This window comes from Pseudomonas sp. B21-056 (genome assembly GCF_026016325.1).
In the GTDB taxonomy this organism is placed as follows: Bacteria; Pseudomonadota; Gammaproteobacteria; order Pseudomonadales; family Pseudomonadaceae; genus Aquipseudomonas.
Genome location: NZ_CP087203.1, coordinates 1,091,649 through 1,318,284, shown reverse-complemented (window position 1 = coordinate 1,318,284; position 226,636 = coordinate 1,091,649). Strand labels below are relative to the sequence as shown.

Sequence of the window (226,636 nt, the reverse complement as noted above, 5' to 3'; positions counted from 1 at the left end):
ACTTCAGCCTTGAACGCCGCCGCCGACTGGAGTCCTTCCATGAACGGTTTGGCGATGCCACCGTCCGGGAGCAGCCCGGAAATATCCAGGCTGCCGAGGCCGGTCGCATCGAGGTTCTGCTTGAAGCCCTGGACCTTCGCCCGAAGGCCGGCGAGCTTGGGCGACAGCTCGTCGATGCCGGTCAGCAGCACCGCTTTTTTCTCTACCTTTTGTGTGTCTGCCATCACTGCACCTGCTGCATCGCATTGATCCGTTGCGCGTGCTCCAGGGATTCACGGAGCACATCCAATGGCCTGGCCATCATCTGTTCGGGGTCAACCTTCCAGAACCAGGCCAGGTCATAGGCGGCTGCGATCAGGTCGCCGATGGCTGCGACGCCGCACTCATGAAAAAACTCGCGACGGCCCAGCTCAGCGCGTTGAGGTCGGCCAGGTCCAGTTGGTTGACCGACGACGGTGGGATGCCGGCGCAGACCGCGATGTATCTGGCCGCGACGTCCATGTCCAGGCTCACCTCTTCGCTCTTGTCGATCTTGTACGGCAGCGCCTTGATCGCCCGGACTTCCTGCACTGTCGGGCGGCGCAGGGTCAGTTCGTTCAACGGCTCGCCGTGGGCCTCGATGGCCACGCGCAACGTCACGACATCCGTCATTGCCAGGTCCCCTTGATGCCTTCGAATTTCAGCTCGATGGTCGCGTCGTCGCCCTTGGACACCGGCTCTTCCACCAGGTAGGCGCCGGCCAGCACGTAGACCTTGCCGTTGTTGAATTCGCAGGTGACGGTCATGTCGGTGCCGGCCACCAGTTGCTTGAGCGGGAAGTCCGCCGTGTGCAGCGCCGTCACCTTGAAGGACGGGGCGATATCGGTTTCCTTGTAGAAACCCGGCACGACGGTTTCACGTTTGGTGAACATCAGTGGTGCTTCGCAGCCACCGTTGATGGTCAGTTGAGCGCCGTCCACTTTGACGTAGCAGGTGCCCGCAATCAGTTGACCCATGGTGTTTCTCCTTCAAATAAAAAGCCCACACGGGGTGGGCTGGCTTCATGCATTCAAATGCCACAGTCAGGCGGCAGCGTCGTACTGCAGCCGGAATTGGTTGAGCAGCGCGAACACCCGCAGGCCGTTGATGTAGTCCGGCGGGAACAGCACGTTGACCCGGCTCGGATCCTGGCTGTCGCGCTCGACGATCAGGTGTTCGGCGAACAGTTCGGCGTTTTCCACATGGCCTTCCAGCTCGAGCTTGGCGTACTGGGCAATCAGCTCGCCGCGAATGGTGCTCGGGGTCACGATCGGCTGGCCGGCGCCGAAACGGGTGCCGTCGGAGGCCAGTTTGTGGCGACCGTACTTGCTGGTGATCACGCTTTGCAGACGGCGCACGATGAATGCCGACTGGTGCATGGTTTCGCTGTCCAGGTAGGAATTGTCAGCCTGGCCGAAAGCATTTTTCTGATACGTGGTGATGGAACGCTGAATACGCACGTAGCCACCTTCGTAGTAGGCGGTCGCGATGCCGTAGTTGAGCAGCGACTGGCGCTCGGTCAGGGTGAAACGCTCGCTGGCCGGGGCCGGATCCAGGCCTGGCAGGCTGCCGCTCTGGGTCGGACGGCTGGCGTCGGCCGAGATGAACACGGCGGTGCGGGCGGCCAGTGCGGCGGCCTGGACCCACGACGGTTGCGGCACGCCCGGCTCCAGGGCCTGGAGGGTCATGTGCTGGTCATTGCGGGCTTGGCCGGCCGCCACCAGGGTGCCAATGGTGCCGCGCTTGGCACTGTAGACATGGCCGAACAACTGCTTGGCCCAGGACCAGCGACCAGTACTGTCGTCCATGACCGCTTGCCAGGTATTCAGGCTCGACAGGTCGGACCACGGCATGGCAATGAACTCGAACGGCTCGTCGCCCAGGGCCGCGACGGCGGCGGTCTGGTCCGGCACGCCAGCGCCACCGGTCATGGGAGTGATGGCCGTGGTCAGGCCCGCAGGGGTGTCTTCGCCGTTGCTCTTGCCCAGGCGATTGAACTGCAGGCTGATGTCGTTGCCGCTGTCACCAGTCCATTTGGCGCTGAGGGTCACCACACCGTCGACGGCCGCAGCGGCCACTGGCAGGTCGGCTGTCGCGTTGACTTTCAAGGCCAGCGCCGTGGCAGCCTGGGCAGCGGTGGCACCGTTGACGATGGCCGCCTGGACACGCACGCCGCCAACGTACAGGTTGAGCATGCCGCTTTCCGTAGCGGTGCCGGTGAGGGTCAGCACGCCCTTGGCGATGGCACCTTCGACGTTGTGCAGCGGCAGGCACCAGATTTCGCCGAGCGGGTCGGTCTTGCGCCAGGTTTCGTACATCGAGGCGAGCATCGAACCCTGCCCGCCGATGCTTTTAGCCAGGGCGACGCTGGAAACCAGCACCAGTTTGCCGACGTCTGCCGAGGCGATGTTGTCGTTGACCTGGCCGACGATCAACCGGCGCATGGCCGACGACGCGCTATTGGCGGCCGAGTTGTCCATCTCGGCATAGAACAGCGGCACACGAATGTCCGCGGGGATGTTGCTGAATCCGATCGCCATTATTTGGCTCCCTGTGGTTTGGCCGCTTTCGCGGCTTTGGTGGTGATATCGCCATCGGCCAGACGTCGACGCCACCAGGCGTTGTCCGGCACTTCACGGCCTTCGAGGGGCAACAGATCGCCCGCTTCCGGGTCCGGTACGACACGGCCCGGGGCCGGCAGCACGGTGATGCGTTTGCTCATGGGGTTACGTCTCCAGAGAAAGTCAGTTCCAGGCGCCCGTCGGGGCCGGGACGTTTCAGGTTGGGGTCCGCCGGGTCGATGGCATCGACCCGCACGGTGGCCCCGGTAAAGGACGACAAGCCGTCCAGTTCACGTTCGTGCCAGCTTTCGGCAGGCTGGCTCGCCAGATTGCGGCCCAGCTGGAACTCGGCGAAAAAGCGCAACCGGAATAACGCTCGGTCGCTGTTGACGGAGATCGGTTCGCTGCCGTCGTATTCGATGCCGCAGTAAGCGGCGCCGGGCTTGAACCCCACCAGCGCACGCCACAACTCGGCTCGCAGGTCGTGCAGCAGATCCAGCGCGGTGGTCGCGTCACTGGCATCGAGCACCAGCACGACGTCGAAACGGTCACGCACTGTTTGCAGGGTGACGTTCTGAGCCGTGTTCCGGCTCGCCACATCGGCAGCCGGCAGGACATAGGCACACGGGGTTTGCGGTGGGGTGCCGGCTTGCAACGAGGCGAGGTCCAGGCCTGCGGCCACCCGATTGGCAAGCGTTGGGCATTGCTCACGCAACTGTGTGAGGATCGGCGTGATCTTCATGGAGAGTGCTCCGGTGATAGGCGAGTGGCTGTCAAAAAACCTGTGGGAGCGAGCCTGCTCGCGATAGCAGTGGGTCACTCGAAACAGATGTCGAATGTGCTTCCGTCATCGCGAGCAGGCTCGCTCCCACAGGGTCTGTGGCGTTCCCGAATGTTGTGTTCGCCAGCAATCCCACAGGGGCTGCGGGGTGCCCGAATGTTGTGTTCGCCAGCGATCCCACAGGGTCTGCGATGTGCCCGAATGTTGTGGCCGCCAGCAATCCAGGGTGGGAGCGAGCCTGCTCGCGATAGCGGTGGGTCAGTCGAAACAGATGTCGAATGTGCTTCCGTCATCGCGAGCAGGCTCGCTCCCACAGGGCAGCGACGATCAGGCCTTGGCGTCCAGGCAGGTTGCGTCGATCTTGCAGCGGTAGCTTTTTTCCCGGTCACCGGTGGCGGTGACCTTGTCGATCGACCAGCGGCCACGCATGAAATCCGGCCAGGTCGGATCCAGCAGGACGATGCCTTCAGCGGACAAGCCCGGGTTGCCTGGGCATTCGATGGCGACCTTGAGGGCTTCGCGCATCAGCCTGCGCACTTCGCCTTCAGCGGCGGCGCGGGCATCGGCTGCGCTCTGGAAATGCTGTCGAAGGATCTTGAACGGCGCGATGCCGCTTTCCTCCACCTGCACCTTGCCGGCCGTCGCATCCCACCAGCGGGTCTTGCAGCCCTGGTATTTCGCCCGGGCGGTTTCATCGAGGACGGCGGAGATAAAGGCGCTATCGCCTGGACGATTGTTCGTCGTCACCGACAGCTTGATCTGCGGCAGAACCTTGCCCGACAGCGACTTCGCCTGACCGCGCCGAGCCAGCACATACAACTCGTTGATCGGTTTGGCGACGGCGTCATGCCGATGGGCCAAGCGCGTCAGGAAGCCCATGTCGGTCTCGTTGGACTGGTCGATGTGCTCGATCTTTATCAGCGACAGGTCCGGCGCCACACGCGGCGAAAACCCGTGTCTGGCGGTCAGCTCACGAAACAGCGCACCCAACGTGGTCGGGCCATGACTGACGGACCGACGCTGCTTGAAGCCGGTCTGATCCGCCGCACTGAACGGCGCCGCCATGGCCACCAACGTCAAGCGCAGGGGAAACAACGTCGGCGTGCGCCGGGTAATGACGAACTCGCCCTTGTCCACCAGCCCCGACTCCAGGTAACCCACCCGCAGGCCGATTTTTCCGCCGAGGCTGGGCAGCCCTTCAAGCCCGTCCAGACTGATGATGAGGGTCAGCTGATCAGACTCGATCCCCGCCGCGTCGACGTGCGTCCAACTGAGCAATCGCTCATTGAGCAGTGGCGCGTTCGCCCCGTAGATTTCCACTGCTGGCGTGAAACCCAGTGACATGTTGCCTCCTTAATCCCAAGCCGATACCGGTGCCGGTGCAACGGGTTTCAGATCCACTTCCGGCAAGGCAACCCACACCCCCGCCGGTAGCACCGGGCCCCATTCGGCAAGCCCGGGATTGAGCAGCCAGAGCGCTTGCTCGGTGGCATCGTCACAACACTCAAGCTCGCGGTACAGCAACAGATTCACCGAATCACCGGCGATACTTCGAACCCTACGCATTGGCGAACTCCGTCAATTCAATCACCCAGCCAACCACCATCGCGGTGCCGTCATCGATGATCTCGGTCTGGGTTTCCGAGACCTTGTTGATTTGCCACAGCCCCCAGTTGCGCCCGATGCCATCCACCAATGGCACAGGCACGCGCAAGGCCTGCAATGCACGCAGCTCATCGAGCCGATCCATGGCGGTCGCGTACATCGACTTGCCCGTGATGGTCAGCCCTTGCAGGCCTTGACCGACCTGGCTGGACTTGGGTTTGCTGGTGAGGATGTCGATGCTCTTCCAGCCACCATCCGAGGTGCGTACCAACGAGTGGTAGGCGAAGTTTCTCGACAGCCCGAAAATGAAACTGCCGAGTGCCATTTGCTGACGCATCACGTACCTCCGTCGGTCAGGGCCGCGTCACTGCGCATGGCCAGTGAGTTGGGCTGGGTTGTCAGGCCGAACTGGCCGGTAATCTGCTGCACCACCAGATTGGCCAACTGGCTGGCGCTGGCCTGGTCCTGACCGTTGATGTAGATGTTCGCGGTCATGGTGTTCTGTTGGCTGCTGGTCTGGGTATTGGTCAGGTCTTTGCTGACCTGTTCCGGGGCGTCGAGTTTGTCGGCGGGCGCGGCCAATTTTTCACCCAGCCACTCACCGCCCCAACTGCCTGCCATGCCGCCCAGCAAACCACCGATCACGCCCCCCACCGCTGTTCCCAGGATGGGCACCACGCTACCGATCGCCGCGCCAGCGGCGGCACCGGCGTAGGTACCCGCGAGCCCGCCACCGGCTGAGCCCAACGCCCCGCCGACCGCTTTGTCATCGCCCTCTCGCAAGCCTTTGGCGAGATCGTAGCCGGCACTGAGCAACATCAGCGGCGCGGCGCGCCGGGTGACCGCCGAACCCATCCTGGCGGCGCCCAACAAACGGCTCTCGCTCGTCATGGACGGTACCCGGGTGGAGGCTGACTTACCGACACTGCCTTTGGATTTCCTGCCCTTGCGACGCCGCTCCGGCGAATCAACCGGTAGATCTTCCACCTCGGGAATCTGGCGAGCACCGGCCAGCGCCAGGAGTTTCGTCGCGGCAGCCGTAATGGCTGAAACCATCGCGACCTTGATCTCGGCGCCACGTGCCAATGCCAAGGCCCCTGCGAGTACCAGCAATCCCGCAGTCGCTTTCGGTTGGACCTGGGCCACTTCGCTCAGGCCATCGGCCAGGGCGCCAAGCGACACCATGACGCCATCGGTCAACGGCGCCAGGGCATTGCCGCCCTCAGCGAGCATTCGGTTCTTGCTGGCATCCAGCGCATTGAAGCGTCCTTGGGACGTGTTCCCCAACGCCTCGGCGGTGGCCGCCAGCGAGCCGTTGAACTTCGGCAGCGCTCCATCAGAGGTGCGTTCGGACACCAAGGTAAACGCTTTCTGAACGCCTTCCGGCTTCTTCAGCAGTTCCAGAATCGCTGCGTTGTCACCAAACAGTGTCTTGGTCAGCGCTTGTTGTTCTTGCGCAGGTTTCTGCTTGAGGGCTTCCAGCACCTGGCTGATCGTGCCGGCTGCGTCGTTGCGCAAGCCGTTGGCGATCACGGCAGGATCAAACTTGGGGTTCAGCTCCGCCCAAGCCTTGCGTTGCTCCGGTGACGCCGCGTTGCCCTGGGCCAATGCCGTGGTGAAACCTTTTGCCGCTTCACCGGCATCCGCCTTGCTCACGCCACTGTTCAGGAACGCCGCCGCGAGGGCGGCCACCTGTTCCGGGGTCATCCCCGCGGTGAGGCCCGCCTCGCCACTGCGTTGCAGCACGGCGCCGATATCGGCCGCCTTGACATTCAAGCCGCTGTTGCCGAGGTGATTGGTCGCGTCCGCCAGCGTCTGGCGCTGCCCCCGATCCAGGTTCATCGAGTTGCGCCAACCCAGCAGCATCTCGCTGGCGGCCTTGACGTCGAGATTGAAGGCCGACGCCGCCACTGCGCTGTCGCGAGTGAAGTTCAGCAGTTCTTCCTGCCGCTTGACCGGGTCGGCACCCTCGCCAATGCCCGCCTTCGCCGCCGCCAGTTCGACCTGGACCAGTTGCACCGCGGTTGCCCCGCTTGGTGCAACCTGTTTGTCGGCGGCCATTTTCAAGTTGGCTTGCGACAGCTTCTGCAACTCGGCCGTACCCAGCTTCAGCACCTGGTTAAGCTCAACCATCGCCAACTCGGTGGCCATCGCAGACTTGAGCAGATCCGGCGGCGCCTGCTGGTCAACTTCGGCCTTGAGCTTCGACTTCGGCTCACTGCTGGCCGCCGGCACCGAGGCGCCGGCCTTGAGCAGCGATTGCTGCGTCGACAGGGCGACATTCAACGCGGTCAGCACTTCGCGCAACTTGACCTGCTCCGACACCAGCAGGCGGATGTCGAGACTGGCCGTGCTCAGGGCCAGGTTCAGCCCCGATGTTTCAGACACGCTACCCAGTGACGGCAACTCGATGCTGGCCGCACCCGACAGCGAATACTTACTCTCTGCCATCCCGCTCTACTCCTGTTTCACGCCAAGGCGATTGATCGCAATGTCGTAACGGCGCAATGCCTTGCCGGCGTCCCATTCCAGAATCTCCGCCTCACTTACCGGGTAAATGAGCGGCACCACATCGAGGATCACTTCGATGTCGCGCTCCGAAAGAAGTCCGCCGGTTTGTTTAAAAAATCGTCGATGCGCACCTGCAGTTGCGTCCAGTCGGGCACGGTCAGCCGGTCCAGATCGGGCAGCATCAGGCCGGTGCAGTGAGCGGTGATGAACTCGGCCCGCTCCTTGGCCGTCTTCAGTTTTTTCATCGCCTTGGTGGCCCGCAGCACCGGCATTTCCAGGGTCAGCGAGGTCAGGCTGCGACCGGCCACGTCGATCGGTTGCAGCAGTTGCACTTGATCGGGATCCTCCACCGCGCCGTCCGTGTGCCCCAGGAAGTGGGAGGCCGGGCGTGTGGACATCTCATGCACGTACTGGGCGATGCTCACGTAGTCCGGGCGCTTGAGCTGATCCAGCTCCTTGACCGAAAGGCCGGTGGCCAGTTTGGCCAGCTCGAAGAACTGGTCGTCCTCATCGTCGCCGGCACGGGCCAGGGCGTCTTTTTGCGCGGCGTAGAACAGGGGGTTGAGTTGCAGCTGATCGATCTGCGATCCGTCGTCACCGGTGATAGGTGACAGCAGAATGTGTTGGGGAGGCGTCCAGGACATGAATCAATTCCTTGGGTGAATGTGGGCCCCTTGTGGGAGCGAGCCTGCTCGCGAATGCGCCAGTACTTTCAGCATCAAGGTGTCTGGCACACCGCTATCGCGAGCAGGCTCGCTCCCACAGGGACTGTGCTCATCTGAGGCTTAAGGCAACAACACCGCACGGCGCGCATCGCCGAGAATGTCGACGCCGTTGAGCACGAACTTCTGGGTGCGCACGTCGATGTCGATCACCGGAACGCCGTTCTCCAGGCGGTTGTAGGTGCGGCACGACAGCTCAAGGTTGGTCTTGGGTTTCTCCCCCATCTTCAGCGCGGTCTCTTCCAGGGATTTCAGCTTGCCGCCGACGGTGTGGTAGGTGAACCAGGTATTGCCATCCTGATCCTGGCCGGCTTCCCGCACGTTTAGCAGGATGTCGTCACCGACACTGACGCCCAGCGCCAGCATGATTTCCGGGTCGACACCTTGCAGGCTGAGCTTGGCGTTGAGGGCCTTGCCGCCCTTGGCCATTTCCTCGGTGATGAAGCGCCCGCCGCGCATTTCTTCCATGTCGAATTCGATCTTCGGCGGGGTGAATTCTTCCACGGTCGCCGACAACGGCAGGCCTTGCAGGGTGGCCGCGATGGCCTGTCTTACGCGGTTGGTAAACATTAGAGAACGTCCTCCAGGAACTGCTCGATGATTTCATCGCGGGCGTTGAGTTGATAAATCATGTGTTCGTTCGGCGCGTAGCGGCCGTAGTCGATCACCACGTACCAGGTGCCGTTCTTGTACTTCTCGACACTGTTCAATTCCGGATGCAGGTACACGCTGCCGCCCGGGATGGTTTCGTCGGCCACCAGGGTTTGCAGCCAGTCGTTGATGCGCTTGACCTCCTGGTCCATGAACGATTTGGTGAGGTTCTTCGCCATGGCTTTCTGGCCGGCCTTGACCAGCTTGCGGCTGATCGCATCTTCGAGGCCGACGTAGCTGATGAACTTGCCGGTGATGGAGCGGTTGCCCAGCAGCGAGAAGCCGCCGAGGATGGTCCGGGCGTAGTAGCTGATGCCGTAGCGGTTGAGCAGGTCGCCCTCGGTGGAGGTGTCGAGGATGTTGTATTCCACGGTGCGCGAGACGTCCTCGGCATAGGTCACCTGGTTACCCGGGCTTTCCCATTGCTTGACCTTGGCGAGCGCGGCGATGGCCAGGCTCGACGGCGCCAGGAAGACATTCTTCTTCGCAGCCTTGGAGTACACCGCCGGCATGTTGTGCACCACCAGGCAACGGTCGAAACCGAGATCGGCGCCGCCCAGCTCCTGGCTGTAGGTCACTTGATCGGCAACCGCGGCATCCTTGCCGTCGAGCACCACACGGGCCTTGATGCGCTTGCCGAACGAGGCGAACTCGCTCGCCACCGCCTTGACGCCGGTGAAGCCCGGCGCACCGATGATGGTCAGGTCTTCAGCCACGCCACTCAAGGCCGCCAGGCCCAGCTTGCGGCCGGTCTGCGCTTCGATGCCGCCGATGACGTTGTTCTGCGTGTCGGCCGGGGTCGCGCCCTCTTCGACGATGACCACGTAGACCGGCACCTTGACCACTTTGAGAATCTGGAACACCGCGTGGTACAGCGTACCGGCCTCAGTGCCGGTCGGATCGAGCAACGCCTGGGTGGTGAAGCTGTTGATGCGGAACGGGGCATTGCGCGGAATCAGCGGATCCGCCTTCGGCGCGGTGCCGACCAGCCCGATGACATTGTCCCCCAGGCCACCCATGGCCTCGGGAGATTCGGTGGCATTGACGGTAATGCCGTTGTGCTCGAAGTTCAAAACCTCAGCCATGGTTATTCAGCCTTCTTGGCAGCGGCCTTTTTGGCCGGTTGGGATGTAGAGGCCGCATCGGCAGCCTCGGTGTTTTTCAGCGCCAGGCGACCGGCGCTGCGTAGGGCGCTGGCCTCGACGTCGAGCAGGTCGAGTTCCTGGCCGATGGTCGACCAGTGGCCGCCACCGGTGGGGAATGGGACGAGTACGGTGTAGGTTTGGCGTAGTGCCATTGGGTTTCTCCAGATACGAAAAAGCCCCTTCGGGAAGGGGCTTTCAGGGTTTGACGGGAAAGAAAACGCCCCGGCGGTGCGGGGCGTTTATTGGGGTTGCTCGGCGATCCAGTCGGGTTGTACCGGACGGAACTGCTCGGCGGGAAACGCCTGCTGTTCCGGCCAATCGCGCAGCGTCTGCATATAATCCAGCAACCCCGAAAATTGTTCCGACGTGATCGAGGGCGGCCGACTCAGTTCCCGCTCGTCTCGGTGCCGGTCACGAATCCATTGCACCCGCAGAATTTCAAAGTTGCGCCAAGCTCTCTCCCTCGCGGCCAGATCTTCGGGGGGCGGATCGATCAGGATCGGCAACCCGTCAGCATCATGGCCGCGAACCTTACCTGGCGCCGGATCTGCCAATACAGCCTGATAATGCTCCTCGGTAATGGGTTTAGCGTCCTCGGGTATTTGCGTATGAAAGCCGTGGAGATAAGTGCAACCGGTAGATTGGCTGTAGAAACGCTTCATGCTCACACTCCAAATGCCCATGCTCGGGAAGGCGCGGTAATTGCCCCCCAGTTGTACAAGTTGACACCCGTGGTTGAAACGGCACCGGGCACGATATTTCCCGCCGAAGTGTTAGAGGAGAACCCAACAGGACAAGCCCCCCCAAAGAGACACGCGGCTCGGAAAGCAATAGGCCAGGCAACAGACCCTGATGCACCCGCTGGAATATTACCGACAGCAGTCCACTGGATAATGAAGCTGAACATCCACGTCGGGAAAATGATGTAGCCGTTCGCGTTAAGGCTGGCGGTTATTCCCCAACGCATTTTTTTTGGCGTGATGAAGGTAGCGTCATCGATCCCGGCATCCGCCTGATTCTGCGTAGCGACCTTGGATGTGCCCTGACTGGTTTCAGTAGCGGGAGCAGCCAACGCAGCAAGCGCGGCGATATCAATGTTTCCCTGATTGATTGGCGCGTTCCAGGCCTTGATGCACCACATAACCGACAAGTTGCGCGGCCGGGTGACACCAGTGCTTCCTGACACCGGCAGCACCGCCGTTGCTGCGTTGTATACGACATCGGCACCGGGATAATCAGCAGCACCAAGACCGTCAAGGCCAAGGTCCGACCGAAGAGTCGTATCTGAACCTGTTGAATGAAGCCCGACTACCGCTGATGATGTGCTTGTAGGGTCGAATGGAACAAGCGACCCTTTTTGAAAACTCCCCAGCACACGCCCGACATCAACACCACGCCCATGATCCCAACCACGTAAAAACTCGCCACGTGACTCAGGCAAGCGAAAATTACCGGCACCTTCGTCCCCCTTGTTGAAAGCTGGGCCGAGGAATGACGCTAAATCAGGGTAAGTGGCGATGCTCTTTACGCTTCCATCCAGTTCCAAAAAACCAGGCGCAAGTTTGTTGACTGGAAATGCCACTACTGTTCCGACCGGCAGCGCCGAAGCCTGGGCAATCATCGACTCGATTTCTGGTTTCGTGTAGGTGTCCTTGATACCGAAACCTGCCAACGTTTCAGGGTTCGATCCGCCAGTTGCACGACCATATTTATCGACTGTCAGACTTCTATAAGTGCCTGCCAAAATACCTGTTCGACCGGCGAGCATTTCAAAACCCAACGCAGTCGTGCCCAGCGTAATCGGACCGTTAGTAACCAGATGCCAAAGCGAATCGCCGTTCGCGATGCCCTCCTCGACCATCACCATCAGACCTGGCGTCACCTTCGCGCTGGTGTTGAAATCAACCGTGCGGGTCCACGCCCCAATGGCCGCAACATAAATGCCGTTATCCTTAGCGGTCGTTTGGGCCGTCACTAGCACCCTCTGACCCGCTACCACAGCAACACCGTCGATTTGCTGCGCACCACTCAAAACGATATTCCCGGTGGTAGCAGCACGAACAGATTGCTTACCGTCCAGCTTGGCCAACTCGTCAGCGAGATAGCTCATCACCCAGGCACGCGTCGCCTTAACCACCGTATCGTCAATCAGCAGTGTCACCAACGCCGCATTACTGGTCTCGAAAATCGACCGGATATAAAACTCTTTCCCCGAACCAGACGTCGCCAACACCGGTTTGAATGACTCCGGATACTTCACAATCGCATACAGAACCCCGGTGTCAGTCCAGATCCCGGCCTCTCGCACGTACCAGCCGCCAACCTCTGGCGGGATGGTCACTTCTGCCAGCAACCAACTCGGGTTGTTCTCATCCTGGAACAGCGCATTGAGTGGCCCACGCCAGACTTCGCGTTTGAGCGCCGTCGCGGTTGCGGCCGGGTTGTAGACCGCCCCGCCGCCGTCACCGACGGAAATCTGCGAAAGCTTGATGGGTGTGCCCGCCGCCTTGCAGGCGGTTTCGTAGGCGATGCCTGCATCGGTGAGCAGGGTGTAATAGTCAGCCATTCAGGCCCCCTGTGGATAAATGGTGGATGTTTCGACGGCGTAGAGCCCGGCAGCCATAAAGGCCTGGCCCGAGGCTTCCAGTCCTTCGATGACAATCGGGTAAACCGTGGTCAGCTCGCCACACAATGTGGCGGCGCCGATGACGTGCTTGCCGAATGCGCTCAAGCCGACCGACACCGTCAAGGTGTCGCGCTCGCTCTTGGCGTCGGCCAGACGGCGGTCGAGACGGGCGTCGATTTCTTCGCTGTAAGGCTGTTCGGTAAAAGCCCTGACGGAAAAGCTGTAAGGCGGACCAACGGGTGTTTGCTCATGCCAGGCGCGAACTTCGGGCATCAGTTGCAGCCCCTTGGCCGCGTTTTCCAGTGCCTTGCGCGTCCCGGCTTGCCGCGCAGTCGGCCAGGCCAGTTCAACGGTCAGACGCTTTTCAGCCTCTGGGGCCGTGGTACTCCACTCGTTGACCCCGCGATCCGCCGCGAGATACGGCAGGAATGCCGGGGGCGTGGCAGCCGGGTTCATCAGCTCGGGAAACGGCGGATCGATCCGTTCGAGCAGCCGGGCAAAACCGATATCCAGTGCCCTTTCCAGCGCAGAGCTGTTCACCGGCAGTAGGGTCGGGGTCGGGGTGTCGTCATTCATAACGTGTCCACCTCAACCTCGACACCCGTGCAATACGGGGCTTGGAAAGCCGTCGTCACAATCGGCGTCAGCGGTTCGAGAATCTGCAGTTGAACCGCACCGGCGCTGTGCAACGTGTAGTCGATCCAACTCGGATCAACCCGGCCTTCCAGGCGATGACACGCCTCGGCGTATTCCTGCAGTTGCCGTTGCGCAGCCGCCCGGGTCAAACCCGAGTCAGGACCTGGATTGATCTTCGCCACGACGCGGATCCTGTAGTTCTTGATCTGCGCGGCTTGGACGATGACGAGGTCCGTTTCCGGCCGCACATCGGGCCGGGCGAAATGCTGGCGAACGCCATCGAGCAGCGACTCGGACGGTGTACCGTCGCCCTCCCGGGAAAGCACCGTCACGGTGACTTCCCCCGGTGCCGTCCGACGTCCGTTGCCATCCTTGACCTGCGCGGCGTGACCGTCCGGGTCGAAGGTGTAGGTGACCGTCACCACGCCCGCCGCAGCGTTTTCCACTTTCACCGCAGGCCGTTCGCCGAGGGTGAAAACCTCGCGGCGATATTGCATGCGGGAGCCGGCCGCCGGGGCATGGGGCGCCAGGTAGTAACGCAGCCGGGCGTCATCATCGCTCTCGTAGACCGGGGCGATAGGTGGGAAAGCCGCCGGGTCACCCGGATCGAGCAGTTGGCGCTCAAGCCCCATGTCCGCAAGACGGGCGTCGAGGTTACTGCCCGTGGCCCACCATGCCAGCATCTGCTTGATACGGGCGTTGTATTTACGCTCGTGGGTTTGCAGCCGCACGCAGAAGGCCTCGAGGGCCAGGGTCAGCAACTCGCTTTCGTTTTCCAGGCTGACCGCAAGCCTGGCCGCGCTGTCGGGCGAGCGGGCACCGACGTACTCGACCACGAAGGTCTTGAACTCGGCGAGCAGATCCTCGAATGCGTCGACGGTGACGATGGCCGGTTCGGCCAATTGGTTCTGGCCGGGTATCAACATGCTCATGTCACCACCTCGAAAGTCTGTTTGCGGTTTTTCCAGATGCCGGCGAAGCGCAGCAGCAATCCAGCGCCTTGGCGGCTGGCGACGATGACTTGCGGCTCGAAGTCGCCGATGCCGTTGTGGGGGTTGTAGAAGGCTTGGGCTGCATGGCTCTGGGCAAGAATCAGCAGGTCATCGCCGAGGTTCTGCCCCAGCAACTGGGTGAGTGCGCAGCCATATAACGGGCGTTTCTGGCGGGTGCCCAAGGGTGTGGTGAGCGCCCGGGTGGCGCGCTGGACGAACTGTGGCCAGTCATCCACCGTGGCGCCGGTGTTTCTATCGATTCCAATCATGGGGAAGCTCTTTATGCAGTGCTTTACGCAGTGCTGATGACACGCCCCTGGTGATCCACCAACGGGCCGCTCAGGTGCACACCGGAAGCGTCGAGCCGGATGCCGACGGCACCCAGTTGCAGGTCGATGGCCTCAGGTGTCATCGCCAGCCGCGACGGGCCGATGGTCAATTCGAGGGATTCACGGGAACCGGTGAATGTCGCCGGACCGTTTTTCCAGTGCAGGACATGACTGGCGTGGTCGTAGCCGCTTTCCGAACCGTCCGGGTAAAGGCGACGGGTCAGCGTTGCCTGTGTCGAGACGGGAGGAAACTGACCACCGTTGAGGCCGAACAAGGCCACCGACTGCCCGCTGCCATCACCGCCGCCATGGTTCAGCAGCAGGCATTGCTCGCCCACGGAGGGAATCCGCGACTCGCTCTGGGCGCCGGCACTCGGGTTGAAAAAGCGGATCGCCGGGGTCAGCAGCTCTCCATGGGCAACCTTGCAGGTGTTGCTGGCCGCATCGACTTCCTGGCAGACGCCGATGCGACAGACACCGTCTGCGCGTCGGTGCAAGTCTTCGAACTCGGTTTCCATCCCGGCCAGGCGCTCGATGATCGGCCCCAGATGCAAGCGTAGAAGCGCATCGAACATGGTTCAGCCCTCGAGTGCGGTGTATTGGTCCGGGTCGTCGATGTTCGACACTTCCCAGGTCCGGGCGAATTTCGGGATGCCCAGCGGGTCCTCCAGCAGCGTCGGACCGAGGTACAGGGTCTGGGTGAATGAAACGGTCCAGGCGCTGTACGGCCGTGTCCCGCCGCTGAACACGGACGCAGTGCCCTCGATATCCGTGGGCCGGCTGCATTGCTCAGCCGACAGATCCCAGCGGTTGTCGACGATCAGGCGTTTCAACTCACAGGCCAGATCGCAGGCCGTCAACCCCATGCCGGGCGAAACGACTAGCATGGAAAACGTCAGGACATGAGCGATACGCCCATCGTTGGCACGGTTCCCTGACGTATCACGTTCGATAGAGATCAATGCCCAAGGCTGATCGCCGGTGTCGTCAAATTCCTGGAGACTCCCGACCTTCAAGCCGGGAAAGGTGGTACGCAGCGTCTCGGCAATGGCGGTAAACAGCTGCGAGGGTTTTTCGATGAGAGTGGGCATTGGATGGCCTCTTTCCTGTGGAACGGCGGCACCGGCTCACTGCTGGTCGGGACGGGAGTCCGCCGGTGGCACTTCACAAACGCCAATCCGCTTGGCGACCCAGCGTTCGTAGAGACCGATGGCCACATCGGCACCGGCCATGGCGGTCAGGCAACCCAGGGCGCAAGCACTCCAGATCGACATGCCGAGGGCATACAGCAGCATGATTGCCGAGACACCGCAGATCACGCAGGCGCCGGAGCGCAAGGCCAGGCGCCGCAACAGCGACCAGCCTCGGGCGCCTTCCTTGTCGGCACGCCACATCTCGCCGGACACCCCGCCCACCAGGGCGAGCAGGATGACCAGCCAGATCGGCATGTCCAGCAACGCTTGTTGCTCGTTTGTCATTCACGCCTCCTGGGTGATTGATGATGGGGGGACGGGATTCAAGACCTCACGTCCGGCAGAGAGGATTTGCTTTGAAGCCTGGCGACGTTTACAGACGCTCAACAATGACGTTGTCGATAAAGGCAAAGTTGACATAGGGGTTCTGCTCGTTCGAGAACGCCAGGGTCGTCAGGGCCGTAGTCGCCGTGAACTCGTAAGTGAAAGTGCCCCATGTAAATGCCTGGGAGTGAGCGGCCGGCGTGTTGAAAGTGGCGGTCTGCCCGGCAACTTTCACCTGGACGACTCCTTCTCCGGAACGATTGGCATACGCCGAGTTACCGGCACTGAAGGTCAATCGATATTTAGCGCCGACATCCGTCGCAAAGTTCTGCTGAATCCCGCCGCCGTTGCCATAGATGGAGTTCGCCAGATCGACAATGACATTGCCGTCAGCTGCCGCAGCCCCTCGGATCGAAGCGGCCGGGTTGAAGTACTCCGCGCCTGACAGAAAAGTCGTCCAACCGGTGATGAAGTTGGTCTTCTGCGGTGTATCCAATACACAACTGTCAGCGCAACCTGGCTGTTCGAAGCTGCCGTTGATCAGTAAGTTCGCCGCGGTGGCGTTGCTTGCGGCGCTGAAAAGAGCGAACGCCAGAAGGGAGGAGGACAGGGTTCTTTTGATGAGATTCATAATAGGTACCTTAAGATTTAATGTTCTGGTTGAGCGGCGGGGACTTCACTCTTAACGAGTGATGAGCATGTCGATACTGGTCGCATCACAGGAGTTATTCGCTTTGCGATCAATGACCAGATAGAGCGATGACGTCGACGTGACTGCGACACTGTTCAACATGAACGTGGTGCTGCCGCCGTTTGCCAAACTGCCGGACTGGAGCACGGTGTCACCCAGGTTGAGCGACCAGCCAATACCATCGCCGCATGCGTTATGCAGGTCGTTGACCCGTCCCAATACGTTGATGTTGCCGGTAACGGGACTGGCCCAACGGAAGATGCTCTGGCTGTTGGTGCCGGGATGCGTCGCCACGTCGCCCTTTTTGAATACGAAACTGGTGCCCGAGCCGGTGAAGGTGAAGCTTTCGTTCGGAATGGAGATCCAGGCACCAGTGGCATCGTCCCGCCAGCAAGTGGTTGGCTTACCGTTGCAAACGCCTGCTTGGAACGCCGGAAAAAGCGTGTAGTTGGCCGAAGCGTTTACCGCCGTCTTGTTCTGCATGAAAGACCACGCAGAACCGGCCGGAGCCTGTTCCGTCATCAAGTACATGTCCCTGGCCAAGTTCCAGGACATGGCTGTATCAGCGCGGCTGTTCAGCGAGACGAAGGACGACAGAAACGCAATCGCCAGTAGAAGCTGTTTGGATAGTTTCATTTGTTGTTACCTCGACGGATGTCATTGAGTACTGGTTGTGCGGTCTACTGCGCACGTTGTTCGCTCAACGGCGATCACTCGAGGCTCAACGGCCTTCACATGATTCAACGTCCCGCATCGGGAACACTTGATCTGGAGTTCGGCGTTCTCGCCCACGCGGGCCAGAAGTCGTTTACAGCTACCGCATCTGAAATCCTTCAGCATTGAAAGCCCTCCATTGGCGGCGGTATGTTTTGAAGCGCCTCACGGCGCAGGCATTCCAAAAAGCCCGGTCGCCCAGGCTTTTCAGTAATGCGCTTGATCTTTCGGCGCGACTGGCGCGGTACGGATCCATTCAAATTGTTCCTCCGGCCGCGGCCCCTGCCCGCCGGATAACTGCTTCTGGTGCTTTACGCTGCACACCCGGGTCAGTTGCCAACCCTCTGAACCGTTGAGGCCGGTTCATCGCTGCCTGTTGATGGAACTAAAGAGCGGTGTTGCCAGCCGGCTTTGTCGAGCGGCTTGGACACAGAATATGCATGTATGCATATACAGTCAATGCGCAAATGCATTTATTTATGCACGGCAAATGCATCAGCGCATTAGCACCCAGCAGGGACAGGGGTTACAGCCCTTTTCAGGGGCGAAAAAAAACCCGCACGACGGCGGGTTTTATCTGACAACGGAGGGGTTAGCGGGCGTACATGCCCCACCAGAAGACATGACCGAGGATGACGATCTGTTCTTCCTGCATGTCCTGGAAGCTGTAGTCTTCGTCCGGATGTTCATCGCGGTTGAAGCTGCGCAGGCGGATCCCGGTAGGCAGGCGATAGAGCTGCTTCACCCGCAGTTGCCCGTTGTGATTGATGGCGTAGAGGTCGCCATCGACAATGTCGCCAATGCCACATTTACCCGCATTCACCCCAACCGTCGCGCCGTCGCGCAGCACCGGCAACATGCTGTTGCCGCGTACCGTCACGCATTTGGCCTGGTCGAACTGCACGCCGTTATGACGCAGGCTGCGCTTGCCAAAGCGCAGGCTGGAGCGCTCGCTTTCCTCGATGACGAATCTTCCTGATCCAGCAGCCAATTCAACCTCACGCAGAAAAGGGACCGACACCTCGTCTTCTTCGACAGGTGTATCGTCGTCCCACAGGCTTATGTCCTTGAGTTCGGAATGCGGCTCGTCGCGGCGGCTGTTGCCGGCAAGCGCGACATCGGCGCGCCCGCGCAACTGGTCGGTGCTCACGGCAAAGTATTCGGCGATCTTCGAGATGTGTTTATCCGAAGGATCGACGATCTTGCCGCTGAGGATCCGCGAGAGGGTGGATTGAGGCACGCCGGTACGCCGGTGAAGCTCCGTGGGGGAGATCCCGTGCTGATCGAGCAATGCTCTTAATACGGTAGAAACGTTGCGTTTTTGCATAACACGCATGATGCTTGTTCTTTTTGCAGAAGACAAATGCTGATTTGCATAAATCGTGCATATGGAGGATGAAACGACTCTTTTTGTACCCGTGGCGAGGGAGCTTGCTCCCGCTGGGCTCTGTAGAAGCTGATGAAGGCTCGGGCCTTTGATCTTTCACTTGGGATTCAAGTGTCTGGGAAAAGATCGCAGCCTCGCTTCGCTCGGCAGTTCCTACAGGGAGCACATCAGCGGGAGCAAGCTCCCTCGCCACAGGGTCCGGTGCGCCCGTTGTGTTGGAAATTTCCCCTACAGCCTCTTGGGAAACTGCCCGATTCCGGTCCTTCAAATATGCGCCACCAGGCTACGTCGCCTTGCGCCTCTGCCTACAACTACGCCAGAATCCGCCGGCTTGTGCACCTTGGATCCAATCGGTAGTTTTGTTCTCGTCACTGCCCATCAGTGATCGGGTTTAGTAGCTCGGTATCCAAGATGTACATCGCTCCATTAAGTCAGGACTCCTATCCTGCATTCAATGGCAGCTGTGCGCAGGGCGCCTTCGGGTGCGCCGGTTTCTTGGATCCCCGGTCTACTAACCTGCGTACAGTTGCCACTCTCTTCGTTTAGTAGCGACTCGGTGGTAGCTCCCACTTCGAGGATCCAAGAAGCATGATTAAGCACACTCCGAATCCCCCATCTACAGACGATCATATCTCCCGCTCCCAGTCAGCCAAGGCGCTCGACGAAGCGGCCACCCGGGCCTTGGACTACTACCTCAAGCCACAAACCGACAAAGAAACATCCGACACACTCGACACCCTTTTCATCATCGCCCCTAACATCGATGCCGAATGCCTGCTCGCCAACCTCAGTGAAACCCTCGCCTCGGCCAATGCCATGGTCAGTGACCTGGCGTTCGATCTGGAAGGCTCGCGGCGGCATATCGCGCTAGGGGTCCAACAAATGATCGAACTGGGCCAACTGCTGGCGAACCGGGCGTTGGATGTGGTTGAGCCGAGGTAAGCATCCATGATGCACACCGAGGTGAAACAGGCTTGATTTGAACAGAAACAAAAAACGCCACTTATATGTCGCCATACTGCTCACTTGAGCAAAACGATGAACCTGTGGCGAGGGAGCTCGCTCCCGCTGGGCTGCAAAGCAGCCCTTTTCTGTGGCTTCGCACCCACACGGGAGCAATCGCCCTCGCTACCACTTTGTCGACTTCCTCAAATGGACAGTATTAGGCATAAAGTAGTCTGGCTTAGCTCGGTTCAGACAGCAGGAATCATCAGAAGGAGTTGGTTGATGACGGAGGACGCCGACGCAGGCAGCCAAATAATGGCACCAGCAGACCACGCCATTAGCGAAGACGCATTGCGCTTCGCTCGGTCCAATAAAAAAGCAATCGCAAAGCGACTCACGGATAAGGTGCTTTATCCACCGGAAGAAGCGCCAGTATCAGTTTTCATGGCAGGTTCCCCAGGAGCAGGTAAAACCGAGGCCTCGATAGCTCTGGTGAATCTATTTGCAGATGCAGCCATCCTGCGCATAGACGCTGATGAGTTACGAAGCGAATTTCCCGCCTACACCGGCGCAAATTCCTGGCTTTTTCAAGGCGCTGTATCGATTTTGGTCGATAAAATTTTGGATCTTGCGTTGGATCAAAGGCAGTCCTTCATCCTTGATGGAACGTTTTCCAACATAGACGTAGCAAGAAGGAACGTAGATCGCTCCTTGAAAAAAGGACGATTCGTACAGATTTTGTATGTATATCAATCGCCGGTGCTCGCTTGGGGATTCGTTAACGCTCGCGAGGCAGCCGAGGGTAGGAGGATCCGTAAAGAACATTTCATCAGGCAATACTTCGCCGCGCGTGACGTAGTGAACGCGCTTAAGCTAGAGTACCAAGGTGACGTTCATGTGGATCTACTGCTCAAACATATCGACAATTCGGGACGACTTTACAAAGCTGGTGTCGATAAAATTGACTACCATATCCCTGAGCAACATACGCGGGCCGATCTAGAGGCCATGCTCGAACCACCATCAGGAGGGCACCTATGATTTCGATCAAGCTAGGCTTGTCCAAAGGAACCAAAAGTACCTTTGCCGATTTTATTCGTAATGCAAAATCGGACCAAAAAAAGCGTATTTATAGCGAGGTTTTGACGGAAGCTACCAAGCAGCAAAACCTGGTGATGATGCAGGCCGAGGCGAAACGAGCCTGATATCAGATTCAAGAGCAGCCCGACCAAGTGTCGGGCTTTTTGTTGCCTGATTTATGCCCAGTCAAAGATTTCCATGCCATAGGATTGAAAAGAAAATGCCTGAGATCAGAAATCCAGTGTGATCAAAAAAATGAAAGACACTCATCCTTGGGTCGCACCAGATCACCCATGTTAACCTTGCGCCCATCGCGGAAAAGCCGGGCCCCTGCCCTTCCTTTTGCCCTACACCTTTCAACGAGCTTGCCTGACACCGATGAATACAGCCGTGAACGACCTGTCCTCCCATACGCCCATGATGCAGCAGTACTGGCGCCTGAAGAATCAGCACCCCGATCAGCTGATGTTCTATCGCATGGGCGACTTCTACGAGATCTTCTATGAGGATGCGAAGAAGGCCGCCAAGCTGTTGGACATCACCCTGACGGCGCGTGGGCAATCGGCGGGCATGGCGATTCCGATGTGTGGGATTCCTTACCACGCAGCGGAAGGTTACCTGGCGAAACTGGTCAAGCTCGGTGAGTCGGTGGTGATTTGCGAACAGGTCGGTGACCCGGCCACCAGCAAGGGGCCAGTGGAAAGGCAAGTGGTGCGCATCATCACGCCGGGCACTGTCAGCGATGAGGCATTGCTGGATGAGCGTCGGGACAACCTGATCGCCGCAGTGCTGGGGGACGAGCGCCTGTTCGGCCTGGCAGTGCTGGACATCACCAGTGGCAATTTTTCGGTGTTGGAAATCAAGAGTTGGGAAAACCTGCTGGCGGAGCTGGAGCGGGTCAACCCCGTGGAGCTGTTGATTCCCGATGACTGGCCCAAGGACCTGCCGGCAGAAAAACGCCGTGGGGTTCGGCGTCGGGCACCGTGGGATTTCGAGCGCGACTCGGCGCTGAAAAGTCTCTGCCAGCAGTTTTCCACCCAGGATCTCAAGGGCTTCGGCTGCGAAAACCTGACCCTGGCCATCGGCGCGGCCGGCTGTCTGCTGGCCTACGCCAAGGAAACCCAGCGCACCGCCCTGCCCCATTTGCGCAGCCTGCGCCACGAGCGCCTGGATGACACGGTGGTACTGGACGGTGCGAGCCGGCGCAACCTGGAGCTGGACACCAACCTGGCCGGCGGACGCGACAACACCCTGCAATCGGTGGTTGATCGGTGCCAGACCGCCATGGGCAGCCGGTTGCTGACGCGCTGGCTGAACCGTCCCCTGCGGGACCTGACGGTGTTGCTGGCGCGGCAGAGCTCCATTACCTGCCTGCTGGATCGTTATCGCTTCGAGCAGCTGCAACCGCAACTCAAGGAAATCGGCGACATCGAGCGGATCCTGGCGCGGATCGGCCTGCGCAACGCCCGTCCGCGGGATCTGGCGCGCCTGCGCGATGCCCTCGGTGCCCTGCCGGAACTCCAGGTGGCGATGACCGACCTCGAAGCCCCGCACCTGCAACAACTGGCTCGGATCACCAGCACCTACCCGGACCTGGCCGCGTTGCTGGAAAAAGCCATCATCGATAACCCGCCCGCCGTGATCCGTGACGGTGGTGTGCTGAAAACCGGTTATGACGCCGAGCTCGACGAGCTGCAGGCGCTGAGCGAGAACGCCGGTCAGTTCCTGATCGACCTCGAAGCCCGGGAAAAAGCCCGTACCGGCCTGAGTAACCTCAAGGTCGGCTACAACCGCATCCACGGCTACTTCATCGAATTGCCGAGCAAGCAGGCCGAACAGGCGCCGGCCGACTACATCCGCCGCCAGACCCTCAAGGGTGCCGAGCGCTTCATCACTCCGGAACTCAAGGCGTTCGAGGACAAGGCGCTGTCGGCCAAGAGCCGCGCCCTGGCCCGGGAGAAGATGCTCTACGAAGCGCTGCTCGAAGACCTGATCAGCCAACTGCCGCCCTTGCAAGACACCGCTGCCGCCCTGGCGGAACTGGACGTACTGAGCAACCTGGCCGAGCGTGCGCTGACCCTGGACCTCAACTGCCCGCGCTTCGTCAGTGAGCCGTGCATGCGCATCAGCCAGGGTCGCCACCCAGTGGTCGAGCAGGTACTGACCACCCCGTTCGTGGCCAACGACCTGAGCCTGGACGACAACACCCGCATGCTGGTGATCACCGGCCCGAACATGGGCGGTAAATCCACCTACATGCGTCAGACCGCGCTGATTGTGCTGCTGGCCCACATTGGCAGCTTCGTACCGGCGGCGAGTTGCGAACTGTCCTTGGTCGACCGCATATTCACCCGGATCGGCTCCAGCGATGACCTGGCCGGTGGGCGTTCCACATTCATGGTGGAAATGAGCGAAACCGCGAACATCCTGCACAACGCCACCGAACGCAGCCTGGTGCTGATGGACGAAGTCGGACGCGGCACCAGCACCTTCGACGGCCTGTCCCTGGCCTGGGCAGCGGCCGAACGCCTGGCGCACCTGCGGGCCTACACGCTGTTCGCCACCCATTATTTCGAACTGACGGTGTTGCCGGAAAGCCAGCCGCTGGTGGCCAACGTTCACCTCAATGCTACCGAGCACAACGAGCGCATCGTGTTCCTGCACCATGTGCTGCCCGGCCCGGCCAGCCAGAGCTACGGCCTGGCAGTGGCACAGCTGGCGGGGGTGCCGGGCGAGGTGATCAGCCGCGCCCGCGAGCACTTGAGCCGCCTGGAAACCTCCAGTCTGCCCCACGAGACACCACGCCCGAGCAAAGGCAAACCGGCCGTACCGCAGCAAAGCGACCTGTTCGCCAGCCTGCCCCATCCGGTGCTCGATGAACTGGCCAAACTCGACCTGGACGACCTGACACCACGCCGGGCGCTGGATTTACTCTATGCATTGAAGACACGGATCTAACGCACAGGCGTTCAAGCTGTTAGAATCGCGCGCGGTTTGGGATGCTGCGGACTATTAGCCTGGTCCGCTCCCAAGCCTGGCGACCCCACCGTGAAGAGGGATCCGCTGCCGCCGCCTGAGGAGAGAATTAGAAATGACCTTCGTCGTCACCGACAACTGCATCAAGTGCAAGTACACCGACTGCGTAGAAGTCTGTCCGGTGGACTGCTTCTACGAAGGGCCGAATTTCCTGGTCATTCACCCGGACGAGTGCATCGACTGCGCCCTGTGTGAACCGGAATGCCCGGCAAACGCCATTTTCTCGGAAGACGAAGTGCCGTCCGGCATGGAGAACTTCATCGAGCTGAACGCCGAGCTGGCGGACATCTGGCCGAACATCACCGAGAAGAAAGATGCGCTGCCGGACGCCGAAGAGTGGGATGGCAAGCCAGGCAAGATCGCAGACCTCGAACGCTGATTATCTCCGCGCTCTTCAAAAAGGCCCTTTGCGGGCCTTTTTGCTTTTCTCCAGGCAAAAAAAAAGGGGCGGTTTGACCCGCCCACATTTTTTCCCTAATCCCTTTGATCCTTTTCATCGTCCTGATGAATCGCGTCCTGCGATGTCCTTCCCCATCGTCCGTGACGGGTGTGTCTGTCCGTCGACACAGGACTGATATTAGTGTTTTCCCCAGCGAGTGCAATTGGCCAAAAGCCCTCGGCGCGCCTTGTCATACGTTGTTCATCAAACAAAATAACCAACAAAATCATATGATTACGAAAATATAACGGCCTTTATGGTCAACTGTCCCGGCAATGACAGACCGAACGCTTACGCAACACTAGGCAAAAGCTTACAAGCCGAACCTAAAAATAGAGTAGGACCGGAAAAACGGTCCCCCAGAAACGGAGAAGCCCCGAACCAGTCGGGGCTTTTCCTGTCGCACTTGCGCGGGTATTACTGGAACAGCGACTCGCTCGACAGGCCATTCTTCTCCAGGATCTCGCGCAGACGCTTGAGGCCCTCGACCTGAATCTGCCTCACCCGCTCGCGGGTCAAACCGATTTCCAGGCCTACGTCCTCCAGGGTGCTGCTTTCATGGCCACGCAGGCCAAAGCGGCGGATCACCACTTCCCGCTGCTTGTCCGTCAACTCCGAAAGCCATTGGTCGATGCTCTGGGACAAGTCGTCATCCTGAAGCAGTTCGCAAGGGTCCGTAGGTCGCTCGTCAGTGAGAGTGTCCAGCAGGGTCTTGTCCGAGTCCGGCCCCAGGGAGACGTCCACCGAGGAAACCCGCTCATTGAGCCCAAGCATGCGCTTGACCTCGCCTACCGGTTTTTCCAGCAGGTTGGCGATCTCTTCGGGGGAAGGCTCATGGTCGAGCTTCTGGGTCAGCTCGCGGGCGGCCCGCAGGTAGACGTTAAGCTCCTTGACCACATGAATCGGCAACCGGATGGTGCGGGTCTGATTCATGATCGCCCGTTCGATGGTCTGGCGGATCCACCACGTGGCGTAGGTCGAGAAGCGGAAACCTCGCTCGGGGTCGAATTTCTCGACGGCGCGAATCAGCCCCAGGTTGCCCTCTTCGATCAGGTCCAGCAGCGAAAGCCCACGATTGACGTAGCGTCGGGCGATTTTCACCACCAGGCGCAGGTTGCTTTCAATCATGCGTTTTCGACCGGCCGGGTCGCCGCTTTGCGACAGACGCGCAAAATGGACTTCTTCCTCGGGGGAGAGCAGTGGCGAGAAACCGATTTCGTTGAGGTACAGCTGAGTGGCGTCCAGCGCCCGGGTGTAATCGATGTACTTATGTTGTTTAAGTGAAGCGGAGTGTCTGGATTTGGCACGAACGGAAGGAGGAGACGCTCCCTCATCATTCGACATCGAATCCATAGCGATGCCGGTCTCCATCAGGAGAACCTCATCGTCGATGTCAAACTCCGGCACTTCTTTACTGAGAGCCATTGTTATAGTCCTTTGGTGAGTTCGACCTCAAGCTCGAGCGACGCCTTTATCCTTGGCAACGCTGGAGCCTGTTCCCTCTACGTGACGGAACAGGCTGACAACCAAATCAACGACGTGGCAGGAATTGCAGTGGATCTACCGGTTTACCTTGTCGGCGAATCTCAAAGTGCAGTTTCACCCGGTCTGTACCCGTTGACCCCATTTCGGCAATTGTCTGTCCGACCTTGACCTGCTGCCCCTCCCGAACCAACAGCCTGCGGTTGTGACCGTAGGCACTGACGTAGGTATCGCTGTGTTTGATGATCACGAGTTCGCCGTAGCCCCTCAAACCACTCCCGGCGTACACAACCGTGCCATCAGACGCGGCTAAAACAGGCTGTCCCAAATCCCCGGCGATATCAATTCCTTTATTCAAACTACCGTTTGAAGAGAATTTTCCAATGAGAACGCCATTAGAAGGCCATCCCCAGCCAGTCGGGGCGGGGCCTGCCGCAGGCATGGGAGCAGGGGCCGGTTTGTTCGCGACGGACGGTACTGTCGCCGTCGCAACCCCGCTGGGCCGGCGAATGACCGTGGTTTTACTCGACGATGAAGGCGTCGAATCCGACTGCGTGACGACCGCGGTAGGCGTTGAACCGCTGCGCCCGTCGAAGCGAATCGTCTGACCTGGATGAATCGTATAAGGCGCAGGAATGTTGTTCCGTGCTGCGAGGGACTTGTAGTCCCAACCATAGCGAAAAGCGATGGAAAATAGCGTATCGCCGCGACGGACTACATACTGGCCGGTCGTTACTGTAGGACGTTGCGGTGCAGCATTGTTGCGATCGACAACCCGGACATTACCCGACGGTGTACTGGAACAACCGACCAGCAAGGTGCTCAAGACAAGGCCAGTCACCAGGCGCTGAAAGCTCGTGATACCCATACGCTGCGCAATGACTGTGAGACTCACCCGCCGCTCCCTTTGTGGTGGCTGAAAAATTGGAACCTGCCTGCCCAGGCAGACACGATGCACATATAACGGGGCGCGACCGCGCCTCTATTAATGAAGCGCCAAGCACTGTCGCACACGTTTGCTCGACGCCATTGAGTCCTGTTCGGCACCTGGGTGCCGGTGTAAGACACAACCCACGCCTCGGAATTCAGCGTCTGTTTATAAATGCTCAGGCCAATGGCCCGTTGAGCAGCGGCACGAACCGCACTGCCCCCAGGACGTGCCGTGAGAAGCCGTGTTCTTCGCGCACGATCAACATCAGCTGCTGGACCTCACCGGAACCCACCGGAATGACCAGCCGCCCACCGGGGGCGAGTTGATCCAGCAGGGCCTGGGGCACATCGGTAGCCACCGCCGTGACGATGATGCCGTTATACGGTGCCAGCGCCGGCCAGCCTTCCCAGCCATCGCCCCAGCGAAACACCACGTTACGCAGGTTCAGTTCAACCAGACGCTCCTTGGCGCGGTCCTGCAACACCTTGATCCGCTCTACGGAAAACACCCGCTCCACCAGTTGCGACAACACGGCCGTCTGGTAGCCCGAACCGGTGCCGATTTCCAGCACCTTGTCCAACGGCCCCGCCTCCAGCAGCAACTCGCTCATGCGGGCCACCATGTAAGGCTGGGAAATGGTCTGGTTGTGGCCGATCGGCAATGCCGTGTCTTCGTAGGCGCGATGGGCCAGGGCTTCATCGACGAACAAATGCCGAGGCGTGCGGCGAATCACTTCCAGCACCTGGGCGTTGGACAGGCCTTCTTCGTAGAGCCGCTGGATCAGTCGTTCGCGGGTGCGCTGGGAGGTCATGCCGATTCCGCGGCGCAGCATATCGTCTTGCTCACGCATCAACGCAGCCCCTCCAGCCAGCCATCGAGGCTTCGAAAGGCATCGTTGAAGGTGCGGTCGAGCTGCAACGGGGTGATCGAGACATAACCCTGCATCACCGCATGGAAATCGGTGCCCGGCCCGCCATCCTCGGCATCACCGGCGGCGGCGATCCAGTAACCGGCCTTGCCTCGCGGATCGACCACGTGCATCGGCTTTGCGGCGCGGGCACGGTGGCCCAGGCGCGTGAGCTGGATGCCACGGATGTGATCGAGGGGCAGGTTCGGAATATTCACGTTCAGTACCGTGCGCGGCGGCAGGTCCAGCTCGCCATGGGCCTCTACCAGCTTGCGGGCGAAGTAGGCAGCGGTGGGCAGGTTATCGACCTGCCGGGACACAAACGAAAAGGCAAACGACGGTTGCTCCAGGAAGCGACCTTCCAGGGCGGCGGCGACCGTTCCGGAATAAAGCACGTCATCCCCCAGGTTCGCGCCCAGGTTGATGCCCGAGACCACCATGTCCGGCTCACGCTCCAGCAACCCGTGGATGCCCAGGTGCACGCAATCGGTCGGGGTGCCGTTGAGGCTGATGAAACCGTTATCCAGATAGCAGGGGTGCAACGGACGGTCGAGCGTCAGCGAGCTGCTGGCGCCGCTTTTGTCCTGGTCCGGGGCGATCACCACGCACTCGGCAAAATCCGCCAGCGCAGCATAAAGCGCGGCAAGACCGGGTGCTGTCACCCCGTCGTCGTTAGAAATCAGAATACGCATGGGCTGTCCGTCTGCCCCACCGGCACCAGATCGACGAGTTCGCGCACCAAGACAGTGGCGAAACATCCGGCCGGCAGGACGAATTCCAGTTGCAGAATGTCAGGCGAGGGATAATGCCACGACAGCCCGCCAATGGGCAGTCGCAGGATGCGACGTTCGTGATTCATCCCCGCGTTTATCAACCAGTCCCGCAGGTCGGCTTCGCCTTCGGCGACGGCCTGCTCAAGGTCATGGGTCGCACCGGCGGCAGGCGAAGGCCCCGCCCCCCACTGCGGCCCGGTCGGATGCAGATCGAGAATCGCCAGGCGCGGATCGCTGCATTCAGCTTCGCCGGCTGGGAAAAAGCTGCGGCTGTCGGTGAAGGCCAGCAAGTCACCCACCTGCGCCTGCTGCCAGGTCCCGTCGGCGACCCGTGCCGCCAATACCTGGTTGAACAGAAAACTACGGGCCGCCGACAACAGCCGCGAGCGCACATTGCGCTGCTCCGGCAAGGCCTTGCGTGCAGCCCACCCACGAGCATCAACGACATTGCCGCCGTCATGACCAAAGCGCTGGGCGCCGAAATAGTTGGGAATGCCCTGCTGGATGATCTGTTGCAGGCGCGCGTCGATAGCCGCCGGATCACCCTTGAATTGGGTCAGGCGCAAGGTGAAGCCATTGGCCGAGTGCGCGCCACGTTGCAGCTTGCGCTTGTGCCGACCGGTCTTGAGGATCTTCAGCGTGTCGTTCTCTGCCGCCGACAAGTCCGGATCGGCCTTGCCCGGCAATTGGACGCTGAACCATTGCCGGGTCAGGGCCTGACGATCCTTGAGCCCGGCGTAGCTGACGGTGCGCAACGGCACGCCGGCGGCCTTGGCAATTCGCCGGGCCGCCTCCTCGGTGTTCAAGCCGCGCTTTTCGACCCAGATCCATAGATGCTCGCCATCGCCGGTCAACGGGATGTCGAGCACTTCATCGACCTGGAAATCTTCAGCGGTGGCCTTGAGCACCGCACTGCCCAGCGACTCGCCATAGGCACGCGGCCCCAACAATTCCAGTTCGGTCATGGGCGCAGCAACAAGGCAACGGAATGGACGGCAATGCCTTCTTCGCGGCCGACAAAACCCAGCTTTTCGGTGGTGGTGGCTTTCACGTTCACCTGGTCCAGCTCAACTTGAAGATCCTCGGCAATCAATTGACGCATGGCCTCGATGTGCGGCGCCATTTTCGGCGCCTGGGCGACAATGGTGTTATCGACATTGCCGACTTTCCAGCCCTTGGCGTGGATCAGCGAAACCACATGGCGTAACAGCACACGGCTGTCGACGCCCTTGAACTGCGGATCGGTGTCGGGGAAGTGCTTGCCGATATCGCCCAGGGCCGCCGCACCGAGCAATGCATCGCTCAGGGCGTGCAGCAGGACATCACCGTCAGAATGCGCGAGCAAGCCGAAGCCGTGTGCGATACGCACGCCGCCCAGCGTAATGAAATCGCCTTCAGTGAAACGGTGAACATCGTAGCCGTGGCCAATACGCATAAAAAAACGCCCTGATTGCTGTCAGGGCGTGATTCTACCTGCATTACACGTTTAGAGCGCGTGCATGATGTTGCAGATGGTCACCAATGAAACTGGCGATGAAGTAGTAGCTGTGGTCGTAGCCCGGTTGCAGGCGCAACTCCAGCGGATGACCGGCGGCCTTCGCCGCCTGCTGCAAGGCTTCGGGCTTGAGCTGGTTGGCCAGGAAATCATCGCGATCGCCCTGGTCCACCAGCAACGGCAGCTTCTCGTCAGCCTCGGCAATCAGCGCACAGGCATCCCATTCACGCCATTTCGAGCGGTCTTCGCCCAGGTAGCGGGAGAAGGCTTTCTGACCCCATGGGCAATCCATCGGATTGTTGATCGGCGAAAAGGCCGACACCGAACGGTAACGTCCCGGGTTGCGCAAAGCGCAGACCAGCGCGCCATGGCCGCCCATGGAATGACCACTGATGCTGCGTTTGTCCGACGCCGGGAAATGCGCTTCAACCAATGAAGGCAATTCCTGCACCACGTAGTCATACATCCGATAGTGCCGCGCCCAGGGTTCCTGCGTCGCGTTCAGATAAAACCCCGCGCCCAGGCCGAAGTCCCAGGCGTTGTCCGGATCACCCGGCACGTCGGCGCCCCGCGGGCTGGTGTCCGGCGCAACGATGATCAGCCCCAACTCGGCGGCCATGCGCTGGGCACCGGCCTTCTGCATGAAGTTCTCGTCGGTGCAGGTCAGCCCGGACAACCAGTACAGCACGGGCAACTTGCCGCCCTGCTCGGCTTGCGGCGGCAGGTACACGGCAAACACCATGTCGCAACCCAGCACTTCGGAGCGGTGCCGGTAACGCTTGTGCCAGCCGCCGAAGCTTTTCTGGCAGGAAATATTTTCAAGACTCATCGCATTTCAGCCCCAAGCCTCAAGCTGCAAGTGAAGCGTCGTGCCCACTTGCGGCCTGCCGCTTGCCGCTGCTCCTTAGAAATGAATGACGGTGCGGATGCTCTTGCCTTCATGCATCAGGTCGAACGCCTTGTTGATATCTTCCAGGCCCATGGTGTGGGTGATGAAAGTATCCAGCGGGATCTCGCCCTTCTCGGCCATTTCCACATAGCTGGGCAACTCGCTGCGACCGCGCACACCACCAAAGGCCGAACCGCGCCAGACGCGTCCTGTCACCAGTTGGAACGGACGGGTGGCGATTTCCTGGCCAGCACCGGCCACGCCGATGATTACCGACTCGCCCCAGCCCTTGTGGCAGCATTCCAGCGCGGCACGCATCAGTTGCACATTGCCGATGCACTCGAAGGAAAAGTCCACGCCGCCGTCGGTCATGTCGACAATGACTTCCTGGATCGGACGGTCGAAGTCTTTCGGGTTGACGCAATCGGTGGCGCCCAACTGCTTGGCGATCTCGAATTTGGCCGGGTTGATGTCGATGGCGATGATGCGCGCCGCCTTGGCCTTCACGGCACCGATCACCGCCGACAGGCCGATACCGCCCAGGCCGAAGATGGCCACGGTGTCACCCGGCTTGACCTTGGCGGTATTGATCACCGCACCAATACCGGTGGTGACGCCGCAACCCAGCAGGCAGACCTTTTCCAGGGGCGCTTCCTTGGGGATTTTGGCGACGGAGATTTCCGGCAACACGGTGTACTCAGAGAACGTCGAGGTGCCCATATAGTGGAAAATGGTTTCGCCCTTGTAGGAAAAACGCGAAGTACCGTCCGGCATCAGGCCCTTGCCTTGGGTGGCGCGGATGGCCTGGCAGAGGTTGGTCTTGCCCGACTTGCAGAATTTGCACTGGCCGCATTCCGGCGTGTACAGCGGGATCACGTGGTCACCCACCGCGACCGAGGTCACGCCCTCGCCGATGGCTTCGACGATTGCACCGCCTTCATGGCCCAGGATCGACGGGAAGATGCCTTCCGGGTCGGCGCCCGATAAGGTGTAGGCGTCGGTATGGCAGACACCGGAAGCCACCACGCGCAACAGCACTTCACCCGCCTTGGGCATGGCGACGTCGACTTCAACGATTTCCAGGGGTTTCTTGGCCTCGAAGGCAACGGCCGCGCGCGACTTGATCATCCGGTCTCTCCATCAAATAAAAACAAGACCGGGAGTGTAATCCGCCTCAGGACGATGAATAATCAAGCCAAAAGCAAAACATTATTGCTGTATAGGGATAATCCTTCATGTCCGATAACCGCTGGGAAGGAATCGACGAGTTCGTCGCCGTGGCCGAGTGCAGCCAATTCACCGCCGCGGCTGAACGACTTGGGGTTTCGTCCTCTCACATCAGTCGACAAATCGTACGGCTCGAAGAGCGCCTACAGACACGATTGCTGTATCGCAGCACCCGTCGGGTGACCCTGACCGAGGCCGGGCAGACCTTTTTGCAGCATTGCCAGCGGTTGCAGGATGGCCGTGAGGAAGCGTTGCGGGCGGTGGGCGATCTTACCAGCGAACCCAAGGGCATGTTGCGAATGACCTGTGCGGTGGCCTATGGCGAGCGGTTTATCGTGCCGCTGGTGACACGGTTCATGGGGCTTTATCCACAGTTGCGGGTGGACATCGAACTGAGCAACCGGCCCCTCGACCTGGTCCACGAAGGGCTCGATCTGGCGATTCGCCTGGGCCGCCTGCAGGACTCACGCTTGATTGCCACGCGCCTCGCACCGCGTCGCATGTACCTGTGCGCCTCACCGTCCTACCTGGAGCGGTATGGCCGGCCCCATAGCTTGTCTGAACTGAGCCGCCATAACTGCCTGATTGGCAGCTCCGACCTCTGGCAACTGGAACAGAACGGGCGGGAATTTTCCCAACGCGTGCAGGGAAACTGGCGCTGCAACAGCGGCCAAGCGGTGCTGGAAGCAACCCTGCAAGGTGTCGGATTGTGTCAGTTGCCGGATTATTACGTGCTGGAGCATTTGCACAGCGGCGCGTTGATCTCGCTGCTGGAGGCGCATCAGCCACCGAATACGGCGGTGTGGGCGCTGTATCCGCAGCAACGGCATCTGTCACCGAAAGTGCGCAAGCTGGTGGACTACTTGAAGGGAGGGTTGGCTGAGCGGCCGGAGTATCGGGGATGAAGCCAGTGTTTCAGGGCCTGGACAATAGCTATCGCGAGCAGGCTCGCTCCCACAGTGGATCTTAGGTGGACACATATTCTGTGTACGACAGAAACCCTTGTGGGGGCGAGCCTGCTCGCGATGGCGATTTCACTCAGTGACGATGAACCCAACGCTGGCGCAACCACTCCAAATCTTCGGGCCGGGTGACCTTGATGTTGTCCGAGCGCCCTTCGATCAAGCGAGGCGCCTGGCCCGCCCACTCCATGGCAGAGGCTTCATCGGTAATCACCGCATCCGCCACCAGGCTGTCGGCCAGCGCCCGATGCAAGGCACCGAGGCGAAACATCTGCGGTGTATAGGCTTGCCAGATCACGCTGCGATCAACGGTTTCCAGCACACGGCCGTGCTTGTCGACGCGTTTGAGGGTATCGCGCGCCGGGACGGCCAGCAGGCCACCGACCGGGTCGTTCGCCAGCTCACCGAGCAAGGTGTCCAGATCGTCCCGGGACAGGTTGGGCCGGGCGGCATCATGCACCAGAACCCAATCGTGAACGTCGGCGCCCTGGGCATGCAGATGCAGCAAGGCATTGAGCACCGAATCCGAACGCTGCGCGCCACCGTCCACCCGTTGGATGCGGGTGTCGCCGGCACAGGCCAGGGTCGGCCAGTAAGGATCATCGTGTGCAACGCAGACCACCACGCCCTTGACGGTCGGATGATCGAGGAAACAGCCGAGGCTGTGTTCGAGAATTGTGCGCCCGCCCAGTTGCAGGTATTGCTTGGGACGGTCCGCGGCCATACGGGCTCCGACACCCGCGGCAGGAATCACGGCCCAGAAGGCCGGCAATCGGATACTCATTGGGCCAACTGGTAGAGGGTCTCGCCCTCCTTGACCATGCCCAATTCATGACGAGCCCGCTCTTCAACGGTCTCCATGCCTTTTTTCAATTCCATCACTTCGGCGTCCATTACCCGATTGCGCTCCAACAAGGCCTCGTTCTCGGCGTGCTGGTCGGCAATCTGCTGAGTCAGGTCGGCCACTTGCGCCAGGCTGCCATTACCCACCCACAGGCGGTACTGCAGGCCGGCCAGCAACAGGAGCAAGACAAGAAACAACCAATTGGGACTGCGCATCGAATATCAGGTATCCAGTGAAAAAAGACCGCCATGCCAAACTTTGCAGCATCTGATAGCACGAAGCCTGGAAAACCCAGGCTTGTGCTTGATAAGGCATCAGATTAGAGGGAAAACCGCCACCCAGGCGACTTTTGCGCCCTAACCCGCTGTCTTTTTACCATTTACCGCTTAACCGCGAAACTCGGCGCGACCGTTGTACTTGGCCTTGCCGTTCAACTGCTCTTCGATACGCAGCAGTTGGTTGTACTTGGAAACGCGGTCGGAACGGCACAGCGAACCGGTCTTGATCTGGCCTGCCGCGGTGCCCACGGCCAGGTCGGCGATGGTCGAATCCTCGGTTTCGCCGGAGCGGTGGGAGATCACGGCGGTGTAGCCGGCAGCCTTGGCCATCTGGATGGCTTCCAGGGTTTCGGTCAGGGTGCCGATCTGGTTGAACTTGATCAGGATCGAGTTGGCGATCTTCTTGTCGATGCCTTCTTTCAGGATCTTGGTGTTGGTCACGAACAGGTCGTCGCCCACCAGTTGGGTTTTCTCGCCGATCTTGTCGGTGAGGATTTTCCAACCGGCCCAGTCGGACTCGTCCAGGCCGTCTTCGATGGAGATGATCGGATAGCGCTCGGTCAGGCCCTTGAGGTAGTCGGCGAAACCTTCGGCGGTGAACACCTGGCCTTCGCCGGACAGGTTGTACTTGCCATCTTCGAAGAACTCACTGGCGGCGCAGTCCAGGGCCAGGGTCACGTCGGTGCCCAGCTTGTAGCCGGCGTTGGCGACGGCTTCGGAGATCACTTTCAGTGCGTCTTCGTTGGAAGCCAGGTTCGGGGCGAAACCGCCTTCGTCGCCGACTGCGGTGCTCAGGCCACGGGCCTTCAGCACAGCCTTGAGGTGATGGAAAATCTCGGTGCCCATGCGCAGGCCTTCGGAGAAGGACTTGGCGCCAACCGGCTGGACCATGAATTCCTGGATGTCGACGTTGTTGTCGGCATGCTCGCCACCGTTGATGATGTTCATCATCGGCACCGGCATCGAGTAGACGCCCGGAGTACCGTTGAGGTTGGCGATGTGGGCGTACAGCGGCAGGTCCTGGTCCTGGGCGGCAGCCTTGGCGGCGGCCAGGGACACGGCGAGGATCGCGTTGGCGCCCAGGGTGGCTTTGTTCTCGGTACCGTCGAGCTTGATCATGGCCAGGTCGAGGGCCTTCTGGTCGGCAGGGTCCTTGCCCAGCAACAGGTCACGGATCGGACCGTTGATGTTGGCGACGGCCTTCAGCACGCCCTTGCCCAGGTAACGGCTCTTGTCGCCATCACGCAGCTCCAGCGCTTCGCGCGAGCCAGTGGAAGCACCGGACGGCGCACAGGCGCTGCCGATGATGCCGTTGTCGAGAAGCACGTCCGCTTCAACAGTGGGGTTGCCACGGGAGTCGAGAACTTCACGACCTTTGATGTCGACGATTTTTGCCATTGTTGTAAACACTCCAAAGTTGACTAGAACGTTGCAGGAAGCTTGCTCATGACTGGATGGGGGCGCTTCGCGCCCCAGCGGGAGCAAGCTCCCTCGCCACAGGAGCAAGGCTTGACGATGATGGACGCCATCGCGGGCAAGCCATGCTCCCACAAGGAACGGTGCTTTTAATCGAGCGGTACTTTACCGGAGAAAACCGCGTTACGCGGTTTCTACCGTCGGAAAACTCTTGACCAGCTCGTCCAACGCCTTGAGCTGAGACAGGAAAGGTTCCAGCTTGTTCAGGCGCAAGGCGCAAGGGCCGTCGCACTTGGCGTTGTCCGGGTCCGGGTGGGCCTCGAGGAACAGGCCCGCCAGGGACTGGCTCATGCCGGCCTTGGCCAGGTCGGTCACCTGGGCGCGACGGCCACCGGCGGAGTCGGAACGGCCGCCTGGCATCTGCAGCGCGTGGGTCACGTCGAAGAACACCGGGTACTCGAACTGCTTCATGATGCCGAAGCCGAGCATGTCCACTACCAGGTTGTTGTAGCCGAAGCTCGAACCGCGCTCGCAGAGGATCAACTGATCGTTCCCGGCTTCTTCGCATTTGCTCAGGATGTGTTTCATTTCCTGAGGCGCGAGGAACTGGGCTTTCTTGATATTGATCACCGCGCCGGTCTTGGCCATCGCGACCACCAGGTCGGTCTGGCGCGACAGGAAGGCCGGCAACTGGATGATGTCGCAGACTTCGGCGACGGCCGCAGCCTGGTCAGGCTCGTGGACGTCGGTGATGATCGGCACGCCAAAGGCTTGCTTGATGTCCTGGAAGATCCGCATGCCCTCTTCCAGGCCCGGGCCACGGTAAGAGGTCACGGACGACCGGTTGGCCTTGTCGAAGCTGGCCTTGAACACGTAAGGGATACCCAGTTTCTGGGTAACCTTGACGTACTCCTCGCAGACCTGCATCGCCATGTCGCGGCTTTCCAGCACGTTCATGCCGCCGAACAGCACCATGGGCTTGTCGTTGGCAATCTCGATGTCGCCGACGCGGATGATCTTCTGGGCCATCGTCTTATGCCTTTTTCTGGTGTTGAGCCAAAGCGGCCTTCACGAAACCGCTGAACAGCGGATGACCGTCCCGTGGCGTCGAAGTGAACTCGGGGTGGAACTGGCAGGCGACGAACCATGGATGATCCGACGACTCGACCACTTCCACCAGCGCGCCATCACCGGAGCGACCGGAGATTTTCAGGCCGGCTTCGATCAGTTGCGGCAGCAGCTTGTTGTTCACTTCATAGCGATGACGGTGACGCTCGACGATCACATCCTTGGCGTAGCAATCGTGCACCAGGGAGCCGGCTTCGAGCAGGCATTCCTGGGCGCCGAGGCGCATGGTGCCGCCCAGGTCGGAGGTTTCGGTACGCACTTCCACGGCACCGGTGGCGTCTTCCCACTCGGTGATCAGGCCCACGACCGGGTGACCGCTGGCGCGATCGAACTCGGTGGAGTTGGCGTCCTTCCAGCCCATCACATTACGGGCGAACTCGATGACCGCCACTTGCATGCCCAGGCAGATACCCAGGTACGGCACCTTGTTTTCACGAGCGTACTGGACAGCGGTGATCTTGCCTTCCACGCCACGCAGGCCGAAGCCGCCCGGGACGAGGATCGCATCGGCGCCTTCGAGCAGGCCGGTGCCCTGGTTCTCGATGTCTTCGGAATCGATGTAGCGCAGGTTGACCTTGGTGCGGTTGCTGATGCCGGCGTGACTCATCGCTTCGATCAGCGACTTGTAGGCGTCCAGCAATTCCATGTACTTGCCGACCATGGCGATGGTGACTTCGTGCTCCGGGTTGAGCTTGGCATCGACCACGGCGTCCCACTCGGACAGGTCGGCGCCGGCACATTGCAGGCCGAAACGCTCGACGACGAAATCGTCCAGGCCCTGGGAGTGCAGAATGCCCGGGATTTTGTAGATGGTGTCGGCGTCTTCGAGGCCGATGACCGCGCGCTCTTCCACGTTGGTGAACTGGGCGATCTTGCGGCGCGAGGAAATATCGATCGGGTGATCGGAGCGGCAGATCAGCACGTCCGGCTGCAGGCCGATGGAACGCAGTTCCTTGACCGAATGCTGGGTTGGCTTGGTCTTGGTTTCGCCGGCGGTGGCGATGTACGGCACCAGTGTCAGGTGCATCAGCATCGCGCGCTTGGCGCCGATCTCGAAACGCAACTGGCGGATGGCTTCGAGGAACGGCTGGGACTCGATATCGCCCACGGTACCGCCGATCTCGACCATCGCCACGTCGGCGTCGCCGGCACCCTTGATGATGCGGCGCTTGATCTCGTCGGTGATGTGCGGGATGACCTGGATGGTCGCGCCCAGGTAATCACCACGGCGCTCCTTGCGCAGCACGTGCTCGTAGACGCGGCCGGTGGTGAAGTTGTTGTTCTGGGTCATGGTCGTGCGGATGAACCGCTCGTAGTGGCCCAGGTCCAGGTCGGTCTCGGCGCCGTCGTGGGTGACGAACACTTCGCCGTGCTGGAACGGGCTCATGGTGCCCGGGTCGACGTTGATGTACGGGTCCAGCTTGAGCATGGTGACCTTAAGTCCCCGCGCCTCCAGGATGGCCGCCAATGAAGCCGAGGCAATGCCTTTCCCCAATGAAGAAACAACACCGCCCGTGACGAATATGTAGCGCGTCATGAAAAACCCTAGAAGTCTGCGTTAAAGCGGTCCGAGCCGCCGGGGAAAGCGAAGGAAGGCCGAAGCCCCCGATCACCTGCATTAATCACAGTGCACCTTTCAAAAAAACCGCCGCGTTGGGACAGACCGGAAGAAAAATCACCGGTACGTTGCTCGCTACACATTTTTTGGAATCGCCCAGCAAAGACTGCTTGGTAATCGGCAACTCCTGCAATTCAGGCGAATCCACAGAAGTTGTATCAAGAAGGGAGCGTAGTCTACCGGAAAGCCCCTTTCAGCTCAAACCCCGATCTTGCCCGGATGGCTGCCAACGCAATTGCCAGGAGCCACCAGCGTCCCCGTCGAGCCCCGGCAGGTTGGCCACCGCCAACAATTGCCCGTCCCGATACAACAGCGGCAATCGGCCGCGAACGAACACCGGCAGTCCGCTTTCGTTGAGCAAGCGCTTGAGATCCCGATGGCCACGGCCCGGTAGGTCCAGCACTTCGCCGCCCTGACGATAGCGGACGCAGAGCGGTCCCGCTGGCAACTTGCCGCTAAGCGTGACCTGCCCATTACCCGGCAAGCATAACGATACGGCAGGATCTGCCCACTCGACGGGGCCTGCGACCGAACGCAGCCAGTGGTCGGATAACCACCAGGCCCGCCCGCCGGCCCGGTGCAGCTCACCGCCGGCCAGACGCCAGATCGGCCGGGCATCGTCCGCCGCATCTCGCAACGAGTCCCAGCCGGCCCAGTGATCGCTGTCGGGCAGCATCGTCATCGCCGTCAACCAATGACTCAGCGCATTGCGCTGGCGGGACGGCGACAACGCCTGCAAAGGTGCCAGCGTCAGGGATGGCAGCCCAAGCCAGTCGAACGCGCCCGGGGACGTTGCGGCGGCCAGATCGATCCGCGCCAGCTCATCCAGCAAACCCTGGGCTTCGGCCATGTGCGCAGCGCCACGGGCCAGGGTCAACGCAGCCTGGGGCCACTGTTCGGTCAGCAGCGGGAAAACCCGCTGGCGCAGGTAATTGCGCGAATACCGATGATCGTCGTTGGACGGGTCTTCGACCCAACTCAAACCCTCCTGCGCCGCATAAGCCTCCAGCTCAGCGCGGGATACATCCAGCAGCGGCCGCAGCAAGTATCCCTGACCCAAAGGACGCTGCCTCGGCATCGCCGACAGGCCCCGCACGCCCGCCCCACGCAGCAAGCGAAACAGCAAGGTTTCGGCCTGATCGTCGCGGTGTTGGGCGGTGAGCAGCACCTCATCACGTTGGAGCGTCGCCACAAAGGCACCATAACGCGCCTCCCGGGCGGCACGCTCGATGCTGGCACCGGGGCCGACCTGGACGCCGACCACCTGAAGCGGAACGCCAAGGCCCTCACACACTCGACGACAATGCTCCGGCCAGGCATCGGCCGCAGCCTGGAGACCATGGTGAACGTGGATTGCACTGAGCGGTGGCAGTGTGTGTGCGTTTGCGAGCGATGCGAGCAGGTGCAGCAGGACGGTGGAATCCAGGCCGCCGGAGAAGGCGATGCGCCAGGCGGCAGCGTTGCGCCAGGGGGCAAGGTTCAGCAGAAGCCGGGCTGCAAGATCAATCGTTGGCTGGCTCATATCGATAACCTTGCACAAAAACAAAGTGGGAGCGAGCCTGCTCGCGATGGCTGCTTAACATTCAACATATCTGTTGGCTGTTATACCGCAATCGCGAGCAGGCTCGCTCCCACATGGGGTGAGGCAGGGTCAGGTCAGAGACCGTAGCTCATCAACCGCTCGTAGCGACGGGCCAGCAGCGCGTCGTTGTCGAACTTCTTCAGCATCGACAGCTGCGAACTCAGCTCGGCACGAATCAGCGCGGCAGCCGCGGCCGGGTCACGGTGAGCGCCGCCCACGGGCTCGTTGATCACTTTGTCCACAATACCCAGGCCCTTGAGGCGCTCGGCGGTGATGCCCATGGCTTCAGCGGCGTCCGGGGCCTTCTCGGCGGTTTTCCACAGGATCGAGGCGCAGCCTTCCGGCGAGATTACCGCGTAAGTGGAATACTGCAGCATGTTCAACTGGTCGCAGACACCGATGGCCAACGCACCGCCGGAACCGCCTTCACCAATTACGGTGGCGATGATCGGGGTTTTCAGGCGTGCCATGACGCGCAGGTTCCAGGCAATCGCTTCGCTCTGGTTGCGCTCTTCGGCGTCGATGCCCGGGTAGGCGCCCGGCGTGTCGATGAAGGTCAGGATCGGCATCTTGAAACGCTCGGCCATTTCCATCAGGCGGCACGCCTTGCGGTAGCCTTCCGGACGCGGCATGCCGAAGTTGCGACGGACCTTCTCGCGCACTTCACGGCCTTTCTGATGGCCGATAACCATCACCGGCTGATCATCCAGACGGGCGACACCGCCGACGATCGCGGCATCGTCGGAGAAGTGACGGTCGCCGTGCAGCTCATCGAACTCGGTGAAGATGTGATCGATGTAGTCCAGGGTGTATGGACGACGCGGATGACGCGCCAGGCGCGCGATCTGCCAGCTGGTCAGCTTGCCGAAGATGTCTTCGGTCAGCGTGCGGCTCTTGTCCTGCAGACGAGAGATCTCATCGCCGATATTCAGCGAATTGTCATTACCGACCAAGCGCAACTCTTCGATCTTGGCTTGCAGGTCGGCGATCGGCTGTTCGAAATCTAGAAAATTCGGGTTCATAGGCGTCCGTCTTGGGTCGACGTCCAAGAGAGCTTGGGCCGGCCGGTTGTCTATTCGCGCCCTACCTTAAGGGAGAGGCGCGTTCAGGTCGAGATTAAAAATTCGGGTCGCGGTCAGGGACACTCCAAGTCCGGGAGTGGCCCCTGGCCGTCAACGGTATTGGAGGAAGACGTTGTCTTTGCCGAACTGGTCACGCAAGGCTTGAATCAACGCATCCGCCGGGTCAATTCGCCAACCCTCGCCAAACTGCAGCACGGCCTTGGCGTCGGGGCGCACGTACTCCATGGTGATCGGGCAGGCACCGCGATGGCGCTTGAACAACTCGCCCAACCAGCGTAGCTGGTCGCCCTTGAGGTCCTGGGTCTGCAACTTCAGGCGCAGGCTCTCGGCCAGGTTGGTCCGGGCATCCTCCATGCTCATCACCCGCTTGACCCGCAGCCGCAGGCCACCAGAGAAGTCATCGTTGCTGACCTCGCCCTCCACCACCACCATCGCGTCGGTCTGCAACAACGATTGTGCCGAGTGGAACGCATCGGCGAACAACGAGGCCTCGATACGCCCGGAGCGGTCGTCGAGGGTGATAAAGCCCATCTTGTCGCCCTTTTTGTTCTTCATCACCCGCAGGGCGATGATCATCCCGGCGACGGTCTGCGTATCGCGAGCCGGCTTCAGGTCGATGATGCGCTGACGGGCGAAGCGGCGGATCTCGCCTTCGTATTCATCGATAGGGTGGCCGGTGAGGTACAGGCCCAAGGTGTCCTTCTCCCCCTTGAGGCGTTCCTTGAGGGTCAGCTCCTTGGCCTTGCGATGGTTACCGTACACATCGGCATCTTCCTCGACGAACAGCCCGCCAAACAGGTCGGCGTGGCCGCTATCGTGGGTGCGAGCGGTCTGTTCGGCAGCCTTGATCGCTTCTTCCATGGCCGCCAGCAACACCGCGCGATTGCGGTCGATGTTGGCCTGGTAGGCCTTGGGCTCGTCATGGAAGTACGGGCCCAATCGGTCCAGCGCCCCACTGCGGATCAAACCGTCGAGGGTCCGCTTGTTGATGCGCTTGAGGTCGACCCGGGCGCAGAAATCGAACAGGTCCTTGAATGGCCCGTCCTGGCGCGCCTCGGTGATGGCTTCCACCGGGCCCTCGCCCACGCCCTTGATCGCGCCGAGGCCATAAATGATGCGACCCTCATCGTTCACCGTGAACTTGAACTCCGAAGCGTTCACGTCCGGCGCATCGAGGCGCAGCTTCATGGTCCGCACTTCTTCGATCAGGGTCACGACCTTGTCGGTGTTGTGCATATCCGCCGACAGTACGGCAGCCATGAACGGCGCCGGGTAGTGGGCCTTCAGCCATGCGGTCTGGTACGACACCAGGCCGTAGGCGGCGGAGTGGGACTTGTTGAAGCCGTAGCCGGCGAATTTTTCTACCAGGTCGAAGATGTTGCCGGCCAGGTCCGCATCGATGCCGTTGTTGGCACAGCCCTCGATGAAACCGCCGCGCTGCTTGGCCATCTCCTCGGGCTTTTTCTTACCCATCGCCCGACGCAGCATGTCCGCGCCGCCGAGGGTGTAGCCGGCCATGACCTGGGCAATCTGCATCACCTGTTCCTGATACAGGATGATGCCGTAGGTCGGCGCCAATACCGGCTGGAGGCCGTCGTACTGATAATCCGGGTGCGGGTAGGCCAGCTCGGCTCGGCCGTGCTTCCGGTTGATGAAGTCGTCCACCATGCCCGATTGCAGCGGGCCCGGACGAAACAGGGCCACCAGTGCGATCAGGTCTTCCAGGCAGTCGGGCTTGAGCTTCTTGATCAGCTCCTTCATGCCCCGGGATTCAAGCTGGAACACCGCCGTGGTTTCGGCTTTCTGCAACAGGCTGTAGGTCGGCTTGTCGTCCAGTGGGATGAAGGCAATGTCCAGCGGCTCTTCGCCGACCTTGGCCCGGTCGCGGTTGATGGTCTTCAGCGCCCAGTCGATGATGGTCAGGGTCCGCAGCCCCAGGAAGTCGAACTTCACCAGGCCCGCTGCCTCGACATCATCCTTGTCGAACTGGGTCACCAGGCCGTCGCCCTCTTCGTCGCAATAGATCGGCGAGAAGTCGGTCAGTTTGGTCGGCGCGATCACCACGCCACCGGCGTGCTTGCCGACGTTACGCACCACGCCTTCGAGCTTGCGGGCCATTTCCCAGATTTCCGCGGCCTCTTCATCGACCTTGATGAAGTCCCGCAGGATCTCTTCCTGCTCAAAGGCCTTTTCCAGGGTCATGCCGACTTCGAACGGAATCATCTTCGACAGACGATCCGCCAGGCCATAGGACTTGCCCTGCACCCGCGCCACGTCACGGACCACCGCCTTGGCGGCCATGGAACCGAAGGTGATGATCTGGCTCACCGCGTTGCGACCGTATTTCTCGGCCACGTAATCGATCACCCGGTCGCGACCGTCCATGCAGAAGTCGACGTCGAAGTCGGGCATGGAGACCCGTTCCGGGTTGAGGAAACGTTCGAACAGCAGGTCATATTCCAGCGGGTCGAGGTCGGTGATCTTCTGCACGTAGGCCACCAGCGACCCGGCACCCGACCCACGCCCCGGCCCTACCGGCACGCCGTTGCTCTTGGCCCACTGGATAAAGTCCATCACGATCAGGAAGTAACCGGGGAAGCCCATCTGGATGATGATATCCAGCTCGAAATTCAACCGGTCGACATAGACCTGGCGCTTGGCTTCGTAATCTTCGGTAGTGTCCTTGGGCAGCAGGACGCTCAGGCGCTCGTCGAGGCCGTCGAACGACACCTTGCGGAAATACTCGTCGATGGTCATGCCATCGGGGATCGGGAAGTTGGGCAGGAAGTGCTTGCCCAGCTTCACTTCGATATTGCACCGTTTGGCGATCTCAACGGTGTTTTCCAGCGCCTCGGGCAGGTCGCTGAACAGCTCGGCCATTTCCTCGGCGCTTTTGAGGTATTGCTGGTCGCTGTAGTTCTTTGGCCGGCGCGGATCGTCGAGGGCCCGACCCTCACCGATGCAGACGCGGGTTTCGTGGGCTTCGAAATCTTCCTGCTTGATGAAGCGCACGTCGTTGGTCGCCACCAGCGGCGCGCCGATCCGGTCGGCCAGCGCCACCGCCGCGTGCAGGTGCTCTTCGTCGTTGGCGCGGTTGGTGCGTTGCACCTCGATGTAGAAGCGATCCGGGAACACCGCCATCCAGTCCCGGGCCAGCGTCTCGGCTTCCTCGGTGTTGCCGCTGAGCAGGGCCAGGCCGATCTCGCCTTCCTTGGCCGCCGACAGCATGATCAAGCCTTCGCTGGCCTCGGCCACCCACTCGCGCTCGATGATGATCGAACCGTTGCGCTGGCCGTCAATGAAGCCCCGGGAGATCAGCTCGGTGAGGTTGCGGTAACCCATGGCGTTCATGACCAACAGGCTGATACGGGTCAACGGGGCGTCCGGGTCCTTGCTCGACAACCACAGGTCGGCACCACAGATCGGCTTGATCCCGCCGCCCATGGCGGTCTTGTAGAACTTGACCAGCGAACACATGTTGTTCTGGTCGGTGACCGCCACGGCGGGCATGTTCATGCCCACCAGGGTCTTGACAAGTGGCTTGATCCGCACCAGACCGTCGACCAGGGAGTATTCAGTGTGCAGGCGTAGATGAACGAATGAAGCCGGCATAGTGATCCTGCGTTAAGTCATGAAAACAACAAGGCCCGGATTGTACCGGGCCTTGGGTAAAACATCAGCCATGAGTGTTCTGCCTGGCAAATGATGCCTTTGTGGCGAGGGGATTTATCCCCGCTGGCGCTATATCTGTAGGAGCCTGCGATCTTTTGATCTTTCGCTTGGGGGTCAAGTGTCTGGGGAAAGATCGCAGCCTCGCTTCGCTCGACAGCTCCTACAGAGCCGGAAGCTTACTTATGGTTTCGACCAGGCCTTCACGCGCTTCATACGCCAGCCGCACCGGGGCGAACGAGCGCCGGTGGATCGGCGTCGGCCCCAGTCGCGCCAGGGCTTCCAGATGAACGGGGGTCGGATAGCCCTTGTGGCCGCCGATGCCGTAGCCCGGATAGATCAATTCGAAAGCCGTCATTTCCCGGTCACGACTGACCTTGGCCAGAATCGACGCCGCCGCGATGGCCGGCACCTTCGCGTCGCCCTGAATCACCGCCTCGGCGCGCATCGACAGTTTCGGACAACGATTGCCATCGATCATCGCCAGCTTCGGCGTAATGTGCAGCCCCTGCACCGCCCGCTGCATGGCGAGCATGGTAGCGTGCAGGATGTTCAGCTCATCGATCTCTTCGACCTCGGCCCGGGCAATGCACCAGCTCAGGGCTTTCTCGCAGATTTCGTCGTAGAGCTTCTCGCGACGGGCTTCGGTGAGTTTCTTGGAATCGTTGAGGCCCAGGATCGGCCGGTTCGGGTCGAGAATCACTGCCGCCGTTACCACCGCGCCGCACAAGGGGCCGCGCCCCACTTCATCGACACCCGCGACCAGCTCTTCGACTTCGGCGACCAGGTTGAAATCCAGGCCCATCTGCAGCTTCGACTGGCTCATGGCTTGGCACCGATCAAGGTCAGCACTGCTTCTGCCGCCTGGTTGGAGGCATCGCGACGCAAAGTGCGGTGGATTTCGTCAAAGCCCCGGGTCTGCTCCTGGCCGCCGTCGATCAACGGTGCCAGCGTGTTGGCCAAGGCGTCGGCCGTGGCATCGTCCTGCAGCAATTCGGGCACCAGCAAACGCTGGGCCAGCAGGTTCGGCAGGGAAACGTAAGGGCTCTTGACCATGCGCTTGAGGATCCAGAACGTCAGCGGCGCCAGGCGATAGGCAACCACCATCGGGCGCTTGTACAACAATGCCTCAAGGGTAGCAGTGCCGGACGCAATCAATACGGCATCGCAGGCGGCCAGCGCGTCATGGGAACGACCGTCGAGCAGCGTAACCGGCAAATCGCGGCCGGCCAGCAGCGCTTCAAGCTGCTCACGACGTTGCGCACTGGCGCACGGCAGGACGAAACGTACGTCGGGACGCATCGCCCGAAGGCGTTCGGCGGCGTCGAAAAACAAGCCACCCAGGCGACTCACTTCGCCCCCCCGGCTGCCGGGCATCAAGGCCACCAGCGGCCCGTCGGGCAAACCCAACGCCTGGCGGGCGCCTTCGCGGTCGGCCTCCAGGGGGATGGTATCGGCCAGGGTATGCCCGACAAACCGCACCGGTACGCCCTTCTCTTCGTAGAACCTGGCTTCGAACGGCAGCAGCGTCAGCATCAGGTCACAACCTTCGCGAATCTTCAGCACGCGCTTCTGCCGCCAGGCCCAGACCGAAGGGCTGACGTAATGCACGGTCTTGATCCCGGCCTGGCGCAACTTGAGTTCGATATTGAGGGTGAAATCCGGCGCATCGATGCCGATGAACACATCGGGTTTTTCATCGATCAGGGTCGCAATCAGCTTCTTGCGCCGGGCCAGCAACTCTCGCAGCCGACCGAGCACTTCCACCAGCCCCATCACCGACAGGCGTTCCATCGGGAAATAGGAGGTCAAGCCCTCGGCCTGCATCAGCGGCCCGCCAACACCGAGGAACTCCACCGCCGGATGTTGCGCCTTGAGCGCGCGCATCAGGCCGGCGCCCAGAATGTCGCCGGAAGCTTCGCCCGCCACCAGCGCAACACGCAAGTTGGCCATGGTCAGCGAGTGATGCCGCGGGTCGAAGACTGGATGGAATCGCGGAACACCGCGACTTCCGGGAACTGGGTCGATGCTTCAGCCAACTCGACAAGCGCCTGCTCGACGGTCAACCCCTGGCGATACACGACCTTATAGGCCCGACGCAACGCAGAAATCGCATCTTCGCTGAAACCGCGACGGCGCATGCCTTCGAAATTCATGCTGCGGGCTTCAGCCGGGTTGCCGAACACCGTGACATAAGCCGGGACGTCCTTGCCGATGGCGGTGCCCATGCCGGAAAAGCTGTGGGCGCCGATATGGCAGTACTGGTGGACCAGGGTGAAACCGGACAGGATCGCCCAGTCGTCCACATGGACATGGCCGGCCAAAGCGGTGTTGTTAACCAGGATGCAATGGTTACCGATGACGCTGTCATGGCCGATATGGGCATAGGCCATGATCAGGTTGTGGTCGCCCAGGGTCGTTTCGGAACGATCCTGAACGGTGCCACGGTGAATCGTCACGCCTTCGCGGATCACATTGTGATCGCCGATGACCAGGCGGGTTTCTTCACCTTTGTATTTGAGATCGGGGGTGTCCTCGCCTACCGTGGAAAACTGGTAGATACGATTGTGCCGGCCAATCCGGGTCGGCCCCTTGAGAATCACGTGCGGGCCGATCACCGTACCCTCGCCGATTTCCACACCTGCGCCGACAATCGACCAAGGGCCGACCTCGACATCGGCGGCCAGTACGGCCGTGGGATCGATGATTGCGCGAGGGTCAATCAAACTCATAGCTTGCGTTCCGCGCAGATGATTTCAGCGGAGCAGACAGGCTTGCCGTCGACCGAAGCCTGGCATTCGAACTTCCAGATCTGGCGCTTGCAACTGATGAACGTGGCTTCGAGGACCAACTGATCGCCCGGGGTCACCGGCTGACGGAAACGCAACTTGTCGGACCCGACGAAGTAGTAGAGCGTACCGTCGGCGGGTTTCACATCCATTATCTTGAAACCAAGGATCCCGGCAGCCTGGGCCATCGCCTCGATGATCAACACGCCCGGCATGATGGGATGCGCAGGGAAGTGACCATTGAAGAACGGCTCGTTGATGCTGACATTCTTGTAGGCGCGAATGCGCTTGCCTTCAACATCCAGCTCCACTACCCGGTCCACCAGCAGGAACGGGTAACGGTGAGGCAGGTATTCGCGAATCTCGTTGATGTCCATCATTTCGGGGGGAAGCCTATGTAAAGATTGGGAGGTGCGCGATAGACGCGCGCTCCGCTAGCAAATCAAGGAAGCCTGGCGGCCGTGCACACTTGATATGGAAATGGTATCAGCCATCTGATGAAGCATTACCGTCAGGGGTCACGTCCCCCACACGCTTTTCCAGCTGTCGCAGGCGTCGCGCGATGTCATCGAGCTGACGAATACGGGCCGCGCTCTTGCGCCATTCGGCCGCCGGCTGCATCGCCGTACCGGAAGAATAGGCACCCGGCTCGGTGATCGAGTGGGTCACCATGGTCATCCCGGTCAGGAAAACGTTGTCACAGATATCGATGTGCCCCACCAACCCCACGCCACCGGCGAGCATGCAGTGCTTGCCGATCCTGGTGCTGCCGGAGATACCCACGCAGGCCGCCATGGCGGTGTGGTCACCGACCTGGACGTTGTGGGCGATCTGGATCTGGTTATCCAGCTTGACACCATTGCCGATGACCGTATCGGCCAGCGCGCCGCGGTCGATGGCGGTGTTGACGCCGATCTCCACGTCATCGCCGACCGTGACCCCACCGATCTGGGCGATCTTCTGCCAGATGCCTTTTTCGTTGGCAAAACCGAACCCTTCACCGCCCAGCACCGCGCCGGACTGGATCACCACCCGCTTGCCGATGCGTACATCGTGATACAGGGTGACCCGGGGAGCCAGCCAGCCGCCCTCGCCGATCTCGCTGCGGGCACCGACGAAACAATGGGCACCCAGCGTGACACCGGCGCCGATCCGCGCCGCGCCCTCGATGACCACGAAAGGACCGATGCTGGCCGTCGGATCGACCACCGCGTCCACCGCGATCACCGCACTTGGGTGGATGCCGGCAGCCGCTTTCGGCTTGGGGTCGAACAAATGGGAGATCCGCGCATACGCCAGGTACGGATCGGGCACGATCAGCGCATCACCGGCATAGCCTTCGGCATCGGCAGCCTTGAGCAACAGCGCGGCAGCCCGGCTATCGGCCAGGTATTTGCGGTACTGAGGATTTGCCAGGAAGCTCAACTGAGCTGGGCCAGCCTCTTGCAAAGTGGCTAGCCCAGTAATTGCCTTCTCCGGGTCGCCACGCAGGGTGGCTCCGAGGAACTCGGCCAACTGGCCGAGTTTGATAGTCGCTGTCATGGATTACTTCAGCTGGTTCATGCGCTCGATAACCTGGCGCGTGATGTCGTACTGAGGTTTGACATCGATCACTGCACCACGCTCGAACACCAGGTCAAAACCACCTTTCTTGATGACTTCTTCCACGGCGCTGTCGAGCTTCGGCTTGAGCTGCTTGAGCATTTCACGGTCGGCAACGGCTTTAGCTTCGTTCAGTTCCTTGGACTGGAACTGGAAGTCACGGGCCTTTTGCTTGAATTCAAGCTCCAGACGCTCGCGCTCGCCCTGGGCCATCTTGTCGCCACCGGCGACCAGGCGATCCTGGATCCCCTTGGCACTGCTTTCCAGGCTCTTGAGCTTGGTCAGCTGTGGGCCGAACTTTTTCTCCGCATCCACGGCGTATTTCTTCGCCGCGTCGGATTCCAGCAAGGCCATCTGATAGTTCAGTACGGCGATCTTCATGTCGGCAAAAGCCGGACCTGCGACCAGTACGGTCGCCAGGAGAACCAATTGAGTCAACTTACGCACGATGTACTCCTACAAAATCCATTGTCGTTATCTTGGGTCAGACGCTTAGAACGTCTGGCCGAGGGAGAATTGGAACACTTGGGTTTCAGCGTCATCCGGCTTCTTGATCGGCATCGCCAGAGCGAAGCTCAACGGACCGAGCGCGGTCACCCAGGTCACACCTACACCAACGGAGCTGGCCATGTTGCTGAGGCTGATGTCGTTGCACTGGGTGTTGGACTTGCTGCCATTAGTGTTGGTAGTGTTGCTGCACTTGGAGTCGAATACGTTACCCACGTCCCAGAATACCGAGGTCCGCAGGGAGCGCTGATCCTTGATGAACGGCATCGGGAACAAGACCTCAAGACCACCCTGGATGAGTACGTTGCCACCGAACGGCAGTGGATCCTGATCCGGGTCGAGGCTGGTACCCGGGTTGGTGCCCTTGCTCGGAGTACTGCGCGGTCCCAGGGTATTGTCCTTGAAGCCACGTACCGAGTTGAAACCACCCGCGTAATAGTTCTCGTAGAACGGCAACCCATCGGTCGACCCGTAGCCGTCACCATAGCCCAGTTCGGTATGCAGGCGCATGGTGTAGGTGTCGGTCAACGGCTGGAATAGTTGGCCGCGATAGTCGAGTTTGAAGAACGACAGGTCACTGCCCGGTGTTGTCGTTTCCAGAACCAGGCTCTGGGAATGACCACGGGTTGCCAGCACGCCCTTGTTCAGGGTCGACTCGGACCAGCCGGCGGACGCCTTGAAGTTCAGGTAGCTGTCGCCTTCCTTGTTAACGAAGTCAAAGATCTCGTCGACGGTGTACCTGCCGGTGTTGATCTTGTCCTGCTGGGCAGTCAGACCGAACGTCAGGCGCGAAGTCTCGCTGATCGGGTAGCCGATGTTGGCACCGACACCGTAGCTGTCCACCGCATAGCTGGAGATATCGGAGTCGAGTTCGTCATAGTCGGTGGTGCGATAGAACGCGTTGTAGCCCAGGCTTACGCCGTCAGCCGTCCAGTAGGGGTCCACGAAACCGAAGTTGTAGCGGGTCTGGTATTGGCTGCGGGTCAGGCCGACGCTGACCTTGTTACCGGTACCCAGGAAGTTGTTCTGGGTGATCGAGCCACCAAGGATCAGGCCGGCGCTCTGGGCAAAACCGACACTGGCGGTGATCGAGCCGGAAGCCTGTTCTTCGACGCTGTAGTTCACATCGACCTGGTCATCGACGCCCGGTACCGCCGGGGTCTCGACGTTGACTTCCTTGAAGAAGCCCAGGCGGTCCAGACGGGTCTTGGACTGGTCGATCAGGTAGGTCGAAGCCCAGCCACCTTCCATCTGACGCATTTCACGACGCAGCACCTGATCCTCGGACTTGGTGTTGCCACGGAAGTTGATGCGGTTGACATAGGCACGCTTGCCCGGGTCGACGGCGAAGGTGATGTCGACGGTGTGGTCTTCATCGTGTGGTTGCGGCACGCCGTTGACGTTGGCGAAGGTATAGCCTTCGTTACCCAGGCGACGGGTGATCAGCTCGGACGTGGTGGTCATCAGCTTGCGCGAGAACACCTGGCCCTTCTGCACCAGCAGCAGCGACTTGACCTGGTCTTCAGGCACCTTCAGGTCACCGCTGAGCTTGACGTCGCGAACCGTGTACTTCTCGCCTTCGTTGACGTTGACGGTGATGTAGACGTGCTTCTTGTCCGGGGTAATGGACACCTGGGTCGAAGCGATGTCCATGTTGATGTAGCCACGGTCCAGGTAGTAGGAACGCAGGCGCTCCAGGTCACCGGAGAGTTTTTCACGGGCGTACTTGTCATCGTTCTTGAAGAACGACAGCCAGTTGGTGGTCTTGAGTTCGAACAGGTCGATCAGGTCTTCGTCGGGGAAAACCGTGTTGCCCACCACGTTGATGTGCTGGATGGCCGCCACGGTGCCTTCGTTGATGTTGACCTTCAGGCCGACGCGGTTACGCGGCTGCGGCACCACTTCGGTGTCGACGGTGGCCGAGTAGCGACCCTGGGCGACGTACTGGCGCTGCAGCTCGTTACGCACGCCTTCGAGGGTCGCGCGCTGGAAGATCTCGCCTTCGGCCAGGCCGGACTGCTTGAGGCCTTTCATCAGGTCTTCGGTGGAGATCGCCTTGTTGCCTTCGATCTCGATGCTGGCAACCGACGGCCGCTCGACGACCGTGATGACCAGGACGTTGCCGTCACGGCCCAGCTGGATATCCTGAAAGAAACCGGTCTTGAACAACGCACGAGTGGACTCCACCAGGCGCCGATCATCCGCCTGCTCGCCGACGTTCAACGGCAAGGCACCAAAGACGCTACCCGCGGAAACCCGCTGGAGGCCGTTGATACGAATATCAGAGATAGTGAAGGACTCGGCGTGAACTTCGGCGATCATCAACACGGTAAAAACCGCGGTTAGCAGCAGACGTTTCATGAAGTCCTTTCTTATTCCAACTGGCAATAAACAAACTGCCGCAAAATGCGGCAGATTCGCAATTCAGCGAAGCGTTACAGACGACCCAGATCGTTGACCAAGGCAAGCAACATCACCCCGACCACCAAGCTGATACCGATCTGTATCCCCCAACCTTGAACCCGATCCGACAAGGGACGACCACGCGCCCACTCGATCAGATAAAACAGCAGATGCCCCCCATCCAGTACCGGGATGGGCAGCAAATTCAGAACCCCCAGGCTAATGCTCAGATAAGCAAGGAAATTCAGGAAATCAGCAACGCCCGACTGGGCAGAAGCGCCCGCCACTTTAGCAATGGTTATCGGTCCACTCAAGTTTTTTACCGAGAGCTCGCCGAACAACATTTTCTTCAGTGAGTCGAGGGTCAGGACACTCATGGTCCAGGTCCGACGCGCACCCTCGCCAATCGCCGCCACCGGGCCGAAACTGACCTCACGGATCATCTCCGGCGGCCAGTCGACCGCCTTGACGCCCGCCCCCAGGTAACCCGCCGGCGTCTTGCTCTCGCCACGGGCGGCCAGGGTCACCGGGACGTCGATTGGAGCACCGTCGCGCTCGACGCGCAGCACAATTTTGGTATCAGGACGTACACGAACCGCGTCGACCACCTGTTGCCAGTCACTGACCGATTGACCATCGAGGGCCAACAGGCGATCACCGGTCTTCAACCCGGCAGCCTGGGCCGGCCCCTTCGGATCAAGTTCGGCCAGCACCGGCGGCAGCGCCGGGCGCCAGGGGCGGATGCCCAGGGAACGGATCGGATCCGGCTCATCGGCGCCCTTGAGCCAGTTATCCAGCGCCAGCTCCCGGGGAGAATCCGTCGTCGAGCCCTGCTCGCGCACCATCAACTGCAGCGAACCGCTTTCACCCAGGCGACGCACAAGCTGCAGGTTGACGGCAGCCCAACCCGAAGTCGGCTCGCCGTCGATGGCAACGATTTCCTCACCCGCACTCAGTCCGGCCCGGGCCGCGACGCTGCCGGCCTCGACTGCACCGATGACGGGACGCACCTGCTCGCTGCCCAACATGGCCAGCGCCCAGAAGAACACCATGGCCAGCAGGAAGTTGGCGATCGGCCCCGCCGCCACGATGGCGATACGCTGCCGGACGGTCTTGCGATTGAAGGATTGATCAAGCTGATCGGCGGGCACTTCGCCTTCACGCTCGTCGAGCATTTTCACGTAGCCGCCCAGGGGGATGGCCGCCACGACGAATTCGGTGCCCTTCTTGTCATGCCAGCGCAGCAAGGGCATGCCGAAGCCGACGGAAAAACGCAGGACCTTCACGCCACAGCGACGGGCGACCCAGAAATGACCGAATTCGTGAAAAGTGACCAGCACACCCAACGCAACCAGGGTGCCGACAATCATATAGAGCGCGCTCATCTGTTTTCTCCGCAATCCTGTCCAGGGCAACCCCGGCTAACGTACCGCAGCCTCAACGTCCGTGGCGCTTCAACCACTGACCCGCCAGCTCACGGGCCCGGGCATCCACGGTGAACACCGCGTCGAGGTCATCGAGGGAAACCACGGCCTCGAGATTCAAGACTTCCTCGATGATACTCGCGATCTCGAGGTAACGGACACGTCCATCAAGAAACGCTGCCACCGCCACCTCGTTGGCGGCGTTCAGCATGGCCGGGGCGCTGTTGCCCGCCTCGGCCGCTTGCCGCGCCAGGCGCAGGCAAGGAAAGCGTTGTTCATCGGGCGCCTGGAAATCCAGGCGGGCGACGGCAAACAGGTCCAGGGGCGCGACACCCGAGTCGATTCGATCCGGCCAGGCCAGCGCATTGGCGATGGGCGTGCGCATGTCCGGGTTGCCCAACTGGGCCAGTACCGAACCGTCTACATAGTCCACCAGGGAGTGGATCACGCTCTGTGGATGAATCACCACCTCGACCTGGGACGGCCTGGCATCGAACAGCCAGCAGGCCTCGATCAGCTCAAGGCCCTTGTTCATCATGCTGGCCGAATCCACGGAAATCTTGCGCCCCATGGACCAGTTCGGGTGAGCACAGGCCTGCTCGGGCGAAACATGCTCCAATTCTGTCAGGGGCGTCTGCCGGAACGGACCGCCGGAAGCGGTCAGCAGGATCCGCCGGACACCCACCGCACCCAGCCCACGGGAAAAATCCCGCGGCATGCACTGAAAAATCGCATTGTGTTCGCTGTCGATCGGCAGCAGTACCGAACCACTTTTTCCCACAGCCTGCATGAACAACGCGCCGGACATGACCAGCGCTTCCTTGTTCGCCAGCAGGATCTTCTTGCCGGCTTCCACCGCAGCCAGCGTCGGGCGCAGGCCCGCAGCACCGACAATCGCCGCCATCACCGCATCGACTTCAGGATCGGAGGCCACTTCGCACAAGCCTTCCTCCCCTACCAGCACCCGGGTCTGCAGGCCGGCTGCACGCAGGTCATCCTGCAGCGCCCGCGCCGCGCCAGCCTCGGGCACCACGGCAAAGCGTGGCGCGTGACGAATGCACAACGCCAGCAGCTCGCTCAGGCGCGTGAAGCCACTGAGGGCGAACACCCGGTAGCGCTCCGGATGTCGGGCGATGACGTCCAGCGTACTCAGGCCGATCGAACCGGTAGCACCAAGGACGGTGATCTGCTGAGGACGACTCACGATGCCGCCATCCACAGCAGCACAGCGAAGATCGGGACCGCGGCGGTAAGGCTGTCGATACGATCCAGTACGCCGCCATGGCCAGGCAGGAGGTTACTGCTGTCCTTGATCCCGGACTGGCGCTTGAACATGCTTTCGGTCAGGTCCCCGACCACCGAGACGAAGACAATCAGCGCGGCGCCAAACAGGCCGATCAGCAACTGACCAGCCGTCCATTCCCGCATGACACCGACTACCGCCGTAATCACCAGGCTCAGGACCAGGCCACCGTAGACCCCTTCCCAGCTCTTGCCAGGACTGACTTTAGGCGCGAGCTTGCGCTTGCCGAACGCCTTGCCGGAGAAGTAGGCCCCGACGTCGGCGCCCCAGACCAGCACCATCACGGCCATGATCTGCCAGTTGCCCAGCGGGCCTTGCTTGATCCAGATAAGCCCTTGCCAGGCCGGCAGCAGAATCAACAGGCCGATCATCAACTTGGTCGCCGCATTGGCCCAGTGATGGGTCGTGCGGGGGTAGGTCAACACCAGGAACGTTGCAGTTGCCCACCACAGCACCGAAGCGCCCAGCACCCAGGGCGCAATGCCAGGGACCACATACATGACGAACAGCATGGCCGCCACGACGGCGGCGTAGATCACACGGGCCGATTGCTCGGCAAAACCGGCCAGCCGTGCCCACTCCCATGCCCCCAGCGTCACGACCAGCCCGATGAACAGCGCAAAGCCGGCACCGTCCAGCAGGAAGAACCCACACAGGGCGATGGGCAACAGGATCAGAGCGGTGATGATTCGTTGTTTGAGCATTAAACCCGGGCTCCAGCTTCGATCTGCTCGCTTGTTTTACCGAAGCGACGCTGACGGGAAGCGAAATCGGCCAGCGCAACGCGCATGGCTTCGTGTTTGAAGTCCGGCCAGAACAGGTCGGAGAAGTACAGCTCGGCGTAAGCCAGCTGCCAAAGGAGAAAATTGCTGATGCGATGTTCGCCACCGGTGCGGATACACAGGTCCGGCAGCGGCAGGTCACCCGTCGCCAGACAGGTCTGCAGCAGTTCGGGCGTGATGTCCTCCGGCCGCAAGTGCCCGGCCTGGACTTCCCGCGCCAGCCGCTGGGCTGCCTGGGCAATGTCCCACTGACCGCCATAGTTGGCGGCGATCTGCAGGACAAACCGGTCGGCGCCGGCCGTCGCGGCCTCGGCCTCGCGCATCGCGGCCTGCAACTCCGGATGAAAGCGCGAGCGATCACCAATAATGCGCAGGCTGATGCTGTTCTCGTTGAGGCGCTTGGCCTCACGACGCAAGGCCTTGAGGAACAACTCCATCAAGGCGCTGACCTCGTCGGCCGGACGCTGCCAGTTTTCGCTGGAGAACGCGAACAGGGTCAGCACCTCGACGCCAGCCTCGGCGCACACCTCGATGACCGCGCGAACCGCATCGACCCCCGCCTTATGCCCGGCGACACCGGGCATGAAGCGCTTCTTGGCCCAGCGGTTGTTGCCGTCCATGATGATCGCTACGTGGCGCGGCACCGCGAACGACACGGCCTGCTTGGTCTTATCCATGAAAACGAGACCCTTATACGGCCATCAGGTCCGCTTCTTTTTGCTTGGTCGCCGCATCGATGTCAGCCTCTGCCCTGTCGGTCAGTTTCTGGATATCGGCCGCTGCGCGCCGCTCTTCGTCTTCGCTGATTTCCTTGTCCTTGGCCAGTTTCTTCAACTCGCCCAGGGCGTCGCGCCGAATGTTGCGCACGGCGACCCGAGCGTCCTCGGCCGCGCTGCGCGCCTGCTTGGTGAAGCCCTTGCGGGTTTCTTCGGTCAGGGCAGGCATGGAGATCAGCAGCAGCTCACCCAGGTTGGTCGGGTTGAGGTTCAGGCCGGCGCTCTGGATAGCCTTGTCAACCGCCGCGAGCATGTTGCGCTCGAAAGCGACGACTTGCAGGGTCCGCGAATCCTTCACGGTAACGTTGGCAACGCTACTGATCGGAGTATCGGCGCCGTAGTAAGGGACCATCACGCTACCCAGGATGCTCGGGTGTGCTTTGCCGGTACGAATCTGGCCAAACGCGTGATTCAGCGACTCCAGGGACTTCTGCATGCGCTGTTCAGCGTCTTTCTTGATTTCGTTGATCATTGTTGAACTTCCTCGATCAGGGTTCCTTCGGCGCCACCATGCACGATATTCAGCAGGGCGCCGGGTTTGTTCATGTTGAAGACACGCAACGGCATCTTGTGGTCACGGCACAGACAGATAGCCGTCAGATCCATCACACCCAGCTTGCGATCCAGCACTTCATCGTAGGTCAGATGATCGAACTTCTCGGCATGGGGGTCCTTGAACGGGTCGGCGGTGTAGACACCATCGACCTTGGTCGCCTTGAGCACGACATCGGCATCGATCTCGATCGCTCGCAGGCAAGCCGCCGAATCCGTGGTAAAGAACGGATTACCGGTACCAGCGGCAAAAATAACCACTTCCTTGGCATTGAGGTGGCGCATGGCTTTACGGCGATCGTAGTGATCGGTCACGCCGACCATGGAAATGGCCGACATCACGATGGCCGAGATATTGGCACGCTCCAGCGCGTCGCGCATAGCCAGGGCGTTCATCACAGTGGCCAGCATGCCCATGTGGTCGCCTGTGACCCGATCCATGCCGGCCGCGCTCAGCGCTGCACCACGGAACAGGTTGCCGCCGCCGATGACCAGGCCGACCTGAACGCCGATCCCGACCAATTGACCCACTTCGAGGGCCATGCGATCCAGCACTTTCGGATCGATCCCGAACTCTTCGGAGCCCATCAGGGCCTCGCCGCTAAGCTTGAGTAGAATGCGTTTATAGCGAGCCTGATAACCACTGCCCTGCTGAGCCATTGCGAATCTCTCCTGCGGCGTATTTACGAAAATTCCTGGCAGACTGTTTGCAGCCTGCACTCACTCTAGCGTGACGCTGACACAGCGCCATCGGAACACGGCTTTGTAAGCCAGTTCCGACAGGAAACCAATAAAAATCGGCATCCTCATCCAAAAAGAGGCTGCGCGCGTGAGCGGGCAGCCTCTTCTGGGCGACAGTTGTAAAACCTGTCTTATTGCTTGCTGGCAGCAGCTACCTGGGCGGCAACTTCTTCAGCGAAGTTGTCGACCGGCTTCTCGATGCCATCGCCTACTTTGAAGTAGGTGAAGGAAACGATTTCAGCACCGGCTTTCTTCGCCAGGTCACCGACCTTGACTTCAGGGTTCTTGACGAACGCCTGCTCAACCAGGCTGGCTTCGGCCAGGAACTTGGAGATACGACCAGCCACCATCTTCTCGGCGATGTCGGCTGGCTTGCCCTTGAGCTTCTCTTCGTTCAGTTGCAGGAAAACGCCTTTTTCGCGCTCGATCGCTTCGGCCGAAACGTCCGAAGGCAGCAGGAATTCAGGGTTGGTCGCTGCCACGTGCATGGCGATGTCTTTCGCCAGCTCGGTGTCGCCGCCCTTGAGGACAACAGCCACGCCGATCTTGTTGCCGTGCAGGTAAGTACCGACGACGTCACCTTCAACGCGAACCAGACGACGGATGTTGACGTTCTCACCGGTCTTGCCAACCAGAACCAGGCGCGCTTGTTCCTGAGCTTCGATCAGCGGAGCTGCGTCGGTCAGTTTGTCAGCGAAGGCTTTTTCGACGCTGGCAGCGACGAATGCCTTGAAGTCGTCCTGCAGAGCCAGGAAGTCGGTCTGGGAGTTCACTTCCAGCAGAACAGCGGCTTTACCGTTGTCCTTGACGGCGATGGCGCCTTCAGCGGCAACGTTGCCAGCCTTCTTGGCAGCCTTGATGGCGCCCGAAGCACGCATGTCATCAATGGCTTTCTCGATGTCGCCGCCAGCCTTGGTCAAGGCTTTCTTGCAGTCCATCATGCCTTCGCCAGTACGCTCGCGCAGTTCTTTGACCAACGCTGCAGTAATCTCTGCCATTTCAAAATCCTCTTGGATAGGTTTTCAACCATTCCACCCGATCGAACGGGCGATCAATTCTTCCTGAAAACCACTGTTTATAGACCGCGGCAGATGACAAACAGGTAGCTGCGCAGGCGACAGATGGTTTTCGAGGTGGCAAAAAGGGGGCCAAGCCCCCTTTTTGCTTACTGAGTCAACGCCAGGGCGTCAATTACTCAGCGGCTGCTGCCGGAGCTTCTTCAGCGAAGACTTCGGTGCCGCCTTGAACGTTGTTGCGACCACGGATAACAGCGTCAGCCATCGAACCCATGTACAGCTGGATGGCGCGGATGGCGTCATCGTTGCCTGGGATGATGTAGTCAACGCCTTCCGGGCTGCTGTTGGTATCGACAACGCCGATGACCGGGATACCCAGCTTGTTGGCTTCGGTGATCGCGATGCGCTCGTGGTCAACGTCGATCACGAACAGCGCGTCAGGCAGACCGCCCATGTCCTTGATACCACCCAGGGAGCGGTCCAGCTTCTCAAGATCGCGAGAACGCATCAGCGCTTCTTTCTTGGTCAGCTTGGCGAAAGTACCGTCTTCGGACTGGACTTCAAGATCACGCAGACGCTTGATGGAAGCGCGGATGGTCTTGAAGTTGGTCAGCATGCCGCCCAACCAGCGGTGATCGACGTACGGCGAACCGCAACGTGCTGCTTCTTCAGCAACGATCTTGCCGGCGGAACGCTTGGTGCCAACGAACAGAATCTTGTTTTTGCCCTGGGCCAGGCGCTCTACGAAGGTCAGTGCTTCGTTGAACATCGGCAGGGTTTTTTCAAGGTTGATGATGTGGATCTTGTTACGCGCGCCGAAAATGTACTTACCCATTTTCGGGTTCCAGTAACGGGTCTGGTGACCGAAGTGCACACCGGCCTTCAGCATATCGCGCATGTTGACTTGGGACATGATAGTTCCTTGATAAGTCGGGTTTGGCCTCCACGTATCCCAATGACCAACCAGCGGCTATATAAAGCCAAAGGCACCCAGGTCATCGTGTCGACACGTGTGTGGATTTAAGCTCACGGGGTCATCCCCGGAAAGCGGCGCATTTTATACCACAGCAAGGGCGAAAACGGAACCCGGATTCTGAAAACCTGTATGCCAAGGGATTTATCCCGCCGGACTGCCGTAGGAGCTGTCGAGCGAAGCGAGGCTGCGATCTTTCCACCGACCCTTGAGCCTCAAGTGAAAAATCAAAAAATCGCAGACTTCGCCAGCCCTTACAACAGCCCCGGCAGATAAGCCCCCTGATCACAGAGTTCCAGGCTGGAGGGTTCTTTGCCCCGATCGTCTGTTAGAATCGCCTCTTTCAGGGCCGCCCGGATCCTCTTCCGCCGCCCATTTTGTTTCGAACAGCGCCGCCGGGCGCAAAGAGAGCCTGTATGACCGTCACCCTCAAGACACCCGAGGACATCGCAAAAATGCGTGTCGCCGGCAAACTTGCCGCCGAAGTGCTGGAAATGATCGCCGATTACGTCAAGCCGGGCGTGACCACCGAAGAGCTGGACCGCATCTGCCATGACTACATCGTCAACGAGCAGAAAGCCATTCCCGCCCCGCTCAACTACAAAGGCTTCCCGAAGTCGATCTGCACCTCGATCAACCATGTGGTCTGCCACGGCATTCCCAACGAGAAACCGTTGAAGGATGGCGACACGCTGAACATCGACGTCACCGTGATCAAGGATGGCTATCACGGCGACACCAGCCGCATGTTCCATGTCGGCAACGTGCCGGAGTGGGCCCAGCGCCTGTCGAAAGTCACCCAGGAATGCATGTACATGGCCATCGAGCTGGTGAAGCCGGGCTGCCGCCTGGGGGATATCGGCGAAGTGATCCAGAAACACGCACAGAAGAATGGTTTTTCGGTGGTGCGTGAATTCTGCGGCCACGGCATTGGCAAGGTCTTCCACGAAGAACCGCAGATCCTGCACTACGGCCGTGCCGGCACCGGCATGGAGCTCCAGGCGGGCATGACCTTCACCATCGAACCGATGATCAACCAGGGGCGCGCCGACACCAAGGTGTTGGGCGACGGCTGGACCGCCATCACCAAGGACCGCAAGCTGTCGGCCCAGTGGGAGCACACCCTGCTGGTGACCGAGACCGGGTACGAGATCTTCACCCTGCGCAGCGATGACACCATTGCTCGCGTTTCCGCCTGAGCGAAACCAGCGTACAGCTATAGATAGAAAGGAAAGCCATTCGATGCCGCAGGTGGATCCCGAACTCTTCGACCGCGGCCAGTTCCAGGCTGAACTGGCCCTGAAGGCAAGCCCCATCTCGGCCTTCAAGAAGGCGATCCGCCAGGCCCACGAAGTACTCGACCAGCGCTTTCGCGATGGCCGGGACATCCGTCGGCTGATCGAGGACCGCGCCTGGTTCGTCGACAACATCCTGCACAAGGCCTGGGAGCAGTTCGACTGGAGCCTGGACGCCGACATCGCCCTGGTGGCGGTGGGCGGCTACGGGCGTGGCGAGCTGCACCCCTACTCCGACATCGACCTGCTGATCCTGCTGGACAATGCCGATCACGAGATCTTCCGCGACTCCATCGAGCGTTTCCTGACGCTGCTGTGGGACATTGGCCTGGAAGTCGGCCAGAGCGTGCGCTCGGTGCAGGAATGCGCCGATGAAGCCCGCGCTGACCTGACGGTGGTGACCAACCTGATGGAGAGTCGCACCATTGCCGGCCCCGAACGGCTGCGCCAGCGCATGCTCGACGTGACCAGCACGGCGCACATGTGGCCGAGCAAGGACTTCTTCCTGGCCAAGCGCGCCGAGCAGAAGGCCCGTCACCACAAGTACAACGACACCGAATACAACCTGGAACCCAACGTCAAGGGCTCACCCGGCGGGTTGCGGGACATCCAGACGATCCTGTGGGTTGCCCGCCGCCAGTACGGCACGCTGAACCTGCGCAACCTCGCCGGCGAGGGGTTCCTGGTGGAAAGCGAAAATGCCTTGCTGGCGTCTTCCCAGGAGTTCTTGTGGAAGGTCCGCTATGCCTTGCACATGCTCGCCGGGCGTTCCGAAGACCGCTTGCTGTTCGATCACCAGCGCTCCATCGCGGGCCTGCTGGGTTTCGAAGGCCAGGATGCCAAGCAGGCCATCGAAAACTTCATGCAGCAGTACTACCGGGTGGTGATGAGCATCGCCCAGCTCAGCGAACTGATCATCCAGCACTTCGAGGAAGTCATTCTCGCGCCGGAAGACACGGCGCCGCCGCAGCCGATCAACGCCCGGTTCCAGTTGCACGACGGGTACATCGAAGCACGCAATGCCAACGTGTTCCGCCGTACCCCCTTCGCCATGCTCGAGATCTTCGTGCTCATGGCCCAGCAGCCGGAAATCAAGGGTGTACGCGCCGATACCATCCGCCTGCTGCGGGAAAACCGTCACCTGATCGATGACGATTTCCGCAATGACATCCGCAACACCAGCCTGTTCATCGAGCTGTTCAAGTGCAAGATCGGCGTACACCGCAACCTGCGACGGATGAACCGCTACGGCATTCTCGGGCGCTACCTGCCGGAGTTCGGCTTTATCGTCGGGCAGATGCAGCACGACCTGTTCCACATCTATACCGTCGATGCCCACACCCTGAACCTGATCAAGCACCTGCGTAAGTTGCAATACACCCAGGTCTCGGAAAAATTCCCGTTGGCCAGCAAGCTCATGGGCAAGCTGCCCAAGCCTGAGCTGATCTACATGGCCGGGCTGTACCACGACATCGGCAAGGGTCGCCAGGGCGATCACTCGGAAGTCGGCGCAGTGGATGCCGAGGCGTTCTGCCAGCGGCACCAATTGCCGGTGTGGGACAGCCGGCTGATCGTCTGGCTGGTGCAGAACCACCTGGTCATGTCGACTACCGCCCAGCGCAAGGACTTGTCCGACCCGCAAGTGATCCATGACTTTGCCCAGATCGTCGGCGATGAAATCCGCCTGGATTATCTCTACGTGCTGACGGTGGCCGACATCAACGCCACCAACCCGAGCCTGTGGAACTCCTGGCGGGCCAGCCTGTTGCGCCAGCTTTACACCGAGACCAAGCGGGCTTTGCGTCGCGGCCTGGAAAATCCGGTGGACCGCGAGGAGCAGATCCGTCGTACCCAAAGCGCCGCCCTGGACATCCTGGTGCGCGGTGGCACCGACCCGGACGACGTCGAGCAGCTCTGGTCGCAATTGGGCGATGATTATTTCCTGCGCCACACTGCCGGCGACGTGGCCTGGCACAGCGACGCGATCCTGCAGCAACCGGCCGATGGCGGGCCGTTGGTGTTGATCAAGGAAACCACCCAGCGCGAGTTCGAGGGCGGCACGCAGATCTTCATCTACGCCCCGGACCAGCACGACTTCTTCGCCGTGACCGTGGCCGCGATGGACCAGCTCAACCTCAACATCCACGATGCTCGGATTATCACCTCCAGCAGCCAGTTCACCCTCGACACCTACATCGTGCTCGACACCGACGGCGATTCGATTGGCGACAACCCGATGCGGGTCAAGCAGATTCGCGACGGCCTCACCGAAGCCCTGCGCAACCCGGCGGATTACCCGACCATCATCCAGCGGCGGGTGCCACGCCAGCTCAAGCACTTCGCGTTCGCCCCGCAGGTGACGATCCACAACGATGCCCAGCGCCAGATCACCGTGCTGGAGCTCAGCGCCCCGGACCGTCCCGGGCTACTGGCGCGGGTCGGTCATATTTTCCTGGAGTTCGACCTGTCGTTGCAGAACGCCAAGATCGCCACCCTCGGCGAGCGGGTAGAAGACGTCTTCTTCATCACCGACGCCCATAACCAGCCGCTGTCCGACCCGCTGTTGTGCAGTCGCCTGCAGGACGCGATCGTCCAGCATTTGAGCGTCAACCAGGAACCCGATGCTCACCTGACACGCATCAACATCTGACCCTATGAATTCCCTGTGGGAGCGAGCCTGCTCGCGATGGCGGCGCGACATTCAGCATTGATATCGCCTGCCCCAACGCTATCGCGAGCAGGCTCGCTCCCACAGTCCGACATTGAACGAGGCCCCCAATGAACAACGCCCTGAACCAGTTGCAGCCCTACCCGTTCGAGAAGCTCCGCGCCCTGCTGGGCAGCGTCACGCCTAACCCGGACAAGCGGCCGATTGCCCTGTCCATCGGCGAACCCAAGCACCGCTCCCCCAGCTTCGTCGCCGAGGCCCTGGCCGCCAATCTGGATCAGATGGCTGTTTATCCAACCACACTGGGCATCCCGGCCTTGCGTGAAGCCATCACCGGCTGGTGCGAGCGACGCTTCAGCGTGCCGAACGGTTGGCTCGACCCGGCGCGCCATGTGCTGCCGGTCAATGGCACCCGGGAAGCGCTGTTCGCCTTCACCCAGACCGTGGTCAACCGTGGCGACGACGCGCTGGTGGTCAGCCCGAACCCTTTCTATCAAATCTATGAAGGCGCGGCGTTCCTGGCCGGGGCCAAGCCGCACTACCTGCCGTGCCTGGACGAGAACGGCTTCAACCCGGACTTCGACGCCGTCTCGGCGGACATCTGGAAACGCTGCCAGATCCTGTTCCTGTGCTCCCCTGGCAACCCGACCGGCGCCCTGATTCCGGTGGACGTGCTGAAGAAACTCATCGCCCTGGCCGACGAGCACGACTTCGTGATCGCCGCGGACGAGTGCTACAGCGAACTGTACTTCGACGAACAGACCCCGCCACCGGGCCTGCTCAGCGCTTGCGTCGAACTCGGCCGCCAGGACTTCAAGCGCTGCGTGGTGTTCCACAGCCTGTCCAAACGCTCCAACCTGCCAGGCCTGCGCTCCGGTTTCGTGGCCGGCGACGCGGACATCCTCAAGGGTTTCCTGCTATATCGCACCTATCACGGCTGCGCGATGCCGGTGCAGACCCAACTGGCGAGCATCGCCGCGTGGAACGACGAAGAACACGTACGGGCCAACCGGACGCTGTACCGGGAGAAGTTCGACGCCGTGCTGGAGATCCTCAGTCCGGTGCTGGACGTGCAACGCCCTGACGGCAGCTTCTATCTGTGGCCAAACGTGGCGGGCGATGATGCAGCGTTCTGCCGGGACCTGTTCGAACAGGAGCATGTGACCGTGGTGCCGGGTTCCTACCTGTCCCGTGACGTGGATGGGGTAAACCCAGGCGCCGGGCGCGTGCGCATGGCCTTGGTCGCACCACTGGCTGAGTGCGTGGAAGCGGCCGAGCGGATTCGGGCATTCATCCAGCGTCGCGGGTGATGTTGTGGCGAGGGGATTTATCCCCACTGGGCTGCGAAGCGGCCCCAAAGCAGTCAACTCAATTTGCCTGACACACCAGTTTAAGGGCTGCTTCGCAGCCCAGCGGGGATAAATCCCCTCGCCACAATTTTGTTTTCACAGACATTTATGCGTTGCCCGGTCGATTACCGCGAGCAAGCTCGCACACACTGGATAGCGAGCGGCCACAGCATTCGGGAACTCACCGAACAAAATTTCCGCAACGCGCCGGTTGCGCAACGCACCTATTTCGGTACATTTCACTGATGACTGAGGTACCGCAAATGAACAAGCATATTGGATCTGATTTTGATGACTTCCTCGCCGAGCAAGGCATTGCTGAAGAGGTTTCCGCTGCTGCGCTCAAGCGTGTTATCTCCTGGCAGCTTGCCGAAGTAATGAAGCTCCAGAAAGTCACCAAAAAAGCCTTGGCAGAGCGGATGCACACCAGTCGCACCGCGGTTGATCGTGCGCTCGACCAGAACGATGCGGGAATGACACTGGCAACGCTTGCCAGCGCAGCGCGTGCGCTGGGCCAGCGAGTGGAAGTGAAATTGGTGCCGGTGCGGGAAGAAGCACACGCATAACGCCCAGATGCTGGATCAGTGGCGCTCACAACCTCCGGTAGCGACACTAAAACTTCGTGGGGGCTTGCTCGCGAAGGCGTCAGTGCAGTTGCCTATGCAACAACTGACATACCGCAATCGCGAGCAGGCTCGCTCCCACAGGGTCCGGTGTCGATCACAAGTCTTGTGAATACATCTATCCACTGTGGGAGCGAGCCTGCTCGCGATGAGGCCGGCACTTATTGCATCAGGCCCGAACCTCTACCCGGTCCAAAGCCTTGTCCGCCAACAGTGCCCCCAACTCAATCATCTGTACCACCCCCAACGCCACATGCCGCCGCGAGCCGGCCAGCTCGAAAGCCAGGTCACTCAGCATGGCATTGGCCGAGGCCAGGGTTTCGCTGAGGTTGGCTAGCAGAACTTCAGTGTCGACACTGTCCGCCACAATGAACAACTGCGTAGAGGATTCAGGGTCTGACTCGTTGTCGTCAGGCTTGAGGTAATGATCCAGCGCACGATCAGCAGCTTCTTGCAGCTTTTCGGGGGCGTAATCGCCGTAGGGGAAAGTGGGTGCTGGTTTTGGAGGATTTGGAGTTTCTTTGATCATGTGATGCTCCTTGGGTTTTGGAGCTGCCACAAAGTCTTCTCACGGACTGGAGAGTGGCAGCCGTACGCGGGGTGAGAATCCGAGTCAAACCCACAAAACCCGGCCATGTCGAAACATGCCCGCGCACAGCCGCCATAACACGAAGCATGGACGAAACGCGCCTGCACTTTATATGGCGGGCGCTTATGCGCATAGTGGGTGTTCGGATTCTCACGTCCGGTCGCTGAATTGGCAGCGACACCCAGAGGCTAGAGCCCTCGCTTCCGACGGACAACCTTAAAAACTTGTCGGAAACTTCGGTGCGTCTGACAGACGACTATCTGTCTGCTCAGACAAGAAAAGACATAAAACGTACCGCGAACGCCAAGCCCTTGATTTTGCTTACTTTGTATACCTACAGATCTCATTCACCCTGGGACGAGAGTTCAAGCTGGTTTGAATACGCTATCGCCGCTAGCCATAATCGACCCCGTCACCAGCGAGAGCTGGCAGGAGTCTGGGTCCCATCGAGGTTGACCCAGCGGCGCAGAAAGGGCGAAGCAAGCTCATCTGCATATCGATTGGAAGCCGCCTCCGGGCGGCTTTGCTTTTTAGGAGAATCGAGGATTGCCTCCCAAGCAAGGCGATGTTTCTCTGTGCGACCTCACACAAGCATAAAGGCCTACCTCTACCCTGAAAGCCCGCAAATCAACCTGAGCCGCCGCGAAACCATCCGGTCATGGCATAATCCGTCACCTTTAATTCCCAGCACCTGCAAAGGGGGCAGTTCCTTGACCGATTCAAGCAAAACGTTGCACCTTTTCGGCATCAAAGCCTGCGACACCATGAAAAAGGCGCGCACCTGGCTCGATGACCACGCTGTGCGCTACGACTTTCACGACTACAAGACCGCCGGTATCGACCGTGAGCACCTGACCCAATGGTGCGACGAGCATGGCTGGCAAGTGGTGTTGAACCGTGCCGGTACGACCTTTCGCAAGCTCGACGACGAACGCAAAGCCGATCTCGACCAGTCGAAAGCCATCGAACTGATGCTCGCCCAACCCTCGATGATCAAGCGCCCGGTGCTGGATCTCGGTGACCGAACCCTGATTGGCTTCAAGCCAGATATCTATGCGGCAGAAATCAAGTAAACCTGCCCAGTCCATTTTGTTGAGGTAATGTTCATGTCCACTACCCTGTTCAGCCTGGCCTTCGGCGTCGGCACTCAAAACCGTCAAGGCGCCTGGCTGGAAGTGTTCTACGCGCAGCCACTGCTCAACCCTTCGGCTGACATCGTCGCAGCTATAGCGCCGATCCTGGGCTACAGCGAAGGCAACCAGGCCATCACCTTCACCACCACCCAGGCCTCGCAACTGGCTGAAGCCCTCAAGGGCGTCGATGCCGCGCAAGCCGCGCTGCTGACCCGTCTGGCCGAAAGCCATAAACCGCTGGTCGCCACCCTGCTGGCTGAAGATGCGCAACTGAGCTCCACCCCCGAGGCCTACCTCAAGCTGCACCTGTTGTCCCATCGCCTGGTCAAGCCCCATGGCCTGAACCTGGCCGGCATTTTCCCGCTGCTGCCGAACGTGGCCTGGACCAGCCAGGGCGCGATCGACCTGGGCGAACTGGCCGAGCACCAGCTCGAAGCCCGTCTGCGTGGCGAGCTGCTGGAAGTGTTCTCGGTGGATAAGTTCCCGAAAATGACTGACTACGTGGTTCCGGCCGGCGTGCGTATCGCCGATGCCGCACGGATCCGCCTGGGCGCCTACGTGGGCGAAGGCACCACCGTGATGCACGAAGGTTTCGTCAACTTCAACGCCGGCACCGAAGGCCCGGGCATGATCGAAGGCCGTGTGTCGGCTGGCGTGTTCGTCGGCAAGGGCTCGGACCTGGGCGGCGGTTGCTCCACCATGGGCACCCTGTCGGGTGGCGGCAACATCGTGATCAAGGTCGGCGAAGGCTGCCTGATCGGCGCCAATGCCGGTATCGGTATTCCATTGGGCGACCGCAACACCGTGGAGTCGGGCCTGTACGTGACCGCCGGTACCAAAGTCGCACTGCTGGACGAGAACAACCAACTGGTCAAAGTGGTCAAGGCCCGTGACCTGGCCGGCCAGCCGGACCTGCTGTTCCGTCGCAACTCGGAGACCGGTGCGGTGGAATGCAAGACCCACAAGTCGGCCATCGAGCTGAACGAAGCACTGCACGCGCATAACTAAGCCGCTTCACCGTCACCTGTGGGGGCAAGTCCGCTCCCCACAGGGGATCGCGTAACCCGGCAGGGCCCGAAAGCATGTTGATTCCTTCTCCCTGGCGCGCCGACTTCCCGGCCATCGCCGCCCTGCAACGGCAAGGCCAGACCTACCTGGACAACGCCGCCACCACGCAAAAACCCCAAGCCCTGCTGGATGCCCTGGCGCATTACTACGCCAACGGCGCGGCCAATGTGCACCGTGCGCAGCATCTGCCCGGCGCCCATGCCACCCAGGCGTTCGAAGACAGTCGCCTCAAGGTGTCGCAATGGCTCAATGCCGGGGAATGCGGGCAGATCGTGTTTACCCACGGTGCCACTTCGGCGCTGAACCTCCTGGCCTATGGGCTGGAACATCTGTTCAATCCAGGCGATGAAATCGTCATCAGCGCCCTGGAGCACCACGCCAACCTGCTGCCCTGGCAGCAACTGGCCGAACGCCGTTCGGTGACGCTGGTGGTGCTGCCGCTCGACGCCGACGGGGTGATCGACCTCGACGCTGCCGCTGGGCTCATTGGCCCGCGTACCCGCCTGCTGGCGGTGAGCCAACTGTCCAATGTGCTTGGCACCTGGCAACCCTTGCCGGCGCTATTGGCAATGGCCAAGGCCCAAGGCGCCTTGACCGTCATCGACGGCGCCCAGGGTGTGGTCCACGGCCGTCACGATGTGCAGGCCCTGGGTTGCGATTTCTATGTATTTTCCAGCCACAAGCTCTACGGCCCCGAAGGGCTGGGTGTGCTGTTCGGCCGTAACGAAGCGCTGCGCGAACTGCGCCATTGGCAATTCGGTGGCGAAATGGTGCAGCAGGCCGATTACCACAGCGCTACGTTCCGCCCGGCGCCCTTGGGTTTCGAAGCCGGCACCCCGCCCATCGCCAGCGTAATCGGCCTGGGGGCAACCCTGGATTACCTGTCCGCCCTCGACGCACAAGATGTCATTGACCATGAGGCGGCGCTGCACAATTACCTGCTCCACGGCCTGCTGGCGCGCAATGGTGTACGCCTGGTGGGCAATCCACGGCTGGCGCTGGTCAGTTTCGTGGTGGACGGCGTGCACAACGCCGACCTCGCCCACCTGCTGACCGAACAGGGCATCGCCGTGCGTGCCGGGCATCACTGTGCCATGCCGCTGTTCAAGCATTTGCATCTGTCGGGGGCGATCCGGGTGTCGCTGGCGTTGTACAACGACTCCGCCGATATCGAACGCTTCTTCGAAGCCCTGGATGCGGCCCTGGAGATGCTGCGATGAACCTGCCGGCCGATGCCGCCGCGGCACTGCAGATTTTCCAGGACGCCTCGGGCTGGGAGCAACGCGCCCGGCTGCTGATGCAATGGGGCGAACGCCTGCCGCCCTTGAGCGAGGCGGATAGGTGCGACGCCAACCTGGTGAGTGGCTGTGAAAGCCAGGTGTGGTTGGTGGGGCGGTTACAGGATGGGCAATGGCAGTTTGCTGCTGGCAGCGATGCGCGGTTGATTCGCGGGTTGGTGGCGCTGTTGCTGGCGCGGGTCAACGGTTTGTCGGCCGAAGCGTTGCAGCAGGTGGATTTGCCGGACTGGTTCAATCAGTTGGGACTCTCGCGGCAACTGTCGCCGTCGCGCAGTAATGGTTTGAATGCAGTGTTGCAGCGGATGCGCCAACTGACTTAGCAGTGCAGCCGAACGCGGAGCGTCCGTAGAGGCGTTCCCACGCGGAAGCGTCACTAGTGTCCGGTAAAAACTGAAGGGGGAGCTTGCTCCCCCTTGCTGTACCTGCCTTTGAGCGATACTCGGCTTTTTCAGACTCGATTCCGGCTATGTTCAGCAGCACTCGCTTTTCACAAATGCTCCAAGCACTCCCTCATCAGTTGTTCAAAAATGCAGTCAAACGCTGTGGCGCTGATCGTTATGCCAAGCAATTCAGCTCTTGGGATCTGCTCGTCACGCTGATCTTTGGTCAGATAACACAAGCCAGCAGCCTGCGCGCCTTGGCGACAGCATCGCAATCGCTGGAACCTCACCATTATCATCTCAACGCTCGCAGCATGGTTCGCTCAACGCTTTGTGATGCCTTGAGCAAACGCAGTTCAGAGCCTTTTCGGCTGGCCTGCGAGCACTTGCTGCAGGGCGTTGGCCGCAAGCAGCGCAAGTCCCTGGAAGCGATGGTCACGCTGATCGACTCGACCTCAATCACCTTGCGCGGTCCCGGCTTCGACGACTGGACCGCTGCGACGAAAACCCGCATAACACAAGGCCTGAAGGTGCATGTGGCAATTGATCCACGACAAACAGCACCCACTTACGTGAACATCACTGCCGCCAACGTCAATGACCTGAGTGACGCCCTGACCATGCCGCTTGAAGCAGGCATCACGTACGTTTTCGACAAGGGATACTGCGATTACAACTGGTGGCACCAGATTGATCAGGTGGGGGCGTTCTTCGTCACACGACTCAAAAAAAATGCCAATGTGAATCACGTAGAGGATCTGAACAGAGGGGAAAATGCCGACTTCATAGAGTCGGACGAAGCCGTGCGATTTGGCAAAAAACACCTGAATACACGACGGTTAAATCACTATCACGACCAAACCGTACGTCGGGTCCAGGTTCGTCGAGATGATCACGAAACGCCGCTGATCCTGGTGACTAATGATTTTTCACGCTCAGCTGAAGAAATTGCCGACCTGTACAAGCAGCGCTGGCAGATCGAGTTGTTCTTCAAGTGGATCAAGCAAAAACTCAAGCTCAAACGGTACTTCGGATTCTCTGAAAACGCGGTGCGTCTACAAATCTACAGCGCGCTGATCACATACCTTTTGCTGCTCCTGTATCAACAACGCTCGGCCTGCTCAGACTCACTTTCAAACTTCACTATCCGGCTGGCTCATAGCTTGTTTGAGCGCCCGCTCAGCGACACACACCGCGGATATCGAAGGCAAGAACGAACAGAGCTGAAGGCTGCCCAGGGTAGCCTTCAGCTATGAAAAGGTTTTACCGGACACTAGTGACGCGGAGCGTGGGAACGATCTCACGTCCTATCAGCCGGCCGTCGCACACCCGCAACGATCTTATCCACAGCCTTGGTCGCCGCGACCATGCCGAACGTCGCCGTCACCATCATCACCGCGCCAAACCCGCCGGCGCAGTCGAGCTTCACGCCGTCGCCGACAAAGCTCTTCTGCAAGCAGATGCTGCCGTCAGGTTTGGGGTAGCGCAGCTGTTCGGTGGAAAACACGCAGGGCACGCTGTAGTGACGGGTCACGGTGCGGGAAAAACCGTAGTCACGGCGCAAGGTCGAGCGCACTTTCGAGGCCAGCGGATCGTTGAAGGTCCGGTTCAGGTCGCAGACCTGGATCAACGTCGGGTCTATCTGCCCGCCCGCGCCGCCGGTGGTGATGATCTGGATCTTGCGGCGCTTGCACCAGGCGATCAGCGCGGCCTTGGCGTTGACACTGTCGATGCAGTCGATCACGCAATCGATGTTCGGCGTGATGTATTCGGCCATGGTGTCGCGGGTGACGAAATCCGCCACGGCATGCACCGTGCAATCGGGGTTGATTCCGCGCAGGCGCTCGGCCATGACCTCGACCTTGGGTTTGCCGACGGTGCTGTCCAGGGCGTGCAACTGACGGTTGGCGTTGCTGACGCAGACGTCGTCCAGGTCGAACAGCGAAATCTCGCCCACGCCGCACCGGGCCATGGCTTCCGCCGCCCAGGAACCGACCCCGCCCACCCCGACAATCGCCACATGGGCCGCCCGCAGGCGCTCCAGGCCTTCGAGGCCATACAAACGGGCGATGCCGGCAAACCGTGGATCTTCTGTACTCATGACCATTTACCCCAAAAACCGGCGCGCATTATAGGGCAGCCAAAAACCATTGTGGGAGCGAGCTTGCTCGCGATGGCGGTGGGTCAGTCAATATTAGTGCTGCTGATCCGACGCCATCGCGAGCAAGCTCGCTCCCACAGGGTTTAGTGTTTTGCTATAAGATAACCGCCATTTTGCGGGAGCCTGCCCGCCTCAGCACTCGCCTTGCGTTCACACTATATTCCCGGAGCTTCCATGACGGCCCACGCCGACCTCTCGCCGACCCTGCAACTCGCCTGCGACCTGATCCGCCGTCCGTCCGTGACGCCGGTGGATGCCGATTGCCAGAAACTGATGATGCAGCGCCTGGGCGATGCGGGCTTCAAGCTCGAGCCGATGCGCATCGAGGATGTGGATAACTTCTGGGCCAGCCATGGCAAGCACGACGGCCCGGTGCTGTGCTTCGCCGGGCACACCGACGTGGTGCCGACCGGTCCGGTACAGGCCTGGCAGCTCGACCCGTTCGATGCAGTCATCGACGACCAGGGCATGCTCTGTGGCCGTGGCGCGGCGGACATGAAAGGCAGCCTCGCGGCGATGGTGGTGGCGGCCGAGCGGTTCGTCACCGATTACCCGGACCACAAGGGCTCGATCACCTTCCTGATCACCAGCGACGAAGAAGGCCCGGCTCACCACGGCACCAAGGCCGTGGTCGAGCGCCTCAAGGCACGTCAGGAGCGCTTGGACTGGTGCATCGTCGGCGAGCCGTCGAGCACCAGCTTGGTGGGCGACGTGGTCAAGAACGGTCGTCGCGGCTCCCTCGGTGCGAAGCTGACCGTGCGCGGCAAGCAAGGCCACGTGGCCTACCCGCACCTGGCGAAGAACCCGATCCACCTGGCGGCTCCGGCGTTGGCGGAACTGGCCGCCGAGCATTGGGACCATGGCAACGATTTCTTCCCGCCCACCAGTTTCCAGATCTCCAACCTCAACGCCGGCACCGGCGCGACCAACGTGATCCCGGGTGACCTGGTGGCGGTGTTCAATTTCCGCTTCTCCACCGAGTCCACCGTCGAAGGCCTGCAACAGCGCGTCGCCGACATTCTCGACAAACATCAACTGGACTGGCACATCGACTGGGCCCTGTCCGGCCTGCCGTTCCTCACCGAGCCGGGCGCGCTGCTGGATGCCGTGTCGTCGAGTATCAAGGACGTGACCGGTCGCGAAACCCAGGCCTCCACCAGCGGCGGCACGTCCGACGGTCGTTTCATTGCCACCATGGGCACCCAAGTGGTGGAACTGGGGCCGGTCAACGCGACCATCCACCAGGTCAACGAACGCGTGCTGGCGGCCGATCTCGATGTGCTGACCGAGATCTACTACAAGACGCTGATCAAGTTGCTCGCCTGATGCTCGCGTGTCCAATCTGCAGTGAACCGCTGAACGCGGTGGATAACGGCGTGGCCTGCCCGGCCGGGCATCGGTTCGACCGCGCCCGCCAGGGCTACCTGAACCTGTTGCCGGTACAGCACAAGAACAGCCGCGACCCCGGCGACAACCAGGCCATGGTCGAAGCCCGCCGCGACTTCCTCAACGCCGGACACTACGCCCCCGTCGCCCGCCGCCTGGCCGAACTGGCGGCTGAGCGTAACCCCGGCCGCTGGCTGGACATCGGTTGTGGCGAGGGCTATTACACCGCGCAGATCGCCGACGCGCTGCCCGCTGCCGATGGTTATGCCCTGGATATTTCCCGCGAGGCGGTCAAGCGCGCCTGCAAACGCAATCCACAGCTGACCTGGTTGATCGCCAGCATGGCGCGAGTGCCGCTGGCGAACGGCTGCTGCCAATTCCTCGCGAGCGTGTTCAGCCCACTGGACTGGCAGGAAGCCAAGCGCCTGCTCAGCCCCGGCGGCGGCCTGATGAAAGTAGGCCCCACCCGCGGCCACCTGATGGAATTGCGCGAACGCCTGTACGACGAAGTGCGCGAATACACCGATGACAAGCACCTGGCGCTAGTACCTTCAGGCATGGCGCTGGAGCACAGCGAAACCCTCGAGTTCAAGCTGATCCTCGAGAGCGGCCAGGACCGCGCCAACCTGCTGGCGATGACGCCTCACGGCTGGCGCGCCAGTGCCGAACGCCGCGCCAGCGTGATCGAGCAGGCCGAGCCGTTCGAAGTCACTGTGTCGATGCGCTACGATTATTTCGTTCTTCAATAACCTATCAAATCCGCGAATGGATTTTTCAAGACCGCAGTGAGGATATCCATGCGCCAACCCGATATCGAGATTTACCTCAAAGACGCCGACGTCGACCACAAGGCCGTCGCCGCCTGGCTGACCCAGGCGCTGGGCCCGTGCAGCGAATGGACGCAGAAAGGCCAGACCTACAAGTGCAAGGCCGGCGACATCCCTGTGACCTGGCTGCCCAAGGCCGTGGGCAAATGGAACAGCCTGTACCTGGAAAGCGACCGGACCCCGTGGGATGACGACATCGCCTGCGCCCGCGCCGCGTTCGCCGCACTGAATGTCGAAGTGCGCTGCGCGCCCGGCTCATGGGTGGAAGAGGAAGGTGAGGAATCGGCCGATCGCTGGATTCGCATCAGTGCCGATGGGGAAGAAGAGATTACCTGGAAGACGGCCTGACGCAGTTGCAGGTCGTTCACAAGTTCAAATGTGGGAGCGAGCCTGCTCGCGATAGCGGTGTGTCAGTTGATGATGTATTGACTGATACACCGCTATCGCGAGCAGGCTCGCTCCCACAGGGGGGATTTGCGTTGGTTGGAAGAGTGGCCTACAACCCCACCACATCCTCAGCCTGCAAGCCCTTCTGCCCTTCCACCACCGCGTATTCGACCTGTTGGCCTTCGGTCAACGAACGGTGGCCGTCGCCGCGGATCGCACGGTAGTGCACGAACACATCCGGCCCGCCTTCGCGCTGGATAAAACCGTATCCCTTGGCGTCGTTGAACCACTTCACATTGCCGGTCTCGCGTGCAGCCATGATGCTCACTCCCATTTCTTATTTTTAAGAACTTTCACTGCCGTCCAACCGTCCATGAGGAAGTCAGAAGCAATCAGCCGACCGAGTATATGACAGTCGGAAAAACTCTCAACTGACTTTACTTCGGTGCTTTTTTGCCGATTTTCGACGAATCCGGCACACTACCTGCCGCTTGATCCCATCCACTCATGCAGAAGCCGTATGACCCGCTCCCCGTTCCGCCGTCTTGTGTTTGGCACCCTGCGTCGACTGCTGTACCTCTGGGTTCGCTCCGAGACGATCAACCAGTCGTCCTTCACCCTCAACCTCGACCGCAGCCGTCCGGTGTTCTACGTCCTGCAAGACCCTTCGCTGACCGACCTGGCAGTGCTCGACACAGAGTGCACCAAGGCCGGCCTGCCTCGCCCGGTATTGCCGGTATCGGTGGGCAACCTGCTGGAGCCGGCGGCATTCTTCTACCTGACGCCGGCGCCGGACTGGCTCGGACGCCAGGACAAGCGCGGCGCGCCCCCCACACTGACGCGACTGGTCAACGTACTGACTCACGACGCCGCCGAAGACGCGCAGATCATTCCAGTCAGCGTGTTCTGGGGCCAGTCGCCCGACAGCGAATCCAGTCCGTGGAAGCTGTTGTTTGCCGACAGTTGGGCCGTCACCGGACGCCTGCGCCGCCTGCTGAGCATCATGATCCTGGGTCGCAAGACCCGCGTGCAGTTCTCCGCGCCGATTCATCTGCGCGAACTGATCGAGCACGACAAAGGCCACGCACGCACCGTGCGCATGGCCCAGCGGATCCTGCGGGTGCATTTCCGCAACCTGAAGGCAGCGGTCATCGGCCCCGACATTTCCCACCGACGCAACCTGGTCAAGGGCCTGGTAAACCAGCCATTGGTCAAACAGGCGATTGCCGACGAGGCCGAGCGGGAAAAAATCCCGGCGGAAAAAGCCAAGGCCCAGGCCCTGCGCTACGGCAACGAAATCGCCTCGGACTACACCTACACCGCCATCCGTTTCCTGGAAGTGGTACTGAGCTGGTTCTGGAACAAGATCTACGACGGTATCAAGGTCAACAACATCGAAGGCGTGCAGGACATCGCCCCAGGCCACGAAGTCATTTATGTGCCGTGCCACCGCAGCCACATCGACTACCTGCTGCTGTCGTACCTGCTGTTCCGCAACGGCCTGACCCCACCGCACATCGCCGCCGGCATCAACCTCAACATGCCGGTGATCGGCGGCCTGCTGCGCCGTGGCGGGGCGTTCTTCATGCGCCGTACCTTCAAGGGCAACCCGCTCTACACCGCCGTGTTCAATGAATACCTGCACACGTTGTTCACCAAGGGCTTTCCGGTGGAATACTTCGTCGAAGGGGGACGTTCGCGCACCGGGCGCATGCTGCAACCCAAGACCGGCATGCTCGCCATCACCCTGCGCAGCTTCCTGCGGTCATCGCGCACGCCCATCGTGTTCGTGCCGGTCTATATCGGCTACGAGCGGGTGCTGGAGGGCCGTACCTACCTGGGCGAGTTGCGCGGGGCCAGCAAGAAGAAAGAATCGATCTTCGACATCTTCAAGGTCGTCGGTGCCCTCAAGCAACGCTTCGGCCAGGTGGCGGTGAACTTCGGCGAGCCGATCAAACTGGCAGAGTTCCTCGACGGTGAACAGCCGGACTGGCGCCAGCAGGAACTGGGCCCGCAGTTCAAACCGGCCTGGCTCAACGCGACCACCCATCGCCTGGGTGAGCGCGTGGCCCGCCACCTGAACGAAGCCGCCGCCATCAACCCGGTCAACCTGGTGGCCCTGGCGCTGCTGTCCACCAGCCGCCTGGCCCTGGATGATCAGGCCATGGCCCGGGTGCTGGACCTGTACCTGGCGTTGCTGCGCAAAGTACCGTATTCGCCTCACACCACCCTGCCCACGGGGGATGGCCGGGCGCTGATCGAACATGTGAAAGGCATGGACCTGCTGTCGGAACAGAACGATGCCCTGGGCAAGATCCTGTACCTGGATGAGCAGAATGCGGTGCTGATGACCTACTACCGCAACAACGTGCTGCACATCTTCGCCCTGCCGGCATTGCTGGCGAGCTTTTTCCAAAGTTCTTCGCGCATGAGCCGCGAGCAGATCCTGCGCTACACCCGCGCCTTGTACCCGTACCTGCAATCGGAACTGTTCATTCGCTGGTCATTGGAGCAACTGGACGAGGTGATCGATCAATGGCTCGAAGCGTTCGTCGAACAGGGCCTGCTGCGTTTCGAAAATGACCTGTACCTGCGTCCGGTGCCGAGTTCGCGGCATTTCGTGCTGCTGACTCTGCTGTCCAAAAGCATCGCCCAGGCCCTGCAACGCTTCTACATGACCGTCTCGCTGCTGCTCAACAGTGGTCAGAACAGCATCAGCGCCGAAGAGCTGGAGGACCTCTGCACCGTCATGGCCCAGCGTCTGTCGATCCTGCATGGCCTCAACGCGCCGGAATTCTTCGACAAGACCCTGTTCCGCCATTTCATCCAGACGATGCTGGACCTTGATGTTCTGCGCCGGGACGAAGCCGGCAAGCTAAGCTATCACGAGCTGCTGGGCGAACTGGCCGAAGGCGCCGCCAAACGGGTGCTGCCGGCGGAGATTCGTTTGTCGATCCGCCAGGTGGCGTTGCATCGCAGTGAAGATGCGGCGGATCAGGTTGCTCCGGTGACCCAGGATTGATTCCCCCCGGCGCCAGGCCGTTGCCTGGCGCCCTCGATCAAGGAACTGCGCCATGAAAAAAATGACCCTGCTGGCCGTTGCCACGCTGCTCGGCGCCTGCTCCAGCGCACCGCTGGCGAGCAAGAACCACCTCGACGGTGAAGTGTTCTACCTGCAACGCATCGCCCTGCCGCCCACCGCAACCCTAAGCGTGAGTTTGCAGGATGTGTCCCTGGCCGATGCCCCGGCGGTGGTGCTCGATCAACAGAGTGGCCCGGTCAAAGGCCAGGTCCCGCTGCCATTCCACCTCAGCTATGATCCGTCCCAGGTCAAACCCGGCCATCGCTATGCCGTGAGTGCCCGCATCGAAGTGGACGGCCAGCTGATGTTCATCAGCACCGAACAACACACCGTGCAACTCGATGGCAAAGATCCGCAGCCGTTGAAGATCCGCGTCAACCCTGCACGTTGATTCCTTTCCATTCATCTCAAGGACGCTGTCATGCTCCGCTCTACTCTACTCTTCACCGGCCTGTTGGTCTGCGCCAACGCCATGGCCCTGTCCCTGGGTGACCTGTCGCAAAAAGATGCCACGGGTGGCCTCAAGGACGCCTTGACCCAGGGCGCCCAGGTGGCGGTCAAGCAACTGGGCACGCCTGGGGGTTTCAGCAACAACCCGGAAGTGAAGATCGAACTGCCGGGCAAACTCGGCAAAGTCGCCAGCAAGATGAAAGCCTTTGGCATGGGTGACCAGGTCGATCAACTGGAGGCCAGCATGAACCAGGCAGCCGAGACTGCCGTGGTCCAGGCGCAGCCGATTCTGGTCAATGCCGTGAAGAATATGAGCGTGGACGATGCCAAGGGCATTTTGAGCGGTGGCAACGACTCGGCGACGCAGTACCTGAACAAGAGCAGCCGCGAGCAGATCCGCGCCAAGTTCCTGCCCATCGTCAAACAAGCCACCGACAAGGTCGGCCTGGCCCAGAAATACAATGCCTTTGCCGGCCAGGCCGCGACGTTCGGCGTATTGGATGCCAAAAGCGCCAACGTCGAAAACTACGTGACCGAGCAGGCACTGGACGGCTTGTTCGAAATGATCGGCAAGCAGGAAGCCGCGATTCGCAAGAACCCGGCGGCCGCGGCCACCAGCCTGGCGAAGAAGGTCTTCGGCAGCCTCTGAATGCGGTAAACAACGGTGGGAGCGAGCCTGCTCGCGATAGCGGCTTCAGCCATGACATCTTCATTGGCTGTTATACCGCTATCGCGAGCAGGCTCGCTCCCACATTTGCCTCTCAGTCAGGTTTTCTTGACCCTGAACCAGGCCGCATACAGCGCCGGCAGGAACAGCAGCGTCAACGCTGTCGCCACGATCAGCCCGCCCATGATCGCCACTGCCATCGGGCCGAAGAACAGGCTGCGCGACAATGGAATCATCGCCAACACCGCCGCCAGGGCGGTGAGCACGATCGGCCGGAAGCGTCGTACCGTGGCTTCGATGATTGCCTGCCACGGTGTCAGCCCGGCCTCGATGTCCTGTTCGATCTGGTCCACCAGGATCACCGAGTTGCGCATGATCATCCCCGACAGGGCGATGGTGCCCAGCATGGCGACGAAACCGAACGGCTGGCGGAATACCAGCAGGAACAGCGTGACGCCGATCAGCCCCAAAGGCGCCGTCAGAAATACCATGGCCGTGCGTGAGAAACTGCGCAGTTGCACCATCAGCAGGGTCAGCACTACCACGATGAACAACGGTACCCCGGCATTCACCGACTTCTGCCCTCGGGTCGAATCCTCGACCGTGCCACCGACCTCCAGCAGATAACCGTCCGGCAATTCTGCGCGAATCGGGTCCAGGGTCGGGAAGATCTGCTGCACCAGGGACGCCGGTTGCTCCTTGCCATAGATATCGGCCCGCACCGTCACGCTCGGCAGGCGATTGCGATGCCAGATCACACCCTCTTCAAAGCCGTATTCCAGCGTCGCGATCTGCGACAGCGCAACACTTTGGCCGTTCTCGGTGGGCACCGCCAGGCTCGGCAGCAACGTCAGCTCGGTGCGCTCGTGGACCGTGCCACGCAGCAGAATCTCGATCAGTTCGTTGTCCTCGCGGTACTGGCTGACACTGGAGCCGATCAGGGAGCTTTGCAGGAACTTCGACAGGTCAGCCGTGCTTACGCCCAAGGCCCGGGCGCGCTCCTGGTCGACATTCAGGTACACGACTTTGCTCGGTTCCTCCCAATCCAGGTGCACGTTCGTTACGTAGGGATTTTCGCGAACCTTCGTCGCGACTTTCCGCGCCAGGGCTCGAACTTCTTCAATGTGTTCGCCGGTCACCCGGAACTGCACCGGGTAACCCACGGGTGGACCGTTTTCCAGGCGCGTGACCCGGGAGCGCATAGTCGGAAACTGTTCGTTCAGGGTACTGATCAGCCAGCTGCGCAGAGGCTCGCGGTCTTCGATGGTCTTGGCCAGCACCACGAACTGGGCGAAGCTCGGTGCCGGCAGTTGTTGATCCAGCGGCAGGTAGAAACGCGGTGAGCCGGTGCCGACATAGGCCACGTAGTTGTCGATGCCCGGGTGATCCTTGAGCATCGCCTCGAGGCGCTTGACCTGTTCGGCGGTGTTACTCAGGGAGGCGCCCTCCTCCAGTTTCAGGTCGACCATCAACTCCAGCCGACCCGACGCCGGGAAGAACTGCTGCGGGACAAAACGGAACAGCATCACCGAGCCGATGAACAACAGCACGGTCAAGGCGATAACGGTTTTGCGCCGCCGCACGCACCACTCCACCAATCGCCGGACCCGCTGGTAGAACGGCGTGCCGTAAGGGTCGGGTTGACCGTCACCGGTGCCGTGCTTGGCCGCATGAATTTTCGCCAGGTCCGGCAGGAGTTTTTCCCCCAGATAAGGCACGAACACCACCGCAGCCACCCAGGACGCCAGCAACGCGAGGGTCACCACCTGGAAAATCGAGCGGGTATATTCGCCGGTGCCCGATTGCGCCGTGGCGATCGGCAGGAACCCCGCCGCCGTGATCAGCGTACCGGTGAGCATCGGGAACGCCGTGCTGGTCCAGGCATAGCTGGCGGCCTTGATCCGGTCGAAGCCCTGCTCCATCTTGATCGCCATCATCTCCACCGCAATGATCGCGTCATCCACCAGCAACCCGAGCGCCAGCACCAGCGCACCGAGGGAAATCTTGTGCAGGCCGATCCCCAGGTAATACATCGCCGCGAAAGTCATCGCCAGCACCAGCGGAATCGCCAGGGCGACCACCATCCCGGTGCGCAGCCCCAGGGAAAAGAAGCTCACCAGCAAGACGATCGTCAGCGCTTCCACCAGCACCTGAACGAACTCACCGACGCCGGTCTTCACCGCAGCAGGCTGGTCCGACACCTTGCGCAACTGCATGCCGGCCGGCAGGTTGTTCTGGATCCGGGCAAACTCGGTTTCCAGCGCCTTGCCCAGGATCAGGATGTCACCGCCCTCCTTCATCGCCACGGCCAGGCCGATGGCATCCTCGCCCATGAAGCGCATGCGTGGCGCGGGTGGGTCGTTGAACCCACGACGCACGTCTGCCACATCGTCGATACGGAAGGTGCGATCGGCGACCCGGATCGGGAAATTACGGATCTCTTCTACCGTCTGAAAATTCCCCGATACCCGTAGCTGCAAACGCTCGCTGCCGGTCTCGAAGAAGCCTGCGGTCGAGACTGCGTTCTGCTTTTCCAGGGCCTGCTGGACCGCCGACAAGGGCAGGCCAAGGGTCGCCAGCTTGACGTTCGACAGCTCAATCCAGATTTTCTCGTCCTGCAGACCGAGCAAATCAACCTTGCCCACATCCTTGACCCGTTGCAGCTGGATCTGGACACGGTCGGCGTAATCCTTGAGCACGCCGTAGTCGAAGCCGTCGCCGGTCAGGGCATAGATGTTGCCGAAGGTGGTCCCGAACTCATCGTTGAAGAACGGCCCCTGGACACCCTGGGGCAAGGTATGGCGGATGTCGTTGATCTTCTTGCGGATCTGGTACCACAGCTCGGGGATCTGCGCCGAATGCATGGAGTCCCGGGCCGCGAAGGTCACCTGGGACTCGCCCGGACGGGAAAACGAGACGATTTTCTCGTAGTCGCCGGTTTCCATCAGCTTCTTTTCGATGCGTTCGGTGACCTGGCGCGACACTTCCTCGGCCGTGGCCCCCGGCCAGTTGGTGCTGATGATCATGGCCTTGAAGGTGAACGGCGGGTCTTCACTCTGACCCAGCTTGGTGTAGGAAAGCGCGCCGACAATAGCCAGCAACAGCATCAGGAACAGTACGATCTGGCGGTTACGCAACGCCCATTCGGAAAGATTGAAACCCATCGGGGATTACTCCTTGGCCGCCAGGTTGACCACGCGGTTGGAGCGATCCACCGGCCGTACCTGCTGGCCGTCGAGGAGCACATGCACGCCGGCCGCCACCACCCAGTCATTGGCACTGAGGCCCTCAAGCACCGGAACGGTCTTTTCACCGAAGGCGCCGACCCGCACCGGGACTTTCTTCAAGGTGTTGTTAGCGTTGACCACCCAGACATACGTCGCGCCGTTTTCAGCGGTCAGGGCCGATAGCGGCACCGACAAAGGCACCTTGTCGACAGTCTGGATAAACACCCGGGCGCTCTGGCCCAGCTCGGCCGGGACGCTGCCCGCGGCAAATGCAACACGGGCAGCGAAGGTACGGGACTTGGGGTCGGCAGCCGGCGAGAGTTCGCGAATATGCCCGCTGAAACGCTGACCAGGCTGGCTCCACAGTTCCACCGAGACCGGCTGGCCGATCTTGAACCGACCAAAACTCTGTTCCGGCAGACTGATCAGCACCTCACGCTCGCCGTCGGTGGCGAGGGTGAAGACCGTCTGCCCGGCCTGCACCACCTGCCCGACTTCCACCGAACGCCGGGCGACCACGCCATCCTGGGGCGCCCGCAGTACCGAATAGCTGGCCTGATTGCTGGAGACGTCGAATTCGGCCTGGATCTGCTTGAGCCGCGCGGCGCCGGAGCGGTAGAGGTTCTCGGCATTGTCGTACTGGGAGCGGCTGACCATCTGCCGGTCCAGCAAGGTCTTGTAGCGATCACGTTCGGCACGCACCAGGTTCAGGTTGGCCTCGGCGGCGGCCACCTGGGCCCGGGTCGCTTCCAGTTGCAAGCGCACGTCCTGGGGATCGAGTTCGGCCAGGGGCTGGTTGGCCTTGACCCGTTGCCCCTCTTCGACCAGTCGTCGGCTCACTTTGCCGCCAATGCGAAAAGCCAGGTCCGGCTCGAAACGGGCCCGCACTTCGCCGGGATAACTGTCCGTCGCCTGGGCCGAAGGCTCTGGCTTCACGACCATGGCCGGGCGCACAGCGACCGGCACCGGTTCGTCATGACCACACGCAGACAATAAAAAAGCCAGACTGACGGGCACGGCGAGGGGCAATGCATAGCGGAACATGGCGGCAGACCTTTCGCTAATAGCGCTTGGAATAATTATACTGGCGGGTATGTTATTAATAGCAAACTCACCAGTCCAGTATTAAAGCGAAGAATGTCGAACAATCTTTTACCCCCCAGCGGACCTGGCCGTCCGAAGGATCTGGTCAAACGCCAGGCCATTCTCGACGCCGCCAAACGGCTGTTCATGGACTTGGGTTATGCCAATACCAGCATGGATAACGTCGCCACCGAAGCGGGCGTGTCGAAGCTGACGGTCTACAGCCATTTCAACGACAAGGAAACGCTGTTTTCCGCCGCGGTGATCGCCAAATGCGAAGAGCAGGTACCGCCGTTGTTCTTCGAGTGGCCTGAGGGCGTGTCGATTGAACATGTGCTGTTGAACATTGCCCGGGGCTTTCAGCAATTGGTCAGCAGCGAAGAGTCGGTGAACCTGCATCGGGTGATCATGGCCCTGGGCAGCCAGGACCCTATGCTTTCGACGATTTTCTACCAGGCCGGCCCCGAGCGGATGCTCTCAGGCATGGAGCGGTTGTTGGCCAAGGTCAACCAGAACGGCGCCCTGTGCATCGACAAACCCCGCCATGCGGCGGAGCACTTCTTCTGCCTGATCAAGGGCGCGGCGAATTTCCGCTTGCTGTATGGCTGCGGCGCGCCGTTGGAGGCTGAGGCGGCCGAGGAACATGTGCAGGAGGTGGTGGGGTTGTTCATGCGGGCCTACAGGCCTTAGATTTTCGGTGCCCGGGCCGGCCCCATCGCGAGCAGGCTCGCTCCCACAAGGGATTTGTGTCGTTCACAAGCCCCTGTGGGAGCGAGCCTGCTCGCGATGAAAGCCACTCGGTCTCAAGCCTTGAGCGCTTTCTTCGGATAGATATCGTAGCGACTGGACTTGCCATCGAGCCCATGGCTCGGCTTCGGCCCCTCGATGCATGGCGCCTTGCGCGGGCGCTTGACCACCACCCGGTGCGTCGCCAGGGCCAGGGCTGCGGCCAGCAGCGCCGGGGCGTCGGGGTCGTCGCCGACCAAGGGCCGGAACAGGCGCATCTCCTTCTTCACCAGGGCGGTTTTCTCACGGTGTGGGAACATCGGGTCCAGGTAGATCACCTGGGGCGGCTCGCCTTCCCAGTTCTGCATCACCTCGATGGAGTTGCCCTTGAGCAAGCGCATGCGGGCCACGATGGGCGCCACGTCGAAATCCTCCGCGCCACGGGTCAGACCATCCTCCAGTAATGCGCCGATCAGCGGCTGGCGCTCGATCAGGCTCATCTCACAGCCCAGGCTGGCCAGCACGAAGGCATCCTTGCCCAACCCGGCCGTGGCATCCAGCACACGGGGACGCACGCCCTGGGCGATACCGACCGCCTTGGCGATCATCTGGCCGCTGCCGCCACCGTACAACCGGCGATGGGCCGCGCCACCCTCGACAAAATCCACCCGCACCGGCCCCGGCGCGTCCGGCCCCAGTTGTTGCAGTTGCAACCCGTGTTCGCCGACCTGCAAGGCAAACTCGCCCTCGTCCACCTGCAAGGGCAGGCCAAGGCGCTGGGCCCAGTGCTCGGCCTGAGGCTGGAAGGCCGGGGCCAGGGCCTCGACGTGGATGCGGCAGGCCGCGGGTTGCTCACTCATGGAAGTTGTTCATTCATGGAAACATGCTCAAAAAATTAAGGATCGGCAAAAACGGCCGATAACAACGGTGAACGGCATTTTGCCAGAGCTGAGCGTCGACCGAGAAAAATGTCAGACATTCATTCCACATCGATAGGCGTTATCTCCCGTTACGGTGATTACAGCCTGCGCAACACCCAGGCCCTGAGCGGCGTCAGTCACCTGTGGCAAGATTTTTTTGCCCGGGCCCTGGCCGATCAACTGGGTGAAAACGCACCAGCGCCTGGCAGTTACCAGCCCGTCGCCCTCGATGAGGCCGTTGAACCGACCCTCGGCGCCGAACTGCTGGACCACATCGTCAGCCAGCGCACCTGCGACGTGACGCAAACCCAGGTCAAACCGCCTGAGCCGCTGTTCCTGCCCATCGCCGAATTCGAACTGGACCTGCTGGACAAGCCGTTCCCACCCTTCCCGCCGGAAGAAATCAGCGCCCAGCAAAAACAACAGAACTTCGAGAGCAACTGGGTTCGCCCCATTGTCCTCGCCGCCGGCCAAGCGCTGCCGGAGCCCGGCCCGGCGCCGCAACCGCGCCCGTTGCACCTGCCGATTGCCGAGCTCGAACTCGATCTGCTGGACAAGCCTTTCCCGCCGTTCCCGGAAGAAGAGATCGTTGCCCAGCAGAAAGCCCTGGACTTCGACACCCGCTGGGCACGCCCGATCGTACTGCAGAACCTGCGCATCGCCGCCTGATTCTCACCGGCAGACCCACCATGGCCCCACATCCAGATGGAAATGGTTGCGGTGTGCCGCGTTGTAGTCCGGGCTCAAGACCACACTGAACATGTCACAGGCACCGTCGCGTACCTGCCGCAGGAAACCCGCATCGGCGTTGTCCTTCGGCCAGTCCCGGAGGACGCTGATCGTGCGGCCATCGGCCAGGCGAAACCCGGCGATGTCCAGGGCATTGGCCGTGGCGTGCTGGCTGCGCGCACCGTTTTCACGACCGTACATGTTGCGACAGGCGAAACTGCCGAGGTGATCGACCCGCGCCACTTTCTGCCCGTAGGCCGCTTGTGCCGCTGGTTGCAGCGCATGACGCTCGAACAGGGCGAACGCCACCGCCAGGGAGCAACTGGCAAGGAAGCTGCTGCTCAGCGCCACTTCGCCGCTCTGCACCCGCAGCACATTGGTCAGCGGGCAACTGGCAGCAGGGTTGCTGTCGGCCTGGTGGGCAACCCGCAGCCCCGAGGTGGCAAGGGCCTGCTCACACAGTTGCGGGTCATTGCGCAGGGCCATGAGCTTGTAGCGGGTCAGCAGGTTCGGCGGCGCATTGACGTCCAGGGGCGCCCAGGGATTCCATGCGGGCGGCACCGGCAACCAGCCCCGCCACACCCCCAGAACCAAGGCGCCAACGATCAGCACCACCAGCAACGTCAGTTTTTTCGCAATCCTCACGGCGACGCCTCGAGCCTCAACCCTTGAACAACTGGTTGACCTGCTTGAACGTCATCGAGCGACGGGTAAAGGTGAACGTGCCCTGCTCGCGAATTTCCCCGGCGGCGCGCATGAACTCGCCATATGCGGCCAAGGCCAGCGCCGAGCCGACGCTGATGCGCCTGGCGCCCAACTCGCTCAACTGCGCGAGTGTCAGGTCCAGCGCCCCGGACATCAGCACGTTCACCGGTTTCGGCGCCACGGCCTGCACCACCGCGAGCACTTGCTCGGCGGTACTCAACCCTGGGGCATAGAGCACGTCGGCACCGGCGTCGGCGAACGCTTTCAGGCGACGGATCGTGTCATCGAGATCGGGATTGCCGTGCAGGAAGTTTTCCGCCCGGGCGGTCAGCAGGAAGGGGTAAGGCAGACTGCGCACAGCTTCGGCCGCCGCCTTGACCCGTGCCACGGCGTGCTCGAAGCAATAGATCGGGCTGTCTTCGCGTCCCGTGGCATCTTCGATGGACCCGCCGACCGCGCCGGCTTCTGCCGCGCGCAGCAGGTTGCGGGCGCACTCTTCGGGTGCGTCGGCGAAACCGTTTTCGAAGTCGACCGCTACCGGCAGGTCAGTGGCGGCCACGATCGCCCGGACATTGGCCAGGGTGTCTTCCAGCCCCAGCGCGCCGTCCGGGCGCCCCAGGGAAAACGCGTGACCGGCGCTGGTGGTGGCCAAGGCCTCGAACCCCAGGCTGGCCAACATCTTCGCGGAACCGGCGTCCCACGGGTTGGGAATGACAAAAGCCTCTTCGCGTTCGTGCAAGGCTTTGAACACCTGGGCCCGACGGTTTTGCGCATCCATGTAAGTCGCTCCTGAGCAGGGAAGGATCCGGCCTCAGAGCAAACCCAGTTGCTCGGCGGCGGGCTCTCTGTATAACTCAGGCAGGGCCGGCAAGCCAGGCAATCGCTGCATCAAGCGATGATGAAAACGCAGCGCCAGCTTCGCCGCCAGCAGGTTGTCGGCGGTGTGCAGGAAGATGTAGGGCGTGCGCCCTTCCTCGATCCAGGTGGCGATTTTCTCCACCCAGGGCGTCAGGAACGGCTCGTTGGCCTCCAGCACCGGATGACCGATGAAGCGCACCTGCGGGCATTGGGTAAAAGCCGCCGGCCGGGGTGGTACTCGCGGCTTTTTCGATTGTGCATGGAGCACGGCAGGATCGGTGGAGGTGCAACTGAACAGCGCCCGGGGATCAAGGCAGATACGCTCGACACCGCGATCGAGCAACAAGCGATTGAGCCGCCGCTCGGCATCGCCCTTGGCAAAGAACTCATCGTGACGGACCTCCACCGCCAACGGGCGCTGCAAGGCATCGATGAACCCCGCCAATTCCGGCAATCGATTCGGTGTGAACGCTTTGGACAGCTGCAGCCAGAACGGCGAAACCCGCTCACCCAAAGGGCTGAGCAGTTGCAGGAAGGTGTCGACGGCCGTCTGGTGCTCGCGCAGATCGCCGTTGTGGCTGATCTCGCCGGGGAACTTGGCGGTGAAGCGAAAGTGCGTGGGCATGGTGTCGGCCCAGCGCTGCACGATGGCCGCAGGAGGGCTCGCGTAGAAGGTCGTGTTGCCTTCCACGGCGTTGAATACCTGGGAATAGAGACTCAGGAAATCGGCGCTTCTGGCGTCCTGGGGATAGAGATAATCACGCCAGGCGTTTTCGCTCCAGGAGGGGCAGCCGAGGTAGTAAGGCAACGCCATCAGATGTAGAGGTCGAGCCCCAGCACTTCCATATCCCAATCGACGAAACCGGCGGTGCTCAGGTAGCTGGCCAGGGCCGTGGCGACACTGCGGCTCATGGAACGGTGATAAAGCATGTCTTGCTGGCGGGCGGGAAGATTGCTCAGGCGCTGTGCGGAGGCTTTGGCGGCGCGGGCGGCCAGTTGCTCTTCAGACGGAAACTCCAGCTCGCCATCGACGTCGTCGAAGGACTCCTGATCAGCGACCTTGCCCGTCCTGGGCCGGCGCTTGATGGGATAGGACTGGGATGAATAACCGTCTATACGCATAACAGAATGCTCAGTATCAATGATGGCAATTTAGCGGCACTTTCCCAGCCGCGCAAATGCGCAAGTGATAACTAGAACACATAAAGCCGAAAAGGTTTAAAAACAGGTCGGAAAAGTGACGACTGGTAATATCGGGTGTGACTTTGGGGCTATGGAATGACTTGTGCCAAGGGATTGCAAGCCACCGAGGGCTTTGTGGCAGGGTGACTTTGTGGCGAGGGGATTTATCCCCGCTGGGCGCGTAGCTCCCCCGACATTAGTGTGCCGGTCAATCACCTAGCGAGCGCTGCGCACTCGAGCGGGGATAAATCCCCTCGCCACAACGCTGCCCGCTTGAGAGTGGGATTATCGCTCCGACTTCGGCGTGGCGACCTTATCGCGCAGGTACACCGGCTGGGCATCGTCGGCCGGGATGGCTTCGCCGCGTTCCCAGGCGAAACGGGCCAGGGCCAGCAGGTCTTCGGCGTGGGGCAGCAGGCTGGCGTCCTGGCCGCTGAGGTTGACGGCAATGCGCTCGCCGTAGCCCCAACCAGTACCGGCGCCGAACCACTCACCCTCTGCACCTGCCGGCAGTGCCGCTACCTCGGGCGGCAGCACCGCTTCGGCACCCACCAGGCGCATCTCGCCAGCGGTTTCGCGGTAGCAGCCCCAGTACACCTCGTCCATGCGCGCATCGATGGCCGCGGCCACCTGCTGGGTGCCGTGCTCACGCAGGGCACGCTGGGCCAGCACGGCCAGGTTCGACACCGGCAACACCGGGCGCTCCAGCGCGAATGCCAACCCTTGCACCACGCCGATGGCAATGCGCACACCGGTGAAGGCCCCCGGGCCACGGCCAAAGGCAATCGCATCCACGGCCTGCAAGGTGGTGCCGGCATCGCTGAGCAATTGCTGGATCATCGGCAACAGTTTCTGGGCGTGCAGGCGTGGAATCACCTCGTAATGGCTCGTGACCTTGCCGTCGTGCAGCAGGGCAACGGAGCAAGCTTCAGTCGCGGTGTCCAGGGCCAGCAAGGTGCTCATCGATGTGTCCGTAAATCAGGTGGAAAAAAGGGGCGCCAGTATAAACAACTACGGCCCGCAAGCGGGCCGTAGTTGATGCAACCGATCAGACTTTTCAGCGCAGCGCTTCAAGCACCTTGCCGGTGATCGCATCGACCGAGCCGACGCCCGGGATGTGGCTGTACTTGGGCTTGCCGCCGGTCTTGGCGGACAGCTTCTGGTAGAAGTCCACCAGCGGCTTGGTCTGGGAATGGTAGACCGACAGGCGATGACGCACGGTTTCTTCGGTGTCGTCCTTGCGCTGCACCAGCTCTTCACCGGTGAGGTCGTCCTTGCCGGCGAGTTTCGGCGGGTTATAGACGGTGTGGTAGACGCGACCCGACGGCTCGTGGACACGACGCCCGGCGATGCGCTGGACGATCTCTTCGTCGTCGACGGCGATTTCAACGACGTGATCCAGCTCCACGCCGGCTTCCACCAGGGCTTCGGCCTGTGGAATGGTGCGCGGGAAACCGTCGAAGAGGAAACCCTTGGCGCAGTCGGATTGAGCGATGCGATCCTTGACCAGGGCAATGATCAGGTCATCCGACACCAGGCCGCCGGCATCCATGATGCTCTTGGCCTTGATGCCCAGCTCGGTGCCGGCCTTGACCGCTGCACGCAGCATGTCGCCGGTGGAGATTTGCGGGATACCGAATTTTTCGGTGATGAACTTTGCCTGAGTACCTTTACCGGCCCCGGGAGCTCCCAGCAGAATGACGCGCATCGATGTGCTCCTCAATTTTTTTATGTAAAACGCTCGGATTCGCCTCGTGGGGCCAATCTCGGAAAACTGGAATCGTGACCGCCCAAACGGCCAAAGGCTGATCAAGATACACAGCAGGCCCGACCCACACAAGCCGCCGAAAGTCGGAGGAACCGACGTCCGACGCGACCTTTGGAGGGGGTGGCGAGCGTCGCAACCGAGCAACAAACTGTCGCCTGGCCGACCTGCTCCCAATCCTGCAAGGCAACGCCCGGCGACACCGGGCGAGCCGTTTCGAGGCGCCGCTTGAGCTTAGCCGGTGTTGCGCAATCCGGCGGCGATACCCGCCACAGACACCAGCAATGCCTGCTCCACGGGGCTGCCTTGGGCAACATCCTGTTGCCGCGAGCGGGCCAGCAGTTCGGCCTGCAACAGGTGCAAGGGGTCGAGGTAAGTGTTGCGCAGGCGAATGAATTCGAGCGTCTCTGGGCTATGTGCCAGTAGTTGCGACTGGCCGGTCAACCCCAGCACCACAGAGCAGGCCTGCGACAATAGGTCGCGTAAATGCACACCCAAAGGTCGCAGTGCCGGCTCCACCAGACGCTCGTCGTAGGACCGTGCAATATCGGCATCAGCCTTAGCCAACACCATTTCCAGCATGTCGATGCGGGTACGGAAGAACGGCCATTGCTCGCGCATCTGCCCCAGCAACTCGCCCTCGCCCCGCTCCAGGGCCTTGCCCAGGGCGGTTTCCCAGCCGAGCCAGGCCGGGAGCATCAGGCGGGTCTGGGTCCAGCCGAAAATCCACGGAATCGCCCGCAGGCTTTCGATACCCCCGGCCCGGCGCTTGGCCGGCCGGCTGCCCAGGGGCAGGCGCCCCAGTTCCTGCTCCGGGGTGGATTGGCGGAAGTACTCGACGAACTGCGGGTTTTCCCGCACCACGGCGCGGTAGGCATTGACGCCGTCGGCCGCCAGCTCATCCATCAGGTGGCGCCATTCGGGCGTCGGTGGCGGCGGAGGCAGCAGGGTCGCTTCCAGCACGGCCGCGAGGTACAGGTTGAGGTTCTGTTCGGCGATGTCTGGCAGGCCGAATTTGAAACGAATCATTTCGCCCTGCTCGGTGGTACGGAAACGTCCCGCCACCGATCCCGGTGGCTGGGACAGAATTGCCGCGTGGGCCGGACCGCCGCCACGGCCGACGGTGCCACCACGACCGTGGAACAGCAGCAGTTCGACCTGCTGCTCGCGGCAGATCTCCACCAGCCGTTCCTGGGCCCGATACTGTGCCCAGGCCGCCGCCGTGGTGCCGGCGTCCTTGGCCGAATCGGAATAGCCGATCATCACTTCCTGGGGCCCCTGCAGGCGTGCGCGATAACCCGGCAGCAGCAACAGCCGCTCGATCACCGGCCCGGCGTTGTCCAGGTCGGCCAGGGTTTCGAACAGCGGCACCACCCGCATCGGCCGCAGCACACCGGCCTCTTTCAGTAGCAGTTGTACCGCCAGCACATCGGAAGCCGCGCCGGCCATGGAAATCACATAGGAGCCGAGGGACGCCGCCGGCGCCGCCGCGACCTCCCGACAGGTGGCCAGGACTTCCGCCGTATCGGCCGATGGCGTGAAATTCGCCGGCAGCAACGGCCGGCGATTATTCAGCTCATCCAGCAAGAAGCCGATGCGCTGTTCCTCGTTCCACTCCTCGTAACGGCCCAGCCCCAGGTAATCGGTGATTTCAGTCATGGCCGCCGTGTGCCGGGTGGAATCCTGGCGCACGTCGAGCCGCACCAGGAACAAGCCGAAGGTCACCGCCCGGCGCAGGCAATCGAGCAGCGGCCCATCGGCGATCACGCCCATGCCGCAGTCGTGCAGCGACTGGTAGCACAACTCCAGGGGATCGAGCAGTTCGCGGTTGTTCTGCAATACGTCGGCGCTGGCCGGCGTGGTGGCTTTCAACGACGCCTGAGCCCAGTTGCGCGTGGCGCGCAGGCGTTCGCGCAGTTGCTTGAGCACCGCACGGTAGGGTTCGGCGCTGTCACCGGCCTGGGCCCGTAAGGCCTCGCTGGCCTTCTGCATGGACAGGTCGGCGGCCAGTTGATCGACGTCGCGCAAATACAGGTCCGCCGCCATCCAGCGCGCCAGCAACAGCACTTCACGGGTCACCGCGGCGGTGACATTCGGGTTGCCGTCGCGGTCACCGCCCATCCACGAAGCAAAGCGAATCGGCGCCGCTTCCAGTGGCAGGCGCAGCCCGGTGGCGGCGTGCAGGGCCTGGTCGGCCTTGCGCAGGTAATTGGGAATGGCCTGCCACAGCGAATGCTCGATCACCGCGAAGCCCCACTTGGCCTCGTCCACCGGGGTCGGCCGGGTGCGACGGATTTCCTCGGTGTGCCAGGCTTCGGCGATCAACCGTTGCAGGCGCTCATGGATCTGCGCTCGTTCGGCACTGGTCAGGTCGCGGTGATCCTGGGCCGCCAGTTGCGCGGCGATGGCGTCGTATTTCTGGATGAGGGTGCGGCGGGCCACTTCGGTGGGGTGAGCGGTGAGCACCAGCTCGATCTCCAGGCGCCCCAGTTGCCGCGCCAGGGACTCGGCGGCATGGCCTTCGGCGCGCAACCGGGCGAGCAACTCCGGCAACACCCGCGCCTCGAATGGCGCCGGCTGCGATTCTTCGCGGCGGTGGATGAGCTGATACTGCTCGGCAATGTTCGCCAGGTTGAGAAACTGGTTGAACGCCCGCGCCACCGGCAGCAGTTCGTCTTCGCTCAACTGGTTGAGACTGGCACTGAGTTCGGCAGCCACGGAGCCGCGTCGATCGGCCTTGGCGCCCTTGCGGATCTGCTCGATCTTGTCGAGAAACCTGTCCCCGTACTGTTCGCGGATGGTGTTGCCCAGCAGCTCGCCGAGCAGGTGGACATCCTCGCGCAAGCGGGCATCGATATCGGTCATCAGCAGTTCTCCAGCAAAAAGGTCCGGACAGCTCTTGGGTGAGACGTTCAGGAGAGAGTGCCGATGCCCGTCGTTTATGACAAGCGACGAAGGGTCTTTAAACCTTATCGGACAAAGCTAGTCTCAACAGTAAGCCACACGACGGCTTGTCACTCACCGTGCCTGCCACGAGCAGGTTTAATGAGGCCATCATGAAAATCCGTGAGCTTGCCCAGCATTGGGAAGAGAACGCCAAGGGTCACCTGACCCAGACCGGCTACACCATCCACCTGGACATGGAAGCCGCCGCACGCCTTGCCGCGATCTGCGACATGTACCCCAAGCGCCAGCCCGAGGAACTGCTCGGCGAACTGATCGGCGCGGCCCTGGAGGAACTGGAAGCGAGCTTCCCGTACATCAAGGGCTCCCAAGTGGTCGCCACCGATGAAGAAGGCGATCCGCTGTACGAAGACGTCGGCCCGACGCCACGTTTTCTCGCCCTGTCCCGTCGTCACTTGCATGAACTCTGTTCACAGAACGACAAGTCGAAACACTGATACCACCTCCATTTCTTTCCCTGTTCCAGCGCCTTGAACGGCGCTGGAATACCGTTGCGCGCCTGGAAAGTTCAGCTTTTTCGAGCTTGACCGATCAGTCAGCAAAGCTTTTTGGCGATAGGCCATCTTTGCTGAACTTTTAAAAAACGCCTCGGGTCACACCGAATAACCATGCTGGAACGGTTGTTTAAATAAACGCGCCTGGCGCCAGCATCAAAACGGACCTCAAGGCCTCGGTTCCGGCATGGATTTGTAGTTTTCCCAGGAGTTTTTCCAATGGAGTTGAAGCCTATGAATACCTGCACTGCCAAACCCTCATTCAACGGCCTGCGCGGTCTGAAGTTGGCTGCCCTGGCCATCGGTAGCAGCTTCATCCTCGCCGGTTGCGCCGGCAATCCACCCTCGGAGCAGTACGCGGTGACGCAATCGGCCGTCAACAGCGCGGTCAGCGCCGGCGGTACCGAATACGCCGCGGTGGAAATGAAGTCGGCTCAGGACAAGCTCAAGCAAGCCGAGCTGGCCATGCATGACAAGAAATACGACGAAGCCAAGCGTCTGGCCGAACAGGCCGAGTGGGACGCCCGCGTCGCCGAGCGCAAGGCCCAGGCCGCCAAAGCCGAACAGGCACTCAAGGACTCCCAGAAAGGGGTTCAGGAATTGCGTCAGGAAGGCATGAACAAGGTGGTTCAGTAAGCCGTTCACGCCGCGACAATGCTCATTGATAAAAGGACGACAGACTATGATGCACAAACATTTGATGATGCCCGCCCTGCTCGCTGCCTGCGTGACCCTGGCCGCTTGCTCCCACGACCCGAACGCGAACCTGGAACAGGCCCGCACCAACTACAACGGCCTGCAGGCTGACCCGGCGGCGACCAAGGTGGCCGCGCTGGAAACCAAGGACGCCGCCGATTTCCTGGCCAAGGCCGACAAGGCCTATCTGGACAGGGAAGACGAAGCCAAAGTCGACCAGTTGGCCTACCTGACCAACCAGCGTGTCGAAGTGGCCAAGCAGACCATTGCCCTGCGCACCGCCGAGATGGAACTGAAAAACGCCGGCGACGAACGCGCCCGTGCCTTGCTCGACGCCCGCAACGCGCAGATCAAGCAATTGCAGGACAGCCTCAACGCCAAGCAGACTGAACGCGGCACCCTGGTGACCTTCGGCGACGTGCTGTTTGCCACCAACCAGTCCGAGCTGCGCTCCAGCGGCCTGGTCAACGTGAATAAACTGGCCCAGTTCCTCCAGGAAAACCCCGACCGCAAGGTGATCATCGAGGGCTACACCGACAGCACCGGTTCGGATTCCTATAACCAGTCGCTGTCCGACCGCCGCGCCAGCTCCGTGCGCACCGCCCTGGTGAAAATGGGCGTCGACCCGGCCCGCATCGTGACCCAGGGTTACGGCAAGGAGTTTCCCGTTGCCGACAACACCTCCGTCTCGGGCCGTGCCATGAACCGTCGGGTGGAAGTCACCATTTCCAACGACAACCAACCGGTTGCGCCGCGTGGAACCATGAGCGCCAACTGATCGATCGAGTGCAATGAAAAAGCCCCGCCTGATTTGCTCAGGCGGGGCTTTCTATCGGCAGTTCCATTTTCCCTTGTGGGAGCGAGCCTGCTCGCGATGGCGTCCGTTCAGCCAGTCATGCATCGACTGACACGCCGCTATCGCGAGCAGGCTCGCTCCCACAGGGGGATTACTGACATCCGCCGGATTACGGCTGAAGCTTCTGCGGCGTCTCCTGACCCATGCACCGCACCGCGCGTTTCTTTTCGTTGACCAGCACCCCCGTCAGGCCTTTCTGTTCGGTGTCGAACAGCACCAGCACGCCATCAATGCACTGGGCCACCTGGGGCGCCGGTTCCAGGGAGACCTTGTAGTCTTCGCCCGGCAGGGTCTTGAGCATGGTGAATTCGTTGAGCAGCAGCGCATCCTCGGGCTTGGCGAAGTGCAGGTAGCCGTAGTACCACAGCACCGCGACGGTGCCGAGGATGCTGCAGATACCGGTGATGATCAGGGGGATGGCGTTGCGTTCTTCGCTCATTGCGGGCTCTCTGGAGATTCAACAGGTGATTTCGGGTAGTTCGGGACCTCGCCCAGGCGGCGCAGCCCGTCGAAGTGTTGCGGGTCGTCGAGGTAGCGCAGCATCACGGTTCGCCAGACCGGGTCGGCGAACGTCTGCACGTGCCCGCCGCGGGTCAGTTGCAGGACCCGGGGCGGTGGCGCAGCTTGATACAGACGGATGCCGTTGGAAAGCGGCACGATAGGATCGTCCAGGCTGTGGTAGATCAATTTCGGCACGCCACTCAACTGCGCGATGGAGCCGATGGCGCTGTCGCCGTCGGGCACCAGCCAGGACAACGGCACCTGGAAGGCCCAGGTCAGCCACGATGTGCTCAAGGCAAAACGGCCGACGTCGCGATAACTGGCGGGCACGCCGTCGAGCACCAGGGCCTTGAGTTGCCGCTGGCGCTGCGGATGATCGACCAGGTAATGCACCGCCAGCGCGCCGCCCAGGCTCTGGCCGAGCAACACCAGCGGTTTGCCCTGGACCTGCGGCGCCTGGTCAAGCCATTTGAAGGCCGCGTCGATGTCCTGGTAGATCGCCGGCAGGCTCGCCTCGCCTTCGGACAAGCCGTAACCGCGATAGTCGACCATCAGCACCTGATAGCCCTGCTCCGGCAACCACCAACTGCCGCCCAGGTGCCAGGCGAGGTTGCCGCCGTTACCGTGCAGATGCAGCACCGTGCCCTTGACCTCGACACCTTGCTTGACCGGTAGCCACCAGCCATGGAGCTTCAGGCCATCGGCGGTCAGCAGGGTGACGTCACGGTATTCGAGCCGCGCCCGCTCCGGGGTGAAGGGCTGGCCGCGTTCGGGGTAGAACAACAGCGAACTGCAACCGCTCAGGGCCAGCAGCAGGCAAAAGATGCCGAGGGTTCGCATCCGGTGAATCCTCGTTTGAATTTGAAGTTGAAACACAGTCCCTGTGGGAGCGAGCCTGCTCGCGATAGCGGTGTGTCAGTTAATGCACAGGTTCCTGACACACCGCTATCGCGAGCAGGCTCGCTCCCACAATTGGACAGTGAGATGTTTACAGGATATTGGAATAATCCGCTTCGATCCGGTCCAGGCTCAGGTGGTTCAGGAAGTTGGAGAAACACATCCAGGCCGACAGCGCGTTCATGTCGCGGAACTGGTCGGGCAGGTACTTGGGCGGCACCACCAGGCCTTCGTCCACCAGTTGCCGCAGGGTGCGCATGTCCTCAAGGGTGGTCTTGCCGCAGAACAGCAGCGGCACCTGCTCCAGCTTGCCTTTGCGCACGGCCAGCTGAATGTAGTTGTAAACCATGATGAAGCCCTTGAGGTAGGACAAGTCTTTGGTGAATGGCAGGCCGGTCGGCACCGAGCCACGGAAAACCCGGCTGGCGTTGCCGTAGCTTTCGGCCATTTCAAAGCCCTGCTCGCGGAAGAACTCGAAGACCTGCAAGAAGTCGGCGCCCTCCTCGACCATATGGATGGCCCGGGTGCGGTTGGTCAGTTTGCGCAGGCGGCTCGGGTACGAGGCGAAGGTGATGATTTCCATCAGGATCGCCAGGCCTTCCTGGGTCACGGTGGACGAGGGCGGGCCCTTGGACAGGAACGTGCAGATCGGCTGGTTCAAGCCGTTGAGGGTCGTGCCAACGTGCACCAGGCCTTCATGGACCTCCAGGGCTCGCACGTCCCGTTCGTTGAACATCGCGTCGGCGCGGATCTTGATGTAGTCGGCACCCGCCGCCGCGTCCGCGACGATCCCGTCGGACTCGAACACCCGGATGGTTTCCTCGGCTTCGCCGAAAACCCGGTTGAGGCGGTGCTGCAACAGGCCGACGGCTTCCTTGGCACTGAGGACCTTGGGTTCGTCCTTCAAATCGCCACGACCGTCGATGTTATTCAAGTAATCGGACAGCATCAGGCCCAGGTCGGACAAGGTCGGGTCGCCGGCATGGAAGGCGTCGGAGGCGGCGCCGTAGAGTTCCTGGGAAATCAGCCCGAAGTCCTCGGTGCCGCGCGCTTCGAGCATGCGCACCACCATGCGGTATTCCTTGCACATGCGGCGCATGATCTGGCCAACCGGGTTGAACTGCCCGAGCTGACGGGTGATGTCACGCTCGATGTTCTGGAACTCCAGCTTCACTTTGCTGGAATCGAAGGACAGCGGCCGGTTGAGGTAATAGTCACGGTCCACGGCAGGCAGTTCCTTGCCCTTGGCCTTGAGAAACCCCTTGCGGATGTTCTCGTCCCATTTCACCGCGTCGAGAATGCGAATCGGCGTCTGCGCCAGCACTATGCGATCGGACAAGGTGCGTATCGTCTGCTGGTAATCGTCCACCCGGAACTCCTGTGAAAAACGTCCGCTTGCTGCTGTTATTGATGGTTGAGTCTATTGGGATTTGAGCCGTTGGTAACGCACGGCTTCCGAAAACACATCGGAATTGGCCGGGTCGTCGAGGTAACTGAAGACCTTGCTCATGTCGCTGTCCACCAGCACCCCATCGCCCTCCTCGCTCTGGTTCGGCTGGCCGCTGAGGACTTTCTGGCCGATGGCCTGGTTGATCTGTTCCATGTCCAGGTTGTAGACAACCAGTTCCTGCTTGTCGGTCAGCTCGAAACCGGCGATCACGAAATGCCCGCCATAGCGGGCCGGCACTTTGGCCGACAGGTACCAGCGACTGCCGTGACGGGAAACGGTCAGGGGGATGGCCTCCCGCTCCTGGGGCCTGGCCCGGAAATAGCTGATGGCCTGGTAGCGGTGCTTGCCGACCTTCGTCAGTTCCAGGTTCAGCGGCTCGCCCCAGGCATTGGTGCTGGTCCAGTGACCAAGCAGGCCCTTGGGCGCGGCCTCACTGTCGGACAACGGCGCCTTGAACGACACCAGGCAGCCGCTGAGCAGCAGCAACGACACGGCCATTACCACGGCACGCCAGGCTTTCATTGGAACTCCCTATGGCTGGCGACTGGACCTTTGTGGCGAGGGGATTTATCCCCGCTGGGGCGCGTAGGAGCTGTCGAGCGAAGCGAGGCTGCGATCTTTTGATCTTTCTCCCGCGACTCAATTGTCTGGGACAAGATCGCAGCCTCGCTTCGCTCGACAGCTCCTACAGGGCCCAACGGGGATAAATCTCCTCGCCACAGGGGCTGTGTGTTCAGACAGACGCCAATACCAGGTGCATGTAGCGGGTCAAAATGCCAAGCATGTCCTCGTCAGCGACAGGCTCGGTACCATTGAGCAAGCCCTGATATTCCATCCGACCGATAATCGCCGTCAACACTTTGGCATCCTGTTGCGGTTCACGGGAGCCCAACACCTGGAAAAACTGACAGGTGCCGTGCAGCAGGATCTGCTGGTGCGAACGCACCAGTTCCGCCAGGCGCGGGTTGAGCAGTGCTTCCTGGCGGAAGGCCTGCTCGGCCATCAGATAGTCGCGACGGCTGTCCAGTTGATGCTGCACATAGTCGGCGGTCATCCGGGCAATGTCGTCCGCCAGTTGCGAGCGGGATCCGGGGCTGCCATCCCCGTAGGCGACCATTTCCCGCAGCAAACCTTCGTTGTTGGCCCACAGTTTGGCCATGAACGCCGCGCTGCGCTCGACGTACTGGGCGAAGGTATCGGTGAGCAGGTCATCGATGTCCTTGAAGTAATAGGTGGTGGCCGACAACGGCACGCCCGCTTCGGCGGCCACTGCCCGGTGTCGCACGGCCCGCACGCCATCGCGCACCACAATGCGCATGGCCGCATCGAGAATCTCCTGGCGACGCTGCTCACTGCCCTGTCGGCTCGCCTTGCGGCCCTGGTACTGAACACTTTCAGCGACTGCAGTGGCGACGCCCGCTGCACCTTCTGGAGACATTGCACGATTCACGACGGGTCTTTCCTCGCTATTTCAAAAGTAACCAATTGATACGTTTGTACCAGACAGGCAATAAAAAACCGCCCTTCCAGGCGGTTTTTTAATTGAAACACTTACGCTTGAGGCCGCATGTGCGGGAAGAGGATCACATCCCGGATCGACGGTGAGTTGGTCAGCAACATCACCAGGCGATCGATGCCGATGCCTTCGCCGGCCGTAGGCGGCATGCCGTACTCGAGGGCGCGGACGAAATCGGCATCGTAGTGCATGGCTTCGTCGTCACCGGCGTCCTTGTCGGCCACCTGGGCCATGAAGCGCTCGGCCTGGTCCTCGGCGTCATTGAGCTCGGAGTAGGCGTTGGCGATTTCGCGGCCGCCGATGAACAACTCGAAGCGGTCGGTCACGTTCGGGTTTTCATCGTTGCGGCGCGCCAGCGGCGACACTTCGAACGGGTACTGGGTAATGAAGTGCGGCTGCTCCAGCTTGTGCTCCACCAGCTCTTCGAAAATCATCACCTGCAACTTGCCCAGGCCTTCGAAGCCGAGCACCTTGGCACCGGCCTTCTTGGCGATGGCACGGGCCTTGTCGATGTCGTTGAGGTCGTCGGCGGTCAGTTCAGGGTTGTACTTGAGGATCGAGTCGAACACCGACAGGCGCACGAAAGGCTCGCCGAAGTGGAACACCTTGTCGCCGTATGGCACGTCGGTGGTGCCGAGAACCAGCTGCGCCAGCTCGCGGAACAGTTCCTCGGTCAGGTCCATGTTGTCTTCGTAGTCGGCGTAGGCCTGGTAGAACTCGAGCATGGTGAACTCGGGGTTGTGCCGGGTCGAAACGCCTTCGTTACGGAAGTTGCGGTTGATCTCGAAGACCTTTTCAAACCCACCGACCACCAGGCGCTTGAGGTACAGCTCCGGCGCGATACGCAGGAACATTTCCATGTCCAGGGCATTGTGGTGGGTTTCGAACGGCTTGGCCGCCGCGCCGCCGGGGATGGTCTGCAGCATCGGCGTCTCGACTTCCAGGAAGTCGCGCTTCATCAGGAAGCTGCGGATGTGGGCGATCACCTGGGAGCGCACGCGGAAGGTCTGGCGCACGTCTTCGTTGACGATCAGGTCGACGTAGCGCTGGCGGTAGCGCTGCTCGGTGTCGGTCAGGCCGTGGTGCTTGTCCGGCAGCGGGCGCAGGGACTTGGTCAGCAGGCGCACGCTGGTCATTTCGACGTACAGGTCACCCTTGCCGGAACGGGCCAGGGTGCCTTCAGCGGCGATGATGTCGCCCAGGTCCCAGCTCTTGACGGCGGCCAGGGTTTCTTCCGGCAGGGTCTTGCGGTTGACGTAGACCTGGATGCGACCGGTCATGTCCTGGATCACCAGGAACGAACCACGATCGAGCATGATACGACCGGCCACCTTGACTGGAATCGCCGCCTCGGCCAGCTCTTCCTTGGTCTTGTCCGCGTACTTCTTCTGCAGGGCGTCACAGTACGCGTCGCGGCGGAAGTCGTTGGGGAAGGCCTGGCCCTTGTTGCGCTCGGCGGCAAGCTTTTCCTTGCGCAGGGCGATCAGGGAGTTTTCTTCCTGTTGCAGGGCTTGCGGGTCGAGTTCTAGGTCGCTCATGTCTTTAAGGATTCCATCACAGGTTCGTTGCCCCCGGCCCCGGGGCCGGAGTTTGCCGGCGAGCCGCGCTTTCGCAAAAGCGTGCCCGCCCGCCGCATGGTTATCGCGTTACAGCCCTTGCTTGAGGCTCGCTTCCAGGTATTCGTCGATGTCGCCGTCCAGCACCTTGTCGCAGTCGCTGCGTTCGATATTGGTACGCAGGTCCTTGATGCGAGAAGCGTCGAGCACGTACGAGCGGATTTGGTGACCCCAACCGATGTCCGACTTGGTGTCTTCCAGCGCCTGGGACGCCGCGTTGCGCTTCTGCACTTCCTGCTCGTACAGGCGCGCGCGGAGCATCTTCATCGCGGTGTCTTTGTTGGCGTGCTGGGAACGCTCGTTCTGGCAACTGACCACGGTGTTGGTCGGTACGTGGGTGATCCGTACGGCCGAGTCGGTGGTGTTGACGTGCTGGCCACCGGCACCCGAAGAACGGTAGGTGTCGATGCGCAGGTCCGCCGGGTTGATCTCGATTTCGATGTTGTCATCGATTTCCGGCGATACGAACACCGCCGAGAACGAGGTGTGCCGACGGTTGCCGGAGTCGAACGGGCTCTTGCGCACCAGGCGGTGCACGCCGATTTCGGTACGCAGCCAGCCAAAGGCGTATTCGCCCTTGATGTGCACGGTGGCGCCCTTGATCCCGGCGACTTCACCGGCCGACAGTTCCATGATGGTCGCGTCGAAACCGCGTTTGTCGGCCCAGCGCAGGTACATGCGCAGCAGGATGTTGGCCCAGTCCTGGGCTTCGGTGCCGCCGGAACCGGCCTGGATGTCCAGGTAGGCGTTGTTCATGTCCATCTCGCCGCTGAACATGCGACGGAATTCCAGCTTGGCCAGGGCCTCGTCGAGGCGCGTCAGCTCGGCAACGACATCGCCGACCGCGCCTTCATCGTTTTCTTCGACAGCCATGTCCAGCAGGTCGCGGCAATCGGCCAGGCCGCTGGACAATTCATCCAGGGTCTCGACGATCTGCGCCAGCGCAGAGCGCTCGCGGCCCAGCTCCTGGGCGTACGAAGGGTTGTTCCAGACACTCGGATCTTCAAGCTCGCGGTTGACCTCGGTCAGACGCTCATGCTTTTGATCGTAGTCAAAGATACCCCCGAATAGTTTCGGAGCGCTCGGACAGGTCCTTGATGGTGTTAAGGATCGGGTTGATTTCCATGGCGGGCAGCACTCGTTGGCGAACTTTTGAAAGCCGGCGAGTATAACGTAATCAAGCGCCAGCGGCAGCCCGCCTGGCGGCTTGGAGGGCAATGAGATTCAACGCTGCCCCACGACCAGGTTCGCCACACTACCCTGTGGCGAGGGGATTTATCCCCTCGCCACAAAAAACCTTCCTGCCTTGGGATTTACTCAACCCCAACCCGGTTACGCCCATTGTGCTTGGCCATGTACAACCCCTTGTCCGCCGCTGAAATCAACTGTCGGCTATCGCTCCCCTGCTGCGGAGTGATGGTCGAGACGCCGACGCTGACGGTCAGGCTCGCCCCCTCCTCGGGCACGGTGTGGGGGATTTTCAGGGCGACCACGCTCTGGCGCAGTTTCTCGGCCATCAACCGGGCACCGCCAGGCGAGGTGCCGGGCAACACCAGGGCGAACTCCTCGCCGCCGTAGCGGGCCGGCAGGTCGGACGGACGGCTGCAGGCCTCGCGGATCGCGGTGGCGACCTTGCGCAGGGCTTCGTCCCCCTCCAGGTGGCCGAAGTTGTCGTTGTAGGACTTGAAGTAGTCCACGTCGATCATCAACAGCGACAGCTGGGACTGGTCCCGCATCGCCCTGCGCCACTCCAGCTCCAGGTACTCATCGAAGTGCCGGCGATTGGACAACCCAGTCAGACCATCGGAGTTCATCAATCGTTGCAGCACCAGGTTGGTGTCGAGCAATTGCTGCTGGCTGACCCGCAGGGCACGGTAAGCCGCGTCGCGTTGCAACAGCATCGTGTAGGAACGCGAGTGATAACGGATGCGCGCCACCAGCTCGATGTTGTCCGGCAACTTGACCAGATAGTCGTTGGCCCCGGCGGCAAACGCCGCGCTCTTGACCAACGGGTCTTCCTTGGTGGACAGGACGATGATCGGAATATCACGGGTGGCCGGATGGTTACGGTATTCGCGCACCAGGCTCAGGCCGTCGAGGCCGGGCATCACCAGGTCCTGGAGAATCACCGTCGGCTTGATGCGAATCGCATGGGCGATGGCCTGGTGAGGGTCGGAGCAGAAGTGGAAATCGATGTTCTCTTCATTCGACAACCCGCGCCGAACCGCCTCGCCGATCATCGCCTGATCGTCGACGAGCAAGACCATGGCGGCATTTTCATCGCTCTTGAAATCGTCGAGCTGTAATTCATTCATGGAGGCTCACCTGAGTTCGGCATTGGCCAGGACTGCTGAGGGTTGTCATCTTGAAAAAATCTCTATCAACCGTGGTGCCATGTTGTCCAGCGCAAGAATCTGCGCAGCCGCATCGATGGCCGCCGCCGCTTTGGGCATGCCATACACCGCACTGCTCTGCTGGTCCTGGGCAATCGTCACACAGCCCTGCTGGCGCATCAGTTTAAGCCCCTGCGCACCGTCGCGGCCCATGCCGGTGAGCAAAACGCCCACCGCGTCGCCATGCCAGAAATTGGCGACGCTTTCGAAAAACACATCGATGGAGGGCCGATAGATCTCGTTGACCGGTTCGGCCGTGTAGGCCAGGGTGCCGTCCTTCAACAGACGCAGATGATGGTTGGTACCGGCCAACAACACCGTGCCGTTTTGTGGCGGTTCGCCGTGTCGCGCCAGGCGAACCTTGTGGCCCGACGCACTGCTCAGCCACTCGGCCATGCCGGCGGCAAACACCTCGTCCACATGCTGGACCAGCACGATGGCCGGCTCGAAGTGCAGCGGCAGGCCCTTGAGCAAAACCTCCAGCGCAGCCGGTCCGCCCGCCGACGAGCCGATGGCCACCAGGCTTCTGCGGGACGCGGCCGGACGCGGCGCAGCCGGCGCGGCACGTTCACGGTGACCACGTTCGCCGATCAACCAGCCGATGTTGGTGATCTTGCGCAGCAACGGCGCCGCCGCGTCTTCGGGATTGCCCACGCCCAGGGCCGGTGTATCGACCACGTCCAGCGCGCCATGGCCCATGGCCTCGAACACCCGGTGGACGTTCTGCTGGCTGTCACCGGTGACGATCACGATGGCGCACGGGGTTTCGGCCATGATCCGCCGGGTGGCCTCCACGCCATCCATGATCGGCATGAACAGGTCCATGAGGATCAGGTCCGGGGTGTATTCGGCGCAGCGCTGCACAGCCTCCGCACCGTTGGCGGCGACCCAGACCAGTTGATGCGCTGGCTCGAACGCCAGGGCACGACGCAGGGCCTCGACCGCCAGGGGCATGTCATTGACGATGGCGATTTTCAAGCACGAGCTCCTCCGATGAGTTCGACCACGGCATCGAGCAAGGCGTCGTCATGGAAACTCGCCTTTGCCAGATAATAGTCGGCTCCGGCATCCAGGCCACGACGGCGATCTTCTTCGCGGTCCTTGTAGGACACCACCATCACCGGCAGCGATTGCAAACGGTTGTCGCGGCGCAACAGCGACACCAGTTCGATACCGTCCATGCGCGGCATGTCGATGTCGGTGATCAGCAGGTCGAAATCCTCCGAGCGCAACGCGTTCCAGCCGTCCATGCCGTCCACCGCTACGGCTACGTCGTAGCCGCGATTAAGCAGCAGTTTACGTTGCAGCTCGCGCACGGTCAGGGAGTCATCCACCACCAGGATCCGCTTGCGCGCAGCCTGGGCCTGGCTGTGGCGGGCGATGCGTTCCAGGCGCCCGGTATCGAGCAGCTTGTCCACCGAGCGCAGCAGGTCTTCGACGTCGACGATCAACACCACCGAACCATCGTCCAGCAAGGCCCCGGCGGAAATGTCCTGGACCTTGCCCAGGCGTTCGTCCAGCGGCAGGACCACCAGGGTCCGCTCGCCGATGAAGCGCTCCACCGCCACGCCGTAGATCGCCTCGCGCTCGCGGATGACCACCACCTTGAGGTGCTCGCCACTGTTCTGCGTAGCCGGGCGATTGAGCAACTGGCTGGCCGCGACCAGCCCGACATGCCGGCCTTCGTGCCAGAAATGCTGGCGCCCCTCGACCTGTACGATGTCTTCCGGGGCCAGGTCGCACATGCGCTCGATATGGGCCAGGGGAAAGGCATAGGCCTCATCGCCGACTGCCACCACCAGACTGCGCACCACCGAAAGCGTCAGCGGTACCTCAAGGTGGAAACGGCTGCCTTCGCCCGCCGTCTGCTCCAATGTCACCGCGCCGCGCAATTGCCGGACCAGGTGCTGGACCGCGTCCAGGCCGACACCGCGCCCGGACACTTCGGTGACCGTGTCCCGCAGGCTGAAGCCGGGCAGGAACAGGAACGTCAGCAGTTCCTCTTCACTCAGGCTGGCGGCGGTCTGTTCGGGAGAAAGGCCGCGCTCGACGACACTGCGCCGCACCCGCTCGAGGTCCACACCCGCGCCGTCGTCCGCCAGTTCCAGCACCAGCAGGCCGGCCTGATGGGAAGCGCGCAGGCGGATCAGGCCTTCGGCGGGCTTGCCGGCCAGCAACCGTTGCTCCGGGGTTTCGATGCCATGGTCCACGGCGTTGCGCAGCAGATGGGTCAGCGGCGCTTCGAGTTTCTCCAGGACGTCTCGGTCGACCTGGGTTTTCTCGCCCTCGATCTCCAGGCGCACCTGCTTGCCCAGGCTGCGGCCCAAATCACGGACCATCCGCGCCTGGCCCGACAGCACATCGGCGAAGGGCCGCATGCGACAGGCCAGCGCCGTGTCGTACAGCACTTGCGCCCGTTGGCTGGCCTGCCAGGCGAACTCGTCCAGCTCGGCGGTCTTCTGCGCCAGCAACTGCTGGGTTTCGGCCAGCAGGCGACGGGCATCGCCGAGGGCTTCCTGGGCCTGTAGGCTCAGGGCGTGGTCCTTGAGGTGCACGTTCAATTCTTCCAGGGCGCGCAAGCCGTTGCTCTGCTGGCGCTTGAGCCGCTGCATCGTCGCCAGCCAGGGCTTGAGGCGCTGGGTTTCCACCAGGGATTTGCTCGACAGATCCAACAGGCTGTTGAGCCGTTCGGCGGTGACCCGCAGCACCCGCTCGCCACCTTCGGTGACCCGCTTGCCCTTGGCGGGCTCTGACGCTGGCGCGACCGGCTCCGGCGGCTCGACGGTGGCCGGCTCGGCGGGCATCTCGATCTTCGGCGGTGTCACGACCGGCGCCTGTGGCGCGGCGGGATCAAGCAAGCGGCCCATCAGCGCCACGTAACCATCGACGTCCGCCGCGCCGACGCTGTTGCCCGGCGTGGCGATACGCGTCAACAGGTCGGTCCCTTGCAGCAAGGCGTCGATGTGTTCGGCGCCCAGGACCAGGCGACGCTCCTGGGCACCGACCAGGCAATCCTCCATGACGTGAGCCACGCTGACCCCGGCGTCCACGCCGACGATCCGCGCCGCGCCCTTGAGGGAGTGCGCCGCGCGCATGCACGACTCAAGGTAATCGGCCTGGGTCGGATCGCGCTCCAGGGCCAGCAGGCCGGCGCTCAGCACCTGGGTCTGGGCTTCGGCTTCCAGGCTGAACAGCTCCAGCAGCGAGGCGTCGCGCATCTGATCGGGGGTCATGACAGGCTCCGGGTCACGGCGGACAGTAGCTGTTCCTCATCCAGCCAGCGCAGGCTGCGACCCTTGTAATGCAATACGCCACGGGTGTACTTGCCGCCGGATTGCGAAGCGGCCGCCAGGATGCGCTCGTCAATGGCATGAATGCCGTCCACCTCGTCCACCGGCACCACCACCGGCCCGCCCTGGGCCGCGACGATCAACATACGCGGCATGATCCGCCCGCCGGCCGCCGCTGCCGAGCCGGGTTCCAGCCCCAGCAGCTCGACCAGCGACAGGCAGGCCACCAGCGCCCCGCGCACATTCGCCACACCCAACAACGCACGCGAACGCTGGTGCGGCAACGAATGGATCGGCTGCAACGGCGCCACTTCCACCAGGCTGCGGGTGGTCAGGGCCAGCCACTCTTCGCCCAGGCGGAACATCAGCAGCGAACGCGTCACCACATCGACGTCCACCGGGGCATGGGGCAGGTCCCGGTCGTCCTGCTGCAAGGCATAGCGGTCCAGCAAGCGGGTGGCCGCGGCCGAATACACCGAGCAGTTGCGGCAGTGGATATGATCGGCCAGCAACGGGCAGGATTTGTCGCCGTGCACGCCGATGCGGTTCCAGCAGTCGTCGATTGCCTGGGCATCGTCATGGGTAACGTTATAAGAAGCCGAACCGCTCATCATGTACGCTCACTGTCAGCCGCGCGCCCGCTGCGGGCGGCGCGTTCCTGCAATCGACGGGCTCCGGCCGCGTCTCCCTGGGAAGCCAGCAATGCCGCCAGATGCACCAGGGCCTCGGCGTGTTGCGGCTCAAGATAAAGCGCCTTGCGATAAAAACCCTGGGCTTCGAGCGCACTGCCAGCCATGTCGCTGAGCAGGCCCAGCCAATAAAACACCTGGGCGTTGGGCGTGTGGCTACGCAGGTATTGCTCGCAGGCCGCACGGGCCTCGGCGCTTTTACCGCCGTTGGCCAGGGCGGCGATGCTGGCCAGCAAGGTGGCGGCGTCACTGCTTTGTGGTTCGACAATCGGCGTCACGCTCGCCATGAACGGACGGGGCCGCACCACGGGAGGAACGACACGGGGCGGTGCCTGGCGAATCGGCAACGGCGTCGGCAACAACGCCGGCAACGGCTGCGGATCAGGAACGCCCTGACGGCTGAAGGCGAACGACTGGGCGGCCCCGATCGAGCGCATGCCCAGCCGCCCGAGCAAACTGCCCTCGGCGGGGCCAATGAACAGCACACCGTCCTGATGGGTCAGGCGCTTGAGCACTTCGAACACCAGACGTTGAGTGGGTTGGTCGAAATAGATCAGCAAATTGCGACAGAACACAAAGTCGTAAGGCGCTTCGCTCGCCAGCAGTGCCGGATCCAGCAAGTTACCCACCTGCAGGCGCACCTGTTCGCGCACCCGTTCGCTGAGGCGATAGCCCTCCCCGTCGAGGGTGAAATGTCGCTCACGAAAACCGAGGTCTGCGCCACGGAACGAATTCCTGCCATAACGGGCGTCCCTGGCCCGTTCTATCGACAGGGGGCTGACGTCCAGCCCGTCGACCTTGAACTGATGAGGCTCCAGGCCCGCATCGAGCAAGGCCATGGCGATGGAGTAAGGTTCTTCGCCGGTGGAGCACGGTAAACTGAGGATACGCAGGGCGCGCAAATGCCTGATTTCGGCCAGGCGCTTGACGGCCAGTCGGGCGAGGGTCGCGAAGGAGTCCGGATAGCGGAAGAACCAGGTCTCCGGGACAATCACCGCTTCGATCAGCGCTTGCTGCTCCTGGGTCGAGGCTTGCAGGCTTTGCCAATACTCATCGGCGGTTCGTCCGGGTACGGCGATAATGCGCTGGCGCACGGCCCGCTCGATGATGGCGGTGCCGATGGAGGTGACATCCAGACCGATGCGCTCCTTGAGGAAATCGAAAAAACGCTGGTCGCTGTTCATGGCTGCGCCTCGACGCCATCGAGGCTCAACGGCGGCGTGGGGAACAGCACGGCACGGACCGATTCATCGAGCAGGTCGTTGACCCGTACCCATTGCAGCAACCCCTGGGCGTCTTCGCGCACCGGGCCCAGGTACGGCGCCTGTCGGTTATCCAGGCCATAAGGCTGGAACTCCAGCGGATCGCAGCGCAAGGTGTCGGTGGCCTGTTCCAGGATCAACCCCAGTACCTGCCCGGGCAATTGCTCGTCGGGCCGGTAATGCACCAGCACCAGCCGCGTACTGGTACGGGCCTCGGCGCGTTGGCCGAAGGCCAGGCTGCACAGGTCGATCACCGGCACCACGGTCCCGCGCCAGGCGAACACCCCCGCCACCCAGGCCGGTGCCCGGGCGATCGGTTTGAGAAGCAGGCGCGGCAGCACTTCCACCACATCGATGGCCTGCAGCGCATAGCGCTCGTTGCCGATGCAAAACATCAGGAACAGGGTTTGACGGGCCGCCGGCGCGGCGCCACGCCTGGCCTCGAATTCGCTCATCAGACTTTGAAACGCGAAACGCCGCCACGCAGCCCGACGGCCACCTGGCTCAACTCGTCGATGGCGGAACTGGCCTGACGCAAGGACTCCACGGTCTGGCTGCTGGCATCGCCCAGTTGTACCAGGGCATGGTTGATCTGCTCGGCACCGGTGGCCTGGGCCTGCATGCCCTCGTTGACCATCAGCACCCGCGGCGCCAACGCCTGGACCTGATGGATGATCTGTGACAACTGCTCACCGACCTGCTGCACCTCGGCCATGCCACGGCGTACCTCTTCGGAGAACTTGTCCATGCCCATCACGCCGGCCGACACGGCGGACTGGATTTCACGCACCATCTGCTCGATGTCATAGGTGGCGACCGCCGTCTGGTCGGCCAGGCGTCGTACCTCGGTGGCGACCACGGCGAAGCCGCGACCGTACTCGCCGGCCTTTTCGGCTTCGATGGCGGCGTTGAGGGACAGCAGGTTGGTCTGGTCGGCCACCTTGACGATGGTGACCACCACCTGGTTGATGTTGCCGGCCTTCTCGTTGAGGATCGCCAGTTTGGCATTCACCAGGTCGGCGGCGCCCATCACCGAGTGCATGGTTTCTTCCATCCGCGCCAGGCCCTGCTGGCCGGAACCGGCAGCCACCGAGGCCTGGTCGGCGGCGGTGGAGACTTCGGTCATGGTGCGCACCAGATCGCGGGAGGTCGCCGCAATCTCGCGAGAGGTGGCGCCGATCTCCGTGGTGGTGGCGGCGGTTTCCGTGGCCGTGGCCTGTTGCTGGCGGGAGGTGGCGGCGATCTCGGTCACCGAGGTGGTGACTTGCACCGACGAGCGCTGGGCCTGGGACACCAGGGAGGTCAGTTCGGCCATCATGTCGTTGAAGCCGGTTTCCACTGCGCCGAACTCATCTTTGCGCGCCAGGTTCAGGCGTCCGCTCAAGTCGCCGCTGCGCATGATCTCGAGAATTTCCACGATGCGGTTCATCGGCGCCATGATTGCGCGCATCAGCAACAGCCCGCAGAGCAGCGCGATGATCAGCGCGACGAGAAACGACAGGCCCATGGCGACCTTGGCCGCCGTCACCGCCTCGCCGATGGTCTCGGTGGCTTGTTCCGCCAGCTCACGATTGCGCTCGATGATGTGATTCAGATGCCCGCGCCCGCCGATCCAGGCAGGCGTCAGCTCCTTCTCCAGCGCCAGCCGCGCGCCTTCATATTCCTTGCGCTGATACAGGTCCAGGACCTTCGCCATGGCCTGGTTGTATGCCTGGTGATTGGTCTCGAACTCGTCGAAAGAGGCTTGATCGGCTGGGTTCTGGATCAGCTTTTGATAGTTCTGTATTTCTTCGCGCAGATGCTGCTCGAAGCCCTGGTAGCGGGCCTTGTCCTCGGCGGTGATCTCCCGGTTGCCCGAGAGGCCGACGATCTGCTGGGTCAGGACGTAGCTGTCGACCCAGCCCCCGCGGATCATGGAACTGAAATACACGCCAGGCACTGCATCGGAACGTACCCGCTCTTCACTGTCCTGGATCTTCAACAACCGCGAATACGAGACAACCACCATCAGCAACATGATGGCGATGATCACTGCAAAACTCGCCAGGATGCGTTGGCGCAACGTCCAGTTCTTCACAGTAAAACCTCGGAGGGACTTCGAAATGCTGGGGAGTATAGCCGAGGGTCGTGGTGTGCTGAGTGTGTCGGAAACGACTCCAGCAATCGACACCAAACCTAATGTGGGAGCGAGCCTGCTCGCGATAGCGGTGAATCAGTCACATTCATGTCGACTGGCTGTCCGCTATCGCGAGCAGGCTCGCTCCCACAAGGGGGATGGTGATTTACAAGGCAGCCTGTCGCACCTGATTCTCCAGCTCCACCTTCAACCCCGGCTCCAGCTTGAGCTGCCGTGCCAGTTCATCGAGGTAGGACTTTTCCATGAAATTTTCCTCGTCTACCAGCATCACGCTGGCGATGTACATTTCCGCGGCCATTTCCGGGGTGCCGGCGGCGCGGGCAACGTCGGTGGGGTCCAGGGGCTTGTTGAGTTCGGCGTGCAGCCAGTGGCGCAACTCCTGGTCACTGTCGAGCCTGGTGAATTCGCCCTCGATCAACTGCCGCTCGCGCTCATCCACATGACCATCGGCCTTGGCCGCCGCAACCAAAGCCTTGAGGATGGCCTGGCTGTGCTGCTCGACCTGTGCCGGGGGAATGCGGTCCAGGGTCTGGGGCTCGGTTTGCGGCGCATGGCCCTGCTGGGCCTGCCAGTTGCCATAGGCCTTGTAGGCGATCATGCCCAGCGCGGCGAGACCGCCGTAGAGCGCCACCTTGCCGCCCGTCTTGCGGACTCTCTTGTTACCCAGCAGCAACCCCATGGCGCCCGCTGCCAATGCACCACCGCCAGCACCGGAAAGCAGGCTGCCAAGCCCGCCAGCCCCAGCCTTGCCGCCCAACAGGTCGCCGAGCCCGCCGGCTGGTTTGTTCTGCGCGCCGCCCGCCTTGTTCTGCAACAGATCCTGGCCGGACTTGAGTAACTGATCGAGCAATCCACGGGTGTTCATTTCGCTGCCTCCATGTGTTCGGGTAACCGGATTAGCAAGGCCACCAGCCTAAATCGAAAGTGCGCGAAGTCGTCGGCGAGATTGCTTCGAGATGTTGCTCACATCATCTCACCGCCTCCACTGCCCATCAGGAAAAACGATATACACTGCAAAACATCGATAAAAACAGCCCACCGGGTATTCAACCCATGATGACCCTGCGTCAGATTCGCCATTTTATCGCCGTGGCCGAGACCGGCTCGATTTCCGCCGCTGCGCAAGCCGTGTTCATTTCCCAATCCACCCTGACCCTGGCCATCCAGCAACTGGAACAAGAGATCGGCGTCAGCCTGTTCAACCGCCATGCCAAGGGCATGACCCTGACCCATCAGGGTCACCAGTTCCTGCGTCAAGCCCACCTGATTCTTGCCACCGTCGACAACGCCAAGCGCAGCCTGCAACAAAGCACCGATCAGGTGGCCGGCCATCTGACCGTCGGGGTCACCAGCCTGGTGGCTGGTTACTATCTGGCGGACCTGCTGACCCGTTTCCAGCGCGCCTACCCGAATGTGGTGATCCGTGTCATGGAAGACGAACGACCCTATATCGAGCACTTGCTGGTCAGCGGTGAAATCGATGTCGGCGTGCTCATCCTGTCCAACCTCGAAGATCGCCACGCCTTGCAGACCGAAGTGCTGACCCATTCTCCCCATCGTTTGTGGCTGCCGGCCCAGCATCCGCTGCTGGAGCACGACAGCATCAACCTGGCGGACGTCGCCTACGAGCCGCTGATCCAGTTGAACGTCGATGAGATGGAGCGCAACGCCCAGCGCCTGTGGCGCGGTGCCGGCCTGCAACCGACGATCACGCTGCGCACCGCCTCGACCGAAGCGGTACGCAGCCTGGTGGCGGCGGGACTGGGCGTGTCGATCCAACCGGACATGACCTACCGCCCCTGGTCCCTGGAAGGCGACATCATCGAAGCGCGCCCGATCGCCGACCTCAACCAGACCCTCGATGTCGGACTGGCCTGGCGTCGCGGCACGTCGCGACCGGCACTGGTCGATCCATTCCTGACCGTCGCCCGGGAACAACCCCATGGCGGACGCAAGCCATCTATTTAATCGAATGCAGGCTTGAGTATTTAGAATTTGTCGGCCCGAAGGCCGCGCACTAGTCTTGCTGCATCCCCCGGCCCATCCAAAAGAGAAAATCAAACATGGCTGGCACGCAAACTCCACTGTGCACCGCGTTGCTGATCGATGGGGAGCTCGTCGCTGGCGAGGGATTTGTCGAGCCGATCCTCAACCCGGCCACCGGCGAGGTACTGGCCCACATCGCCGAGGCCAGCATCGAGCAGGTCGAGACTGCAATCCTCGCCGCTCACCGCGCCTTCGATGGATGGTCGCGCACCACCGCGCAACAGCGCTCGAACCTGCTATTGGAAATCGCCAGCACCATTGAAAAGAATGCCGATCACCTGGCCCGTCTCGAGTCGCTGAACTGCGGCAAGCCACTGCACCTGGCGCGACAGGATGACCTCAGCGCCACGGTGGATGTGTTCCGTTTCTTCGCCGGCGCCGTGCGCTGCCAGACCGGCCAGCTCAGCGGCGAGTACCTGCCCGGCTACACCAGCATGGTGCGCCGCGACCCGATCGGCGTGGTGGCGTCCATCGCGCCGTGGAATTACCCGATCATGATGGCCGCGTGGAAAATCGCCCCGGCCCTGGCCGCCGGCAACACCCTGGTGTTCAAACCGTCGGAACACACGCCGCTGTCAATTCTCGCCCTGGCGCCAATACTGGCCGAGATCCTGCCCCGAGGTGTCATCAACGTCATCTGCGGCGGCGGCGAAGGGGTCGGCAGCCATCTGGTCAGCCATCCCAAGGTGCGCATGGTCTCGCTGACCGGCGATATCGTCACCGGCCAGAAGATCCTCCAGGCCGCGGCGAAAACCCTCAAGCGCACGCACCTGGAGCTGGGCGGCAAGGCACCGGTGATCGTCTGCGACGATGCCGACATCCAGGCCGTGGTCGAAGGCGTGCGCACCTATGGGTACTACAACGCCGGCCAGGACTGCACCGCCGCCTGCCGGATCTACGCCCAGGGCGCCATTCACGACCGGCTGGTGGCCGAACTCGGCACGGCGGTCAGCAGCCTGCGCTTTGCCGGCAAACGCGACGCCGACAACGAAATCGGCCCGCTGATCAGCACCCGCCAGCGCGACCGTGTCGCCAGTTTCGTCGAACGCGCCCTCGGCCAGCCGCACATCGAGCGCATCACCGGCGCGGCGGTGCATTCCGGTGCCGGCTTCTATTACCAGCCGACCCTGCTGGCCGGCTGCAAGCAAAGCGATGAAATCGTCCAGCGCGAGGTGTTCGGCCCGGTGGTCACCGTGACCCGCTTCGACGAACTCAGCCAGGCAGTGGACTGGGCCAACGACTCCGAATACGGCCTGGCGTCCTCGGTCTGGACCCAGAACCTGGACAAGGCGATGCAGGTGGCGGCGCGGTTGCAATACGGCTGCACCTGGATCAACAGCCACTTCATGCTGGTCAGCGAAATGCCCCACGGCGGCCTGAAGCGTTCGGGCTATGGGAAAGACCTGTCCAGCGACTCGCTCCAGGACTACAGCGTGGTGCGCCACATCATGGCCCGCCACGGCCAGCATTTATAAACAGCACTACGCTGATAACAGGCCATCCATGGCGCTTCACCCGTTGAAAACACTGCCCCGACCACAATTAAAGCAAGAGGGATTCCCATGTACGCGCACAAGACCGTATTACTCAGCGCAATCACCACGGCACTGTTGACCAGCATCAGCGTCCAGGCCGCCGAACCGCTCAAGGCTGTCGGCGCCGGTGAAGGCCAACTGGATATCGTCGCCTGGCCGGGTTACATCGAACGGGGCGAAAGCGACAAGGCCTACGATTGGGTAACCGGGTTCGAGAAGGAAACCGGCTGCAAGGTCAACGTGAAAACCGCCGCAACCTCCGACGAAATGGTCAGCCTGATGAGCAAGGGTGGCTACGACCTGGTCACCGCCTCGGGCGACGCATCGTTGCGACTGATCGTCGGCAAGCGGGTGCAACCGATCAACACCGCACTGATCCCCAACTGGAAGAACCTCGATCCGCGCCTCAAGGACGCGCCGTGGTACGTGGTCAACCAGCAGACCTATGGCACGCCGTATCAATGGGGGCCAAACGTGCTGATGTACAACACCAACGTGTTCAAGCAGGCACCCACCAGTTGGAGCGTACTGTTCAGCGCCCAGGCCCTGCCCGATGGCAAGCCGAACAAGGGGCGCGTGCAGGCCTACGACGGGCCGATCTACATCGCCGATGCAGCGTTGTACCTCAAGACCGCCAAGCCCGAGCTGGGCATCAAGGATCCCTACCAACTCGACGAAGCCCAGTACAAGGCCGTGCTGGAGCTGCTGCGGGCCCAGCAACCGCTGATCCACCGCTACTGGCATGACACCACCGTGCAGATGAGTGACTTCAAGAACGAAGGCGTGGTGGCGTCCGGCGCCTGGCCGTATCAGGTCAACGGCCTGGTCAACGAGAAACAACCGATCGCCTCGACCATTCCGAAGGAAGGCGCCACCGGTTGGGCCGACACCACCATGCTCCACACCGAGGCCAAGCACCCCAATTGCGCCTACAAGTGGATGGACTGGTCGCTGCAACCGAAGGTCCAGGGTGATGTGGCCGCGTGGTTCGGCTCCTTGCCGGCGGTGCCTGCGGCGTGCCAGGGCAGCGAGCTGTTGGGGGCTGAAGGTTGCAAGACCAACGGTTTCGACCAGTTCGACAAGATCGCCTTCTGGAAAACCCCACAGGCCGAGGGCGGCAAGTTCGTGCCGTACAGCCGCTGGACCCAGGATTACATCGCGATCATGGGCGGGCGGTAGGGCTGATCGGTCGGTGTAAAAACCACAGATGAACACTGCCTTTGTGGCGAGGGGATTTATCCCCGCTGGGCTGCGAAGCAGCCCCCAAAGTGACGCCTCTGAGTATCAGACAGCTTTGGGTCGTCTGCTTTGGGGCTGCTTCGCAGCCCAGCGGGGATGAATCCCCTCGCCACAGGATAGGTGCCCGCCACCACTATTGATTCCACAGCAGTCGCGCTTTATGGAGCACCGCACCATGACTCTCGCAGTCCAGTTCACTCACGTCTCCCGTCAGTTCGGCGAGGTGAAAGCCGTTGACCGGGTTTCCATCGATATCCAGGACGGCGAATTCTTTTCCATGCTGGGCCCCTCCGGGTCGGGCAAAACCACCTGCCTGCGGCTGATTGCCGGTTTCGAACAACCGAGCGCCGGCTCGATCCGCATCCATGGCGAGGAGGCCGCCGGGCTACCGCCCTATCAACGGGACGTCAACACGGTGTTCCAGGATTACGCCCTCTTCCCCCACATGAACGTGCGCGACAACGTGGCCTACGGCCTGAAAGTCAAAGGCGTCGCCAAGGCCGAGCGCGTCAAGCGCGCCGACGAAGCGCTGGAGATGGTGGCCCTGGGCGGCTATGGCGAGCGCAAACCGGTGCAGCTCTCCGGCGGCCAACGCCAGCGCGTCGCCCTGGCCCGTGCGCTGGTCAATCGTCCGCGGGTGTTGCTGCTGGACGAACCCCTGGGCGCCCTCGACCTGAAGCTGCGCGAACAGATGCAAGGCGAATTGAAGAAACTGCAGCGCCAGTTGGGTATCACCTTCATTTTCGTCACCCATGACCAGACCGAGGCATTGTCGATGTCCGACCGGGTGGCGGTGTTCAACAAGGGTCGTATCGAACAGGTCGATACGCCGCGCAACCTGTACATGAAACCGGCGACCACCTTTGTCGCGGAATTTGTCGGCACCTCCAACGTGATTCGCGGCGAACTGGCAACACAACTGAGCGGTTATCCACAACCGTTTTCGATCCGCCCGGAACACGTGCGTTTCGCCGAGGGTCCGTTGAGCGGCCATGAGATCGAAGTCCAGGGGCTGCTTCACGACATTCAATACCAGGGCAGCGCCACCCGCTACGAGTTGAAACTTGCAAATGGCCAGACCCTGAACCTGAGCCAGGCCAACACTCAGTGGACCGACAACAGTACCTTGCACCAGACCGGCCAGCAGTTCACGGTCCGCTGGGCCCGCGAGGCGATGATCGCCCTGCACGACACCATCGGCGGCGAGGCCTGAGATGAATACACTGGCCCTCCCCCAGACACCCGCGCCGGGTTCGCTGCGACGGTTTTCCAACCTGCTGTACCGGCGGCCCAACCTGTACCTGTCGATGCTGCTGGTACCGCCGCTGATCTGGTTCGGCGCGATCTACCTGGGCTCGCTGCTGACCTTGTTGTGGCAAGGTTTCTACACCTTCGACGACTTCACCATGGCGGTCACGCCGGACCTGACCCTGGCGAATTTCGCCGCGCTGTTCCAGCCCTCGAACTTCGACATCATCCTGCGCACCGTAAGCATGGCCATCGCGGTGTCCATCGCCAGCGCCGTCGTCGCGTTTCCCATCGCCTATTACATGGCGCGCTACACCAGCGGCAAGACCAAGGCGTTTTTCTACATCGCGGTGATGTTGCCGATGTGGGCCAGCTACATCGTCAAGGCCTACGCCTGGACATTGTTGCTGGCCAAGGGCGGCGTGGCACAGTGGTTCATCCAGCACCTGGGCCTGGAGCCGGTGTTGCAGTTCGTACTGGGCATCCCCGGCGTCGGCGGCAGCACACTGTCCACTTCGCACCTGGGGCGCTTCCTGGTGTTTGTCTATATCTGGCTGCCGTTCATGATCCTGCCGATCCAGGCCTCCCTGGAGCGCCTGCCGCCGTCGTTGCTGCAAGCCTCGGCGGACCTGGGGGCCAGGCCACGCCAGACGTTCATGCAGGTGATCCTGCCACTGTCGATCCCGGGCATCGCCGCCGGCTCGATCTTCACCTTCTCGCTGACCCTGGGGGATTTCATCGTGCCCCAACTGGTGGGCCCGCCGGGCTACTTCGTCGGCAGCATGGTCTACGCCCAACAAGGCGCCATCGGCAACATGCCCATGGCCGCAGCCTTCACCCTGGTGCCCATCGTGCTGATTGCCATCTACCTGTCTATCGTCAAGCGCCTGGGGGCTTTCGATGCACTCTGACTCTTCAACCCGGGCCTCCTGGGGCTTGCGCATCGCGGCTTGGGGCGGGCTGGTGTTCCTGCACTTCCCGATCCTGATCATCTTCCTCTATGCCTTCAACACCGAGGACGCCGCCTTCAGCTTCCCGCCCAAGGGCCTGACCCTGAAATGGTTCAGCGTGGCCTTTGCCCGTCCGGATGTGCTGGAGGCGATCAAGTTGTCGTTGCAGATCGCGACCATCGCCACCCTGATCGCCATGGTGCTCGGCACGCTGGCATCGGCGGCGCTGTACCGTCGCGACTTCTTCGGCAAGCAGGGGATTTCGCTGATGCTGATCCTGCCCATCGCCCTGCCGGGGATCATCACCGGCATTGCGTTGCTGGCCACGTTCAAGACCCTGGGAATCGAACCAGGCATGTTCACCATCGTCGTCGGCCACGCGACCTTCTGCGTGGTGATCGTCTACAACAACGTCATCGCCCGACTGCGCCGCACCTCCCACAGCCTGATCGAGGCCTCGATGGACCTGGGGGCCGATGGCTGGCAGACCTTCCGCTACATCATCCTGCCCAACCTGGGCTCGGCGCTGTTGGCCGGCGGCATGCTGGCGTTTGCACTGTCGTTCGACGAAATCATTGTCACCACCTTCACCGCCGGCCACGAACGCACGCTGCCGCTCTGGCTGCTCAACCAGCTCAGCCGCCCCCGCGACGTTCCGGTGACCAATGTCGTCGCCATGCTGGTGATGATGGTGACCATGCTGCCGATACTGGGCGCCTATTACCTGACCCGTGGGGGTGAAAGCGTGGCGGGTAGCGGGGGGAAATGAATCAGGCGCAAACCGCGATGAACCCATGTGGGAGCGAGCCTGCTCGCGAATGCGGTCCATCAGGCACCGTGCACTGACTGAACCACCGCTTTCGCGAGCAGGCTCGCTCCCACAAAAACAACACCTCGAGAGGACATGGACATGCAAACCAAACTGCTGATCAACGGTCGCCTGGTGAACGGCGAAGGTCCCGGCCAGGCCGTGTTCAACCCGGCGCTGGGCCGGGTGCTGGTGGAAATCAACGAAGCCAGCGAAGCCCAGGTCGACGCCGCCGTGCGCGCCGCCGATGACGCCTTCGATAGCTGGTCGCAGGTCGCGCCCAAGGACCGCTCCCTGCTGCTGCTCAAACTGGCCGACGCCATTGAAGCCCACGGCGAAGAACTGGCGAAACTGGAGTCAGACAACTGCGGCAAACCCCTGGGCGCTGCCCTGAATGACGAGATCCCGGCCATTGCCGACGTGTTCCGCTTCTTTGCCGGCGCCAGTCGCTGCATGAACGGCTCGGCGGGGGGCGAATACCTGCCGGGGCATACGTCGATGATCCGCCGCGACCCGGTGGGTGTCATTGCCTCCATCGCGCCCTGGAACTACCCGCTGATGATGGTTGCCTGGAAAATCGCCCCGGCCCTGGCCGCCGGTAATACCGTGGTGCTCAAGCCGTCGGAACAGACGCCCTTGACGGCGTTGCGCCTGGCGGAACTGGCAGCGGAAATTTTCCCGGCCGGTGTACTCAACGTGGTCTTCGGTCGTGGGCAAACCGTCGGCCAGCCGCTGGTCACTCACCCGAAAGTGCGCATGGTGTCGCTGACCGGCTCCATCGCCACCGGCTCGCACATCATTTCCAGCACCGCCGACAGCGTCAAGCGCACCCACATGGAACTGGGCGGCAAGGCCCCGGTGATCATCTTCGACGACGCCGACATCGACGCCGCCGTGGAAGGTATCCGCACCTTCGGTTTCTACAATGCCGGCCAGGACTGCACGGCGGCCTGTCGCATCTATGCCCAACAAGGCATCTACGACCAGTTCGTCGAAAAACTCGGTGCCGCGGTGGGCAGCATCAAGTACGGCCTGCAAACCGCGCCGGACACCGAGATGGGCCCGCTGATCACCGCCCAGCATCGCGACCGCGTGGCCGGGCTCGTCGAGCGGGCCATCGCCCAGCCGCATATCCGCCTGATCACCGGGGGCAAGGCCGTGGACGGCAACGGGTTCTTCTTCGAACCGACGGTGCTGGCCGATGCCCAGCAGGACGACGAAATCGTGCGCCGGGAGGTCTTCGGCCCGGTGGTGTCCGTCACCCCGTTTCTCGACGAAGCGCAGGTGCTGGCCTGGGCCAATGACTCGGACTACGGCCTGGCCTCATCGGTATGGACCCGCGACGTCGGCCGGGCCCATCGCTTGTCGGCGCGCCTGCAATACGGCTGCACCTGGGTGAACACCCACTTCATGCTCGTCAGCGAAATGCCCCATGGCGGTCAGAAACATTCCGGTTATGGCAAGGACATGTCCATGTATGGGCTGGAGGACTACACGGTGGTGCGGCATGTGATGTTCAAGCATTGAATGCAACAAGCATCTGGAAACACATGCGGACTACCGCCCCGCCTTCGTCTTGCTAAGGTTTTCGTCAATCGGTGCACGCTCGCCGGTTGACGGAAATCCTGGCAGGCCCTAGGGTTGTCTACAACGTATACACCCAAGGGTATCTCTCCATGGCCTCGCCTGTTTTGTCATTTCGTGTGGAAGAAGGTCTGGCCCAGCAGCTGGACTTGTTGGCCGCCGCTACCGAGCGCGACCGTCAGTACCACCTCAAGCGTGCACTGGTTCGTTATGTGGAAGCCGAGTCCTGGCATCTGCAAGCCATCAGCGAAGGCATGGCAGATGCCGACGCTGGAAACCTGACCGATCTGGATGCCGTGAAGGCTAAGTGGGCAAAGCGTGCCGCGCACCGTACTGACTGATAAAGCACAAAGTGACCTCGACTCGATTCATGAACATTACCAAGGTGCCATCGGCACCCAAGACGCCACCGCTGTCATCAGCTCCATTCTGGAGGCGCTGCAACAGCTGGAGCGTTTCCCGGGCTGCGGCCGTCCTTCGGTCGTTCCGGACGTTCGGGAGCTGGTGCTGACACGCTACCCGTTCGTTGCGCCTTATCGGGTCGTGCAAGGTCAATTGCAGATCCTGCGGATATTGCACCAGCGCACCGAACGTCCCCAGGACTGGTCGATGGAATAAGCAGCGACCCTGCCCCGGCCGATCCAGTACGACAACTTGCTCAGAACCGCGAAACACTCCTCATCGCATCCACCAGGTAACGCATGGCGATCCGGTCGTTTTCCGACAGCTCGCGGTAGCGCTCCACCAGTCGCAATTCCTCCAGGCTGAGGCGCCGCGTCCGGCGCGCGTTGTGCAGGCATGGGAAGAGCCCCAGCATTTCGGTAATGCCCTGTAGTTTCGTCATGAACAATGTCCTTGTGTACGTCGAATGGATTCCCCGGAACCTGACGGAGCCTGCCGAGGCCTCGGACTGAGCCCCTTCGCCAAGCTAAAGAATAGGGGTGATTCACACAGCGAAGAGACAGTTTTAGAGTAATTAGTCAAAAAAATGCAGGGATCACCAAGAAAAAAGAAATATCTGTAAGAAAATTTAACCAAGCCACGCTTTCCTTTTCTCAGTCGTCGACGTATCCCCTATGATTTTGCGCCTCGGTGAACCGATCCGGTTCTCAGGCATCTCTTCTAAGTCTCGTTTGGCCAAAGGCATGTCCGAACTCCTTTATCAGTTGTAGCAATCCCTGTTGCCAGGAACGGCTGGGGCTTGTTTCGAGAAAGGTTGTATTTATGCATCGCAGGAATCTGCTCAAGGCCTCCATGGCTTTCGCCGCCTATACCGGGCTTTCGGCTTCGGGACTCATGGCAGCACGGGCCTGGGCCGCCGATCAGACGGCCGACGGCGAAGCCCGTCCCTTCGATTTCAAGAGCCTGAAAGATCAGGCCAAGCGGCTGGCCGGACAACGTTACGTCGACACCAAGCAAGTCTTGCCAGAAACGTTGGCGATGATGTCGCCATTGCAGTTCAACGCTATCCGGTATGACGCCAACCATTCGTTGTGGAACGAGCTGGACGGTCAACTGGACGTACAGTTTTTCCACGTCGGCATGGGCTTCAAGCAGCCGGTGCGCATGCACAGCGTCGATCCGAAGACCCGTCAGGCCCGTGAAGTGCACTTCCGCCCGGAGCTGTTCAACTACGAGAAAACCACGGTCAACACCGCGCAACTGAAGGGTGACCTTGGCTTCTCCGGGTTCCGGGCCTTCAAGGCGCCGGAGCTGGACCGGCACGACATCGTTTCGTTTCTGGGCGCCAGCTATTTCCGCGCCGTGGACGCTACCGGCCAGTACGGGCTCTCGGCCCGTGGGCTGGCGATCGATACGTATGCCAAGCACCGTGAGGAATTTCCGGACTTCACTCAGTTCTGGTTCGAAACCCCGGACAAGAACAGCACCCGCTTCGTGGTCTATGCCCTGCTCGATTCCCCCAGCGCTACTGGGGCTTATCGTTTTGACATCGATTGCCAACCCACCCGGGTCGTGATGGAAGTCGACGCCCACATCAACGCCCGGACCGCCATCGAACAACTGGGCATTGCGCCAATGACCAGCATGTTCAGTTGCGGCACCGTCGAGCGACGCATGTGCGACACCATTCACCCGCAGATTCACGACTCTGACCGACTGGCCATGTGGCGCGGCAACGGCGAGTGGGTCTGCCGCCCGCTGAACAACCCCGCCACCTTGCAATTCAACGCCTTTGCCGACAACAACCCGAAAGGCTTCGGCCTGGTGCAGACCGACCACAGCTTCGAGAGTTACCAGGACACCGTGGACTGGTACAGCAAACGTCCGAGCCTGTGGGTCGAGCCGACGACGGCCTGGGGCGAAGGCTCTGTGGATCTGTTGGAAATTCCCACGACCGGCGAAACCCTGGATAACATCGTCGCGTTCTGGTCACCGAAAAAGCCGGTCAAGGCCGGTGACTCGCTGAACTATGGCTACAAACTCTACTGGAGCGCCTTGCCGCCGGTGAGTACGGAGCTGGCCCAGGTTCACGCGAGCCGTTCGGGCATGGGTGGGTTCATCGAAGGTTGGGCACCAGGCGAGCATTACCCGACCGTCTGGGCACGACGCTTTGCCGTGGACTTCAGTGGCGGTGGTCTCGATCAGCTACCCCCTGGGACCGGCATCGAACCGGTGGTGACCTGTTCCCATGGCGAGGTGAAGGACTTCAACGTGCTGGTGGTGGATGCGATCAAGGGCTATCGCATCACCTTCGACTGGTACCCGACCGACGACCGTGTGGACCCGGTGGAAATGCGCCTGTTCATTCGCAGCAAAGACCGGACCCTGAGCGAGACCTGGCTGTACCAGTACTTCCCGCCGGCGCCGGATAAGCGCAAGTATCCCTGACAGTTGTTCATCGTCCGGGCTGGCCCCATCGCGAGCAGGCTCGCTCCCACAGGGTAGGGTGTCGAACACACATTCTGTGAACAACACCAATCCCTTGTGGGAGCGAGCCTGCTCGCGATGAGGCCAGCCCCGGCCTGAATGCCGGGGCTTTGTTTTCACAAAGGACAGTCAGTCCCGCAGATCCGACTCATGAATCGGCTGGTCCCGATGGGTCGCCCGCTGATACTGCGCCGGCCATACCGCCTTGCGCCCACCCAGGTCATCATCGGCATGCAGTGCCCAGTACGGATCGCGCAACAACTCGCGGGCCAGGAAAATGATGTCGGCCTGACAGGTCCGCAGGATGTGCTCGGCCTGGGCCGGTTCGGTGATCATGCCGACGGTGCCAGTGGCGATTTCCGACTCCTTGCGCACCCGCTCGGCGAAACGCGTCTGGTAACCCGGACCGGTGGGGATTTCCGCATTCGCCGCGGTGCCGCCCGATGACACATCGATCAAATCCACCCCCAACGCCCTGAATCGCCGCGCCAGCTCGACGGTTTCATCGGGGTTCCAGCCGTCCTCGACCCAATCGGTGGCCGACACGCGCACGAAGACCGGCAACTCCTGCGGCCATACGGCCCTGACCGCTTCGGTGACCTGCAGCACCAGCCGGATACGGTTTTCGAACGAACCGCCATATTGATCGCGCCGCTGATTACTCAACGGCGACAGGAACTGATGCAGCAGGTAACCGTGGGCCGCGTGAACCTCGACCACCTTGAACCCGGCCGTCAGGGCACGCCGGGCCGCTTCAACGAAGGCCTGGATGACGGCATTGATCTGCCCTTCGTCCAGTTGAGTCGGCTGAGTGTGCTGCGGATCGAAGGCAATCGGTGAAGGGCCGACCGGCACCCAGCCGCCATCCGCAGGTTTCACGCTGCCATGCTTGCCCAGCCAGGGCCGCCAGGTGCTGGCCTTGCGCCCGGCGTGGGCCAGTTGAATGCCCGGCACGGCCCCCTGGGCGGTGATGAAACGGGTGATGCGTTGCAGGGGTTCGATCTGTTCATCGTTCCACAGGCCCAGGTCCTGGGCGGTGATGCGGCCGTCAGCGGTGACGGCGGTGGCTTCGGTGAACACCAGGCCGGCGCCCCCCACGGCGCGGCTGCCGAGGTGCACCAAGTGCCAGTCATTGGCCAGGCCATCGACGCTCGAATACTGGCACATCGGCGACACCGCGATGCGATTGGGCAGGGTCAATTGGCGTACGGTATAGGGTTCAAGCAGCAGACTCATGGGGCACCTCTTCGAATCAGTGGGCAGGCTCCAGGTTCTGTTTGAAAAGTCGACGAGTGACAAAAGGTGCAGCACCCGCCCCCGCGGGCAAAGAAAATGGACAAGACGTCACAAGGGCTATCAACCAGTGTTTAGAGCCTAGTCGACAACCGGGGATAAGGCAGGGTTCCGCGTTTAAAACAAGCTCCTGTGGCGAGGGGATTCAGCGAAACGTCGCACCGCCCCGCTGGGCTGCAAAGCATCCCCAAGCAGCAGACTCAATTCTGCCGGAAACATCGAGTCGTCTGGCTTTAGGGCCGCTGCGCGCCCCAGCGGGGATGAATCCCCTCGCCACAGGGAGATCATCGCCTTGGGGAATCTGTGGCCTACCGCGGCTCGATATGCGCAATCATCAGTTGCACCGTTTCCTGCCCGCGAAACTCATTGAGGTCGAGCTTATAGGCCAGTTCGACCCAGCGCACGGTCGGATTCGGCCAGACGTCGCGGTCGATGCCGAAGGCGATACCATCAAGCTTCACCGAACCGCACTCGCTCTTGAGCACCACCTTCAGGTGCCGTTCGCCCACCACCCGCTGTTCCACCAGCTGGAACACGCCGTGGAACATCGGCTCTGGAAAATGCTGGCCCCAGGGACCGGCATGGCGCAGGGCCCGGGCCAGTTCCAGGTGGAATTCTTCCACCGCCAAGGTGCCATCCGACAACAGCCGTCCGGTCAGGTCTTCTTCACGCAACTGCCTGCGCACTTCCGCGTCGAAAGCCTCGGCGAACAACGGGAAGTTCGCCTCCGGCAACGACAGCCCCGCCGCCATGGCATGGCCGCCGTACTTGCTGATCAGGGTCGGATGCTGCGCCGCCACGACGCTCAGGGCGTCGCGAATATGAAACCCCTGCACCGAACGGCCAGAGCCCTTGAGCATGCCGTCCCCAGCATCGGCAAACGCAATGGTCGGACGGAAGTAACGATCTTTCATGCGCGAGGCGAGGATGCCGATGACGCCCTGGTGCCACTGTGGATCGAACAGGCACAGACCGAACGGCATCGACTCCACCGGCAGCTCCTTGAGCTGGGCCAGCGCCTCACGCTGCATGCCCTGCTCGATGGATTTGCGGTCCTGGTTCATGCCATCCAACTGCGCGGCCATCTCCCGGGCCAGCGCCTCGTCGCCGGTGAGCAGGCATTCGATGCCCAGGCTCATGTCGTCCAGACGCCCCGCCGCATTCAGGCGCGGGCCGAGGATGAATCCGAGATCGGTCGAGGTAATGCGCGAGTGATCACGCTTGGCCACTTCCAGAATGGCTTTGATACCCGGGCGGGCGCGTCCGGCGCGAATGCGTTCCAGGCCCTGGTGCACGAGGATCCGGTTGTTGGCGTCCAGGGGCACCACGTCGGCCACACTGCCCAGGGCCACCAGGTCCAGCAGTTCGCCGATGTTCGGCTGCGGTTTACTGACGTACCAGCCCAGGCTGCGCAACCGTGCGCGCAGGGCCATCAGCACGTAGAAAATCACCCCGACTCCGGCCAGCGCCTTGCTCGGGAACTCACAGCCCGGCTGGTTCGGATTGACGATGGCATCGGCCGCCGGCAACTCGGAGCCCGGCAAGTGGTGGTCGGTCACCAGCACCTTGAGCCCTGCCGCTTTCGCCGCCGCCACGCCTTCCACGCTGGAAATGCCGTTGTCCACGGTGATCAGCAGTTGCGGCTCGCGGGTCAGGGCGACTTCGACGATTTCCGGGGTCAGCCCGTAACCGTATTCGAAGCGATTGGGCACCAGATAATCGACATGGGCCGCCCCCAGCAAGCGCAACCCCAACAGGCCCACGGTACTGGCCGTCGCACCGTCGGCATCGAAGTCACCGACGATCAGGATTCGTTGGCGTTGCTCCAGGGCCACCACCAGCAGGTCCACCGCCGCATCGATGCCCTTGAGCTGCTGATAAGGAATAAGACGCGCCAGGCTCTTGTCCAGCTCAGCCTCGGACTGCACGCCACGCGCCGCGTACAGGCGGGTCAGCAGGGGCGGCAGGTCACCGAGAAACGGCAGGGTGGCGGGGAGCTGGCGGGGTTCTATGCGCATGGGGTGACAGACATTTCTCTATAAATTATGGGAGTTCTGGCGAAGAAGCTTCTGTGGGATCAACCACGCTCGCCCAGCAACCACTGCAACTGGACTTCATGCTGCCCACGGTCGTCAGTCACGAACATCGTCCCCTCACTGATCATCACATCCCACTTGATCACGCGAGGCATGTCCTGGGCCAGGGTTTCCAGCACGTCCTGGGGCACAGCAGCGATGTTGACGTTCTTCAGGTTTTTCACCGCCGGAATCACCTTGCCCTCCCAGACCCGCAGGCTGCCATAGGCCAGCAGGCTGGTGCGTTCGGTACGACGCGAGCACCAGGTCAGGCGATCGACGTCGGGTTGGCCGACTTCGATCCAGTGCAATACGCGGTCATCCAGGCTCTTTTCCCACAGCGCAGGTTCATCGACATCTGACAGACCGCGACCAAACGACAGCAACTCGTTGTACCAGAGCGCGTAGGCCAGCAGCCGCACGGTCATGCGTTCCTCGGTTTCCGAAGGATGGCGGGCGATGGTCTGCTTCACATTCTCATAGACATTACGGTCGAGGTCGGTGAGGTTCAGTTCAAACTTATAGGTCGTGGACGGCTGGGCCATGAACGGGCTTCTTGATACGTGGAAAGGCGGCAAGTCTAACCGATGACACGGCAAATCCACGAATTGCCGACCATCAACCTGCGGCGACTGACGCTGGCCTATGATAAAACGCTCTATTCGTTTCGTTTTGTCCTACAGGATCTTTCATGTCGCTCACAGCCAAACCCCTTGCTGGCGTCAAAGTCATCGAACTCGGCACCCTGATCGCCGGGCCTTTTGCCTCGCGGATCTGTGCCGAATTCGGTGCCGAAGTGGTCAAGGTCGAATCGCCCGATGGCGGTGATCCGCTGCGCAAGTGGCGCAAGCTGTATGAAGGCACCTCCCTGTGGTGGTTCGTCCAGGCGCGCAACAAGAAATCCCTGACCCTGAACCTGAAACACCCCGACGGTCTGGCGATCCTGAAACAGCTGATCGGTGAGGCCGACATCCTGATCGAGAACTTTCGTCCCGGCGTGCTGGAAAAACTCGGCCTGGGCTGGGATGTGCTGCATGCGCTGAACCCGAAACTGGTGATGGTGCGTCTCTCCGGTTTCGGCCAGACCGGACCGATGAAAGACCAGCCCGGGTTTGGCGCGGTGGGCGAATCCATGGGTGGCTTGCGCTACATCACCGGGTTCGAAGACCGGCCGCCGGTGCGCACCGGGATTTCCATCGGTGACTCCATCGCCGCCCTCTGGGGCGTGATCGGTGCGCTGATGGCCTTGCGTCACCGGGAAGTCAACGGCGGCACCGGCCAAGTGGTGGACGTGGCGTTGTACGAGGCGATTTTCGCCATGATGGAAAGCATGGTGCCGGAGTTCGACGTGTTCGGTTTCATCCGCGAGCGCACCGGCAATATCATGCCCGGCATCACCCCATCGTCCATCCACACCAGCGCCGACGGCAAGCATGTGCAGATTGGTGCCAACGGCGATGCGATCTTCAAGCGTTTCATGCAGATCATCGGCCGTGACGACCTGGCCAATGAACCGCAACTGGCCAGCAACGACGGGCGTGACGGCCGCCGCGACGAGTTGTACGGCGTTATCGATCGCTGGGTCAATTCACTGCCGCTCGATACCGTTATCGAACAGTTGAACCGGGCCGAAGTGCCGGCCAGCCGGATCTTCAGCGCCGAAGACATGTTCAGCGACCCGCAATTCCTCGCCCGTGAAATGTTCCTGCAAGCCAAGCTGCCGGACGGCAAGGCGTTCAAGATGCCGGGCATCGTACCGAAACTTTCCGACACACCGGGCAGCGCCGAATGGGTCGGGCCAACGCTCGGGGAACACAATGCCCAGGTGCTCGGCGAGCTTGGCTACGATGCGCAGCAGATCGCTCGCCTGCGCATGGAGGGGGCAATTTAAGGTGCCCACGCCGTTTTCCGCCAGGCAAAAAGAAACCCCGAGAAGTGGGGAGACGACTCGGGGTTAAACGTGACCATTCGAGGTCCGTGCAACAAGCGACAAGCACCGGAGCACAATGCTTGATCTTGTTGGTAAAAGGTCTGACTCACCAGGGGGTAGGAAGGTTCCCACAACCTGCCATTCAATTCGCTGCGGTCATGACCTTGTCGCGAGCCAGATTGCGCAGTGCCGCGATCACACAGGGCTCCAGGCGCCCCTCGACGATCAGTACATCACGATGCAGACCATCGACCACATCCGTCAGTTGACGCTTGTCGGTCAACTGCGCCTGATTGAACACCCGCTCAACCATGATGGCTCCAGAAGCATTCTTCAGCGTCACCAGGCATTCGCCACCGGCGCCGGAGGGAGTCAGCGTGACCTGATACGGGCTCAAAGCCTCACCCAGCAATAGGCTGATACTTTCCATTCGATCACCCTTCAATAGTCCGAAAACAACTGCATGTGCACAGTAAGTGACCGTGGGCCGCAGCAGAAAGTTCGTCAGCGTACCGAACCGGCCAGTTCAACCGAGCATGCGCGTTCAATATGACAGGGAAACAACAGCCTTCGCAGACAACCATTTTCGTTGCGTGCCTGTATCAGGCCCGGAGCCTATCCGAACGTCGCCATCGCCGCCCGGCATCGCTCCAGCCCCCCAGGAGACCACGCAACTGTCCATCGGCACCGTAGAACGGCACCGACCAATGGTAGATATCCCGTAATCCGCTGTTGAACATCACCCGGCGGTCACTGAACCGGGACTGTCCCGTGCGCAGTTGCTCCATCATTTCCCCATGCAGCAACTCGGCCGTGGCCGCCGGAAACGCCGCGGAATCGGTCAGGCGGGTACCGCGCAGTTTCTCGAAGCGGGTCGCGAACTGTTCTTCGTAGCTTTTGTTGCACATGAGCAGCCGCCCTTCCAGATCACGGATGAAAATCGGATCGGGAATGGCGTCCATCAAGGCGCTCTGGAGCATCAACTGATCGTTAAGGACCGCCTCGGCCCTGAGGCGCTGATCAATCTGTATTTGCAGGCGCCGATTCCATAGCAGCGACAGCAGGCCGAACACCCCGAAGACGACGACGCACCAGTAGCCCCACTGGGACACCCGCCGCCAGAGCGATGGCGCCTTGCCGGGGACGACACCCGCCATCCACTTGGAACGCAGGGCACGCATTTCCTCGGCCGGGAACGCTTCCAGTGCCTTGTTCAGAATACTCAGCAGCGGCAGCAGATCCTGACGTACAGCCAGATAGTCCGGTTCCCACTTGCCATCAAGGTTTCTTCCTACTTTCAACTGCCCGGCCGGATAGAGATGCACCCCGGTTTCGTTTTCGATGGTGGCATGGGCTTCCCCACTTTCCACCAGCGCCCGCGCCTCTGCATAGGTCTTGACCGTGCGTAGCTGGACGGTGGGGTAATCGCGGCGGATTTCCGCTTCCAATGCATGCCGGGCCGGCAGCGCCAGGACCTTGCCCTTGAGCTGCTCCAGCGAATGGAGCGCCGGCTCCCCGTCACGGCCGACGAATACCCAGCCGGAACCACCGAATGCGTGACTGAAATTGAGGAAGTCCCGGCGTTCGTCGTTCATCGCCATGGTGGTCGTCATATCGGCCTCGCCCCGCTCCAGCATCGCCAGCAACTGGTCGGGGGAGAACGACTCCCGGTGCACGAACTCCAGGCCCGTCATGCGTGCAATGCGCAGGAGGATGTCGTTGTTCAGCCCGTTCCACTGCCCACGTTCATTCTTGAACAGGTACAACGGAAACTGCATCGAGGCCACGATGACCCTGGGGTGCTCCTCGATCCACTGCAATTCCTGCGCGTCCAGCACCAGTTGCTCGCCGGACTGAAACGGCGGCGCTTCAAAGGCTGCCAATTGTGCCGCCCCGCCCCATTGCATCCAGCACATCAGGGCCAACCCTGTCATCCAGCTCAACGCTGGTTTGCATTTGATAAAAAACAACATCTGCATTTCCTTCGAGATGACTCGCCCGTCCCTCCAAGGGGCGAAAACCCGATCAGTTTGGCATGCAGAAACAAGAAAGCCCGTCAGGAGACGGGCTTCAAAATGTGACAGGTTTCAGCGATCAGAGAGGCTTGCCGCGGTTGCCATGCTGACTGACAAAGGCCTGTACGGCTTTCAGGTCATTCGGCAGCACGGTGCAGCGCTCTTCTCGCTCAAACAAATCCGAAAGATGTGCAGGTAGTTCAAGCGCTTTTCCTACACCAGCTTTCTCCACCGCTTCCGGAAACTTGACCGGGTGAGCGGTGCCCAGAATCACCATGGGGATGTCCAGGCTGCGGCGGCACTCACGGGCGGCCCTTACACCGATGGCCGTGTGCGGATCGAGCAATTCGCCGCTCTGTTCGAACACCTCGGCAATGGTCTCGCAGGTTTGCGCGTCGTCCACCGCCAGGGAATCGAACAGCTTGCGAGCTTCGGTCCAGCGCTCGGCCTCGACGCTGAAACCGCCACCCTGACGGAAACTGTCCATCAGGCCGGCAATCGCCGCGCCGTTGCGACCATGCAGGTCGAACAGCAAGCGTTCGAAGTTCGACGACACCATGATGTCCATCGACGGCGACAGCGTGGCGTGCAGGGTTTCCTTGACGTACTGGTTGCCGCTCATGAAGCGGTGCAGGATGTCGTTGCGGTTGGTGGCGACGATCAGTTGATTGATCGGCAGGCCCATGTTGCGCGCCAGGTAGCCGGCGAAGATGTCGCCGAAGTTGCCGGTAGGCACAGAGAACGACACCGAACGGGCCGGACCGCCCAGCTGCAGGGCCGCGTGGAAGTAATAAACGATCTGGGCCATGATCCGCGCCCAGTTGATCGAGTTCACTGCCACCAGCCGCGTGCCCTTGAGGAAACCCTGGTCGGCGAAACTCGCCTTGACCATTTCCTGGCAGTCATCGAAGTTGCCTTCGATGGCGATGTTGTGGATGTTTTCACCGAAGATCGTCGTCATCTGCCGGCGTTGCACTTCCGAGACACGGTTGTGCGGGTGCAGGATGAAGATGTCGACGTTCTCGCAGTGCTTGCAGCCTTCGATGGCGGCCGAACCGGTGTCGCCGGAGGTAGCCCCGACGATGACCACACGCTCGCCACGCTTTTGCAGCACGTAGTCCAGCAGACGACCGAGCAGTTGCAGGGCGAAGTCCTTGAATGCCAGGGTCGGGCCGTGGAACAGTTCCATCACCCATTCGTTACCGTTGAGCTGACGCAGCGGCGCGATGGCGTTGTGGGAAAAGACACCATAGGTCTCCTCCAGGATCTTCTTGAAGTCGGCGTCCGGGATGCTGCCGGTGACGAACGGGCGCATGACCCGGAAGGCCAGCTCGTGATACGGCAGGCCGGCCCAGGAGGCGATTTCTTCCTGGGTGAAACGCGGCAGGTTTTCCGGCACATAGAGGCCGCCGTCCGTGGCCAGGCCGGCCAGCAGGACATCTTCGAAATTCAGGGCCGGTGCCTGGCCGCGGGTGCTGATATAGCGCATAAGGGCAAACCTTTGGTTTGAGCTTCGAGCTTCAAGCTACGAGCTACAAGTAGAAGCCGATCCGCTTTCAACTCGTAGCTTGTGGCTTGCCGCCTGCAGCTGAATTAATTCAGATGTTCGACGCGGATACGGACCACCGGACCCACGACGTCCTGCAGCGCCTCCAGCGCAGCGATGGCGTCGTTGATACGCTGCTCGACCACACGGTGGGTCAGCAGGATCATCGGCACCAGGCCGTCGTGCTCCTCGACTTCCTTCTGCATGATCGACTCGATGTTGATGCCGCGCTCCGACAGGATACTCGCCACCTGGGCCAGTACACCCGGATGGTCTTTGGCCTGGATGCGCAAGTAGTAGGCACTTTCGCACGCTTCGATCGGAAGAATCGGATGAGCCGACAGCGAGTCCGGCTGGAAGGCCAGGTGCGGCACACGGTTTTCCGGGTCGGAGGTCATGGCACGCACCACGTCCACCAGGTCGGCCACGACCGACGAGGCGGTCGGCTCCATGCCGGCGCCGGCGCCGTAGAACAGCGTCGAGCCGGAGGCGTCGCCGTTGACCATCACGGCGTTCATCACACCGTTGACGTTGGCGATCAGGCGGTCGGCCGGGATCAGGGTCGGATGCACACGCAGCTCGATGCCGCTGGCGGTGCTACGGGCCACACCCAGGTGCTTGATGCGGTAGCCCAGGGCTTCGGCGTAGTTCACGTCAGCAGTGGTCAGCTGGGTGATGCCTTCGGTGTAGGCCTTGTCGAACTGCAACGGGATACCAAAGGCAATGGACGCCAGGATCGTCAGCTTGTGCGCCGCGTCGATGCCTTCCACGTCGAACGTCGGGTCGGCCTCGGCGTAACCCAGGGCCTGGGCTTCGGTAAGCACGTCCTCGAAGGTCCGGCCTTTCTCGCGCATTTCGGTAAGGATGAAGTTACCGGTGCCGTTGATGATGCCGGCGACCCAATTGATGCGGTTGGCCGACAGGCCTTCGCGGATGGCCTTGATCACCGGGATACCACCGGCCACGGCGGCTTCGAACGCCACGATCACGCCTTTTTCACGGGCCTTGGCGAAAATTTCGTTACCGTGCACGGCGATCAGGGCCTTGTTGGCGGTGACCACGTGCTTGCCGTTCTCGATGGCCTTGAGCACCAACTCACGGGCCACGGTGTAGCCACCCATCAACTCGATGACGATATCGACTTCAGGGTTGGCCGCCACGGCGAATACATCGTTGGTAATCGAAATACCGGTCGTCTGGAACTGAGGCTTTGGCGTACGCATGGCAATTTGTGCCACTTCGATTCCACGCCCGGCACGGCGGGCAATCTCCTCGGCGTTACGCTGAAGTACGTTGAAGGTGCCGCCACCGACGGTACCTAACCCACAGATGCCTACTTTGACCGGATTCACTCTTGACTCCCCATGAAACGGCCGACGCAAGGTCGGCCGTGAAATACAGCCGCGCAGCAACGCGGCTCTGCGTTTAACGGCCCGACGAAGATTTTCGCCGAGCCATGCTCTTCATCAGCACATTGCCCATGATTATTTCGCGCCGAGGGCCAGTTTGGCGACTTGCGGCGCCGGCTGGTAGCCCGGAATTACCTGACCATCCGCCAAAACAATTGCCGGCGTACCGTTCACGCCTATTGACTGGCCCAGGGCAAACTGCTTGGAAACCGGGTTCTCGCACTTGGCGGCCTTGATTTCCTTGCCATCGACCATCTTGTCCATGGCCGCTTTCTTGTCTTTGGAGCACCACACGGCCTGCAACTGCTCGTCGCCCGGCGAGCCCAGGCCCTGGCGCGGGAACGCGACGTAGCGCACTTCAATGCCGCGCTTGTTCAGCTCCGGCACTTCGGCATGCAGTTTGTGGCAGTACGGGCACGTGGTGTCGGTGAACACCGTGATATGGGACTTGGTTTCGCCCACCGCCGGGTAGACCACGGTTTCGGCAACCGGAATGCCGTTGATCAGCTTGGAAACGCCCTGGCGCTCGGTCAGCTCGGTGAGGTTGACCGGCTTGCCATCCTTGAGCTCGAACAGGTTGCCCTGGACGATGTATTGACCGTCGGCGCTGGCGTAGAGCACGCGGCTGCCCTTGAGCTTGACTTCATACAGGCCGGACATCGGGCTGGCGGAAATGGCTTCGATCGGTACTTCGAGCTGAAGGTTTTCCAGGCTCTTGCGAATAGCCTTGTCCGCCGCATCATCGGCGATGGCAAAGGTGCTGGCCAACGCGATGGCAGCGGCGGTGAACATCTGGATCAAACGCATGGGAACTCCTGAGGCGAACAAATGGGACGGAGAACGCCAACCCGCAGATCTGGTTCCGGCCGCCCACTGTGCAAACCGGCCAAGCCTACCACATAAGGCCCGCGTGGCCGAATGCCGTTGATGCAAGGCATTGGCTTGTGCATATCCAACCCTGTGGGAGCGAGCCTGCTCGCGATAGCGGCAGCACATCAACATGGATGCAAGCTGACCCACCGCTTTCGCGAGCAGGCTCGCTCCCACAGAGGAATTTCGGGGGCCAACAAAATCGGAGCCCCACAGTCGGGCGGTGCATCTCCCTCAACCGCGCGGATGATGCCTGGCATGCAGTTCCTGCAACCGCGCCCGGGCGACGTGGGTGTAGATCTGGGTGGTGGACAGGTCGCTGTGGCCCAGCAGCATCTGCACCACCCGCAGGTCGGCGCCGTGGTTGAGCAGGTGCGTGGCAAAGGCATGGCGCAAGGTGTGGGGCGAAAGGGATTTGCTGATCCCGGCGACCTTGGCCTGGTGCTTGATGCGGTGCCAGAAGGTCTGGCGGGTCATCTGGTCGCCGTTACGGCTCGGAAACAATACGTCGCTGGGGCGCCCACCCAGCAGTTCATGGCGACCGTCCCGCAGATAGCGCTCGACCCAGATGATCGCCTCCTCGCCCATCGGCACCAGGCGCTCCTTGCTGCCCTTGCCCATCACCCGCAGCACACCCTGGCGCAGGTTGACCTGCTCCAGCGTCAGGCTGATCAACTCGGTGACACGCAGGCCGCAGGCATACAGAACCTCCAGCATGGCCCGGTCGCGCTGGCCGATGGCTTCGCTGAGGTCCGGCGCCGCCAACAGCGCCTCCACATCGGCTTCCGACAGGGACTTGGGCAGCGGACGCCCCAGCTGTGGCATCTCCACGCGTAAGGTCGGATCCACCGCGATCAGTTTTTCCCGCAGCAAATAACGATAAAACCCACGCAGGCCGGAGAGAAACCGTGCAGTTGAGCGCGGCTTGTAGTTCTGCTCCAGGCGCCATGCCAGGTGATCGAGGATCAGTTCCCGTCCGGCATTGGCCAGTTCCAGGTTTTTCTCCTGCAACCAGCCATTGAACAGCGCCAGGTCGCTGCGGTAAGCGTCACGGGTATTGTCAGACAGGCCTTTCTCCAGCCACAGGGCGTCGAGAAACTGGTCTATCAGTGGATGATCGATGGCTGGCATAAAGACTCTTGGCAGATGCGCATGCACGCCGCATCAGTACGAAAAAGAAAGTACGCAGGGTGCTCAAAGAGCAAATCGCAGGCAACAAAAAAGCAGCCCTCAGGCTGCTTTTTTTGCATCGGAAGCTGGACTCAGGCCAGTTTTTCCTTGATGCGAGCTGCTTTACCGGACAGGTCGCGCAGGTAGTACAGCTTGGCTTTACGCACGTCACCGCGACGCTTCACAGCCATGCTGTCGATTTGCGGGCTGTAGGTCTGGAAAGTACGCTCTACGCCAACACCGTTGGAGATTTTACGAACGGTGAAAGCACTGTTCACGCCACGGTTACGCTTGGCGATAACGACGCCTTCGAACGCTTGCAGACGGGAACGGTCACCTTCCTTCACTTTCACCTGAACGACAATGGTGTCGCCCGGGGCAAAGGTAGGGATTTCTTTGGTCATCTGCTCTGCTTCGAGTGCAAGGATGATTTTGTTAGTCATGCTGTGCTCCTAAGGCAAGTCTCGGACTTACCATCGATACGTTGTTAACTATCGTCCCGCTCGCGGATGTATTCCTCGAGCAGCTTCTTCTCTTCTCCAGAAAGCGAGCGGCTTTCCAGAAGATCGGCGCGTCGTTCCCAGGTCCGACCAAGGGACTGCTGTAAACGCCAACGCCGGATGTGCGCGTGGTTGCCACTTAGCAACACGTCGGGAACACGCTGATCCGCATACACCTCCGGTCGGGTGTAGTGCGGGCAATCCAGCAGACCATCCGTAAAGGAATCTTCCTCAGCGGAATCTGCATGCCCTAAAGCTCCAGGCAGCAGTCGTGTAACCGCATCGATCAGGACCATCGCCGGCAGCTCGCCGCCAGACAGTACATAGTCGCCAACCGACCACTCTTCATCGACATGAGCTTCAATGAAACGCTCGTCAATGCCTTCGTAACGACCGGCAATCAGGATCAATGCATCCGAACTCGCCAGTTCGCGTACCGCCGACTGAGTCAGCTGGCGGCCTTGGGGCGACAGGTAGATCACCTTCGCACCCTCCCCGGCTGCCGCCCTGGCCTGAACCAGTGCATCTTCCAGGGGCTTGATCTTCATCACCATGCCCGGACCACCGCCAAACGGGCGATCGTCCACAGTGTGATGCCGATCCGTGGTGTAGTCCCGCGGATTCCAACAGGTCAGCTGCAACAGCTCCTGTTTCACCGCGCGGCTGGTTATGCCGTACTCGCTGATGGCGGAAAACATCTCGGGAAACAATGTGATGACTTCAACGCGCAAATTGGCCACGTTCAGAAATCCGCATCCCATTCCACCTTCATCTCGCCTGCTTCCAGGTCAACGGCCAACACGCACTGCCCGGTATAGGGCAACAGGCGTTCGCGATCATCCAGGCTGCCGACGCAAGGCTTGACCACCATGACATCGTTCGAACCGGTCTCGAGCAGGTGATCGATTTTCCCGAGCAATTGCCCGAGGTGGTCGATGACCTTCAGACCCACCAGCTGGTACCAGTAGTACTCGCCGTCGGTCAGTTCAGGGAACAGGTTGCGCGGCACACAGATCTCATAACCGGCCAGAAGGCGTGCTTCTTCACGATCATCGAGATCCTTGAGCTTTGCGACCAGGAACTTGTCGTTCCCGCGTCCGCTGACCAGCTCAACCTGTTTCACACTGCCTTCGCGCTTGAGCGTCCAGGCCTTGTAGTCCAACAGGTTCTTGATCGGATCAGTAAAGGAATAAACCTTCACTTCGCCGCGAACGCCATGTACAGAATAGATTTTGCCGACAACGATCAGATCATCAGCATCTTTTGGCGTCGCGTTCATATTGCTCAGGCCGCAGCCTTAGCCGATTCCTTCAACAACTGAGCAACGCGCTCAGAAGGTTGTGCACCAACGCTCAGCCAGTAGGCAACGCGCTCTTGGTTCACGGACAGACGAACTTCCTGACCACGGGCGATAGGGTTGAAGAAACCAACCTGCTCTTTGTGGGAACCGTCACGCGGGTTGCGGCTGTCGGTTACGGTCAGGTGGTAAAACGGGCGCTTTTTGGAGCCGCCAAGGGCAAGACGGATTGTTAGCATGTGAACATCGTTCCTGTAGTCGGTGCTGCAAATCTAAATGCACAGCGGGCATGGGTGCCCGAAAGGCCGCATATTCTAAGGAATATCCAGACTTTTGCAAATGACTTTTTCCGGCGACTGCCGGCCTGCCATTCAGATCTGCCACGGTCAGCGCCCGCCGATGACGGGTTGGCTGGAGATCCCACGTCGCCGTGGGCTGCACCGGCATGACTGCCGGTGCCTGGATTCTTACATCTTGGGCATGCCGCCGCCGGGCAGCATGCCGCCCATGCCGCGCATCATCTTGGCCATCCCGCCCTTGGCGGAGAACTTCTTCATCATCTTCTGCATCTGCTTGTGCTGCTTGATCAAGCGACCGATGTCCTGCACCTGGGTGCCGGAACCCATGGCGATACGGCGTTTGCGCGAACCGCTGATCAGCTCAGGGTCGCGGCGCTCGGCCGGGGTCATGGAGTTGATGATGGCTTCCATCTGCTTGAACTGCTTTTCAGCCGCGCCCTGGGCGTTGCCCATCTGCGCCAGGTTCACGCCGCCGATGTTCGGCAGCTTGTCCATGAGCCCGCCGAGGCCGCCCATGTTCTTCATTTGTTGCAGCTGGTCGCGGAAGTCTTCGAGGTCGAAGCCCTTGCCCTTCTTCAGTTTCTTCGCAAGCTTGTCGGCTTTTTCCTTGTCGAGGGTCTGCTCGGCCTGCTCGATCAGGCTGAGCACGTCGCCCATGCCCAGGATGCGCGAAGCGATACGCTCGGGGTGGAACGGTTCGAGCGCTTCGCTCTTCTCGCCCATACCGATGAACTTGATCGGCTTGCCGGTGATGGCCCGTACCGACAGCGCGGCACCGCCACGGGCGTCGCCGTCGACCTTGGTCAGGATCACGCCGGTCAGCGGCAGCGCATCGCCAAATGCCTTGGCGGTGTTGGCCGCGTCCTGGCCGGTCATGGCGTCGACCACGAACAGGGTTTCCACCGGCTTGACCGCGGCATGCAGCGCCTTGATCTCGCCCATCATCTCTTCATCGATGTGCAGGCGACCGGCGGTGTCGACGATGACCACGTCGATGAACTTGAGCTTCGCTTCCTTGATAGCGGCCTGGGCGATGTCTACCGGCTTCTGGCTCAGGTCGGACGGGAAGAACGTCACGCCGATGTCGTTGGCCAGGGTTTCCAGCTGCTTGATCGCCGCCGGACGGTAGACGTCCGCGGACACCACCATCACCGACTTCTTCTTGCGCTCCTTGAGCAGGCGCGCCAGCTTGCCGGCGGTGGTGGTCTTGCCCGCGCCCTGCAGGCCGGCCATCAGCACCACGGCCGGCGGCACTGCGCTCAGGTTCAGGTCTTCGTTGGCGGCGCCCATCAGGCTTTCGAGTTCGGCCTGGACGACCTTCACGAACGCCTGGCCCGGCGTCAGGCTGCGCGACACCTCGGTGCCAACGGCGCGTTCCTTGACCGAATTGACGAAGTCCTTGACCACCGGCAGGGCGACGTCGGCTTCGAGCAACGCCATGCGCACTTCGCGCAGGGTGTCTTTGATGTTGTCCTCGGTCAGCTTCGCCTTGCCGGTGACATGGCGCAGCGTCTGCGAGAGACGGTCTGTCAGGTTTTCAAACATGCGCGATCCTTTCAGGCCCGGGTAAGGCCGGGATAATGGCGGCCCAGACCGTGAAAAATATGCTCGGCGAGCCTGCGGCGTGGGCAGGTCGCGGATTATAGCGAAGAAGCGTGCCGCGTACACCTCGCGGCGGTCTTTCGTGCAGGATGGGTTCTATGCCAAACTCAGCGCCTTTCGGGCTTGCCTAACAGGATTTATGCTCCCCTTGTCACCCAGCTTGCTTGCCTCCCTCGCCGCCGCTTGCCTTTATGCCGCTGCGACCCTCTATCAAGGCACTCGCCTGGCCTCCGGCGCCAAGGCGAACAAACGCCTGCTGGTCACGCTCGGCGTGCTGGCGGTGCTTGGCCACGCGGCCAGCCTTTTTACCCACCTGATGACGCCGATCGGCCTGGGCCTGGACTTTTTCAACGCCGCCAGCCTGATCGCCGTCGCCGTGATCGCGCTGACGCTGCTGGCCTGCTCGCGCATCCCGGTGGAAAACCTGCTGGTGCTGCTCTTCCCGCTGGGGCTGGCGACGGTGCTGCTGGCGCAGTTCGCGCCGTCGGGCACGGTGCAGGTCATCGACGAAGAGCCGGGCATCCTCGCCCATATCCTGCTGTCGATCCTCGCCTATGGCCTGTTCACCATCGCGGTGTTCCAGGCCTTGCTGCTGCTGGTGCAGGACCATCAGCTCAAGAACAAGCACCCGTCCGGGCTGATCCGCAACTTCCCGCCGCTGCAGACCATGGAGAGCCTGCTGTTCGGTTTCCTCTGGGCCGGCTGGACCCTGCTGTCGATGTCGCTGATTTCCGGCTGGCTGTTCGTCGAGAACCTGTTCGCCCAGCACCTGGTGCACAAGACCCTGCTTGCCTGCCTGGCATGGGTGGTGTTCAGCGTGCTGCTGTGGGGCCGCAACCGTCTCGGCTGGCGCGGTCATAAAGCCATTCGCTGGACCCTGGCCGGTTTCTGCCTGCTCATGCTGGCGTACTTCGGCAGCAAACTGGTCCGTGAATACATCCTGCATATCTGACGGACGGCACTGATGGATAGGTTGCCCGCGGGGCCGCTGTTCGCTGTACTGGTCGTGCTGATCCTCTGGGCGGCCCTGTTTACTGCCGTCGAAGCCGCCCGGCACCACTTGCTGGCCCAGCGCAAGGCGTCGCGGGCCGGCGACAAGCCGCTGGCGAGGCTGGACTTCCCCCTGACCAGCCTGATTCTGTGCAACACCCTGTGCCGCGCCCTGGCGCTGGTGATCGGCACCTTGCTGGCGATCTTCACCTGGCTGGAAAACGGCCCCTGGATTGCCTGGCTCGCCATCAGCGCGGTGCTGCTGGTTTTCGCCGACTACCTGCCACGCACCCTGGCCACCCGTCATCCCGACGCGGTACTGACACTGGGCAACGCCTTGCTTGGCGTGCCATTGAAGCTGATCTACCCCCTGGCCTGGCTGTTGAACGGCCTCAGTGAGTTGCTGTTGCGACCTTTCGCTCGCAAGGCCAGTGCAGTCCAGCAAAGCGACGACGAAATGCCCGCTCCGGCGCGCGTCGAGCATGAACATGAGCAGAACACCGGGCGTGCGCATGCGGTTTCCGGCATCCATGCCCTGGACAACATCACCGTCAACGACATCCTGGTACCACGCAGCGAAGTCGATGGCATCAACCTCGACGACCCTATCGGGGAAATCATCGAGCAGTTGCTCCTGAATCGCCGGACCCGGCTGCCGGTGTTCCACAGCGATATCAACCAAGTCGAAGCGGTACTTAATACCCGCCAGATCCGCCACCTGCTGGCGGACGCGAGCCTGACCCAGGAGGCGCTGCTGGCCGCTTGTCACGAGCCTTACTTCGTACCCGAGAGCACACCGCTGCAACTGCAATTGCTGAACTTCCACAAGCAGCAGCGGCGCCTGGGCATGGTGGTGGACGAATACGGCGAAGTGCTGGGCATCGTCACCCTGGAAGACATCCTCGAAGAAATCGTCGGCGAGTTCGAAAGCGAGCACAGCCTCGACAACCCTCACGTCCATCCGCAGCCGGACGGTCGCTTGATGATTGATGGCGCGGCATCGATTCGCGAACTGAACAAGAGCCTGGGCTGGCACTTGCCCTGCGACGGCCCCAAGACCCTCAACGGGCTGGTGACCGAGGCGCTGGAAAGCATTCCCGAAAGCCCGGTGTGCCTGAAAATCGGCCGCTATCGCCTGGAAATCATCGAAACCGTGGACAACCGCGTCAGCCAGGTACTGGTGTGGCATAACAGTTCGGTGCCGGTGATCGTCTGAGCTTCCCCTGTGGCGAGGGGATTTATCCCCGTTGGGTCGCGCAGCGGCCCTGAAACCAGGCTACTCGGTGCATCAGGCAGATTGAGTCGACTGTTCTGGGGCTGCTACGCAGCCCAGCGGGGATAAATCCCCTCGCCACAAAGTTCACCACAAGCGCCACCCCTAGCCGCTCAACCATAATAATTCGCTCCAACGGAGCACATGACTGTCAGGGATAACTGCATGACTACCACCACCTGCAACGACGCCGTGCCTGCCCAGCCGACGAACTCCGCCACCCGCGTGGCGACCGCGAGCTTCATCGGCACCGCCATCGAGTTCTACGACTTCTACGTCTATGCCACGGCTGCGGCCCTGGTGATCGGGCCGGTGTTCTTCCCACAGACCTCAGGCACGGCACAGATGCTGTCCTCCTTCCTGACCTTCGGCATCGCCTTCCTCGCCCGTCCGCTGGGTTCGGCGCTGTTCGGTCACTTTGGCGACCGGATCGGGCGCAAGTCCACGCTGGTGGCCTCGCTGCTGCTGATGGGCGTGTGCACCACGCTCATCGGCGTGCTGCCCGGGTACGCCAGCATCGGCGCCTGGGCACCGTTCCTGTTGTGCCTGCTGCGTTTCGGCCAGGGGCTGGGGCTGGGCGGTGAATGGGGTGGCGCGGCGTTGCTTGCCACCGAGAACGCCCCCAAGGGCAAGCGCGCCTGGTTCGGCATGTTTCCCCAGCTGGGCCCTTCCATTGGCTTCCTGGCGGCCAACGGGCTGTTCCTGACCCTGGCGATGAACCTCGACGACGAGCAGTTCCGCTCGTGGGGCTGGCGGATTCCGTTCCTGCTCAGTGCCGTGCTGGTGATTGTCGGCCTCTATGTGCGCCTCAAGCTCCATGAAACCCCGGTCTTCGCCAACGCCGTGGCCCGCCAGGAGCGGGTGAAAGTGCCGCTGGTCGAGCTGTTCAGCCAGTACTGGGCGCCGACATTGCTGGGCGCGGCGGCGATGGTGGTGTGTTATGCACTGTTCTATATCTCCACGGTGTTTTCCTTGAGCTACGGCGTCGCCACCCTCGGCTACAGCCGCGAGACCTTCCTTGCCCTGCTGTGTTTTGCCGTGTTGTTCATGGCCGCCGCCACGCCGTTGTCGGCCTGGGCCAGCGACCGCTTCGGGCGCAAGCCGGTGTTGGTCACCGGTGGCGTGCTGGCGATTGCCTCGGGCTTCCTCATGGAACCATTGCTGACCCAGGGTTCGACCGGCAGCGTGGCGCTGTTCCTGTGCATCGAGCTGTTCCTGATGGGCGTGACCTTCGCCCCCATGGGCGCCTTGCTGCCGGAGCTGTTTCCGACCCACGTGCGCTACACCGGCGCGTCGGCCGCCTACAACCTGGGCGGCATCGTCGGTGCCTCGGCCGCTCCGTTCTTTGCCCAGAAGCTGGTAGCGATGGGCGGTTTGAGCTATGTCGGTGGCTATGTATCTGCGGCCGCAGTGCTCAGCGTGATTGCGGTGCTGTGCCTGAAAGAGACCCGGTATAACGACCTGAACCGGGTCGCGTGAACCTGTAGGGGCTGGCGAGCCTGCGATCTTTTGATCTTGGTCTTTCGCTCTTGACTCAAGCGGCAGTGGAAAGATCGCAGCCTCGCTTCGCTCGACAGCTCCTACACAGCTCCTACACAGCATTACGAGCTGGTGGTGAAATAGCCGCTAACAATCGCCCACCATTGAAACCACCCCCCACCTGCCCCATCTAAGCTCCATACTCCATTGCGCAGGTGCCCCATGAGCGACCAGCACTCTACCGAAGCCACGAACGAATACGCTGACCCAGAACATATCGAACACACCGCCTCCGGCACCGGCCTGGCCCTGCCCGGCCAGAACCTGCCGGACAAGGTCTACATCATTCCCATCCACAATCGCCCGTTCTTCCCGGCCCAGGTACTGCCGGTCATCGTCAATGAAGAACCCTGGGCCGAAACCCTGGAGCTGGTGGCCAAGTCCGAACATCATTCCCTGGCGCTGTTCTTCATGGACACGCCCCAGGAAGACCCGCGCCATTTCGACACTTCGGCCCTGCCGCTGTACGGCACGCTGGTCAAGGTGCACCACGCCAGTCGCGAAGCGGGCAAATTGCAGTTCGTCGCCCAGGGCCTGACCCGCGTGCGCATCCGCACCTGGCTCAAGCACCATCGCCCACCGTACCTGGTGGAAGTCGAATACCCGCACCAGCCGAGCGAGCCGACCGACGAGGTCAAGGCCTATGGCATGGCGCTGATCAACGCGATCAAGGAACTGCTGCCGCTCAACCCGCTGTACAGCGAAGAGCTGAAGAACTACCTCAACCGCTTCAGCCCCAACGACCCGTCGCCGCTGACGGACTTCGCCGCCGCACTCACCTCCGCCACCGGCAATGAACTGCAGGAAGTGCTCGATTGCGTGCCGATGCTCAAGCGCATGGAAAAAGTCCTGCCGATGCTGCGCAAGGAAGTCGAAGTCGCACGGCTGCAAAAGGAGATCTCGGCAGAGGTCAACAGCAAGATCGGCGAACATCAGCGCCAGTTCTTCCTCAAGGAACAGCTCAAGGTCATCCAGCAGGAGCTGGGATTGACCAAGGACGATCGCAGCGCCGACCTCGAACAGTTCGAGCAGCGACTGCAGGGCAAGGTGCTGCCGGCCCAGGCCCAGAAACGCATCGAAGAGGAAATGAACAAGCTCTCCATCCTGGAAACCGGTTCACCGGAGTACGCCGTCACCCGCAATTACCTTGATTGGGCGACCTCGGTGCCGTGGGGCGTGTACGGCCAGGACAAGCTCGACCTCAAGCACGCGCGAAAGGTGCTTGACCAGCACCACGCCGGCCTGGGTGACATCAAGGATCGCATCCTGGAATTTCTCGCCGTCGGGGCCTACAAGGGCGAGATCAGCGGCTCTATCGTACTGCTGGTGGGGCCGCCGGGCGTGGGCAAGACCAGCGTGGGCAAATCCATTGCCGAGTCCCTTGGGCGACCGTTCTACCGCTTCAGCGTCGGCGGCATGCGCGACGAAGCCGAGATCAAGGGCCATCGGCGCACCTACATCGGCGCCCAGCCGGGCAAGTTGGTGCAGGCCCTTAAAGATGTCGAAGTGATGAACCCGGTGATCATGCTCGACGAGATCGACAAGATGGGCCAGAGCTACCAGGGCGACCCGGCCTCGGCACTGCTGGAAACCCTCGACCCGGAACAGAACGTCGAATTCCTCGATCACTACCTGGACATGCGCCTGGACCTGTCGAAAGTGCTCTTCGTCTGCACCGCCAATACCCTGGACTCGATCCCCGGCCCGCTGCTGGACCGGATGGAAGTGATTCGCCTGTCGGGCTACATCACCGAAGAAAAAGTCGCCATCGCCAGGCGCCACCTGTGGCCCAAGCAGTTGGCCAAGGCCGGCGTGTCCAAGGGCAGCCTGAGCATCAGCGACGGTGCCCTGAAAGCACTGATCGACGGCTACGCCCGCGAAGCCGGGGTGCGGCAGCTGGAGAAGCAACTGGGCAAACTGGTGCGCAAGGCGGTGATGAAGCTGCTCGACGAGCCGAAGGCGGTGATCAAGCTCGGGCCGAAAGACCTCGAGGCGTCCCTGGGCAAACCAGTGTTCCGCAACGAACAGGTGTTGTCCGGCGTCGGCGTGATCACCGGCCTGGCCTGGACCAGCATGGGCGGCGCGACCCTGCCGATCGAAGCCACGCGCATCCACACCCTCAATCGCGGCTTCAAGCTCACCGGGCAACTGGGGGAGGTGATGAAGGAGTCCGCGGAAATCGCCCACAGCTATGTCAGTTCGCACTTGAAGCAATTCGGTGGCGATCCGAAGTTCTTCGACGAAGCCTTCGTCCACCTGCACGTGCCCGAAGGCGCCACGCCCAAGGACGGCCCGAGCGCCGGGGTGACGATGGCCAGTGCCTTGCTGTCCCTGGCCCGCAACCAGCCACCGAAAAAAGGCGTCGCCATGACCGGCGAACTGACCCTCACCGGGCATGTGCTGCCGATTGGCGGGGTGCGCGAAAAGGTCATCGCGGCGCGCCGGCAGAAAATCCTCGAACTGATCCTGCCAGAAGCCAACCGGGGCAACTTCGAAGAACTGCCGGATTATCTGAAGGAAGGCGTCACGGTGCACTTCGCCAGGCGGTTTGCGGATGTGGCGAAGGTGTTGTTCTGAGGTTGATGTAGCGGCCGCACCGACCTCATCGCGAGCAGGCTCGCTCCCACAGTGGTTTTATGTTGGTCACCGAATTTGTGTTCAACAAATAACCCTGTGGGAGCGAGCCTGCTCGCGATGAGGCATCAGCAGCAGCACATCCTCAGCTGACACACCCCGTAGCATCTTCGGTTATGCTCCCCCATTCGTCGTGAATGCCGGAGCCCCCATGTCCCTCACCCGCCTGCTCATCCCCGTCAGCCTTGCCCTGTTGAGCGCTTGCGCCACGCAACCGAAAAACAACGTGACCGTGGAAAAACTCAGCGAATGCCCGGTGCGGCTCAACAACGGGCAGAACATGATCCTGAGCTTGCCCAGCAACCCGACCACCGGATACCGCTGGGCGATCCAGGACTCAGCGGGCGGCGTATTGAAGGCGCTGGGCCCCGAGGTCTACCGCAATCCGGAAGACGCCGGCATTGTCGGCGCCGCCGGCGTGTCGACCTGGCGCTTCCAGGCATTCGCCGCCGGTACCGGTCGGCTGCGCCTGACTTATCAACAGCCCTGGGCCCCTGAAGTGCCACCCGTGGAAACCTTCGACTGCGCCATTGCAGTGAATTGACAGTGGGGCGGCTGGCTGTAGGATGCAGTGCCGCCTTCTTGTTCAAAAAACGTGTTTCAGCCCGATGGTCGTCATGACGCTGGAGCTTTCAATGCCCGCGGAGTCGTCGTAGCTTTCGCGGTAGTTATCGGAACGACTCTTGAGGGTGAGATTGCCCTTTTTGTTCCGGGTGCGACTCCAAGTACTCTCCACGAAAACATTCGTGTTAGCGCTCATGAAATAGCCCAGGTTTGCTCCCAACGAATAATATTGTTGGTGCTTTGTTTTGCCGACAAACGTCTTATCGGCCAGGTAGTGCTCATCAACGTCAGTGGCAGAAGCCCAGCGGCTGTATTTGAATGCGCCTGCCATATCGAAACGTTTGTATCGGTAACCACCGGCCAACCCCACATAGGGGGTTTTGAAGTGCTGTTTGTAGCCAATGATCGTTACGTCCGCTGGAAACTCACCCGTGTATGCGCCGTTGTTGTAGCTAAAGGATCCCCCCTTGGAGGTGAAGCTGAAGCGGCGCTCCTGATACCCAGCCATCAGGCCCAGACGATAAGCCGGTTCATTCAATAACCAACCCTTGAAATTGAGATCGAATTCGTTGGCATACCGGAGGGTCGTGTCGGGGTGGACACTGCGGTCTGTCCACTGGCTTTGAGAGGCATCGACCCAGTCATCGTCATTCATGTAACCGTCCGTGCTGGTGATCGTCGTCCAGCCCGACGCCCCCAGTGACATCCAAGGCAGCACGTTCCAATCGAGAGAGCCTTTGATGACCGCTGCATTGCTGTACTTCCAGTCGAGCTGGCTGACCTTTCTCCCACCTTCCTCGGGTTCGTAGACTCGCTCGTGGGTCTGACCACTCAGAACCCCTGCATTGATACCAAGCGTAACTTTTTCATCTGTGTATAAGTGCCCCGTGCTATCAGCAGCGACTGGAAACGCAACCGTCGCGATTGTTGCAACTATAAAAAAGCGTATTCGCCCAGCCACTGTCATCCCTTGTGCAAACATTTGGAATCATCCCTGATGGATTGGTTTAAATTCAATCGCCGCATGGGTTATATCCGCACCGGCAGGTGTTTTTTAAGTTGGGCTTTTTATATCAACGCGTCTTTACTCAGCAAGAAACGAATCGAAAACGCGACTAAACAAAATGTGCCTGGAAGTTGCGTTGCTATTCACCTCGATCGGACTTCCGCTGTCACCCCGTAAGCCGATGAGCATGAGGGTGGGGTCCGGGCATCGATCAAAGATCACGCTTTGGCGCAGTAATTGGCTAAAATGCCCGCCTTTTCACCCTGCCGCTGGAACCGCCGTGAGCAAAGAGCCCGATCGCTTATTCGCCCAACCCCTGGCCCAAGTGCCTGACTTCGCCTTCAACGAGGACGTGGTGCGGGTGTTCCCGGACATGATCAAGCGCTCGGTGCCGGGTTATCCGACCATTGTCGAAAACCTCGGCGTGCTCGCCGCGCAGTTCGCCCAGCCAAACAGCGTGCTCTATGACCTGGGCTCTTCCCTGGGCGCGGTGACCCAGGCATTGCGCCGCCACGTGCGCACCGACGGTTGCCGGGTGATTGCTGTGGATAACTCCGCGGCCATGGTCGAGCGCTGCCGCGAATACCTCAACGGCCAGGACTCGATGTTCCAGGAGCTGCTACCGGTGGAGGTGATCGAGGGCGACATCCTGGCCCTGGAATTCCAGCCGGCCTCGGTGGTGGCGCTGAACTTCACCCTGCAATTCATCGCACCGGACCAGCGCACGGCGTTATTGAGCCGCATTCGCCAGGCCTTGCTGCCCGGTGGCGCCCTGATCCTGTCGGAAAAACTGCGCTTCAACGATGCACAGGAGCACGCGTTGCTCACCGACCTGCACGTGGCCTTCAAGCGCGCCAACGGCTACAGCGAGTTGGAAATCGCCCAGAAACGCAGCGCCATCGAAAACGTCATGAAGCCCGACAGCCTCGAAGAACACCGCGAACGCCTGCTGGCGGCCGGGTTCTCGAAAGTCGTGCCGTGGTTCCAGTGTCTTAACTTCGCCTCGTTGATTGCCTTGCCATGATTGATCTGTCCCCCCTCGCCCGCCGCCTGGCCGGCACGCCCCTGGCCGACTGGGCCGCTACGCTGCAGACGCAACTCGATACCAAAATGGAAAAGGGCCATGGCGACCTGGAGCGTTGGCAGAGTGCCCTCGACGCCTTGCCGATGCTGCAACCGAGCGAAATCGACCTGTTGAACGGCCTGACCCTCGACACCGATTGCAGCGACGAAACCCGTGCGCAGATGCGCACCGCGCTGATGGGCCTGTCGCCGTGGCGCAAGGGTCCGTTCGACCTGTTTGGCGTGCACGTGGACACCGAATGGCGCTCGGACTGGAAATGGTCGCGGGTGGCGCCGCACCTGGACCTGAAGGGCAAGCGCATCCTCGATGTCGGCTGTGGCAACGGTTACTACATGTGGCGGATGCTCGGCGCCGGGGCCGACACGGTGATCGGCGTCGACCCCAACTGGCTGTTCTTCTGCCAGTTCCAGGCGGTGCAGCGCTATCTGTCGCAGCCCAATGCCTGGCACTTGCCGTTCCCCTTCGAAGACCTGCCGCCGGATCTGGAAGGCTTCGACACGGTGTTTTCCATGGGGGTGTTCTACCATCGCCGCTCGCCTATCGAGCACTTGCTGGCCCTCAAGGACTGCCTGATCAAGGGCGGTGAGCTGGTGCTGGAAACCCTGGTGATCGAGGGCGACGAACATCAGGTGCTGGTGCCCGAGGACCGCTACGCGCAGATGCGCAACGTGTGGTTCCTGCCTTCGGTGCCGGCCCTGGAGCGCTGGCTGCGCCGCGCCGGTTTCAGCGATGTGCGCTGCGTCGACGTCAGCCTGACCACTGTTGAAGAACAGCGCGGCACCGAGTGGATGAAGTATCAGTCGCTGAGTGACTTTCTCGATCCCGATGACCACAGCAAGACCATCGAAGGCTTGCCGGCGCCGATGCGGGCGGTGATTGTGGCGCGTAAATAAATAGATCAAACAACCCCAAAACCCTGTGGGAGCGAGCCTGCTCGCGATAGCGGTGAATCAGTCAAAGGTGTGTTAACTGACACTCCGCTATCGCGAGCAGGCTCGCTCCCACAAGGGTTCAGCGTTTAGTCTGACGGTTTGGCCCTGCGCGCCTTGAAGAACTCGCTCAGCACCGTGCTGCATTCCTCCGCCAACACCCCCCCCTCGAACATCACCCGATGGTTCAGAAATGCCTGGCTGAAAAACTGCCCCTGGCTCTGCACGATGCCGGCCTTGGGCTCCAGGGCGCCGTAGACGACCCGGGCGATGCGGGAGTGGACGATCAGGCCGGCGCACATGCTGCACGGTTCGAGCGTCACATAGAGGGTGCTGCCGGGCAGGCGATAGTTGCTCACGGCCTGGGCGGCGGCGCGGATGGCGACCATTTCCGCATGGGCGCTGGGGTCGTGGCCGCTGATCGGGCAGTTGAAGCCGCGCCCGATGATCTCGCCGTCCTGCACCAGCACCGCGCCCACCGGCACCTCGCCCAGGGCCGCCCCTTGCGCGGCCAGCGCCAGGGCTTCGCGCATGAAGTCCTGGTCGCGGCTGCGGTCGATGATCCGGGCGGGGCGAATCTGGCGCATCACGCCACCTCGATGGCGGCCATCAGGCCGGTTTCCATGTGGTCGATCACATGGCAGTGGAACATCCACACACCCGGGTTATCCGCCACCAATGCCACCTGCGCCCGCTCGTTCTTGCCCAGCAGGTAGGTGTCGGTGAAATACGGAATGACCTTGTGGCGGTTGGACGCGATCACCTTGAAGCTCATCCCGTGCAAATGGACCGGATGCTGGTACTGGGTCATGTTCTTCAATTCGAAAATATAGCTCTGGCCCTTTTTCAGCGTGGCAATCGGCCGGTCGGCGCAGGTCTTGTCAGTAATGTCCCAGGCCTTGCCGTTGATCTGCCACAGGCTCGGTGGCTTGCCGTTGTCCGTGTCAACCGACACCGAACCGACCCACTCGAAATTGAAGTTGAGTTTCTCGGCATTGGCCAGGTCCGGCTCCGACACCGGGTTGGCCGGCAACGCGGGCGGCCATTGGGGCGGCGCATCATTGTTGGGCACTGAACGCAGGGTGCCCAGGCGCACCGGGCCGTTGCGCAACGACAGCTCTTCCCCGGCCGCCGGCGCCTTGATCGCCAGGCAGATGCGCATGCCCGGGCCGAGCCAGTATTCCTTGCCCAGCGGGCGCGGTTCGATGGGATTGCCGTCCAGGGCATAGATCTGCGCTTCGACCCCGGGAATGTTGATCCGGTAGGTCAGGGTATTGTCGAGGTTGAGCAGGCGCACCCGGGTGATCTGCCCGGCCGGCAGGTCGATCACCGCCTCCGGCACACCGTTGATGGTCGACAACCGCCCGGCCGTCCCGCCACGGGCCGCCTCGCGAGGGATGCTGAACTCTACAAACTCGCCCTGCTCATCCACATGCCAGCTCTTAAGGCTCAGGGTCTTTTCGTATTTGAAGCCGGTGGGCTCGCGCTCTTCAATGATCAGCGGCCCCACCAGCCCACGTCCCAGCTCTTCGCTGCTGTTGACGTGGGGGTGGTACCAATAGCTGCCGGCGTCCGGCACGCGGAATTTATAATCGAAGTATTCACCCGGCAGCACCGGCAGTTGCGAGACATACGGCACTCCGTCCATCTCCAGCGGCAGGCGGATGCCGTGCCAGTGGATGGTGGTGGCGACCGGCAGGTGATTGATGAAGCGTACCCGCAACCACTCGCCCTGACGCACCCGCAACTCAGTGCCCGGCGCCGATGGCCCAAAGGCCCAAGCCTGGGTCTTGTGCCCGGCCACCAGCTCGACGTCCAAAGGCGCCGCAATCAACTCATAGTCGTGCCCAGCCTCGGCATCCGCCCGCTTGCCCAACCAATACCGCGATGCGCCTCCCGCGCCAACGCCCACGACAACAAGACCGGCCAGGCCACCGAGTATTTGGCGACGGGTAAACGACATGAGTGCAACCACCTATTGAATCCGCGGCGAACCGGTGGGCCCGCAAAAGGCAAATACGATACACCTGCAATTGAGAAAGATTAAGTGAAGGATTGTTGCGTCACCCGCCATTGCTGCGGCCGGATTACCCCACAGAGTCCGTTGAGGCACTGGTTGCCCACTGCATCACAAATGCCGCGACCCGTTGTTCAATGCGGCTTTCAACGGTACGCAAACGCAGTAAAGGGATACCGCACTTGTCCAGGATGCTGTCTTTCAAGGCGTCGAGTCTCGCCTGCTCCGGCGTGTCATGGCTGGCCCCATCAACTTCCAGTACGCCCAGCGGTGTTTTCCCAACCTTGAAATAGAGCACGAAATCACAACTGGAGCCGTTGCCCATGAACTCCAGCTCCCGCGGGGTCAGGCTCGCGTTGGTGGTTGAGGCCACTTGCTTCAACGGAACCTGTGAGTGGAACATGAGCCCCCGGCAGACCTCCCGTTCCAGCGTCTCACGCAGGATCTGCGCAATGATCCGCTCTGACTTGAAATCGGAATCTTCCCGCCGCAATCGCTGATTGAGGCGTTCGAGCGATTGATCGTACTCCGCGTAAAGCAGATCGAAGGCCGAGATCACGGGCGCACGATGCACCTGTCTTTCCTCTGCGTAATATTCGATGTAGCGCACCAGCGCTGCGATATGCCCGTTGTTCGCCGTGAAGACATCATCTCCCGTGACCAAGGTAAATCGATTTTTAGCTCGAGACACAGCTACATTGACCATACGAGGATCATCCACGAACGTCAGGAACTTCGGAGTAGTACTCTTTTTGTCCAAGACGGTGGAAAAAACGATCTCATCGCATTCGCGCCCCTGGAACTTGTGCACGGTGTCATTGACGAAGTCAGCCGGCAAAAGCGTGCTCGAAAGAGCGGCCTGAGCCCTGAATGGTGCAATGAAGCCTCTGCCATCCTCCCCCTCCCATGCGCTTTCGCCCCCACCTTCCAGCGTCGCCAACAGCGAATCCAGTTCCCGAAGGTTAGTGGTCTTTCGCGTGTGGTTACCCTTGGCGGTGACCAGCAGCGACAGAGGGTTTTCCCCGTTGTCCCTCGTCATCGGGACCAATTGGTCGTCGTAAAACTGCTGATTGCAAAACTGAATGATCCGCGGGTGACAGCGATAGTGCTCCTTGAGCAGCGTCGTCGGAATGGAACCGTTGAACACACGGACGCACGAATCAAGCAGGCTGTATGTCTCGCAATCGTAGTGCTCCTTATCCTGGGGCGCTGCCAGGCCCAGCTTTGCAGGGATATGCGCCAGTTGTTTCCTGTCGCCAACAATGATCAGTTGCTTCGCGCAACCCAACGCCAATACTCCCGGGACAATGTCCTGCTGCGAGGCCTCGTCGATAATCACGTAGTCGAGCATCGCCCCGGCTGGAAGCGAGTTGATGATCGAATGCGTACTACTGGAAATAATCGGATAGCGTTTCACGAACTCATCAAATTTGCGCTTGTAGGTCTTGGCCTCAAAGGGTTCGGGGGTCGACACCTGTCGATGCAGGTGCTGCTTGAGGTATTTCATCGAAATGCTGGTCAGTTCATCCAGCAGCGCCTGGTAATTGCCGAGTCGCAAAGACTGCTGATGGGTTTTCAACAGCACATTTTTTTCCTGTAGCGCCTTGTCGTAATAATGGAGCTGCAGGCCATAGAACATTGACTGACGCTTTTCCCAGTTGTCGAACGGCCGGGTGCGTAGAATCCTGAAATTGAACAGCAGTTCGATTCTGTCCTTGATCCTGACGCGACGACCTCCCAGGTGGGCCAGATAGGCCATCATGTCTGCGGACTTTTGCGGGGTCAGCTTGAATTTATCCAGGGGCGGTATCTGTACGCCGTTATCCTGCTGCCACTGCTGCAGGTAGCGACGCTCCACCTCCAGCTCATTGATTTCTATCTGCAACTGCGCCACAGCATTGCGGGTACTCAGATACCCCTTGAGCTGTTGCAGGACAACCTGGATCCGCTCCATCGAAGGCGTGGCTTCGGGAAGCGCTGAGGGGCGAGGACGCGGATTGGCGAAAAATGCCTCGCGATTCTCAGTGCTACCCAACTCGGCGACCAGATAATCGAGCCCAGACTTACCCAGCTTTTCGCAGACATTCGCCACGGCCGAATTGTTATTGGACACCACCGCCACCGTTTTCCCACGCAACAGGATATTAGCGATGATGTTCAGAATGGTCTGGGTCTTGCCAGTGCCGGGAGGGCCTTCGATCAAACTGATCTGCGACGTGAAGGCCCGCTCAACGGCTTGCAGCTGGCTTTCATTGATGCCAAAAGGAAAAATGAAATCTCCCGCTTGTGCCTGCTGCCCGTTCTGTCTGGAACAGTAGGCGTGCAAGGCCGTATCTGAGCATGAAGGTATTGCGTTCAGTTGGCGCAGCACATTTTCGGCGATCACCTTGTCCGCTGGCTTCGCGGCCTGATCAACCCGGCCATGGGCAACAGAAAGGAAATAGTGGAAGAGCGGTTCGTCCTTGATCCTCGTCGGCGCGACAAACTCGATAGCGCTCAGCTTGAACACGTAATTTTTCGTACTTCCGGAATACTGGACAACCGCGTACTTCTCACCGTAGATCGCAGCTTTCTCGATGGGGTGAAGCACCGCACTGCCCTTCGTGCGCAGAAGTTTGTTACTCAGCACTCGGGTAGGGGCGACCTCACATTCTTCAAGCGGACTGGAGAAACGTTTGCCGGAAGGAAAATGACAGACGAGCAAGAGTGCGTCGCTCCTATCACCCTTGATTGACCAGTCGCTGATCTGCCGAGTCTTATCCTCACCGCGCACCCTGATAGAAACCATATATCCCTTGCTCAGGCTTGTGCAAAGCCTGGATACGTCCGTGTTATCAAAATTAATTACGATGGCCAACAAAGAGATTGCTCAGCAATCTTCAACGACTGCGCTCAGCCAAAACAGCAATCACCCAAGCTGTTACTCGGCCAAAGCTCCCAACTCTTTAGAGTCCAAGCCTGGTAAACGCCGGCCTTCTTTCGCAACGTTGATCTGCCAAGCTGCCTGAGCCACATCCAACACGTTCCTGGTAAGCGAATAACTGCCCTTGCTCTGCAGCCAGATCAGAACATCCGCCAAGTGCCAGATGGACGCACTGCCCTCGTGTACGGGCGTCGGAAAGCTGCTCGGGTGGGCCAACATCAACTTGCGCATGTTCTGCCGGGACACGCCGACGATCTCGGCTACATCGGTTAACCCGACCAGATCAGGAGCGACCTCAATCAGTCTGGCCGAGGGCACCGCGCGACGGACATCGCCCAGAGCGCTAAGCACGGCCTTAATCGCATCAGGAGCATCACGCGTGAACTCCAGAGCCAGCCTTCCCGGCTGCCCTATGCCTACCAGGGCATCGTCGCAGCCTGCTGCACCCAGCCGCTCCACCAGTTCATCCGAGGTACGGTCATCGTCAGCAAGCTGATATTTCAGGGTAAAGATATATTCCATTGTCTTACTCCTCAGCATCGTCATCAGCCTCGCAACAATTGCAATGGGTAGTGCAATTGTCCACGACGCGTCGTAATGCTCGCGCATGATTGCCAGGGTTCCTCGGCGTGCTCCATATCGATGTGATACAGAACTCACCGCAACGACACTCCTCGTCGTTGTAGGGACAATAAGCCCGCCCCCAGGCGTGACTGCCGCCGACCGCTACGCGCCACCCCAACGCTTCGGCATGCCTCAGCGCTTCTTCCACTTCTTTTTTCGGATGCGAGGGACGAATCATCAGTGGTCTCCAGTATTCGCATGACTTTCCTGGTTGTCAAATGACAACCTGATCCTTCCTCTGGATGATAGGCATTCTCGGCGCACCGATGAGGGCCGAATCGTAGCGAAAGGTGACGGTACCGGGACGCTTTTGCCGTCAGAGACCAGGACACGCAGGGCGCCAAAATGAAAAAGCCCTGGAGAGGTTATCCACAGGGCTTTTCAGGTACACCGCACGCAAGGATCAACCCGCCAGCAAACGCGCTTTCTCGCCACGGGGTGTGAAGAACGCCAGCGCCGCCGCGACAACGAACAACGCGGGCACATCGCCAAGCAAGTGGCCGTAATGGTTCATTCCGTCCATCCCGACACCAAAGGACTGCACGGCCATGATCGCGCCATGCACGACGCTCGACCACACCGTGAACCAGATCAGGCTCAGGTGCTTCAGCGGATCACGCGAAGCCCTCAACAGGAACACGCCAAGAGTCGCGTAGAGGCCGACGATCATCAGTGGGTAGTCGGAATGACCGCTGTGCCATGTCCAGCCGGACGGCCACAGGATCATCAGTGGCCAGATCGCGAACACGGAGATCAGGCCGACAACAATCAAGACGATGCGCAAAGCCATGAGTCGTCGAGTATCGCTCATCATGTCCTCCTCAATGCGGTGGTCAACCGTCGTAGCGGGATGTCGGTGAGTATAGAACGCTCTTGCACTGAGGGATTTACCTCAAGACTCAGGGCCGAATCGGAATCCAGCTATCGAGAAACCGTTCACTGCACTCCCAAAGCTTACGTGCAATATTGCCGTCGTCCTTGAATGCGACCGTCATGGGTTGGTCCTTGTTATAGACCTCCCCTTGCCGCCAGTCCTCACCCGGCTTGCCCTGGACGAGCTTCACGAGTCTGTGGGCAGACTTCTCCGGGCTTATCGTGATCAGGTACTTCAGCGGAGTGTGATACACGAATTTCATGAAATGGGTGGTGTCGCTGGCAAAGTTCGAGCGCACGACGCCTGGATGAAACGCCACCGCCGAGATCCCTGCGGAACGGTAGCGGCGGTCGAGTTCTCGTGTGAACAGAATATTGGCGAGCTTGCCGTGACCGTAAGCAGTGTCGGGCTTGTAGTTCCGCTCGTTGTTCAGATCGTCTATGTCGAAATTCTGCCCAAATGCGTTCGCCGCTTCACTCGCGGTCTGTATGACCTTCGCTTGGCTCGCAATGAGTTTATCCATCAACAGATGGGTGAGCATGAAAGGCGCAAGGTGGTTCACCTGGAAGGTTTTCTCAAACCCGTCGACAGTCACCTCTCGCCCTCCCATGACCCCGCCTGCATTGTTTGCAAGGACATCGATCCGCTCATACTGTCTCAGTTCGGACGCAAGCCGTGCTACGTCTGCCAGGCTCGTATAGTCTGCAATGTGAAACGGGACATCGAGTTCGCGTGCGAGCGCTTGCGTCTTGGTGCGAGAACGGCCAACCAGCACCATGTTGTAACCCGCGGCTTTCAATTGGCGTGCACTGGCCGCCCCGATGCCATCGCTGGCGCCGGTTATAACGATTGTTTCCATGACTGATCTCGCTGATGTCGTGCTCACTGAGCACAGAAAAACCGCTTTGACAGCCGCAGGCTATCCACCTGCAACGTATTCCAACCTCATGAACGCAGCCTTCGGCAAACGAGTTGAACTGCGACTTGCATCCGTTCTCGATATTCGCCTGGGCTCTTCGCCTTATGTTTGATACCGACCGATGAAGCAGACAAATGCTCGGCCAGACTTTGCACTGAAATACCTTCAGACGCCCAGCCTTGGCCTACATCTGCGTCTTCCATTGCCTGCATGACATCGGCAACGAACGAATCTTCAAGCTCCGTCATCATTGGCCCAACCATCGCAGCCGTTGTGGCGATAAGTTCGTCGAGGGCATCCGAGCCCACCGCACCGCCATGCATCGCTTGGAATGCGTTGAGCAGGCGGTCCGCAATTCCAACATCCGCTTGTGCCAGCGCCTCCTGGGCATTTCTCTTGAGTTCACCCATTGAGCGAACCACCATCGCCTCGAACAGCGCTTCCTTGTTCGGAAAATGCAGATACAGCCCTTGTCGCGAAAGACCGGCCGCACGAGCAAGATCATCCATCGACGTCTTTTTGAACCCGTAGCGCAGGAAGACCATGCCGGCGGCGTCGAGGATGTCGGCCCTTCGCGTTGTCGAATTTGACTCTGTCATGCCAGTACCTTTGAAAGCCCAGCCTTTGGAATACCTGATGCCGGAGGGCATGAAACCGGATTGACTGGAATATTATGGTGACCAAAGTAGACACATGTACGAATAATGTCAAGTACGTAAATCTACCACGCTAACTCGGAAAAAGCGCAGCGAGCCGTCTAACGGCAGCCTCGGAAACTATTGGATCGGGGGTGGTATCAGGGTTGCCAAAATCACCCTTGGCATGGGCCTGTACCAAAATGCCGTCCCCGCGCGGCGCAACGAACAGATTTTCGCCACGATATGAAATGCCATAGGTGACCTCAGGCTGGGGAATCAGCCGCGCGGTCTGTCCGCGCACCGCAATAATGGACTCATCGCCTAACAGGGCTCGCGCGCCATAACCTGTGGCATTGACGATGATGTCCTCGGGCAGCCCGGAAAACTCCCCCGGATCGTAGAACTGGCGGAGCTCCATTTTGCCGCCGCCACGTAAGTAGTCGTCCAGCAGGAGCCGCGAATAGGCATTGATATTGAGGCCCATCTGCCGGTAAAAACGAGCCTCCTGTGCAAATGGGTGCTCTTGGGGTCGTAACGCAACAGGCACGGGCAACAAGTCGCGGATCAGGGGTCTCAGGTCGGCATACTCCGGCTCGCTATCCTTGTGCTCATCCGCCGGGGCTGGAATCTGCGTATTCGCCAGCGAATAGCCGTCATGCCACTTGATCGGATCGCCCGGCAAACCCACCAGTGTCTGGAAATGACTGAACGATGTACGCGCCATCATCTCCCAGCTCCGTTTGAATTGCGGTGTTGCCTGCTCGATGGCGCATATCCGCGAATCCGGCGTCCACACGCCGCTGGCCTGGAAGGAATGCGTCTGTGGCATGAGGTCCTTGGTATAGATGCGAACGCTGAAGCCGGAGCGCAGTGCAAGCACCGCGGTGGTCAGCCCGATTGCACCACACCCGATGACGGCCAATGTGCGCCGACCGGTCATCTTCGCCTGCGCCACCGCCAACGCCGCGGCGCCCCACGAAAGCGACCAACCACTACCCCCGTGCCCGTAGTTGTGAATGAGGGTCTTGCTGCCCAAACGCTCCGACTCGATGCGCGGCCCCTGGGCACGAAATGGCCGTATGCCAACACCGACGGCAATGATGCGATCCGGGCTGGCCCGGATAGGCGCGATCGGCGCGGGGAGAGAGAAATGATTGGAGCCGTAACGAGCCTGAGTGCGTTCGGTTGCGATAAACCGCCCGCCCCCACACGCTGAAAGAACATTGGCGACCAGGATCAAGCCGCCGGCCTGCAGAAACTTTCGCCGCTCCATAGCTGCTTCCGTCCAGGTTGAAATTCACGTCACCCACGTAGATGCCGTCCCGCAGCGAGCAAATTCGTGCGCGCTATTTCTTTCAACGTAGCAAGGGATCGCCGCGTGTAACAACGCAGCAAACGTATCGGCATGCTTCTTGGAGCGATTTTTCGGACACTTGCTCGTCCGCCAGCTTACCGAGCAGACGTAGGACGTCCAGGTCGGCCGCCCCTCCTGATCTTGTCAGCTAATGGTTAAGGTCGGATAAAAACGATTAGAAAACAAAAGAAGTGCATAAAAACGATTATTTACCAACGAACTCGAGTTCGTCAGTGCTCGGAAAGCGAAGGGCCTGGACAAGCTCCCTTCCTTCCCCGACTACTGAATCGACGTTGCGTGGATTCCAGGACAGTAGGAGATGGTATCCCCTAGGGACAGAGAGACGGGCATCTTTCCTGGGGCCCACCGAGCGGGGGGCGTCTCCCCTGTTAATCTCTGTCAGTTTGCCGGATTGCGTGCCATGACAATCCACGCCGCGCCGTCGATCATCACCGACCGCTCGCCGGGGAGGCCCGCGAAGGCGGCACGAACCGCGGCCCAGGCGCGGGTGCGGATGTCGTCGGGCTGATCAGCGAGCACAAGCGACAGCGGGCCGCCCTCGAACGCCATTTTCACCGCATCGTCGATCGCCGCGTCCCGCATCTCGCCCTTGCCGAACGTGATGGAGGCATCGAAGGGCGCGATAGCGATATCGGTGAAGCCGGCCGCTGTCAGGATACGTGTCACGCGCCCCCGGTCGCCGAACGAGAATGGGCCGGGCGCTTCGGGACCGGGCGGCGCGGGCAGCGGGACGATGTCCTTGATCGCGACCATCGGCAGGCGTACCCAATCGTTCTCGGCCACGCCGCGCCAGCAGACGAAAGCGACCCGCCCGCCCGGCCGGAGCGCGCGTCGCATATGAGCAAACGCGCCTGTCGGATCGTCGAAGAACATCACCCCGAAACGCGAGAACAGGATGTCGAACGCGCCCTCGGGCAACTCGGCGCAGCTGGCGTCGGCCACCTGGAACAGGGCCGGCGTATGCTGCGGCGCTAGCGTGCGCGCTCGGCCGATCAGCGGTTCGGATATGTCCACGCCCAGCACTTGGCCGCCCGCGCCGACGCGGGCGGCCAGAGCCAGACTCGACGCGCCCGCGCCGCAGCCGACGTCCAGCACGCGTTCGCCCGTGGCGGGCGCGGCGGCTTCGATCGCGGCCTGGCCGAACACCGCCATCATGGCGTCGAGCCGAGCCTGGTTGGCGACCCAGTACTCCCCGCTTTGGCCATTCCAGTCGGCGACCTGATAGGCATTTTGCTCTTTCATGGTATCTCCTCGTTCTGTTTCGTAGTCAGCAGAAGGGAATCTGCGCTCAAACCAGCATCGATTGCTGGGCGAAGATACCCGCCGTCGCGCCGTGCGATGTTGCCAGGGTGACCGAAGCCATGAGGGGGTTCGCGAGGTCGCCCGCGGCGTAGATGCCGGGTATGCTGGTTTCGCGGCGCTCGTCGACCTTGAGGGCGATACCGAGGGGCGTATTGACCGTGGCGAGGCCCAGTGATTCATGCAGGCTTGTGGACGGTTTGTTGCGCGGATGCGCGAACACGATGTCGACCGCAATATTGGGGCCAGTATCGAGCTTGACGGTGGAGCTACGGTCCTCGTGTTGCGCGATTTCGGTGACCCGGCCATCGACGACAGGTATATGGCGGCGCGTCAGATCGGCCCGGATATCGGGTGGAATCTCGTGACCATCGGCGAAGACTGTCAACGTGTCGGTCCAATCGTGGTACAGCCTGACATAATTGTGCGATTGCGGGCCGGACCAGACGAGGCCCCAATGCCGACCGGCGACTTCAAAGCCGTCGCAATAGGGACAGGGCACAATGGACGTGCCCCAGCTTTCGGCAAAACCCGGAACGTCAGGCATCTGGTCGACGACGCCATAGCTCAGGATCAGGCGACGTGCCCTTAGGCATTCGTTATCGTCAGTGACGACGCAGAAATCGTCGATTGCGCCAGACACGCTCTCGGCCCTGGCGTTGACCAGCCTGATCGTTGGATAGCGCGCCAGCTGCTGCCGCGCCTCGACGAGGATGTCCAGCGGCGGCTTGTGATCGTGGCCGAGCAGACCATGGGAGTGGCCGGCAAAGCGGTTGCGGGGCCGGCCGGTATCGAGAACGGTGACGTTGCGGCGGGCACGACCGAGCTGCAGGGCGGCGGCGAGACCGGCAAAGCTGCCGCCGATGATGATGACGTCATTCATGGTGATGGGCTCCGTGCTATGGGTGAAGGGAAGCTCGTCCTGCGATTGGCTTGCACGTTTAAGATACTTTGGAGTACCCTAATTCAAGATTTAGAATACTGTCAAGTACTGGAATTTTTATGACCGAAAACAGCCAGGCCCGACGCGGCCGGCCCGCCAATGAGGCGCTTGGCCAAACGATCGTCGACGCTGCGGGCGAACTTTTTGCGGAATTGGGTTTTCAAGCGACGACAATGGACAAGGTCGCCCAGCGGGCGAAGATATCCAAGCTAAGCATCTATAAGCACTTCGAGAACAAGGAGGCGCTGTTCAGCGCGGCCATCGCGGCCGGCTGCCATCAGTTGTTTGCACCACAACCCCTTCTTGAAGGCGTCGACGGTTCGGTCGAAGATCGGCTGATGGCAGTAGGAACATTACTGCTTCGCACGCTATTGAGATCAGACGTCCGCGGTGTCGAAGCCATGGTCATGGCCGACAGGACGAATCAAAAGTCGTTAAGCAAGCTCCATTACGAAGCCGGCCCCGCCCATGTCATCGCCCAAATCGAGGCCCTGCTGCGTCAGTTGCACGCGAAGGCGCTTCTGAACGTGCCCGACCCTCTCCGGTCCGCCCGCTTGTTTGCCGCGCTTTTCAAAGGATCCGACCTCCTGATCATCGCGCGCTTCGATGAGGCGAGAGCAGAGGACGACAACGAAATCGAATCCTATTGCCGGTCGGCCGTCACCATGTTCGTCGCCGCGCATGGGTTGAAGGTTCTGGCTTCGTAGCACTGAGCCATTGGAGCAAGTTACACAAGTCGCACAAAGCTGCCGGAATTCGCCAGCCCCAAAAAGCCAAAAGCCCGCAATTACGCGGGCTTCAGGGCATTTTTTGCTAGATCGTGCCGGGCAGTGCCGGACGCAGGATCACTCCCACTCAATCGTCGCCGGCGGCTTGCTCGACACGTCATAAGTAACGCGGGAGATACCGTCGATCTCATTGATGATCCGTCCGGATACGGTTTCCAGCAGCTCATACGGCAGGTGCGCCCAGCGAGCGGTCATGAAGTCGATGGTTTCCACCGCACGCAGGGCCACGACCCAGGCGTAGCGACGACCATCACCGACCACGCCGACGGACTTCACCGGCTGGAACACGACGAATGCCTGGCTGACCTTGTGGTACCAGTCGGCCTTGCGCAGTTCTTCGATGAAGATGTGGTCGGCGCGACGCAGCAGGTCGGCGTATTCCTTCTTCACTTCACCGAGGATCCGCACGCCCAGCCCCGGGCCCGGGAATGGGTGGCGGTAGACCATGTCGTACGGCAGGCCCAGTTCCAGGCCGAGGCGACGGACCTCGTCCTTGAACAGCTCGCGCAGTGGCTCGACCAGCTTGAGGTTCATTTCTTCCGGCAGGCCACCGACGTTGTGGTGGGACTTGATCACGTGGGCCTTGCCGCTCTTGGCGCCGGCCGACTCGATCACGTCGGGGTAAATGGTGCCCTGGGCCAGGTACTTGATGTTGTCGAGTTTGCAGGATTCGGCATCGAACACGTCGATGAAGGTACGGCCGATGATCTTGCGCTTCTTCTCCGGGTCGGACTCGCCGGCCAGGTTGGTCAGGAACTGCTCTTCGGCGTTGGCGCGGATCACCTTGACGCCCATGTTCTCGGCGAACATGGCCATCACTTGCTCGCCTTCGTGCAGGCGCAGCAGGCCGTTGTCGACGAAGACGCAGGTCAGTTGATCACCGATGGCCTTGTGCAGCAGCGCGGCGACCACCGAGGAGTCCACGCCGCCGGACAGGCCCAGCAGCACGTTGTCGGTGCCGACCTGGGCGCGCACCTGGGCGATGGCGTCTTCAGCGATTTTCGACGGAGTCCAGAGGGCTTCGCACTCGCAGATGTCGAGGATGAAACGCGACAGGATGCGGCCGCCCTGCTTGGTATGGGTCACTTCCGGGTGGAATTGCACGCCGTAGTAGCGACGCTCGTCGCTGAACATGCCGGCAATCGGACAGCTCGGGGTGCTGGCGAGGATGTGGAAGTCTTCCGGCATCTTGGTGACCTTGTCACCGTGGCTCATCCACACGTCCAGGCCGAACAGGCCGTCGGCGTCGACATGGTCTTCGATACCGTCCAGCAGGCGGCTCTTGCCGACCACATCAACGCGGGCATAACCGAACTCACGCAGGTCAGAGCCTTCCACCTTGCCGCCGAGTTGCTCGGCCATGGTCTGCATGCCGTAGCAGATGCCGAAGACCGGTACGCCCAGGTCGAACACGGCTTGCGGGCAGCGCGGGCTGTTGGCTTCGTGCACGGACTCGGGGCCGCCGGCGAGGATGACGCCTTTGGGAGCGAACTCGCGAATCGCTTCGTCATCCATGTCGAACGGGTGCAATTCGCAGTACACGCCGATTTCACGCACGCGGCGGGCGATCAGTTGGGTGTATTGGGAACCGAAGTCGAGGATCAGGATGCGGTGAGCGTGAATGTCGAGGGCCATGACTCATTCTCATGTAGTGAATCAGAAACAACTCGGGGCTGAATGAACAGCCCCGGTGATTAACATTTTGCTGGAAGCCTTACCCTACTCGGTAGTTCGGCGCTTCCTTGGTGATCTGTACATCGTGGACATGGGACTCGGCCATGCCGGCGCCAGTGATGCGCACGAACTCCGGTTTGGTGCGCATCTCTTCGATGTTGGCACTGCCGGTGTAGCCCATCGAGGAACGCAGGCCACCCATCAGTTGATGGATGATCGCGGTCAGGGTGCCTTTGTACGGCACACGACCTTCGATGCCTTCCGGTACCAGCTTCTCGGCACCCGCGGAGGAGTCCTGGAAGTAGCGGTCGGAAGAGCCCTGGGCCTGGGACATGGCGCCCAGCGAACCCATGCCGCGGTAAGCCTTGTAGCTACGGCCCTGGAACAGCTCGATCTCGCCCGGCGCCTCTTCGGTACCGGCGAACATCGAGCCCATCATCACGGCGGAGGCACCGGCGACGATGGCCTTGGACAAGTCACCGGAGAAACGGATGCCGCCGTCGGCGATCAACGGTACGCCTGTGCCTTCAAGGGCGGCGGCGACGTTGGCGATGGCGCTGATCTGCGGCACGCCGACACCGGCGACGATCCGGGTGGTGCAGATCGAGCCAGGACCGATACCGACCTTGACCGCGTCGGCGCCGGCTTCGGCCAGGGCCTTGGCGGCAGCGCCGGTGGCGATGTTACCGCCGATCACCTGCACGTCAGGGAAGTTCTGCTTGACCCAGCGAACGCGGTCGATCACACCTTTGGAATGGCCGTGGGCGGTGTCGACCACCACCACGTCGACGCCGGCATTGACCAAGGCGGCGACGCGGTCACCGGTGTCCTTGCCGGTGCCGACCGCAGCGCCAACACGCAGACGACCCTGGTCGTCCTTGCTGGCCAGCGGGTAAGCCTTGGCTTTTTCGATGTCGTTGACGGTCATCATGCCCTTGAGGGCGAATTTGTCGTCGACGATCAGCACGCGCTCGATGCGGTGCTTGTGCAGCAATTCGCGGACTTCATCCTTGCTGGTGCCTTCCTTGACCGTGACCAGACGCTCTTTGGGCGTCATCACTTGGCGGACGGAGGCATCCAGGCGGTTCTCGAAACGCACGTCGCGGGAGGTGACGATGCCGACCAGATCGCCATCGTGCAGCACCGGAACGCCGGAGATGTTGTGCATGCGGGTCAGTTCGAACAGATCGCGCACCGTGGCGTCAGCCTCGATGGTGATCGGGTCCTTGACCACGCCAGCCTCGAACCGCTTGACCTTGCGCACTTCGGCGGCCTGCTGTTCGATGGTCATGTTCTTGTGGATGATGCCGATACCGCCTTCCTGGGCCATGGCAATGGCCAGACGGGCTTCGGTCACGGTGTCCATGGCGGCGGAAACCAGCGGAATATTCAGCTCGATGCCACGGGTAAGACGGGTTTTGAGACTGACTTCGTTAGGCAGCACCTCGGAATAACCAGGCACTAGGAGAATGTCGTCGAAGGTCAGAGCTTCTTGGCTGATACGCAGCATCGCGGGGGCTCCCGAGCGGGAAAATGGAAGCGCGCCATTATACTCATGCACACCGTCTGGCTCAATGTAAAACTCTGTCTATTATTGGCGGGGTGATTGATGGGCGAAAACACACTAGTCCCGACTGAGCACCGAACCTTGTGGCGAGGGGATTTATCCCCGCTGGACTGCGCAGCAGTCCCAAAGCAGTCAGCTCAATCTGCCTGATGGACCGCAGGGGGCCGCTTCGCGTCCCAGCGGGGCGGTGCGACGTTTCGCTAAATCCCCTCGCCACAAAAGCACTCTCCGGTGAGCCTATCTACAGCTCCACCCGCACCCAACTCACCGGCTGGTCCAGCCAATCGGCAAACTCGTCGAGAAACTCCTGCCTGAACCCCGCCTCCAGCCAGTTGTTGAAGATGAACCCCAGGTTGGAGAAGCCGCAGGGCTGCAGGAACAGAAAGCCGTTGATGTCATCTTCATGCCCGCACTCGGGACAGGTGAAGTTGTCGGTGCGGTCGGGCATCCAGTCTTCCAGGCTTTCGAACAGCGCCTCGCCGATTTCCTTGCCGCACTCGGCACAGCCTGCTTCCTCGAGAAAGCCCTTGGCCGGGGTATAGATGCAACGCTTGGTGATGATTTCCAGGCCGTTGACCGGTTCGTCGAACGGCAAAGCGTCGGGGTGCAGGACCACGGCACGGGCACCGGGGGCGATGGCGTGGGCCATGCGATTGCCGGTGCGCCCGCAGGTGGTCAGTTGTTCTTCGACGATGTTCTTGCGCACCAGCCAGCGCACAATCGCCCGGGCCCGAGGCTCATGGACCGGCAAGGTGGAAATTTTCGGAACGATGATGCTTTGGGAATTCATGGCGAGGCCTGGGGGTTCTGCTGGAGCAATTGGAGGCCGGCAGCTTAATCCCTGGCCAAACCAGGTCAAGCACTCAGGTAGCGCCCGATCAACGCAAGGCCGCTGGCGAGCACCAGCCAGGTCACCAGGCGCACGAAAGCCTCGCGCGACATCCTCATCGTCAGGCGACGACCTATCCACAACCCCAGCGCCATGGCCGGCAATAAACACAGCGCCAGTACCAACAAGGGTAGTTCGGCATACACGCCCGCGACAGCGAACAGGCTCAAACGCACCACGGTGCTGCAACTGATCAGCGCGCTTTGGGTGGCCCTGGCCGGCTCCTTGGGCAAGCGGCTGTTCAGATAGATCGCATATAAAAAGCCGCCACTGCCGAACAGGGCCCCGAACATCCCGCCCACCGTGCCCATCGGGATCGCCCACAGCGCCGACAACTGCGCCGGTCGGGTCTTTATCCACAGGCTGTAGATCGCGTAGGCGCTGATGAACAGGCCCATCAACAGCAACAGCAGGTCGGACTTGAGATTGAGCAGGAAAATCACCCCCAGGGTGCAACCTACCGCCATGCACGGCAACAACCGCAGCAGCTCCGGCCGGGCAACATCTCTACGCGACGGCAGCAGGTTGCCGAACGCCGCGACAAAATCCAGCAGCACCAGCAACGGCACGATTTTCGACAGGGGCATGAACAGCAGCAGGACCGGCGCCGCCACCAGCGCCGTGCCGAACCCGGCAATGCCGAACACGATATAGGCCAGGGCGATGGCCAGGCCGATCACCAGCCAATCCGTGGGCGCGAATGCCCATTGGCCCAACCACGAAAAAAGGTTCATCCGGTACTTCCTTGCTGACGAAGCGGCGACTTTAGCCAGAGGTCGTAGGCTTATCCAGCACTGCTATCGCGCGCGGGCTCGCTCCCACATTGGATTCATATGTTGTGTACGACGCAGAACCTTTGTGGGAGCGAGCCTGCTCGCGATGAAGGCAACCCGGTCTAATTGTTTCCACACATGGAGATTAAGCGGCAAATGCCCTTATCATGCCGCCCATGATTAAAGATCCCTTTGCCCGTCTGGGCCTGGACCGCGAAGTCCTGACTGTCAGCCAGCTCAATGGCCGCGCGCGGGTGTTGCTCGAAGACGTGTTCAGCAACATCTGGGTCGAGGGCGAAATCTCCAACCTCGCCCGCCCCGCCTCCGGCCATGTCTACTTCACCCTCAAGGACAGCGGCGCCCAGGTGCGTTGCGCGCTGTTCCGGCAGAATGCCGCGCGGGTGCGCCAGGCCTTGAAGGACGGGTTGGCGGTGAAGGTGCGCGGCAAGGTCTCGCTGTTCGAGGGCCGTGGCGACTATCAACTGATCCTCGACACCGTGGAACCGGCCGGTGATGGCGCCCTGCGCCTGGCCTTCGATGCCCTGAAGGAAAAGCTCAGCGCCGAAGGCCTGTTCAGCGCCGAGCGCAAGGTGCCACTACCGGCCCATCCGCAACGCATCGGCATCATCAGTTCACCCACCGGCGCGGTGATCCGCGACATCATCAGCGTGTTCCGCCGCCGAGCCCCGCAGATTGCCCTGACCTTGATCCCCACCGCCGTCCAGGGCCGCGAAGCCACCGCGCAGATCGTCCGTGCCCTGAAACTGGCGGACGCCCGGGGGTTCGATGCGCTGATCCTGGCCCGGGGCGGCGGTTCCCTGGAAGACTTGTGGTGCTTCAACGAAGAAGCCGTGGCCCGCGCCGTGAACGCCTGCGTGACACCGATCGTCAGCGCCGTCGGCCATGAAACCGACGTGTCCATCAGCGATTTCGTTGCTGACGTGCGCGCCCCGACTCCCTCCGCCGCGGCCGAGCTGCTGGCGCCGGACGCGGGCGACCTGGTGCGCCGGGTCGAAAGCCTGCATCGGCGGCTGGTGATGCGCATGCGTGATCGCCTGATGCGCGATCAACTGCGCCTCGAAGGCCTGACCCGACGCCTGCGCCATCCCGGTGAACGTCTGCGCCAGCAAGCCCAGCGCCTGGACGACCTGGACATGCGCCTGCGCCGGGCCTTCGAACGCAGCCTCAATACCCGCCGCGAACGCCTGATCCGCCTGGAAACCCGCCTCGCCGGCCAGCATCCGGGTCGTCACCTGGCACTGCTGCGCCAACGCCTGGACAGCCTGGCCGAACGCCTGCCCCGGGCCATGCGCGAAGGTTTGAAAACGCGCCGGGTGCATTTGCACAACCAGATGCAAACGCTGCACATCGTCAGCCCTCTGGCGACCCTCGGCCGGGGCTACAGCATTTTGCTGGACGAACGCGGCCATGCGATCCGCAGCGCTGGACAGACCCAGACCGGCCAGCGCCTGACCGCCCGGCTCGGCGAAGGCGAACTGCTGGTGCGAGTCGAAGACAATCACCTGACGCCGGTCACCCTTTCTCTACTGGATTGATCCATGCCGCGATTCCTAGCAACCCTGCTTTTGCTGTGCCTGACCTTCAACGCCCACGCCGACAGTTACATCACCCGCCTGCTGAACAAACCCGTGCCGGGTGGCGTGGCCGTGGTCGACCTGGGCAGCGCGGCCCAGGCGCCGAAAGCCAGTTATCAAGGCAAACCCGTGCTGGTGGTCAAGGAACAGAACAACTGGCTGGCAATTGTCGGCATCCCGCTGACCGTCCAGCCGGGCACCCAGCAGATCAGCAGCGGCGGCAGTACCCAACCGTTCGTGGTCGGCTATAAAAAGTACCCCGAGCAGCACATCACCCTGAAGAACAAGCGCCAGGTCAATCCGAACCCGGCGGACCTCAAGCGCATCGACGCCGAGCTGGCCGTGCAGTTGAAGGCCTACCGCAGCTTCAGCCCGAACATCCCCAGCAACCTGCTGCTGGACAAACCCGTCAACGGCCCACTGTCGAGCCGGTTCGGCGTGCGTCGCTTCTTCAACGGCGAAGAGCGCAACCCCCACGCCGGCCTGGACTTCGCCGTGCCCGCCGGCACGCCGATCAAGACGCCGGCGGCCGGCAAGGTGATCCTCACCGGCAACTACTTCTTCAATGGCAACACCGTGTTCGTCGACCATGGCCAGGGCTTTATCAGTATGTTCTGCCACATGTCGAAGATCGATGTGACGGTCGGCCAGCAACTGGCCCGGGGTGCGGTGGTAGGCAAGGTCGGCGCCACAGGCCGGGCGACCGGGCCGCACATGCACTGGAACATCAGCCTGAATGATGCGCGGGTGGATCCGGCGATCTTTATCGGGGCGTTCGAGCCCTGAGTTTTGAGTGAGGCGACTGGCCCCATCGCGAGCAGGCTCGCTCCCACAGGGTTCTACGCAGTCCATGTGGGAGCGAGCCTGCCCGCGATGGCGGCAGCCGCATCTCCCGCCCATCATGAATTGCCAAGCTCTAAACATCGACGCAATAAAAATACAAACCATCTGGTAAAGCGCGATTAAATCTCGCAAACCAACCAAAAAACAGAACTTCTCTCAATTTTTCCCGACTGCTTGCGATCCTCCCCCCACCCGGTTAGGGTTGAGGGCATGAAAACCTCTCACACCCTCATCCAGCTTCGCCAGCACCGCAGCCTGTGCCTCGTCAGCGCACGACTGCCGGGCTGAATCGCGGCACCTCGTCCAGGCTGAAAAGCCATCCCGTTCGAACCACCGGCAGGCCGCCTTTTTCCGGCCACGACAATAAGGATTCCACCCATGAGCATGCTCAAAGACCCGTCTTCCAAATACCGCGCCTTCCCGACCATCAACCTGCCGGATCGCACCTGGCCGTCGAAGACCATCACCGCCGCGCCGATCTGGTGCAGTTCCGACCTGCGCGACGGCAACCAGTCGCTGATCGAGCCGATGGACGCGGTCAAGAAGCTGCGCTTCTGGAAAACCCTGGTCGCTGTGGGTGTGAAGGAAATCGAAGCGTCGTTCCCGGCCGCCTCGCAAACTGACTTCGACTTCGTGCGCACCCTCATCGAAGAAGGCCACATCCCGGACGACACCACCATCCAGGTGCTGACCCAGGCCCGCGAAGACCTGATCGCCCGCACCTTCGAATCCCTGCGCGGCGCGAAGAAAGCCATCGTCCACCTGTACAACGCCACCTGCCCGTCGTTCCGCCGCATCGTGTTCAACCAGGACAAGGAAGGCGTGAAGGAAATCGCGGTGAACGCGGCCAAGCTGTTCGTCAAATACGCGGCCCAGCAGCCGGAAACCCAATGGCAGTTCGAATACTCGCCAGAGACGTTCAGCGCCACTGAGCTGGAGTTCGCCAAGGAAGTCTGCGACGCGGTGATCGAAGTCTGGAACCCGACGCCCGAGCGCAAAGTGATCCTCAACCTGCCCGCCACCGTCGAAGTCGCCACCCCGAACATCTACGCCGACCAGATCGAGTGGTTCCACCGCAACATCAGCCGTCGTGACAGCGTGCTCATCAGCCTGCACACCCACAACGACCGTGGCACCGGCGTGGCCGCCACCGAGCTGGGCCTGATGGCCGGCGCCGACCGTGTCGAAGGCTGCCTGTTCGGCAACGGCGAGCGCACCGGCAACGTCGACCTGGTGACAGTGGCGCTGAACCTCTACACCCAGGGCATCGACCCTGAACTGGACTTCTCCGACATCGACGGCGTGCGCAAAGTGGTCGAAGAGTGCAACCAGATTCCGGTGCACCCACGTCACCCTTACGTCGGCGACCTGGTTCACACCGCGTTCTCCGGTTCGCACCAGGACGCCATCCGTAAAGGCTTCGCCCAGCAGAAACCAGACACGCTGTGGGAAGTGCCGTACCTGCCAATCGACCCGGCCGATATCGGTCGCAGCTACGAGGCGGTGATTCGCGTCAACAGCCAGTCGGGCAAGGGTGGCATCGCCTACCTGCTGGAGCAGGAATACGGCATCAGCCTGCCGCGCCGCATGCAGATCGAGTTCAGCCAGGTGGTTCAGCGCGAGACCGACCGCCTCGGCCTCGAAATGACCGCCCAGCAGATTCACGGCCTGCTGCAACGCGAATACCTGCAAGCCAACACCCCGTACGCGCTGGTCAGCCATCGCCTGCAGGAAGAAAACGGCAACAGCGCCGTGGAAGTGGAAGTCGCCAGCAAGGGCCAGGGCGAAACCAACCTGCACTGGCGTGGCAAGGGCAACGGCGCGCTGGAGGCACTGGTGGCCGGCCTGCCAATCCCCGTGGAGATCATGGATTACAACGAACACGCCATCGGTGCCGGCACCAACGCCAAGGCGGCGGCATACATCGAACTGCGGGTCAACGGTGAACGTGCGGTGCACGGCGTGGGCATCGATGAAAACATCACCACCGCCAGCTTCAAGGCCCTGTTCAGCGCCCTGAACCGCTCGCTGAGCCAGCCTGAGGCCAAGGCGGCCTGATCCACGGCTGAAATACAAAAGGCCCCGGGGTGTGAACCTTGGGGCCTCGTTCCCACGCTCCGCGTGGGCACGCATCAACGGACGCTCTGCGTTCGGCTCCTGGGACGCGGAGCGTCCCCGGCTGCATTCCCACGCGGAGCGTGGGAACGATCAAGAGCCTGCTCGCGATGGGGCCGGTCAGGCAACGAAGATGTCAGGCGTGGGTATCAACCCCAACCGTCATGGCCTGGAGCAACGCCCCCCGCAGGGTTTGCAAAGCGGCCTGGGTGCCCATGATTTGCGTCTGGATAGCCATTGCCTGCTGAGCCTTCTGTTCCTCGCTGGCCTGGCTCTTCTGCACTCGGGCCAGCTGCGCTTGCTGTTGAGCCAACAGCTTTTCGGTCTGCTCGATCTGCTTCTTGATCTGCTCGATGACATCCACACCCTTGCTGGCGGGTGCACCGGCGACGTTGGCGCCGCTGGTATCAACTTTCAGTGACTTTTCCTTTTCGCCGCTGGCGTCTGTCGACGCCGTCGTATCGTCAGTCCCCCTGATCGAGACTTTAGGGGTCGAAATCGAGTATGGGCTGGCAATCGTTGCGCTGATAGTGGTCATAGGTATTCTCCTTGGCTGCCCGTATATCGGCCTACCCTGACACTTCTTGAGGGCTGAATCGTTTCAATCAGATGAATTCGAACTGATCGGCATCGAGGTTCGCCGGAAACCGCGTGCGATACGCCGCCAGGTCCGCCGCATTCAAACTCACCATGAATACACCGTCGGCCTCTCCCGCGCTGAGCAAGGTTTCGCCCTGGAAATCCAGCACCTGGCTGTCGCCGGTATAGGCAAAGCCCTTGCCGTCGGTGCCGATGCGGTTCACCGCCGCCACGTAGCACAGGTTCTCGATGGCGCGGGCCGGCAGCAGGCGGTTCCAGTGCTGGCGCCGGGCGCCCGGCCAGTTGGCGGTGTACAGCAACAGGTCGGTGTCCTCGGCGTCACGGCTCCAGGCCGGGAAACGCAGGTCGTAGCAAATCAGCGGACGGACCCGCCAGCCCTTGAGCTCGAACAGCACCTGGCGCTCGCCCGGCGTGTAGTGGTCGTGCTCGCCGGCCATGCGGAACAGATGTCGCTTGTCGTAATGCAGCACCTCGCCGTCCGGTCGGACCCAGAGCAGGCGATTGCGATGGCTGCCGTCAGCGGCCTGGACAATCAGGCTGCCGGTGATCACCGCATCCAGCCTTGCTGCCTGGGTCCGCATCCATACACTGGTGGGGCCATGTTCGGGCTCCGCCAGGGTTTGCGATTCCATGGAGAACCCGGTGGTGAACATTTCCGGCAGGATGATCAGGTCTGCCCCGCGCGCCTGCTCCAGCAGGCTTTCGAAATGTTCCAGGTTGGCCTGGCGGTCGTGCCACGCCAGGGTCGTCTGGACCAGGGCGATATTGAGGTTCGGCAACGCGCTCAGATCACGCATAGTTTTTCCGCCGCTTCGCGCAACGTCTCCTCACGTTTGGCAAAGCACAGGCGCACCAGGCGCTGGCCTTCGGGTGGGTTCTGGTAGAACACCGACACCGGAATCGTCGCCACGCCATGCTCACGGGTCATCCAGACCGCCATGTCGACGTCGTTCAGGTCCGGACGGATCTGCGAATAGTCCACCAACTGGAAATAGGTGCCGGTCACGCGCTTGAAGCTGAACCGCGACGGGGCCAGCAGATCGCAGAACAGGTCGCGCTTGGCCTGGTAGAAATCCGGCAGTTCTTCCACATGCTCCGGATGCTCGGCCATGTAGTCGGCCAGGGCGTATTGCAGCGGTGTCACGCCACAGAAGCTGACGTACTGATGCACCTTGCGCAACTCTGCCGTCAGGGCCGGTGGCGCCACGACGTAGCCGGTTTTCCAGCCGGTGACGTGGTAGGTCTTGCCGAACGAACTGACCACAAAGGCGCGGCGGTACAGTTCCTCGTGGGCGAGGACGCTGGCATGGGGCACGCCGTCGAACACCAGGTGTTCATAGACTTCGTCGCTGATCAGGTAGATGTCGCGATCACGAATCAACGCTGCCAGTTGATCCAGCTCCGCACGACTGATCAGCGCGCCGCTCGGGTTGTGCGGCGTGTTGAGGATGATCATGCGCGTACGCGGGCTCAGAGCTTCGCCGAGTTTCTGAAAATCGATGGCAAAGTCATCCAGGCCCAGCTGGACGTGGACGCAACGCCCTCCCGCCAGTTGGACGGCGGGTTCGTAACTGTCATAGCAAGGATCGAACACGATCACTTCGTCGCCGCTCTGAACCACCGCTGCGATGGCGCAAAAAATCGCCTGGGTCGCGCCGGGGGTCACGGTGACTTCCTGGTCGGCATCGACGCTGGCGCCGTAACTGCGAGCGATCTTCGCCGCGATCTGCTGACGCAGCGCCGGCAGCCCGGTCATGGGCGAATACTGGTTATGGCCTTGGGCAATATGCCGGCCGACCGCATCGCGCAGGGCCTGCGGGCCATCGAAATCGGGAAACCCCTGGGACAGGTTGAGCGCACCGGTCTGCGCGGCGAGCTGGGACATCTGGGTGAAAATGGTGATGCCGACATTCGGCAACTTGCTGGTGATCATCGGGTGTTCTCTGCGTCGGCACCCGGCTCTGGCACGGCGCGGGAGAGGTCGAGGATAGCCCAATCGCCGGGCATGAAAAAGGGTGCCGATTGGCACCCTATTTCAACGCAAACCCTGTGGCGAGGGGATTTATCCCCGCTGGGGCGCGAAGCGGCCCCAAAAAGGCCAACTCAATCTGCCTGAAACACCGAGGTGACAGGATTCAGGGCCGCTTCGCGCCCCAGCGGGGCGGTGCGACGTTTCGCTAAATCCCCTCGCCACAAAAAGCCCATGCAGCTGATCAGCGCTTGTCGCGACGCTTCTTGTCGGCCTTCTTGTGGTGCGACATCAAGCGGCGTTTCTTGTTGACCTGGCGGTCGGTGAGCGTGTTCTTGTTGCCTTCGTACGGGTTCTCGCCGCCCTTGAACTCGATGCGGATCGGCGTGCCGACCAGCTTCAGGACACGGCGATAGGTGTTTTCCAGGTAACGGACGTACGACTTGGGCACCTTCTCGATCTGGTTGCCGTGGATCACGATGATCGGCGGGTTGGCGCCGCCCAGGTGAGCGTAACGCAGCTTGATCCGACGGTTGTTGACCATCGGTGGCGCGTGTTCGCCAACAGCGTCTTCCAGGATCTGGGTCAGGCGGTTGGTCGGCCAGCGGGTCACGGCCGACTTGAAGGAGTTCTGCACCGACGCGTAGAGGTTACCCACGCCCGTACCGTGCAACGCCGAGATGAAGTGGATGTCGGCAAAGTCGACGAAGAACAGCCGACGCTGCAACTCGACCTTCACGAAATCACGCTCGCTCGGCGTCATGCCGTCCCACTTGTTGATCGCGATGACCAGCGCGCGACCGGCTTCCAGGGCAAAGCCCAACAGGTTCAGGTCGTGATCGACCACGCCTTCGCGGGCATCCATCACGAAGATCACCACGTTGGCGTCCTTGATCGCCTGCAGGGTCTTGACCACGGAGAACTTCTCGACTTCTTCGTGGATCTTGCCGCGCTTGCGCACACCGGCGGTGTCGATCAGCGTGTACTTCTCTTCGTTGCGCTCGAACGGGATGTAGATACTGTCGCGGGTGGTGCCGGGCTGGTCGTACACAATGACCCGGTCTTCGCCGAGCATGCGGTTGACCAGCGTCGACTTGCCCACGTTCGGGCGGCCGATGATCGCGATCTTGATCCCGTCCTTTTCGCTCGGGCCCGGAATGCGCTTGGCTTCCTCGCCTTCGGCAACGATCTCTTCTTCGCCCTCTTCCGGCTCATCGTCGTCTTTCGGGAAGTCAGCCAGGGCGACTTCCAGCAACTGGCTGATGCCGCGACCGTGGGCACCGGCAATCGGGATCGCCTGGCCCATACCCAACGGCGCGAACTCGGCGCGGGCCATGTCCGGGTCGATGTTGTCGACCTTGTTGGCGACCACGTGGGAGCGCTTGTTACGTTTGCGCAAATGCTCGGCGATCATCTGGTCGGCGGCGGTAAAACCGGCCTTGGCGTCTACCAGGAACAGCACCACATCCGCTTCTTCAATGGCGAGCAGCGACTGCTCGGCCATCTTTTCGTCCATGCCGTGTTCGTCGCCGGAGATGCCGCCGGTGTCGATCAGAATGTAGGTACGCCCTTGCCACTTGGCCTCACCGTATTGGCGATCACGGGTCAGACCGGACAAGTCGCCGACAATGGCGTCGCGAGTCCTGGTCAGGCGGTTGAACAAGGTGGACTTGCCGACGTTCGGTCGGCCCACCAGGGCGATTACGGGAACCATGCGGCTCTCCACTTCGTTATTTCAGAAAATACAAAAGCCGCTGCTAGGCAGCGGCTGGTGCTCAGGTGAAGCCGCTTGGGGATTGAACCCCAAGCATAGTCTTACTTGATGGTCAGGGCTTCCAGTTTGCCGCTGTTGCCATACACATAGATCATGTTGCCTGCCACCAGCGGACGGGCACGCAGGCCGTCGCTGTCGATGCGCTCGCGGCCGACGAAACGACCGTCCACCTGGCTCAGCAGGTGCAGGTAACCTTCCAGGTCGCCTACTGCAACGTAGCTGGAGAACACTTCCGGAGCCGACAGTTGACGACGGGCCAGGGAATCGTTGCTCCACAGTGCGGTGGTGGAACGCTCGTCGACGCCTTCAACCGTGCCCGAGGACAGGCTGACGTAGACGCTGCCGAAGCCCTGGGCGACACCGGCGTAGCTGGACGCATCGCGCTGCCACAACGGACGACCGCTTTCCAGGTCCAGCGCCGCGACACGACCCTGGTAGCTGGCGACGTAGATCGTGCCACCGGACAGCAGCAGGCCGCCGTCGATGTCGACCACGCGCTCCAGTTCCGAACGACCTTGTGGAACGGCAACACGTTGTTCCCACACCGGCACACCGTTGGAGATGTCCAGGGCAACCACTTTACCGCTCGACAACCCGGCCACCGCAAGGCGGTTGGTGACGATCGGCGCACTGGTACCACGCAGGGTCAGGACCGCCGGGGTGCTGTCGTACAACCAGCGCTGGTTGCCGGTGGCGGCATCCAGACCGATCAGACGGTCATCCTGGGTCTGGACCACGACCACGTCACCATTGCTGGCAGGCGGTGCGAGTACTTCGCTGGTCACGCGGGCGCGCCATTTCTCTTCACCGTTGCTGGCGTCCAGGGCGACGATCTCACCCTTGAGCGTGCCGATCATGACCAGCCCGTAACCCACGCCAACGGCGCCGGAAACCGGCAGTTCGAGATCTTTCTTCCATTTGACGTCGCCGTTCAGGCGATCCATCGCCATTACCACGCCGGTGACGTCACCGGCATAGATGGTGTCGCCGTCGATGGCCGGCACCAGCATGTTGTAGGTTTCGCCCTGGCCGTCGCCGATGGAGCGGCTCCATTGCTTCTGCAGCACGACTTCTTCTTTGAAGTCGGTCAGTTCGGCCGGCGGCAGTTCTTTCTTGCTGTTGCTGCTGCAACCCGCGGCCAGAATGGCCAGAGCCAGCAATGCTGCATGTTTCCAACGGATCACGTCACGCATCCCCTTTGGCCAGGTCGTCCAGCTTGATTTGCAGGCCACCGACTGCGGCTTCGTCCGACAGCGCAGCCTTGGCTTTTTGGTAGGCCGCATGGGCCTCATCAGCACGACCCAGTTGTACCAGCAGGTCGCCCTTGAGTTCTTCGCGGGTCGCCAGGAACGCCTTGTCGGCATCGCCGTCGAGCAGCTTCAACGCGTCTTCGGTCTTGTTCTGTGCCGCCAACACCTGCGCCAGACGCTGACGCGCCACTTCACCCAGGGTCGGGTTGGCCGGCTTGTCGACGATACCTTTCAGTTCGATGGCCGCATCGTCCAGCTTGCCGCTGTCCACGGCAACCTTGGCCACGAACAGGCGACCGTACTGCGCGTAGGCGGTGCCGCCGTATTCGCTGTTGAGCTTGCCGGCCAGGTCCGCCACGCGGCCAGCGTCAGGCTTGCCGTCCGGGGTCAGGGTGGTTTCCAGCAATTGCTGATAGAGCATCGAGGCGCCTTGCGACTGGTTGCTCTGGTATTTCTGGAACGCCTGCCAGCCGAATACGATGACCAGCGCCAACAGGCCGCCAGTGACCAGCGGCTTGCCGTTGCGACTCCACCAGTCCTTCAAATCCGCCAGCTGTTCATCTTCGGTACTCGACACCCCAATACTCCTTAATCGCTAAATCGGCTGTTTGACAGCTTCAACCCTGCACGACGCAGGTGGCCAGGTGTGCAGCAAGCGCATCCCAGGCAATGCTTTGTTGTTCGCCCTGGCCACGCAGGGGTTTGAAACCTACCACTTGTTGGGCCAGTTCGTCGTCACCCAGGATCAGTGCATACAGCGCACCGCTCTTGTCGGCCTTCTTGAACTGGCTCTTGAAGCTGCCGGCGCCGGCGTTGATCTGCAGGCGCAGATTGGGCAATCGATCTCTGAGCGCTTCGCTCAGAACGATGGCCGCCAGTTCGGCCGCTTCACCGAAAGCGCACAGGTAGACGTCGACCTGACGGGAAAGCTCTTGCGGCACCTTGTCCAGGGCCTCAAGCATCAGCACCAGACGCTCGATGCCCATGGCAAAGCCCACGCCCGGGGTCGGCTTGCCGCCCATCTGCTCCACCAGCCCGTCGTAGCGGCCGCCGGCACACACGGTGCCCTGGGCGCCGAGCTTGTCGGTAACCCATTCGAAAACGGTCTTGCTGTAGTAATCCAGGCCACGGACCAACTTGGGGTTGATCACGTAAGGAATGCCCACGGCGTCCAGGCGCGCCTTCAACCCTTCGAAGTGCGCACGGGATTCGTCGTCGAGGTAGTCGGCCATTTTCGGCGCGTCAGCCAGGATCGCCTGGGTCTCGGCATTCTTGGTGTCGAGCACGCGCAGCGGATTGGTCTTGAGACGGCGCTGGCTGTCTTCGTCGAGCTTGTCCAGGTGCGCGGAAAGAAACTCCACCAACGCTTCACGGTAGCGGCCACGGGACTCGCTGGTGCCCAGGCTGTTGAGTTCAAGCTTGACCGCGTCACGAAGGCCCAGCTCGCCCCACAGGCGCCAGGTCATGACGATCAGCTCGGCGTCGATGTCCGGGCCGTCGAGGTTGAACACTTCCAGACCGATCTGGTGGAACTGGCGATAGCGACCTTTCTGCGGGCGCTCGTGACGGAACATCGGGCCGATGTACCAGAGTTTCTGCACCTGGCCACCGCCGGTGATGCCGTGCTCAAGCACCGCTCGCACACAGGCCGCCGTGCCTTCGGGGCGCAGGGTCAGGGAATCGCCGTTGCGGTCCTCGAAGGTGTACATCTCTTTTTCGACGATGTCGGTCACTTCACCGATGGAGCGCTTGAACAGCTCGGTGAACTCGACAATCGGCATGCGGATCTGCCGGTAACCGTAGTTATCCAGCAAACGTGCGACAGTGCCCTCGAAATAGCGCCACAGGGGCGTCTGTTCGGGCAGGATGTCGTTCATGCCACGGATGGCTTGCAGAGACTTGCTCACAATAAATCCTTAAAAATTCGTTTGCTCAGCCGCGTGCGATGACCGCTGCGTCGGCTTCGACCTTTTCGGCCGCCTTCTCGCGGATCAGCCGTTCCAGCTCATCCACGAGATTGTCATTCGTCAACTTCTGCGACGGCTTGCCGTCGATGTAAATCAGGTTCGGCGTACCGCCCGTGAGGCCGATATGGGCCTCCTTGGCTTCGCCCGGCCCGTTGACCACACAGCCGATCACCGCGACATCCAGCGGCACCAGCAGGTCTTCGAGACGCCCTTCCAGCTCGTTCATGGTCTTGACCACATCGAAGTTCTGCCGCGAGCAGCTCGGGCAGGCGATGAAGTTGATGCCACGGGAACGCAGGTGCAGGGATTTGAGAATGTCGTAGCCGACTTTCACTTCCTCGACCGGATCAGCCGCCAACGAGATGCGGATGGTATCGCCAATCCCTTCGGCGAGCAGCATACCGAGGCCGACGGCGGATTTCACCGTGCCCGAACGCAACCCACCGGCTTCAGTGATGCCCAGGTGCAGCGGCTGGACGATTTCCTTGGCCAGCAGGCGGTAGGCTTCGACGGCCATGAACACGTCGGAGGCCTTCACGCTGACCTTGAAGTCCTGGAAATTCAGGCGCTCCAGGTGCTCGACATGGCGCAACGCCGACTCCACCAGGGCCGCCGGCGTGGGTTCGCCGTACTTCTTCTGCAGGTCTTTTTCCAGGGAACCGGCGTTCACCCCGATACGGATCGGAATACCCCGGTCGCGGGCGGCATCCACCACGGCGCGCACACGGTCTTCGCGACCGATGTTGCCCGGGTTGATGCGCAGGCAGTCGACACCCAGCTCGGCCACGCGCAGGGCAATGCGGTAGTCGAAGTGAATGTCGGCCACCAGCGGCACCTTGACCAACTGCTTGATCTTGCCGAACGCCTCGGCGGCGTCCATGTCCGGCACGGACACCCGCACGATGTCGACACCGGCGGCTTCCAGGCGATTGATCTGCGCAACGGTGGCGGCCACGTCGTTGGTGTCGCTGTTGGTCATGCTCTGTACAGCGATAGGCGCATCGCCGCCCACGGGCACGTTGCCGACCCAGATCTTGCGGGATTCGCGACGTTTGATTGGAGATTCGCCGTGCATGACTTATTGACCCAACTTCAGGCGAGCAGTCTCGCCACTGGTGAACGGAGCCACATCGACCGGCTGGCCGTTGTAGCTGACCTGCGCGCCACGGGCATAGCCCAGGCGTACGGCAAACGGTGGCTTGCCGTTGATGGAGGTGCTGTCGCCCTTGCGCTTGAGGCCGCTGAACAACACCTTGCCGTTGCCGTCGGTAACTTGCGTCCAGCAGTCGGCGATGAATTGAATCTGCACCTGGCCTTCACCCGCGGCCGGCGCCACAGGGGCAACCGGTGCGGCTGCCGGAGCAGCAGGCACTGGAGCTGGAGCTGGAGCTGCAACGGTCGGCGCCGGTACGCTCGGGGCAACCGGTGCGCTGGTGGTTGGCGCAGGCGTGCCTGGCACGACAGGGGCAACGGCAGGGGCAGCAGGGGAGCCCGGCTCGGCACCGGCTTCGGCGTCAGCACCATCCTGGCCTTGCGGCAATGCCAGGTTGGTTTCGCCTTCAGCCTGGCCTTCGAGCACAGCCTGGTCTTCCGGCTCGTCCAGCGGATGGATCCGGGTGGTGCCGTCGGCACCTTCCACTTCTACATGCTCCGGGGCCATCGCAACCGATTCCTTGGCGCGCTGGGAGGTTTGATCCTGCCACCAGACGAAACCGCCCCCAATCACCGCGATCAGCAACAACAGGCTGACGATTCGCAAAATGGTGTGGGAAACACGTACCGGCTCCTCGATGCGACCCAGGCTGTGCACGTTACTGCCCTGGGCATCGGAACCGGTGTACTGATCGAATTGCTGGACCAGCACGGTCTGGTCCATGTCGAGTAATTTGGCGTAGGCGCGGATGTAGCCCCGGGCAAAGGTATGCCCCGGCAATTTGTCGAACGCGCCCGCTTCCAGGTTGCTCAGCGAAGCCACGGTGAGATTGAGCTTGAGGGCCACTTGGGCCAGCGACCAACCGTTGCTTTCGCGGGCTTGACGCAGGGTCTCACCGGGGTTCACGCGAGTCGCTGCTACCACTTCAGGATGCGCCGCTTTCATCATTGCTCCGACAGGTATTGCTGATATTCCGGCGTACCGGGATAGAGTCTTTTTAGTTGCAGGCCATAACTGGCGGCCTTGTCACGGTCTTCGAATACATGCGCCAGCCGAACGCCGAGCAATAGACTACGTGCATTTTGCTCGCTCAGCAGACTAAAACGTTCGTAATAGTCCCGCGCGGGCACATATTGCCTGTCTTCGTAAGACAACTCAGCCATTTCCAGCAGTGCTCGCGGTTGCTGGCGGTTGAGTCGCAGCGCCTTTTCCAACTGCTGGCGAGCCAGGTCGCGCTGGCCAAGCTGCGCGGCGGTCATACCGAGGTTTTCAAACACCCGCGAACGCTCGGGATAAAGGGTGTCGGCGGCAGCCTGCTCGAAGCGCTCGTAGGCGTCCTTGTAGCGTTTCTGTTCGAAAAGAAAGCTGCCGTAGTTGTTCAGGATCCGCGCGTCCTGCGGCCGGCTGGACAGTGCCTTGCGAAAATGCTCGTCGGCCAGCTCCGGCTCCAGCTCGGCCTGGAATACCAGGGCCAGGGCCGCGTTGGCATCAGCGTCGGAGCTGTCCAGCTCCAGGGCTTTCTTGAGCGGCACCTTGGCCCGCTCGGTCATGCCCTGCTGCAGGTAGCCGATGCCCAGTTGCACATAGGCCACACGCGCTTCGTCACGCCCCTTGCTGGTTTTCATCGGGTTGTAGTCGCCCGACAGAACACAACCGGCGCACAGACCGGTGAACAGCAACAGCAGCGCGAAGCGCAGGGACATAGAGTTCCTCTCTTAGTGACCGTTCGCAGCGTTCTGCACATCGTCGGTGGCGTTCAACTCGCGCACGGCAATGTAGCGTTCGCTGCGACGGGTGCGATCCAGCACCTGCCCGACCAATTGACCACACGCGGCATCGATGTCTTCGCCACGGGTGGTGCGCACGGTGACGTTGAAGCCCGCGTGATGAAGCTGATCCTGGAAGCGACGGATCGCGTTATTGCTCGGACGCTCGTAACCGGAGTGCGGGAACGGGTTGAACGGGATCAGGTTGATCTTGCACGGGATGTTCTTGAGCAGCTCGATCATCTCGACCGCGTGTTCGACCTTGTCGTTCACATCCTTGAGCAGGGTGTACTCGATGGTCAGCACGCGCTTTTCGCCCAGGGCCGACATGTAGCGCTGGCAAGAGTCCAGCAGCATCTTAAGCGGATACTTCTTGTTGATCGGCACCAATTGGTTACGCAATGCGTCATTGGGTGCGTGCAGCGACAACGCCAGGGAGACGTCGATGTGCTTGGCCAGCTCATCGATCATCGGCACCACGCCGGAAGTGGACAGGGTCACCCGGCGCTTGGAAATGCCGTAGCCCAGGTCATCCATCATCAGGTGCATGGCGGAGACGACGTTGTCGAAGTTCAGCAGCGGCTCACCCATGCCCATCATCACCACGTTGGTGATGGCACGGTCGACGGTCGCCGGGACGCTGCCAAAGGATTTGTTGGCAATCCACACCTGGCCGATCACTTCGGCGGCGGTGAGGTTGCTGTTGAAGCCTTGCTTGCCGGTGGAGCAGAAACTGCAATCCAGGGCACAGCCTGCCTGGGACGAAACGCACAAGGTGCCGCGCTTGCCCTGGGGAATGTAGACGGTCTCGACGCAGCTGCCGGACGCCACGCGCACCACCCACTTGCGGGTGCCGTCGCTGGAAATGTCCTGGCTGACCACTTCGGGGCCGCGAATCTCGGCAACGGCCTTGAGCTTTTCACGCAAGGCCTTGCCGACATTCGTCATCGCGTCGAAATCGTCGACGCCAAAGTGGTGAATCCATTTCATTACCTGACCGGCACGGAAACGCTTCTCCCCGATTGAGTCGAAGAATTTCTCCATTTCCGGCTGGGTCAAGCCCAACAGGTTAATCTTGCCGATCGATGCAGTCATGGTCTCACCCTCACTCACAAGCTTTACTTAGCGAGCGGTTACTTCAGTAGCGGCGAAAAAGTAAGCGATTTCGCGAGCAGCAGCGGCTTCGGAGTCCGAACCGTGAACGGCGTTGGCATCGATGGACTCGGCGAAGTCAGCGCGGATGGTGCCGGCAGCAGCTTCTTTAGGGTTGGTAGCGCCCATCAGCTCACGGTTGCGAGCGATGGCGTTTTCGCCTTCCAGAACCTGAACGACAACCGGACCGGAAGTCATGAACGCAACCAGCTCACCGAAGAAACCGCGCTCGCTGTGCTCAGCGTAGAAGCCTTCGGCTTCAGCCTTGGACAGTTGCTTCATTTTCGAAGCAACAACGCGCAGGCCGGCGTCTTCGAAGCGGGTGACGATCTTGCCGATCACGTTTTTAGCAACGGCGTCAGGCTTGATGATGGAGAAAGTACGTTGAACAGCCATGGGTGTAACTCCAGAAACGGTAATGTGCGAAAAATTAAACCCGCGAATTATACGCGGGTTCATGGGTATTGCCTAACCTGCCAGGCCGATCAGTCGATTTCTTCGATCCAGAGCGCCTGGACCGCTTCCAGCACCTTCTCGCCACAGCGGCCAGAGGTACTGTCGAAGCCGTCAAGCTCCATGATCCAATGCTGCAGATCGACGAAGTTGACCGTCATCGGGTCTACATCCGGCCTGGCTTCGGCCAACTCTTCAGCGATGCGTTGTACATCATTCCAACCATAGCTCATGACAGTCTCACCATCAGTGCGGCGCTTCAGCCGCATGGTTAAGCGAATATTTCGGGATTTCGACGGTCAGGTCTTCCGTACCGACGATGGCCTGGCAACCCAGGCGCGATTGCGCTTCCAGGCCCCAGGCCCGGTCGAGGAAATCTTCTTCCAGCTCGTCCGCCTCTTCCAGCGAATCGAAACCTTCACGAATGATGCAATGGCAGGTGGTGCAGGCGCAGACGCCGCCACAGGCGCTTTCCATCTCGATATGGTGCTCATGGGCCAGCTCAAGGATAGACGTCCCAGGCGCAGCCTCCACCACCATGCCCTCGGGGCAGAATTTCTCGTGGGGTAAAAAAATCACCTGCGGCATCTATTACTCCTCGATTTCATTCAGGTTACGCCCCGCCAGGGCGGCTTTGACCGTCGAATCCAGGCGGCGGGCGGCAAAGGCATCGGTGACTTGCGACAGACGCTTGGTCTGCTGCTCGATGGCATAGCCATCCGTGCCTTTGATCAATTCGGACAATTCCTGCATCTGCAATTCGATGACCATGCGCTCTTCGGCGTCCAGCAGACGCTCGCCGTCAGCCTCAAGGGCGCCTTGCACGGCTTCGATCAGGCGCTGGGCGTCGACCTGCTGCTCGCGCAGCACGCGGGCCACCTTGTCGTCACCGGCGTACTGGAAGGAATCCTTGAGCATCCGGGCGATTTCGCCGTCGGTCAGGCCGTAGGACGGCTTGACCTGGATGCTGGCCTCGACGCCCGAAGCCAGTTCGCGGGCAGAGACATTGAGCAGGCCATCGGCGTCGACCTGGAAGGTCACGCGGATCTTCGCCGCACCGGCGACCATGGCCGGGATGCCGCGCAATTCGAAGCGCGCCAGGGAACGGCAGTCGCTGATGAGTTCCCGTTCGCCTTGCAGCACGTGGATCATCATGGCCGACTGGCCGTCTTTATAGGTGGTGAAATCCTGAGCGCGGGCGACAGGGATGGTGGTATTGCGCGGAATCACCTTCTCCATCAGGCCGCCCATGGTCTCCAGCCCCAGGGACAGCGGAATCACGTCGAGCAACAGCAGTTCGCCGCCGTCGCGCTTGTTGCCGGCCAGGGTATCGGCCTGGATCGCGGCGCCGATGGCAACCACCTGATCGGGGTCGATTTCGGTCAGGGGCTGACGACCAAAGGCCTCGGCAACGGCTTCACGCACCCGAGGCACACGGGTCGAACCACCGACCATGACCACGGCCTTGACGTCCTCAAGCTCGATGCCGGAATCACGCACGGCGCGGCGGCAGGCCTTGAGGCTGCGGGCGACCATGGGCTCGATCAGCGCATCGAAGGCTTCGCGACTCAGAGAGGCTTTCCAGTCGCCGTAGACAACCTCGACACTCGCGGCGTCGGTCAGGGCTTCCTTGGCGGCGCAGGCGGTTTGCAGCAGGTGACGTTGCGCACCCGGATCAAGGTCGGCGGACAAGCCCGCCTGCTCGATGATCCAGCCGGCAATGGCATGGTCGAAGTCATCGCCGCCCAGGGCGCTGTCGCCGCCGGTGGCCAGGACTTCAAAGACGCCGCCAGTCAGGCGCAGGATGGAGATATCAAAGGTACCGCCGCCCAGGTCGTAGATGGCAACCAGCCCTTCGGCGTGCTGGTCCAGACCGTAGGCCACCGCCGCGGCAGTCGGCTCGTTGAGCAGGCGCAGCACGTTCAGGCCGGCCAACCTGGCCGCGTCCTTGGTGGCTTGGCGCTGGGCGTCATCGAAATAGGCCGGGACGGTGATGACCGCACCCACCAGTTCACCACCCAACGCCGCTTCGGCGCGCTGACGCAGGACCTTGAGGATGTCGGCCGACACTTCCACCGGGCTTTTCGGGCCCTGCACGGTGTCGATGAACGGCATGTGGGACTCGCCGCCGACGAAGCGGTACGGCAGTTGATCGCCCAATTGCTTGACGTCGGACAGGCCGCGCCCCATCAGGCGCTTGACCGAGACGATGGTGTTCAGCGGATCGGTCGCGGCGGCCAGCCTGGCTGACTCGCCCACTTCGACGCGATCGGCGTGGTAGCGCACGGCGGACGGCAGGATCACCCGCCCCTGCTCGTCGGCCAGCGGCTCGGAAAGACCGCTGCGCAACGCAGCGACCAGGGAATTGGTGGTACCCAAGTCGATCCCCACAGCCAGGCGACGCTGGTGCGGTTGTGGACTTTGGCCGGGTTCGGCGATCTGCAGTAGGGCCATCGTAATCAGGACTTATCTGTAATCAGGCGTGCGACCGGAGCGGCACTGGGTTAATCGTCGAGGCGCTCTTCGAGCTGGCGCACTTCGTAGGTGAGCTTGTCGAGGAACTGCATGCGCCGCATCAGGCGTTCGGCCTGTTCGCGTTGCGCGGCATCGTTCCAACAGGCTGCGAAGCTTTCGTTCAGGGTTTGCTGGGCGCCCTTCAAGCGGCGCTTGAACGCGGCGACACCAGCCAGGTCGGCACTGTCCTGCAGGTCTTCGAGCTCTTCGCGCCACTGCATCTGCTGCAGAAGAAACTCGGGATCGTGCACCGTGACTTCCAGGGGCAATTCATGACCGCTGATGGCAAGCAGGTAGCGCGCGCGCTTGGCCGGGCTCTTGAGCGTCTGGTAGGCCTCGTTGAGGTTCGCGGACTGCTCGAGCGCCCGCCGCTGCTCGGCCTCGGAGGCGTCCGCGAAGCGGTCCGGATGGACGCCACGGGCCAGCTCGAGATAGCGCGCCGACAGCTCATCGAGATCCAGGCTGAAACCCGGCTGCATCTGAAACAAAGCAAAATGACAAGGAGTACCCACAAGCCGCCTCAGATGTTGAAGCTTTCGCCGCAGCCACATTCACCGCGCACGTTGGGGTTGTTGAACTTGAAGCCTTCGTTCAACCCTTCCTTGACGAAATCCAGCTCAGTGCCGTCCAGGTACGTCAGGCTCTTCGGGTCGATGATCACTTTCTGACCATGACTCTCGAACACCTGATCGTCTTCGCCGACTTCATCGACGAATTCCAGTACATAGGCAAGGCCGGAACAACCCGTGGTGCGAACACCCAGGCGGATGCCCTCGCCCTTGCCGCGCCCCGCGAGGGAGCGCTCTATGTGCCTGGCGGCTGCTTCTGTCATCTGGATAGCCATGGAAACTCCTTACCTGCGCGGTTCAGATCAAGCCTTTCTTCTGCTTGTAGTCGCGAACAGCGGCCTTGATGGCGTCTTCAGCGAGTACCGAGCAGTGGATTTTCACTGGCGGCAGGGCCAGTTCTTCGGCCAGCTGGGTGTTCTTGATGGTTTCGGCTTCATCAAGGGTCTTGCCCTTCATCCACTCGGTGGCCAGGGAGCTGGACGCAATCGCCGAGCCGCAGCCGTAGGTCTTGAACTTGGCGTCTTCGATGATGCCTTGCTCGTTGACCTTGATCTGCAGGCGCATCACGTCGCCGCATGCCGGGGCGCCGACCATGCCGGTGCCGACATCAGGATCCTGCGCGTCCATCTTGCCGACGTTGCGCGGGTTCTCGTAGTGGTCGATGACCTTTTCGCTATATGCCATTTGCTTCAATCCTCATCAGTGGAGCCGCTCTGGTGGCGACTTCTCAGTGCGCCGCCCATTCGATTTTCGAAATGTCGACGCCGTCTTTGTACATGTCCCACAGCGGCGACAGTGCGCGCAGCTTGGTGACGGCCTCGCAGACCTTCTGCGCGGCGTAATCGATTTCTTCTTCGGTGGTGAAGCGGCCGAAGGTAAAGCGGATCGAGCTGTGGGCCAGTTCGTCGTTGCGGCCCAGGGCACGCAGTACATACGAAGGCTCGAGGGACGCCGAGGTGCACGCCGAACCGGACGACACGGCCAGGTCCTTGAGCGCCATGATCAGCGACTCGCCTTCAACGTAGTTGAAGCTCAGGTTCAGGTTGTGCGGTACGCGGGCGGTCATGCTGCCGTTGACGTAGAGCTCTTCCAGGTGCTCGACCTGCTTGAAGAAGCGGTCGCTCAGGGCTTTGATGCGCACGTTCTCGGCAGCCATGTCTTCCTTGGCTACGCGGAAGGCTTCGCCCATGCCGACGATCTGGTGGGTCGCCAGGGTGCCGGAACGCATGCCACGCTCGTGACCGCCGCCGTGCATGGTCGCTTCGAGGCGAACACGCGGCTTGCGGCTCACGTACAGCGCGCCGATACCTTTAGGACCGTAGGTCTTGTGGGCGGAGAACGACATCAGGTCGACTTTGAGCTTCGACAGGTCGATGTCGACCTTGCCGGTGGACTGGGCCGCGTCGACGTGGAACAGGATGCCCCGGGAACGGGTCAGTTCGCCGATGGCTTCGATGTCGTTGACGGTGCCGATTTCGTTGTTCACGTGCATGATCGAAACCAGGATGGTGTCGTCGCGCAGTGCGGACTCAACCATGGCCGGGGTGATCAGGCCGTCTTCGCCAGGCTCGATGTAGGTGACTTCGAAACCTTCACGCTCCAGTTGGCGCATGGTGTCCAGGACAGCCTTGTGCTCGATCTTGGAGGTGATCAGGTGCTTGCCCTTGGTGTGATAGAAGTGCGCGACACCCTTGATTGCCAGGTTGTCGGACTCGGTGGCACCGGAGGTCCAGACGATTTCACGCGGGTCGGCGTTGACCAGGTCGGCGACCTGGCGACGGGCGTTCTCGACCGACTCCTCGGCCTTCCAGCCGAACACGTGGGAGCGGGAGGCCGGGTTACCGAAGTTTCCGTCGACCAGCAGGCATTCACTCATTTTCTGCGCGACACGCGGATCAACCGGGGTGGTCGCAGAGTAATCAAGGTAAATCGGCAATTTCATGGACTCTCTCCTAAATCAGGCTGGCTGGCGTTCCGCTTGCTCTGCGGCAGTCATTCGACGGCGGACGCTTCAATCTTGTCCAGGTGCGGCGCCCTGCCATTGCAACGGCGCTGGTCCTGACGCTGGGCTACTTCTTGCACCTCACGGCGGGTGACAAGGTCAGCCAAGCTGATACCGCTCAGAAATTCGTGGATCTGCAGGCTCAAATCGCACCACAGATGATGGGTCAGGCAAGTATCGCCGCCATGGCAGTCGCCCAACCCCTGACATTTGGTCGCATCGACCGATTCGTTCACCGCATCGATCACCTGGGCGACCTGGATGCCTTGCATGTCCCGCGACAGCTGATAGCCGCCACCGGGACCACGCACGCTGGACACCAGGTTGCTGCGACGCAGCTTGGCGAACAGCTGTTCAAGGTAAGACAGGGAAATGCCCTGGCGCTCGGAGATATCGGCCAGGGACACCGGCCCGTGCTGCGCATGCAATGCCAGATCCAGCATTGCGGTCACGGCGTATCGGCCTTTTGTAGTCAGTCGCATGGACAATTACCACGGAGTTCGGAATGGGGGCGAGTATGCAATTCCCGAGTAATTAAGTCAACTATAAGACCTAGTGGAGCACTCGGGTTTACCCGCGAAAGAGCGCGCGCATGATAGCAAAGGGTGGTTGCCGGCGACCAGCTATACCGCGTTATCGTTCATCGCGAGCAGGCTCGCTCCCACAGAGGATCGTCGTTGACTACATGACTCGTGTTCGACGCAGATTCAATGTGGGAGCGAGCCTGCTCGCGATAAGCCCCGCAGGGCTTCAGCCGACCTGACTCTGATCCTTATCCTTCACACACGCGAAATCCTCTTCGCGCAGTTCAGGCAGTTCCTTGGCACAGTAATTACTGCCCAGGTCCTTCAGGGCCCCGCACATCCCCTCCAGGCGCCCATCGACGGCCTGCAGGTGATCGAGCAACTGGTTGATGGCGCGGGCGACCGGGTCGGGCATGTCTTCGCCGACACCGTAGGCGTCGAAGCCGATCTTCTCGGCCATGGCCTTGCGCCGGGCATCCTGCTCGTCATCGGACTTGACGATGATCCGCCCCGGAATGCCCACCACGGTCGCGCCCGGTGGCACGGCCTTGGTGACCACGGCATTGGAACCGACTTTCGCCCCGGCCCCGACGGTGAACGGGCCGAGCACCTTGGCGCCTGCGCCCACCACCACGCCGTCGCCCAGGGTCGGGTGGCGCTTGCCCTTGTTCCAGCTGGTGCCGCCCAGGGTCACGCCCTGGTACAGGGTCACGTCATCGCCGATCTCTGCGGTTTCGCCAATGACGATGCCCATGCCGTGGTCGATGAAGAACCGACGACCGACCTTGGCCCCCGGATGGATCTCGATCCCGGTCAGCCAGCGGCCGAAGTTCGAGACCAGCCGCGCCAGCCACTTCCAGCCCATGCCCCACAACGCACCGGACAACCGATGGATCCAGATGGCATGCATGCCCGGATAGCAGGTCAGCACTTCAAAGGCGTTGCGCGCCGCCGGGTCACGATGGAAAACGCTTTGGATATCTTCACGCAAACGATCGAACATTTTAATCCTTCCGCTTAATCAGCTCGCCACGGGCCGCTTTCTGGGTTTCCGTGAGGATGCCGCGCAATATATTCATCTCCGCCCGGCTGACCGAGCTTCGTCCGTACAACCGACGCAGGCGCGCCATCAAGTGCCGAGGCTTGTCCGGGTCGAGAAATTCGATGTCCACCAGGGCCTGTTCCAGGTGTTCATAGAATCGCTCCAGTTCATCCATGGTCGCCAGTGTCTCACTGCGCGGCGACGTCACCTCGTATTTTTCCACCTTGCTCGGCTTGCCTTCGGCCGCCAGCCAGGCCATGCGCACTTCATAACTCAACACCTGCACCGCCGCCCCAAGGTTCAGCGAACTGAATCCGGGGTCGGAAGGGATATGCACGTGAAAGTGACATCGATGCAGCTCGTCGTTGGTCAGGCCGGAGTCTTCACGACCGAACACCAAAGCGATTTCGATGCCCTGCGCGGCTTCCTCGACCACTTTCGTCCCGCATTCGCGGGGGTCGAGCATGGGCCAGGGGATGCGGCGGTCGCGGGCACTGGTGCCGAGCACCAGGTTGCAGCCCACCAGGGCGTCTTCCAGGCTGGCAACGACCTGCGCACCGGCCAGGATGTCACCAGCGCCGGAAGCCCGGGCATCGGCTTCGTGATGGGGAAACAAGCGAGGCTCGACCAGCACCAGCCGCGACAGGCCCATGTTCTTCATGGCCCGCGCAGCTCCGCCGATATTGCCCGGATGACTGGTATTGACCAGGACGACACGAATGTTCTGCAACAAGGGAGGCGCTCTCGAACACGACAAAGGGAGCAAATCTTACCTAAGCACCTACCGTTAAGCTATGAAAGCGAACGCCAACCTTCTCCTCGGAAAACTTTCTGATAGAATGCCCGGCTTTCTTTAACAACCTTAGGTGACACATCCATGCAGCCCATGCTGAATATCGCGCTGCGCGCCGCCCGCAGCGCCAGTGAACTGATCTTCCGCTCCATCGAGCGCCTGGATACCATCAAGGTCGATGAAAAAGATGCCAAGGACTACGTGTCCGAGGTTGATCGTGCCGCCGAACAGAAAATCGTCGATGCCCTGCGCAAGGCTTACCCGAACCACTCGATCATGGGTGAAGAGACCGGTATGCACGCCGGCACCGGCATCGAAGGTGAAGAATACCTGTGGATCATCGATCCGCTGGACGGCACCACCAACTTCCTGCGCGGCATTCCTCATTTCGCCGTCAGCATCGCCTGCAAATACCGTGGCCGCCTGGAACATGCCGTTGTGCTGGATCCGGTTCGCCAGGAAGAATTCACCGCCAGCCGTGGCCGTGGCGCCCAACTGAATGGTCGTCGCCTGCGCGTCAGCGGCCGCACCAGCCTGGACGGCGCCCTGCTGGGTACCGGCTTCCCGTTCCGCGATGACCAGATGGACAACCTGGACAACTACCTGGGCATGTTCCGCGCCCTGGTCGGCCAGACCGCCGGCATCCGCCGCGCCGGCGCGGCGAGCCTGGACCTGGCTTACGTGGCCGCTGGCCGTTTCGATGCATTCTGGGAGTCGGGCCTGTCCGAGTGGGACATGGCAGCGGGCGCCCTGTTGATCCAGGAAGCGGGTGGTCTGGTCAGCGACTTCACCGGCGGCCACGACTTCCTTGAAAAAGGCCACATCGTTGCCGGCAACACCAAATGCTTCAAGGCTGTGTTGACCGCCATCCAGCCACATCTGCCGGCTTCGCTGAAACGCTAAGCACCCCGGCTAATGAGAAAAGCACCTTTAGAGGTGCTTTTTTTATGCCCGGATTCTGCCCCCCCCTGAAAGCAACAAACTGTGGGAGCGAGCCTGCTCGCGATGAGGTCGGCACATCCAATATCTCTGCAAGCCGAACCGGCGCCATCGCGAGCAAGCTCGCTCCCACAGGGGTGGTGGTGAGCATCAAAAGCCGGGCATAAAAAAGCACCCGAAGGGTGCTTTTTTAGATCATTCAGATCACTGCGCCGGCTGGTTCTGGCCCAGGATCAGTTGGCCTTCCTTGCTCACCGGGATCTGGTTACCCGGGTCGCGATCCATGCGGACCTTGCCTTCCTTGCCGTCGAGCATGTAGCGCACGTCGTAGCCGACCACTTTGTCGCTGATGTCATTGACGGTGTTGCAGCGAGTTTGCGTGGTGGTGTAAGTGTCGCGTTCCTGCATGCCTTCCTGGATCTTGTTACCGGCGTAACCACCACCAGCCGCACCCGCCACGGTGGCGATTTTCTTGCCGGTGCCGCCGCCGATCTGGTTACCCAACAGGCCACCGGCCACGGCGCCCAGCACGGTACCGGCGATCTGATGTTGATCCTGGACCGGCTTCTGCCGGGTCACGGTGACGTCCTTGCAGACTTCACGCGGGGTCTTGATCTGGGTCTTGACCGGTTCCACGGCCAATACCTGCGCATACTCAGGACCACTTTTCACCAAGCTGTAGGTGGCGACCGCACCACCGGCAGTGACACCGACAGCACCCAATACCGCACCAACCAGCATCGATTTGTTCACTTGAACCTCCTGGCCATCACCTGCGGAATAATCCGCGCTTCTCCCAGCCTTGGAGCATAAAAAAAGGCGCGAGTTCAACTCGCGCCTTTTCAGCGGTGACGGACGGAGTGACAAGCCTTACGGGCGGTCGTCCACTTCCGTTTCGGTGGCCGCCGGAGGAATCAGGTCCTCGGTGTTCAGGTTCAGCCAGATCAGCACCACGTTGGCGATGTAGATCGACGAGTAGGTACCCGCCAATACACCGACAAACAGCGCAATGGAGAAACCGAACAGGTTGTCGCCACCAAAGAACAGCAGCGCGGCAATCGCCAGCAAGGTGGAGATCGACGTCGCCATGGTCCGCAGCAGGGTCTGGGTGGTCGAGATGTTGATGTTCTCGATCAACGATGCCTTGCGCAGCACACGGAAGTTCTCACGCACCCGGTCGAACACCACGATGGTGTCGTTGAGCGAGTAGCCGATGATCGCCAGCACCGCCGCCAGCACCGTCAGGTCGAAGGTGATCTGGAAGAACGACAGGATGCCCATGGTCACGACCACGTCGTGGATCAGCGAGACAATCGCGCCCACCGCGAACTTCCACTGAAAGCGGAAGGCCAGGTAGATCAGGATGCCGCCCAGCGCCATCAGCATGCCGAGGCCGCCCTGGTCGCGCAGCTCTTCACCCACTTGCGGCCCCACGAACTCGACACGCTTGACCTGCGCCGGGTTGTCGCCGCCGGCCTTCTGCAGAGCTTCGGCGACCTGGTGACCCAACTGTGGATCTTCACCCGGCATGCGCACCAGCAAATCGGTGGTTGCACCGAAGCTCTGCACCACGGCTTCGTGGTAGCCGGACGTTGTCAGTTGCTCACGCACCTTGGTCACGTCGGCCGGACGCTCGTAGGTCAGCTCGATGAGCGTACCGCCCGTGAAGTCCAGGCCGTAGTTCAGCCCCTTGTGGAACCAGCTGAACAACGCCAGCGCAGTGAGGAACAATGTGACGCCGAACGCGAAGTTGCGAACGCCCATGAAGTTGATTGTACGTAACATGGCAGCCCCTTAAATCCACAACTTCTTGAAGTCACGACCGCCAAAGATCAGGTTGACCATTGCGCGGGTCACCATGATGGCTGTGAACATCGAGGTAAAGATCCCGAGGGACATGGTCACTGCAAAGCCCTTGACCGGGCCGGTGCCCATGGCGAAGAGGATCCCGCCCACCAGCAACGTGGTCAGGTTGGCATCGAGGATCGCGGTGAATGCCCGGCCGAAGCCTTCGTTGATTGCCCGCTGGATCGACATGCCCGCGGCGATCTCTTCACGTATCCGCGAGAAGATCAGCACGTTGGCGTCCACCGCCATACCCATGGTCAACACGATACCGGCGATACCCGGCAGGGTCAGCGTAGCGCCCAGCAGCGACATCAGGGCCAGCAGCATCACCATGTTCACCGCCAGCGCGACGGTGGCGATGATGCCGAAGAAGCGGTAGATGGCGATGATGAACAGCGACACGAACAGCATGCCCCACAGCGACGCGTCGATACCCTTGGTGATGTTGTCCGCCCCCAGGCTCGGGCCGATGGTGCGTTCTTCAGCGAAGTACATCGGTGCGGCCAGGCCACCGGCACGCAGCAACAGCGCCAGCTCGGAGGATTCACCCTGGCCGTTCAGGCCGGTGATGCGGAACTGGCTACCCAGGGGCGACTGGATGGTCGCCAGACTGATGATCTTCTTCTCTTCCTTGAACGCCTGCACCGCGACGTCTTTCTCGACGCCGTTGACCACCTGCTTGGTGTAAGTGGTGATCGGCTTCTGCTCGATGAAGATCACCGCCATGCTGCGACCGACGTTGCTGCGCGTGGCGCGGCTCATCAGTTCGCCGCCGTGGCCGTCGAGGTGGATGTTCACCTGTGGACGACCGTGCTCGTCGAAGCTCGCCTTGGCGTCGGTGACCTGGTCACCAGTGATGATCAGGCCGCGCTCGATCTGCGCCGCCGGGCGGTTGCCCTCACGGAACTCGAAGCTCTCGGAAGTGGCCTTGGACGCACCCGGCTCAGCCGCGAGGCGGAACTCCAGGTTGGCGGTCTTGCCGAGGATACGCTTGGCTTCGGCGGTGTCCTGCACACCCGGCAGCTCGACCACGATGCGGTTGGCGCCCTGGCGCTGCACGATCGGCTCGGCCACGCCCAGCTCGTTGACCCGGTTACGCACGGTGGTCAAGTTCTGCTTGATGGAGTATTCGCGGATTTCCGCCAGCTTGGCCGGGGTCATCGCCAGACGCAGCACCGCCTGACCATTGAGGTCGGCCGGCACAATGTCGAAATCGTTGAAGGTCTTGCGGATCAGTGCACGGGCCTGCTCGCGGGTATCTTCATCGCTGAAGCCCAGCTGGATAGCACCGTTGAAGGCCGGCAGGCTGCGATAGCGCACGCGCTCTTTACGCAACAGGCTCTTGACGTCGCCTTCGTAGACTTTCATCCGCGCGTCGAGGGCTTTTTCCATGTCCACTTCCAGCAGGAAGTGCACACCGCCGGACAAGTCCAGACCCAGCTTCATCGGATGCGCGCCGAATTTGCGCAGCCATTGTGGCGTGGTCTGGGCCAGGTTCAGGGCCACAACATATTCGTCGCCCAACGCCTTGCGCACCACGTCCTTGGCCGGCAGCTGGTCTTCAGCCTTGACCAGGCGCAACAGGCCGCCCTTGCCGTTTTCGGCAACAGACGCAGCCTTGACTTCGATACCGGAGGTCTTGAGGGCCGCGCTCGCACGGTCCAGATCCGCCTGGGTGACCTGCAAGGCAGTGCTTGCGCCACTGACCTGAATGGCCGGGTCATCCGGGTAGAGGTTGGGAGCGGAATAAATCAGACCGACCGCCAGCACCGCCAGGATCAGTACATATTTCCACAGAGGGTATTTGTTCAGCATCACGCCGCCCGCTTATGACGCGGGGCGCCTTGCGCGCCCCGTCGATTGAAGAGATGTTTGAAACCTTAGATCGCTTTCAGCGTGCCTTTTGGCAACGTGGCCGCGATAGCGCCCTTCTGGAACTTCATTTCAACAGTGTCGGACACTTCCAGGACCACGAAGTCATCGGCCACTTTGGTGATCTTGCCGGCGATACCGCCAGTGGTCACCACTTCGTCGCCCTTCTGCAGGCTGCCGAGCAGGTTCTTCTGCTCTTTGGCGCGCTTGGCCTGTGGACGCCAGATCATCAGGTAGAAGATGACCAGGAAGCCGACCAGGAAAATCCACTCGAAACCGCCACCCATAGGCGCGGCTGCGGGAGCAGCGGCATCAGCCATGGCGTTAGAGATAAAAAAGCTCATTTAGCACTCCAGTTGCAAGTATTGAATCTTAGGATCGGAAAACTCAGTCCAAGGGCGGAACAGGCAACCCGCGCTTGGCATAGAAGGCCTCGACGAAGGCGGCCAATGTACCCTGTTGAATAGCCTCGCGCAAACCAGCCATAAGTACCTGGTAATGGCGCAAATTGTGGATCGTATTCAACATGCTACCGAGCATTTCGCCGCACTTGTCCAAATGATGCAGATAAGCGCGAGAGAAGTTCTTGCACGTGTAGCAGTCGCAGGTCGGATCCAGCGGCGAATCATCATGGCGATGGAACGCGTTACGGATCTTCAGCACGCCCGTGTCGATGAACAGATGCCCATTGCGGGCATTACGGGTTGGCATCACGCAATCGAACATGTCCACCCCGCGGCGCACACCCTCAACCAGATCCTCCGGTTTGCCAACGCCCATAAGGTAACGAGGTTTGTCAGCGGGCATCTGGCCCGGCAGATAATCCAGCACCTTGATCATCTCGTGCTTGGGCTCGCCCACCGACAGGCCGCCAATCGCCAGGCCGTCGAAGCCGATCTTGTCCAGGCCTTCGAGGGAGCGCATGCGCAGGTCCTGGTGCATGCCGCCCTGGACGATGCCGAACAGCGCCGCGGTGTTGTCGCCATGGGCGTTCTTGGAGCGCTGGGCCCAGCGCAACGACAGCTCCATGGACACCCGGGCGACGTCTTCATCGGCCGGGTACGGGGTGCATTCGTCAAAAATCATCACGATGTCCGAGCCCAGGTCGCGCTGGACCTGCATCGACTCTTCCGGTCCCATGAACACCTTGGAACCGTCCACCGGCGAGGCGAAGGTCACGCCCTCCTCCTTGATTTTGCGCATCGCGCCCAGGCTGAACACCTGGAAACCGCCGGAGTCGGTCAGGATCGGGCCTTTCCACTGCATGAAATCGTGCAGGTCGCCGTGGGCCTTGATCACTTCCATGCCCGGGCGCAGCCACAGGTGGAAGGTGTTGCCCAGGATGATCTCCGCGCCGATGGCCTCGATGTCCCGTGGCAGCATGCCCTTGACCGTGCCATAGGTGCCCACCGGCATGAACGCCGGGGTTTCCACCGTACCGCGTGGAAAGGTCAGGCGACCGCGACGCGCCTTGCCATCGGTGGCGAGCAACTCGAAGGACATGCGACAGGTGCGACTCATACTGTTTCCTCGGGCCCGCGTGGCGCGGGGTTACGGGTGATGAACATCGCATCACCGTAGCTGAAAAAGCGGTAACCATGCTCGACGGCGGCCTTGTAGGCGGCCATGGCTTCGGGATAACCGGCGAATGCCGAAACCAGCATCAACAGCGTGGACTCGGGCAAATGGAAATTGGTAACCAGGGCATCGACCACATGGAACGGCCGGCCCGGGTAGATAAAGATATCGGTGTCACCACTGAACGGCTTTAGCACGCCATCGCGGGCGGCGCTTTCCAAGGACCGCACACTGGTGGTCCCCACCGCCACCACCCGACCGCCGCGGGCGCGACAAGCCGCCACGGCGTCGACCACTGCCTGGCTCACTTCCAGCCATTCGCTGTGCATGTGGTGATCTTCGATGCGCTCCACCCGCACCGGCTGGAACGTACCGGCGCCGACGTGCAGCGTCACGAACGTGGTCTCGACGCCCTTGGCGGCAATCGCCTCCAGCAACGATTCATCGAAATGCAGCCCCGCCGTCGGCGCCGCCACCGCCCCCAGGCGCTCGGCGTACACGGTCTGGTAGCGCTCGCGGTCCGAACCTTCGTCCGGGCGATCTATATAAGGAGGCAACGGCATGTGCCCGACACGGTCGAGCAGCGGCAACACCTCTTCGGCAAACTCCAGCTCGAACAACGCCTCATGCCGCGCCACCATCCGCGCCTCGCCCCCGCCGTCGATCAAGATCGACGACCCCGGCTTGGGCGACTTGCTGGAGCGCACATGGGCCAGCACACGGTGACTGTCCAGCACCCGCTCCACCAGAATCTCCAGCTTGCCGCCGGAGGCCTTCTGGCCAAACAACCGTGCCGGAATCACCCGGGTATTGTTGAACACCATCAAATCGCCCGGGCGCAAATGCTCAAGCAAATCAGTGAATTGACGGTGAGCCATGACACCGCTGACCCCATCCAGGGTCAACAGTCGGCTGGCGCGACGCTCGGCCAGAGGGTGGCGAGCAATCAGCGAATCCGGGAGTTCAAAAGTAAAGTCAGCAACACGCATGATGGGGTTCGTCTAGCAGGGCCGGAAAGTCTAGCGGAAATATCAAAAATTGACCATGAAACGTGATTGACCAACGGTAGGCACCTCTCTATACTTCGCCGCCATTGAGCCCTGATGGCGGAATTGGTAGACGCGGCGGATTCAAAATCCGTTTTCGAAAGGAGTGGGAGTTCGAGTCTCCCTCGGGGCACCATCTTAAAGAAAGACCTTGAAATTCAAGGTCTTTTTTTTCGTCTGCAGGAAAGTCACCCGATCCATTTGTGGCGAGGGGATTTATCCCCGCCGGGTCGCGAAGCGGCCCCAAATACCAAACCTGTGGCAAGGAAGAACCTGTGGCGAGGGAGCTTGCTCCCGCTTGAGCGCGAAGCGCTCACAAAAATGTCACTGCCCCCACCGATGCTCTGCCTTGCAACGCCCTGTTGACTCATCCTCACCCGCTTACAAAGGACTTCACCCCATGGAATTGCTGCTGGAAACGGTCGCTCTTTACTCGCTGAAGCTGGCTTATGAGACGGAGGGCCACAGCCCGATTCTGCGGGATGACCACCTGATGGCGGACTATGAGCGGGAGGTCTTTGGGTTATTGGTCCGGCGTGGGGATGTGGTTGGGATTAAGGGAAAGATCCAGCGATGCCTGGGGTTGGCGCTGGAGGCGGTTGGAGGTGTCGATACGGTGCTAGGCAACGAGCTGCAGCGGCTGACCGCAGAACTTCACACCGCGCAAACGACGGAACAGTTCAGAGCACCGCTCAGCGCGCTAAAGGACTATCTGAAAGATATTCAATGAAGGAGTGATCCGCCGCGACAACGATCGTTCCCACGCTCCGCGTCGCCTGCTGATCACCCTGGCAGCGACGCGATCGCATCGGCATTCAGCTTTCCATCGCAGTAGCCAGGAGTGCGCGCGCCTCCTGCAAGTGCTTGCGGAACCGGATGGCATAGTCCTGTGCAACTGCCGCCTGAACGCTGGAGCGGTCGGCCAGCGCACGACGCCAATCAGCCACTCGATGCAATCCATCGAACAACCGATGATCAGGCTCGAAACCCAGTATGTCGAAGTAGCGAAAAACTGGAGCCACGGCAATATCGACCATGCTGAGCCTCTCGCCGGCGAAGTAAGGGCCATCCAATATTTCACCGTCGAATCGTTCCAGCTTTGCTCTCAACGCGGCAGATTTGCCAAGGGCTGCCTGCTGGTCGGTGGCGTTCAAAAATCCCCATGCATCCGCCAACATGGCAGAGGCGAATTCGATCCATGCACGGTGTCGTGCTCGGATCAACGCATTCATTGGATGCAGCGCAGGGTCCGGGTAGACCTCCTCCAGGTATTCGCAAATGGCGACACTCTCGAATAGAACGGACTCGCCTTCATTGCCGTCTGGAACCTTGAGCAGCGGAACCTTACCAGCTGGCGACATCACCAGAAACCAGTCCGGCCTGTCGCGAAGATCGACATCGATACGCTCAAAGGCAATACCTTTTTCGAGCAACACGATGGCCACTCGCTGAACGAATGGGCACAACGGATGGCTGACGAGTGTGAACTGTGACATAGGAATAAACCCACTGAAAAATCAAAGCCCGCCGCCACGAAAAGAGACGGGCCGTATGGAAGCGATGTCCGTGACGTCAAGAAAGCCTGAGTTGCAACCAGCTCTCCATAAAAGGGCAGGAGACGTTTCTTCGCGTGTTGTCGCCAGCTAGAGCGAACGGCCACCGTCGACGATGAGTTCCGAGCCCACCGTCCATCGCGACTCGTCTGATGCCAGGTACAGCACGGCCTTGGCCACTTCCTCGGGCGTACCGAACCGGCCGAATGGAATGGTCGCAGCGATATCCTGGTTGACCTGTTCGCGATAGGCATCGGGAATACCGAGCTTGTCGTAAAGCGGCGTATCGATCGGGCCAGGACTGACCGCATTGACGCGAATACCACGGGGGAGCAGTTCGCTCGAAAGCGTCTTCGACATGTTCAGGAACGCGGCCTTGGTCGCGCCATAAACCGATGAGCGCGCGTCGCCGAGGTGTGCACTAACCGAAGTATTGAGTACCACCGAGGCGGGGTTCGCGAAGACCGGTAGCAATGCCTGGATCAGGAAGTACGGCCCCTTGACGTTAATGTCGAAGGAGCGATCGAACATTTCTTCCGTCCACTCTTCGATCGGCAGCCAGACGGATACGCCTGCATTGAGGAAGACTGCATCGAGTTGGCCATAGTGAGCCTGAACGGCCTGCGCCAGCTCCTTCTGCGCAGCGATGCTGGCCGAGTCGGCACGCAATACCAATACTTCGCTTCCCAGCTCCACCTGAGCCTTTGCGATGGAGTCCGGGTTGACGCCGGTAACGATCACGCGGGCGCCTTCGGCGAGGAACTGCTTAGCCGTTTCCAGGCCAATACCACTGGTGCCGCCGGTGATGAGGGTGCGTTTGCCTTGCAATCGGGACATGTAAATCTCCTTTTCGGTTTTCACGGTCAGTCGATAGACTGACCTGCCTGAGGAAACTATGTATCCATACCCGTGCATTGATAAGATGGCCTATTCGAATACATTTCATGCCGATACAGCATGAATTAGAGGGCCCGATGGATCGACTACTGCTGATGACCTGTTTTGCTCGCACCGTCGAGACAGGAAGCTTCTCGGCTGCGGGGCGTGACCTGGGGCTGGGGCAGCCCAACGTCAGCCGCTATGTGGCGACGCTGGAAGATCATTTGCAAACCCGGTTGCTGCACCGAACCACACGAAAGCTTGCCCTCACCCCCGAAGGAGAACGTTACTACGCAGATGCCCGGCGCATTCTCGACGCCGTGGAGGAATCAGAATCGTCCTTCAGGGAGAGCGTCGCCCCGTCCGGATTGCTGCGAGTCGCCTGCCCCACCGCGCTGGCCCACGCATTCGTGGTGCCGCATGTCTCCACCTTCCTGGAGCGCTACCCAGAGTTGACGCTCGACCTGCAGATCAATGATCGCTACGTGAATCTGGTCGACGAAGGGGCTGAACTGGCGATCCGCATCGGGCACCTGGAAGACAGCACAATGCGCGCCCGGCCTCTGGGCTGGTTCGAACGTGTATGCGTCGCCAGCAACGGATACCTGGCCAAACACGGAATCCCCACGACACCCAATGACCTGAGAACGCACGACTGCCTGATCTATACCCTGCTGTCGACAGGCACCACATGGCGCTTCCGGGATATCGATGTTCCCGTTTCCGGCAGGCTTCGGGTCAGCTCACCTGAAGCCATACGCGAGTGTGTAAACGCGGGACTGGGGATCGCGCACGGGCCTGAATGGCTTTACGAGGAAGGGTTGAAAAATGGCAATCTGCGGGTGTTGCTGAGGGAGTACGCAGCGCCGGCTGTCCCCGTTCAAGTCATCTACGTTGCTGACCGGCTTCTTCCTAAGAGGGCGATTGTATTTATGGATTTTATTGCCGAGGTGTTTGCGAAGAGTTCTGCGTTTAGGGATCGGCCTGGGGGAGCGTAGTTATGCTCCGGCGTGGTAATGCATCCTGCGACGCTTTGCATTGCAGCCTCTAAAGGCGTACACAGACCAACCCCTTTTTGCAGGTAACTCATGGACGACATCATCGCAGCGATAGGCAGTTGGCTGACCGAAACTCATGAGGCGAGACGACGGATGGTGAGCAACCTGGAAATGCTCTTCTGGATTGCCACCGCAATTGTCGGAGCGCTCGCCGCGAAGGAATACGCTGCGAAACGTAAGGCGATGTAGTCGATCCAATATCTAAGACGCCGTAAACTCCCGTCGCACCACCCAAAACATGGAAACTGTTAAGGCGCTGCCAAGGACACACACGTGAATCTACAAATCGAGATCGAGCGAATCTTTGGCCGCAACACCTTCGCCAGACCACTGTTCTATTCCTACCCTGGCGGGTTGCGTTTCGAACTCTCCGAGCCCGGCGGAGTAATCGATCAGTTTCTAAGCGCGCTCCGCAAAGCGACGAGAATATGTAACGACATCTTCCACGGCGAAGATGAACTCGTCGTCTGTCTACGCGCCTACTCCGACGGAAGCCATTACATCCACAGGCCAGAGCTTCGCGCATTGCGGTCCGCCGGAATATCCATTCCTTCTACGCGTTCAATCTGGCGTGAAGATATAGCTGTTGACGATTGGTATAGCGAAGATCAGCCCGAGTATTGGATTAATGTTGCTTTCAAACTCCCCTGCTCCCGTCTTGAGACACTACTTTGGGGAGCGCTGGCCAAAGACTTAGCTCCGATCCAACCGCAATTTCACTGCATTTTGTATCTTTTCAACTTGCCGCAGGGCGTTATGGCCCTCCCCTATGACGACAGAGGCATGGATGTCGTTGGACCTAACGAAACGCTACTCAGGCAGCTGTACTGTCAGCATCAAGAATATTTACTGGATTACGACCGCGCAGAAATGGATAGCACGTTTGCGACCTGCCAACGCTGAGGTAACCACGCAAAGGCACGGACACTGCTCGACGGAGCCTAGGCAGCAAGGTACGTCATCACCGCTCGCTCAAGCATATCCACCAGCTCAGGATCCATGTAGCGATAGTCATCGGGAATATCCAGAACATGCAGCCGCTTGTGCTCAAGCAGCCGAGCGTACTCTGCCCGTAGACGATGCTCGTGCTTGCGCTCCATCACAAAAATGACATCGGCCCAACGGATGTCCGCCGGGCCGATAGGTTTGCGTGCGTTCGAGCTGGTGCCAGCCGAACTAGCGCTGAAGCCAGGACGTCGACGCCAGCTCGCCTCCCCGGTAGGGCTGCGCCATTGATTGCGACTGCAAACGAACAGCAGATTAATCACTCTTGATCCAACAGTTGGCGGGTGGTTCGAATGGGATAGCTCATACCGAGCTGACGCGCCCGGTGCAGCTTGTCGGCGCGGGTGTAGATCAGCTTCCAATTCTTTTCTGGCTTGGAGTTCTGCGGGTTAATCGCTTCGCGCCCATTGTGCTTGCGGGACTGTGCACGTCTCCAGCTACGGGTTCTTTCCATGATTGTTTCCTCGTGAATACCGGGTTCAGCAGCCGCGGTAATACGAGGTGGCGGGATGGTAAGCGTGAGTTGGGGTTGTGGCTAGTGTGGGTGGGGTCCGTAATGACTATGCCGACCCTGCGCCCCCCCCAGCAGGCAAATCGTGGCCTTTACAATCAACACGACCATGGGGGAGTGGCTCAAAGCCATCGCCAACTCAGTGAGTTTCTGGTATCTATTTGGATCCAATCAGGAGGCCTTGCATGGATACCGCTTTTTGCACCTTAAACAGAACTGAATACACTGGCCCCCAATTTGCTGCGCTTCCCGATGCGCAACGAGCCCAGTACCGTCGTTATCTCGTTTGTGTCAAATGTGAAACCACTGCCTATTTCCGTAAGGAAGCCAAGAGTGGTCAAGGTCCGTGTTTTGGGGCAAGGCCGCACGCTAATTGCCCACTGGCAACACCGGAGTCTGTCCGGGGCGTTGGTGGTGGTGGCGAACAGGATATTTTGCACAACCCTGGCACTCGGATCGTCATCGACGAGGCTCAGGGGGGCGGACCGGTTGTTAATGGCGAGCCTGGCGGCAGGGGGGGAGCAGGAAGCAGCGGTGGACGGTTCACTGGGACAGGCTCTCGTCAGAACGCCGTTTCGCATCGTAGACTTCGTCCTTTGCTCAAAAATCTGATTTACTCCGTCGCCTTCCGCACCTCAGATATTTATGTAGAGTTGCCAGGACGAGGTGCCTGGCCAGCGCGTGATTTGTTCGTTAATTTTTCCGACGTCAGCAAATGCCGATCACAGACGCTCTATGGTTTTTGGGGAGTGATATATGATACCGGAACTGGCTATGACGACTCCTTATGGATAAATACTGGCGATCGTGAAGTTGTCAGCATTGTGATTGATCCAGACTCCGTTCAACCTTTCTTGACCCGCCACAAAATTGCGGTCGGCCAGTTGGATGGCTCGCATATATTAGTGTTTGGCACCATCTCAAAGTCTGGTAATGGCAAGCAATACATCAAACCTGCAAGCATAGAGCTGACAGCATTGAACGATGACTGACTTGGAACTATGCCTCGCCTAGATGCGAGGCAATAGCCGAGCTAGGATTAAATCTTAAATCACCCTGAAATATACCGCGCGCACGGTTCGCGGCACCGTGCGCCTCCATAGACGCAGACCTTATGAAAAGGGGACATATGAAGAGGTATGGAAAAGGGACGAATTAATTTTCAGCCACAAAGAAGTAGATGCGTTCCTTTTATCCTTAGGTTGGATACTCCGGCATGTACAAAATCCATCCGTCGCTGAAAAGACTATCGACTTCAAAGGCAGACGACAAGCCGCTTGGGGTCGATAGCACCCTACAGTCCTAACACCAAGTTTAAGCACTCATAACTGAGCATAGGTGGTGTAAAAATCATCGAGTGCTTGGCTTACTTTGTATTGAAGCATCAACGATGCAGATAACTTCACCATCACTTCGAATAGAACGTGCCCTGATTGGATTTCACATTGCCCAACACAACGCCCGGCATATTCGCCAGGCTCGTATGCGTAGATAGTGTAGAAAACCCTGCCAGACTCTCGATTCAGCCCTGCCGTGATACGATTTACAAGGTTCTCCGGAGCAGCGGGGTCTGGAAGTGAAAACTCCAAAACGTCATCGAACGGAATGAACATAGCCGAGGCGGACATCACAAAAAGACTTGCGATGTCCAACGCCTCCTCAACCTCTTTAAGGTCAGGCGTTGCGTACTCGTGTTCAAGAATATTCCGCATATCGACGACTTTGCGCAGCAGTCTCGGTGCCAATAGCCCAAGCGCCCTGAGTCGCTCGATCTTCTTCGGCACGTTCCATCTAAGTGAGGGATAACCAAACGAGATCAGCAACTGATCAAGCTGACCGACGATGGCACGTTTTACATTAGTCGTTGCATTGACAAGAGCCGCTAAACCGCCCCGGTCAAAATCATCCTCTGCTAAGGTCAAAAACTCGATTGGTGAGGTCTTGAGCTCCATCATTCCAAAATCACCACCTCCCGATGCTACCGCACATTTGCTCATATCAAATCCATGAGCGAGGCAAAACTCTTTGATGTCCATCTCACACCTCTTCGAGTTGGCGGCTAGTACAGCAGAAAATAGCGTACCAGCGACGCAGAAAAAGGGGGGCGGCCAAAGAAATAATTCCGTTCCCTTTTCCCTTTCCCAGTCCCCTCTTCCACTTCTTTTCCACTTACTTATCAGTTCGAAAAGCTCATCTCAGTTAAGCGGCTTTAATTCTTCGCTTTAGCTCCGGAATCAAATCGGTTTCTCCAGGTCTCATTGTTTGGGCAAAGTCCAGTGCATTAAGTGATTGGGTCCGAGTAGAGTCGCACAAAGCAATTGTATCAAGTCGGTACTTAATTCCAGACTTATTAGAAGCCAAATGCTCCGCTCCTCTCTGGAAAAACTCGGTCAATCTGAAAAGAGTAGCGCGCCTTACGTCCTTCCTCTGTGTCATACGTATAACATTTTGCGCCATATCAAAATAATTCACTGCGGACTCATCAAGCTTTTTACCCTGACGTGCAATTAAATCATGAATCTCAAACAACAAATCCTTAACTTCTACATGTTCAGTTTGCGGCAATAATGGAAGCGCACTATAGGCCGAGTCCGCCGACTGATTTAAACACTTAAGAGACATATCAATTATCCCAGAGCCTTCGTAATCTTTGGCGACACCAATTAAAGCAACAGATCTCTTCATCATCCAATAACCGGACCGTACCGAGTTCCCTTCAATAGCCAAATTAGCTACCGCAAGAGCCCCAACCCAGTGTTTTAATACAATTTCCGTTTCATACCACAAATCAAATAAAAGAGGTTTTCTAACGTTTCCCTCATAAGCTTTCTGCAGCACCCGACGCGCATCATGGTATCGTGGTTTTTCTTCCGACAAGAAGCATCGCCCCTGCATCAAATAAAGATCAGGATGATACTTACTACGTCGTTGCGCAGACATAACTGTTGTTAGAGCACTCTCGACATTATTTGCACGTAAAAAAGCCGTCGCCTCATTTATAGCGTTTCCAACTAGGTTATTTTTCGTTGGGACGCCCTTCAAATCCGGGGCTTTCCGGAGTTTTGTGACTGCCCCCTGAAATGCGGCGTGATCTGGTACTAACACCTCTTTATTCTGAACAACCAAACTCGCAACGGTATCAAGTACCTCATAACGGGGCTCGCCACCAATCCGCGGCGCAGAAACCAGAAATAACGAGGACAGCTCATCTAAACACTCACTTAACGTTTCATCTGTATAATGAGTCGCTTGACGAAGTTCCGTGAGCGAACAACTGTGTAAAATCGAAACAGCCAAAAGCACCCTTTTACTTTCAGATGTCAACGAGGAAATTTCGCGCTTTAGCGCAGCCGATCTAGCCTCAACACCCTTTTTATCACGCCATTCTGTTGTAGCAGACTTAGTTGATTGCCCCCTTCTAATAAGGCGGTAAAGAGACTCAGTAAAGAGCGGGGAGCCATGCGTAGTATCGTACAACAACTCCATCTCTTTCAAACTTAACTCTGGCCCTTTAAAGCGCTCCGATAGCAATCTCACATAGTCAGAGTAGTCATCCCCCTTTAGCCCCTCAATTTCTAGCGCTAAGTCAGGAGAATAAATTGGATTCATACGAGTTGTAAGTAAAAAGCGAGATTCGGTACTACTAAATTGCATTGCCAGCTCAAGAACCCGACGCTGATCATCTTTCGAAAGAGAATCAACATCATCAACTACCACTAGAGTGGGAAATACCGTTAAGGCATTTTTCAAGAAACGACGCAGTAACATTTCGTCTGCACCATCTATTTCATCCTCAGAAATAGCGGACTCTAGACAAAGCCGTTCAACAAGTGTGCGATAACACGCATAATGCGTCTCAGGCACTGCTAAGTACTTATCCGCATCAGCAACAAATTGTTCCTTTTTTGCTGTAAGCCAAAGAACTCGCTGTATACCGACTGGGGCGGTAATGCAAACCTGTTGTGAAAACTCATAAGCAATGGACGTTTTCCCCAAGCCGCCTTCACCTGCAAGGACTCTTACACAAGAAAACTCATCCGCAAACCACTGCCACAACAATTCAATTACTGCTTTCTGACCAATAAACCTCGGACATATAAAGTTTCTATCCGGAAGATTGTGTTCCAGATATTTTGCCTTCCTCTTAAGGTGATCTTGAACCGTTGTCAAATAACGACACGCTCTTTCACCAAATAGAAATGCTAAATCAGAACCTTCAGCAGGAACAGAATTATCTCCTAATCTTAAATAGGTTGCTCCTTTGTTGAAAGCTGGGCTACCTTTTTCGGAGGGGCCATTTTTACCAAAATAAGCTGGGGCTTGCTCAAGTCTTTTAGGAATATAGATGATCAGAACTGATTTCTGGTCTTCAAACGTATCTCCCCACGCCGCAATAGAGATATGGCTACCAACATATGAATAGATCTTATCTTTTAGTTGCTTTAAATCTAAAATATCGATATCACACCCTACCAGCTGAAACTCTTGCTCCGGAACGGTTTCCTTGACCCCAAATATCAAATACCCACCAAATGTATTATAAAAGGCCACAACATGCCGAATCAGTTTGGCCAGTGCAAAAGAGTCTGAAGGAAAAGACTCCTTGTAATCGATTATTTCGCACTCGATCGGAGCAAAATAGTTGCCAATTCGAATTGAATCAACAACAGACCTATTACAAGCACCGAGCTCAATATGTTTGGCAACTGCCACTTTGCAACTACCAATATTAAAATCCTCTTCCATGAAACTAATCCCCATCTGATTCATGTTCAGTCATAACGGACGCGATACTAAAATTAAAACTCGGCCCGGAAACCTGACAATATCGAAATGATATCACCCTGTCCAGACCCCAAATCAACAAAGGGGACAAATTTATTTAAAGAGAGGAAATCCCCGCATTCACGCCAGATCGCTATTAACTGCTACATATTGATCAACCAAACCAACACTCTTTCATCTCTTAAGATTTTGGTGGCGGCTGAATGTAGATCACTTGTTTATCCCGGCCGACCATCAAACCGATGATGAGACAGATCACACCCAGGAAAAAACCAACGAATCCTAAAAAGCCACTTACCAAAGTTCCGCCAATCGCGGCTCCTGCGGTTTCCGCCCCTGAATGAGCGCCACTAATATTGGTGGCTATATGGCTACCGGTAAAAACAATACCAGCCAAGGGGAGCATGAATGCAGCGATGCCCGAGGTGACCAAAAGTCGACGCCATGCCTTGCCAGCAGTGGGAGCGGAGACAGCTATTGCGAGTGCAAAAATCCATGTTATGAAGAAAACAATCGCGCCAGCCCCTCCACCAGCTCTCGGTGATGCCGCCCCGGCAATGGCGACAACTGTCGAAACAAGAATGGCTAATATCAACCCCAAGACCAACCCTGCAAGAATCTTCATCCTGAACTCCTGTTTGCACCACGCCGAATTTGTTCGTGAGGTATAGCAGCAAAACGCCACTGCTGCTCTGCGAAAATTTGTCACGCTTCCACTTGCAGGAGAAAAGCTCGCATGCATGGAGAATTCAGACCTCTTGGGGCCTCGGGTTTGCTGGGACGTTAAGCCTCTCGGGCACAAAAAAAGGCCTTGCTGGGCAAGACCTTTTTTCCAATCAAGGCAGCACGTAATACTGCTGCGTTACCTCACCTCAACAATATCCAAAGCCCGATTCGCCAACAGCTCACTCACCTCAATCACCTGCAAAATCCCCAACACAACCCGCCGCCTTGACCCATCCAGATCAAACGCCAAATCACTGATCATCGCATTCGCCGAAGCCAAATTCTCACTGAGATTCGCAAGCAAACACTCAGAATCAACCCCCGGATCAATCCGAAAAATAGAGTCGGTCTTGTCAGACGTTTCACCCTTAGGCTTGGGTTTCAGGTAGTAATCCAACGCTCGTGTGGCAGCGTCGTCGATTTTCTTGTTGCGGGCAGATTGGGCGCGGGACGTAGGTTCGTCTGCCGCAGGAGGATTCGGAGTAACTTTTACCATCGTCTTGCTTCCTGTAGTAGGAGCCATCACCCACTCGCTGCTAAACGATGGGAGGCAGCTGTACGCAGGTTAGCAGACCGGGGAAACAAGAAACCGGCGCGTCCGGGGACGCCCTGCGCACAGCCACCATCAAGTGCAGGATGGGGAATCCTGACTGGATGACGCCTTGCACAACCTGTTTCACCACGAGCTGCTAAACCCGATCACTGACCATCAGTGACAGGTCCAAAACTACCGACGCAACCCCAGGCGCACAAGCCGGCGGATTCTGGCGTAGTTGTAGGCAAAGGCGCAAGGCGCTGTGGCTTGGCGAACCTTCGTCGCTGGTGTCTGTCGGTCTTTACTGACAGACGTCACTCGACTGGTCCGGGCAGGTGTTCGATGCCGTTCAGTTGAGGTTGTCGGAAGATCGGTAGCGAGGGTTCATAGGAGGGGGCTGCTGCGCAGCCCAGCGGGAGCAAGCTCCCTCGCCACGTTGGTTACCTGCGATTGGAGCCGCTAGGCGCCCTCGCCCTTCTCCCCCGCCTCATCGCTATGCACCACCACCAACAACTGCGCCTGAACATCCCCCACCGAACGCAGCCGATGGGGCTTCTGCGCATTGAAATGCAAGGCATCACCGCGATTCAGCAGCACGCGCTCGTTCATGAAATCCACTTCCACCTGCCCCTCATGCACGAACAGGAACTCCTCCCCCGTGTGTTCCTTGAACGCGTGGTGCGCGGTGAATTCGGTCGCGGGATAGAGGATGAAGGGCAACAGACTGCGCTCGGAGACCTGATGGGCCAGCACCGCGTATTCGGAACTGCCGCTGCTCGACGCCAGCGAGCGCCGGTCTTCACTGCGCACCAGGCTGTAGCTGTCGAGGGAGACGTTTTCCTCAGAGAACAATTCCTCGACGTTCACATTCAGCGCCTTGGCGAGCTTGAGCGCGGTGGCGATGGAGGGCGTGCTCAGCCCGCGCTCCACCTTGGACAGGTAGCTCTTGGTCATCGCGGTTTTTTCAGCCAGGACGTCCAGTGTCATCCCGAGTTTTTTCCTGAGCAATTTCAAGCGAATAGACATAGGTAACCAACATTTCCTGGGAAACGGACAATCAAAGGTTGCAAATGACACTTTGTGTCATATAGTATTTTTTGTGTCATTAGCACCTTCCTTTCACAGCTTCCATGACGCGGATCAAGAACGGTCAAAGAACGAATCAGGAGAACGGATATGAGCAAGACACTGGCGACGCCCAAGGACCAGTTGGTCCAGCACGCTGTTAACCAGATGCAAAAATCACTGCCGGATAATACGTGGACTGTACGACAAAAGCTGGCCCTGACCTGCCGCATCCTGTTCGAAAACGGTCATGACTCGGGCCTGGCCGGGCAGATCACTGCGCGCGGGCCGCAACCGGGCACCTACTACACCCAGCAATTGGGCCTGGGCTTCGACGAAATTACCGCCGGCAACCTGCTGCTGATCAATGAAGACCTGGAGGTGCTGGAGGGCCACGGTATTCCCAACCCGGCCAACCGCTTTCACACCTGGGTCTACCGCGCCCGGCCGGATGTGAATTGCATCATCCACACCCACCCGACCCACATCGCCGCGCTGTCGATGCTGGAGGTGCCCTTGCAGATTTCCCACATGGACCTCTGCCCGCTCTACGAAGACTGCGCGTTCCTGGAGGGCTGGCCGGGTGTGCCGGTGGGCAATGAGGAAGGCGAATTGATCGCCGGCGCCTTAGGCGACAAGCGCGCCATCCTGCTTTCCCACCACGGCCAGTTGTCCACCGGTGCCACCGTGGAGGAAGCCTGCAACATCGCCCAACTGATCGAACGCGCCGCGAAGCTGCAACTGCTGGCCATGGCCGCCGGCGAGGTGAAACCGATCCTGCCGCACCTGGGTCGCGAAGCCCACGACTGGATCGCCCGCCCCAAGCGTCATGCGGCCGCCTTCAACTACTACGCCCGGCAGAACCTGCGCCAACACGCCGATTGCCTGAACTGAACCCATTAGGAGCCACGCCATGTCTACCAATATCCACGGCATCATCGGTTACACCATCACGCCCTTCTCCGCCGACGGCCAAGGCTTGGACCTGGACGCACTGGGCCAGTCCATCGACCGCCTGATCGACAGCGGCGTCCACGCCATCGCGCCTTTGGGCAGCACCGGCGAGGGCGCTTACCTGAGCGATGCGGAGTGGGATCAGGTCAGCGAGTTCAGCATTGCCCGCGTCGCCGGCCGGGTGCCGACGGTGGTCAGCGTGTCGGACCTGACCACCGCCAAGGCGGTACGCCGCGCACGCTTTGCCCAAGCGAAGGGCGCCGATGCGGTGATGGTATTGCCTGCCTCTTACTGGAAACTGAGCGAGGCGGAAATCCTCGCGCACTACCAGGCCATCGGCGCCAGCATCGACCTGCCCATCATGCTCTACAACAACCCGGCCACCAGCGGCATCGACATGTCCGTGGAGCTGATCCTGAGGATTTTCAACGCGGTGGCGAACGTCACCATGGTCAAGGAGAGCACCGGCGACATCCAGCGCATGCACAAGCTGCAGCTGTTGGGCGAGGGCCAGGTGCCGTTCTACAACGGTTGCAACCCACTGGCTCTGGAAGCCTTCGCGGCCGGCGCCAAAGGCTGGTGCACCGCAGCACCGAACCTGATCCCGCAGCTCAACCTCGACCTGTATGACGCCGTACTGGCCAACGACCTGGACCGGGCCCGGGCGCTGTTCTATCGTCAATTGCCGCTGCTGGATTTCATCCTCAAGGGCGGCTTGCCGGCTACCATCAAGGCGGGTCTATGCAGCCTGGGCCTGGAAGTGGGCGATCCTCGCTTGCCGGTGTTCCCACTCGACGAGGCGCGCATTAACCAGCTGCAGACGATGTTGAATCAACTGCGCTGAATCGCGCTGGGCCCTTGCGACCAACAGGTGGCTCATCCTGTTCGGTCGCTGTCGTCCTAATGGGAGAGCGCCGCCATGGCCACCGAGGTCATGAGATGAAGACCTATCAACCCTTGAACTGCGACTTGCATGACTACCTGGAGATCGCCTGCCTCTACGGCTACACGCTGGACATCGAACTGACTGACGGCCAACACCTGACAGCCCGTGCGATCACCACGCGTACAGCTCGCACGCGGGAGGAGTTTCTTGAGGTTGAAACCGCGGAGGGTCGCCGGGAGATACGTTTGGATCACTTGTTGGCGATTACGCCGCGGGATGAGCACGCCAGGTTTGGACGGGTTGTGCTGGCACTAGGTGACCAGCCTTTGGACGCTTAGCTAGGCATCACCTCACCGGCCTGTTCCAACGCCAACCGGTGCAAGGTAACAGCGGCGAGTTCAAGCTCATCACCCCAGCTCACATCGAAACCCCATTCGCCCAATTGGGCGGTGGCGAACAGCGACAGGTCTTCCAAGGGGTTGAGCGCCGGAAATTGGCGAACGTGTTCGCGCAGGTCCACGTCGTAGCGCTTACCGTTGACGAACTCCACCTGCAAGGCATGTTTGCCAGGGGCAGGTTTCACGCTTTTTATTTTCGCTTTGCTGATCATCAGTCAGCTCCTCCGGAAGATGTTGCTGCGGGTTCGTCCTGAAGTGCGTACCGCCGCTACTATTGCAACCCAAGCCTTCGGCCAATGGGTCACGACCGCTCACTGATGAGCCGCGACAGGACTCAAACTACCGGCGAGGTCCAAGGCGCACAAGCCGGCGGATTCTGGCGTAGTTGTAGGCAAAGGCGAAGGCGATGTCGGCTGTCAGCTTTGGAGATAGGATCTGATCGCCCCGCTGGGGTCGGCCTATGCTGCCGTCCCCGAACCTGGGCATAGCCCCTCATCAGGCTTCAATGGCGCTGGACTGGCTGGATAGTGCTATCTTCTTTTGATAGCATGCCCAACATGAAGAACAGACACCGAAAGACCCTTGACGCGATCTACCGAACGCCAACCAGCGCGGCGATAGTGTTTGCTGACATCGAGGCATTGGTCATTCATCTGGGCGGCCAAGTGTTGGAACGCGAAGGCTCGCGGGTCAAGCTCGTGTTACGAGAGGCCCAGTGGCGCTGCCATCGGCCGCACCCTGGAAAAGAAGCCAAGAAATATCAGGTAGAAGAAGCTCGCGAATTTCTCCAGCGAGCAGGAGTTGAGCTATGAATAGCATGACCTATAAGGGCTATACCGCCCGAGTTGAGTTTGACGAGCGTGACGACATCTTCGTCGGTCGAGTTCTGGGCGTGCGTGACATCATCAGCTTTCACGCCGACTCGGTGACGCAGTTGCGTGCCGAGTTTGCCAGTGCTGTTGAGGATTATCTGTCGGACTGTGCCGAGCAAGGCGTCAGCCCTGAGAAGCCTGCTTCAGGGAAGGTGATGCTGCGCATTCGTCCTGAAGTTCATGCCGCCGCTACCATTGCCGCTCAAACCGCTGGAAAAAGCTTGAACCAATGGGCTGATGAGGTATTTGAGCGCGCAGCGCACGTCTGACGGCCGGTGTCGGTGATACAGGGTTTGGTGTAATTTTGACCATAGCCTTAGCTCTCTTTTGGGTGAGACTGCGACCCGCTCGCGACTAAACGATTGGGAGGCAGCTGTACGCAGGTTAGTCGACCGACGAGCTAAGAAATCGGCGCGCCCGAGGGCGCCCTGCGCACAGCCACCATCGAGCGCAGGAATTGGAGTACCTGACTGATGGACGCATAAGCGACTTAGCAACGACGGGCGACTAAACCCGATCACTGATGAGCAGTGACGGGACCCAAACTACCGACGCAACCCAAGGCGCACAAGCCGGCGGATTCTGGCGCAGTTGTAGGCAATGGCGCAAGGCGACGTGGGCTGGCGAGCCTCCGTTGCCAGCGTCTGTCGGTCTTTACCGACACGTCTCCACTTTGGCTGGCATACGTAAGTCGCATTGGGAGCAGACGGAGGGAAGTGCGTCGATTTTCGTGGTGGATGGTTTTCGGGAGCTGCTGCGCAATACCATGGGAACTTGTACCCCCGCCAGGGCTAGACTCCTGGATCAATGTCTAGCCGTCCCTTAACCAAACGTCAGGCCACACAACAGGAGACAAAATTGTTCGGACTATTCAAGAAGAAGGAACCACCCAAGGCGCCCTCAAAGCGGTTTCCTCCCGTGCCAGACTGGCAGCCGTCTATTGCACAGCCACTCGATCTGATCATCGATCGGATTCGGCACTACACAGATGGCGAACGTGACTTTGCAGTATTCAACAACGGCACCGCAGTGATCCTCCCAAACGGCCTTTCCGATGAGCAAGCAGTGAGTCATGCCACCGAGTCGCTGCACAAGGTATTTCATGCGCACCCCGACATGCACCCCTTGGCCATGAAAGACGGAAACATCTTGGTGCGCTATAACCACGACGTACTAAACGTCGTCCTGAGCGAAGTCACTACCGCAAACTGGCAAGAAATTGAGCAGCAGCACCAACGCGCAATTGCCACGGATGAAGTTCTCATTACACCACTTGGGCACAACAGGTTCGATGAGTTTGGAATGAAAGCACTCTTTGGTAGGTGCTTCATGTTCATGGATGCCCAGGCACCCAAGGTGGTCCGAATTGCGCGCAGTGCGGCCTGACACCATCGAGAGGACCTGCCCAGCGATTGCTCAAGGATAGTTACCCGCAGTGGGAGCGACGGAACAGTCGAGCGTCTGTCTATCGTGTCACTGAAGCCGTCTGACACAATTGCAAGTCGCGGCGTGCTGATGGTGTGATGCATAACTGCCACCCTATAATCCGCAGCCGCAACCCTTCAGGAATCTCATCACTATGGAAGCGAATATGCCGCAGCCTTGGTACAACACACGTCCAGCCCCAGTCTTCATGACTGTCTTTTACTGTTTCATCGTCCTGATCCAGGCTGGCGTTTGGGTGGTAGAAGCAGGCTTCGAGCAGGTCCGCTTTGGTGAAATTTCTATCCTGGTGTTTCTCAATATCTGCGCGGTAGCGCTGCTGATGTTCGTCGGAGGCTTGCTGCTGTTATCCAGGAAAAAGAGTAGCTCGTTGTGCTTCATTCTTGCCTTGGGATTAGGTGTGGTGTTTTCCCTCACCCGGATGCACAGCAACTCTATCGTCCACCTGCTCACGCTCCCGATGTTCAAAGAATATGCCGTGGTTTTCGGCATATGGGTGTACAGCTTGCAACTGCGCACAGCCGGTTACTTTTCCGAGCAACCTGTCAGCTAGCCGTCTCGCCCCACGTCGAACCCCAGATTGCTGATTTGGCTTTCGACATGGTTTGCCGTGGCTTTCTGGCGAACGATCACGAGGCGACGTCCCCTCAACTCTCTTTCCCAAACAAGCGGTCGGCAATCTGCCGACCTCGCTCCAGCCCTTCTGTCGTCAACCAGACCGATTTGTTCTTGTTTACCGGATCGCTGATAAAGCCCTGTTCATGCAATCGGTTCATGACTTCGAAATCGAAACCTTTCCAGGCGTTGCCCTTGTCGAAGCTGAAGGTTGCCAACAGGGCAAGCACAGCTTCTTCAATCAGAGTGTCGTCGTAGTCCATGGTCGCTGCTCCGCTTGTGTTTGATTGGTAGCGCCGGTTTTATGCGTGGCGCTTCTTGAAGCCTATCTGCTCAGAGAGAAGCTGAAGTTTAGCTATTCGGCGCGGCTTTGCGGCGTACTACGTTTGGATGGTTTGGGGCTACTACGCAGCCCAGCAGGGCGGTGTGACGTTTAGCTAAATCCCCTCGCCACAGGTTGGTGGCTTCCCGCCTTTACCAGCATTTAGGAAAACGGAACAATCATTCCAAGAAACCTCCTACAACTCCCCCCTCAGCTCCTGCGTTAGCGTCCGTCCTGCCTTTATTGACGAGACTCACTACGTCGTGACACGCAAACAAGACATACCCCAGCTCCGAAACCCACCCGGCGGTGACGGGCATTACGTCACTTATCGGGACATGAGCGCCAGCGAACTGGCCGAGCGCGAAAGCCGCCAGCGGGCTTATGAAGCCATGCTTGCCCGGCAAGCAGTCTATAAGTGAGAGCGAGGGACCACGGTGGACAATTCTTCACATGACGAATTGGAAACCTATCGCTCAAGTGATGGAAGCCATCTGGGGGCATTCGATCATATTACTGGCGAACAGACAGAAGCCCCCCCAAAAACCGTAATATAAAAAATTTGTGAGTATCACATGGGACTCAAACTAAGACTTGAATGGTTTAGCAAACAGACCGAATCCTACGAAGGAGAAGAGTATTCAAAAGACTTGGGCGAGGACGGCACTGTCATGGAAGCCCTAGGAATTCCATTCGAAAACAACATAAATAACGGAGGCTTTAATGTTCCCCAAGAATGGGTAAAGATTCTCCAATCTTATTTTCAGCATCCCATTGATTGCTCCAGCTATATCTATCAAGCCTCCTTCGATTATCGAGACAGTTGGTAGCTACAGGAAGAGCAGCCAGTAAAAAATCAACCTGCCTTTTGCCCTTGGGACACAAAGCGAAATGACATGCCTTACTTTTCTATGACAGGCTTTCACCCAGACGACAAAAAAGATGACTCAATACAATTCGAAACACACATAAAAAATCCCGAGCAAAATGAAGCGCTAGCTCAGCTGACTGAAGCGAAACCATTCAATGAAATTGAACCTGGAGAGCTGGAGATAACAGAAGAACAGCTCAGAGAAATTGAAAAAATCCTGGATATAAAATTTCCTGTTGGACTGGAATATTACATCGGAACCAGCGCTGACTAAGCTTCAACGGAAACCCGTCTATCCAGTGCATCAAAACCTGCCGGGTGTTATCTCCAAGCGAATTGCTTGGATGGCTCGGGGCTGCTGCGCAGCCCTGCGGGGATAAATCCCCTCGCCACAGGTTGGGGGGCTTCCTGGGTGACGGGTTGTAGCTCAGCGGTAGCCGCTTCCTCAACCTGCACAGCAAAAATCTTCGTTCCATCCCTTCCCGCAAAGCTCCCATCCGCTCCAGCAAAGTCCCCGGCAAATGCGTCCCCCGATAATGCCCACTTCGCGTGCACTCCCCTTACCCGCCAGCACCGTGCCCCCCATGAACCTACGCACCTTCATCCGTAGCCACTGCCTCAATTCCAGGCTCGCCACGAATGCGCTGATCCGCCTGCATCGGGCACTGTCCTTGCTGGCCGGTTTTTTGTCGCAACGGGGTTTTGATTCCGCGCGGTGGCCGGCTGCCCGTGACGAGGGCGCTCCGGATAGAGGGGGCAATTTCATTTGCCCGGAGTTGGCCGCTACCGTGTTCAGCCATGCACGGGAGGGGGTCATGATTGTTGACCCGTATGGTCGAATCATCGGCGTGAACGAGGCGTTTACGCGGCTCACCGGCTACGGGCAAGACGAAGTGCAGGGCCGGGAGTTGAATTCCCATCGCATGGTGCGGCGGCTCGCGGCGTTTTATGCGCCGATGAAAAACGCGCTGGATTTCCACGGGCATTGGTCCGGGGAAGTCCAAAGCAGCCATAAGGATGGCCGGGAGATGACGTCGCGCATCAGCATCAGTGCGGTGCATGACCGTCACGGCAATGTTCAGCATTACGTGGCGCTGTTCAGCGACATGACGCAGATAAGGCAGCGTCTGCAGTTGCTGGAGCGTGACGCTCGTTTTGACGCGCTCACGCAATTGCCCAATCGGCTGCTGTTGGCCGAGCGGATGCGCCAGGCATTGGGCAAGGCGCGTATCCAGCAACATAAAGTCGCCATCGCGTTTATTGACCTGGATGGGTTCAAGGCGCTTAACGACAGTTACGGGCATGATTGGGGTGATCGGGTGTTGCAGATTGTCGCGGCGCGGATCAACGCGACGCTGCGTGAGTGCGACACCCTGGCGCGGCTGGGTGGCGATGAGTTTGTCGCCGGGTTGATAGACCTACAAAGCGAGGAAGACAGCGAGCCGTTGCTCAGGCGCATGCTGCACGCGGCCAGCGCGCCCATCCTGATCGGTGCGCAAACGGTGGAGATGGCCGCCAGTATCGGTGTGGCGTTTTTCCCCGAACATGGGCAGGAGGTGGATACGCTGATCAGCAAAGCGGACCAGGCGATGTACTTGTCGAAAAAGGCCGGCGGCAACCGACTGGCGTTTTGTCCGACTCGCTTTATTTCGCTCAATAACGAAACCTGAGGGTGGTGCCGAGGGTTCTTTCGCTGCCGAGCTGCACGCCGTAGTCACCGGCGCCCAGCAGTGAATAAACGGCGGTGATGTAGTGACGGTCGAAGACGTTGCGCACCCAACCCTCCACTTCCCACCCACGGTTCCGGCTGCGCAACCCCAGGCGCAGGTTGGTGAGGCCGTAGCTGGGCTGATAGCTGCCTTCGCCGCCTTCGAGGGTGCCGTAGTAGCCGGTCCGGAAGCTGTAGTCGACGCCACTATAGACTTCCAGCCCGTATGGCAGCGGATGGGAAAGGTCCAGGCCGCTGCTGAGGTTCCATTCCGGCGCGTTGTAGAGGCGGTCGCCGCTGAGGTCGCAGCTCCATTGGCCCGAGGCCGGCGGGCACGGTGCGTTGGGGAAACTGCGATAGCGCGCATCGCTCCAGGCCAGGCCCAGGCGCCCGGTGAGTCGAGGAGCCAATTGCCAGGCTGAATCCATTTCGACACCGCGCAGGCGGACTTTGCCGACGTTAATCAGGTTATCGCGTAGCGGTGGCGCGAACACTGACGTCGCAGGGCTATAGGTGAGCGCCTGGTAGTTGTCGACATCGGTCTGGTAGAGGGCGAGGTCGAGCAGCGCACGCTCATCCCAGAAGCGTGTCTTCATGCCCAGTTCCAGCGACGTGGCGCGCTCCGGCTCGAAGGTGGGCTCGGCGAACGGGCCAACCACGTCGAAGTTGATGCCGCCAGCCTTGTAGCCACGGGACCAGCTGACGTAGCCCATCACGGCATCGCTGAAGCGGTAGCTGGCGCTGAGCAGGCCGGAAATGTTGTCTTCTTCGATCGAGTCCTCGCGGTCATAGTCGCGCCCAAGGGCGATGTCGCGCAGCAACTGACCACCGGCCTGGAAGGTCGGTGGCAGACCATTCAGCGAGGCCAGGTTGCTGACGTCGCGGGAGACCCAGCCGTCCTTGCGCTCCTGGCTATAGCGCAGGCCGCCAGTGAGTTCGAGGGGGTCAACGGGGCGCCAGGAAACCTGACCGAAGATGGCCCGGCTGTCGCCCTTCTGCTGGCCGCCATAATGTTGCCGGGCGTCCTCCAGGAGCCTGGCCGGCACCTGCCTTGGATCGGTAAAGGTGATGCCATAGAGTTTCTGCAGTTGCGCCAATTGGTCGCCGACGAACCAGGGCGCTGCGTCCTTGCCGAACTGGACGTCGATGTCACGATCAAGCCGCTGATGCAGGTAGTAGAACCCGGCGACATAATCGATGGACTCGCCGGCCGTGCCGGACAAGCGCCATTCCTGGCTGAACTGCCGGTGCCCCAGTTCCGTCTCGGACTGCGCCACCGACAACGCGGTGCTGTCGCCATCGCGCGTGGCGCGGTAGTCCCAGTCACGGTAGGCCGTGATGCTGGTCAAGCGCATCGCATCGTCCAGATCCCAGTTCAGTTCCAGGGAGACACCGTCCTGCAGGGTTTGCGGGTGCCCTGGTGCGTTGAGGCGCACTTCGCGTTGGTCAGGGTCGGGCTCCGCCAGCGGATAGCCAAGGAACTGCGCCCGCTTGCGCGTCTGCTGGCCGTAGTGATTGACCAGCAGCACGTTGCCGGCCTCGTTTTGCCGGGCATGGTCCGCGATCAGGCGTGCGCTGAAGTCTGTATTCGGCGTCCACAACAATTGCCCGCGCAGGCCTTGGCTGTCGGCGTCACCGAGACGGGCGCCGTCTTCCAGGTTTTTCACTTGCCCGTCTACCGAACGCTCGAAAACATTCAGCCGCCCGGCCAATACGTCGTCGCGTAGCGCACCGGAAACGGTGCCGCGGTATTCGCGTAAACCGTGCTCCCCGTAGCTGGCCTCAAGGTTGGCCTCGGGTATGAACGTCGGTTGACGGGTGATGATGTTCAGTGCGCCTGCGGTGGTGTTCTTGCCGAACAGGGTGCCCTGGGGCCCGCGCAGCACTTCGATGCGCTCGATGTCCATCAACTCCGCGAAGGCCATACCCTGGCGCGCCTGGTATACGCCATCGACGTAGGTGCCGACACTGCCCTCCAGGCCATCGTTGTAGGTAGTCGCACCGAACCCGCGCAGGCCGAAGCCGGCATAGCGGGCGTCATGCCCGGACACCACCAGCCCGGGCACACGCTGCTGGATGTCTTGCAGCGTGTGCAGGCTGGCCTTGTCCAGTTGCTCGCCGTAGAGGACGTTGATCGGGATCGGCACGCGCTGCGGATCCTCTTCACGGCGTCGAGCGGTCACCGTGGTTGCGTCGAGGACGAGAGGGCTGGGCGATACGCCGGACGTGCCCGGCGGTTGCGTTTGCTCGGCATTGACCGAAGCCCAAGGCAATGCCGATAGGCTGCCGAGCAACAGCAGTCGGTAACGCGGACCAAGCATGCTACTGCTCCCGAGCCATCGGGCGACCCACCGTGTCCGAGCCAACCAGTGCCTTGATCCATGCCAACAATTCGCGGCTGTCGGCGGGCTTGAGCAGTACGGCATCGAATGCCAGGTCCTGCGGATAGCCCTTCGGCCGGCGTGCCGGAATCGCCGAATAAAGCATCACCGGAAGATCGCACCAGCCATCGCGCACCTGCCGCAGCAGTTCCCAGCCGTCCATGCCGGGCATCATCTGGTCGCTGATCAACAGGTCGACCGGCTGTTGCGCCAGGCAGGCCAAGGCGTCTTCGCCGTTCGCTGCGGTGCTCACGTCAAACCCATAGCCGGCCAGCAGGTCGTACAGCCACTCGCTGTTCTGCTCGACATCATCCACCAGCAACACATGCTTGCCTTGGCCATCCAGGGGCTCGGCGTGGTTATCGACGATGCCGTTTTCAAGGTCATGTTCCTGGGCGCGCTTCAATTGCAGACGAAAACTGAAGCGGCTGCCGCCCTGCACGGTGGCCTGGGGTTCCAGTCGGCTGCCCATGCGCTCCAGCAGTTGAGTGACGATGGACAGGCCCAACCCGCTGCCTTCGTAGCGTTGCGCATTGCGGCCACGACGAAACGGTAGCAACAGTTGTTCGAGCTCTTGTGGATCAATGCCGATGCCGGTATCGATCACGCTGAAATTCAGCTCGACGCTGGCAGCGGTGGCTCCCGGGCACGCGCTCACTTCAAAGCGGACATGGCCGTGACGGGTGAATTTCGCTGCGTTCGCCATAAGGTTCATGAGGATCTGCCGAAGGCGTTTGAAGTCGGCCTCTACGAGCACCGGCAGGTCATGCGCGAGAACGGACTCAAAGGTATTGCCCTGCCGTGCAGCGAGAAACCCCGCCTCCTCTTCGATCTCCTTCAGGAATCCGTACAGATAGCCTGGCGCGAGGGTCAGTTGCATCTGCTCCAGCTCCCCACGAGAGAACTCGAGCATCTCGTCGATCAGCTCCAGTTGCTGGCGGGCATTGCGCTCGATCGTGGCCTGGTAGTCCCGGTTTGGCCCGGCGTGCAGCAGGCGCGCATAGTCGATGATGCGCACCAGCGGCGAGCGCAGGTCATGGCTGATACGAGCCATCAAGGCACTGCGTGCCGCCAGCAATTCGCGCAACTGCGCCGTGCGCAGCGCCACGCTGTTTTCCAGGCGCTCATGCTCGGCCTGGCGCTGTTGTTCGAGGCTGGACAGGGCGTGGTTTTCCCGGCGTCGGCTGCGGTTGACTTCGATAATCAGGGTACACACCAGCAAGGCCACACCCGGCAGGGTCGACGATAGGCTGTGTTTGCTTTGCGGCGACTGCCAGGGCAACTGTTCCTGGGGAAAAAAGTAGCGCATCAGCAATTGCCCAAGCAGCAGCCCCGGCACCAGCCACGCCATCCAGTGGTAGGTGAGCCTCTTGCGCCAGGCCATGAATAACGTGGCAAACAGCACACCATAGAAACTCAGGAGAGACAGCTGGATAAACTGCGCGCCCTGGACCGGATCGACCTGCAACCACCAGAGTCGGCCGAGGGCACACCCCAGCAGCGGCAGCCCATAGCTCCAGCCTACGACCCTGGGCAGCCGGGAAACCTGCAACAACACGCGCATGTAGGCAAGGAACAACGCGAATGCAATCACGCTGGCGAAGGACAGCAGCTCGCGCGTCCAGCCGAGCGCCGTGGGCCAGTAGATCAGGTAGCCGTTCACGATGCAGGTCAGCAGGATATAGCTCAATACCGCGCCCGCATTCACGGTCAACAAGCGGGACCGCAGGATCCAGCCGACGATCAGCCCGAACGGGACGACCAGCAGGACAATGCCCAGGGTGAGTCCATCGCTCAGGTAAGTCTGCTGCTGGGTCCGCAGCAAGGCCGGTTCGGACCACAGCTGCGGTTCCAGCAACATCTGGAAGCGGCTCGTCACCCGGACGAACAACGTGGTGCTCTGCCCTGCCGCCAGCGAGACCAGGAACGCAGGCTGACGTGCTGCCGGCTGAGGCCATTCGGCCAAGGGGTGGGCGGCTCCGGCATGGGCTCCACGCCAGTGTCCGTCTGCAGATTGATAGACGCGGATGTCTTCCAGGCGCGGCGCGCCGATCACCAGCAAGCGCGAACAGGTCACAGGGCTTGAATTGGTGAGTGGCAGTTTCAACCAGAATGCCGAGCGGCTATACGCTTGTGCCGGCCAACGCGGGGTGGCGGCGCTGAATCGCGCTTCGGGCAGTTGAGCAACGTCTTCCAGGCTCAACCTTGCCTGGGTGTCCTCGAAAACCTGCATCGCCGGCATCACGTCCAACGGATCGGCCTGGCAGATGTCCACGGGCGCCGCCCGCAACAGGCCGGCGGACAGCAACGTCAGCGCCAGCACCAGAATCCGTAGAAGGCGCATCAGGCCGACTCTGCATCAGTGATGCCCAGGGTTTGCTGGCGAAACTGACTGGGCGTCATGCCTATTCGCTGTCGGAAGGCCGTGGTGAAGTTGCAGGCATTGCGAAAGCCGATCAATTCGGCGACGTCTTGCACGCTCATGGCGCTTTCGGACAACAGCGCCTGGCCGCGACGCAGCCGCGCATCCCGAATGTAAGCGAACACGGTCAAGCCCAGATGCTCGCGAAATATCCGGGAAAGGCGTTTCTCATGGGTGCCGACCTTGTGCGCCAGTTGCACCAGGGAGGGCATGTCGTCGAGGTGCTGTTCGATCAGGCGCATCGCGGCGCGCAGCACGATTTCATCGCCTTCCGGCGCCGGCTCCGCCAGGCTGTCCAGGCCGGCCGGCGGCGCGCGCCAGGTCAATTGCAGGTGGATCTTGATACGCGCCAGCACTTCCTCGGGCGCGCAGGATTTGGGGATGTAATCGACCCCGCCAACGGTCAGCCCTTCCAGACGTTCCAAGGTGCTGTTGGCCGACGACAAAAACAGAATGGGGGTCTGTCGGGTCGACGGAGCCTCGCGCAGCAGCCGGCACAGGCTGAAACCGTCCATCTGCGGCATGTGCACATCCAGGACGATCAAGTCCGGACGCAATGCCAGTGCGCGCTGGTAGCCCTGGTGGGCATCGCTGGCCAGGGAAATGCGCCAGGGTTGCGCCTTCAGCAGGATGAGCGTGGCACGGAGATCCTCCGGGACATCGTCGATCAGCAGAATATGCGGCTGCGGGTCGGACGCCGCCGTCGCGCCTCCAGCCACAGTCGCCCTCCTTTCGTCTCGTCCGTCGTCCATTCGCTGCGTTCTCTTGTCGTGCTTTTGCCAACCCCACTGCGAAAGGCAAAGGTATCGCAAAGACAATCGAGGAGTCGGTAAAAATCGTTATACCGATAGCGGCAGGTGCGGCGAAGACTTGAAGAGCGCGGATCGTTCGGGATCGTCTCCCCGACTGCCAAGCGCCGATTCCCCATTTGCGTATCTAGCCAGATCAATAGCGCGTCGCGAATGAGATGCTACAAACTACCTGTGCAGGAATAACACCTGTTCCAACGACCTGACGTGGAGAATAGAAACCGTGGAAAAATGGGTGATCTACGCCTGCATCTCGATGTTTTTTGCCGGTTTCACTTCGGTGATCGCCAAGATGGGGCTCAGCGGCATCTCCGCCGAACTGGGGCTGACCGTCCGTACATTATTCGTGTGCCTGTTCGTACTGGCATTCGCCGCATGGGCGGTGCCGGTTCAACAGATTGCCCAGGTCAGCCAACAGAACCTGCTGTGGCTTGGGGTCTCCGGCATTACCACGGCGCTGTCGTGGATCTTCTACTACAAGGCATTGAAGCTGGGTGATGTAGCGACCGTCGCCTTGATCGACAAGGGCAGCGTCATCGTCGCCATGCTGTTGGCGTGGCTCGTCCTGCGGGAAGTCATCACCCTGCGCATACTGATAGGCGCGGCGCTGATTGTGGGCGGATTGGTCGTCATCGCCAAAAAGCCGTGACGGTGGCCGATTCTGCACCTGCTTATCGCCAAACGTTACGAAGGGCTGTTAGACAAGCGAAGCGGCACGTCTATATTCACAGGGCCATCGCTCCCACTGGAGCCGAAATCCCGCGTGGTGGGTCCTGCCGAAAGGTAAAGACCTGCATAACCGGTTCATCTCATGCCCGACGGAAATGAGCTCGGGCAAAGGACTTCCCATGGCCCTGGTCGATCCCAGAAATAACGAATACGACGTTTGCAAACTCCAGAGCGCGAGCATCATTGGCCACGTAACGTCCGATACTGCGCGAATCTGGATTCGTGCATATCGACCGGGGACATGGAGCCTGGTCTGGTCGACCAAACCCATTGAAGGGGATCTGGTCAAGCTGGACGGAAAACCCTTGGCGGTTTTTTTAAAATCATTCGACTGTGCGTATGAATCGTACTCGTTCAGTTGGGATGATGACTTGACCCATACGTTTGATCTTAAAGGCCTGGATCAGAATACTGTCTATTACTACTACCTGATGACCGACGAGACAGACGGCACGGAAGCCTTTCGCAGAACTGAAATCGGCTGTCACAAGTCCCTCACATTCAGGACCATGGCTGACGCGATGCCGGACTTCAGCTTTGGCTTCTATAGCTGCCACGACCCATTCAACGCCAATGGAAGTTATGGTGCGTGGCCGCTCTTTCTTGAGCGAATGAATACGTCGGACGCCAGGTTTGCAATAGGTGGAGGCGATCAGGTTTACGTGGACTGTCAGAATAGCAAACACTTTCCAGACATCTGGGAGTGGCTGGTCGACAACAAGGACGATCTGATAGCCGAGTGCTCCACCGGCAAGAAACTTGATACCAGGAAACTCGACGCGTACCTGTTGAATTTGTACCGCTGGTATTATCGGGTGTACTGGAAATTCCCTCACCTGCAGGAAGTGTTTGCGAGGTACCCGCAGTACATGATCTGGGATGATCATGAAATCATGGATGGCTGGGGCTCCCGTACCGATGAAGAGCGAATTGCAATCATCTCGAGGATCTTCAAAACCGACGACAACGCGACTGACAGAAAACTGGTCACGTCCATGTGGACAGCGGCGCGGACTGCCTACTTTGAGTACGCGCACAGCCACAATCCAGACACCGGCATTTCCAAAGGCTCATTAAAGAAGCCGGAATCATGTATTTGGGATTACAGCTTTGAAAAGGGCGGGGTTCCTTTCTACATGCTCGATCTTCGCGGGCATCACGACGTCGAGAGTCCCGAACACAAGAATTTCATTCTCGGAACACAGCAGGTTGAAAGATTCAAGACGTGGCTGACAAGCAACGAGCACACCTCCTCACCGGTGTTATTTGTGATTAGCTCAGTGCCCGTCGTCCACTGGAAATCGGTTCTATTGACGGTGGGGTCATGGTTTGACTCAGCCAAAGATGACTGTATGGATGAGTGGGACCACAGCACCAATCACACAGAGCGAAACCTGCTGCTTGATGCGGCTTTTCAGGCTTTGGATAAAGGCGGGAAGACCCTTGTATTCATCAGCGGTGATGTCCATTGCGCGGCGGCTTTTCGCCTGAGCCACAATGACTACCGTAAAGCCAGTGTTTACCAGATCACCTCAAGCGCTATTTCACGCATGCCCGCCGGCCAGCTTGCCGGTGGCGGAATTGCAAGTTCAGGAAGGATCAGCGGCCATGCCTCCATTTACTTTGAGCATCTGTTCGGCCATTCGGAAGATAAGAATTTTGCAATCTTCCATGTAACGGGTGGGGCCTCAGCCTCCGTTGACCTGTGCTGGCCTGGCGGCGCCCAGGGAGAGGCGGTGGTGAAGACACTCCGGCTTCGCTGATGTCGACACGAACTGGGCAACGCCGATCAGTGGCTCGATAGCGCTGGCCCAGTTCAAACACACAACACTCCCCGAAACCCTCTCGCCGCGTAATACGACTGCACGCCGTTGTGATACACGAACACCCGGCCATAACGCCGGTCACCAAATATCGCCCCGTCCAGCGAGCGAACTTCGGCAGGGGTTGCCAACCAACTGGACGTCTTCAGATCAAACGCCTCCAGCGCCTGCAACTCGCGGTACTGCTCCTCCGTAAACAGGGCAACGCCCATCTCCTCGGCCATTTCGAGCGCACTGCCCTGGGGTTTGTTTTCCTTGCGGGCATCGAGGGCGGCGCGGTCGTAGCACAGGCTTCTACGGCCGGTCGGGGTTTCCCTGGCGCAATCGCAGAAGGTGATACGTCCGGTTTGCTTGTCGTGGCCGATCACGTCGGGCTCGCCTCCGGTGGTTTCCATGGCCTGGAGGGTTTTCAGCGCGGCGGGTTTATTCTCCAGCCGGG

The 226,636-nt window shown here is 60.6% G+C and carries 226 protein-coding genes, 1 tRNA gene and 1 pseudogene (2 of these 228 only partly in view); 69 read left to right on the top strand and 159 right to left on the bottom strand.

The window, feature by feature from the left end:
* From LOY67_RS05795 to LOY67_RS05670, 26 genes are all read right to left on the bottom strand, one after another.
* On the bottom strand, positions 1–224 hold the beginning of the coding sequence (locus LOY67_RS05795; protein ID WP_265066331.1) for a phage tail protein. The gene continues 1,312 nt to the left of window position 1, outside the view; only the first 224 of its 1,536 coding nucleotides appear in the window; it begins with the start codon at positions 222–224; its stop codon lies beyond the left edge, outside the window.
* A gap of 130 nt (positions 225–354) precedes the next feature.
* On the bottom strand, positions 355–651 hold the full coding sequence (locus LOY67_RS05790; protein ID WP_265066330.1) for a phage tail assembly protein: 297 nt from the start codon (positions 649–651) through the stop codon (positions 355–357).
* Entirely contained in the window at positions 648–995 is a 348-nt protein-coding gene (locus LOY67_RS05785; protein WP_003198314.1) for a phage tail tube protein, read from the bottom strand. The genes LOY67_RS05790 and LOY67_RS05785 overlap by 4 nt, the downstream gene beginning before the upstream one ends.
* Positions 996–1,061: 66 nt before the next feature.
* Positions 1,062–2,558: a phage tail sheath subtilisin-like domain-containing protein gene (locus tag LOY67_RS05780; protein ID WP_265066329.1), complete on the bottom strand. Its 1,497-nt coding sequence runs from the start codon at positions 2,556–2,558 to the stop codon at positions 1,062–1,064.
* Positions 2,558–2,740 carry a DUF2635 domain-containing protein gene (locus LOY67_RS05775; RefSeq protein WP_265066328.1) on the bottom strand — a complete coding sequence of 61 codons (183 nt, stop codon included), beginning with the start codon at positions 2,738–2,740 and terminating at the stop codon, positions 2,558–2,560. The genes LOY67_RS05780 and LOY67_RS05775 overlap by 1 nt, the downstream gene beginning before the upstream one ends.
* Positions 2,737–3,321 carry a hypothetical protein gene (locus LOY67_RS05770; protein WP_265066327.1) on the bottom strand — a complete coding sequence of 195 codons (585 nt, stop codon included), beginning with the start codon at positions 3,319–3,321 and terminating at the stop codon, positions 2,737–2,739. Before LOY67_RS05770 ends, LOY67_RS05775 begins: the two co-directional genes overlap by 4 nt.
* A gap of 366 nt (positions 3,322–3,687) precedes the next feature.
* Positions 3,688–4,704, bottom strand: coding sequence for a contractile injection system protein, VgrG/Pvc8 family (locus LOY67_RS05765; protein ID WP_265066326.1), 1,017 nt, complete (start codon positions 4,702–4,704; stop codon positions 3,688–3,690).
* 9 nt (positions 4,705–4,713) lie between these two features.
* Positions 4,714–4,926: a tail protein X gene (locus LOY67_RS05760; protein ID WP_047701972.1), complete on the bottom strand. Its 213-nt coding sequence runs from the start codon at positions 4,924–4,926 to the stop codon at positions 4,714–4,716.
* Positions 4,919–5,302, bottom strand: a complete 384-nt coding sequence (locus LOY67_RS05755; RefSeq protein ID WP_265066325.1) for a phage tail protein — start codon at positions 5,300–5,302, stop codon at positions 4,919–4,921. Before LOY67_RS05755 ends, LOY67_RS05760 begins: the two co-directional genes overlap by 8 nt.
* Positions 5,302–7,416 (bottom strand): phage tail tape measure protein, encoded by a 2,115-nt coding sequence (locus tag LOY67_RS05750; protein ID WP_265066324.1) that lies wholly within the window; start codon positions 7,414–7,416, stop codon positions 5,302–5,304. Before LOY67_RS05750 ends, LOY67_RS05755 begins: the two co-directional genes overlap by 1 nt.
* A 128-nt stretch (positions 7,417–7,544) precedes the next feature.
* The gene (locus LOY67_RS05745; RefSeq protein ID WP_265066323.1) at positions 7,545–8,120 is read right to left on the bottom strand and encodes a phage tail assembly protein; all 576 of its coding nucleotides are present in this window, start codon (positions 8,118–8,120) and stop codon (positions 7,545–7,547) included.
* A gap of 141 nt (positions 8,121–8,261) precedes the next feature.
* On the bottom strand, positions 8,262–8,768 hold the full coding sequence (locus LOY67_RS05740) for a phage major tail tube protein (protein ID WP_265066322.1): 507 nt from the start codon (positions 8,766–8,768) through the stop codon (positions 8,262–8,264).
* Positions 8,768–9,934 (bottom strand): phage tail protein, encoded by a 1,167-nt coding sequence (locus tag LOY67_RS05735; protein ID WP_265066321.1) that lies wholly within the window; start codon positions 9,932–9,934, stop codon positions 8,768–8,770. The genes LOY67_RS05740 and LOY67_RS05735 overlap by 1 nt, the downstream gene beginning before the upstream one ends.
* A gap of 2 nt (positions 9,935–9,936) precedes the next feature.
* On the bottom strand, positions 9,937–10,146 hold the full coding sequence (locus tag LOY67_RS05730; protein ID WP_265066320.1) for a hypothetical protein: 210 nt from the start codon (positions 10,144–10,146) through the stop codon (positions 9,937–9,939).
* Positions 10,147–10,233: 87 nt separating this feature from the next.
* Positions 10,234–10,656 carry a phage tail assembly chaperone gene (locus tag LOY67_RS05725; protein WP_265066319.1) on the bottom strand — a complete coding sequence of 141 codons (423 nt, stop codon included), beginning with the start codon at positions 10,654–10,656 and terminating at the stop codon, positions 10,234–10,236.
* 2 nt (positions 10,657–10,658) lie between these two features.
* Complete coding sequence (locus LOY67_RS05720; RefSeq protein ID WP_265066318.1) at positions 10,659–12,560, bottom strand: phage tail protein; 1,902 nt, start codon at positions 12,558–12,560, stop codon at positions 10,659–10,661.
* A complete protein-coding gene (locus LOY67_RS05715) occupies positions 12,561–13,196 on the bottom strand; it encodes a phage tail protein I (RefSeq protein WP_265066317.1) in 636 nt (211 codons plus the stop codon).
* On the bottom strand, positions 13,193–14,188 hold the full coding sequence (locus tag LOY67_RS05710; RefSeq protein ID WP_265066316.1) for a baseplate J/gp47 family protein: 996 nt from the start codon (positions 14,186–14,188) through the stop codon (positions 13,193–13,195). The genes LOY67_RS05715 and LOY67_RS05710 overlap by 4 nt, the downstream gene beginning before the upstream one ends.
* Positions 14,185–14,517, bottom strand: coding sequence for a phage baseplate protein (locus tag LOY67_RS05705; protein ID WP_265066315.1), 333 nt, complete (start codon positions 14,515–14,517; stop codon positions 14,185–14,187). Before LOY67_RS05705 ends, LOY67_RS05710 begins: the two co-directional genes overlap by 4 nt.
* A 23-nt stretch (positions 14,518–14,540) precedes the next feature.
* Positions 14,541–15,152 carry a phage baseplate assembly protein V gene (locus tag LOY67_RS05700; RefSeq protein WP_265066314.1) on the bottom strand — a complete coding sequence of 204 codons (612 nt, stop codon included), beginning with the start codon at positions 15,150–15,152 and terminating at the stop codon, positions 14,541–14,543.
* A gap of 3 nt (positions 15,153–15,155) precedes the next feature.
* Positions 15,156–15,668 (bottom strand): hypothetical protein, encoded by a 513-nt coding sequence (locus LOY67_RS05695; protein ID WP_265066313.1) that lies wholly within the window; start codon positions 15,666–15,668, stop codon positions 15,156–15,158.
* Between the two features lie 36 nt (positions 15,669–15,704).
* Entirely contained in the window at positions 15,705–16,055 is a 351-nt protein-coding gene (locus tag LOY67_RS05690; RefSeq protein ID WP_265066312.1) for a phage holin family protein, read from the bottom strand.
* 88 nt (positions 16,056–16,143) lie between these two features.
* A complete protein-coding gene (locus tag LOY67_RS05685) occupies positions 16,144–16,725 on the bottom strand; it encodes a DUF642 domain-containing protein (RefSeq protein ID WP_265066311.1) in 582 nt (193 codons plus the stop codon).
* A 51-nt stretch (positions 16,726–16,776) separates the two neighbouring features.
* On the bottom strand, positions 16,777–17,421 hold the full coding sequence (locus LOY67_RS05680) for a hypothetical protein (protein ID WP_265066310.1): 645 nt from the start codon (positions 17,419–17,421) through the stop codon (positions 16,777–16,779).
* Between the two features lie 21 nt (positions 17,422–17,442).
* Positions 17,443–17,625, bottom strand: a complete 183-nt coding sequence (locus LOY67_RS05675) for a Com family DNA-binding transcriptional regulator (protein WP_413776162.1) — start codon at positions 17,623–17,625, stop codon at positions 17,443–17,445.
* Between the two features lie 466 nt (positions 17,626–18,091).
* Positions 18,092–18,826 carry a helix-turn-helix transcriptional regulator gene (locus LOY67_RS05670; RefSeq protein ID WP_265067705.1) on the bottom strand — a complete coding sequence of 245 codons (735 nt, stop codon included), beginning with the start codon at positions 18,824–18,826 and terminating at the stop codon, positions 18,092–18,094.
* A 648-nt stretch (positions 18,827–19,474) separates the two neighbouring features.
* On the opposite strand from LOY67_RS05670, the gene LOY67_RS05665 reads away from it, so the two are divergent.
* From LOY67_RS05665 to fdxA, 5 genes are all read left to right on the top strand, one after another.
* On the top strand, positions 19,475–19,828 hold the full coding sequence (locus LOY67_RS05665; RefSeq protein ID WP_265066309.1) for a DUF6124 family protein: 354 nt from the start codon (positions 19,475–19,477) through the stop codon (positions 19,826–19,828).
* Positions 19,829–20,146: 318 nt separating this feature from the next.
* Entirely contained in the window at positions 20,147–20,872 is a 726-nt protein-coding gene (locus tag LOY67_RS05660; protein ID WP_413776199.1) for a zeta toxin family protein, read from the top strand.
* Positions 20,869–21,036: a hypothetical protein gene (locus tag LOY67_RS05655; protein ID WP_175361608.1), complete on the top strand. Its 168-nt coding sequence runs from the start codon at positions 20,869–20,871 to the stop codon at positions 21,034–21,036. The genes LOY67_RS05660 and LOY67_RS05655 overlap by 4 nt, the downstream gene beginning before the upstream one ends.
* 265 nt (positions 21,037–21,301) lie before the next feature.
* Entirely contained in the window at positions 21,302–23,869 is a 2,568-nt protein-coding gene (mutS, locus tag LOY67_RS05650) for a DNA mismatch repair protein MutS (protein ID WP_265067704.1), read from the top strand.
* 133 nt (positions 23,870–24,002) lie between these two features.
* A complete protein-coding gene (fdxA, locus tag LOY67_RS05645; protein ID WP_024779043.1) occupies positions 24,003–24,326 on the top strand; it encodes a ferredoxin FdxA in 324 nt (107 codons plus the stop codon).
* 477 nt (positions 24,327–24,803) lie between these two features.
* Here the strand turns inward: fdxA and rpoS are convergent, their stop codons facing one another.
* The 8 genes from rpoS to LOY67_RS05605 all read right to left on the bottom strand — a co-directional run bounded on the left by rpoS (position 24,804) and on the right by LOY67_RS05605 (position 31,991).
* Complete coding sequence (gene rpoS / locus LOY67_RS05640) at positions 24,804–25,811, bottom strand: RNA polymerase sigma factor RpoS (RefSeq protein WP_041022899.1); 1,008 nt, start codon at positions 25,809–25,811, stop codon at positions 24,804–24,806.
* Between the two features lie 106 nt (positions 25,812–25,917).
* Entirely contained in the window at positions 25,918–26,763 is an 846-nt protein-coding gene (locus LOY67_RS05635; RefSeq protein ID WP_265066307.1) for a peptidoglycan DD-metalloendopeptidase family protein, read from the bottom strand.
* Positions 26,764–26,974: 211 nt separating this feature from the next.
* Positions 26,975–27,610 carry a protein-L-isoaspartate(D-aspartate) O-methyltransferase gene (locus LOY67_RS05630; RefSeq protein WP_175361775.1) on the bottom strand — a complete coding sequence of 212 codons (636 nt, stop codon included), beginning with the start codon at positions 27,608–27,610 and terminating at the stop codon, positions 26,975–26,977.
* Positions 27,611–27,648: 38 nt separating this feature from the next.
* Positions 27,649–28,398, bottom strand: a complete 750-nt coding sequence (gene surE, locus LOY67_RS05625) for a 5'/3'-nucleotidase SurE (protein WP_265066306.1) — start codon at positions 28,396–28,398, stop codon at positions 27,649–27,651.
* A complete protein-coding gene (gene truD / locus LOY67_RS05620) occupies positions 28,386–29,444 on the bottom strand; it encodes a tRNA pseudouridine(13) synthase TruD (protein WP_265066305.1) in 1,059 nt (352 codons plus the stop codon). The genes surE and truD overlap by 13 nt, the downstream gene beginning before the upstream one ends.
* Positions 29,441–29,914, bottom strand: coding sequence for a 2-C-methyl-D-erythritol 2,4-cyclodiphosphate synthase (ispF, locus tag LOY67_RS05615; protein ID WP_265066304.1), 474 nt, complete (start codon positions 29,912–29,914; stop codon positions 29,441–29,443). The genes truD and ispF overlap by 4 nt, the downstream gene beginning before the upstream one ends.
* Positions 29,915–29,957: 43 nt before the next feature.
* Positions 29,958–30,803 (bottom strand): S-formylglutathione hydrolase, encoded by an 846-nt coding sequence (gene fghA / locus LOY67_RS05610; protein ID WP_265066303.1) that lies wholly within the window; start codon positions 30,801–30,803, stop codon positions 29,958–29,960.
* 75 nt (positions 30,804–30,878) lie between these two features.
* Entirely contained in the window at positions 30,879–31,991 is a 1,113-nt protein-coding gene (locus LOY67_RS05605) for an S-(hydroxymethyl)glutathione dehydrogenase/class III alcohol dehydrogenase (protein WP_053182417.1), read from the bottom strand.
* Between the two features lie 107 nt (positions 31,992–32,098).
* Here LOY67_RS05605 and LOY67_RS05600 point away from each other — a divergent pair, with 107 nt between their 5' ends.
* Positions 32,099–32,995 (top strand): LysR substrate-binding domain-containing protein, encoded by an 897-nt coding sequence (locus LOY67_RS05600; protein WP_265066302.1) that lies wholly within the window; start codon positions 32,099–32,101, stop codon positions 32,993–32,995.
* Between the two features lie 133 nt (positions 32,996–33,128).
* Here LOY67_RS05600 and ispD read toward each other — a convergent pair whose 3' ends face one another.
* The 23 genes from ispD to rpsB form a co-directional block, all read right to left on the bottom strand.
* Positions 33,129–33,836, bottom strand: a complete 708-nt coding sequence (ispD, locus tag LOY67_RS05595; protein ID WP_265066301.1) for a 2-C-methyl-D-erythritol 4-phosphate cytidylyltransferase — start codon at positions 33,834–33,836, stop codon at positions 33,129–33,131.
* Entirely contained in the window at positions 33,833–34,111 is a 279-nt protein-coding gene (gene ftsB / locus LOY67_RS05590) for a cell division protein FtsB (protein WP_024779031.1), read from the bottom strand. The genes ispD and ftsB overlap by 4 nt, the downstream gene beginning before the upstream one ends.
* 171 nt (positions 34,112–34,282) lie before the next feature.
* The gene (eno, locus tag LOY67_RS05585) at positions 34,283–35,572 is read right to left on the bottom strand and encodes a phosphopyruvate hydratase (RefSeq protein ID WP_024779030.1); all 1,290 of its coding nucleotides are present in this window, start codon (positions 35,570–35,572) and stop codon (positions 34,283–34,285) included.
* A gap of 201 nt (positions 35,573–35,773) precedes the next feature.
* A complete protein-coding gene (kdsA, locus tag LOY67_RS05580) occupies positions 35,774–36,619 on the bottom strand; it encodes a 3-deoxy-8-phosphooctulonate synthase (protein WP_265066300.1) in 846 nt (281 codons plus the stop codon).
* 4 nt (positions 36,620–36,623) lie between these two features.
* Positions 36,624–38,255 carry a CTP synthase gene (locus tag LOY67_RS05575; protein ID WP_265066299.1) on the bottom strand — a complete coding sequence of 544 codons (1,632 nt, stop codon included), beginning with the start codon at positions 38,253–38,255 and terminating at the stop codon, positions 36,624–36,626.
* A 274-nt stretch (positions 38,256–38,529) separates the two neighbouring features.
* The gene (gene tilS / locus LOY67_RS05570; RefSeq protein WP_265066298.1) at positions 38,530–39,858 is read right to left on the bottom strand and encodes a tRNA lysidine(34) synthetase TilS; all 1,329 of its coding nucleotides are present in this window, start codon (positions 39,856–39,858) and stop codon (positions 38,530–38,532) included.
* A gap of 134 nt (positions 39,859–39,992) precedes the next feature.
* A complete protein-coding gene (locus LOY67_RS05565; RefSeq protein WP_024779026.1) occupies positions 39,993–40,940 on the bottom strand; it encodes an acetyl-CoA carboxylase carboxyltransferase subunit alpha in 948 nt (315 codons plus the stop codon).
* 150 nt (positions 40,941–41,090) lie between these two features.
* Positions 41,091–44,612, bottom strand: coding sequence for a DNA polymerase III subunit alpha (gene dnaE, locus LOY67_RS05560; RefSeq protein ID WP_265066297.1), 3,522 nt, complete (start codon positions 44,610–44,612; stop codon positions 41,091–41,093).
* 220 nt (positions 44,613–44,832) lie between these two features.
* Entirely contained in the window at positions 44,833–45,480 is a 648-nt protein-coding gene (gene rnhB, locus LOY67_RS05555) for a ribonuclease HII (protein WP_265067703.1), read from the bottom strand.
* Between the two features lie 11 nt (positions 45,481–45,491).
* Positions 45,492–46,622: a lipid-A-disaccharide synthase gene (gene lpxB, locus LOY67_RS05550; RefSeq protein ID WP_265066296.1), complete on the bottom strand. Its 1,131-nt coding sequence runs from the start codon at positions 46,620–46,622 to the stop codon at positions 45,492–45,494.
* Positions 46,623–46,624: 2 nt separating this feature from the next.
* Complete coding sequence (gene lpxA, locus LOY67_RS05545; RefSeq protein ID WP_265066295.1) at positions 46,625–47,401, bottom strand: acyl-ACP--UDP-N-acetylglucosamine O-acyltransferase; 777 nt, start codon at positions 47,399–47,401, stop codon at positions 46,625–46,627.
* Positions 47,398–47,838 (bottom strand): 3-hydroxyacyl-ACP dehydratase FabZ, encoded by a 441-nt coding sequence (gene fabZ, locus LOY67_RS05540; protein WP_265066294.1) that lies wholly within the window; start codon positions 47,836–47,838, stop codon positions 47,398–47,400. Before fabZ ends, lpxA begins: the two co-directional genes overlap by 4 nt.
* 106 nt (positions 47,839–47,944) lie before the next feature.
* Complete coding sequence (gene lpxD / locus LOY67_RS05535; protein ID WP_265066293.1) at positions 47,945–49,000, bottom strand: UDP-3-O-(3-hydroxymyristoyl)glucosamine N-acyltransferase; 1,056 nt, start codon at positions 48,998–49,000, stop codon at positions 47,945–47,947.
* Between the two features lie 3 nt (positions 49,001–49,003).
* Positions 49,004–49,507 carry an OmpH family outer membrane protein gene (locus tag LOY67_RS05530; protein WP_024779019.1) on the bottom strand — a complete coding sequence of 168 codons (504 nt, stop codon included), beginning with the start codon at positions 49,505–49,507 and terminating at the stop codon, positions 49,004–49,006.
* A 45-nt stretch (positions 49,508–49,552) separates the two neighbouring features.
* Entirely contained in the window at positions 49,553–51,928 is a 2,376-nt protein-coding gene (gene bamA / locus LOY67_RS05525) for an outer membrane protein assembly factor BamA (RefSeq protein ID WP_265066292.1), read from the bottom strand.
* Between the two features lie 74 nt (positions 51,929–52,002).
* A complete protein-coding gene (gene rseP / locus LOY67_RS05520; RefSeq protein ID WP_265066291.1) occupies positions 52,003–53,355 on the bottom strand; it encodes a sigma E protease regulator RseP in 1,353 nt (450 codons plus the stop codon).
* A 52-nt stretch (positions 53,356–53,407) separates the two neighbouring features.
* A complete protein-coding gene (gene ispC, locus LOY67_RS05515; protein WP_265066290.1) occupies positions 53,408–54,598 on the bottom strand; it encodes a 1-deoxy-D-xylulose-5-phosphate reductoisomerase in 1,191 nt (396 codons plus the stop codon).
* Positions 54,595–55,401: a phosphatidate cytidylyltransferase gene (locus LOY67_RS05510; RefSeq protein WP_265066289.1), complete on the bottom strand. Its 807-nt coding sequence runs from the start codon at positions 55,399–55,401 to the stop codon at positions 54,595–54,597. The genes ispC and LOY67_RS05510 overlap by 4 nt, the downstream gene beginning before the upstream one ends.
* A complete protein-coding gene (gene uppS, locus LOY67_RS05505) occupies positions 55,401–56,156 on the bottom strand; it encodes a polyprenyl diphosphate synthase (protein WP_265066288.1) in 756 nt (251 codons plus the stop codon). The genes LOY67_RS05510 and uppS overlap by 1 nt, the downstream gene beginning before the upstream one ends.
* A 13-nt stretch (positions 56,157–56,169) precedes the next feature.
* Positions 56,170–56,727 carry a ribosome recycling factor gene (gene frr, locus LOY67_RS05500; protein ID WP_265066287.1) on the bottom strand — a complete coding sequence of 186 codons (558 nt, stop codon included), beginning with the start codon at positions 56,725–56,727 and terminating at the stop codon, positions 56,170–56,172.
* Positions 56,724–57,467: a UMP kinase gene (gene pyrH, locus LOY67_RS05495; protein ID WP_024779012.1), complete on the bottom strand. Its 744-nt coding sequence runs from the start codon at positions 57,465–57,467 to the stop codon at positions 56,724–56,726. Before pyrH ends, frr begins: the two co-directional genes overlap by 4 nt.
* A gap of 212 nt (positions 57,468–57,679) precedes the next feature.
* A complete protein-coding gene (gene tsf / locus LOY67_RS05490; RefSeq protein ID WP_265066286.1) occupies positions 57,680–58,546 on the bottom strand; it encodes a translation elongation factor Ts in 867 nt (288 codons plus the stop codon).
* A gap of 193 nt (positions 58,547–58,739) precedes the next feature.
* Positions 58,740–59,477, bottom strand: a complete 738-nt coding sequence (gene rpsB, locus LOY67_RS05485) for a 30S ribosomal protein S2 (protein WP_053145749.1) — start codon at positions 59,475–59,477, stop codon at positions 58,740–58,742.
* A gap of 476 nt (positions 59,478–59,953) precedes the next feature.
* Between rpsB and map the strand changes: the two genes are divergently transcribed.
* The 4 genes from map (at position 59,954) to LOY67_RS05465 (ending at position 65,415) form a co-directional block, all read left to right on the top strand.
* Entirely contained in the window at positions 59,954–60,736 is a 783-nt protein-coding gene (gene map / locus LOY67_RS05480) for a type I methionyl aminopeptidase (RefSeq protein ID WP_053118843.1), read from the top strand.
* A gap of 43 nt (positions 60,737–60,779) precedes the next feature.
* Entirely contained in the window at positions 60,780–63,482 is a 2,703-nt protein-coding gene (locus LOY67_RS05475) for a [protein-PII] uridylyltransferase (RefSeq protein WP_265066285.1), read from the top strand.
* A 128-nt stretch (positions 63,483–63,610) separates the two neighbouring features.
* On the top strand, positions 63,611–64,810 hold the full coding sequence (gene dapC, locus LOY67_RS05470; protein ID WP_265066284.1) for a succinyldiaminopimelate transaminase: 1,200 nt from the start codon (positions 63,611–63,613) through the stop codon (positions 64,808–64,810).
* Positions 64,811–65,112: 302 nt separating this feature from the next.
* Complete coding sequence (locus LOY67_RS05465) at positions 65,113–65,415, top strand: helix-turn-helix domain-containing protein (protein ID WP_265066283.1); 303 nt, start codon at positions 65,113–65,115, stop codon at positions 65,413–65,415.
* Between the two features lie 226 nt (positions 65,416–65,641).
* Here the strand turns inward: LOY67_RS05465 and LOY67_RS05460 are convergent, their stop codons facing one another.
* Entirely contained in the window at positions 65,642–66,001 is a 360-nt protein-coding gene (locus LOY67_RS05460; RefSeq protein ID WP_265066282.1) for a DUF6124 family protein, read from the bottom strand.
* A 770-nt stretch (positions 66,002–66,771) separates the two neighbouring features.
* Between LOY67_RS05460 and LOY67_RS05455 the strand changes: the two genes are divergently transcribed.
* The 5 genes from LOY67_RS05455 to LOY67_RS05435 all read left to right on the top strand — a co-directional run bounded on the left by LOY67_RS05455 (position 66,772) and on the right by LOY67_RS05435 (position 71,196).
* Positions 66,772–67,134 (top strand): ArsC family reductase, encoded by a 363-nt coding sequence (locus LOY67_RS05455; RefSeq protein WP_041020838.1) that lies wholly within the window; start codon positions 66,772–66,774, stop codon positions 67,132–67,134.
* A gap of 33 nt (positions 67,135–67,167) precedes the next feature.
* A complete protein-coding gene (gene dapD, locus LOY67_RS05450; protein ID WP_265066281.1) occupies positions 67,168–68,202 on the top strand; it encodes a 2,3,4,5-tetrahydropyridine-2,6-dicarboxylate N-succinyltransferase in 1,035 nt (344 codons plus the stop codon).
* 74 nt (positions 68,203–68,276) lie between these two features.
* Entirely contained in the window at positions 68,277–69,482 is a 1,206-nt protein-coding gene (locus LOY67_RS05445; protein ID WP_265066280.1) for an aminotransferase class V-fold PLP-dependent enzyme, read from the top strand.
* On the top strand, positions 69,479–69,880 hold the full coding sequence (locus LOY67_RS05440; protein WP_265066279.1) for a SufE family protein: 402 nt from the start codon (positions 69,479–69,481) through the stop codon (positions 69,878–69,880). The genes LOY67_RS05445 and LOY67_RS05440 overlap by 4 nt, the downstream gene beginning before the upstream one ends.
* Before the next feature lie 146 nt (positions 69,881–70,026).
* Positions 70,027–71,196, top strand: coding sequence for an IS4 family transposase (locus LOY67_RS05435; protein ID WP_265064268.1), 1,170 nt, complete (start codon positions 70,027–70,029; stop codon positions 71,194–71,196).
* A 44-nt stretch (positions 71,197–71,240) separates the two neighbouring features.
* Here LOY67_RS05435 and tcdA read toward each other — a convergent pair whose 3' ends face one another.
* Positions 71,241–72,041, bottom strand: a complete 801-nt coding sequence (tcdA, locus tag LOY67_RS05430; protein ID WP_413776161.1) for a tRNA cyclic N6-threonylcarbamoyladenosine(37) synthase TcdA — start codon at positions 72,039–72,041, stop codon at positions 71,241–71,243.
* A gap of 234 nt (positions 72,042–72,275) precedes the next feature.
* Here tcdA and dapE point away from each other — a divergent pair, with 234 nt between their 5' ends.
* From dapE to LOY67_RS05415, 3 genes are read left to right on the top strand one after another with little or no spacing between them, the layout of a single operon-like run.
* Entirely contained in the window at positions 72,276–73,427 is a 1,152-nt protein-coding gene (gene dapE, locus LOY67_RS05425; protein ID WP_265066277.1) for a succinyl-diaminopimelate desuccinylase, read from the top strand.
* Positions 73,427–74,236: a putative RNA methyltransferase gene (locus LOY67_RS05420; RefSeq protein ID WP_265066276.1), complete on the top strand. Its 810-nt coding sequence runs from the start codon at positions 73,427–73,429 to the stop codon at positions 74,234–74,236. Before dapE ends, LOY67_RS05420 begins: the two co-directional genes overlap by 1 nt.
* Positions 74,237–74,284: 48 nt before the next feature.
* A complete protein-coding gene (locus LOY67_RS05415; protein ID WP_024778998.1) occupies positions 74,285–74,662 on the top strand; it encodes a hypothetical protein in 378 nt (125 codons plus the stop codon).
* 148 nt (positions 74,663–74,810) lie between these two features.
* On the opposite strand, the gene LOY67_RS05410 is transcribed toward LOY67_RS05415, so the two are convergent.
* Positions 74,811–75,020 (bottom strand): cold-shock protein, encoded by a 210-nt coding sequence (locus LOY67_RS05410; protein WP_265066275.1) that lies wholly within the window; start codon positions 75,018–75,020, stop codon positions 74,811–74,813.
* A 201-nt stretch (positions 75,021–75,221) separates the two neighbouring features.
* On the opposite strand from LOY67_RS05410, the gene plsB reads away from it, so the two are divergent.
* The 3 genes from plsB to LOY67_RS05395 are packed head-to-tail and all read left to right on the top strand — an operon-like array spanning position 75,222 to position 78,882.
* A complete protein-coding gene (plsB, locus tag LOY67_RS05405) occupies positions 75,222–77,723 on the top strand; it encodes a glycerol-3-phosphate 1-O-acyltransferase PlsB (RefSeq protein ID WP_265066274.1) in 2,502 nt (833 codons plus the stop codon).
* 52 nt (positions 77,724–77,775) lie between these two features.
* Positions 77,776–78,174 (top strand): YbaY family lipoprotein, encoded by a 399-nt coding sequence (locus LOY67_RS05400; protein ID WP_265066273.1) that lies wholly within the window; start codon positions 77,776–77,778, stop codon positions 78,172–78,174.
* Between the two features lie 30 nt (positions 78,175–78,204).
* A complete protein-coding gene (locus LOY67_RS05395; RefSeq protein WP_265066272.1) occupies positions 78,205–78,882 on the top strand; it encodes a DUF4197 domain-containing protein in 678 nt (225 codons plus the stop codon).
* 116 nt (positions 78,883–78,998) lie between these two features.
* Here LOY67_RS05395 and LOY67_RS05390 read toward each other — a convergent pair whose 3' ends face one another.
* Positions 78,999–82,064 carry an efflux RND transporter permease subunit gene (locus tag LOY67_RS05390; protein WP_265066271.1) on the bottom strand — a complete coding sequence of 1,022 codons (3,066 nt, stop codon included), beginning with the start codon at positions 82,062–82,064 and terminating at the stop codon, positions 78,999–79,001.
* 6 nt (positions 82,065–82,070) lie between these two features.
* Positions 82,071–83,171 (bottom strand): efflux RND transporter periplasmic adaptor subunit, encoded by a 1,101-nt coding sequence (locus tag LOY67_RS05385; RefSeq protein ID WP_265066270.1) that lies wholly within the window; start codon positions 83,169–83,171, stop codon positions 82,071–82,073.
* A 93-nt stretch (positions 83,172–83,264) separates the two neighbouring features.
* On the opposite strand from LOY67_RS05385, the gene LOY67_RS05380 reads away from it, so the two are divergent.
* A complete protein-coding gene (locus LOY67_RS05380) occupies positions 83,265–83,900 on the top strand; it encodes a TetR/AcrR family transcriptional regulator (RefSeq protein WP_265066269.1) in 636 nt (211 codons plus the stop codon).
* 113 nt (positions 83,901–84,013) lie between these two features.
* Here LOY67_RS05380 and LOY67_RS05375 read toward each other — a convergent pair whose 3' ends face one another.
* The gene (locus LOY67_RS05375) at positions 84,014–84,796 is read right to left on the bottom strand and encodes a class I SAM-dependent methyltransferase (protein WP_265066268.1); all 783 of its coding nucleotides are present in this window, start codon (positions 84,794–84,796) and stop codon (positions 84,014–84,016) included.
* Positions 84,797–84,904: 108 nt separating this feature from the next.
* Between LOY67_RS05375 and LOY67_RS05370 the strand changes: the two genes are divergently transcribed.
* On the top strand, positions 84,905–85,525 hold the full coding sequence (locus LOY67_RS05370; protein ID WP_265066267.1) for an energy transducer TonB: 621 nt from the start codon (positions 84,905–84,907) through the stop codon (positions 85,523–85,525).
* Between the two features lie 3 nt (positions 85,526–85,528).
* Here the strand turns inward: LOY67_RS05370 and LOY67_RS05365 are convergent, their stop codons facing one another.
* From LOY67_RS05365 to ppc, 7 genes are all read right to left on the bottom strand, one after another.
* Entirely contained in the window at positions 85,529–86,230 is a 702-nt protein-coding gene (locus LOY67_RS05365; RefSeq protein WP_265066266.1) for an extensin family protein, read from the bottom strand.
* 16 nt (positions 86,231–86,246) lie between these two features.
* Positions 86,247–87,068, bottom strand: a complete 822-nt coding sequence (locus tag LOY67_RS05360; protein ID WP_265066265.1) for an isocitrate lyase/PEP mutase family protein — start codon at positions 87,066–87,068, stop codon at positions 86,247–86,249.
* 33 nt (positions 87,069–87,101) lie between these two features.
* Entirely contained in the window at positions 87,102–87,962 is an 861-nt protein-coding gene (locus LOY67_RS05355; RefSeq protein ID WP_265066264.1) for a DUF72 domain-containing protein, read from the bottom strand.
* Positions 87,962–88,270, bottom strand: a complete 309-nt coding sequence (locus tag LOY67_RS05350; protein ID WP_265066263.1) for a hypothetical protein — start codon at positions 88,268–88,270, stop codon at positions 87,962–87,964. The genes LOY67_RS05355 and LOY67_RS05350 overlap by 1 nt, the downstream gene beginning before the upstream one ends.
* 345 nt (positions 88,271–88,615) lie before the next feature.
* Positions 88,616–89,293 (bottom strand): tRNA (adenosine(37)-N6)-threonylcarbamoyltransferase complex dimerization subunit type 1 TsaB, encoded by a 678-nt coding sequence (gene tsaB / locus LOY67_RS05345; protein ID WP_265066262.1) that lies wholly within the window; start codon positions 89,291–89,293, stop codon positions 88,616–88,618.
* Positions 89,294–89,387: 94 nt separating this feature from the next.
* Positions 89,388–90,038 carry an adenylate kinase gene (adk, locus tag LOY67_RS05340; protein WP_265066261.1) on the bottom strand — a complete coding sequence of 217 codons (651 nt, stop codon included), beginning with the start codon at positions 90,036–90,038 and terminating at the stop codon, positions 89,388–89,390.
* 291 nt (positions 90,039–90,329) lie between these two features.
* A complete protein-coding gene (gene ppc / locus LOY67_RS05335; protein ID WP_265066260.1) occupies positions 90,330–92,960 on the bottom strand; it encodes a phosphoenolpyruvate carboxylase in 2,631 nt (876 codons plus the stop codon).
* A 191-nt stretch (positions 92,961–93,151) separates the two neighbouring features.
* Between ppc and LOY67_RS05330 the strand changes: the two genes are divergently transcribed.
* The 3 genes from LOY67_RS05330 (at position 93,152) to LOY67_RS05320 (ending at position 95,027) form a co-directional block, all read left to right on the top strand.
* Positions 93,152–93,496: a pilin assembly protein gene (locus tag LOY67_RS05330; protein WP_175385114.1), complete on the top strand. Its 345-nt coding sequence runs from the start codon at positions 93,152–93,154 to the stop codon at positions 93,494–93,496.
* Positions 93,497–93,772: 276 nt separating this feature from the next.
* Positions 93,773–94,189, top strand: a complete 417-nt coding sequence (locus tag LOY67_RS05325) for a DUF4398 domain-containing protein (protein WP_265066259.1) — start codon at positions 93,773–93,775, stop codon at positions 94,187–94,189.
* A gap of 49 nt (positions 94,190–94,238) precedes the next feature.
* Positions 94,239–95,027: an OmpA family protein gene (locus LOY67_RS05320; RefSeq protein WP_265067702.1), complete on the top strand. Its 789-nt coding sequence runs from the start codon at positions 94,239–94,241 to the stop codon at positions 95,025–95,027.
* A 187-nt stretch (positions 95,028–95,214) separates the two neighbouring features.
* On the opposite strand, the gene LOY67_RS05315 is transcribed toward LOY67_RS05320, so the two are convergent.
* From LOY67_RS05315 to LOY67_RS05245, 15 genes are all read right to left on the bottom strand, one after another.
* Positions 95,215–95,544, bottom strand: coding sequence for a hypothetical protein (locus LOY67_RS05315; RefSeq protein WP_265066258.1), 330 nt, complete (start codon positions 95,542–95,544; stop codon positions 95,215–95,217).
* A complete protein-coding gene (locus tag LOY67_RS05310) occupies positions 95,541–96,446 on the bottom strand; it encodes an alpha/beta hydrolase (protein WP_265066257.1) in 906 nt (301 codons plus the stop codon). Before LOY67_RS05310 ends, LOY67_RS05315 begins: the two co-directional genes overlap by 4 nt.
* A gap of 148 nt (positions 96,447–96,594) precedes the next feature.
* Positions 96,595–97,872, bottom strand: coding sequence for a flavohemoglobin expression-modulating QEGLA motif protein (locus LOY67_RS05305; protein ID WP_265066256.1), 1,278 nt, complete (start codon positions 97,870–97,872; stop codon positions 96,595–96,597).
* A 51-nt stretch (positions 97,873–97,923) separates the two neighbouring features.
* Positions 97,924–98,475, bottom strand: a complete 552-nt coding sequence (locus LOY67_RS05300; RefSeq protein ID WP_265066255.1) for a hypothetical protein — start codon at positions 98,473–98,475, stop codon at positions 97,924–97,926.
* A 211-nt stretch (positions 98,476–98,686) separates the two neighbouring features.
* Positions 98,687–99,391: a TetR/AcrR family transcriptional regulator gene (locus tag LOY67_RS05295; protein ID WP_413776198.1), complete on the bottom strand. Its 705-nt coding sequence runs from the start codon at positions 99,389–99,391 to the stop codon at positions 98,687–98,689.
* Positions 99,392–99,504: 113 nt separating this feature from the next.
* Positions 99,505–101,007: a lysine--tRNA ligase gene (gene lysS / locus LOY67_RS05290; protein ID WP_265066253.1), complete on the bottom strand. Its 1,503-nt coding sequence runs from the start codon at positions 101,005–101,007 to the stop codon at positions 99,505–99,507.
* Positions 101,008–101,115: 108 nt separating this feature from the next.
* Positions 101,116–102,211, bottom strand: a protein-coding gene (gene prfB / locus LOY67_RS05285) for a peptide chain release factor 2 (RefSeq protein WP_156996976.1) whose coding sequence is annotated in 2 segments (ribosomal slippage) — positions 101,116–102,138 and positions 102,140–102,211 — 1,095 coding nt in all. Because the reading frame shifts where the segments join, the coding sequence is not laid out codon by codon here.
* Positions 102,212–102,398: 187 nt separating this feature from the next.
* Positions 102,399–103,400 (bottom strand): diguanylate cyclase domain-containing protein, encoded by a 1,002-nt coding sequence (locus LOY67_RS05280; protein WP_265066252.1) that lies wholly within the window; start codon positions 103,398–103,400, stop codon positions 102,399–102,401.
* 45 nt (positions 103,401–103,445) lie between these two features.
* Positions 103,446–104,456: a chemotaxis response regulator protein-glutamate methylesterase gene (locus tag LOY67_RS05275; RefSeq protein ID WP_265066251.1), complete on the bottom strand. Its 1,011-nt coding sequence runs from the start codon at positions 104,454–104,456 to the stop codon at positions 103,446–103,448.
* Positions 104,453–106,711, bottom strand: coding sequence for a hybrid sensor histidine kinase/response regulator (locus tag LOY67_RS05270; protein WP_265066250.1), 2,259 nt, complete (start codon positions 106,709–106,711; stop codon positions 104,453–104,455). The genes LOY67_RS05275 and LOY67_RS05270 overlap by 4 nt, the downstream gene beginning before the upstream one ends.
* Positions 106,708–107,379: a chemotaxis protein CheW gene (locus LOY67_RS05265; protein ID WP_265066249.1), complete on the bottom strand. Its 672-nt coding sequence runs from the start codon at positions 107,377–107,379 to the stop codon at positions 106,708–106,710. Before LOY67_RS05265 ends, LOY67_RS05270 begins: the two co-directional genes overlap by 4 nt.
* Positions 107,379–108,641, bottom strand: a complete 1,263-nt coding sequence (locus tag LOY67_RS05260; RefSeq protein WP_265066248.1) for a CheR family methyltransferase — start codon at positions 108,639–108,641, stop codon at positions 107,379–107,381. Before LOY67_RS05260 ends, LOY67_RS05265 begins: the two co-directional genes overlap by 1 nt.
* The gene (locus tag LOY67_RS05255; RefSeq protein ID WP_265066247.1) at positions 108,638–109,174 is read right to left on the bottom strand and encodes a chemotaxis protein CheW; all 537 of its coding nucleotides are present in this window, start codon (positions 109,172–109,174) and stop codon (positions 108,638–108,640) included. Before LOY67_RS05255 ends, LOY67_RS05260 begins: the two co-directional genes overlap by 4 nt.
* Positions 109,174–110,796 carry a methyl-accepting chemotaxis protein gene (locus LOY67_RS05250; protein WP_265066246.1) on the bottom strand — a complete coding sequence of 541 codons (1,623 nt, stop codon included), beginning with the start codon at positions 110,794–110,796 and terminating at the stop codon, positions 109,174–109,176. Before LOY67_RS05250 ends, LOY67_RS05255 begins: the two co-directional genes overlap by 1 nt.
* A 205-nt stretch (positions 110,797–111,001) precedes the next feature.
* On the bottom strand, positions 111,002–111,721 hold the full coding sequence (locus tag LOY67_RS05245) for a tellurite resistance TerB family protein (RefSeq protein WP_265066245.1): 720 nt from the start codon (positions 111,719–111,721) through the stop codon (positions 111,002–111,004).
* Positions 111,722–111,909: 188 nt separating this feature from the next.
* Between LOY67_RS05245 and LOY67_RS05240 the strand changes: the two genes are divergently transcribed.
* The 9 genes from LOY67_RS05240 (at position 111,910) to LOY67_RS05200 (ending at position 120,884) form a co-directional block, all read left to right on the top strand.
* On the top strand, positions 111,910–112,824 hold the full coding sequence (locus LOY67_RS05240; protein WP_265066244.1) for a LysR family transcriptional regulator: 915 nt from the start codon (positions 111,910–111,912) through the stop codon (positions 112,822–112,824).
* A gap of 95 nt (positions 112,825–112,919) precedes the next feature.
* A complete protein-coding gene (locus LOY67_RS05235) occupies positions 112,920–114,377 on the top strand; it encodes a gamma-aminobutyraldehyde dehydrogenase (protein ID WP_265066243.1) in 1,458 nt (485 codons plus the stop codon).
* 87 nt (positions 114,378–114,464) lie between these two features.
* Positions 114,465–115,616, top strand: a complete 1,152-nt coding sequence (gene ydcS, locus LOY67_RS05230; RefSeq protein ID WP_265066242.1) for a putative ABC transporter substrate-binding protein YdcS — start codon at positions 114,465–114,467, stop codon at positions 115,614–115,616.
* A 235-nt stretch (positions 115,617–115,851) separates the two neighbouring features.
* Entirely contained in the window at positions 115,852–116,889 is a 1,038-nt protein-coding gene (locus LOY67_RS05225) for an ABC transporter ATP-binding protein (RefSeq protein ID WP_265066241.1), read from the top strand.
* A gap of 1 nt (position 116,890) precedes the next feature.
* Positions 116,891–117,835 (top strand): ABC transporter permease, encoded by a 945-nt coding sequence (locus LOY67_RS05220; RefSeq protein WP_265066240.1) that lies wholly within the window; start codon positions 116,891–116,893, stop codon positions 117,833–117,835.
* Positions 117,825–118,643, top strand: coding sequence for an ABC transporter permease (locus tag LOY67_RS05215; protein WP_265066239.1), 819 nt, complete (start codon positions 117,825–117,827; stop codon positions 118,641–118,643). Before LOY67_RS05220 ends, LOY67_RS05215 begins: the two co-directional genes overlap by 11 nt.
* Before the next feature lie 141 nt (positions 118,644–118,784).
* Positions 118,785–120,209 carry a gamma-aminobutyraldehyde dehydrogenase gene (locus LOY67_RS05210; RefSeq protein ID WP_265066238.1) on the top strand — a complete coding sequence of 475 codons (1,425 nt, stop codon included), beginning with the start codon at positions 118,785–118,787 and terminating at the stop codon, positions 120,207–120,209.
* A gap of 149 nt (positions 120,210–120,358) precedes the next feature.
* Complete coding sequence (locus LOY67_RS05205) at positions 120,359–120,607, top strand: CopG family ribbon-helix-helix protein (RefSeq protein ID WP_265066237.1); 249 nt, start codon at positions 120,359–120,361, stop codon at positions 120,605–120,607.
* Entirely contained in the window at positions 120,585–120,884 is a 300-nt protein-coding gene (locus tag LOY67_RS05200; protein ID WP_265066236.1) for a type II toxin-antitoxin system RelE/ParE family toxin, read from the top strand. The genes LOY67_RS05205 and LOY67_RS05200 overlap by 23 nt, the downstream gene beginning before the upstream one ends.
* A gap of 40 nt (positions 120,885–120,924) precedes the next feature.
* Here LOY67_RS05200 and LOY67_RS05195 read toward each other — a convergent pair whose 3' ends face one another.
* Positions 120,925–121,110, bottom strand: coding sequence for a hypothetical protein (locus tag LOY67_RS05195; protein WP_265066235.1), 186 nt, complete (start codon positions 121,108–121,110; stop codon positions 120,925–120,927).
* Positions 121,111–121,490: 380 nt separating this feature from the next.
* Here LOY67_RS05195 and LOY67_RS05190 point away from each other — a divergent pair, with 380 nt between their 5' ends.
* On the top strand, positions 121,491–123,116 hold the full coding sequence (locus LOY67_RS05190; RefSeq protein ID WP_265066234.1) for a glucan biosynthesis protein D: 1,626 nt from the start codon (positions 121,491–121,493) through the stop codon (positions 123,114–123,116).
* A gap of 168 nt (positions 123,117–123,284) precedes the next feature.
* On the opposite strand, the gene LOY67_RS05185 is transcribed toward LOY67_RS05190, so the two are convergent.
* The 3 genes from LOY67_RS05185 to LOY67_RS05175 form a co-directional block, all read right to left on the bottom strand.
* Positions 123,285–124,391 carry an NADH:flavin oxidoreductase/NADH oxidase gene (locus LOY67_RS05185; RefSeq protein ID WP_265066233.1) on the bottom strand — a complete coding sequence of 369 codons (1,107 nt, stop codon included), beginning with the start codon at positions 124,389–124,391 and terminating at the stop codon, positions 123,285–123,287.
* A gap of 365 nt (positions 124,392–124,756) precedes the next feature.
* Positions 124,757–126,466 carry a single-stranded-DNA-specific exonuclease RecJ gene (gene recJ / locus LOY67_RS05180; protein WP_265066232.1) on the bottom strand — a complete coding sequence of 570 codons (1,710 nt, stop codon included), beginning with the start codon at positions 126,464–126,466 and terminating at the stop codon, positions 124,757–124,759.
* 59 nt (positions 126,467–126,525) lie between these two features.
* On the bottom strand, positions 126,526–127,068 hold the full coding sequence (locus tag LOY67_RS05175) for a YaeQ family protein (protein WP_265066231.1): 543 nt from the start codon (positions 127,066–127,068) through the stop codon (positions 126,526–126,528).
* 146 nt (positions 127,069–127,214) lie between these two features.
* Between LOY67_RS05175 and LOY67_RS05170 the strand changes: the two genes are divergently transcribed.
* Positions 127,215–128,414: a CaiB/BaiF CoA transferase family protein gene (locus LOY67_RS05170; RefSeq protein WP_265066230.1), complete on the top strand. Its 1,200-nt coding sequence runs from the start codon at positions 127,215–127,217 to the stop codon at positions 128,412–128,414.
* 181 nt (positions 128,415–128,595) lie between these two features.
* On the opposite strand, the gene LOY67_RS05165 is transcribed toward LOY67_RS05170, so the two are convergent.
* From LOY67_RS05165 to ffh, 11 genes are all read right to left on the bottom strand, one after another.
* Positions 128,596–128,883, bottom strand: coding sequence for a DUF3509 domain-containing protein (locus LOY67_RS05165; RefSeq protein WP_265066229.1), 288 nt, complete (start codon positions 128,881–128,883; stop codon positions 128,596–128,598).
* Positions 128,884–129,055: 172 nt separating this feature from the next.
* Positions 129,056–130,426, bottom strand: coding sequence for a transporter substrate-binding domain-containing protein (locus tag LOY67_RS05160; protein ID WP_265066228.1), 1,371 nt, complete (start codon positions 130,424–130,426; stop codon positions 129,056–129,058).
* A gap of 121 nt (positions 130,427–130,547) precedes the next feature.
* Positions 130,548–131,957, bottom strand: coding sequence for a threonine synthase (gene thrC, locus LOY67_RS05155; protein ID WP_265066227.1), 1,410 nt, complete (start codon positions 131,955–131,957; stop codon positions 130,548–130,550).
* A gap of 104 nt (positions 131,958–132,061) precedes the next feature.
* Positions 132,062–133,366 (bottom strand): homoserine dehydrogenase, encoded by a 1,305-nt coding sequence (locus tag LOY67_RS05150; RefSeq protein WP_041024826.1) that lies wholly within the window; start codon positions 133,364–133,366, stop codon positions 132,062–132,064.
* Positions 133,367–133,498: 132 nt separating this feature from the next.
* Complete coding sequence (locus LOY67_RS05145; protein WP_047702125.1) at positions 133,499–134,230, bottom strand: DsbC family protein; 732 nt, start codon at positions 134,228–134,230, stop codon at positions 133,499–133,501.
* A 297-nt stretch (positions 134,231–134,527) separates the two neighbouring features.
* A complete protein-coding gene (gene xerD, locus LOY67_RS05140) occupies positions 134,528–135,424 on the bottom strand; it encodes a site-specific tyrosine recombinase XerD (protein WP_265066226.1) in 897 nt (298 codons plus the stop codon).
* A 131-nt stretch (positions 135,425–135,555) separates the two neighbouring features.
* Positions 135,556–135,906, bottom strand: a complete 351-nt coding sequence (rplS, locus tag LOY67_RS05135; protein ID WP_003175895.1) for a 50S ribosomal protein L19 — start codon at positions 135,904–135,906, stop codon at positions 135,556–135,558.
* 44 nt (positions 135,907–135,950) lie between these two features.
* A complete protein-coding gene (gene trmD / locus LOY67_RS05130) occupies positions 135,951–136,724 on the bottom strand; it encodes a tRNA (guanosine(37)-N1)-methyltransferase TrmD (RefSeq protein ID WP_265066225.1) in 774 nt (257 codons plus the stop codon).
* Positions 136,706–137,242 carry a ribosome maturation factor RimM gene (gene rimM / locus LOY67_RS05125; protein ID WP_265066224.1) on the bottom strand — a complete coding sequence of 179 codons (537 nt, stop codon included), beginning with the start codon at positions 137,240–137,242 and terminating at the stop codon, positions 136,706–136,708. The genes trmD and rimM overlap by 19 nt, the downstream gene beginning before the upstream one ends.
* 5 nt (positions 137,243–137,247) lie before the next feature.
* A complete protein-coding gene (gene rpsP / locus LOY67_RS05120; RefSeq protein WP_007927680.1) occupies positions 137,248–137,499 on the bottom strand; it encodes a 30S ribosomal protein S16 in 252 nt (83 codons plus the stop codon).
* A gap of 228 nt (positions 137,500–137,727) precedes the next feature.
* On the bottom strand, positions 137,728–139,104 hold the full coding sequence (gene ffh / locus LOY67_RS05115) for a signal recognition particle protein (RefSeq protein WP_265066223.1): 1,377 nt from the start codon (positions 139,102–139,104) through the stop codon (positions 137,728–137,730).
* A 196-nt stretch (positions 139,105–139,300) separates the two neighbouring features.
* Between ffh and LOY67_RS05110 the strand changes: the two genes are divergently transcribed.
* The 5 genes from LOY67_RS05110 (at position 139,301) to LOY67_RS05090 (ending at position 146,141) form a co-directional block, all read left to right on the top strand.
* Positions 139,301–140,113, top strand: coding sequence for an inner membrane protein YpjD (locus tag LOY67_RS05110; RefSeq protein ID WP_265066222.1), 813 nt, complete (start codon positions 139,301–139,303; stop codon positions 140,111–140,113).
* A 12-nt stretch (positions 140,114–140,125) separates the two neighbouring features.
* Positions 140,126–141,367, top strand: a complete 1,242-nt coding sequence (locus LOY67_RS05105; protein ID WP_265066221.1) for a CNNM domain-containing protein — start codon at positions 140,126–140,128, stop codon at positions 141,365–141,367.
* Between the two features lie 222 nt (positions 141,368–141,589).
* Entirely contained in the window at positions 141,590–142,903 is a 1,314-nt protein-coding gene (locus LOY67_RS05100) for an MFS transporter (protein ID WP_265066220.1), read from the top strand.
* A 222-nt stretch (positions 142,904–143,125) separates the two neighbouring features.
* Positions 143,126–145,540 (top strand): endopeptidase La, encoded by a 2,415-nt coding sequence (gene lon, locus LOY67_RS05095; RefSeq protein ID WP_265066219.1) that lies wholly within the window; start codon positions 143,126–143,128, stop codon positions 145,538–145,540.
* A gap of 208 nt (positions 145,541–145,748) precedes the next feature.
* Positions 145,749–146,141: a protease inhibitor I42 family protein gene (locus LOY67_RS05090; RefSeq protein ID WP_265066218.1), complete on the top strand. Its 393-nt coding sequence runs from the start codon at positions 145,749–145,751 to the stop codon at positions 146,139–146,141.
* Positions 146,142–146,183: 42 nt separating this feature from the next.
* On the opposite strand, the gene LOY67_RS05085 is transcribed toward LOY67_RS05090, so the two are convergent.
* The gene (locus LOY67_RS05085) at positions 146,184–147,143 is read right to left on the bottom strand and encodes an omptin family outer membrane protease (RefSeq protein WP_265066217.1); all 960 of its coding nucleotides are present in this window, start codon (positions 147,141–147,143) and stop codon (positions 146,184–146,186) included.
* Positions 147,144–147,447: 304 nt separating this feature from the next.
* Between LOY67_RS05085 and cmoA the strand changes: the two genes are divergently transcribed.
* Both cmoA and cmoB read left to right on the top strand, forming a co-directional pair.
* Positions 147,448–148,191, top strand: a complete 744-nt coding sequence (gene cmoA, locus LOY67_RS05080) for a carboxy-S-adenosyl-L-methionine synthase CmoA (protein WP_265066216.1) — start codon at positions 147,448–147,450, stop codon at positions 148,189–148,191.
* Positions 148,188–149,144 carry a tRNA 5-methoxyuridine(34)/uridine 5-oxyacetic acid(34) synthase CmoB gene (gene cmoB / locus LOY67_RS05075; protein WP_265066215.1) on the top strand — a complete coding sequence of 319 codons (957 nt, stop codon included), beginning with the start codon at positions 148,188–148,190 and terminating at the stop codon, positions 149,142–149,144. The genes cmoA and cmoB overlap by 4 nt, the downstream gene beginning before the upstream one ends.
* 125 nt (positions 149,145–149,269) lie before the next feature.
* Here the strand turns inward: cmoB and tadA are convergent, their stop codons facing one another.
* The 11 genes from tadA to LOY67_RS05020 form a co-directional block, all read right to left on the bottom strand.
* Complete coding sequence (gene tadA, locus LOY67_RS05070; RefSeq protein WP_265066214.1) at positions 149,270–149,767, bottom strand: tRNA adenosine(34) deaminase TadA; 498 nt, start codon at positions 149,765–149,767, stop codon at positions 149,270–149,272.
* Entirely contained in the window at positions 149,767–151,143 is a 1,377-nt protein-coding gene (locus LOY67_RS05065) for a multicopper oxidase family protein (protein ID WP_265066213.1), read from the bottom strand. The genes tadA and LOY67_RS05065 overlap by 1 nt, the downstream gene beginning before the upstream one ends.
* Before the next feature lie 124 nt (positions 151,144–151,267).
* Complete coding sequence (locus LOY67_RS05060) at positions 151,268–153,985, bottom strand: AAA domain-containing protein (RefSeq protein ID WP_265067701.1); 2,718 nt, start codon at positions 153,983–153,985, stop codon at positions 151,268–151,270.
* A 132-nt stretch (positions 153,986–154,117) separates the two neighbouring features.
* Positions 154,118–154,642, bottom strand: coding sequence for a helix-turn-helix transcriptional regulator (locus LOY67_RS05055; RefSeq protein WP_265066212.1), 525 nt, complete (start codon positions 154,640–154,642; stop codon positions 154,118–154,120).
* 4 nt (positions 154,643–154,646) lie between these two features.
* Positions 154,647–154,922, bottom strand: coding sequence for a hypothetical protein (locus LOY67_RS05050; RefSeq protein ID WP_265066211.1), 276 nt, complete (start codon positions 154,920–154,922; stop codon positions 154,647–154,649).
* A gap of 225 nt (positions 154,923–155,147) precedes the next feature.
* Positions 155,148–155,555, bottom strand: coding sequence for a DUF6632 domain-containing protein (locus LOY67_RS05045; RefSeq protein WP_265066210.1), 408 nt, complete (start codon positions 155,553–155,555; stop codon positions 155,148–155,150).
* A gap of 88 nt (positions 155,556–155,643) precedes the next feature.
* Positions 155,644–156,477: an SDR family NAD(P)-dependent oxidoreductase gene (locus LOY67_RS05040; RefSeq protein ID WP_265066209.1), complete on the bottom strand. Its 834-nt coding sequence runs from the start codon at positions 156,475–156,477 to the stop codon at positions 155,644–155,646.
* An 86-nt stretch (positions 156,478–156,563) separates the two neighbouring features.
* Positions 156,564–157,136, bottom strand: coding sequence for a TetR/AcrR family transcriptional regulator (locus tag LOY67_RS05035; protein WP_265066208.1), 573 nt, complete (start codon positions 157,134–157,136; stop codon positions 156,564–156,566).
* Between the two features lie 130 nt (positions 157,137–157,266).
* Positions 157,267–158,448 carry an FAD-dependent oxidoreductase gene (locus tag LOY67_RS05030; protein ID WP_265066207.1) on the bottom strand — a complete coding sequence of 394 codons (1,182 nt, stop codon included), beginning with the start codon at positions 158,446–158,448 and terminating at the stop codon, positions 157,267–157,269.
* Positions 158,449–158,928: 480 nt separating this feature from the next.
* The gene (locus LOY67_RS05025; protein ID WP_265066206.1) at positions 158,929–159,792 is read right to left on the bottom strand and encodes a class I SAM-dependent methyltransferase; all 864 of its coding nucleotides are present in this window, start codon (positions 159,790–159,792) and stop codon (positions 158,929–158,931) included.
* Between the two features lie 46 nt (positions 159,793–159,838).
* Positions 159,839–160,732 carry an NAD(P)/FAD-dependent oxidoreductase gene (locus LOY67_RS05020; protein WP_265066205.1) on the bottom strand — a complete coding sequence of 298 codons (894 nt, stop codon included), beginning with the start codon at positions 160,730–160,732 and terminating at the stop codon, positions 159,839–159,841.
* 119 nt (positions 160,733–160,851) lie between these two features.
* Between LOY67_RS05020 and LOY67_RS05015 the strand changes: the two genes are divergently transcribed.
* Entirely contained in the window at positions 160,852–161,499 is a 648-nt protein-coding gene (locus LOY67_RS05015) for a TetR/AcrR family transcriptional regulator (protein ID WP_265066204.1), read from the top strand.
* Between the two features lie 138 nt (positions 161,500–161,637).
* Here LOY67_RS05015 and guaA read toward each other — a convergent pair whose 3' ends face one another.
* The 4 genes from guaA to LOY67_RS04995 form a co-directional block, all read right to left on the bottom strand.
* Positions 161,638–163,215: a glutamine-hydrolyzing GMP synthase gene (gene guaA / locus LOY67_RS05010; RefSeq protein ID WP_041020635.1), complete on the bottom strand. Its 1,578-nt coding sequence runs from the start codon at positions 163,213–163,215 to the stop codon at positions 161,638–161,640.
* Positions 163,216–163,294: 79 nt separating this feature from the next.
* Entirely contained in the window at positions 163,295–164,764 is a 1,470-nt protein-coding gene (gene guaB / locus LOY67_RS05005) for an IMP dehydrogenase (protein WP_265066203.1), read from the bottom strand.
* A gap of 298 nt (positions 164,765–165,062) precedes the next feature.
* Positions 165,063–165,611 carry a sugar ABC transporter ATPase gene (locus LOY67_RS05000; RefSeq protein WP_265066202.1) on the bottom strand — a complete coding sequence of 183 codons (549 nt, stop codon included), beginning with the start codon at positions 165,609–165,611 and terminating at the stop codon, positions 165,063–165,065.
* A gap of 65 nt (positions 165,612–165,676) precedes the next feature.
* Positions 165,677–166,444: a sulfite exporter TauE/SafE family protein gene (locus LOY67_RS04995; protein ID WP_265066201.1), complete on the bottom strand. Its 768-nt coding sequence runs from the start codon at positions 166,442–166,444 to the stop codon at positions 165,677–165,679.
* A 215-nt stretch (positions 166,445–166,659) separates the two neighbouring features.
* Here LOY67_RS04995 and xseA point away from each other — a divergent pair, with 215 nt between their 5' ends.
* From xseA to leuA, 3 genes are all read left to right on the top strand, one after another.
* Positions 166,660–168,039: an exodeoxyribonuclease VII large subunit gene (gene xseA, locus LOY67_RS04990; RefSeq protein WP_265067700.1), complete on the top strand. Its 1,380-nt coding sequence runs from the start codon at positions 166,660–166,662 to the stop codon at positions 168,037–168,039.
* A 3-nt stretch (positions 168,040–168,042) separates the two neighbouring features.
* Entirely contained in the window at positions 168,043–168,864 is an 822-nt protein-coding gene (locus LOY67_RS04985) for a peptidoglycan DD-metalloendopeptidase family protein (protein ID WP_265066200.1), read from the top strand.
* Positions 168,865–169,299: 435 nt separating this feature from the next.
* A complete protein-coding gene (gene leuA, locus LOY67_RS04980; protein ID WP_265066199.1) occupies positions 169,300–170,979 on the top strand; it encodes a 2-isopropylmalate synthase in 1,680 nt (559 codons plus the stop codon).
* 193 nt (positions 170,980–171,172) lie between these two features.
* Here the strand turns inward: leuA and LOY67_RS04975 are convergent, their stop codons facing one another.
* The 22 genes from LOY67_RS04975 to trmJ form a co-directional block, all read right to left on the bottom strand.
* Positions 171,173–171,574, bottom strand: coding sequence for a hypothetical protein (locus LOY67_RS04975; RefSeq protein WP_265066198.1), 402 nt, complete (start codon positions 171,572–171,574; stop codon positions 171,173–171,175).
* Between the two features lie 67 nt (positions 171,575–171,641).
* Positions 171,642–172,433 carry an amidohydrolase gene (locus LOY67_RS04970; RefSeq protein WP_265066197.1) on the bottom strand — a complete coding sequence of 264 codons (792 nt, stop codon included), beginning with the start codon at positions 172,431–172,433 and terminating at the stop codon, positions 171,642–171,644.
* A complete protein-coding gene (locus tag LOY67_RS04965) occupies positions 172,421–173,569 on the bottom strand; it encodes a pyridoxal phosphate-dependent aminotransferase (protein ID WP_265066196.1) in 1,149 nt (382 codons plus the stop codon). The genes LOY67_RS04970 and LOY67_RS04965 overlap by 13 nt, the downstream gene beginning before the upstream one ends.
* Before the next feature lie 280 nt (positions 173,570–173,849).
* Positions 173,850–175,319 carry a ribosome biogenesis GTPase Der gene (gene der / locus LOY67_RS04960; RefSeq protein ID WP_041023381.1) on the bottom strand — a complete coding sequence of 490 codons (1,470 nt, stop codon included), beginning with the start codon at positions 175,317–175,319 and terminating at the stop codon, positions 173,850–173,852.
* Between the two features lie 101 nt (positions 175,320–175,420).
* Positions 175,421–176,572 carry an outer membrane protein assembly factor BamB gene (bamB, locus tag LOY67_RS04955; protein ID WP_265066195.1) on the bottom strand — a complete coding sequence of 384 codons (1,152 nt, stop codon included), beginning with the start codon at positions 176,570–176,572 and terminating at the stop codon, positions 175,421–175,423.
* Positions 176,565–177,206, bottom strand: a complete 642-nt coding sequence (locus LOY67_RS04950) for a YfgM family protein (RefSeq protein WP_265066194.1) — start codon at positions 177,204–177,206, stop codon at positions 176,565–176,567. Before LOY67_RS04950 ends, bamB begins: the two co-directional genes overlap by 8 nt.
* 40 nt (positions 177,207–177,246) lie before the next feature.
* Complete coding sequence (gene hisS, locus LOY67_RS04945; protein WP_265066193.1) at positions 177,247–178,536, bottom strand: histidine--tRNA ligase; 1,290 nt, start codon at positions 178,534–178,536, stop codon at positions 177,247–177,249.
* Between the two features lie 25 nt (positions 178,537–178,561).
* A complete protein-coding gene (ispG, locus tag LOY67_RS04940) occupies positions 178,562–179,671 on the bottom strand; it encodes a flavodoxin-dependent (E)-4-hydroxy-3-methylbut-2-enyl-diphosphate synthase (RefSeq protein WP_020795607.1) in 1,110 nt (369 codons plus the stop codon).
* A 3-nt stretch (positions 179,672–179,674) separates the two neighbouring features.
* On the bottom strand, positions 179,675–180,694 hold the full coding sequence (locus LOY67_RS04935) for a helix-turn-helix domain-containing protein (protein ID WP_265066192.1): 1,020 nt from the start codon (positions 180,692–180,694) through the stop codon (positions 179,675–179,677).
* The gene (gene pilW / locus LOY67_RS04930; RefSeq protein WP_265066191.1) at positions 180,694–181,452 is read right to left on the bottom strand and encodes a type IV pilus biogenesis/stability protein PilW; all 759 of its coding nucleotides are present in this window, start codon (positions 181,450–181,452) and stop codon (positions 180,694–180,696) included. Before pilW ends, LOY67_RS04935 begins: the two co-directional genes overlap by 1 nt.
* A gap of 12 nt (positions 181,453–181,464) precedes the next feature.
* Positions 181,465–182,610 carry a 23S rRNA (adenine(2503)-C(2))-methyltransferase RlmN gene (gene rlmN / locus LOY67_RS04925; protein ID WP_258631186.1) on the bottom strand — a complete coding sequence of 382 codons (1,146 nt, stop codon included), beginning with the start codon at positions 182,608–182,610 and terminating at the stop codon, positions 181,465–181,467.
* A 27-nt stretch (positions 182,611–182,637) separates the two neighbouring features.
* Positions 182,638–183,063 (bottom strand): nucleoside-diphosphate kinase, encoded by a 426-nt coding sequence (gene ndk, locus LOY67_RS04920; RefSeq protein WP_003185145.1) that lies wholly within the window; start codon positions 183,061–183,063, stop codon positions 182,638–182,640.
* A gap of 89 nt (positions 183,064–183,152) precedes the next feature.
* Positions 183,153–183,353, bottom strand: a complete 201-nt coding sequence (gene iscX / locus LOY67_RS04915; RefSeq protein WP_265066190.1) for a Fe-S cluster assembly protein IscX — start codon at positions 183,351–183,353, stop codon at positions 183,153–183,155.
* 13 nt (positions 183,354–183,366) lie between these two features.
* Positions 183,367–183,708, bottom strand: a complete 342-nt coding sequence (fdx, locus tag LOY67_RS04910; protein ID WP_265066189.1) for an ISC system 2Fe-2S type ferredoxin — start codon at positions 183,706–183,708, stop codon at positions 183,367–183,369.
* A 3-nt stretch (positions 183,709–183,711) separates the two neighbouring features.
* Positions 183,712–185,574: a Fe-S protein assembly chaperone HscA gene (hscA, locus tag LOY67_RS04905; protein WP_265066188.1), complete on the bottom strand. Its 1,863-nt coding sequence runs from the start codon at positions 185,572–185,574 to the stop codon at positions 183,712–183,714.
* A gap of 50 nt (positions 185,575–185,624) precedes the next feature.
* On the bottom strand, positions 185,625–186,146 hold the full coding sequence (gene hscB, locus LOY67_RS04900) for a co-chaperone HscB (protein ID WP_265066187.1): 522 nt from the start codon (positions 186,144–186,146) through the stop codon (positions 185,625–185,627).
* 8 nt (positions 186,147–186,154) lie between these two features.
* Positions 186,155–186,478: an iron-sulfur cluster assembly protein IscA gene (iscA, locus tag LOY67_RS04895; protein WP_265066186.1), complete on the bottom strand. Its 324-nt coding sequence runs from the start codon at positions 186,476–186,478 to the stop codon at positions 186,155–186,157.
* A 22-nt stretch (positions 186,479–186,500) separates the two neighbouring features.
* The gene (iscU, locus tag LOY67_RS04890; protein WP_003185157.1) at positions 186,501–186,887 is read right to left on the bottom strand and encodes a Fe-S cluster assembly scaffold IscU; all 387 of its coding nucleotides are present in this window, start codon (positions 186,885–186,887) and stop codon (positions 186,501–186,503) included.
* 43 nt (positions 186,888–186,930) lie between these two features.
* On the bottom strand, positions 186,931–188,145 hold the full coding sequence (locus LOY67_RS04885) for an IscS subfamily cysteine desulfurase (RefSeq protein ID WP_265066185.1): 1,215 nt from the start codon (positions 188,143–188,145) through the stop codon (positions 186,931–186,933).
* Positions 188,146–188,195: 50 nt separating this feature from the next.
* Complete coding sequence (iscR, locus tag LOY67_RS04880) at positions 188,196–188,687, bottom strand: Fe-S cluster assembly transcriptional regulator IscR (RefSeq protein ID WP_265066184.1); 492 nt, start codon at positions 188,685–188,687, stop codon at positions 188,196–188,198.
* A gap of 268 nt (positions 188,688–188,955) precedes the next feature.
* Positions 188,956–189,732 carry a serine O-acetyltransferase gene (gene cysE / locus LOY67_RS04875; RefSeq protein WP_265066183.1) on the bottom strand — a complete coding sequence of 259 codons (777 nt, stop codon included), beginning with the start codon at positions 189,730–189,732 and terminating at the stop codon, positions 188,956–188,958.
* Position 189,733: 1 nt separating this feature from the next.
* Complete coding sequence (gene trmJ / locus LOY67_RS04870) at positions 189,734–190,504, bottom strand: tRNA (cytosine(32)/uridine(32)-2'-O)-methyltransferase TrmJ (RefSeq protein ID WP_265066182.1); 771 nt, start codon at positions 190,502–190,504, stop codon at positions 189,734–189,736.
* Between the two features lie 144 nt (positions 190,505–190,648).
* On the opposite strand from trmJ, the gene suhB reads away from it, so the two are divergent.
* Positions 190,649–191,467, top strand: coding sequence for an inositol-phosphate phosphatase (gene suhB / locus LOY67_RS04865; RefSeq protein ID WP_072388174.1), 819 nt, complete (start codon positions 190,649–190,651; stop codon positions 191,465–191,467).
* Positions 191,468–191,707: 240 nt separating this feature from the next.
* Here the strand turns inward: suhB and LOY67_RS04860 are convergent, their stop codons facing one another.
* The 6 genes from LOY67_RS04860 to queA form a co-directional block, all read right to left on the bottom strand.
* Positions 191,708–192,256, bottom strand: a complete 549-nt coding sequence (locus LOY67_RS04860; RefSeq protein ID WP_258631175.1) for a glycine zipper 2TM domain-containing protein — start codon at positions 192,254–192,256, stop codon at positions 191,708–191,710.
* A gap of 117 nt (positions 192,257–192,373) precedes the next feature.
* Positions 192,374–193,288 (bottom strand): protein translocase subunit SecF, encoded by a 915-nt coding sequence (gene secF / locus LOY67_RS04855; protein ID WP_265066181.1) that lies wholly within the window; start codon positions 193,286–193,288, stop codon positions 192,374–192,376.
* A 9-nt stretch (positions 193,289–193,297) separates the two neighbouring features.
* Complete coding sequence (gene secD / locus LOY67_RS04850) at positions 193,298–195,166, bottom strand: protein translocase subunit SecD (RefSeq protein ID WP_265066180.1); 1,869 nt, start codon at positions 195,164–195,166, stop codon at positions 193,298–193,300.
* Between the two features lie 65 nt (positions 195,167–195,231).
* Complete coding sequence (yajC, locus tag LOY67_RS04845; RefSeq protein ID WP_024777037.1) at positions 195,232–195,567, bottom strand: preprotein translocase subunit YajC; 336 nt, start codon at positions 195,565–195,567, stop codon at positions 195,232–195,234.
* A gap of 43 nt (positions 195,568–195,610) precedes the next feature.
* Complete coding sequence (gene tgt / locus LOY67_RS04840; protein ID WP_162843649.1) at positions 195,611–196,726, bottom strand: tRNA guanosine(34) transglycosylase Tgt; 1,116 nt, start codon at positions 196,724–196,726, stop codon at positions 195,611–195,613.
* A 14-nt stretch (positions 196,727–196,740) separates the two neighbouring features.
* Positions 196,741–197,790, bottom strand: coding sequence for a tRNA preQ1(34) S-adenosylmethionine ribosyltransferase-isomerase QueA (gene queA, locus LOY67_RS04835; RefSeq protein ID WP_265066179.1), 1,050 nt, complete (start codon positions 197,788–197,790; stop codon positions 196,741–196,743).
* 108 nt (positions 197,791–197,898) lie between these two features.
* Here queA and LOY67_RS04830 point away from each other — a divergent pair.
* A tRNA-Leu gene (locus LOY67_RS04830) sits at positions 197,899–197,983 on the top strand.
* Positions 197,984–198,247: 264 nt separating this feature from the next.
* Positions 198,248–198,577 carry a hypothetical protein gene (locus LOY67_RS04825; protein WP_265066178.1) on the top strand — a complete coding sequence of 110 codons (330 nt, stop codon included), beginning with the start codon at positions 198,248–198,250 and terminating at the stop codon, positions 198,575–198,577.
* Positions 198,578–198,662: 85 nt separating this feature from the next.
* Here the strand turns inward: LOY67_RS04825 and LOY67_RS04820 are convergent, their stop codons facing one another.
* Together LOY67_RS04820 and LOY67_RS04815 are read right to left on the bottom strand one after the other, a co-directional pair.
* Positions 198,663–199,343, bottom strand: coding sequence for a glutathione S-transferase family protein (locus LOY67_RS04820; protein WP_265066177.1), 681 nt, complete (start codon positions 199,341–199,343; stop codon positions 198,663–198,665).
* Between the two features lie 147 nt (positions 199,344–199,490).
* Positions 199,491–200,237, bottom strand: a complete 747-nt coding sequence (locus LOY67_RS04815) for an SDR family oxidoreductase (protein WP_265066176.1) — start codon at positions 200,235–200,237, stop codon at positions 199,491–199,493.
* A 137-nt stretch (positions 200,238–200,374) separates the two neighbouring features.
* Between LOY67_RS04815 and LOY67_RS04810 the strand changes: the two genes are divergently transcribed.
* The 3 genes from LOY67_RS04810 (at position 200,375) to LOY67_RS04800 (ending at position 202,240) form a co-directional block, all read left to right on the top strand.
* Positions 200,375–201,277, top strand: coding sequence for a LysR family transcriptional regulator (locus LOY67_RS04810; protein ID WP_265066175.1), 903 nt, complete (start codon positions 200,375–200,377; stop codon positions 201,275–201,277).
* A gap of 90 nt (positions 201,278–201,367) precedes the next feature.
* Positions 201,368–201,526: a hypothetical protein gene (locus LOY67_RS04805; RefSeq protein ID WP_265066174.1), complete on the top strand. Its 159-nt coding sequence runs from the start codon at positions 201,368–201,370 to the stop codon at positions 201,524–201,526.
* A gap of 84 nt (positions 201,527–201,610) precedes the next feature.
* Positions 201,611–202,240 carry a DUF3885 domain-containing protein gene (locus LOY67_RS04800; RefSeq protein WP_265066173.1) on the top strand — a complete coding sequence of 210 codons (630 nt, stop codon included), beginning with the start codon at positions 201,611–201,613 and terminating at the stop codon, positions 202,238–202,240.
* A 38-nt stretch (positions 202,241–202,278) separates the two neighbouring features.
* On the opposite strand, the gene LOY67_RS04795 is transcribed toward LOY67_RS04800, so the two are convergent.
* Positions 202,279–202,605 carry a low molecular weight protein tyrosine phosphatase family protein gene (locus tag LOY67_RS04795; RefSeq protein WP_265066172.1) on the bottom strand — a complete coding sequence of 109 codons (327 nt, stop codon included), beginning with the start codon at positions 202,603–202,605 and terminating at the stop codon, positions 202,279–202,281.
* Positions 202,602–202,796, bottom strand: a complete 195-nt coding sequence (locus tag LOY67_RS04790) for a hypothetical protein (RefSeq protein WP_265066171.1) — start codon at positions 202,794–202,796, stop codon at positions 202,602–202,604. The genes LOY67_RS04795 and LOY67_RS04790 overlap by 4 nt, the downstream gene beginning before the upstream one ends.
* A gap of 242 nt (positions 202,797–203,038) precedes the next feature.
* Between LOY67_RS04790 and LOY67_RS04785 the strand changes: the two genes are divergently transcribed.
* Entirely contained in the window at positions 203,039–203,845 is an 807-nt protein-coding gene (locus LOY67_RS04785) for a hypothetical protein (protein WP_265066170.1), read from the top strand.
* A 330-nt stretch (positions 203,846–204,175) separates the two neighbouring features.
* On the opposite strand, the gene LOY67_RS04780 is transcribed toward LOY67_RS04785, so the two are convergent.
* The 5 genes from LOY67_RS04780 to LOY67_RS04760 form a co-directional block, all read right to left on the bottom strand.
* The gene (locus LOY67_RS04780; RefSeq protein WP_265066169.1) at positions 204,176–204,889 is read right to left on the bottom strand and encodes a hypothetical protein; all 714 of its coding nucleotides are present in this window, start codon (positions 204,887–204,889) and stop codon (positions 204,176–204,178) included.
* 163 nt (positions 204,890–205,052) lie between these two features.
* Positions 205,053–207,599, bottom strand: coding sequence for an ATP-binding protein (locus LOY67_RS04775; RefSeq protein ID WP_265066168.1), 2,547 nt, complete (start codon positions 207,597–207,599; stop codon positions 205,053–205,055).
* Positions 207,600–207,819: 220 nt separating this feature from the next.
* Entirely contained in the window at positions 207,820–208,263 is a 444-nt protein-coding gene (locus tag LOY67_RS04770; protein ID WP_265066167.1) for a hypothetical protein, read from the bottom strand.
* Positions 208,264–208,500: 237 nt separating this feature from the next.
* A complete protein-coding gene (locus LOY67_RS04765; RefSeq protein WP_265066166.1) occupies positions 208,501–208,860 on the bottom strand; it encodes a DUF6124 family protein in 360 nt (119 codons plus the stop codon).
* A gap of 498 nt (positions 208,861–209,358) precedes the next feature.
* Positions 209,359–209,925 (bottom strand): helix-turn-helix domain-containing protein, encoded by a 567-nt coding sequence (locus LOY67_RS04760; protein WP_265066165.1) that lies wholly within the window; start codon positions 209,923–209,925, stop codon positions 209,359–209,361.
* Positions 209,926–210,075: 150 nt separating this feature from the next.
* Between LOY67_RS04760 and LOY67_RS04755 the strand changes: the two genes are divergently transcribed.
* The 3 genes from LOY67_RS04755 (at position 210,076) to LOY67_RS04745 (ending at position 212,142) form a co-directional block, all read left to right on the top strand.
* Positions 210,076–210,858, top strand: a complete 783-nt coding sequence (locus LOY67_RS04755) for an aldolase (RefSeq protein ID WP_024777027.1) — start codon at positions 210,076–210,078, stop codon at positions 210,856–210,858.
* Positions 210,859–210,877: 19 nt separating this feature from the next.
* Positions 210,878–211,762: a dihydrodipicolinate synthase family protein gene (locus tag LOY67_RS04750; protein WP_265066164.1), complete on the top strand. Its 885-nt coding sequence runs from the start codon at positions 210,878–210,880 to the stop codon at positions 211,760–211,762.
* A gap of 95 nt (positions 211,763–211,857) precedes the next feature.
* Positions 211,858–212,142 carry a Rho-binding antiterminator gene (locus tag LOY67_RS04745; RefSeq protein ID WP_265066163.1) on the top strand — a complete coding sequence of 95 codons (285 nt, stop codon included), beginning with the start codon at positions 211,858–211,860 and terminating at the stop codon, positions 212,140–212,142.
* Here the strand turns inward: LOY67_RS04745 and LOY67_RS04740 are convergent.
* On the bottom strand, positions 212,139–212,414 hold the full coding sequence (locus LOY67_RS04740; protein WP_265066162.1) for a DUF2442 domain-containing protein: 276 nt from the start codon (positions 212,412–212,414) through the stop codon (positions 212,139–212,141). The two genes, LOY67_RS04745 and LOY67_RS04740, sit on opposite strands and share 4 nt — an antisense overlap.
* Positions 212,415–212,759: 345 nt before the next feature.
* On the opposite strand from LOY67_RS04740, the gene LOY67_RS04735 reads away from it, so the two are divergent.
* The 4 genes from LOY67_RS04735 (at position 212,760) to LOY67_RS04720 (ending at position 215,070) form a co-directional block, all read left to right on the top strand.
* Positions 212,760–213,014: a type II toxin-antitoxin system HicA family toxin gene (locus LOY67_RS04735; RefSeq protein WP_053192865.1), complete on the top strand. Its 255-nt coding sequence runs from the start codon at positions 212,760–212,762 to the stop codon at positions 213,012–213,014.
* Positions 213,011–213,343 (top strand): type II toxin-antitoxin system HicB family antitoxin, encoded by a 333-nt coding sequence (locus tag LOY67_RS04730; RefSeq protein WP_265066161.1) that lies wholly within the window; start codon positions 213,011–213,013, stop codon positions 213,341–213,343. The genes LOY67_RS04735 and LOY67_RS04730 overlap by 4 nt, the downstream gene beginning before the upstream one ends.
* Before the next feature lie 589 nt (positions 213,344–213,932).
* Complete coding sequence (locus LOY67_RS04725; RefSeq protein WP_265066160.1) at positions 213,933–214,460, top strand: hypothetical protein; 528 nt, start codon at positions 213,933–213,935, stop codon at positions 214,458–214,460.
* Between the two features lie 205 nt (positions 214,461–214,665).
* Positions 214,666–215,070, top strand: coding sequence for a hypothetical protein (locus LOY67_RS04720; protein WP_320110018.1), 405 nt, complete (start codon positions 214,666–214,668; stop codon positions 215,068–215,070).
* Positions 215,071–215,164: 94 nt separating this feature from the next.
* On the opposite strand, the gene LOY67_RS04715 is transcribed toward LOY67_RS04720, so the two are convergent.
* On the bottom strand, positions 215,165–215,395 hold the full coding sequence (locus tag LOY67_RS04715; protein WP_265066158.1) for a DUF6429 family protein: 231 nt from the start codon (positions 215,393–215,395) through the stop codon (positions 215,165–215,167).
* 322 nt (positions 215,396–215,717) lie between these two features.
* Here LOY67_RS04715 and LOY67_RS04710 point away from each other — a divergent pair.
* The 5 genes and pseudogenes from LOY67_RS04710 to LOY67_RS04690 form a co-directional block, all read left to right on the top strand.
* Positions 215,718–215,873, top strand: a pseudogene (locus LOY67_RS04710) (toxin); the annotation flags it as partial.
* A gap of 18 nt (positions 215,874–215,891) precedes the next feature.
* A complete protein-coding gene (locus LOY67_RS04705; protein WP_265066157.1) occupies positions 215,892–216,011 on the top strand; it encodes a colicin E3/pyocin S6 family cytotoxin in 120 nt (39 codons plus the stop codon).
* Between the two features lie 18 nt (positions 216,012–216,029).
* A complete protein-coding gene (locus tag LOY67_RS04700) occupies positions 216,030–216,284 on the top strand; it encodes a cloacin immunity family protein (RefSeq protein WP_265066156.1) in 255 nt (84 codons plus the stop codon).
* Between the two features lie 66 nt (positions 216,285–216,350).
* The gene (locus LOY67_RS04695; RefSeq protein WP_265066155.1) at positions 216,351–216,599 is read left to right on the top strand and encodes a pyocin S6 family toxin immunity protein; all 249 of its coding nucleotides are present in this window, start codon (positions 216,351–216,353) and stop codon (positions 216,597–216,599) included.
* Positions 216,600–216,909: 310 nt separating this feature from the next.
* Positions 216,910–217,995 carry a sensor domain-containing diguanylate cyclase gene (locus LOY67_RS04690; protein WP_265066154.1) on the top strand — a complete coding sequence of 362 codons (1,086 nt, stop codon included), beginning with the start codon at positions 216,910–216,912 and terminating at the stop codon, positions 217,993–217,995.
* Here the strand turns inward: LOY67_RS04690 and LOY67_RS04685 are convergent.
* From LOY67_RS04685 to LOY67_RS04675, 3 genes are read right to left on the bottom strand one after another with little or no spacing between them, the layout of a single operon-like run.
* The gene (locus LOY67_RS04685) at positions 217,979–220,354 is read right to left on the bottom strand and encodes a TonB-dependent receptor (protein WP_265066153.1); all 2,376 of its coding nucleotides are present in this window, start codon (positions 220,352–220,354) and stop codon (positions 217,979–217,981) included. The genes LOY67_RS04690 and LOY67_RS04685 overlap by 17 nt on opposite strands.
* A gap of 1 nt (position 220,355) precedes the next feature.
* Entirely contained in the window at positions 220,356–222,758 is a 2,403-nt protein-coding gene (locus LOY67_RS04680; RefSeq protein WP_265066152.1) for a hybrid sensor histidine kinase/response regulator, read from the bottom strand.
* Positions 222,758–223,588 (bottom strand): DNA-binding response regulator, encoded by an 831-nt coding sequence (locus tag LOY67_RS04675; protein ID WP_265066151.1) that lies wholly within the window; start codon positions 223,586–223,588, stop codon positions 222,758–222,760. Before LOY67_RS04675 ends, LOY67_RS04680 begins: the two co-directional genes overlap by 1 nt.
* A 280-nt stretch (positions 223,589–223,868) precedes the next feature.
* On the opposite strand from LOY67_RS04675, the gene LOY67_RS04670 reads away from it, so the two are divergent.
* The gene (locus LOY67_RS04670; RefSeq protein ID WP_265066150.1) at positions 223,869–224,294 is read left to right on the top strand and encodes an EamA family transporter; all 426 of its coding nucleotides are present in this window, start codon (positions 223,869–223,871) and stop codon (positions 224,292–224,294) included.
* A gap of 199 nt (positions 224,295–224,493) precedes the next feature.
* Positions 224,494–226,137: an alkaline phosphatase D family protein gene (locus LOY67_RS04665; protein ID WP_265066149.1), complete on the top strand. Its 1,644-nt coding sequence runs from the start codon at positions 224,494–224,496 to the stop codon at positions 226,135–226,137.
* 53 nt (positions 226,138–226,190) lie between these two features.
* Here LOY67_RS04665 and LOY67_RS04660 read toward each other — a convergent pair whose 3' ends face one another.
* On the bottom strand, positions 226,191–226,636 hold the 3' portion of the coding sequence (locus tag LOY67_RS04660) for a DUF4256 domain-containing protein (RefSeq protein WP_265066148.1). Its footprint extends 100 nt past the window's final position; the window shows 446 of its 546 coding nt (coding positions 101–546); its start codon lies off the right edge, out of view — the gene reads right to left on this strand; its stop codon occupies positions 226,191–226,193.

Bases quoted from the DNA above. Each gene is read 5' to 3' on its own strand.
- rplS (WP_003175895.1), bottom strand. From the start codon at position 135,906: ATGACTAACAAAATCATCCTTGCACTCGAAGCAGAGCAGATGACCAAA.
- dapE (WP_265066277.1), top strand. From the start codon at position 72,276: ATGACGGCCCACGCCGACCTCTCGCCGACCCTGCAACTCGCCTGCGAC.
- LOY67_RS05380 (WP_265066269.1), top strand. From the start codon at position 83,265: ATGTCGAACAATCTTTTACCCCCCAGCGGACCTGGCCGTCCGAAGGAT.
- guaA (WP_041020635.1), bottom strand. From the start codon at position 163,215: ATGGCCCTCGACATTCACGCTCACCGCATCCTGATCCTCGACTTCGGT.
- LOY67_RS04810 (WP_265066175.1), top strand. From the start codon at position 200,375: ATGGATCGACTACTGCTGATGACCTGTTTTGCTCGCACCGTCGAGACA.
- ispG (WP_020795607.1), bottom strand. From the start codon at position 179,671: ATGCACGGCGAATCTCCAATCAAACGTCGCGAATCCCGCAAGATCTGG.
- LOY67_RS05265 (WP_265066249.1), bottom strand. From the start codon at position 107,379: ATGAGCGGTTCGGCTTCTTATAACGTTACCCATGACGATGCCCAGGCA.
- LOY67_RS05790 (WP_265066330.1), bottom strand. From the start codon at position 651: ATGACGGATGTCGTGACGTTGCGCGTGGCCATCGAGGCCCACGGCGAG.
- rimM (WP_265066224.1), bottom strand. From the start codon at position 137,242: ATGAACGCGACGCCAAAAGATGCTGATGATCTGATCGTTGTCGGCAAA.
- guaB (WP_265066203.1), bottom strand. From the start codon at position 164,764: ATGCTGCGTATCAGCCAAGAAGCTCTGACCTTCGACGACATTCTCCTA.
- LOY67_RS05255 (WP_265066247.1), bottom strand. From the start codon at position 109,174: ATGAGCGAATTCGAGGCCAGGCGTGGCGCCGCGCCGGCGGCCCGTCAA.
- LOY67_RS05205 (WP_265066237.1), top strand. From the start codon at position 120,359: ATGGCCTCGCCTGTTTTGTCATTTCGTGTGGAAGAAGGTCTGGCCCAG.
- LOY67_RS04780 (WP_265066169.1), bottom strand. From the start codon at position 204,889: ATGGACATCAAAGAGTTTTGCCTCGCTCATGGATTTGATATGAGCAAA.
- yajC (WP_024777037.1), bottom strand. From the start codon at position 195,567: ATGAGCTTTTTTATCTCTAACGCCATGGCTGATGCCGCTGCTCCCGCA.
- LOY67_RS04825 (WP_265066178.1), top strand. From the start codon at position 198,248: ATGGAATTGCTGCTGGAAACGGTCGCTCTTTACTCGCTGAAGCTGGCT.
- LOY67_RS05665 (WP_265066309.1), top strand. From the start codon at position 19,475: ATGATTAAGCACACTCCGAATCCCCCATCTACAGACGATCATATCTCC.
- queA (WP_265066179.1), bottom strand. From the start codon at position 197,790: ATGCGTGTTGCTGACTTTACTTTTGAACTCCCGGATTCGCTGATTGCT.
- LOY67_RS05375 (WP_265066268.1), bottom strand. From the start codon at position 84,796: ATGAGTGAGCAACCCGCGGCCTGCCGCATCCACGTCGAGGCCCTGGCC.
- trmD (WP_265066225.1), bottom strand. From the start codon at position 136,724: ATGGGATGCGGATTTCTGAACGTGGCCAATTTGCGCGTTGAAGTCATC.
- LOY67_RS05565 (WP_024779026.1), bottom strand. From the start codon at position 40,940: ATGAACCCGAATTTTCTAGATTTCGAACAGCCGATCGCCGACCTGCAA.
- tcdA (WP_413776161.1), bottom strand. From the start codon at position 72,041: ATGAGTACAGAAGATCCACGGTTTGCCGGCATCGCCCGTTTGTATGGC.
- LOY67_RS05220 (WP_265066240.1), top strand. From the start codon at position 116,891: ATGAATACACTGGCCCTCCCCCAGACACCCGCGCCGGGTTCGCTGCGA.
- LOY67_RS05785 (WP_003198314.1), bottom strand. From the start codon at position 995: ATGGGTCAACTGATTGCGGGCACCTGCTACGTCAAAGTGGACGGCGCT.
- bamB (WP_265066195.1), bottom strand. From the start codon at position 176,572: ATGCGTGACGTGATCCGTTGGAAACATGCAGCATTGCTGGCTCTGGCC.
- LOY67_RS04805 (WP_265066174.1), top strand. From the start codon at position 201,368: ATGGACGACATCATCGCAGCGATAGGCAGTTGGCTGACCGAAACTCAT.
- plsB (WP_265066274.1), top strand. From the start codon at position 75,222: ATGACCCGCTCCCCGTTCCGCCGTCTTGTGTTTGGCACCCTGCGTCGA.
- xseA (WP_265067700.1), top strand. From the start codon at position 166,660: ATGATTAAAGATCCCTTTGCCCGTCTGGGCCTGGACCGCGAAGTCCTG.
- cysE (WP_265066183.1), bottom strand. From the start codon at position 189,732: ATGTTCGATCGTTTGCGTGAAGATATCCAAAGCGTTTTCCATCGTGAC.
- secD (WP_265066180.1), bottom strand. From the start codon at position 195,166: ATGCTGAACAAATACCCTCTGTGGAAATATGTACTGATCCTGGCGGTG.
- LOY67_RS05600 (WP_265066302.1), top strand. From the start codon at position 32,099: ATGTCCGATAACCGCTGGGAAGGAATCGACGAGTTCGTCGCCGTGGCC.
- LOY67_RS05210 (WP_265066238.1), top strand. From the start codon at position 118,785: ATGCAAACCAAACTGCTGATCAACGGTCGCCTGGTGAACGGCGAAGGT.
- LOY67_RS05190 (WP_265066234.1), top strand. From the start codon at position 121,491: ATGCATCGCAGGAATCTGCTCAAGGCCTCCATGGCTTTCGCCGCCTAT.
- LOY67_RS05575 (WP_265066299.1), bottom strand. From the start codon at position 38,255: ATGACGCGCTACATATTCGTCACGGGCGGTGTTGTTTCTTCATTGGGG.
- LOY67_RS04755 (WP_024777027.1), top strand. From the start codon at position 210,076: ATGAGCAAGACACTGGCGACGCCCAAGGACCAGTTGGTCCAGCACGCT.
- LOY67_RS05660 (WP_413776199.1), top strand. From the start codon at position 20,147: ATGGCACCAGCAGACCACGCCATTAGCGAAGACGCATTGCGCTTCGCT.
- LOY67_RS05105 (WP_265066221.1), top strand. From the start codon at position 140,126: ATGGATAGGTTGCCCGCGGGGCCGCTGTTCGCTGTACTGGTCGTGCTG.
- LOY67_RS04935 (WP_265066192.1), bottom strand. From the start codon at position 180,694: ATGAAAGCGGCGCATCCTGAAGTGGTAGCAGCGACTCGCGTGAACCCC.
- LOY67_RS05195 (WP_265066235.1), bottom strand. From the start codon at position 121,110: ATGACGAAACTACAGGGCATTACCGAAATGCTGGGGCTCTTCCCATGC.
- LOY67_RS05065 (WP_265066213.1), bottom strand. From the start codon at position 151,143: ATGTCGTTTACCCGTCGCCAAATACTCGGTGGCCTGGCCGGTCTTGTT.
- lysS (WP_265066253.1), bottom strand. From the start codon at position 101,007: ATGAGCGACCTAGAACTCGACCCGCAAGCCCTGCAACAGGAAGAAAAC.
- LOY67_RS04740 (WP_265066162.1), bottom strand. From the start codon at position 212,414: ATGATCAGCAAAGCGAAAATAAAAAGCGTGAAACCTGCCCCTGGCAAA.
- LOY67_RS04765 (WP_265066166.1), bottom strand. From the start codon at position 208,860: ATGGTAAAAGTTACTCCGAATCCTCCTGCGGCAGACGAACCTACGTCC.
- fdxA (WP_024779043.1), top strand. From the start codon at position 24,003: ATGACCTTCGTCGTCACCGACAACTGCATCAAGTGCAAGTACACCGAC.
- LOY67_RS05695 (WP_265066313.1), bottom strand. From the start codon at position 15,668: ATGCCCACTCTCATCGAAAAACCCTCGCAGCTGTTTACCGCCATTGCC.
- LOY67_RS05330 (WP_175385114.1), top strand. From the start codon at position 93,152: ATGAAAATCCGTGAGCTTGCCCAGCATTGGGAAGAGAACGCCAAGGGT.
- LOY67_RS05170 (WP_265066230.1), top strand. From the start codon at position 127,215: ATGTCGCTCACAGCCAAACCCCTTGCTGGCGTCAAAGTCATCGAACTC.
- LOY67_RS05280 (WP_265066252.1), bottom strand. From the start codon at position 103,400: ATGAATGAATTACAGCTCGACGATTTCAAGAGCGATGAAAATGCCGCC.
- LOY67_RS05730 (WP_265066320.1), bottom strand. From the start codon at position 10,146: ATGGCACTACGCCAAACCTACACCGTACTCGTCCCATTCCCCACCGGT.
- LOY67_RS05605 (WP_053182417.1), bottom strand. From the start codon at position 31,991: ATGATCAAGTCGCGCGCGGCCGTTGCCTTCGAGGCCAAGAAACCCCTG.
- pilW (WP_265066191.1), bottom strand. From the start codon at position 181,452: ATGTCCCTGCGCTTCGCGCTGCTGTTGCTGTTCACCGGTCTGTGCGCC.
- LOY67_RS05715 (WP_265066317.1), bottom strand. From the start codon at position 13,196: ATGAATGACGACACCCCGACCCCGACCCTACTGCCGGTGAACAGCTCT.
- dapC (WP_265066284.1), top strand. From the start codon at position 63,611: ATGAACAACGCCCTGAACCAGTTGCAGCCCTACCCGTTCGAGAAGCTC.
- LOY67_RS05315 (WP_265066258.1), bottom strand. From the start codon at position 95,544: ATGAGCGAAGAACGCAACGCCATCCCCCTGATCATCACCGGTATCTGC.
- LOY67_RS05215 (WP_265066239.1), top strand. From the start codon at position 117,825: ATGCACTCTGACTCTTCAACCCGGGCCTCCTGGGGCTTGCGCATCGCG.
- LOY67_RS05765 (WP_265066326.1), bottom strand. From the start codon at position 4,704: ATGTCACTGGGTTTCACGCCAGCAGTGGAAATCTACGGGGCGAACGCG.
- thrC (WP_265066227.1), bottom strand. From the start codon at position 131,957: ATGCGCTATATCAGCACCCGCGGCCAGGCACCGGCCCTGAATTTCGAA.
- LOY67_RS05700 (WP_265066314.1), bottom strand. From the start codon at position 15,152: ATGTTCGATGCGCTTCTACGCTTGCATCTGGGGCCGATCATCGAGCGC.
- LOY67_RS04685 (WP_265066153.1), bottom strand. From the start codon at position 220,354: ATGCTTGGTCCGCGTTACCGACTGCTGTTGCTCGGCAGCCTATCGGCA.
- rpoS (WP_041022899.1), bottom strand. From the start codon at position 25,811: ATGGCTCTCAGTAAAGAAGTGCCGGAGTTTGACATCGACGATGAGGTT.
- LOY67_RS05755 (WP_265066325.1), bottom strand. From the start codon at position 5,302: ATGCGTCAGCAAATGGCACTCGGCAGTTTCATTTTCGGGCTGTCGAGA.
- LOY67_RS05630 (WP_175361775.1), bottom strand. From the start codon at position 27,610: ATGACCTCCCAGCGCACCCGCGAACGACTGATCCAGCGGCTCTACGAA.
- truD (WP_265066305.1), bottom strand. From the start codon at position 29,444: ATGACCGAACTGGAATTGTTGGGGCCGCGTGCCTATGGCGAGTCGCTG.
- rlmN (WP_258631186.1), bottom strand. From the start codon at position 182,610: ATGACTGCATCGATCGGCAAGATTAACCTGTTGGGCTTGACCCAGCCG.
- LOY67_RS05245 (WP_265066245.1), bottom strand. From the start codon at position 111,721: ATGAACACCCGTGGATTGCTCGATCAGTTACTCAAGTCCGGCCAGGAT.
- LOY67_RS05400 (WP_265066273.1), top strand. From the start codon at position 77,776: ATGAAAAAAATGACCCTGCTGGCCGTTGCCACGCTGCTCGGCGCCTGC.
- frr (WP_265066287.1), bottom strand. From the start codon at position 56,727: ATGATCAACGAAATCAAGAAAGACGCTGAACAGCGCATGCAGAAGTCC.
- secF (WP_265066181.1), bottom strand. From the start codon at position 193,288: ATGTTACGTACAATCAACTTCATGGGCGTTCGCAACTTCGCGTTCGGC.
- adk (WP_265066261.1), bottom strand. From the start codon at position 90,038: ATGCGCGTCATTCTGCTGGGAGCTCCCGGGGCCGGTAAAGGTACTCAG.
- LOY67_RS05390 (WP_265066271.1), bottom strand. From the start codon at position 82,064: ATGGGTTTCAATCTTTCCGAATGGGCGTTGCGTAACCGCCAGATCGTA.
- LOY67_RS05735 (WP_265066321.1), bottom strand. From the start codon at position 9,934: ATGGCTGAGGTTTTGAACTTCGAGCACAACGGCATTACCGTCAATGCC.
- xerD (WP_265066226.1), bottom strand. From the start codon at position 135,424: ATGCCAGCCATCGATCATCCACTGATAGACCAGTTTCTCGACGCCCTG.
- LOY67_RS04970 (WP_265066197.1), bottom strand. From the start codon at position 172,433: ATGCGTGATCTGAGCGCGTTGCCGAACCTCAATATCGCCCTGGTCCAG.
- LOY67_RS04695 (WP_265066155.1), top strand. From the start codon at position 216,351: ATGCCTTACTTTTCTATGACAGGCTTTCACCCAGACGACAAAAAAGAT.
- LOY67_RS04700 (WP_265066156.1), top strand. From the start codon at position 216,030: ATGGGACTCAAACTAAGACTTGAATGGTTTAGCAAACAGACCGAATCC.
- dapD (WP_265066281.1), top strand. From the start codon at position 67,168: ATGTCCACTACCCTGTTCAGCCTGGCCTTCGGCGTCGGCACTCAAAAC.
- LOY67_RS05240 (WP_265066244.1), top strand. From the start codon at position 111,910: ATGATGACCCTGCGTCAGATTCGCCATTTTATCGCCGTGGCCGAGACC.
- rpsP (WP_007927680.1), bottom strand. From the start codon at position 137,499: ATGCTAACAATCCGTCTTGCCCTTGGCGGCTCCAAAAAGCGCCCGTTT.
- LOY67_RS05420 (WP_265066276.1), top strand. From the start codon at position 73,427: ATGCTCGCGTGTCCAATCTGCAGTGAACCGCTGAACGCGGTGGATAAC.
- iscU (WP_003185157.1), bottom strand. From the start codon at position 186,887: ATGGCATATAGCGAAAAGGTCATCGACCACTACGAGAACCCGCGCAAC.
- LOY67_RS05760 (WP_047701972.1), bottom strand. From the start codon at position 4,926: ATGCGTAGGGTTCGAAGTATCGCCGGTGATTCGGTGAATCTGTTGCTG.
- LOY67_RS04745 (WP_265066163.1), top strand. From the start codon at position 211,858: ATGAAGACCTATCAACCCTTGAACTGCGACTTGCATGACTACCTGGAG.
- cmoB (WP_265066215.1), top strand. From the start codon at position 148,188: ATGATTGATCTGTCCCCCCTCGCCCGCCGCCTGGCCGGCACGCCCCTG.
- LOY67_RS05260 (WP_265066248.1), bottom strand. From the start codon at position 108,641: ATGAACAGCGACCAGCGTTTTTTCGATTTCCTCAAGGAGCGCATCGGT.
- LOY67_RS05185 (WP_265066233.1), bottom strand. From the start codon at position 124,391: ATGAGTCTGCTGCTTGAACCCTATACCGTACGCCAATTGACCCTGCCC.
- LOY67_RS05055 (WP_265066212.1), bottom strand. From the start codon at position 154,642: ATGGAATATATCTTTACCCTGAAATATCAGCTTGCTGACGATGACCGT.
- leuA (WP_265066199.1), top strand. From the start codon at position 169,300: ATGAGCATGCTCAAAGACCCGTCTTCCAAATACCGCGCCTTCCCGACC.
- LOY67_RS05775 (WP_265066328.1), bottom strand. From the start codon at position 2,740: ATGAGCAAACGCATCACCGTGCTGCCGGCCCCGGGCCGTGTCGTACCG.
- LOY67_RS05465 (WP_265066283.1), top strand. From the start codon at position 65,113: ATGAACAAGCATATTGGATCTGATTTTGATGACTTCCTCGCCGAGCAA.
- eno (WP_024779030.1), bottom strand. From the start codon at position 35,572: ATGGCAAAAATCGTCGACATCAAAGGTCGTGAAGTTCTCGACTCCCGT.
- lpxD (WP_265066293.1), bottom strand. From the start codon at position 49,000: ATGACAGCGACTATCAAACTCGGCCAGTTGGCCGAGTTCCTCGGAGCC.
- LOY67_RS05000 (WP_265066202.1), bottom strand. From the start codon at position 165,611: ATGAATTCCCAAAGCATCATCGTTCCGAAAATTTCCACCTTGCCGGTC.
- fghA (WP_265066303.1), bottom strand. From the start codon at position 30,803: ATGAGTCTTGAAAATATTTCCTGCCAGAAAAGCTTCGGCGGCTGGCAC.
- ispF (WP_265066304.1), bottom strand. From the start codon at position 29,914: ATGCGTATTGGCCACGGCTACGATGTTCACCGTTTCACTGAAGGCGAT.
- LOY67_RS04735 (WP_053192865.1), top strand. From the start codon at position 212,760: ATGAAGAACAGACACCGAAAGACCCTTGACGCGATCTACCGAACGCCA.
- LOY67_RS04690 (WP_265066154.1), top strand. From the start codon at position 216,910: ATGAACCTACGCACCTTCATCCGTAGCCACTGCCTCAATTCCAGGCTC.
- LOY67_RS05355 (WP_265066264.1), bottom strand. From the start codon at position 87,962: ATGGCGTTGCCTTACTACCTCGGCTGCCCCTCCTGGAGCGAAAACGCC.
- dnaE (WP_265066297.1), bottom strand. From the start codon at position 44,612: ATGCCGGCTTCATTCGTTCATCTACGCCTGCACACTGAATACTCCCTG.
- iscA (WP_265066186.1), bottom strand. From the start codon at position 186,478: ATGGCTATCCAGATGACAGAAGCAGCCGCCAGGCACATAGAGCGCTCC.
- map (WP_053118843.1), top strand. From the start codon at position 59,954: ATGACCGTCACCCTCAAGACACCCGAGGACATCGCAAAAATGCGTGTC.
- LOY67_RS04775 (WP_265066168.1), bottom strand. From the start codon at position 207,599: ATGGAAGAGGATTTTAATATTGGTAGTTGCAAAGTGGCAGTTGCCAAA.
- lon (WP_265066219.1), top strand. From the start codon at position 143,126: ATGAGCGACCAGCACTCTACCGAAGCCACGAACGAATACGCTGACCCA.
- LOY67_RS04720 (WP_320110018.1), top strand. From the start codon at position 214,666: ATGCCGCAGCCTTGGTACAACACACGTCCAGCCCCAGTCTTCATGACT.
- LOY67_RS05745 (WP_265066323.1), bottom strand. From the start codon at position 8,120: ATGTCCTGGACGCCTCCCCAACACATTCTGCTGTCACCTATCACCGGT.
- LOY67_RS05740 (WP_265066322.1), bottom strand. From the start codon at position 8,768: ATGTTTACCAACCGCGTAAGACAGGCCATCGCGGCCACCCTGCAAGGC.
- lpxA (WP_265066295.1), bottom strand. From the start codon at position 47,401: ATGAGTTTGATTGACCCTCGCGCAATCATCGATCCCACGGCCGTACTG.
- LOY67_RS05175 (WP_265066231.1), bottom strand. From the start codon at position 127,068: ATGGCCCAGCCGTCCACGACCTATAAGTTTGAACTGAACCTCACCGAC.
- LOY67_RS05680 (WP_265066310.1), bottom strand. From the start codon at position 17,421: ATGAAACTATCCAAACAGCTTCTACTGGCGATTGCGTTTCTGTCGTCC.
- LOY67_RS05710 (WP_265066316.1), bottom strand. From the start codon at position 14,188: ATGAGCATGTTGATACCCGGCCAGAACCAATTGGCCGAACCGGCCATC.
- LOY67_RS05350 (WP_265066263.1), bottom strand. From the start codon at position 88,270: ATGCGTATAGACGGTTATTCATCCCAGTCCTATCCCATCAAGCGCCGG.
- ydcS (WP_265066242.1), top strand. From the start codon at position 114,465: ATGTACGCGCACAAGACCGTATTACTCAGCGCAATCACCACGGCACTG.
- LOY67_RS05025 (WP_265066206.1), bottom strand. From the start codon at position 159,792: ATGAAAGAGCAAAATGCCTATCAGGTCGCCGACTGGAATGGCCAAAGC.
- LOY67_RS05165 (WP_265066229.1), bottom strand. From the start codon at position 128,883: ATGGAAAGTATCAGCCTATTGCTGGGTGAGGCTTTGAGCCCGTATCAG.
- LOY67_RS04790 (WP_265066171.1), bottom strand. From the start codon at position 202,796: ATGGAAAGAACCCGTAGCTGGAGACGTGCACAGTCCCGCAAGCACAAT.
- LOY67_RS04815 (WP_265066176.1), bottom strand. From the start codon at position 200,237: ATGTCCCGATTGCAAGGCAAACGCACCCTCATCACCGGCGGCACCAGT.
- LOY67_RS05685 (WP_265066311.1), bottom strand. From the start codon at position 16,725: ATGAATCTCATCAAAAGAACCCTGTCCTCCTCCCTTCTGGCGTTCGCT.
- LOY67_RS05415 (WP_024778998.1), top strand. From the start codon at position 74,285: ATGCGCCAACCCGATATCGAGATTTACCTCAAAGACGCCGACGTCGAC.
- LOY67_RS04820 (WP_265066177.1), bottom strand. From the start codon at position 199,343: ATGTCACAGTTCACACTCGTCAGCCATCCGTTGTGCCCATTCGTTCAG.
- tgt (WP_162843649.1), bottom strand. From the start codon at position 196,726: ATGTCCTTCGAGTTGCTCGCCACCGATGGCAAGGCGCGTCGCGGTCGC.
- LOY67_RS05410 (WP_265066275.1), bottom strand. From the start codon at position 75,020: ATGGCTGCACGCGAGACCGGCAATGTGAAGTGGTTCAACGACGCCAAG.
- LOY67_RS05225 (WP_265066241.1), top strand. From the start codon at position 115,852: ATGACTCTCGCAGTCCAGTTCACTCACGTCTCCCGTCAGTTCGGCGAG.
- LOY67_RS04770 (WP_265066167.1), bottom strand. From the start codon at position 208,263: ATGAAGATTCTTGCAGGGTTGGTCTTGGGGTTGATATTAGCCATTCTT.
- LOY67_RS04885 (WP_265066185.1), bottom strand. From the start codon at position 188,145: ATGAAATTGCCGATTTACCTTGATTACTCTGCGACCACCCCGGTTGAT.
- LOY67_RS05725 (WP_265066319.1), bottom strand. From the start codon at position 10,656: ATGAAGCGTTTCTACAGCCAATCTACCGGTTGCACTTATCTCCACGGC.
- lpxB (WP_265066296.1), bottom strand. From the start codon at position 46,622: ATGGCCAACTTGCGTGTTGCGCTGGTGGCGGGCGAAGCTTCCGGCGAC.
- LOY67_RS05750 (WP_265066324.1), bottom strand. From the start codon at position 7,416: ATGGCAGAGAGTAAGTATTCGCTGTCGGGTGCGGCCAGCATCGAGTTG.
- LOY67_RS05270 (WP_265066250.1), bottom strand. From the start codon at position 106,711: ATGACCCCCGATCAGATGCGCGACGCCTCGCTGCTGGAGCTGTTCAGC.
- LOY67_RS04975 (WP_265066198.1), bottom strand. From the start codon at position 171,574: ATGACCACTATCAGCGCAACGATTGCCAGCCCATACTCGATTTCGACC.
- LOY67_RS05030 (WP_265066207.1), bottom strand. From the start codon at position 158,448: ATGGAGCGGCGAAAGTTTCTGCAGGCCGGCGGCTTGATCCTGGTCGCC.
- ispD (WP_265066301.1), bottom strand. From the start codon at position 33,836: ATGAGTATCCGATTGCCGGCCTTCTGGGCCGTGATTCCTGCCGCGGGT.
- LOY67_RS05510 (WP_265066289.1), bottom strand. From the start codon at position 55,401: ATGCTCAAACAACGAATCATCACCGCTCTGATCCTGTTGCCCATCGCC.
- LOY67_RS05435 (WP_265064268.1), top strand. From the start codon at position 70,027: ATGTTCAGCAGCACTCGCTTTTCACAAATGCTCCAAGCACTCCCTCAT.
- iscR (WP_265066184.1), bottom strand. From the start codon at position 188,687: ATGCGACTGACTACAAAAGGCCGATACGCCGTGACCGCAATGCTGGAT.
- tsaB (WP_265066262.1), bottom strand. From the start codon at position 89,293: ATGAGCACCTTGCTGGCCCTGGACACCGCGACTGAAGCTTGCTCCGTT.
- ppc (WP_265066260.1), bottom strand. From the start codon at position 92,960: ATGACCGATATCGATGCCCGCTTGCGCGAGGATGTCCACCTGCTCGGC.
- LOY67_RS05090 (WP_265066218.1), top strand. From the start codon at position 145,749: ATGTCCCTCACCCGCCTGCTCATCCCCGTCAGCCTTGCCCTGTTGAGC.
- LOY67_RS05670 (WP_265067705.1), bottom strand. From the start codon at position 18,826: ATGCAAAAACGCAACGTTTCTACCGTATTAAGAGCATTGCTCGATCAG.
- LOY67_RS05060 (WP_265067701.1), bottom strand. From the start codon at position 153,985: ATGGTTTCTATCAGGGTGCGCGGTGAGGATAAGACTCGGCAGATCAGC.
- LOY67_RS05050 (WP_265066211.1), bottom strand. From the start codon at position 154,922: ATGATTCGTCCCTCGCATCCGAAAAAAGAAGTGGAAGAAGCGCTGAGG.
- bamA (WP_265066292.1), bottom strand. From the start codon at position 51,928: ATGAAACGTCTGCTGCTAACCGCGGTTTTTACCGTGTTGATGATCGCC.
- LOY67_RS05320 (WP_265067702.1), top strand. From the start codon at position 94,239: ATGCACAAACATTTGATGATGCCCGCCCTGCTCGCTGCCTGCGTGACC.
- fabZ (WP_265066294.1), bottom strand. From the start codon at position 47,838: ATGATGGACATCAACGAGATTCGCGAATACCTGCCTCACCGTTACCCG.
- LOY67_RS04750 (WP_265066164.1), top strand. From the start codon at position 210,878: ATGTCTACCAATATCCACGGCATCATCGGTTACACCATCACGCCCTTC.
- tilS (WP_265066298.1), bottom strand. From the start codon at position 39,858: ATGAGCCAGCCAACGATTGATCTTGCAGCCCGGCTTCTGCTGAACCTT.
- suhB (WP_072388174.1), top strand. From the start codon at position 190,649: ATGCAGCCCATGCTGAATATCGCGCTGCGCGCCGCCCGCAGCGCCAGT.
- LOY67_RS04715 (WP_265066158.1), bottom strand. From the start codon at position 215,395: ATGGACTACGACGACACTCTGATTGAAGAAGCTGTGCTTGCCCTGTTG.
- tsf (WP_265066286.1), bottom strand. From the start codon at position 58,546: ATGGCAGAGATTACTGCAGCGTTGGTCAAAGAACTGCGCGAGCGTACT.
- LOY67_RS05015 (WP_265066204.1), top strand. From the start codon at position 160,852: ATGACCGAAAACAGCCAGGCCCGACGCGGCCGGCCCGCCAATGAGGCG.
- ndk (WP_003185145.1), bottom strand. From the start codon at position 183,063: ATGGCTGTTCAACGTACTTTCTCCATCATCAAGCCTGACGCCGTTGCT.
- rpsB (WP_053145749.1), bottom strand. From the start codon at position 59,477: ATGTCCCAAGTCAACATGCGCGATATGCTGAAGGCCGGTGTGCACTTC.
- kdsA (WP_265066300.1), bottom strand. From the start codon at position 36,619: ATGGCCCAGAAGATCATCCGCGTCGGCGACATCGAGATTGCCAACGAC.
- LOY67_RS05295 (WP_413776198.1), bottom strand. From the start codon at position 99,391: ATGTCTCCAGAAGGTGCAGCGGGCGTCGCCACTGCAGTCGCTGAAAGT.
- LOY67_RS05110 (WP_265066222.1), top strand. From the start codon at position 139,301: ATGCTCCCCTTGTCACCCAGCTTGCTTGCCTCCCTCGCCGCCGCTTGC.
- LOY67_RS05300 (WP_265066255.1), bottom strand. From the start codon at position 98,475: ATGAAAGCCTGGCGTGCCGTGGTAATGGCCGTGTCGTTGCTGCTGCTC.
- LOY67_RS05655 (WP_175361608.1), top strand. From the start codon at position 20,869: ATGATTTCGATCAAGCTAGGCTTGTCCAAAGGAACCAAAAGTACCTTT.
- LOY67_RS05675 (WP_413776162.1), bottom strand. From the start codon at position 17,625: ATGCTGAAGGATTTCAGATGCGGTAGCTGTAAACGACTTCTGGCCCGC.
- hscA (WP_265066188.1), bottom strand. From the start codon at position 185,574: ATGGCCCTACTGCAGATCGCCGAACCCGGCCAAAGTCCACAACCGCAC.
- tadA (WP_265066214.1), bottom strand. From the start codon at position 149,767: ATGCGCCAGATTCGCCCCGCCCGGATCATCGACCGCAGCCGCGACCAG.
- fdx (WP_265066189.1), bottom strand. From the start codon at position 183,708: ATGCCGCAGGTGATTTTTTTACCCCACGAGAAATTCTGCCCCGAGGGC.
- LOY67_RS05690 (WP_265066312.1), bottom strand. From the start codon at position 16,055: ATGACAAACGAGCAACAAGCGTTGCTGGACATGCCGATCTGGCTGGTC.
- LOY67_RS05325 (WP_265066259.1), top strand. From the start codon at position 93,773: ATGGAGTTGAAGCCTATGAATACCTGCACTGCCAAACCCTCATTCAAC.
- LOY67_RS05385 (WP_265066270.1), bottom strand. From the start codon at position 83,171: ATGTTCCGCTATGCATTGCCCCTCGCCGTGCCCGTCAGTCTGGCTTTT.
- LOY67_RS04680 (WP_265066152.1), bottom strand. From the start codon at position 222,758: ATGCGCCTTCTACGGATTCTGGTGCTGGCGCTGACGTTGCTGTCCGCC.
- LOY67_RS05395 (WP_265066272.1), top strand. From the start codon at position 78,205: ATGCTCCGCTCTACTCTACTCTTCACCGGCCTGTTGGTCTGCGCCAAC.
- LOY67_RS04965 (WP_265066196.1), bottom strand. From the start codon at position 173,569: ATGATCACCAGCAAGTTGCCGAATGTCGGCATCACCATTTTCACCCAG.
- LOY67_RS05770 (WP_265066327.1), bottom strand. From the start codon at position 3,321: ATGAAGATCACGCCGATCCTCACACAGTTGCGTGAGCAATGCCCAACG.
- LOY67_RS05440 (WP_265066279.1), top strand. From the start codon at position 69,479: ATGAACCTGCCGGCCGATGCCGCCGCGGCACTGCAGATTTTCCAGGAC.
- LOY67_RS05720 (WP_265066318.1), bottom strand. From the start codon at position 12,560: ATGGCTGACTATTACACCCTGCTCACCGATGCAGGCATCGCCTACGAA.
- LOY67_RS05045 (WP_265066210.1), bottom strand. From the start codon at position 155,555: ATGAGCGATACTCGACGACTCATGGCTTTGCGCATCGTCTTGATTGTT.
- LOY67_RS04730 (WP_265066161.1), top strand. From the start codon at position 213,011: ATGAATAGCATGACCTATAAGGGCTATACCGCCCGAGTTGAGTTTGAC.
- LOY67_RS05460 (WP_265066282.1), bottom strand. From the start codon at position 66,001: ATGATCAAAGAAACTCCAAATCCTCCAAAACCAGCACCCACTTTCCCC.
- LOY67_RS05475 (WP_265066285.1), top strand. From the start codon at position 60,780: ATGCCGCAGGTGGATCCCGAACTCTTCGACCGCGGCCAGTTCCAGGCT.
- LOY67_RS04760 (WP_265066165.1), bottom strand. From the start codon at position 209,925: ATGTCTATTCGCTTGAAATTGCTCAGGAAAAAACTCGGGATGACACTG.
- ftsB (WP_024779031.1), bottom strand. From the start codon at position 34,111: ATGCGCAGTCCCAATTGGTTGTTTCTTGTCTTGCTCCTGTTGCTGGCC.
- LOY67_RS05235 (WP_265066243.1), top strand. From the start codon at position 112,920: ATGGCTGGCACGCAAACTCCACTGTGCACCGCGTTGCTGATCGATGGG.
- LOY67_RS05020 (WP_265066205.1), bottom strand. From the start codon at position 160,732: ATGAATGACGTCATCATCATCGGCGGCAGCTTTGCCGGTCTCGCCGCC.
- LOY67_RS05035 (WP_265066208.1), bottom strand. From the start codon at position 157,136: ATGACAGAGTCAAATTCGACAACGCGAAGGGCCGACATCCTCGACGCC.
- ffh (WP_265066223.1), bottom strand. From the start codon at position 139,104: ATGTTTGAAAACCTGACAGACCGTCTCTCGCAGACGCTGCGCCATGTC.
- iscX (WP_265066190.1), bottom strand. From the start codon at position 183,353: ATGAGCTATGGTTGGAATGATGTACAACGCATCGCTGAAGAGTTGGCC.
- LOY67_RS05310 (WP_265066257.1), bottom strand. From the start codon at position 96,446: ATGCGAACCCTCGGCATCTTTTGCCTGCTGCTGGCCCTGAGCGGTTGC.
- LOY67_RS04665 (WP_265066149.1), top strand. From the start codon at position 224,494: ATGGCCCTGGTCGATCCCAGAAATAACGAATACGACGTTTGCAAACTC.
- recJ (WP_265066232.1), bottom strand. From the start codon at position 126,466: ATGCGCATAGAACCCCGCCAGCTCCCCGCCACCCTGCCGTTTCTCGGT.
- LOY67_RS05100 (WP_265066220.1), top strand. From the start codon at position 141,590: ATGACTACCACCACCTGCAACGACGCCGTGCCTGCCCAGCCGACGAAC.
- LOY67_RS05145 (WP_047702125.1), bottom strand. From the start codon at position 134,230: ATGCGTTTGATCCAGATGTTCACCGCCGCTGCCATCGCGTTGGCCAGC.
- pyrH (WP_024779012.1), bottom strand. From the start codon at position 57,467: ATGGCTCAGCAGGGCAGTGGTTATCAGGCTCGCTATAAACGCATTCTA.
- LOY67_RS05360 (WP_265066265.1), bottom strand. From the start codon at position 87,068: ATGGATGCGCAAAACCGTCGGGCCCAGGTGTTCAAAGCCTTGCACGAA.
- rseP (WP_265066291.1), bottom strand. From the start codon at position 53,355: ATGAGCGCGCTCTATATGATTGTCGGCACCCTGGTTGCGTTGGGTGTG.
- uppS (WP_265066288.1), bottom strand. From the start codon at position 56,156: ATGGATAAGACCAAGCAGGCCGTGTCGTTCGCGGTGCCGCGCCACGTA.
- LOY67_RS04985 (WP_265066200.1), top strand. From the start codon at position 168,043: ATGCCGCGATTCCTAGCAACCCTGCTTTTGCTGTGCCTGACCTTCAAC.
- LOY67_RS04675 (WP_265066151.1), bottom strand. From the start codon at position 223,588: ATGGACGACGGACGAGACGAAAGGAGGGCGACTGTGGCTGGAGGCGCG.
- LOY67_RS05040 (WP_265066209.1), bottom strand. From the start codon at position 156,477: ATGGAAACAATCGTTATAACCGGCGCCAGCGATGGCATCGGGGCGGCC.
- surE (WP_265066306.1), bottom strand. From the start codon at position 28,398: ATGCGTATTCTGATTTCTAACGACGACGGGGTGACAGCACCCGGTCTT.
- LOY67_RS04995 (WP_265066201.1), bottom strand. From the start codon at position 166,444: ATGAACCTTTTTTCGTGGTTGGGCCAATGGGCATTCGCGCCCACGGAT.
- der (WP_041023381.1), bottom strand. From the start codon at position 175,319: ATGGTTCCCGTAATCGCCCTGGTGGGCCGACCGAACGTCGGCAAGTCC.
- LOY67_RS05705 (WP_265066315.1), bottom strand. From the start codon at position 14,517: ATGATTGGAATCGATAGAAACACCGGCGCCACGGTGGATGACTGGCCA.
- LOY67_RS05370 (WP_265066267.1), top strand. From the start codon at position 84,905: ATGTCAGACATTCATTCCACATCGATAGGCGTTATCTCCCGTTACGGT.
- LOY67_RS05780 (WP_265066329.1), bottom strand. From the start codon at position 2,558: ATGGCGATCGGATTCAGCAACATCCCCGCGGACATTCGTGTGCCGCTG.
- LOY67_RS05085 (WP_265066217.1), bottom strand. From the start codon at position 147,143: ATGTTTGCACAAGGGATGACAGTGGCTGGGCGAATACGCTTTTTTATA.
- LOY67_RS05445 (WP_265066280.1), top strand. From the start codon at position 68,277: ATGTTGATTCCTTCTCCCTGGCGCGCCGACTTCCCGGCCATCGCCGCC.
- LOY67_RS04785 (WP_265066170.1), top strand. From the start codon at position 203,039: ATGGATACCGCTTTTTGCACCTTAAACAGAACTGAATACACTGGCCCC.
- LOY67_RS05160 (WP_265066228.1), bottom strand. From the start codon at position 130,426: ATGTTGTTTTTTATCAAATGCAAACCAGCGTTGAGCTGGATGACAGGG.